This window comes from Cellulosilyticum sp. I15G10I2 (assembly GCF_900095725.1).
GTDB lineage: Bacteria > Bacillota > Clostridia > Lachnospirales > Cellulosilyticaceae > FMMP01.
In genome coordinates, this window is record NZ_FMMP01000011.1 from 1 (window position 1) to 230,686 (window position 230,686).

202 protein-coding genes, 5 tRNA genes, 2 riboswitches and 3 other annotated features (1 of these 212 cut by a window edge) are annotated in these 230,686 nt (G+C 35.4%); of the genes, 171 read left to right on the top strand and 36 right to left on the bottom strand.

Annotation, left to right across the window (positions count from 1 at the left end):
- Window positions 1-223: 223 nt before the first annotated feature.
- Complete coding sequence (locus tag BN3326_RS12070; protein ID WP_069999506.1) at window positions 224-1,570, bottom strand: MATE family efflux transporter; 1,347 nt, start codon at window positions 1,568-1,570, stop codon at window positions 224-226.
- 331 nt (window positions 1,571-1,901) lie between these two features.
- On the opposite strand from BN3326_RS12070, the gene BN3326_RS12075 reads away from it, so the two are divergent.
- The 7 genes from BN3326_RS12075 to BN3326_RS12105 all read left to right on the top strand — a co-directional run bounded on the left by BN3326_RS12075 (window position 1,902) and on the right by BN3326_RS12105 (window position 10,614).
- Window positions 1,902-3,254 (top strand): GH1 family beta-glucosidase, encoded by a 1,353-nt coding sequence (locus BN3326_RS12075; RefSeq protein ID WP_069999507.1) that lies wholly within the window; start codon window positions 1,902-1,904, stop codon window positions 3,252-3,254.
- A gap of 28 nt (window positions 3,255-3,282) precedes the next feature.
- Window positions 3,283-4,332 carry an NADH:flavin oxidoreductase gene (locus BN3326_RS12080; protein WP_069999508.1) on the top strand — a complete coding sequence of 350 codons (1,050 nt, stop codon included), beginning with the start codon at window positions 3,283-3,285 and terminating at the stop codon, window positions 4,330-4,332.
- A gap of 318 nt (window positions 4,333-4,650) precedes the next feature.
- Window positions 4,651-6,012 (top strand): sn-glycerol-1-phosphate dehydrogenase, encoded by a 1,362-nt coding sequence (locus BN3326_RS12085; protein ID WP_069999509.1) that lies wholly within the window; start codon window positions 4,651-4,653, stop codon window positions 6,010-6,012.
- Between the two features lie 54 nt (window positions 6,013-6,066).
- Window positions 6,067-6,837: a DeoR/GlpR family DNA-binding transcription regulator gene (locus tag BN3326_RS12090; protein ID WP_069999510.1), complete on the top strand. Its 771-nt coding sequence runs from the start codon at window positions 6,067-6,069 to the stop codon at window positions 6,835-6,837.
- 17 nt (window positions 6,838-6,854) lie between these two features.
- Entirely contained in the window at window positions 6,855-7,652 is a 798-nt protein-coding gene (locus BN3326_RS12095) for an HAD-IIA family hydrolase (protein ID WP_069999511.1), read from the top strand.
- Window positions 7,653-7,746: 94 nt separating this feature from the next.
- Window positions 7,747-8,859: an Ldh family oxidoreductase gene (locus BN3326_RS12100; RefSeq protein ID WP_069999512.1), complete on the top strand. Its 1,113-nt coding sequence runs from the start codon at window positions 7,747-7,749 to the stop codon at window positions 8,857-8,859.
- A gap of 183 nt (window positions 8,860-9,042) precedes the next feature.
- Window positions 9,043-10,614: a response regulator transcription factor gene (locus BN3326_RS12105; protein WP_069999513.1), complete on the top strand. Its 1,572-nt coding sequence runs from the start codon at window positions 9,043-9,045 to the stop codon at window positions 10,612-10,614.
- A 23-nt stretch (window positions 10,615-10,637) separates the two neighbouring features.
- On the opposite strand, the gene BN3326_RS12110 is transcribed toward BN3326_RS12105, so the two are convergent.
- Window positions 10,638-12,413 (bottom strand): sensor histidine kinase, encoded by a 1,776-nt coding sequence (locus tag BN3326_RS12110; RefSeq protein WP_069999514.1) that lies wholly within the window; start codon window positions 12,411-12,413, stop codon window positions 10,638-10,640.
- A gap of 362 nt (window positions 12,414-12,775) precedes the next feature.
- Here BN3326_RS12110 and BN3326_RS12115 point away from each other — a divergent pair, with 362 nt between their 5' ends.
- From BN3326_RS12115 to BN3326_RS12160, 10 genes are all read left to right on the top strand, one after another.
- Window positions 12,776-14,212: an ABC transporter substrate-binding protein gene (locus BN3326_RS12115; protein ID WP_069999515.1), complete on the top strand. Its 1,437-nt coding sequence runs from the start codon at window positions 12,776-12,778 to the stop codon at window positions 14,210-14,212.
- 463 nt (window positions 14,213-14,675) lie between these two features.
- Window positions 14,676-15,614 carry a carbohydrate ABC transporter permease gene (locus BN3326_RS12120; protein ID WP_069999759.1) on the top strand — a complete coding sequence of 313 codons (939 nt, stop codon included), beginning with the start codon at window positions 14,676-14,678 and terminating at the stop codon, window positions 15,612-15,614.
- Between the two features lie 10 nt (window positions 15,615-15,624).
- On the top strand, window positions 15,625-16,455 hold the full coding sequence (locus BN3326_RS12125; protein ID WP_069999516.1) for a carbohydrate ABC transporter permease: 831 nt from the start codon (window positions 15,625-15,627) through the stop codon (window positions 16,453-16,455).
- Window positions 16,456-16,468: 13 nt separating this feature from the next.
- Window positions 16,469-17,605 (top strand): ABC transporter ATP-binding protein, encoded by a 1,137-nt coding sequence (locus BN3326_RS12130; protein ID WP_069999517.1) that lies wholly within the window; start codon window positions 16,469-16,471, stop codon window positions 17,603-17,605.
- On the top strand, window positions 17,605-18,726 hold the full coding sequence (locus BN3326_RS12135; RefSeq protein ID WP_069999518.1) for an ABC transporter ATP-binding protein: 1,122 nt from the start codon (window positions 17,605-17,607) through the stop codon (window positions 18,724-18,726). The genes BN3326_RS12130 and BN3326_RS12135 overlap by 1 nt, the downstream gene beginning before the upstream one ends.
- 30 nt (window positions 18,727-18,756) lie before the next feature.
- A complete protein-coding gene (gene rpiB / locus BN3326_RS12140) occupies window positions 18,757-19,215 on the top strand; it encodes a ribose 5-phosphate isomerase B (RefSeq protein WP_069999519.1) in 459 nt (152 codons plus the stop codon).
- Between the two features lies 1 nt (window position 19,216).
- Window positions 19,217-20,221 (top strand): dihydroxyacetone kinase subunit DhaK, encoded by a 1,005-nt coding sequence (locus BN3326_RS12145; RefSeq protein ID WP_069999520.1) that lies wholly within the window; start codon window positions 19,217-19,219, stop codon window positions 20,219-20,221.
- Between the two features lie 13 nt (window positions 20,222-20,234).
- The gene (gene dhaL, locus BN3326_RS12150; RefSeq protein ID WP_069999521.1) at window positions 20,235-20,876 is read left to right on the top strand and encodes a dihydroxyacetone kinase subunit DhaL; all 642 of its coding nucleotides are present in this window, start codon (window positions 20,235-20,237) and stop codon (window positions 20,874-20,876) included.
- A 60-nt stretch (window positions 20,877-20,936) separates the two neighbouring features.
- A complete protein-coding gene (locus BN3326_RS12155; protein ID WP_069999522.1) occupies window positions 20,937-22,013 on the top strand; it encodes an alcohol dehydrogenase catalytic domain-containing protein in 1,077 nt (358 codons plus the stop codon).
- A gap of 128 nt (window positions 22,014-22,141) precedes the next feature.
- Window positions 22,142-23,086 (top strand): AEC family transporter, encoded by a 945-nt coding sequence (locus tag BN3326_RS12160; protein WP_069999523.1) that lies wholly within the window; start codon window positions 22,142-22,144, stop codon window positions 23,084-23,086.
- A gap of 23 nt (window positions 23,087-23,109) precedes the next feature.
- Here the strand turns inward: BN3326_RS12160 and BN3326_RS12165 are convergent, their stop codons facing one another.
- Window positions 23,110-25,383, bottom strand: coding sequence for a beta-glucosidase (locus tag BN3326_RS12165; protein WP_069999524.1), 2,274 nt, complete (start codon window positions 25,381-25,383; stop codon window positions 23,110-23,112).
- Between the two features lie 111 nt (window positions 25,384-25,494).
- Here BN3326_RS12165 and BN3326_RS12170 point away from each other — a divergent pair, with 111 nt between their 5' ends.
- Complete coding sequence (locus BN3326_RS12170) at window positions 25,495-26,748, top strand: helix-turn-helix domain-containing protein (protein ID WP_083258688.1); 1,254 nt, start codon at window positions 25,495-25,497, stop codon at window positions 26,746-26,748.
- 45 nt (window positions 26,749-26,793) lie between these two features.
- The gene (locus tag BN3326_RS12175; protein WP_069999525.1) at window positions 26,794-27,207 is read left to right on the top strand and encodes an EamA family transporter; all 414 of its coding nucleotides are present in this window, start codon (window positions 26,794-26,796) and stop codon (window positions 27,205-27,207) included.
- Between the two features lie 304 nt (window positions 27,208-27,511).
- Here BN3326_RS12175 and BN3326_RS12180 read toward each other — a convergent pair whose 3' ends face one another.
- Window positions 27,512-28,411, bottom strand: coding sequence for an AraC family transcriptional regulator (locus tag BN3326_RS12180; RefSeq protein ID WP_069999526.1), 900 nt, complete (start codon window positions 28,409-28,411; stop codon window positions 27,512-27,514).
- Window positions 28,412-28,462: 51 nt separating this feature from the next.
- Complete coding sequence (locus BN3326_RS12185; protein WP_330389714.1) at window positions 28,463-29,278, bottom strand: aldo/keto reductase; 816 nt, start codon at window positions 29,276-29,278, stop codon at window positions 28,463-28,465.
- A 353-nt stretch (window positions 29,279-29,631) separates the two neighbouring features.
- Between BN3326_RS12185 and BN3326_RS12190 the strand changes: the two genes are divergently transcribed.
- From BN3326_RS12190 to BN3326_RS12215, 6 genes are all read left to right on the top strand, one after another.
- A complete protein-coding gene (locus BN3326_RS12190) occupies window positions 29,632-30,552 on the top strand; it encodes a dihydrodipicolinate synthase family protein (RefSeq protein ID WP_069999528.1) in 921 nt (306 codons plus the stop codon).
- Window positions 30,553-30,610: 58 nt separating this feature from the next.
- Window positions 30,611-31,687, top strand: coding sequence for a sialic acid TRAP transporter substrate-binding protein SiaP (locus tag BN3326_RS12195; protein ID WP_083258689.1), 1,077 nt, complete (start codon window positions 30,611-30,613; stop codon window positions 31,685-31,687).
- 36 nt (window positions 31,688-31,723) lie between these two features.
- Window positions 31,724-32,215, top strand: a complete 492-nt coding sequence (locus BN3326_RS12200) for a TRAP transporter small permease (RefSeq protein WP_069999529.1) — start codon at window positions 31,724-31,726, stop codon at window positions 32,213-32,215.
- Between the two features lies 1 nt (window position 32,216).
- A complete protein-coding gene (locus BN3326_RS12205; RefSeq protein WP_069999530.1) occupies window positions 32,217-33,506 on the top strand; it encodes a TRAP transporter large permease in 1,290 nt (429 codons plus the stop codon).
- 111 nt (window positions 33,507-33,617) lie between these two features.
- The gene (locus BN3326_RS12210) at window positions 33,618-34,100 is read left to right on the top strand and encodes a NanQ anomerase/TabA/YiaL family protein (RefSeq protein ID WP_069999531.1); all 483 of its coding nucleotides are present in this window, start codon (window positions 33,618-33,620) and stop codon (window positions 34,098-34,100) included.
- A gap of 2 nt (window positions 34,101-34,102) precedes the next feature.
- A complete protein-coding gene (locus tag BN3326_RS12215) occupies window positions 34,103-35,005 on the top strand; it encodes a dihydrodipicolinate synthase family protein (RefSeq protein WP_069999532.1) in 903 nt (300 codons plus the stop codon).
- Window positions 35,006-35,126: 121 nt separating this feature from the next.
- On the opposite strand, the gene BN3326_RS12220 is transcribed toward BN3326_RS12215, so the two are convergent.
- A complete protein-coding gene (locus BN3326_RS12220) occupies window positions 35,127-35,951 on the bottom strand; it encodes an AraC family transcriptional regulator (protein WP_069999533.1) in 825 nt (274 codons plus the stop codon).
- Between the two features lie 141 nt (window positions 35,952-36,092).
- Here BN3326_RS12220 and BN3326_RS12225 point away from each other — a divergent pair, with 141 nt between their 5' ends.
- The 4 genes from BN3326_RS12225 (at window position 36,093) to BN3326_RS12240 (ending at window position 41,405) form a co-directional block, all read left to right on the top strand.
- Window positions 36,093-37,409 (top strand): alpha-glucosidase/alpha-galactosidase, encoded by a 1,317-nt coding sequence (locus tag BN3326_RS12225; protein ID WP_069999534.1) that lies wholly within the window; start codon window positions 36,093-36,095, stop codon window positions 37,407-37,409.
- Window positions 37,410-37,668: 259 nt separating this feature from the next.
- The gene (locus BN3326_RS12230; RefSeq protein ID WP_069999535.1) at window positions 37,669-38,922 is read left to right on the top strand and encodes a cation:proton antiporter; all 1,254 of its coding nucleotides are present in this window, start codon (window positions 37,669-37,671) and stop codon (window positions 38,920-38,922) included.
- Between the two features lie 326 nt (window positions 38,923-39,248).
- Window positions 39,249-41,267 (top strand): LTA synthase family protein, encoded by a 2,019-nt coding sequence (locus BN3326_RS12235; RefSeq protein ID WP_069999536.1) that lies wholly within the window; start codon window positions 39,249-39,251, stop codon window positions 41,265-41,267.
- A gap of 57 nt (window positions 41,268-41,324) precedes the next feature.
- Window positions 41,325-41,405, top strand: a tRNA-Leu gene (locus tag BN3326_RS12240).
- A 62-nt stretch (window positions 41,406-41,467) separates the two neighbouring features.
- On the opposite strand, the gene BN3326_RS12245 is transcribed toward BN3326_RS12240, so the two are convergent.
- Window positions 41,468-43,270: an FAD-dependent oxidoreductase gene (locus tag BN3326_RS12245; RefSeq protein WP_069999537.1), complete on the bottom strand. Its 1,803-nt coding sequence runs from the start codon at window positions 43,268-43,270 to the stop codon at window positions 41,468-41,470.
- 275 nt (window positions 43,271-43,545) lie between these two features.
- Here BN3326_RS12245 and BN3326_RS12250 point away from each other — a divergent pair, with 275 nt between their 5' ends.
- A complete protein-coding gene (locus BN3326_RS12250) occupies window positions 43,546-45,255 on the top strand; it encodes a DEAD/DEAH box helicase (protein ID WP_255363192.1) in 1,710 nt (569 codons plus the stop codon).
- Between the two features lie 75 nt (window positions 45,256-45,330).
- Here the strand turns inward: BN3326_RS12250 and BN3326_RS12255 are convergent, their stop codons facing one another.
- The 3 genes from BN3326_RS12255 to BN3326_RS12265 all read right to left on the bottom strand — a co-directional run bounded on the left by BN3326_RS12255 (window position 45,331) and on the right by BN3326_RS12265 (window position 48,109).
- Window positions 45,331-45,810 (bottom strand): dihydrofolate reductase, encoded by a 480-nt coding sequence (locus tag BN3326_RS12255; RefSeq protein ID WP_069999538.1) that lies wholly within the window; start codon window positions 45,808-45,810, stop codon window positions 45,331-45,333.
- Window positions 45,811-46,356: 546 nt separating this feature from the next.
- On the bottom strand, window positions 46,357-47,319 hold the full coding sequence (locus BN3326_RS12260) for a thymidylate synthase (protein WP_069999539.1): 963 nt from the start codon (window positions 47,317-47,319) through the stop codon (window positions 46,357-46,359).
- Complete coding sequence (locus tag BN3326_RS12265) at window positions 47,303-48,109, bottom strand: alpha/beta hydrolase (protein ID WP_069999540.1); 807 nt, start codon at window positions 48,107-48,109, stop codon at window positions 47,303-47,305. The genes BN3326_RS12260 and BN3326_RS12265 overlap by 17 nt, the downstream gene beginning before the upstream one ends.
- Before the next feature lie 325 nt (window positions 48,110-48,434).
- Between BN3326_RS12265 and BN3326_RS12270 the strand changes: the two genes are divergently transcribed.
- From BN3326_RS12270 to BN3326_RS12355, 18 genes are all read left to right on the top strand, one after another.
- The gene (locus BN3326_RS12270; protein WP_069999541.1) at window positions 48,435-48,632 is read left to right on the top strand and encodes a cold shock domain-containing protein; all 198 of its coding nucleotides are present in this window, start codon (window positions 48,435-48,437) and stop codon (window positions 48,630-48,632) included.
- A 209-nt stretch (window positions 48,633-48,841) separates the two neighbouring features.
- Window positions 48,842-49,126, top strand: coding sequence for a hypothetical protein (locus tag BN3326_RS12275; RefSeq protein WP_069999542.1), 285 nt, complete (start codon window positions 48,842-48,844; stop codon window positions 49,124-49,126).
- Window positions 49,127-49,206: 80 nt separating this feature from the next.
- Window positions 49,207-50,844 (top strand): sensor histidine kinase, encoded by a 1,638-nt coding sequence (locus BN3326_RS12280; RefSeq protein WP_069999543.1) that lies wholly within the window; start codon window positions 49,207-49,209, stop codon window positions 50,842-50,844.
- A complete protein-coding gene (locus BN3326_RS12285) occupies window positions 50,841-51,479 on the top strand; it encodes a response regulator (RefSeq protein ID WP_069999544.1) in 639 nt (212 codons plus the stop codon). The genes BN3326_RS12280 and BN3326_RS12285 overlap by 4 nt, the downstream gene beginning before the upstream one ends.
- Before the next feature lie 343 nt (window positions 51,480-51,822).
- A complete protein-coding gene (locus BN3326_RS12290) occupies window positions 51,823-52,776 on the top strand; it encodes a hypothetical protein (protein WP_069999545.1) in 954 nt (317 codons plus the stop codon).
- A 241-nt stretch (window positions 52,777-53,017) separates the two neighbouring features.
- Entirely contained in the window at window positions 53,018-53,707 is a 690-nt protein-coding gene (locus BN3326_RS12295) for a hypothetical protein (protein WP_069999546.1), read from the top strand.
- Between the two features lie 20 nt (window positions 53,708-53,727).
- The gene (locus BN3326_RS12300) at window positions 53,728-54,618 is read left to right on the top strand and encodes a hypothetical protein (protein WP_069999547.1); all 891 of its coding nucleotides are present in this window, start codon (window positions 53,728-53,730) and stop codon (window positions 54,616-54,618) included.
- A gap of 46 nt (window positions 54,619-54,664) precedes the next feature.
- Window positions 54,665-55,873: a signal peptidase I gene (locus BN3326_RS12305; RefSeq protein WP_069999548.1), complete on the top strand. Its 1,209-nt coding sequence runs from the start codon at window positions 54,665-54,667 to the stop codon at window positions 55,871-55,873.
- A 31-nt stretch (window positions 55,874-55,904) separates the two neighbouring features.
- A complete protein-coding gene (locus BN3326_RS12310; RefSeq protein WP_069999549.1) occupies window positions 55,905-56,759 on the top strand; it encodes an LPXTG cell wall anchor domain-containing protein in 855 nt (284 codons plus the stop codon).
- 78 nt (window positions 56,760-56,837) lie between these two features.
- The gene (locus tag BN3326_RS12315) at window positions 56,838-57,956 is read left to right on the top strand and encodes a DUF5305 family protein (protein WP_069999550.1); all 1,119 of its coding nucleotides are present in this window, start codon (window positions 56,838-56,840) and stop codon (window positions 57,954-57,956) included.
- Window positions 57,957-58,029: 73 nt separating this feature from the next.
- On the top strand, window positions 58,030-58,839 hold the full coding sequence (locus tag BN3326_RS12320; RefSeq protein ID WP_069999763.1) for a transglutaminase-like domain-containing protein: 810 nt from the start codon (window positions 58,030-58,032) through the stop codon (window positions 58,837-58,839).
- A gap of 18 nt (window positions 58,840-58,857) precedes the next feature.
- Window positions 58,858-59,496, top strand: a complete 639-nt coding sequence (locus BN3326_RS12325; RefSeq protein ID WP_069999551.1) for a class D sortase — start codon at window positions 58,858-58,860, stop codon at window positions 59,494-59,496.
- Between the two features lie 324 nt (window positions 59,497-59,820).
- The gene (locus BN3326_RS12330) at window positions 59,821-60,837 is read left to right on the top strand and encodes a type II secretion system F family protein (protein ID WP_069999552.1); all 1,017 of its coding nucleotides are present in this window, start codon (window positions 59,821-59,823) and stop codon (window positions 60,835-60,837) included.
- A gap of 13 nt (window positions 60,838-60,850) precedes the next feature.
- Complete coding sequence (locus BN3326_RS12335) at window positions 60,851-61,165, top strand: hypothetical protein (protein ID WP_069999553.1); 315 nt, start codon at window positions 60,851-60,853, stop codon at window positions 61,163-61,165.
- A gap of 2 nt (window positions 61,166-61,167) precedes the next feature.
- On the top strand, window positions 61,168-61,668 hold the full coding sequence (locus tag BN3326_RS12340) for a DUF4860 domain-containing protein (protein WP_083258691.1): 501 nt from the start codon (window positions 61,168-61,170) through the stop codon (window positions 61,666-61,668).
- On the top strand, window positions 61,668-62,162 hold the full coding sequence (locus BN3326_RS12345) for a type II secretion system protein (RefSeq protein ID WP_069999555.1): 495 nt from the start codon (window positions 61,668-61,670) through the stop codon (window positions 62,160-62,162). The genes BN3326_RS12340 and BN3326_RS12345 overlap by 1 nt, the downstream gene beginning before the upstream one ends.
- Window positions 62,163-62,176: 14 nt before the next feature.
- Window positions 62,177-62,665, top strand: coding sequence for a hypothetical protein (locus BN3326_RS12350; protein WP_069999556.1), 489 nt, complete (start codon window positions 62,177-62,179; stop codon window positions 62,663-62,665).
- An 11-nt stretch (window positions 62,666-62,676) separates the two neighbouring features.
- Window positions 62,677-63,732 (top strand): type IV pilus twitching motility protein PilT, encoded by a 1,056-nt coding sequence (locus BN3326_RS12355; protein ID WP_069999557.1) that lies wholly within the window; start codon window positions 62,677-62,679, stop codon window positions 63,730-63,732.
- 76 nt (window positions 63,733-63,808) lie between these two features.
- On the opposite strand, the gene trhA is transcribed toward BN3326_RS12355, so the two are convergent.
- Complete coding sequence (gene trhA, locus BN3326_RS12360) at window positions 63,809-64,456, bottom strand: PAQR family membrane homeostasis protein TrhA (protein WP_069999558.1); 648 nt, start codon at window positions 64,454-64,456, stop codon at window positions 63,809-63,811.
- 164 nt (window positions 64,457-64,620) lie between these two features.
- Here trhA and BN3326_RS12365 point away from each other — a divergent pair, with 164 nt between their 5' ends.
- On the top strand, window positions 64,621-65,202 hold the full coding sequence (locus BN3326_RS12365) for a DUF1836 domain-containing protein (protein WP_069999559.1): 582 nt from the start codon (window positions 64,621-64,623) through the stop codon (window positions 65,200-65,202).
- A gap of 132 nt (window positions 65,203-65,334) precedes the next feature.
- Here the strand turns inward: BN3326_RS12365 and BN3326_RS12370 are convergent, their stop codons facing one another.
- A complete protein-coding gene (locus BN3326_RS12370) occupies window positions 65,335-67,005 on the bottom strand; it encodes a phosphoenolpyruvate carboxykinase (ATP) (protein ID WP_069999560.1) in 1,671 nt (556 codons plus the stop codon).
- 360 nt (window positions 67,006-67,365) lie between these two features.
- On the opposite strand from BN3326_RS12370, the gene BN3326_RS12375 reads away from it, so the two are divergent.
- A complete protein-coding gene (locus tag BN3326_RS12375; protein WP_069999561.1) occupies window positions 67,366-68,676 on the top strand; it encodes an aminotransferase class V-fold PLP-dependent enzyme in 1,311 nt (436 codons plus the stop codon).
- 57 nt (window positions 68,677-68,733) lie between these two features.
- On the opposite strand, the gene BN3326_RS12380 is transcribed toward BN3326_RS12375, so the two are convergent.
- From BN3326_RS12380 to BN3326_RS12390, 3 genes are all read right to left on the bottom strand, one after another.
- Window positions 68,734-70,293 carry a putative polysaccharide biosynthesis protein gene (locus tag BN3326_RS12380; protein WP_069999562.1) on the bottom strand — a complete coding sequence of 520 codons (1,560 nt, stop codon included), beginning with the start codon at window positions 70,291-70,293 and terminating at the stop codon, window positions 68,734-68,736.
- Between the two features lie 143 nt (window positions 70,294-70,436).
- Window positions 70,437-71,939: an IMP dehydrogenase gene (locus tag BN3326_RS12385; protein ID WP_069999563.1), complete on the bottom strand. Its 1,503-nt coding sequence runs from the start codon at window positions 71,937-71,939 to the stop codon at window positions 70,437-70,439.
- 67 nt (window positions 71,940-72,006) lie between these two features.
- Complete coding sequence (locus BN3326_RS12390) at window positions 72,007-72,954, bottom strand: ABC transporter substrate-binding protein (protein ID WP_069999564.1); 948 nt, start codon at window positions 72,952-72,954, stop codon at window positions 72,007-72,009.
- A 245-nt stretch (window positions 72,955-73,199) separates the two neighbouring features.
- On the opposite strand from BN3326_RS12390, the gene BN3326_RS12395 reads away from it, so the two are divergent.
- Together BN3326_RS12395 and metG are read left to right on the top strand one after the other, a co-directional pair.
- Complete coding sequence (locus tag BN3326_RS12395; RefSeq protein WP_069999565.1) at window positions 73,200-73,673, top strand: acyl-CoA thioesterase; 474 nt, start codon at window positions 73,200-73,202, stop codon at window positions 73,671-73,673.
- 64 nt (window positions 73,674-73,737) lie between these two features.
- Window positions 73,738-74,023, top strand: a binding site (T-box leader).
- A 128-nt stretch (window positions 74,024-74,151) separates the two neighbouring features.
- Window positions 74,152-76,134: a methionine--tRNA ligase gene (gene metG, locus BN3326_RS12400; protein WP_069999566.1), complete on the top strand. Its 1,983-nt coding sequence runs from the start codon at window positions 74,152-74,154 to the stop codon at window positions 76,132-76,134.
- A gap of 69 nt (window positions 76,135-76,203) precedes the next feature.
- On the opposite strand, the gene pdxR is transcribed toward metG, so the two are convergent.
- On the bottom strand, window positions 76,204-77,640 hold the full coding sequence (pdxR, locus tag BN3326_RS12405) for a MocR-like pyridoxine biosynthesis transcription factor PdxR (RefSeq protein WP_069999567.1): 1,437 nt from the start codon (window positions 77,638-77,640) through the stop codon (window positions 76,204-76,206).
- A 162-nt stretch (window positions 77,641-77,802) separates the two neighbouring features.
- On the opposite strand from pdxR, the gene BN3326_RS12410 reads away from it, so the two are divergent.
- Window positions 77,803-78,558, top strand: a complete 756-nt coding sequence (locus BN3326_RS12410; protein WP_069999568.1) for an AzlC family ABC transporter permease — start codon at window positions 77,803-77,805, stop codon at window positions 78,556-78,558.
- Window positions 78,559-78,571: 13 nt separating this feature from the next.
- On the top strand, window positions 78,572-78,814 hold the full coding sequence (locus tag BN3326_RS12415; RefSeq protein WP_242875998.1) for an AzlD domain-containing protein: 243 nt from the start codon (window positions 78,572-78,574) through the stop codon (window positions 78,812-78,814).
- A 28-nt stretch (window positions 78,815-78,842) separates the two neighbouring features.
- Here BN3326_RS12415 and BN3326_RS12420 read toward each other — a convergent pair whose 3' ends face one another.
- The 3 genes from BN3326_RS12420 to BN3326_RS12430 all read right to left on the bottom strand — a co-directional run bounded on the left by BN3326_RS12420 (window position 78,843) and on the right by BN3326_RS12430 (window position 82,118).
- Complete coding sequence (locus BN3326_RS12420) at window positions 78,843-80,036, bottom strand: sensor histidine kinase (protein ID WP_069999570.1); 1,194 nt, start codon at window positions 80,034-80,036, stop codon at window positions 78,843-78,845.
- The gene (locus BN3326_RS12425) at window positions 80,029-80,712 is read right to left on the bottom strand and encodes a response regulator transcription factor (RefSeq protein WP_141722921.1); all 684 of its coding nucleotides are present in this window, start codon (window positions 80,710-80,712) and stop codon (window positions 80,029-80,031) included. The genes BN3326_RS12420 and BN3326_RS12425 overlap by 8 nt, the downstream gene beginning before the upstream one ends.
- 989 nt (window positions 80,713-81,701) lie before the next feature.
- Window positions 81,702-82,118: a DUF4342 domain-containing protein gene (locus tag BN3326_RS12430; RefSeq protein WP_069999571.1), complete on the bottom strand. Its 417-nt coding sequence runs from the start codon at window positions 82,116-82,118 to the stop codon at window positions 81,702-81,704.
- A 177-nt stretch (window positions 82,119-82,295) separates the two neighbouring features.
- Here BN3326_RS12430 and BN3326_RS12435 point away from each other — a divergent pair, with 177 nt between their 5' ends.
- Window positions 82,296-83,351, top strand: a complete 1,056-nt coding sequence (locus tag BN3326_RS12435) for a hypothetical protein (RefSeq protein WP_069999572.1) — start codon at window positions 82,296-82,298, stop codon at window positions 83,349-83,351.
- Between the two features lie 97 nt (window positions 83,352-83,448).
- Here the strand turns inward: BN3326_RS12435 and BN3326_RS21485 are convergent, their stop codons facing one another.
- Window positions 83,449-84,651: an AraC family transcriptional regulator gene (locus tag BN3326_RS21485; RefSeq protein ID WP_083258695.1), complete on the bottom strand. Its 1,203-nt coding sequence runs from the start codon at window positions 84,649-84,651 to the stop codon at window positions 83,449-83,451.
- A gap of 181 nt (window positions 84,652-84,832) precedes the next feature.
- Between BN3326_RS21485 and BN3326_RS12445 the strand changes: the two genes are divergently transcribed.
- The 5 genes from BN3326_RS12445 to pgmB all read left to right on the top strand — a co-directional run bounded on the left by BN3326_RS12445 (window position 84,833) and on the right by pgmB (window position 91,617).
- Entirely contained in the window at window positions 84,833-86,107 is a 1,275-nt protein-coding gene (locus BN3326_RS12445; protein ID WP_069999573.1) for an extracellular solute-binding protein, read from the top strand.
- 482 nt (window positions 86,108-86,589) lie between these two features.
- Complete coding sequence (locus BN3326_RS12450) at window positions 86,590-87,816, top strand: carbohydrate ABC transporter permease (protein ID WP_069999574.1); 1,227 nt, start codon at window positions 86,590-86,592, stop codon at window positions 87,814-87,816.
- Window positions 87,817-87,826: 10 nt separating this feature from the next.
- Entirely contained in the window at window positions 87,827-88,669 is an 843-nt protein-coding gene (locus tag BN3326_RS12455) for a carbohydrate ABC transporter permease (protein ID WP_069999575.1), read from the top strand.
- Between the two features lie 10 nt (window positions 88,670-88,679).
- On the top strand, window positions 88,680-90,953 hold the full coding sequence (locus tag BN3326_RS12460; protein WP_069999576.1) for a glycoside hydrolase family 65 protein: 2,274 nt from the start codon (window positions 88,680-88,682) through the stop codon (window positions 90,951-90,953).
- Between the two features lie 16 nt (window positions 90,954-90,969).
- Window positions 90,970-91,617, top strand: coding sequence for a beta-phosphoglucomutase (gene pgmB, locus BN3326_RS12465; protein WP_069999577.1), 648 nt, complete (start codon window positions 90,970-90,972; stop codon window positions 91,615-91,617).
- Between the two features lie 72 nt (window positions 91,618-91,689).
- Here pgmB and BN3326_RS22040 read toward each other — a convergent pair whose 3' ends face one another.
- Complete coding sequence (locus BN3326_RS22040; RefSeq protein WP_171903830.1) at window positions 91,690-91,839, bottom strand: hypothetical protein; 150 nt, start codon at window positions 91,837-91,839, stop codon at window positions 91,690-91,692.
- 12 nt (window positions 91,840-91,851) lie between these two features.
- Window positions 91,852-92,169, bottom strand: a complete 318-nt coding sequence (locus BN3326_RS12470; protein WP_069999578.1) for a heavy metal-binding domain-containing protein — start codon at window positions 92,167-92,169, stop codon at window positions 91,852-91,854.
- A 252-nt stretch (window positions 92,170-92,421) separates the two neighbouring features.
- On the opposite strand from BN3326_RS12470, the gene BN3326_RS12475 reads away from it, so the two are divergent.
- From BN3326_RS12475 to trmB, 18 genes are all read left to right on the top strand, one after another.
- A complete protein-coding gene (locus BN3326_RS12475; RefSeq protein WP_069999579.1) occupies window positions 92,422-94,125 on the top strand; it encodes a phospholipid carrier-dependent glycosyltransferase in 1,704 nt (567 codons plus the stop codon).
- A 348-nt stretch (window positions 94,126-94,473) separates the two neighbouring features.
- The gene (locus BN3326_RS12480) at window positions 94,474-95,970 is read left to right on the top strand and encodes an SH3 domain-containing protein (protein WP_069999580.1); all 1,497 of its coding nucleotides are present in this window, start codon (window positions 94,474-94,476) and stop codon (window positions 95,968-95,970) included.
- Window positions 95,971-96,269: 299 nt separating this feature from the next.
- Window positions 96,270-98,435, top strand: a complete 2,166-nt coding sequence (locus BN3326_RS12485; protein WP_069999581.1) for a copper amine oxidase N-terminal domain-containing protein — start codon at window positions 96,270-96,272, stop codon at window positions 98,433-98,435.
- Window positions 98,436-98,542: 107 nt separating this feature from the next.
- The gene (locus BN3326_RS12490) at window positions 98,543-99,301 is read left to right on the top strand and encodes a TatD family hydrolase (protein WP_069999582.1); all 759 of its coding nucleotides are present in this window, start codon (window positions 98,543-98,545) and stop codon (window positions 99,299-99,301) included.
- Window positions 99,302-99,878: 577 nt separating this feature from the next.
- A complete protein-coding gene (locus BN3326_RS12495; protein ID WP_069999583.1) occupies window positions 99,879-100,892 on the top strand; it encodes a 3D domain-containing protein in 1,014 nt (337 codons plus the stop codon).
- A gap of 111 nt (window positions 100,893-101,003) precedes the next feature.
- Window positions 101,004-101,873, top strand: a complete 870-nt coding sequence (gene rsmA, locus BN3326_RS12500) for a 16S rRNA (adenine(1518)-N(6)/adenine(1519)-N(6))-dimethyltransferase RsmA (protein WP_069999584.1) — start codon at window positions 101,004-101,006, stop codon at window positions 101,871-101,873.
- Window positions 101,874-101,995: 122 nt separating this feature from the next.
- Window positions 101,996-102,124 (top strand): hypothetical protein, encoded by a 129-nt coding sequence (locus tag BN3326_RS22550; RefSeq protein WP_255363193.1) that lies wholly within the window; start codon window positions 101,996-101,998, stop codon window positions 102,122-102,124.
- Window positions 102,125-102,416: 292 nt separating this feature from the next.
- On the top strand, window positions 102,417-103,445 hold the full coding sequence (gene aroF, locus BN3326_RS12510; RefSeq protein WP_069999586.1) for a 3-deoxy-7-phosphoheptulonate synthase: 1,029 nt from the start codon (window positions 102,417-102,419) through the stop codon (window positions 103,443-103,445).
- Window positions 103,445-104,401, top strand: coding sequence for a prephenate dehydratase (locus BN3326_RS12515; RefSeq protein WP_069999587.1), 957 nt, complete (start codon window positions 103,445-103,447; stop codon window positions 104,399-104,401). The genes aroF and BN3326_RS12515 overlap by 1 nt, the downstream gene beginning before the upstream one ends.
- Before the next feature lie 165 nt (window positions 104,402-104,566).
- On the top strand, window positions 104,567-106,144 hold the full coding sequence (locus BN3326_RS12520) for a DUF7922 domain-containing protein (RefSeq protein ID WP_141722911.1): 1,578 nt from the start codon (window positions 104,567-104,569) through the stop codon (window positions 106,142-106,144).
- A 60-nt stretch (window positions 106,145-106,204) separates the two neighbouring features.
- Window positions 106,205-106,455, top strand: a binding site (T-box leader).
- A 102-nt stretch (window positions 106,456-106,557) separates the two neighbouring features.
- Window positions 106,558-108,024 carry an anthranilate synthase component I gene (trpE, locus tag BN3326_RS12525; RefSeq protein ID WP_069999766.1) on the top strand — a complete coding sequence of 489 codons (1,467 nt, stop codon included), beginning with the start codon at window positions 106,558-106,560 and terminating at the stop codon, window positions 108,022-108,024.
- On the top strand, window positions 108,021-108,593 hold the full coding sequence (locus BN3326_RS12530) for an anthranilate synthase component II (protein ID WP_069999589.1): 573 nt from the start codon (window positions 108,021-108,023) through the stop codon (window positions 108,591-108,593). Before trpE ends, BN3326_RS12530 begins: the two co-directional genes overlap by 4 nt.
- Window positions 108,593-109,606, top strand: a complete 1,014-nt coding sequence (gene trpD / locus BN3326_RS12535) for an anthranilate phosphoribosyltransferase (RefSeq protein ID WP_069999590.1) — start codon at window positions 108,593-108,595, stop codon at window positions 109,604-109,606. The genes BN3326_RS12530 and trpD overlap by 1 nt, the downstream gene beginning before the upstream one ends.
- 284 nt (window positions 109,607-109,890) lie before the next feature.
- On the top strand, window positions 109,891-110,700 hold the full coding sequence (gene trpC, locus BN3326_RS12540) for an indole-3-glycerol phosphate synthase TrpC (RefSeq protein ID WP_074463614.1): 810 nt from the start codon (window positions 109,891-109,893) through the stop codon (window positions 110,698-110,700).
- Between the two features lie 8 nt (window positions 110,701-110,708).
- Window positions 110,709-111,326 (top strand): phosphoribosylanthranilate isomerase, encoded by a 618-nt coding sequence (locus tag BN3326_RS12545; RefSeq protein WP_069999591.1) that lies wholly within the window; start codon window positions 110,709-110,711, stop codon window positions 111,324-111,326.
- A 24-nt stretch (window positions 111,327-111,350) separates the two neighbouring features.
- Window positions 111,351-112,538, top strand: a complete 1,188-nt coding sequence (trpB, locus tag BN3326_RS12550; protein WP_069999592.1) for a tryptophan synthase subunit beta — start codon at window positions 111,351-111,353, stop codon at window positions 112,536-112,538.
- Window positions 112,531-113,319 carry a tryptophan synthase subunit alpha gene (trpA, locus tag BN3326_RS12555; RefSeq protein WP_069999593.1) on the top strand — a complete coding sequence of 263 codons (789 nt, stop codon included), beginning with the start codon at window positions 112,531-112,533 and terminating at the stop codon, window positions 113,317-113,319. Before trpB ends, trpA begins: the two co-directional genes overlap by 8 nt.
- Before the next feature lie 192 nt (window positions 113,320-113,511).
- A complete protein-coding gene (gene trmB / locus BN3326_RS12560) occupies window positions 113,512-114,159 on the top strand; it encodes a tRNA (guanosine(46)-N7)-methyltransferase TrmB (protein ID WP_069999594.1) in 648 nt (215 codons plus the stop codon).
- Window positions 114,160-114,189: 30 nt separating this feature from the next.
- Here the strand turns inward: trmB and BN3326_RS12565 are convergent, their stop codons facing one another.
- The gene (locus BN3326_RS12565) at window positions 114,190-116,154 is read right to left on the bottom strand and encodes a putative bifunctional diguanylate cyclase/phosphodiesterase (RefSeq protein WP_171903831.1); all 1,965 of its coding nucleotides are present in this window, start codon (window positions 116,152-116,154) and stop codon (window positions 114,190-114,192) included.
- 221 nt (window positions 116,155-116,375) lie between these two features.
- Here BN3326_RS12565 and BN3326_RS12575 point away from each other — a divergent pair, with 221 nt between their 5' ends.
- Together BN3326_RS12575 and trxA are read left to right on the top strand one after the other, a co-directional pair.
- Window positions 116,376-116,561: a hypothetical protein gene (locus BN3326_RS12575; RefSeq protein WP_069999597.1), complete on the top strand. Its 186-nt coding sequence runs from the start codon at window positions 116,376-116,378 to the stop codon at window positions 116,559-116,561.
- A 146-nt stretch (window positions 116,562-116,707) separates the two neighbouring features.
- Complete coding sequence (gene trxA / locus BN3326_RS12580) at window positions 116,708-117,025, top strand: thioredoxin (protein ID WP_069999598.1); 318 nt, start codon at window positions 116,708-116,710, stop codon at window positions 117,023-117,025.
- A gap of 67 nt (window positions 117,026-117,092) precedes the next feature.
- Here the strand turns inward: trxA and BN3326_RS12585 are convergent, their stop codons facing one another.
- Window positions 117,093-118,388 (bottom strand): AI-2E family transporter, encoded by a 1,296-nt coding sequence (locus BN3326_RS12585; RefSeq protein WP_069999599.1) that lies wholly within the window; start codon window positions 118,386-118,388, stop codon window positions 117,093-117,095.
- A gap of 147 nt (window positions 118,389-118,535) precedes the next feature.
- Here BN3326_RS12585 and BN3326_RS12590 point away from each other — a divergent pair.
- From BN3326_RS12590 to BN3326_RS12640, 11 genes are all read left to right on the top strand, one after another.
- A tRNA-Leu gene (locus BN3326_RS12590) sits at window positions 118,536-118,618 on the top strand.
- Between the two features lie 167 nt (window positions 118,619-118,785).
- A complete protein-coding gene (locus BN3326_RS12595) occupies window positions 118,786-119,667 on the top strand; it encodes a LysR family transcriptional regulator (protein WP_069999600.1) in 882 nt (293 codons plus the stop codon).
- Window positions 119,668-119,860: 193 nt separating this feature from the next.
- Complete coding sequence (locus BN3326_RS12600) at window positions 119,861-121,147, top strand: 3-isopropylmalate dehydratase large subunit (RefSeq protein WP_069999601.1); 1,287 nt, start codon at window positions 119,861-119,863, stop codon at window positions 121,145-121,147.
- Window positions 121,148-121,163: 16 nt separating this feature from the next.
- On the top strand, window positions 121,164-121,688 hold the full coding sequence (locus BN3326_RS12605) for a 3-isopropylmalate dehydratase small subunit (RefSeq protein ID WP_069999602.1): 525 nt from the start codon (window positions 121,164-121,166) through the stop codon (window positions 121,686-121,688).
- 233 nt (window positions 121,689-121,921) lie between these two features.
- A complete protein-coding gene (locus tag BN3326_RS12610; protein ID WP_069999603.1) occupies window positions 121,922-122,773 on the top strand; it encodes a mechanosensitive ion channel family protein in 852 nt (283 codons plus the stop codon).
- Between the two features lie 225 nt (window positions 122,774-122,998).
- Window positions 122,999-123,463 carry a DUF2975 domain-containing protein gene (locus BN3326_RS12615; protein WP_069999604.1) on the top strand — a complete coding sequence of 155 codons (465 nt, stop codon included), beginning with the start codon at window positions 122,999-123,001 and terminating at the stop codon, window positions 123,461-123,463.
- 13 nt (window positions 123,464-123,476) lie between these two features.
- The gene (locus BN3326_RS12620) at window positions 123,477-123,713 is read left to right on the top strand and encodes a helix-turn-helix domain-containing protein (RefSeq protein WP_069999605.1); all 237 of its coding nucleotides are present in this window, start codon (window positions 123,477-123,479) and stop codon (window positions 123,711-123,713) included.
- Entirely contained in the window at window positions 123,694-124,242 is a 549-nt protein-coding gene (gene xrtK, locus BN3326_RS12625; RefSeq protein WP_069999606.1) for an exosortase K, read from the top strand. The genes BN3326_RS12620 and xrtK overlap by 20 nt, the downstream gene beginning before the upstream one ends.
- A complete protein-coding gene (locus BN3326_RS12630; RefSeq protein ID WP_069999607.1) occupies window positions 124,226-127,066 on the top strand; it encodes an MSEP-CTERM sorting domain-containing protein in 2,841 nt (946 codons plus the stop codon). Before xrtK ends, BN3326_RS12630 begins: the two co-directional genes overlap by 17 nt.
- A 64-nt stretch (window positions 127,067-127,130) precedes the next feature.
- Window positions 127,131-128,618: an alkaline phosphatase gene (locus BN3326_RS12635; RefSeq protein ID WP_069999608.1), complete on the top strand. Its 1,488-nt coding sequence runs from the start codon at window positions 127,131-127,133 to the stop codon at window positions 128,616-128,618.
- 103 nt (window positions 128,619-128,721) lie between these two features.
- On the top strand, window positions 128,722-129,849 hold the full coding sequence (locus BN3326_RS12640) for a YibE/F family protein (protein ID WP_069999609.1): 1,128 nt from the start codon (window positions 128,722-128,724) through the stop codon (window positions 129,847-129,849).
- Here BN3326_RS12640 and BN3326_RS12645 read toward each other — a convergent pair.
- On the bottom strand, window positions 129,844-131,091 hold the full coding sequence (locus BN3326_RS12645) for an APC family permease (protein ID WP_069999610.1): 1,248 nt from the start codon (window positions 131,089-131,091) through the stop codon (window positions 129,844-129,846). The genes BN3326_RS12640 and BN3326_RS12645 overlap by 6 nt on opposite strands.
- A gap of 136 nt (window positions 131,092-131,227) precedes the next feature.
- Here BN3326_RS12645 and BN3326_RS12650 point away from each other — a divergent pair, with 136 nt between their 5' ends.
- The 26 genes from BN3326_RS12650 to BN3326_RS12775 all read left to right on the top strand — a co-directional run bounded on the left by BN3326_RS12650 (window position 131,228) and on the right by BN3326_RS12775 (window position 156,858).
- Window positions 131,228-132,130 carry a LysR family transcriptional regulator gene (locus BN3326_RS12650; RefSeq protein ID WP_069999611.1) on the top strand — a complete coding sequence of 301 codons (903 nt, stop codon included), beginning with the start codon at window positions 131,228-131,230 and terminating at the stop codon, window positions 132,128-132,130.
- Window positions 132,131-132,547: 417 nt separating this feature from the next.
- Window positions 132,548-133,630: a sporulation integral membrane protein YtvI gene (gene ytvI, locus BN3326_RS12655; RefSeq protein ID WP_069999612.1), complete on the top strand. Its 1,083-nt coding sequence runs from the start codon at window positions 132,548-132,550 to the stop codon at window positions 133,628-133,630.
- Window positions 133,627-134,469, top strand: coding sequence for a fumarate hydratase (locus BN3326_RS12660; RefSeq protein ID WP_069999613.1), 843 nt, complete (start codon window positions 133,627-133,629; stop codon window positions 134,467-134,469). Before ytvI ends, BN3326_RS12660 begins: the two co-directional genes overlap by 4 nt.
- A gap of 14 nt (window positions 134,470-134,483) precedes the next feature.
- Window positions 134,484-135,035: a Fe-S-containing hydro-lyase gene (locus BN3326_RS12665; protein ID WP_069999614.1), complete on the top strand. Its 552-nt coding sequence runs from the start codon at window positions 134,484-134,486 to the stop codon at window positions 135,033-135,035.
- A gap of 29 nt (window positions 135,036-135,064) precedes the next feature.
- Window positions 135,065-136,027, top strand: coding sequence for a signal peptide peptidase SppA (gene sppA / locus BN3326_RS12670; protein WP_083258699.1), 963 nt, complete (start codon window positions 135,065-135,067; stop codon window positions 136,025-136,027).
- Between the two features lie 105 nt (window positions 136,028-136,132).
- Complete coding sequence (locus BN3326_RS12675) at window positions 136,133-136,792, top strand: hypothetical protein (RefSeq protein ID WP_069999615.1); 660 nt, start codon at window positions 136,133-136,135, stop codon at window positions 136,790-136,792.
- Between the two features lie 28 nt (window positions 136,793-136,820).
- Window positions 136,821-137,381: a glycerol-3-phosphate responsive antiterminator gene (locus tag BN3326_RS12680; RefSeq protein ID WP_069999616.1), complete on the top strand. Its 561-nt coding sequence runs from the start codon at window positions 136,821-136,823 to the stop codon at window positions 137,379-137,381.
- A gap of 243 nt (window positions 137,382-137,624) precedes the next feature.
- Window positions 137,625-139,136, top strand: coding sequence for a glycerol kinase GlpK (glpK, locus tag BN3326_RS12685; protein WP_069999617.1), 1,512 nt, complete (start codon window positions 137,625-137,627; stop codon window positions 139,134-139,136).
- Between the two features lie 182 nt (window positions 139,137-139,318).
- Entirely contained in the window at window positions 139,319-140,746 is a 1,428-nt protein-coding gene (locus BN3326_RS12690; RefSeq protein ID WP_069999618.1) for an NAD(P)/FAD-dependent oxidoreductase, read from the top strand.
- Between the two features lie 12 nt (window positions 140,747-140,758).
- The gene (locus tag BN3326_RS12695) at window positions 140,759-142,015 is read left to right on the top strand and encodes an NAD(P)/FAD-dependent oxidoreductase (RefSeq protein ID WP_069999619.1); all 1,257 of its coding nucleotides are present in this window, start codon (window positions 140,759-140,761) and stop codon (window positions 142,013-142,015) included.
- Entirely contained in the window at window positions 142,008-142,361 is a 354-nt protein-coding gene (locus BN3326_RS12700; RefSeq protein WP_069999620.1) for a DUF1667 domain-containing protein, read from the top strand. Before BN3326_RS12695 ends, BN3326_RS12700 begins: the two co-directional genes overlap by 8 nt.
- 108 nt (window positions 142,362-142,469) lie before the next feature.
- A complete protein-coding gene (locus tag BN3326_RS12705) occupies window positions 142,470-143,399 on the top strand; it encodes a M23 family metallopeptidase (protein ID WP_069999621.1) in 930 nt (309 codons plus the stop codon).
- 12 nt (window positions 143,400-143,411) lie between these two features.
- Entirely contained in the window at window positions 143,412-143,804 is a 393-nt protein-coding gene (locus tag BN3326_RS12710) for a bactofilin family protein (protein WP_069999622.1), read from the top strand.
- A gap of 252 nt (window positions 143,805-144,056) precedes the next feature.
- Window positions 144,057-145,355, top strand: a complete 1,299-nt coding sequence (locus BN3326_RS12715; RefSeq protein WP_069999623.1) for a phenylacetate--CoA ligase family protein — start codon at window positions 144,057-144,059, stop codon at window positions 145,353-145,355.
- Between the two features lie 13 nt (window positions 145,356-145,368).
- Window positions 145,369-146,673, top strand: coding sequence for a phenylacetate--CoA ligase family protein (locus BN3326_RS12720; protein WP_069999624.1), 1,305 nt, complete (start codon window positions 145,369-145,371; stop codon window positions 146,671-146,673).
- A gap of 25 nt (window positions 146,674-146,698) precedes the next feature.
- The gene (locus BN3326_RS12725) at window positions 146,699-147,124 is read left to right on the top strand and encodes an acetolactate synthase (protein WP_069999625.1); all 426 of its coding nucleotides are present in this window, start codon (window positions 146,699-146,701) and stop codon (window positions 147,122-147,124) included.
- A 158-nt stretch (window positions 147,125-147,282) separates the two neighbouring features.
- Window positions 147,283-149,061 carry a methyl-accepting chemotaxis protein gene (locus BN3326_RS12730; RefSeq protein WP_171903832.1) on the top strand — a complete coding sequence of 593 codons (1,779 nt, stop codon included), beginning with the start codon at window positions 147,283-147,285 and terminating at the stop codon, window positions 149,059-149,061.
- A gap of 143 nt (window positions 149,062-149,204) precedes the next feature.
- Window positions 149,205-149,561, top strand: coding sequence for a hypothetical protein (locus BN3326_RS12735; protein ID WP_069999627.1), 357 nt, complete (start codon window positions 149,205-149,207; stop codon window positions 149,559-149,561).
- Between the two features lie 244 nt (window positions 149,562-149,805).
- Window positions 149,806-150,204: a hypothetical protein gene (locus tag BN3326_RS12740; RefSeq protein WP_069999628.1), complete on the top strand. Its 399-nt coding sequence runs from the start codon at window positions 149,806-149,808 to the stop codon at window positions 150,202-150,204.
- Window positions 150,205-150,412: 208 nt separating this feature from the next.
- Window positions 150,413-151,342: an AEC family transporter gene (locus tag BN3326_RS12745; protein ID WP_069999629.1), complete on the top strand. Its 930-nt coding sequence runs from the start codon at window positions 150,413-150,415 to the stop codon at window positions 151,340-151,342.
- Window positions 151,343-151,410: 68 nt separating this feature from the next.
- Window positions 151,411-151,515, top strand: a riboswitch (SAM riboswitch).
- 200 nt (window positions 151,516-151,715) lie between these two features.
- Window positions 151,716-152,990, top strand: a complete 1,275-nt coding sequence (locus tag BN3326_RS12750) for an O-acetylhomoserine aminocarboxypropyltransferase/cysteine synthase family protein (RefSeq protein WP_069999630.1) — start codon at window positions 151,716-151,718, stop codon at window positions 152,988-152,990.
- A gap of 234 nt (window positions 152,991-153,224) precedes the next feature.
- Window positions 153,225-153,851: an ECF transporter S component gene (locus BN3326_RS12755; RefSeq protein WP_069999631.1), complete on the top strand. Its 627-nt coding sequence runs from the start codon at window positions 153,225-153,227 to the stop codon at window positions 153,849-153,851.
- Between the two features lie 64 nt (window positions 153,852-153,915).
- Entirely contained in the window at window positions 153,916-155,106 is a 1,191-nt protein-coding gene (gene coaBC / locus BN3326_RS12760; RefSeq protein WP_069999632.1) for a bifunctional phosphopantothenoylcysteine decarboxylase/phosphopantothenate--cysteine ligase CoaBC, read from the top strand.
- Between the two features lie 53 nt (window positions 155,107-155,159).
- Complete coding sequence (locus BN3326_RS12765; protein ID WP_069999633.1) at window positions 155,160-155,618, top strand: GNAT family N-acetyltransferase; 459 nt, start codon at window positions 155,160-155,162, stop codon at window positions 155,616-155,618.
- Window positions 155,619-155,621: 3 nt separating this feature from the next.
- Window positions 155,622-156,362 (top strand): DUF8091 domain-containing protein, encoded by a 741-nt coding sequence (locus BN3326_RS12770; RefSeq protein ID WP_069999634.1) that lies wholly within the window; start codon window positions 155,622-155,624, stop codon window positions 156,360-156,362.
- Between the two features lie 19 nt (window positions 156,363-156,381).
- A complete protein-coding gene (locus BN3326_RS12775) occupies window positions 156,382-156,858 on the top strand; it encodes a lipoprotein (protein WP_069999635.1) in 477 nt (158 codons plus the stop codon).
- 69 nt (window positions 156,859-156,927) lie between these two features.
- Here BN3326_RS12775 and adhE read toward each other — a convergent pair whose 3' ends face one another.
- Entirely contained in the window at window positions 156,928-159,543 is a 2,616-nt protein-coding gene (adhE, locus tag BN3326_RS12780; RefSeq protein WP_069999636.1) for a bifunctional acetaldehyde-CoA/alcohol dehydrogenase, read from the bottom strand.
- A gap of 399 nt (window positions 159,544-159,942) precedes the next feature.
- Between adhE and BN3326_RS12785 the strand changes: the two genes are divergently transcribed.
- Complete coding sequence (locus tag BN3326_RS12785) at window positions 159,943-160,380, top strand: DUF2752 domain-containing protein (protein ID WP_083258701.1); 438 nt, start codon at window positions 159,943-159,945, stop codon at window positions 160,378-160,380.
- A gap of 16 nt (window positions 160,381-160,396) precedes the next feature.
- Here BN3326_RS12785 and BN3326_RS12790 read toward each other — a convergent pair whose 3' ends face one another.
- Window positions 160,397-160,897, bottom strand: a complete 501-nt coding sequence (locus tag BN3326_RS12790) for a hypothetical protein (protein WP_069999637.1) — start codon at window positions 160,895-160,897, stop codon at window positions 160,397-160,399.
- A gap of 32 nt (window positions 160,898-160,929) precedes the next feature.
- The gene (locus BN3326_RS12795; protein WP_069999638.1) at window positions 160,930-161,430 is read right to left on the bottom strand and encodes a hypothetical protein; all 501 of its coding nucleotides are present in this window, start codon (window positions 161,428-161,430) and stop codon (window positions 160,930-160,932) included.
- 248 nt (window positions 161,431-161,678) lie between these two features.
- Window positions 161,679-161,882 (top strand) — a binding site (T-box leader).
- 145 nt (window positions 161,883-162,027) lie between these two features.
- Between BN3326_RS12795 and serS the strand changes: the two genes are divergently transcribed.
- Complete coding sequence (serS, locus tag BN3326_RS12805; protein WP_069999640.1) at window positions 162,028-163,308, top strand: serine--tRNA ligase; 1,281 nt, start codon at window positions 162,028-162,030, stop codon at window positions 163,306-163,308.
- An 81-nt stretch (window positions 163,309-163,389) separates the two neighbouring features.
- A complete protein-coding gene (locus BN3326_RS12810) occupies window positions 163,390-164,841 on the top strand; it encodes an MATE family efflux transporter (protein ID WP_242875999.1) in 1,452 nt (483 codons plus the stop codon).
- 52 nt (window positions 164,842-164,893) lie between these two features.
- On the opposite strand, the gene BN3326_RS12815 is transcribed toward BN3326_RS12810, so the two are convergent.
- Entirely contained in the window at window positions 164,894-165,637 is a 744-nt protein-coding gene (locus tag BN3326_RS12815) for a M15 family metallopeptidase (protein ID WP_069999642.1), read from the bottom strand.
- Between the two features lie 171 nt (window positions 165,638-165,808).
- Here BN3326_RS12815 and BN3326_RS12820 point away from each other — a divergent pair, with 171 nt between their 5' ends.
- Entirely contained in the window at window positions 165,809-166,249 is a 441-nt protein-coding gene (locus BN3326_RS12820) for a TM2 domain-containing protein (protein ID WP_069999643.1), read from the top strand.
- An 80-nt stretch (window positions 166,250-166,329) separates the two neighbouring features.
- On the opposite strand, the gene BN3326_RS12825 is transcribed toward BN3326_RS12820, so the two are convergent.
- A complete protein-coding gene (locus tag BN3326_RS12825; protein WP_069999644.1) occupies window positions 166,330-167,697 on the bottom strand; it encodes a D-alanyl-D-alanine carboxypeptidase family protein in 1,368 nt (455 codons plus the stop codon).
- Window positions 167,698-167,914: 217 nt separating this feature from the next.
- On the opposite strand from BN3326_RS12825, the gene BN3326_RS12830 reads away from it, so the two are divergent.
- The 15 genes from BN3326_RS12830 (at window position 167,915) to BN3326_RS12895 (ending at window position 180,036) form a co-directional block, all read left to right on the top strand.
- Window positions 167,915-168,559: a TetR/AcrR family transcriptional regulator gene (locus BN3326_RS12830; RefSeq protein ID WP_069999645.1), complete on the top strand. Its 645-nt coding sequence runs from the start codon at window positions 167,915-167,917 to the stop codon at window positions 168,557-168,559.
- A 57-nt stretch (window positions 168,560-168,616) separates the two neighbouring features.
- Window positions 168,617-168,690, top strand: a tRNA-Arg gene (locus BN3326_RS12835).
- Between the two features lie 664 nt (window positions 168,691-169,354).
- Window positions 169,355-169,969: a sigma-70 family RNA polymerase sigma factor gene (locus BN3326_RS12840; protein ID WP_255363196.1), complete on the top strand. Its 615-nt coding sequence runs from the start codon at window positions 169,355-169,357 to the stop codon at window positions 169,967-169,969.
- An 86-nt stretch (window positions 169,970-170,055) separates the two neighbouring features.
- Window positions 170,056-170,331, top strand: coding sequence for a hypothetical protein (locus BN3326_RS22235; RefSeq protein ID WP_069999647.1), 276 nt, complete (start codon window positions 170,056-170,058; stop codon window positions 170,329-170,331).
- Window positions 170,332-170,983: 652 nt separating this feature from the next.
- Window positions 170,984-172,096: a hypothetical protein gene (locus BN3326_RS12850; RefSeq protein WP_069999648.1), complete on the top strand. Its 1,113-nt coding sequence runs from the start codon at window positions 170,984-170,986 to the stop codon at window positions 172,094-172,096.
- Window positions 172,097-172,543: 447 nt separating this feature from the next.
- Entirely contained in the window at window positions 172,544-173,446 is a 903-nt protein-coding gene (locus BN3326_RS12855) for a hypothetical protein (RefSeq protein ID WP_069999649.1), read from the top strand.
- 217 nt (window positions 173,447-173,663) lie between these two features.
- Window positions 173,664-174,614 carry a hypothetical protein gene (locus BN3326_RS12860; protein ID WP_069999650.1) on the top strand — a complete coding sequence of 317 codons (951 nt, stop codon included), beginning with the start codon at window positions 173,664-173,666 and terminating at the stop codon, window positions 174,612-174,614.
- Between the two features lie 189 nt (window positions 174,615-174,803).
- Window positions 174,804-175,169 (top strand): hypothetical protein, encoded by a 366-nt coding sequence (locus tag BN3326_RS21490; protein ID WP_083258703.1) that lies wholly within the window; start codon window positions 174,804-174,806, stop codon window positions 175,167-175,169.
- A gap of 55 nt (window positions 175,170-175,224) precedes the next feature.
- Window positions 175,225-175,416, top strand: coding sequence for a hypothetical protein (locus BN3326_RS21495; RefSeq protein WP_083258704.1), 192 nt, complete (start codon window positions 175,225-175,227; stop codon window positions 175,414-175,416).
- Between the two features lie 129 nt (window positions 175,417-175,545).
- Window positions 175,546-175,851, top strand: a complete 306-nt coding sequence (locus BN3326_RS12870) for a hypothetical protein (RefSeq protein ID WP_069999651.1) — start codon at window positions 175,546-175,548, stop codon at window positions 175,849-175,851.
- A 63-nt stretch (window positions 175,852-175,914) separates the two neighbouring features.
- Complete coding sequence (locus BN3326_RS12875; protein ID WP_069999652.1) at window positions 175,915-176,514, top strand: hypothetical protein; 600 nt, start codon at window positions 175,915-175,917, stop codon at window positions 176,512-176,514.
- 218 nt (window positions 176,515-176,732) lie between these two features.
- The gene (locus BN3326_RS12880; RefSeq protein ID WP_069999653.1) at window positions 176,733-177,440 is read left to right on the top strand and encodes a YEATS-associated helix-containing protein; all 708 of its coding nucleotides are present in this window, start codon (window positions 176,733-176,735) and stop codon (window positions 177,438-177,440) included.
- Between the two features lie 174 nt (window positions 177,441-177,614).
- Window positions 177,615-178,283, top strand: coding sequence for a type I restriction enzyme HsdR N-terminal domain-containing protein (locus BN3326_RS12885; protein WP_207646344.1), 669 nt, complete (start codon window positions 177,615-177,617; stop codon window positions 178,281-178,283).
- 187 nt (window positions 178,284-178,470) lie between these two features.
- A complete protein-coding gene (locus BN3326_RS12890) occupies window positions 178,471-178,986 on the top strand; it encodes a hypothetical protein (RefSeq protein ID WP_069999655.1) in 516 nt (171 codons plus the stop codon).
- Window positions 178,987-179,190: 204 nt separating this feature from the next.
- Entirely contained in the window at window positions 179,191-180,036 is an 846-nt protein-coding gene (locus tag BN3326_RS12895) for a hypothetical protein (RefSeq protein ID WP_069999656.1), read from the top strand.
- 412 nt (window positions 180,037-180,448) lie between these two features.
- Here BN3326_RS12895 and BN3326_RS12900 read toward each other — a convergent pair whose 3' ends face one another.
- The 3 genes from BN3326_RS12900 to BN3326_RS12910 all read right to left on the bottom strand — a co-directional run bounded on the left by BN3326_RS12900 (window position 180,449) and on the right by BN3326_RS12910 (window position 182,198).
- Window positions 180,449-180,964 (bottom strand): hypothetical protein, encoded by a 516-nt coding sequence (locus BN3326_RS12900; RefSeq protein WP_069999657.1) that lies wholly within the window; start codon window positions 180,962-180,964, stop codon window positions 180,449-180,451.
- A gap of 80 nt (window positions 180,965-181,044) precedes the next feature.
- Window positions 181,045-181,521 (bottom strand): hypothetical protein, encoded by a 477-nt coding sequence (locus BN3326_RS12905; protein ID WP_141722913.1) that lies wholly within the window; start codon window positions 181,519-181,521, stop codon window positions 181,045-181,047.
- A 266-nt stretch (window positions 181,522-181,787) separates the two neighbouring features.
- Complete coding sequence (locus BN3326_RS12910; protein ID WP_069999659.1) at window positions 181,788-182,198, bottom strand: hypothetical protein; 411 nt, start codon at window positions 182,196-182,198, stop codon at window positions 181,788-181,790.
- 206 nt (window positions 182,199-182,404) lie between these two features.
- Here BN3326_RS12910 and BN3326_RS12915 point away from each other — a divergent pair, with 206 nt between their 5' ends.
- From BN3326_RS12915 to BN3326_RS12980, 14 genes are all read left to right on the top strand, one after another.
- Entirely contained in the window at window positions 182,405-182,782 is a 378-nt protein-coding gene (locus tag BN3326_RS12915) for a hypothetical protein (protein ID WP_069999660.1), read from the top strand.
- A gap of 223 nt (window positions 182,783-183,005) precedes the next feature.
- On the top strand, window positions 183,006-183,314 hold the full coding sequence (locus BN3326_RS12920; RefSeq protein ID WP_069999661.1) for a hypothetical protein: 309 nt from the start codon (window positions 183,006-183,008) through the stop codon (window positions 183,312-183,314).
- 63 nt (window positions 183,315-183,377) lie between these two features.
- Window positions 183,378-184,307 (top strand): polysaccharide deacetylase family protein, encoded by a 930-nt coding sequence (locus BN3326_RS12925; protein WP_083258705.1) that lies wholly within the window; start codon window positions 183,378-183,380, stop codon window positions 184,305-184,307.
- Window positions 184,308-184,683: 376 nt separating this feature from the next.
- Window positions 184,684-185,412 carry a glycerophosphodiester phosphodiesterase gene (locus BN3326_RS12930; RefSeq protein WP_069999662.1) on the top strand — a complete coding sequence of 243 codons (729 nt, stop codon included), beginning with the start codon at window positions 184,684-184,686 and terminating at the stop codon, window positions 185,410-185,412.
- Window positions 185,413-185,635: 223 nt separating this feature from the next.
- The gene (locus BN3326_RS12935; RefSeq protein WP_069999663.1) at window positions 185,636-186,514 is read left to right on the top strand and encodes a DUF3881 family protein; all 879 of its coding nucleotides are present in this window, start codon (window positions 185,636-185,638) and stop codon (window positions 186,512-186,514) included.
- A 135-nt stretch (window positions 186,515-186,649) separates the two neighbouring features.
- A tRNA-Arg gene (locus tag BN3326_RS12940) sits at window positions 186,650-186,723 on the top strand.
- 273 nt (window positions 186,724-186,996) lie between these two features.
- Window positions 186,997-189,057 (top strand): methyl-accepting chemotaxis protein, encoded by a 2,061-nt coding sequence (locus BN3326_RS12945; RefSeq protein WP_069999664.1) that lies wholly within the window; start codon window positions 186,997-186,999, stop codon window positions 189,055-189,057.
- Window positions 189,058-189,200: 143 nt separating this feature from the next.
- Window positions 189,201-189,974: a C40 family peptidase gene (locus tag BN3326_RS12950; RefSeq protein ID WP_069999665.1), complete on the top strand. Its 774-nt coding sequence runs from the start codon at window positions 189,201-189,203 to the stop codon at window positions 189,972-189,974.
- 48 nt (window positions 189,975-190,022) lie between these two features.
- A complete protein-coding gene (locus BN3326_RS12955; protein ID WP_069999666.1) occupies window positions 190,023-193,001 on the top strand; it encodes a diguanylate cyclase in 2,979 nt (992 codons plus the stop codon).
- Window positions 193,002-193,148: 147 nt separating this feature from the next.
- Window positions 193,149-194,105, top strand: coding sequence for an AAA family ATPase (locus BN3326_RS12960; protein ID WP_069999667.1), 957 nt, complete (start codon window positions 193,149-193,151; stop codon window positions 194,103-194,105).
- Window positions 194,092-195,303 (top strand): DUF58 domain-containing protein, encoded by a 1,212-nt coding sequence (locus tag BN3326_RS12965; protein ID WP_069999668.1) that lies wholly within the window; start codon window positions 194,092-194,094, stop codon window positions 195,301-195,303. Before BN3326_RS12960 ends, BN3326_RS12965 begins: the two co-directional genes overlap by 14 nt.
- Before the next feature lie 5 nt (window positions 195,304-195,308).
- Complete coding sequence (locus BN3326_RS12970; RefSeq protein WP_069999669.1) at window positions 195,309-197,609, top strand: transglutaminase-like domain-containing protein; 2,301 nt, start codon at window positions 195,309-195,311, stop codon at window positions 197,607-197,609.
- Between the two features lie 109 nt (window positions 197,610-197,718).
- Window positions 197,719-199,416, top strand: coding sequence for a hypothetical protein (locus tag BN3326_RS12975; protein WP_069999670.1), 1,698 nt, complete (start codon window positions 197,719-197,721; stop codon window positions 199,414-199,416).
- Between the two features lie 76 nt (window positions 199,417-199,492).
- A complete protein-coding gene (locus BN3326_RS12980) occupies window positions 199,493-199,771 on the top strand; it encodes a hypothetical protein (protein WP_069999671.1) in 279 nt (92 codons plus the stop codon).
- Window positions 199,772-200,171: 400 nt separating this feature from the next.
- Here the strand turns inward: BN3326_RS12980 and BN3326_RS12985 are convergent, their stop codons facing one another.
- Together BN3326_RS12985 and BN3326_RS12990 are read right to left on the bottom strand one after the other, a co-directional pair.
- Window positions 200,172-200,939, bottom strand: coding sequence for a response regulator transcription factor (locus BN3326_RS12985; RefSeq protein ID WP_069999672.1), 768 nt, complete (start codon window positions 200,937-200,939; stop codon window positions 200,172-200,174).
- An 11-nt stretch (window positions 200,940-200,950) separates the two neighbouring features.
- The gene (locus tag BN3326_RS12990; RefSeq protein ID WP_069999673.1) at window positions 200,951-202,792 is read right to left on the bottom strand and encodes a cache domain-containing sensor histidine kinase; all 1,842 of its coding nucleotides are present in this window, start codon (window positions 202,790-202,792) and stop codon (window positions 200,951-200,953) included.
- A 182-nt stretch (window positions 202,793-202,974) separates the two neighbouring features.
- Here BN3326_RS12990 and BN3326_RS12995 point away from each other — a divergent pair, with 182 nt between their 5' ends.
- From BN3326_RS12995 to yicI, 4 genes are all read left to right on the top strand, one after another.
- Complete coding sequence (locus BN3326_RS12995; protein WP_069999674.1) at window positions 202,975-204,327, top strand: ABC transporter substrate-binding protein; 1,353 nt, start codon at window positions 202,975-202,977, stop codon at window positions 204,325-204,327.
- Window positions 204,328-204,440: 113 nt separating this feature from the next.
- Complete coding sequence (locus tag BN3326_RS13000) at window positions 204,441-205,319, top strand: carbohydrate ABC transporter permease (protein WP_069999675.1); 879 nt, start codon at window positions 204,441-204,443, stop codon at window positions 205,317-205,319.
- Between the two features lies 1 nt (window position 205,320).
- Window positions 205,321-206,145, top strand: coding sequence for a carbohydrate ABC transporter permease (locus BN3326_RS13005; protein WP_069999771.1), 825 nt, complete (start codon window positions 205,321-205,323; stop codon window positions 206,143-206,145).
- A gap of 16 nt (window positions 206,146-206,161) precedes the next feature.
- Window positions 206,162-208,477 (top strand): alpha-xylosidase, encoded by a 2,316-nt coding sequence (gene yicI / locus BN3326_RS13010; protein WP_069999676.1) that lies wholly within the window; start codon window positions 206,162-206,164, stop codon window positions 208,475-208,477.
- A gap of 54 nt (window positions 208,478-208,531) precedes the next feature.
- On the opposite strand, the gene BN3326_RS13015 is transcribed toward yicI, so the two are convergent.
- Window positions 208,532-208,604, bottom strand: a tRNA-Pro gene (locus tag BN3326_RS13015).
- Window positions 208,605-208,829: 225 nt separating this feature from the next.
- On the opposite strand from BN3326_RS13015, the gene BN3326_RS13020 reads away from it, so the two are divergent.
- From BN3326_RS13020 to BN3326_RS13100, 17 genes are all read left to right on the top strand, one after another.
- Entirely contained in the window at window positions 208,830-209,267 is a 438-nt protein-coding gene (locus BN3326_RS13020) for a MarR family winged helix-turn-helix transcriptional regulator (protein ID WP_069999677.1), read from the top strand.
- Between the two features lie 36 nt (window positions 209,268-209,303).
- Window positions 209,304-210,632: an MATE family efflux transporter gene (locus tag BN3326_RS13025; RefSeq protein WP_069999678.1), complete on the top strand. Its 1,329-nt coding sequence runs from the start codon at window positions 209,304-209,306 to the stop codon at window positions 210,630-210,632.
- Window positions 210,616-212,919, top strand: coding sequence for a bifunctional glutamate--cysteine ligase GshA/glutathione synthetase GshB (gene gshAB / locus BN3326_RS13030; protein ID WP_069999679.1), 2,304 nt, complete (start codon window positions 210,616-210,618; stop codon window positions 212,917-212,919). Before BN3326_RS13025 ends, gshAB begins: the two co-directional genes overlap by 17 nt.
- A 41-nt stretch (window positions 212,920-212,960) precedes the next feature.
- Window positions 212,961-216,869 (top strand): response regulator, encoded by a 3,909-nt coding sequence (locus BN3326_RS13035; RefSeq protein ID WP_069999680.1) that lies wholly within the window; start codon window positions 212,961-212,963, stop codon window positions 216,867-216,869.
- On the top strand, window positions 216,866-217,714 hold the full coding sequence (locus BN3326_RS13040) for a CheR family methyltransferase (protein WP_069999681.1): 849 nt from the start codon (window positions 216,866-216,868) through the stop codon (window positions 217,712-217,714). The genes BN3326_RS13035 and BN3326_RS13040 overlap by 4 nt, the downstream gene beginning before the upstream one ends.
- Before the next feature lie 52 nt (window positions 217,715-217,766).
- Window positions 217,767-218,330 (top strand): chemotaxis protein CheB, encoded by a 564-nt coding sequence (locus tag BN3326_RS13045; RefSeq protein ID WP_069999682.1) that lies wholly within the window; start codon window positions 217,767-217,769, stop codon window positions 218,328-218,330.
- A 10-nt stretch (window positions 218,331-218,340) separates the two neighbouring features.
- Entirely contained in the window at window positions 218,341-219,330 is a 990-nt protein-coding gene (locus BN3326_RS13050; RefSeq protein WP_069999772.1) for a GGDEF domain-containing response regulator, read from the top strand.
- Between the two features lie 66 nt (window positions 219,331-219,396).
- Window positions 219,397-219,510: riboswitch (FMN riboswitch) on the top strand.
- A 237-nt stretch (window positions 219,511-219,747) separates the two neighbouring features.
- Window positions 219,748-220,848 carry a bifunctional diaminohydroxyphosphoribosylaminopyrimidine deaminase/5-amino-6-(5-phosphoribosylamino)uracil reductase RibD gene (ribD, locus tag BN3326_RS13055; protein WP_069999683.1) on the top strand — a complete coding sequence of 367 codons (1,101 nt, stop codon included), beginning with the start codon at window positions 219,748-219,750 and terminating at the stop codon, window positions 220,846-220,848.
- Window positions 220,849-220,853: 5 nt separating this feature from the next.
- Complete coding sequence (locus BN3326_RS13060; protein WP_069999684.1) at window positions 220,854-221,504, top strand: riboflavin synthase; 651 nt, start codon at window positions 220,854-220,856, stop codon at window positions 221,502-221,504.
- Window positions 221,505-221,524: 20 nt separating this feature from the next.
- Window positions 221,525-222,736: a bifunctional 3,4-dihydroxy-2-butanone-4-phosphate synthase/GTP cyclohydrolase II gene (locus BN3326_RS13065; RefSeq protein WP_069999685.1), complete on the top strand. Its 1,212-nt coding sequence runs from the start codon at window positions 221,525-221,527 to the stop codon at window positions 222,734-222,736.
- Between the two features lie 2 nt (window positions 222,737-222,738).
- Window positions 222,739-223,200: a 6,7-dimethyl-8-ribityllumazine synthase gene (gene ribH / locus BN3326_RS13070; protein ID WP_069999686.1), complete on the top strand. Its 462-nt coding sequence runs from the start codon at window positions 222,739-222,741 to the stop codon at window positions 223,198-223,200.
- A gap of 17 nt (window positions 223,201-223,217) precedes the next feature.
- A complete protein-coding gene (locus BN3326_RS13075; protein WP_083258709.1) occupies window positions 223,218-223,877 on the top strand; it encodes an HAD family hydrolase in 660 nt (219 codons plus the stop codon).
- A gap of 268 nt (window positions 223,878-224,145) precedes the next feature.
- Complete coding sequence (locus BN3326_RS13080; protein WP_069999687.1) at window positions 224,146-224,586, top strand: MarR family winged helix-turn-helix transcriptional regulator; 441 nt, start codon at window positions 224,146-224,148, stop codon at window positions 224,584-224,586.
- 180 nt (window positions 224,587-224,766) lie between these two features.
- A complete protein-coding gene (locus tag BN3326_RS13085) occupies window positions 224,767-225,111 on the top strand; it encodes a DsrE family protein (protein ID WP_069999688.1) in 345 nt (114 codons plus the stop codon).
- A gap of 295 nt (window positions 225,112-225,406) precedes the next feature.
- Window positions 225,407-228,934: a pyruvate:ferredoxin (flavodoxin) oxidoreductase gene (gene nifJ / locus BN3326_RS13090; RefSeq protein ID WP_069999689.1), complete on the top strand. Its 3,528-nt coding sequence runs from the start codon at window positions 225,407-225,409 to the stop codon at window positions 228,932-228,934.
- 339 nt (window positions 228,935-229,273) lie between these two features.
- Complete coding sequence (locus BN3326_RS13095; protein WP_069999690.1) at window positions 229,274-229,933, top strand: acetate uptake transporter; 660 nt, start codon at window positions 229,274-229,276, stop codon at window positions 229,931-229,933.
- 137 nt (window positions 229,934-230,070) lie between these two features.
- Window positions 230,071-230,686 carry the 5' portion of a DUF2225 domain-containing protein gene (locus BN3326_RS13100; protein WP_069999691.1) on the top strand. 203 nt of this gene lie beyond the right edge of the window, so 616 of the gene's 819 nt are visible here — the first part of the coding sequence; it begins with the start codon at window positions 230,071-230,073; its stop codon lies beyond the right edge, outside the window.

Genomic DNA, 230,686 nt, shown 5'->3' on the forward strand with positions numbered 1-230,686 from the left:
GGTATACTTACCAATGGTATGGTTCTCTTAAACGTAAGTACATACATGCAGATGGTTGTTAAAGGTATAGTACTTGCACTTGCAGTAGGCTTTGATAGTATTCAAAAACGTCGTGTAGCGCACTAAATTTTTTATATTTACCCCCATGGCAGTATCACAAGCTTTTCTTGTGGTACTGCCAAAAATAAAAAGTTGAAAGTGTTTTTCTTTTAACCATATCTAATTATATTATACTTATCTTTTCTTGTGATAGAGTAGAAGCTTTGGGCAATGCGAATTTGCCATAAAGTATTAAACCCAATACTGTAACCAGTCCCTCTGTAACTGGAAATGCCAGCCATACGCCGATTATCCCAGCTAATGTAGACAAGAGAAATGCCATAGGAACAATAATAATTAAACCTCTCAGCAGGGAAATTAAATGTGAGGGCAGGGCTTTATCTATGGAGGTGAAAAACATGGAAATTACAATATTAAATCCTACGAATGAAACGGATGTAAAATATATTTTTAATCCAGATGTAGAGATTTCTTGTAATTTCATGTTGTTTTGACTGTTAAATAGGCCTGCTATCGGATTGGCAAGCAAAAAGACCGTAAGGTAAATTACCCAAGAAACTGCGAGCATTGTTGTAATTGCATAACGCAATACCTGTTTTATGTTTGCTGTAGCATTATGCCCATAGGCTCTGCTGATTAGGGGCTGCATTCCCTGTGCGATGCCGGTATAAATTGCTATGACCACAAGTGACAGGTTTGCAATGACACCATAAGCAGCAACACCGACATTTCCCTGAAGTTTCAGGATAATTGTATTAAAAACAATCATTACAATTCCTGAAGATGTTTCTGTAATAAGGGACGGGAAACCTAATGAAAGAATGGTGAGTAGCGTTGCAAAATGCAGTTTCGATTTTTTTAAATGAAAATTATTCTTCTTTTTTAACCAATGCCTTGAAAGGATCAACATACTGATTAAAGGTGCAAATCCTGTTGCTAATACAGCACCCAATATTCCCATTTGTAACGGAAATATAAAGATGTAGTCAAGAACTATATTGGAAAAGCTTCCGCCCAGCATTGCGAACATAGATAATTTGGGGTTGCCGTCATTTCTTACAAAGCAAATCAGAATATCATTCATCATGAAAGCCGGAGCAAACAGAAGGATAACTTTCAGATAGGTGTTTGTCATGGTAAAAACTTCGGTATCAGCTCCCAAAAGAGTGGTAACTTCTTCTGAAACCAAAATACCAATCAGCATAAACACAGTTGTCAATAGGGCTGCAAAATATATTGTATTTGAAAACAACCTACTGAAATCTTTGGATGATTTTTGTCCTTTTAAAATGGAATATTTTGTTGCACCGCCTATTCCGAGCATTAAGCCGCTCCCATGAATAATGCTATATACAGGAATTGCTAAATTCAGTGCAGTTAAACCATTTGCGCCTAATCCTTTTGAAATAAAAAAAGTATCCGTAAGTATATAGCAGGATAAACCAATCATACCTAAAATATTTAGTATGCAATATCCCGCAAATTCTCTTAAACAAGTCTGATTTTTCATATTCATCCCCTTAGTAACAAAAAAATAAAGCGCCAGAATTTCCTATCTTCAAAGGCCTAACGATAGGAAAACTGACGCTTAACTTCTTTACCCGGCGGCAAAGAAGTATCTGATTATTTTATTTTTAAGTATTATATCATAACAATTGTTAAAATGGCAATCCCATTTTTATAGGGGGTATTAGCGGATATAACAATACGGTGAATAATAGTAACGAATATCTTGTCATAAATCTTAGCAAAAATGCTTATTTACAATTCTATAAAACCAATATAAGCTAATAGAAAAGACAAAATTCATAATAACATTCTAAATATTGGAGGGAATTGGGATGAGTTTTCCGCAGGATTTTATATGGGGGGCAGCAACTGCTTCTTATCAGATTGAAGGAGCGGCTTATGAGGATGGTAAAGGACTGTCTGTGTGGGACGTTTTTTGTAAAGAACCTGGAAGGGTTTTTCAGGGGCATTCGGGAGATGTGGCATGTGATCATTATCACAGAATGAAGGAAGATGTAAAATTGATGGCAGATATGGGTCTTAAGGCCTATAGGTTTTCAATTTCATGGCCTAGAGTAATACCAAATGGCGTAGGTGAAGTCAATGAAAAGGGTCTGCAGTTTTATTCTGACTTAGTAGATGAACTTATAAAGTATAATATTACGCCTTATGCAACTTTATTTCACTGGGACTATCCTTATGAACTTCAAAAAAGAGGCGGGTGGCTTAATCCGGACAGCCCAAAATGGTTTGAAGCCTATACAAAGGTAGTAGCAGATAAACTTGGCGACAGACTCAAAAATTACTTTACATTCAATGAACCTCAATGCTTTATTGGTATTTCAATGGTACAAACTATACATGCTCCAGGTATTAAGTATCCAACAAAGGATGCTTTGCAGATGGCGCATAATGTTTTACTGGCTCATGGAAGAGCCGTTAAGGTATTAAGAGAAACAATCAAAGATTGTAAGATTGGGTATGCACCAACAGGAAGCAGTTTTTATCCTGCTACCGAAAAACCAGAAGATATAGAAGCTGCACGTCAGGCTAACTTTAATGTAGAGATTGATAACTGGGCATTTGGTATAGGGTGGTGGAGTGATCCTGTGATGCTTGGGACTTATCCTAAAGAAGCGGTAGAAAAGTTCGGAGAGTTGATGCCAGAAATTGGCCCTCAGGATATGACGCTCATCAGCCAGCCACTTGATTTTTATGGCCAGAATATTTACCATTCGATACCGGCGGCTTCTGATGGCGCAGGTGGTTTTAAGAAACTAGACCCGCCTGCAGGACATCCGAGAACAGCTATAGGTTGGCCCATAACACCAGAGAGCTTTTATTGGCTGCTAAAGTTTTTATATGAACGTTACAAAACCCCTATTGTTATTACAGAAAACGGCATGTCAGCTCATGATACTATTTCGCTAGATGGTAAAGTACATGATCCAAATAGAATAGATTATTTAAACCGCTATTTATTGGAACTTAAAAAGGCTATTGACGATGGAATAGACGTAAAAGGCTACTTCCAGTGGAGCTTGATGGACAATTTTGAATGGGCAAATGGTTATAATGACCGCTTTGGCCTTGTCTATGTTAACTTTCAAACTCAGGAAAGAATTTTAAAAGACAGCGCCTTATGGTATAAAGAAGTTATAAGAACCAACGGGCAAAGCTTATGAGTAAATAGAGGGGACGGGCGAGCACATAATGAGTAAACTTTTTGCACCACAAAAAATCAAACACTTAGAAATAAAAAACAGAATTGTATTGCCACCAATGGTTTGTTTTACCTTTGCAGGAGAAAATAACTTTGTATCAGAAAAAAATATTAAGCATTATGAGTCACTTGCAAAGGGTGGTTCGGGCTTAATCATTGTAGAAGCGACGTGTGTAAACCAAAATGGCAGGCTCTCGGAGGGGCAGCTTGGTATTTGGGATGATAAGTATATAGAAGGCCTAAGTAAGCTCGCAGAGGTTTGTCATGAGAATGGGACTAAGGTTGTTTTACAGATTCATCATGCGGGGATTAAAACGCCCAAATCTGTAAATGGAGATACAATAAGTTCTTCGGATTTTAATGAGGGGACATTATCAGCAAGAGCCATGACTATGGATGAGCTCCGGGCGATACAAGAGGATTTTGTTAATGCGGCACTTAGAGCAGAGCGAGCTGGATTTGATGGGGTTGAGCTTCATGGTGCCCATGGTTATCTTATGACGCAGTTCTTTTCTGCTAAAATTAATAAGCGAATTGATGCATACGGAGGAAGTCTGGAGAATAGATTGAGGTTTACCATGGAAATTACTGAGTGTATCAGAAAAAAGGTTAATGAAAACTTTATTATTGGTATACGCATGGGCTGCAATGAGAGTGATCTAAAAACAAGTATTGATATAGCCAAAAGATTTGAAGCTATAGGGATAGACTATCTTCATGTTTCTACGGGCTTTGATAACACGCCAATTACTGAAGAAGTTCCAGAAGATTTCCCAGGGAATTGGATTGTCTATGGGGCAGCTAAAATAAAAGAAGAAGTAAATATTCCAGTTATTGCGGTTAATGCCATTAAGACGCAGGAACAAGCACAAGCGCTTATTGCACATAATCTAGTGGACTTTGTTGCAATAGGCAGGGCACAGCTTGCTGATTATAATTTTGTAAATCATATAAAAGAAGGCAGTGCTGTTGTAGAATGTTTAGGATGTAAGCCGTGTAGGTGGTTTAAGAATGGTGCTTATTGTCCAAGACACGTATAGCACGTAATAGATAAGGATGCTATTTTAGTTAACAAGCTGACTAAAGTAGCATCTTTTTTTATGAAATAGGAAAGTGCGTCTTGCTTGCAAGGGACCAAACTTTCCTGTTTCACAAGCGTGTGCGTTTTTTGCACACTTTCTTGTGAAATAGGAAAGCGAGGCTTACTCGTGCGTAATAAAATATGTGTGCGTGGTTGTGATTGTTTATGGGTGATGAAGGGTGTTTTGGTGATTGTTTATTAATATACCCGCATCAACTATGCAAAGAGCATAAATTTATTTATGATAAAATAAACAGTAAAAATAAGGGGGATATATATGTTAGATCTAGAGCATATGAAAATAACAGATTTTATCAAGCAGCTTTTTACGTGTGAATGCGGCCAGCAGCATAGCGTAGATATGGATAGCATAAAAATAAGTTCAGGGGCTATCAATGAGCTTCCGGATGTTATTGAAAGCTTAGGGTATAAGAAAGTATTTATTGTTGCAGATGGGAATACCTTTAAAGCAGCAGGTGGTAAAGTTATTGATTGTCTTACACAAAAGGGGATTCCATATGTAAGCTATATACTAAGCGGAGAGACAATCGTTCCGGATGAAAAAGCCTTGGGGGGGCTCATGATGGCTTTTGATAGAAGCTGTGATTTAATCATTGCAGTAGGCAGCGGTACAATTAATGATATCTGTCGGTTCTTTAGCTCTGCTATAGGACTTAAATATTTTATGGTAGCAACAGCACCGTCTATGGATGGTTTTGTATCAGGCGTTGCAGCCATGATTACTAATAACTTAAAAACAACTTATAATGCTCAGGTGGCACAGGCATTTATCGGAGACCTAGATATACTGGCGGATGCGCCGATGGATACGATTGTTGCAGGTGTTGGAGATATTTTAGGAAAATACACATGTCTTTGTGATTGGAAGCTGTCATCACTTATTAATAATGAGTATTACTGCAAGACGATTGTGGAGATGGTCATATTAGCAGTAAAACGTGTTGTTGCGAGTAAAGATAAACTTTTAGCAAGAGATAAAAAAGCAATCGAAGGATTAACAGAGGCACTGCTCCTTTCAGGTATTGCGATGAGCTATGCGGGTAACTCAAGGCCTGCCTCGGGCTGTGAACACCATCTTTCTCATTTTTGGGAAATGCGTTTTCTTTTTGAAGGGAAAAAAGCAGTGCTCCATGGTACAAAAGTAGGCATTGGTACGATTGCAGCTTTGAAGGTTTATGAATACATCAAGTCTTTAGAAATGGATTTTGAAAAGATTAATGAAGTATGGAAACCACTTTCAGAAGAGACCTGGAAAGAAGAAATGAAGCAGAAATTTAAGATTGCGGCAGATGAGATTATTTTGCTTGAAGAAAAAACTAAAAAGAATGATAAGGGAAAAAGAGATGCGAGGATTGCGGTAATTGAGAAACGCTGGCCAGAGATTTATGAAGCCATTAATGAACTGCCATCAGCCAAGGAAGTAGAAAAGCTTATAGCCGATCTAAAAGGAGCAACTTATCCAGCTCAGGTAGGGATAGACCCAGATATAGTAGAAGAGAGTATTCTATACGCAAAAGAAATACGTGATCGTTATACGGTACTGCAGCTGCTATGGGACTTAGGGGTTCAAAATGCTGCGGCTAAGCAGGTAACAGAAGATATTTGCAGTACTTGTTAAGCGCTAAAAGTAATCGTATAATGAGGGAAAGTACGATTATAGGATGTGACCAGAATGCTGAATATTGAACGGATGGAATATATTTTAGAAGAACTTAAAAGCAGGAAGACAGTTTATGTGGCACAGCTTTCAAAAAAGTATTATGTGAGCCCTTCTACAATCAGGCGGGATTTAAGTATATTAGAAGAAGAGGGGATTATAAGGCGTACCTACGGAGGGGCTGTACTTATTGAACAGCAAAGTACGGAGATACCGTACCTTTTAAGACAAAATGAGAATCAACAGGGCAAAGATATATTAGGATTACTGGCATCGGAGCTCGTTAAAGATGATATGTATATCTTCTTAGATCACACCAGTACGATTGCAAGTATGACGAAATTTCTTGGTGAAAAAAAGAACCTTAAAATACTTACAACCAGTGCACAGATTGCAATTAATTGTTTAGATACCTTACCCGCACAGGTCTACTGCACAGGGGGGTGGATCAGCCCCATATCAAGAGGGTTTACTGGTGAGTCTGCAAGAAGCAGGATTGCTGGTTTTTACCCAGACTACTTATTCTTTTCGGTGCGCTCTGTTTCTCTCGAACAAGGAGCCACAGATGTAAATGAAGAAGATGTTTATTTAAAACAGGAGATGCTAAAAAGCTGTAAGAAGTCTGTGTTGTTATGTGATATTGGTAAATTGGGTAAGCTATCTTATCGCAAGGTATGTAACCTAAGTGAGCTGGATTATATAGTTATTAATCAAAAACCTAATGATGAGTGGCTGGAAGCACTGTCAAATTTGGATGTGAAATTAATATACCCTCATAAGGAATAGGGGCAAAAGGAGCAGACATGGATAATAAGAAAAAAAAGCTTTTAGAAAAAGTTAGGTTGTTTGTACTGGATATGGATGGTACTTTTTATTTGGGAAATCGTATTTTCCCATGGTCTTTGGAGTTCTTAAATCGAATAGAGCAATCGGGCCGCGAATATATCTTTTTTACAAACAACTCATCGAGGACATCCGACGACTATATTATTAAATTAGAAAAAATGAATTGTTATATTGAGGAAAAGCAGATTTTAACTTCTGGGGACGTTACGATTAAATATCTGCAGATGCACTATCCGGAACAAAAAGTTTATCTTGTTGGTACCCCTACCGTAACAGAGAGTTTTAGGAATGCAGGCATTCATTTAACAGAAGAGATGCCGGACATTGTGGTGGTATCATTTGATATCACGCTTACTTATGAAAAACTGGTAAAAGCATGTCACTATATAAGAAATGGAGCTCTGTTTATGGCAACGCATCTCGATAATAATGCGCCTACTGAAGAGGGCTTCATACCAGACTGTGGATCTTTTTGTGCAGCTATTACACAATCTACAGGAATTAAGCCTAAATATCTTGGAAAGCCTTTCAAAGAAACAGTTGAAATGATAACAGCAGTTACAGGTTATAGGCCGGAGGAAATGGCGTTTGTAGGAGACCGGTTATATACTGATGTTGCTACAGGGGTAAACAATGGGGCAACAGGTATTTTAGTACTAAGCGGTGAGGCTGCTTTAGAAGACATAGAACATTCTGATGTAAAACCCGATGCAGTGTATACCAATATTGGGGAGATCGGAAAAGATCTGGTCTAGGCAGAATAAGATCATTTACACAGTATTATTAGGGTGTTATCGGTGTATTATAAGATAAAAGTAGTAGCATAAAGCATTTAGAGGAGGTTAATAAATGTCAGAAAAAACAAATGTTGTTGGATGGGAAATGATTACGCAGTTTGTAATTGATGCTTTTAAGGGCTATGGTATTCCAGAAGAAGATGCAAAAATATGTGCAGATGTTTTACTTGAATCAGACAAAAGAGGCATTGAGTCACACGGTGTTAATAGATTTAAACCCATCTACTTGGATCGTATTAAGGCAGGAATTCAAAATCCTGTTACACGATTTGAAGTGGTTAAAGAGACGGCCACAACAGCAGTTGTAGACGGGCATGACGGCATGGGTCAGGTAGTAGGCTATAAAGCTATGAATATGGCAATAGAAAAAGCAAAAAAATTTGGCATGGGTATGGTCGTTGCACGAAACTCTACACATTACGGCATAGCAGGCTATTATGCAACGATGGCAGCACAAGCTGGCTGCATTGGTATTACAGGGACCAATGCCAGACCGTCTATTGCACCGACCTTCGGAGTTGAAAATATGCTAGGCACCAATCCGCTTACCTTTGGTATGCCTACTGATGAGGCGTTTCCTTTTGTGCTTGATTGTGCCACTTCTATTACACAAAGAGGACGTATTGAGTATTATGCCCGAGTGAATAAAGAGACGCCAGCAGGGATGGTGATTGGCCGGGATGGCACAGCACTTACAGATTCTGATCAGATATTAATAGACTTAAATACTGGAAAAGCTGCTTTAGCGCCTCTTGGAGGAATTGGTGAAGAGCTTGCCGGCTATAAGGGGTATGGGTATGCAACCGTTGTGGAGATTCTCTCAGCAGCACTGCAGCAGGGGAATTTTCTCCGTGCTTTATCAGGGATTGGGGAACAAGGCGAAAAAGTACCTTTCCATTTGGGTCACTTTTTTATGGCCATTGATACCGAAGCTTTTATGGGGCTTGAGGCATTTAAAAAAACTTGTGGGGACATCTTGCGTGAGCTAAGAGGATCAACGAAAGCGCCAGGAGAAGAACATATTTATACAGCAGGCGAAAAAGAGTATCTTATATGGCAGGAGAGAAAAGACAGTGGGGTGCCTATTAATGCTGCAGTTCAAAAAGAATTTATGAGTATCCGAGATGAACTGGGCTTAGCACATTATAGATTCCCATTTGAATAAAAAACGATAATGTTATGTCAGCCCCTCTCTATTTCATATAAAGAACCTTATTTTACCTTGAGTATTGACACCTTGGCTACAATATAGTACTAGAAAAACACAAATAAATATGGTATTATTTAGAAATAAATACAACATGTGGTAAAAACTAGGGTTTTTATATATGTGGAGGGTGCGGAAGCTATGATAAAAGTTCTGATAGCTGAAGATGAATTATTAGTTAGAGTAGGTCTTAAAACTACTGTTAATTGGGAAGCAAATGGATTTATGTTAGTGGGAGAAGCTCAAAATGGTAAAGAAGCTATTGAACTATTTGATAAGTATGATCCGGATATCTTAATTACAGATATAAAAATGCCTATTATAGATGGATTGGAACTTATACGCATTTTGCAAAAAAAGAAAAGAACATTAAAATCTATTATCTTAACACACTATGATGATTTTGCATATGCCCATCAAGCCATCAGCCTTGGTGCTTCTGAATATTTGTTAAAACACAATATTTGTTCGGAAGAACTTCTTAAAGTACTAAATAAAGCAGCTCTTGAGATTAATGCACTTCATCATGATGAAAATACCAAGAGGGAATATCCAAATAATGATTATGAGGAAAACACACTTAACTATCTTTTAGAGAAAGCGTATTTATCTAATATAAGTAAGAAAAACTATAAAGAACTAATAGATCTTAACAATATAATGATTAAGCATCCTTATTTTTTTATTGCCTTTGGTCAAGTAGAATATGACGATGAGTCTGAAATCAACATAAAGGATAACCTGCTTATCAAAAACTTATCAAAATCACTTTTTCCAAAAGAAAAAATTATTTATTCGGATATTATTACAGAACAGCATTTAATTTTGCTATTTAACGTTGACTTTTTAACACAGGATATAATAGCAGAGCAGGAAGACTGTATTAGGGCGCTACGAAGAAATCTAAAACAGTTTTTTGGCCTTAATATTGCTTTTGGAATAAGCAGCATCAGTACTGAATTGTTAGATATTCCTAGATTGTTAAATGAAGGAAAAAGTGCATCGGAGAGATATTTTTTTAATAGTAGTCAAAAAGTGCTTTTTTATGAGTATTTAGAAAAAGTAAGAACCATTGTTTTTAGGATAGCGCATAAAAGAATTGTAGAATATGTAAATACTTATGATTATATTAAACTTCATGAATATGTCGATGAAGTTTTTATAAATATATATGAATCATATGATATTAACTGTGTGAAAAAAGTCTTTGTTGATCTCATTAATATTGCGAGGGTTTTAAATTATGAAAGAAATAAAGACCCTGAATTATATCTGAATGATACAAAATTTGATTACAATAACTTTAATAAACTTGAAAATTTTGAGTCGGTTAAAAAGTATGTGCATGATGTATATGAACTCTTGATTGGGGCAAATGAAAATAGAAAAAAAACCTATTCTTACGTTATTGCTAAAAGTATTAAATACATACGGAATAATTATATGCGGAATATTTCATTAGAGGAAGTTGCAGACTATGTAGAAATTAGTAAAAGCTATTTCAGCCTATTGTTTAAGCAGGAGACAGGTATTAATTTTTCTACCTTTTTATCAAATTACAGAGTAGAACAATCTAAAAAATATATTTTAGAAAGCAGCTGCAAAATATATGAGATTGCAGAAAAAGTTGGGTTTGATAACCCCTATTATTTTAGCAGGGTATTTAGAGATAGAGTAGGTATGTCCTGTAAGGAATTTAAAAACCAACATTAGTGTACGCATAGAGGAAGAAGAGGCTAAAAAGAAACAGCCTCTTCTTCTTTTTTTGAGGTTTTTAAGTGTATGGCATCATCTTCTTTGAGGTTGGCAGGTAATTTGATGGTAACAATTGTTCCGGCATTTTTGATACTAGATAAGCCTAATCCGAAGGCGCTTCCACAGTAAAACTTAATGCGTTCATCAATATTTTTGATACCAATCTCGTTGTATTTTTTGTCGGAGGACTTTCCTTTGCGGGCATTTTCAAGCTGTTCTTCTGTCATGCCTACACCATTATCTTTTACTGTGAGAAAAAGGTACTCTTTATCTAAGTGCGCACTAATAGTAATAAGCCCCTGAGTATCGAGGTCTTCAAGTCCATGGAAAATAGAATTTTCTACAATAGGCTGTAATATAAATTTGATGGTATAACAGTTTAAAAGTTCGTTTGGAATATCGTAAATCACATCAAACATATCACCATATCTGTATTTTTGTATATATAAATAAGCTTTTACATTATCAAGTTCTTCATCTAATCGTACGACTTCACCTTTTCTTGAAAAATTATATTTTAACAAATTAATGATACAAGTAACCATTGTACTAATCGTCTTGATATTGTGAAAGGTTGCCAGCCATCTGATAGAATCCAGTGTATTGTATAAAAAGTGAGGATTGATTTGAGCTTGAAGTATTTGAAACTCCATATTAGATTTTTGCTGTTCTACTTCGATGGCTTTATTAATAAAGTAGTTGAGTTTTTTCAACATATTATTAAAGGCTAAAGCAAGAGCACCTAGTTCGTCATTGCTGCGTACTTTTACAGGGACAGAAAGGTTACCCGCTTCGACTAAGTGCATGGTATTTGCAAGTTCAATAATGGGTTTAGTAATTGCATAGGACAGGGCATAGGCTGAAAATAAGCTGAGAAATAGGAATATAGCAGCTGTCTTAAACATGAGGTGCAGTATATTTTTGCTATCTTCAAGTATTTTGTCCATGGGGTGAATCCCTATGAGCGTCCAATTAGTATGTTTGATAGTATTTGAAACAATGATACTGCGTTTTTTAAAAAAGTGACCGGTTATTTTTAAATCTTTATGCTGAAGCAGATCAGGATATTCGATAAGTACATCATCAAGAATTACATTATAAGGGTAGGTAAAAAGTGTTTCACCAGCTTCATTAACAATCAGTAATTTCTGAGGATTGGCTACAGAAACGGTAGTTATAAGGTCTCGCAAAGAGTCGTAATTAATATCAATAATAAGTGTTCCGTAATTTCTTTCTACTCTATAATCATAAATTTTTCGAACATAGGTCAGTACTTTCATTGTTGAAGAAATATGATAATCACGAGAATAGGATTTTGTGAATAAATCGTAGACATCCTTTTCTTGCAGTAGATGATTATACTTTTGTTTTAATAAATCTTCGTTAATGGCCCAGTCGCTTGTATAAACTTTACCGTTATTTCCTAAGATATACACGCCTTTAATATACTCCTGAACTGTCACTGTATTTTTTAATATGGTATTGATATATTCTTTATCGTCATTATATTGGGATAATTTGTTTCGGATTTCTTCATCATTTGAAAGAAGTGTGGCTGTATTATCAATAGAAGTTAGTAAAAACTCAAGATTGTACTTGGTTCTGTTGGATATTTCCAAAGTATAGTCTACCTTGTTTTCTTGTAGTTTTAGGTAAAATAAAGAATAGACTAGGTAAGTAATCATACTGGTAAATAATATGGCAAATATACAATACTGAATAAATAATTTACTGCGCAGTGATAAATTTTTGTACATGCTGTATTTCACCCTCGATCTATTAATGAGTTTTATTAAGTTTACCATATAAAAAATTGGATGTCTTTAGAGTATTTGTATAATTTTTACATTTAATGCGATGAACTATACTCTTTTTAGAATAATAGCAAAAATTATTTAAAAATCATTAAAATGTTGTTATGCATAAAAATATTTTAATAATTTTTAAAAAAAATAGTTGTTAATATAGATAATATTTATAAAATTAGGAACATTATTCATTTTAAATTCACATATAAGATGCTAAAATTAAGGAGTAATTTGTATAAAATATACAAATTACATAGCGAAGAGAGAAGAGCGTTTTGTCTTGCAAATCTATATTTTAGGAGGGGAAGGTAATGAGAAACACAAAAAAGTTTAAAATTCTAATTTCTGTGCTGGGTATTATAGCAATGACGGTAGGCATAGTAGGCTGTGGTAAGTCGGAGCCTGCATCAAGTCAGGGGGGAGCTGCTGGAGGAGGGCCAAAGGTTGAATCACCAGCCAAAGGATTTAGCTGGGATATGGCTAAAGGTGCGACTGTTGAAGTTATGTTTAATCAACATACTTATGCAGATGCAATCATACAGAAAATTCCTGAGTTTGAACAGTTAACAGGCATTAAAGTTACATATGCACTAACACCGGAAGAAAACTATTTTGATAAAGTAACGACAGCACTTAACTCACGTTCGGGTAAACCGGATCTATTTATGTCAGGCGCTTATCAGATATGGGAATATGCACCTGCGGGATATGTTGCAGACTTAACGCCATTTCTGGAAGACCCTAACTTAACAGAAGCAAGCTATGATTTTGGTGATTTCTTCCCTAAAATTGTTGATGGCCTAAAATGGGATTTGGTTCCAGGGCACAAGGTAGGGGAAGGGCCACAGTGGGCGCTGCCTATTGGCTTTGAAACTAATAACCTTGCTTATAACAAGAGAATATTTGATGAAAGAGGACTTAAACCTCCTAAGACGATGGAAGAATTATTAGTTTTATGTGAAAAATTAAAAGAATTTGATGGTCCAGGTACGTATCCGCTTGCTATTCGTGGCGCAAGAAACTGGGGAACCATTCATGCTGGGTATATGACGACTTTCTCTAACTACGGAGCGGTTGATTTTGCTATTGAAGATGGCAAGTTAGTTTCAAAAGTAAATTCTCCTGAAGCTATCAAAATGACTCAGATGTGGGTAGATCTTATTAAAGCGGGCGGAGCACCATCATGGTCAAGCTATACTTGGTATCAAGCTGGGGCAGATCTTGGCGCTGGTAAGGCTGCAATGTTATTTGATGCCAGCTGCAATGGTTATTTCCAAAATCCAGAAGGGGCTTCTCAAGAAGCGGGTAATCTTGCATGGGTAAGTCCTCCTCTTCCACAAGGCAAAACAGAAATCAACTCTAACCTTTGGACGTGGGCGATGGCTATGAATGAATATTCAAAAGAGAAAGTAGCTGCGTGGTTATTCTTGCAGTATTTCACAGGTAAAGAATATTCACTATGGGCTTCCATTAATGCGAGTGTCGCTGACCCTGCAAGACAATCTGTATTTAATAATCCTGATTTTAAAACTGTATTTGCTAAATCAGAAGGCTATGCACAAGCACTTGAAGAAACAGTTGGCGGCACAACTATCCAATTTACACCACAACCTCATTTCTTTGAAACAACGACAGAGTGGGCATCAGTGTTGCAAGAAATCGTTGCTGAAAAATACAGTGTTGAGCAAGGTATGAATGTGCTTAAGGAGAAGATGGATAAAATTGTAGATGATGTTGAAATAGAGTAGGAATATTAAAAGCTTGAAATGAAATAACGTTATTTAGATGAGTCACCCAGATTTTCCGAATACTACAATTTTGGTTCTTGAGGCGGTTCGCATGAGGATTTTAGGGTACTCCAGCTGCTCACTTACGCATTTCTAAAAATCTAGGCGCTTTTTTCAAATTAAAATGAGCGAAGAACTCATTTTAGTTTATGAACAGCCGCAAACTCGCTACCGACTTTAGTCGGTTGATCAATACAGTGCGAGCTAAGTACCATTTAAAAAAACCACTAAGATTTTCGGAGCGGAATGACTCCAGAGGCAGCTTCCGTACCCTAAAATCCCCATGCTAGCCTTCGAAAAAGTCAGGTGGTAATAGTTTGTGGAAAGCTTGCACCCTCATCTAAATACGTTAAAACATCAAGGATATACATAAATAAGCAATATAAAAATAGGAAACTTTGAATAGGAGGAGCTATCCTTGAACATGACGAATAACCCCCTGAATATAACAAGTAATCACAATGCACAGGTTAAATATAATAAAGTACCCTTTCTCGTTAAAGCCAGGCCTTATTTGATCATAGCCCCAGCGCTTTTATTAACTATTGGCATATTATATCCATTTGCAACAGCAATATTTTACTCATTAACGAATTTTTCTTTTAGTAAACAGACTTATAAATTTATAGGCCTTACGAACTGGATTAATATGTTGAAAGATTATGATTTTTGGCATTCGGTATGGGTAACAGCACAGTATGCAGTGGCCACAACAGGTACTGAGATGATCTTAGGGCTTGGGATAGCGCTTCTGTTAATGAAAGAAAACCGGTATACAAAAATACTGAGAATTGTCCTTATCTTTCCGCTTATGATCGCACCGGTTATTGCAACCTTAATTTGGCAGTTAATGCTTAATAATTCGGTAGGGATTTTGGAGAAATTTTTTAATCTGTTTGGGGTCTATGGACTTCCATGGGCATCTTCTCCAAAGACGGCGCTTTTAACAGCGGCGATGATAGATTGCTGGGTATACATTCCTTTTGTAATGTTACTCATGCTTGCGGGTCTGCAGTCGCTGCCTAAATCACCTTTTGAATCAGCTGAGATTGACGGCGGTTCTGCTTGGTTCACGTTTAAGACGTTAACACTGCCGATGTTAAAGCCATTTATCTATATTGCACTTATTTTTAGGCTTATGGCGTCTATGCAGGAATATGCTATTATTTTTGCACTTACAAAAGGCGGTCCAGGTAATACGCTAATGAATTTATCACTTACTGCATACAATACAGGTTTTGCATTCTTAAAGCTAGGCAGAGCACTGCCGTACATGTTATTCCTGTGGCTGGTTATTTACATTATTAGCAGCAAACTTGTTAAAGCTTGGCTGAATGTTCAAAAACAAGCAGCTGGAAATTAAGGAGGAAGACATGAATAGAGAGACTAAGCGTATTATAAAAAGTATATTATCCACTACAGTGTTGACACTTTATGCAATATTTGCGATTTTTCCATTATTTTGGTTGGTGCTTATCACCTTTAAAAGTGATGCGCAGATGTTTAATACCACATTCTTTTTTACCCCTACACTTGATAATTATAGGATAGTTATATTTCAAGGAGCCGATTATATAAAGGCTTTTATCAACAATATTATCGTAAGCGGCGGAGCAGTTTTATTATCTCTTGTCGTTGGAGTTCCCGGGGCTTATGCATTGGCTAGGTACAATTTTGCTAAAAAAGAAGATCTAGCCTTTACAATACTATCTTTTAGATTTGCACCTGAAATACTTGTTATATTACCTCTTTTTATGATTTATCAGAAGATCGGTTTGTATGATACCTATTTTGGACTGATCTGGGTGTATCAGCTCATTACACTGCCACTACTTATTTGGGTGCTTAGAGGTTATTTTGAAGATATTTCAGTTGAAGTAGAGCAGGCTGCGAACCTAGATGGTTATTCATGGGTTCAGGTGTTTTGGAAAATACTATTGCCGCTTATTAAACCGGGGCTTGTTGCTTCAGCACTTCTTGCATTTATATTTGCATGGAATAGTTTTACATTCCCACTGCTCCTTGGTGGATTTAAAATTGAAACGGTTACAGTTGCAGCACTTAGGTATATAGGTTCTGATACGGTTCATTATGGACAGATGGCAGTAGCAGCTGCGGTGGCAGCATTACCGGAAGTTGTATTAGCGCTTATTATACAAAAGCATCTGGTTCGAGGCTTAAGTTTTGGAGCTGTAAAAGGATAAGGAGATAGAGATTATGGCGAAAATTGAATTAGTTAATATAACAAAAAGATTTAATAAAGTTACGGCACTTAATAATATAGATCTAGTAGTCGAAGATAAAGAGTTTTTTGTACTGTTTGGACCTGCGGGAGCTGGTAAAACAACTATATTAAAAACAATTGCAGGGGTTGAGTTTCCGGACTTTGGTGAAGTAAGGATTGGCGGTGAAAATGTTAATCTTGTTGAACCCTCAAAGAGAAATATCTCAATGGTATTTGAAAACTATGCTTTATACCCTCACCTCACTGTATTTGATAATATTGCCTCACCGATGCGGAGTCCTTTATATAAAAAAGATGAAGAAACGATCAAAAAAGAAGTACATAGAGTCGCATCAATGATGAAAATAGATCACTTATTAGATAGACTGCCAAGTCAGGTGAGTAACGGACAGAGACAACGCACGGCTTTGGGCAGGTGTCTGGTAAGAGAACCTAATGTGTTTTTGATGGATGAACCCATTGCCCATCTTGATGCAAAGCTTAGACATTTTATGAGAGCAGAATTAAAAGAAATGCAGAATGAATTTGATACGACAACTATTTACGTAACCCATGATTATCTTGAAGCTTTAAGTTTAGGAGACAGAATAGGGATCATAAATGAAGGTGTTATCGAGCAAGTAGGAACAGGGGATGAAGTCTATTTAACACCTGCTAATGAGTTTGTAGCGAGGTTAATGGGAGATCCAGAAATTAATATTTTTGATATTGAACTTGTTCACGGAAGTAACGGGTTGTACGCGGCTATGTTGGGCCAAAAAAGAACTTGTGAGATACCAGCTGATGTTGCCGAAGTATTAAGAAATGGAAGCTATGAAAATGTAAGAATTGGACTAAGAGGCAATGATATTGAGTATAGTTTTGAGAAAGCAAATGAGGACTATATAAATGCCAGTATATATAGTGTGGAGCCAATTGGTAATAAAACCATTTTGGTGATAGAAGTAAATGGTGAACAACTAAGAGTAATAGCTCCTAATGATATAAAGGCTGAATTAGATCAAGAAATTTTTGTCCGTGTAAAGATGGATAAAGCCATGTTTTTTAATGCGGATGATTCAAGATATATTATTAGACATAACCAAAAAGAACTGTTAGAGGTGAACTGATGGCTAAACTTGTGCTGAATAATGTATATAAAAGATATGAGAATAAAAAAAGAAAAAAGAATGAACCACTTAGTCCCTATGCAGTCAACAACTTTAGTTTAGCCTGTGAAGATGGAGAATTTGTAGGTATATTAGGACCTTCAGGGTGTGGCAAAACAACTACATTGAGAATGATTGCCGGGTTAGAAGATATTTCTGGCGGAGAGATTATTATTGGAGAGACAGTTGTTAATCATGTACTCCCTAAAGATCGGGGGATAGGGCTCGCTTTTGAAGATTATGCACTTTACCCGCCGCTTTCGGTCTATGAAAATATAGCTTTTAATCTGCGTGCAAAAAAAATTGATAAAGAGATAATAAAACAAGAAATCGACCGTATTGCACCCCTCTTAAAAGTAGATGATCTTCTTCATATGAGGCCATCGAAGCTAAGCGGAGGACAAAAACAAAGAGTTAATATGGCAAGAGCTATTGTCAGGAAACCAAAGCTTCTTTTACTTGATGAACCGATGTCTCATCTTGATGGGAAGATGCGGCAGATACTAAGAACCGAGCTTAAGAGGCTGCATAATAGTATTCAATGTACTACGATTATCGTTACCCATGATCAATTAGAAGCTATGTCTTTAGCAGATAGAATTGCTATTATGAAAGATGGAGAACTTCAGCAGTTTGGAACACCTCTTGAGGTTTATGATAATCCAGCTAATGAGTTTGTAGCGGGATTTATTGGTGAACCACCAATGAATATTATGACGGTTAAAGTGATTAAAGAAGGCAGCGGTGCATTTTTTAAATTTATGGATGCGGATATTAGTATCCCTGTGCCACAAAGATATATGGCTGCTATTTCTGATGGTATGCGAGTAAGACTAGGTGTAAGGCCTACAGATTTATTGATAGGAGATGCTGCGAGCAAAGGTTCAGAGGTTAAAATATCTGTTTTTGAAAACCTAGGTGAAGAGAGAAAAATAAGTTTCAGAGTAGGCGCAGATTTCTTAACCCTTGTAACAACTGATGAGAAGCGCTATAGACAAGGTGATCAGGTTAAACTTGAGGTGAAATCTGAAAAGACACATTTATTTGATGTTAATACGGGAGAGAAAATCGTGCCCAAGTAATATAGAATTTTGCATGAAGGGGGAAGTGCATTGAAAATAGCAATTGGCTGCGATGAAGCAGCAATTTCTTTAAAAGAAATAATAAAAGTATTATTAAATGAAATGAAACATGAAGTTAAGGACTATGGGGTTTATTCGGCAGAACCTTCTTTATATCCTGATACGGCAGTGGCCGTAGCGAGCGCTATAGCGGCCGGGATGCACGAAAGAGGCATACTACTATGCGGAACAGGTATTGGTATGGCCATAAGTGCCAATAAGGTTCCGGGTATAAGAGCTGCGGTATGTCATGATCTTTTTTCAACTCAGAGGTCTAGGCGCAGCAACGACTGTCAAATTATGACTATGGGTGCAAGGGTAATAGGTGTGGAGCTTGCAAAAGAACTTGTTAAGGTGTGGCTAGACTGCGCTTTTGTTGGAGGCAATTCAACAGCTAAGGTTAGCAAAATAATGGAATATGAACAAAAATTTATAAATGGAGGATGTTAAGATGCAAAGAATAATCAATAAACCTGACTATGTTGTTGAAGATCAATTAAAAGGATTTGTAAAAGCACATAATGACATCGTAGAAGCCACGGAGAATTCCAGGGTTCTTAAATATAAAAAAGCACCTGTAAAAGGTAAAGTTGGCATCGTTACAGGCGGAGGGTCGGGTCACGACCCAGCATTTATAGGGTATATAGGAAAGAATATGCTTGATGCTGTGGCGGTAGGAGAGATCTTTTCGTCTCCTTCAGCTAAAGCTTTCTTGGATGCATTTAAAGAAGCGGATGCTGGCGCAGGTGTAGCATGCCTTTATGGCAACTATGCCGGAGATAATATGAATGTTAAGATGGCACGGCAAATGGCCGAGATGGAAGGTATTACTGTTAAAACAGTTGTAGCAAATGATGATGTAGCTTCGGCGCCTAAGGGAGAGGTTGAAAAAAGAAGAGGCGTTGCTGGTGAAATATTAATGTGGAAAATTGGTGGCGCAAAAGCAGCGCAAGGCGGTACATTAGATGAGGTTATAGCTGCTGCACAGAAAGCTATTGATCATACAAAAAGTGTAGGGATTGGGTTAACGCCGTGTACAATTCCTTCGGTTGGTAAACCCAATTTTGAAATTAAAGAAGGCACTATGGAGGTAGGTATCGGACATCATGGGGAACCAGGTATTAGGGTAACTGACCTTGGCACTGCTGATGAAATCGCCAAAATGATGACAGATATTATATTGCCAGATACGCCTTTTGGTTTAGGGGATGATGTTGTTGTGCTGCTCTCGGGTCTTGGTGCTACACCGGTTATGGAGCAATATATTGTTTATAACAAAGTAGAAGAGATCTTAACAGAAAAAGGTATTAATATACATAGAGCTTATGTGGGTAACTACTTTACATCATTGGAGATGATGGGTGTAACATTAACGCTTATGAAGCTTGATGATGAACTTAGAGAACTCGTTGATATAGAAGTTGAAACAATGGGACTTAAACAATTTAAATGTTAAAAGAGGTGTTGAAATGGGTAGTTTTAAAAATAAGGATGGCAAGATCTTAGTTGAGAATTTAATTAAGGTGATCCAAGACAATAAAGATTACCTTAGCAAAATTGATGGTGAAATTGGGGATGGAGATCATGGTATTAATATGAATAAAGGTTTTAGCATCTGTGAAGAAAGAATTGCTGATAAAGCCATGGACTTATCTGAAGCATTAAAAACGCTTGCTATGGTGCTTATGATGGAAATCGGTGGTTCGATGGGACCTCTTTATGGAACCTTGTTTATAGAAATGTCTAAAGCAGCAAAAGGTGAAGAAGATATAGATAAACAAGTATTTTATAAAATGCTAAATAGTGCTGTTAGGGGCATACAACAGCTTGGAAATGCTAAGGTTGGTGATAAAACACTGATGGATACATTAGTACCGGCGTTAGAGGCCTACAAGCAGGAGTTAGATGCAGATTCAGATTTTACGGCTGCATTAGAAAAAATGTGTAAAGCCGCAGAAAAAGGAAAAGACTCCACAATAGATCTAGTAGCAAAGGTTGGCAGAGCCAGCAGATTAGGCGAACGTTCACGAGGGGTATTAGACGCCGGAGCAACATCGTGTTGTTTAATTATTCAAAGTGTAGCTGGTTCAATTATTCAGCTTGTTAAGTAAACAACTGCTGAAACAAAAATGACTTTAAGTATTTAATAAACATTTACAGGGGGAGTTAATATGGAAAATGCAGCAAAAACAATGAGAGGGCTTGTAGCCTATGCACCTGGAGATTATCGTTTTGAAACGAATATACCTATACCAACAGCTGAAGATGGGGAAATTGTTATTAAAGTTGAAGCTTGTGGTGTGTGTGCTGGAGATGTTAAGGCAGAACATGGAGCAAAATCATTTTGGGGGGGAGATGGTCAGCCAGGATGGATTAAAGCACCGGTTATTCCAGGGCATGAATTTATTGGATTTATAACAGAAATTGGGCCTAATGTTAAAGGTTTTGAAATCGGTGACCGTGTGGTATCTGATCAAATTGCACCTTGTTGGGAATGTAAGTTCTGTAAGACAGGCAGATATTGGATGTGCCAAAAACATGATATATTTGGATTCCAGAACAATGTAAATGGTGGGATGGCAGAATACATGAAGCTGCCAAAAGGTTCGCTAGTCTATAAAGTGCCTAAAGATGTACCTATAGAAAAAGCTGTCCTTATTGAGCCTTTTGCATGTTCTAAACACGCAGTTGACAGAGGGAATATCTCAAATGAAGATATAGTTGTACTGTCTGGTGCTGGCACATTAGGTCTTGGTATGGTGGGAGTTGCAGCACTCAAGCAACCTAAACTTCTCATTGTACTTGATATGAAAGATGAAAGGCTTGAAATAGCTCAAAAATTTGGAGCAGATATTGTGATAAATCCAGGCAAAGAAGATGCAGTTCAAAAAGTCATGGAATTAACAGATGGCTATGGGTGTGACGTATACATAGAAGCAACAGGGCATCCATCAAGTGTAACACAGGGGCTTAGTATGATTCGCAAGCTTGGAACATTTGTAGAGTTTAGTGTGTTTAGTCAGCCTGCTACAGTAGACTGGAGTATAATTGGAGATAGAAAAGAACTGGACCTTTTAGGGGCGCACCTAAGCCCATATTGTTATGAGCCGGTCATCGAATGGATTGTAAATGGGAAATTACCTACAGAAGGTGTTGTAACCCATAAACTGCCACTTGAAAAGTGGCAGGAAGCTTTTGAACTAGCAGGAAAAGGGGACGGTGCTTTAAAAGTAATCCTTATACCATAAAACGTAGAAAGAGGCTAGTGATAATCTGATGATTGATTATTACTAGTCTCTTTCTATGTTTTTTATTCTAAAGCTCACTGGTTTGAATAATATAAATGGAGGCGTTTCAAACAAAGGAGTTGGTTAATATGCAAGAAGCACTACTCGTAGGTAACCAGGTATTATTAATATACATCTATATAGCAATAGGCATAGTGTGCGTTAAGAAGCAGATTGTAACACAGGAGATAGGCAAAAATCTTTCAAGCTTTGTACTTATGGTTATAACACCTTGTTTAATTATAAAATCCTATATAAGACCTTTTGAAAAAGCACATTTACTAGGGCTTGCTTTAGCTTTTTTGCTTGCTTTTATATTTCATGGCATAGCCATTATCGTTTCAAATTTTCTGATTAAAAAACGAGAAGGCATACGATATAAGATTGAGCGCATGGGAGTTGTTTATACAAACTGTGGGTTTATGGCCATTCCTTTAATTGTTGTGGCGGTAGGAGATATAGGCATATTTTATGCCGTTGCCTTTATCAGTGTTTTTAATATGGCGCTGTGGACCCATGGGATCATGGTAATTACCGACAGGCGCAGTATCAATCTTAAATCAGCAATATGGAATCCTGGGGTTATAGGTTTTATAATAGGCTTTATAATCTATTGTACGCAGCTGCATATTCCTGATCTTATTGACCAAGGTGTTACAAGTTTATCGCAGCTTAATACACCGCTTGCTATGATTATCACGGGAATTTTTTTAGCAGAGATAAATTTTAAGTCTGTTTTTAAAAATTATAATATCGCTTATGTGAGCGGCATTAGGCTTTTTATATTACCGCTAATAATGCTGATTATCATTAAAATTTTAGGGGTGGAGTACTGGATGACAGGAGCTGCAGATGTCATTATGGCGAGTATTTTAGCTTGTTCGGCACCTGCAGCAGCATCCATTGCACTGCTTCCTGCAAAGTTTGGCATGGAGGGAGAGTATGGTGCTAAGATTGTGGCGCTTTCCACACTTTTGTCCATTATTACGCTGCCACTTTTTAATTTACTGACGAATCTATGGGTGAGAGGATAAGGCTTTTTTGTCCTTCTTATTATCTAGTTACAATCATCCGCATTGAGTTCGGCTAAGAGATCATTCATCATACTTTCACTAAAAGCACCACCGCTAAAGTTAATCATGCCGCGTAGTACAAAATCGCTCATCATAACAGCCATATCTGTACCTAAGGATTCGGAAGAATTATGTTTATCCCCCAGCATAAGGTTAAGCAGCTCCTCGGCTGTTTTTTTGCCTTTCGGATGAAGCATCAGATCACCGAGTGTTGAGTTTCTGGTATAAAGTTTCTTGAGCGGCGTTGTAGACTCAACGTATACGGTAGCTTTAAGCCTAATATCTTGAGAAGAACTGCCTGCTAATATTTCAAAATCACCGCTTTCTATATGCCAATCTTTTATAGCGGTATTGTAGTAGGCAAAAGCTCTCTTAGACAGTACAAAGCTTACAGTTTTGGTTTCGCCAGGTTCTAAAGATACTTTCTCAAAGGCCCTTAATTCTTTAATGGGTCTTATGACGCTACTCGCTATATCACGGACATAAAGTTGAACCACCTCTTTGCCAGAAGCAGTACCTGTATTTGCGAGGGAGACATTTACAGTGAGTGTATCATGGTCTTGCATAGTCTCTTTGTCAAGTTTGATATCACTATACTCAAAAGTTGTATAGCTTAAACCATGGCCAAATGGGAATAGAGGTGCTAATTCTTTAGTATCGTAATAGCGATAGCCTACAAATAGACCTTCTTTGTAGGCTACCGTATCACCTTCACCTGGGAAGTTTAAAAAGCAAGGCGTATCGCTAAGCTTTTTAGGGAAGGTTTCTGCGAGTTTACCGCAAGGATTTGCATCACCAAAGAGTAAATCTGCTATAGCAGCTCCAGATGCCTGACCAGCTATGTAGGCTTCAAGCACACCTTTAACGCTGTCTATCCAAGGCATTTCAATCGGTGAGCCATTACTTAAGACCACCACAATATTTTTTTGTACCTTGGCAACTTCTTCGATAAGACGTACCTGGTTTTCAGGGATTCTGAGATGTGTTCTATCATAGCCTTCGGATTCATAATGATCTGGAAGACCAGCGAAAATAACTGCCGTATCAGCAAGGGCTGCGATTTTTAGTGCTTCTTCAAACAACCCTGCATCAATAGCATCACTCGTTAGACTAAAACCTTCGGCGTAAGAAAGTGAAGCTGTATGACCTGCAGCTTCTACAAGCTTAAGGAAGGCACTATCTACTTGTGTTGGATTGATATGAGAACTTCCACCGCCTTGAAATCTTGGTTTCTTGGCAAAAGCACCTATAATAGCCAATTGACTTTCTTTTTTTAGCGGCAGAATATTATCTTCATTTTTTAGCAGTACCATACATTCCCGTGCGACTTGACGGGCGAGTTCATGATGGGTGCATTTATCATAAGAGGCATTTTCTTTTTTTGAGTCTACGGCCTTAAAAATTATTTTTAAAAGTCGTTCGACAGATTCGTCAAGAATAGATTCTGGTAAGGTACCCTCCTGAACTGCTTTTACAATCTTAAGATCATTAACGCCATTACTAGAAGGCATCTCGAGTTCTAGTCCTGCGCTAAGTCCTTGGGCTCTTTCATCCACAGCGCCCCAGTCAGACATGACAAAGCCTTCGTGACCCCATTCATCTTTGAGTATCGTACGGAGCAGATATTCATTTTGAGAACAATAATCTCCATTTACTTTATTGTAAGCACACATAACTGTCCAAGGCTGGGCCACTTTGACAGCACCTTCAAAGCTTGCGAGGTAGATCTCTCTCAGGGTTCTTTCGTCTAAGACAGCATCTACAGATAATCTTCTATGTTCTTGATTATTGACAGCGAAATGTTTTAAAGAAGTGCCTACACCTTGACTTTGAACCCCTTTGATATGAGAAGATGCCATCTCTGAAGATAAGTACGGATCTTCAGAAAAATATTCAAAGTTTCTGCCGCATAAAGGTGAGCGCTTAATATTAGCAGCAGGACCAAGAAGAACAGCTACATTTTCGGCTTGACATTCTTCGCCCAGTGCGGTGCCTACTTTATGGAGTAAGTCCCTATCCCAAGAGCTTGCCAGTGTTACGCCAGAGGGGAAACAAGTTGCTTTTACACTCTCGTTAAATCCAAGATGATCGGCAGCTTCTGCTTGTTTTCTAAGGCCATGAGGTCCATCTGTTACCATTATTTTGGGGATGCCAAGACGTTCTACGGCTTTGGTATGCCAAAAGTCTAAACCGCTGCAAAGGCTTGCTTTTTCCTCGAGTGTCATCTCTTGGATAATTTTTTTGATATCTCTAACCATTTTTTATACCTCCTATAGGTCATTTGTTAACTCATTTTAGCATGTAGTATGGTATAATTATTGTATAAATATCAGAGTTTTATCATAAATTTCATATAAGGAAGTGTTGGAGTGACTGTAAAGACTGAGCATAAAATGACAGAAGAGGATATTGAATATCTTTGTAGATTATTAGTAGAGGTGCTTAAAATCCCTGTTTATTTTCTAGATGAAAAATATGAAGTTTGTTATGCTTTTGCATATGGGCATTTGAGCAATCCTTTGCAGCCCAGTTTAAAACAATTATTTAAGGAACTCTTTAGTCATAAGGAAGTTTATGAGTGGCCTATTATTAAATCTACCAAGTACTATGAAAACTATTGTGCCATAAGACTGATTCAAGAAGGTGGTTTTAAAGGAACGTTTATTATAGGGCCTTCGCTTTATGCTTATGTTACGGCAAATGAAATAGATACTTTAATCAAAGCGAATGATCTCCCACTTAGTGCTAAAAGACAGTTTATTGACTATTATAATACGGTTGCCATTTTTGACTATAAAAAACTTATAAGCACGAGTCTTTTAGTTTACTACTATGTTTATAAAGAACAAATGAGTGTATCGGAAGTTATGGAAAAGAACAGCTCGCTTAAGCAGGTGCCGGTAAAGATAAGAAATGATTGTGAAGCCTCTTTATCAAGAAATAGGCAGAGTATTGTATTTCATCATTCACAGTCTGGGGAAAAACATATTTTTAACTACATTAAGTCAGGCAATAAAGAAGCGATTTTAAAGTATCATCCTAAACCTCAGGATGGGGAAGTTGGTATTCTTTCAAAAAATAACCCACTCAGAGGGCAAAAAAATCTTGCGATCTGCAGTGTGACACTGGCAACGCGGGCGGCTATGGAAGGCGGGCTTGACTCAGAGACGGCTTATACCCTCAGCGACCTATATATTCAGGAAATAGAAGAAATCAATGAGATAAAAGATTTATCAGATTTAGAAGTTAAGATGCTCTGTGATTTTGCAGACAGGGTCAAAAAGGTAAAAGAACATATATATTCAAAAGCCGTTAATGTATGTATAAGGTACATCTTTAAATACTTATATGAAGAAATCACACTTGTAAATTTAGGAAAGCAGGCGAACCTGCATCCGAGTTACCTTTCGGAGTTGTTTAAGAAAGAGGTAGGGATTACTGTAAGTGAATATATTCAAAAAGAGCGTATTGAAGAAGCTAAAAAATTGCTGGTATCGTCTAATTATACTTTGTTAGATATTGCGGCTTGGCTTCAATTCCATGATCAAAGTCATTTTACAAGAGTATTTAAAAAGTTTGAGCATATCACACCTAAAAAGTATAGAGATCTGCATATGGTATAAGAGACGTATTATATTTGATACCACTTTATATGAGGGGGAAACAATATGTGGATATTATATGCTTTATTATCAGCGGTATTTGCAGCACTCACTTCGATTTTAGCGAAGATAGGGATTGAAGGAATCAGCTCTAATTTGGCAACTGCTATTAGAACGATTGTGGTACTTGTTATGGCTTGGGGAATTGTGTTTATGACAGGCACCTGGCATGAAATATCAAATATCAATCAAAAAAGCTGGGTGTTTTTAACCTTCTCAGGACTTGCTACAGGATTTTCATGGTTGTTTTATTACAAAGCACTTCAGATTGGAGAAGCTGCGAAGGTAGTACCTATTGATAAATTTAGTGTGGTGATTACCATGGTGCTCGCATTTGTTATATTAAAAGAGGCGATGACGGCTAAAACAATAATAGGGGGGATTTTTATAACTATTGGGACATTTGTTATGATATTATAAAGTTCTTGGGCGTCTACGAGAAGATTTTAGGGTTCTCCAGTTGCTCGCTTGCATATTTCTAAAAATCTAAGCACTTTCTTTAAATGAACGCTGCAAACTCGCTGCGCTCAAACAGTGCAGCTAAGTACCATTTAAATAAATTGCTAAGATTTTTTACGAAATACTCCAGAGGCAACTTCCGAGCCCTAAAATCTTCTTGCTAGGCGTAAAAAGATTTAAATAAGCATTAAGCGTATCAATAGCTATAAAATAAGCCTTGGTTAAGAAATGAAAAGACTCTTAACTAAGGCTTATTTTGCAGATGTCAATCTTTTTTTGGATCAGAAATACAAAAGCGTTCGCGGTATTCGGACGGGCTGCAGTTGGCAAGTTTTTTAAAGACTGAACAAAAGTAGTTACTGGATGAAAAACCGGCCTCAAAAGCGATGTCTGTAATAGACATAGTACCCATCTCGAGTTCGTGCTTGGCATATTCGATTTTTCTTAAGGTAATATACTCATTAGGGGTAATACCAACCTCTTCTTTGAATTTGGTTTTAAATCTAGATAAGGATAAGGCAGCAATGGCAGCGAGGTCCTTTAATTGAATATTTGAGTAGAAATTTTCTTCTATATAATCGATAGACTTCTGGATATGAAAGTCTCGGGCAGACATACCATCTTGGTTAATTGTCTCTAGATTTGGGACATTAAAGATAAAACAACATAAATATTGCAGGCCGGAATGCATCGAAAATATATCACCTTTAGCAAATAAATCAAAGGCTTTTTTTAAGAGACCTATATGATAGGCATCTAACTTAAGGTGCCTGTTTTTAAGGCTGCATAAAGCATCAAAAAGCGTATTACTGAGTTCTTTATTTAGGCCAAGTAAATTATCTTTACTTTTAAGATCGATTTGAAAAGCATAAAATTCAGCAGGGTTTTGAGGGAGCGGGCCTGTACTATGCATTTCTGTAGGAAAGGTTATAAAGACTTCATTTCCGGTGATGTTGTAGCTTTTATCTTCTACATGGCAAAGACGTTTGCCTTTAACCAAACAGTGCATTTCTATAATGTTAGAGTGATAGTGCATGGGAGTGGGAATAATAGCTCTACTAAGATTCCAGTAAGCAAAGTTTTTAAGGCCGGGTATTTTATGGTAATCAAAGGTTATAACCTTCTTATGCTTTTCCCAGCAAAAATCATCTATGATCTCATACATCGACTATCACCTCTTTTATAATAATGATTATAGATTCTATTCTAACAAACTTTAGACAATATCTAAAGGGACTTTTTTTGAAGGCGCAGGAAAGATTTGATCAAGCTTCTGTAAATCTTCCTGATCAAGAGTAAATGTATTAACGCGTGCATTTTCTAACACATGAGCAGTATTAGAAGCCTTGGGGATGGCAATCATGTTGTCGTGGCGCATACACCATGCCAACAAGATTTGTATAGGGGTGGCATGATGTTTATCTGCTACCTTTTTTAAATCTGGATGTTGGATGAGTCCTCTACGAAGGGTTCCAGCTTGAGCAATAGGGCAATAAGCCATAATGGGTATACTATTTTGTTTCTGCCAGTTTATTAAATCATATTCTATGCCTCTTGAACCTAGGTGATACAGTACTTGATTGACGGCACAGTGGCTACCCTTTGGCAGACTAACTAATTCTTTCATATCACGGGTATCAAAATTAGATACACCCCATCTCAGGATTTTGCCAGTCTTTATAAGGTTTTCCATACCTTCAATCGTTTCTTCCAATGGTATACTACCGCGCCAGTGCAACAAATAAAGATCCAGATGATCTGTCTGCAGGCGTTTTAAACTATTCTCGCAGTTCTTTGCAATGTTTCTAAGACCTGCATTATGCGGATAGACTTTTGATACAAGAAAGACCTTATCCCTCATATTTTTAATAGCTTCACCTGCCACGCACTCGGCACCACCGTCAGCATACATTTCTGCGGTATCAATCAGAGTCATGCCAAGATCTATACCAAGCCTCAAGGCTTCTATTTCATCTTTCTGTTTACCTGGGTTTTCTCCCATATACCATGTTCCCTGCCCGAGCTTGGGCACGGAAGCACCATCTGCTAATAATACTCTGTGCTCTTGGTTGATGCTATAGAGTTCTTGAGTTATTTTAGAATCAAGTTTTATCATAATAATATCCTTTCTAAATCATATTTCATGCGTATACCTTTTTAATAAATATACAATATAAAGAAGAACATATCTAATGTTGTTAAAAAAACATTACTCATATCATTCTTATATTAGATAAACAAAAATATGTGTGTGTTATAAGTAAATGTATAAAAAAGTACTAAATATTATATTGAATGCACCTAAGAATTAAAAATATTATACTATAAACATCATCAAATACAAATAGACTTCATTATAAATTGATACTAAGAGAGGAGCGAGACATGAAAAGCACTATAGCAAATGGTGTATGGCCTACTATGGTAACGCCTTATACAGAAGATAATAAAGTTGACTATGAAGGTGTACTAAAAATTATTGATTGGTACGATAAGCAAGGCGTGGCAGGTATATTTGCAGTATGCCAATCTAGTGAAATGTTTTTTCTTTCAAAAGAGGAAAGATTAGAGCTTGCAAAGTTTATAGTAGAAAATACTCCTAAACATATGGGGGTTATAGCATCAGGACATGTAGCGGATACAGCTTGCGAACAAATTGAAGAGGCAAAAGAGGTTATAGACTTAGGGATAGATGCCTATGTATTTATTTCCAATAAGTTTGCCGCACCAGATGAAGGTGAAGAAGTAGTTAAGAAAAATATTGATAAGATCGTTAATAGTATACATAATATTAATTTTGGTATTTATGAATGTCCTTATCCGTATAAAAGACTTATCACACCAGAAACTCTAAAGTGGTGTGCTGACACAGACAGATTTCTATTTCTTAAGGATACGTGCTGTAATCTAGAGGGACTGCAGGCTAAAGTAAATGCTACAGCAGGAACAAACTTAAAGATCTACAATGCGAATGCAGCAACACTACTCGAAAGTTTAAAAATGGGATGCGCTGGGTATAGTGGGATTATGACAAACTTCCATGCAGAACTTTATGTATGGCTGTGTGAGAATTATGCTAAATATCCTGGAAAGGCTGAGAAATTACAAGCGTTTTTAGGCGCAGCTTCGGTGATAGAATGTCAGTGCTATCCGGTTAATGCAAAGTATCATATGCAGCTTGAAGGATTAGGTATTAATTATCATAGCCGCGTAAAAGACAAAAATGAACTTACCCAGAGTAGGCAGATAGAGGTTAAACAGATGCAGGTTATGTATCATCTCGTTAAAGAATGGCTGGATATCTAAAAATAATATCTACTATAAAAACTGATTTGTAGTAGACTATATTAAAAGGAGGAGTATTATGTTTAAGAAGATGGTAGCAATTTCAATGGTCGTAGCAACAATGTTTACAGTAGGGGGATGTGGGGCAAATAACCCAAAAGAGGCGTCACAGCCGTCACCAGCAGCTCAAGCTGAAACAAAAAGCCAAGAAGCACAAGTGCCAGCAGGTGAAACACCAATTGAACTTAAATTTACAAGTGTTTCTGTTCCGGGGGATACGCACACAGAATCTATGGATGTATTTGCAAAAAAAGTAGAAGAATTATCAGAGGGATCGATTAAGGTTAAGGTTTATCATTCAGGGTCACTTTTCTCATCAGAAAATGAGTTTGATGCACTCTTAAACGGAGATGTTGATATGGCATATATATCAAATCCAACTATAGCGACAAAGATAGATTACTTTAACATGTTTACATCTGGTTATTTCTTTAAAGATTATGAACATATGACATCAACATTAAATGGAGATATCGGTAAAAATATCATCAGAAAGGATATTGAAGAAGAACTTGGCATTGTGCCGCTAGCGAGCTTCTACCTTGGATCTCGTCAAGTCAATACGACTAAAAAAGCAATCAATAGTTATGATGATATGAAAGGCTTATTGCTTAGAATGCCTAACTCACCAGCATGGTTATTCTTAGGTAAAGCATTAGGCGCAAATCCTACACCAATGTCATTTAATGAAGTTTATACAGGTCTTTCTACAGGGGCGATTGATGCACAAGATAATCCGCTTCCAACAGTGCAAAGTGCTAAATTCTATGAGGTTACAAAATACATTGCAGTAACAAATCACGTTATTGACTCGATTTATCCTACTATTAATAAAGTAACTTGGGAGAAGATGAGTGAAAAACAACAACAAGCTATGAGAGAGGCGATCGAGTTCACAAGAGACTTCTGTGATACAACTAACCTTGAAAAAGAAGCAAATCTTCTTAAATTCTTGGAAGAACAAGGCTTAACGGTTACTCGTCCAAATCTTGATGAGTTTAGAGAAAAAGTACAAGCAGCATATCTTGAGGATTCAGAGCAAACAGCCAAATGGAATATGGATCTTTTTGAAGAGATACAAGCAGCTGCAAAATAATTATTTGATAGTTTATTTTGATAAGGGGGACAGCGCTTGGATAATGTAAAAAAAATTGGAAAAAAAGTGATCGACTTTCTTGGAATAACTGTTCCTACAATAACATTTCTTATTATATTTATTACTTTTATGATAGGGATAATTTCAAGGTATGTGCTTAGACAACCGGTTCCTTGGACCTATGAAATAAGTATTTTAGCGTATATGTGGACCATGTTTTTTGGGGTCGGTCAAGCGATTAGACTCGATGAACATGTTGTATTTGGACTTGTGTATGACTCGGCAAGTGAGAAAGTTCAAAAGATATTCAGAGTTATTTATAACTTAGCTGTTGCTATTTTAGTGACTATTGCATTTATGCCTTGTTTAAACTCTATGTTGAGTAAAAGAGGAATAACAGGTGTATTGCAGCTTCCTTATAAATGGGTATTTGCACCTTTTCTCTTGATGTTCATTGAGATCATTCTAAGATGTGCCTACAACGTCATTAAAGAATTTATGCTACAAAAGAAGGAAGAGGTGAAATAATATGCCACTAAGTGTTATTATACTTTTTGCAGTAATGGCTTTGTGCTTTATTATCCGAATGCCTGTATCCTTCTCAATGCTGGCCGCATCAATTATATACTTTATAGTGAGTGGCAATGACATGGGGCAAGTATTCACGGTTATAACTGGTAATATGTTTTCAAATTATATTATGCTTGCAGCGCCGCTATTTATCTTTACAGCAAATGTTATGAACCAAGGACTTGTAACAGATAAAATCTTTAAATTTTGTAATGGTCTGTTAGGTAAATTTAAAGGTGGGACAGCACAGGTTAATGTTTTTGCATCCCTTATATTTTCAGGCATGACAGGTTCTGCTATTGCAGATGCATCAGGGCTTGGACTTATGGAAATAGAACAGATGAAAAAAGAAGGTTATGATGATGGCTTTAGCTGTGCAATTACAGCGGCGTCAGCTACAGTGGGACCTATTTTTCCACCAAGTATTCCAATGATCGTTTATGCGATGCTATCTGGTGCATCTATTGGCAACTTGTTTATGGGGGGGATGGTACCAGGCGTGCTTCTTGCGGGAATACTTATGATTTATGTGGCTGTTATCTCACATAAAAGAGACTATCCAAGAGGTGAAAAATATACAAGAAGAGAGTTTTTAAAGTTTTCTATTCAAGCCATACCAGCACTTATGACACCAGTTATTTTGCTTGGCGGTATTTATGGCGGAGCTGTTACGCCTACAGAAGCGGGAGCAGTTGCAGCTTTATATGCTATTATCGTTTCAGTCTTAGTTTATAGAAATATGGGTGCGGGTGAGCTTTGGAAGATCTTAAGAGAAAGTGCAAGAATGACAGCGGTCCTCGGATTATTAGTAGGTACTGCAATGTTGTTTTCTTATATCATTGCACTTGAGCAGATACCTAATCTTGTGACAGATGCAGTAATGGGTGTTACGAATAATCCCCTAATCTTCTTATTTGTTGTTAATATTGTATTTCTGCTACTCGGAACCGTAATGGATGTAAGTACGATACAGCTTGTATTTGTTCCTATGATTATTCCGCTTGTCAAAGCATTTGGCATAGACCTTGTACACTTTGGAGTAGTCATTTGTCTTAATATGATGATAGGACTTTCAACACCACCATTTGGGATGCTGTTATTTATTGTATCGGGTATGAGTAAGACACCTATTAAGAAGGTTATAAGAGAAATACTTCCAATGGTAATCATTATGATTATACTGTTATTTATTATTACATATGTACCAGATATTGTAATGTGGATGCCACGTACATTTGGAATTAAATAAGGATTCAATAACTCTTTGAAATAAGCCTTCTTTTTCTAATAATATAATAGAAAAAGAAGGCTTTATCTAAACATAAACAACCGGTATAACACCACAACAGGGGGGATTTGAATGATCGTTGACCATATTAGCAATCTAAAAAAATATAATGAATTGGGACTTTGGGGAGAGAAGATTATAGAGTTTATTGCGTATTTTCAGAAAGCGAAGTTAAGAGATGGCAGGTATGACATTTTAGGAGATAATCTTTTTGCACTTGTACAAAGTTATATGACGATACCAAGTGACGAGGGAAGGTGGGAATCACATCAGGAGTATGTTGATCTACAGTATATCGTACAAGGCGCAGAGATGATGTATTGGGCACTTACTGATACGCTGGCAGTCAGCGAAGATCATACGCCAGAAAAGGATATTCTGTTTTATCATAAGGGGCCCCATAAGGCAGCGCTCATATTAGAAAGAGATATGTTTGCTTTGCTTCTTACCCATGATGCGCACATGCCTTGTTGTGAGACTTTGCATAAACAGAAGGTAAAAAAAATAGTCTTTAAAATAAAATCAACGATACTAAAGCGTGGTTTGGAGGAATAATAATGAAAAAATTACATGGCGTGACAACTGCTATGGTTACTCCTATGGATGAGATGGGTCGTGTTAATCTAGAAGGTGTAAAACAGCTGACAAACTTTTTAATTGAAAAGGGGGTAGATTGTCTGTATCCCTTAGGAACTACAGGTGAAATGCTCAAGTTAAGTATTGAGGAAAGAAAAATAGTAGCAGAAACAATCATTGCAACAACAAAAGGAAGAGCTACAGTGTACATACATGTAGGATCTATGAGTACAGACACAACGATAGAGCTTGCAAAGCATGCCCAAGCTATAGGGGCAGATGGTATTGGGATAGTTACACCCGTCTTTTTCTATACCAATGAAAGAGAACTTGAAAATTATTTTGTGCAAGTTGCAAATAGCGTTTCGGAAGATTTTCCGGTATATCTCTATTCGATTCCACAGTGTGCAGCTAATGATATTTCAGTAGAACTATTACAGAAAATGATGACTAGATGTAAAAATGTAGTAGGGATTAAATATAGCTTTGGAGATTTTGTAAAAACACAAGAATACAGCTTGGTCAACGGGGGGGATGTTTCAGTGATGCATGGCTGTGACAGACTTTTTGCACCGCTTTTAACACTTGGTTGTGATGGCACTATATCTGGAATATCCTGTGTATATCCAGAACCTTTTGTAGCTGTTTATAAGGCTTTTAATGAAAATAATATTCCAGAAGCTAGACGGCTACAGAATATAGCTGCTACTTTTTGTAAGGTATTAAGAGGCGGTACGAATATGGCGTATTTTAAGTCTGCCTTAGAACATAGAGGAATAGCTGCAGGACATATGAGAAAACCATCTCTTAACTTAACATTAGACGAATTAACTGCATTTAAAAAAGAGCTTATCAAATTAGATGAATTATTAAAGGAGATATAAATATTAATTGCTATTAGTCTTTTTTCGGCACTCACCACATGGCTTCCAAGTATTTTAGGTTACTAAAGTAATACAATAAAAACCCGTTTTGGCTTAATGCTAAAACGGGTTTTTAGAATGACTAAATAGTATTTTTGCGATAATGACTAGGGGCTATGCCGTGGGTCTTGGTGAAAGCTTTAGAGAAACATAGTACATCACTATAACCTACAGAGCGGGCGATATCTCCTAGAGATAAAAGAGGGTTATGCATCAGTTCAACAGCTTTGTTCATTCTGTAATCAATTAAAAACTGCTGAGGGGATTTAGAGAGAAGCTCTTTAAATAAATGGCACAAATAGCTTCTGTCGAGTCCGATGTGGCGTGACAGTTCTGTAATAGTTATCTTTCTAGAGTAATTCCTTTCAATATACTGTATAGCTGTTTGTAAATAATATTCTTTACGGTCTCGGCGACTTGGCTGTGCCAAAGTTTGAGGACTGATTTCGATTAGTTCTGAGAGCAACGTATACAGGATGCCAAGCAGTCTTAGTTCTCTTCCTACTTTTAATTTTTGGGTTTCCAGCATTTCTTTAAAACAATGAGTGATATAACCTTCGCTTGCAAGCGATAAAATAGGTGTTTTTTGTGTAAGTCCTGCAGCTTCTAAATATCCTGCAGCTTTTAGCCCGTGAAAACCAACCCAAGCGTATGTCCAAGGATCAGATGCATCGGCTTCGTAAAAGGTAATGGCATCGGGGCAGATTAAAAAACCTTGGCCTTTTTCTAAAGTATAGATTGTGTTATTCGCATGAAAGGTGCCTTTGCCGCTTAAAACATAATGAATCAGAAAATGGTCTCTTACGGCAGGGCCAAAAGCATGGGAGGGCGCACAAGCTTCATAACCACATTGGTACATCATAAGATCAGTTAAGTTTAGTCGATTAACTTCTAAATGTAAAGACATAGTATTCCCCTTATCAAAAGATGTAACAGCATTATATCACATTTGGACATATAGAAGCTACATCTATCTATTTAACTTTTAGGGCAAATCACCTAAGATAATATTAAGGATCAAACAACATCAAATTAAAGGAGAGAGCATATGCCAAAAATTTGTTTTTTAGGAGCTGGCAGTACTATTTTTGCTAAAAATGTTTTAGGAGACTGTATCTATACGGAAGAGATTAAAGACCTCGATATTGTTCTGCATGATATTGATGAGAAAAGATTAGAAGAATCTAGGGTGCTTATAAGTTATATTATTAAAACCTCGGGCCGAGATGATGTTAAATTATCTTGTAGTTTGAATAGAAAAGAAGCATTAAAAGATGCGAAGTATGTAGTCAATGCTGTGCAAGTAGGCGGCTATGATCCTTGCACGATTACGGATTTTGAAATACCTAAAAAATATGGTCTAAGACAAACAATAGCAGATACATTAGGTATAGGGGGGATCTTTAGAGCACTGCGTACGATACCAGTTATGAAAGCTTTTGCGGATGATATGGAAGAAGTATGCCCGGATGCACTACTTTTAAACTATACGAATCCTATGGCAATGCTTACAGGGTATATGCAAAGTCATACTTCTATTAAGACGATAGGTCTTTGTCATAGCGTACAAGATTGTGCAGCTAGACTTTTAAAAGATGTAGATATGACAGAGTACATAGATCGGTGCAAATGGGAAATTGCAGGGATTAATCATCAAGCGTGGCTTCTTAAGATAACGGATCTTGAAGGAAATGATTTATATCCAGAAATTAAGAAACGGGCTTTATCAAGTGATATGAATGAGTTCAAAAAAACCGATCTTGTAAGACTGGATATGATGCATAAGTTTGGCTACTATATCACTGAATCCTCAGAGCATCTTAGTGAATATACCCCATGGTATATTAAATCTAACTATCCAGGTCTTATAGAAAAGTTCAATATTCCACTGGATGAGTATCCAAGACGTTGTGTAGAGCAAATAGAACAATGGGCTAAAGCGCAAGAAGAGCTTATGAATGATCCTAAACTAACACATGAAAAAACTTATGAATTTGCTTCTTATATTATAAAAGCTATGGAGACCGATAGTCCTTTTAGGGTACATGGCAATGTTTTAAATACAGGCCTTATCACTAACCTTCCACAAAATGCCTGTGTAGAAGTACCTTGTCTTATTGACAGAAATGGGGTTAACCCTTGTTTTGTTGGAGAGTTGCCAGAACAGTGTGCAGCGATTAACAGGACTAATATCAATGTACAGCTTCTTACTATCAAAGCGGCAGCAACGCTTGAAAAGAAATATATCTATATGGCGGCTATGCTAGATCCCCATACTGCGGCGGAGCTTTCTATGGACGATATTATCCAGATGTGCGACGACTTAATAGAAGCTCATGGAGACTGGATTCCTAAATATCAATAATAAGTAATAAAAACATATTGTTTTTTACTATGAGTATAGTATAATCAATATGAAATGAATAAACGGATGACAAAGAGGTCATTATGTCTTTTTAAAAAAGTCATAGTGGTCTCTTTATTATTCTAGGAGGTGTTTTTATAAGCGGAGTATGTAAAAAAATAAGTTGTTGATGCATATAAATATTATGTTGAAAGTTATTTGTAAGAGGAATATAATAAGGTTTGATTTAAATACATCAAAAAATTGGAGATGAAGTTTTATGCTATCGTATAAGTATTTATTTGACATTGCGCTTATTCTTATCAGCACTAAGTTACTCGGTTTATTAACCAGAAAGTTTCAAATGCCGCAGGTGGTAGGTGCTCTGCTGGCGGGATTGATTCTGGGACCGGCGATGTTAAATATCTTAAATGAAACTAATTTTATACAACAAATGGCTGAACTTGGCGTTATTGTGCTTATGTTTACAGCAGGACTTGAAACGGATATACAAGAATTGAAGAAAACAGGAAAGGCTTCACTTATCATTGCTTTAATGGGGGTGCTATTTCCACTTTTGGGAGGATTTGTTATTGCTAGTATATTCAATAAAGGTGATGGCATTAGTACTAATGCAATGATGCAAAATATATTTATAGGAATAATACTCACTGCAACTTCTGTGAGTATTACAGTAGAAACCTTAAAAGAACTAGGGAAATTAAGTACTCGAGCAGGTAATGCTATCTTAGGCGCGGCGTTGATAGATGATATTTTAGGGATTATTGGTGTTACTATTATTACCAGTCTTGCTGATCCTAGTCAATCGGTTAATATCTGGTTGGTACTCGCTAAGATTATTCTATTTTTTATCTGTTCATTAGGAATTGGCTTTATATTTTATAAGTTTTTTGCTAAATGGGTTAAAAGATATGATAAGGACTTAAGGCGGTTTATCATTGTGGCTTTTGTCTTTTGTCTACTTTTAGCTTTTGCAGCAGAAGAATTTTTTGGGGTTGCAGATATAACAGGTGCTTTTATTGCGGGACTTATTATTTCAAATACAGAACGAACCAAGTATATTGAAGCTAGATTTAACACTATGTCCTACATATTGCTATCACCAATATTTTTTGCAAGTATAGGAATTTCGATTGAGATGCCAAAGATGTCAGGAAACATTATATGGTTTACAATCCTCCTTCTTATAGCTGCTATTTTAACAAAAGTTATTGGATGTGGTATAGGTGCTAAACTGTGTAAGTATTCTAATAAGGAATCCTTAAGAATTGGTGTGGGAATGGTATCAAGAGGAGAAGTTGCACTGATTATAGCAAGTAAAGGGGCGGCGGTTGGACTTATGAGCGCTGCGATGTTTGGGCCGGTAGTTGTGATGGTTGTGGTAACAGCTATCATTACACCTATTCTTTTGAAAATAGTTTTTAGAAAAAATAACAATCACCCAGGCAGTCATGAGGAAGTAAATAGTGAGCTCGTTAAGAGATATGGACAAAACTTTGAGTTTAGCAGCTGAATAGGTTAAATCTTAAAGTGTGAAATCTATACTACAATAAAAATAAAAAAGAGTTAATCCAGTCTGCCTTTAATATTTGATGAGGCAGACTATTTAATTTAACATCTATAGATCTATTTGAAAAGCAGTTGGGATTATAAAGGGGATTTAGTGTGTATAATGAGAGATAAAGATTACCATAATAAGTGTATAGACTCCTATTATAAAGATTGGGAGTTTTTTTCTGCATAATAGTATAGAGAAACAACATAATGATTTCACATTACATATTATTGTGAGTAACTAAAATTAAGAAATGTGAAAGCTATATTAAAAGAGGGGCGTATATGATAGAGAATGATCAGCGAGATAAAAGAAACTTAATGAAAGACGTAACTTTCCAAAAAGAAGATTTTAAACTATTCGCTAATAGTATACTATGTCTTGTCATTGCATTTTTGGTTTTAGTAATGATAGAGTCATTTCAAAGAGGCGTGCAAGAAGCTTTAAACTTCATAAGTGAATATAAAACGACAGCACTGCTGAATTATCTCATACTTCTTATTACCATTGCTCCTGCAATGATGATAAAACGTGTGAGTTTTTTGAGCTTGCTGCTTAGTCTGCCGTGGTGCATACTTGCGGCTATGAGTGTTATGCTTATGAGATTCAGAGGAGTACCCCTGATATGGGCAGATTTTAATAGTGTAAAAGAAGGGGCGGCTATTGCGAAGGAGTATGTCTCTTTTGAACTGATCGTTCAAATAAGTTTAGGTGCAGGTATAATACTTTTAATATTGATAAGTTCTTACTTTATTAAATTTAAAACATATGAAGTAAGTTGTATAAAAAGGTTTTTAGTATGTATAGTGCTCATAGGTATAGGGTTTTTAGGAAGAAGTTATCTGATGCAATTTAGGGCTGGGCAGGAACATAAATGGGAGATAGCAACTTTATATAAAAGAAATGGATTTATTCATTCTTTGAGCAAATCATGCCTATATACAATGAGAAGGAAACCCAGTGATTATTCTAAAGAAGGTATTGAAGCTGTAATAAGTTATATAAATAAGAGCCAAAAGGATAATTTTAATAGTAGAGAGATAGCAGAAAGTGCCAAAAAGCCTAATATAATTATGGTTCAGTTAGAAGGTTTTTTCGATCCTACTGCTATAAAAGAAACATACTTTAATGAAGATCCTATCCCTTATTTTAGAAAATATTTTAATGAAGGCTATAGTGGCCTTTTACAAGTTCCTACCATAGGAGGAGGCACAGTAAGAACAGAATTTGAGGTGATAGCGGGTGTTAACCTAGATTACTTTGCACCAGGAGAAATTCCTTATAACAGTGGAGTTACTCAGCGTGGACCGATTGAAACCATAGCTTATATTTTAAAGACACAAGACTATAAGACGACTGCTATACATAATTTTGAAGGTAACTTTTATAGCAGGCATGAAGCTTATAAAAATCTAGGATTTGATAGATTTATTCCTATGGAAAGTATGACAGGTCTTGTTAAATATCGCGCCTTTCCAGAAGATATGGTTTTAATTGATTATATCAAACGTGCTTTAGAGGCGAGTGAGGAAAGAGATTTTATATTTACTATCACAGCAGGCTCTCATGGACCTTATCATACAACACTTAATAAAGGTAATGAAGCTTATGTAAGTGGTAATCTTAAAGAGACTAGTTTATATCAGCTTCAAAATTATACTTCACTCATTAGAAGAACAGATAAATTTGTTGGTAAATTAGCTGAGTATATTTATTCATTAGAAGAACCAACAGTACTTATTATATATTCTGATCACTATCCACAGCTAGAAAGTTTGGAGGAGCTAGATCAGGATGAGAAATTTAAAACCCCCTATTTTATAATTGATAATCAAAACAAGGTGCCGCATAAAAGACATAATGATATAGAAGCCTATCAGTTGTCGACAGATGTTTTAAACTTAACGGAACTAAAAGGCGGCATGATGAATACGTTTCATACCCTTTATAGGTATAAAAAAGATTATCAAAAGAAACTTAGAAATTTGCAATATTATACACTTTTTAGTGAAGAGTCGTTTGGGGTAAATAAAGATAAGTATAAAACTACTCAGCTCGAAATAGGACTTGAAAAGTTAGAAATAACTACGACTAAGTATCAAGGGGATAGGTTGATCATTGGGGGAAATGGATTTACAGAAAGCAGCAGGATTTTTATAAATAATCATTCGGTTGAAACAGAGTTTATAAGCCCCCATACGCTTATAGGAAAAGGAATAGGAGAAAAAGCCAAAAGTATCAATATAGAGGTTAAATATATAGGGCGATATGGCGTCTCCATACTGCGCTCAAATGTTTTTTAGAATTTATAAAAAAAGTACTGGATATTAGGATTAACTTCTGTTACAATAGTAAAGCGAGCGGGTGTGGCGGAATTGGCAGACGCACTAGACTTAGGATCTAGCGCCTACGGCGTGCAGGTTCAACTCCTGTCACCCGCATGAATACAAAAACAAGCATTTCATAGTTATGAGATGCTTGTTTTTTATTGCCAGAGAAATAACTATGGCATGATGTAATCAATGAGACCAGACATCATAGCATAGAGATCTTCGTTAAGAAGAACCTTCTTTTTATCAATATGAATAAAAGTATTATAATCAATAATATCGGCATGATAAAGTGCATTAAGATCTTTATGATGTGTATTTAATAAGTGATTAAAGATAGAAACAATCTGCCAAGGTGTAAGTGCAGCATGGGTATGGCTTGGGGCAGTTGGCGCAGGAAGTTTAATGCTAGAATTAGCCTGAATAAGTGTCAAGATACGAGAGAGTGTTTCGAAAGTTGCAGTTTCTCTACACCTGTAATCATTTTTAAAATCATATTCCATTGATAAAAAGGCTTTTTTTCTAAGTGAAACAATATAGGGATAAGCCCAGCTGGATTTTTCAGGATGAATAGTATTAAGGGGTGTATCGAGAGTTACCCCGGATGCGATAAGAACTGTCTGGATATTTCTAACGTGGGAGCTGTCTAAGCTGCATGTGCGAACAGAGAGCGAATGGTCTATACTATATGAAGCGAGAATACCAGCGGCTTGGCCTAGGGCCATACCTACAGGCACGGTGCGTGCGCTGCTGTGTGCCAAAGGATCGTAGCTTGCTGAACGGCCGACTATAAGAAGATTATCTATTAACTTAGGAACCATTATAGTAATAGGGATTGTGTAAATGTTTCGGGATGACAAAATGGTACCTCCAAAACGGTCTCTTCTCGTTGCCTGCAAATCCATGGGATAGCTTCCGTAGGCTATTTTATCTTTAAAATTGATATTATTAAAGAGGTCTTCGCCGGTTAATGTATATTCACCAATAATTCTAACACCTTCGCGAATATAGAGTTCATCTGCATACTGATGTAAAACAGCATTTTCAAACCCAATAGCTTCTTGATTTAAATATTTAACAATTGCGGGTAATTCTTTAACGGCTGCCTGGTAGTTTTTGTGAATGTTATTTTCATCAAGAGAATCGGTGTTGAATATCTGAAAGGCATTGATAACAACTGAACCATCATCTTGTAAGGAAAGATTAAGTCTTCTGAGTTGAAATGCGCTTGATGAAGGGGTATAGCTTAGCATATTGGGATATCCCCAGGCTGTCTTAGCAGTTGCGCCGGTATAAATGGAGTTATCGGTGTTAAGGTAGGCTTTTATCTTGGGCCAGTCAGCACCTTTTACAGAGAAAACCAGGGTTGCAGCAGCGTATTCATTTTTCATACCAAGCTCTTCGCGCCCGACGTTATAGGGAACCCCCGAAGCTCTTGCGAATTTCGCATCCCTGCTGGCATCTATAAAGACTTTGCCCTTAACATGAAAAGTATTGCCGGCTTTTGTATAAGAAAGCCCTACTACTTTATTGTCTTGTTTAATAGGGGTAATGTCAGATACGCCGAGGTGCCTATCTACTTTTTCTTTTTGAAGCAGATTGGTAAAATATTTTTTGGTTTTTGGAATATCAATATTCGCGCTATCAGCAGTCTCATCGTAAAACTCTTTAAAAAAACCTGCATTGACAGTTTGAAAAGTATTTGGAGCAATATAGTTCATGTCTAACATGCTGAGCATGCCAGAAGTATAAAGTCCGCCTACATCTGATCTTGTATCGACTAGAAGTACGCGGGAACCGTTTCTTGCACTGCTTATGGCCGCGCTGATACCTTCTGGGTCGCTCCCAATAATTATTACATCATAGGAAAACCCGTAATAAGGTGCAGCTAAAATGGGTATAATAGAAAACAATAAAGAAATAATACAGTATAGTAAAGTAAGTGAAAAAGATTTTTTAACATTAAATAATTGCATCGTCTGATCTCCAAATGTATTAGACTTAGCGCCCATACGATCTATTTATAATATTTTAGTATATAAATATTTAAGGTGTTTTATTCCTAAGAAGAATAGAAAGATATATTTATTACGAGTTATCAAGGGTCTAAAGGGCTGCGGTGTTAGAAAAAAATCTTAAAAAGGAAATGGATTACTCCTTGAGATTTTTTTAAATATGTAGTATGATTTAATGTGGTATGTAAGGAATAGAAATATTTTTATTTAAAAATTATAAATAGATTGTAGAGGTAATGATCATAGAAAGTATATTATTTAATCAATTAGAAATTACAGAAGAAATTAAAAAAGCCGTTACAGATATGGGCTTTGAAGAAACAACACCTATTCAGACAAAAGCTATACCCGTTATCCTAGAAGGAAAAGACGTTATAGCACAGGCACCTACTGGAACAGGAAAAACCTGTGCATTTGGTATTCCGGCAATTGAGGCGATACAGACAGACAATGATAAAGTACAAGTTCTTATACTTTGTCCAACACGTGAGCTTGTTATTCAGACATCAGAAGAATTAAAATCTTTATATAAGTATAAAGAAGGTGTACGTGCACTGCCAATCTATGGCGGTCAGCAGATTGACAGACAGATTCTTGCGCTTAAAAAAAGACCTCAAATTATTATTGGAACACCAGGAAGGGTTATGGACCACTTGCGTCGTAAAACGCTTAAATTTGAACATCTTAATATGATAGTACTTGATGAAGCCGATGAAATGCTTAATATGGGTTTTCGTGAAGATATAGATATTATCTTAGAAAGTGTACCGGAAGAGAGACAATTTGTACTCTTTTCAGCAACACTGCCTAAGGCAATTATGGATATTGCAAACAAATACCAAAAAGATGCAGTAAAGATCAATGTAGTTCACAAAGTGATGACAGTGCCTACAGTAGAACAATTTTATCTTGAAACGAGAGAAAGCAGTAAGGTTGAAGTTTTATCTCGTATAATAGATGCTAATAATTTCAAGCTTTCAGTGGTATTTTGTAATACTAAAAAGAGAGTGGATGATCTTTGTAAGGATCTTCAGACAAGAGGTTATAGTGCAGAAGCGCTTCATGGTGATATGAAGCAATTACAAAGAGATAATGTTATGGGACGCTTCAGAAGCGGACTTATAGATATTCTGATTGCCACAGATGTAGCAGCCAGAGGCATCGATGTAGATGATATTGATGCCGTATTTAACTATGATGTGCCTAGTGATGAAGAATACTATGTGCATAGAATAGGCAGAACTGGACGCGCAAAAAGAGAAGGTGTATCTTATACTTTTGCTGCCGGCAGAGAGCTTAGCAAACTTAGAGATATCCAGAAGTATACAAAAAGTAAAATTAAGCTTATTAAACCACCAACTATAGAAGATATTAAAGAAAATAAATTATCTGGTATATTAGATGAAGTTAAGGATGTTTTAGAGCAAGGCAAGTTAACTAAATACGTTAAATATATCGAACAAATGTTAGATGAACTCGGTGATGTAAGCCAAGATAACTATGCAACCTCTTTAGAACTTGCAGCAGCTTTTCTTAAAATGACTATGAAAAAAACTATTATGGGTTCTTCAAAAGACGTAAAACCAGAAGATTTAAGTTCAGGAATGAGCGCGAGCATAGATGCTTACGAAGGAAATATGGTAAGACTCTTTATCAACGTTGGTAAAAAAGACAACCTTCAAATCAATGACCTTGTTAAGTTTATTGCATCGAATACCAATATAGAAGGCAAATCAATAGGCAAAGTAGATATGTTAGATAAATTCTCTTTCTTCGAAATACCAAAAACACATTTGGGAGAAGCAATGTCTAATCTTATTGACCAAACCTTAAAAGGCAGAAAAGTTAACCTTGAAGTTGCCAATAAAAAACAAGGTGGACGCGGCGGACGCAGCAGCCAAGGCGGTTCACAAGGATCTGGTAATAAAAGCTATAGCAGAAGATAATCCGAGCGACGGATAATCCAAATACAAAACTAAGAAGACATAGGCCATATCACTGTGATATAGGCCTATGTCTTTTTAGTTTCTATCCCATACGGTAAATTCAAAGGAGCAGTTATCAGATGTAAGGGTGCTGCCTTTGAAGCGTTGTACTAGTGTGAAATCATCGGAGTAACTAGGAAACGGCGTATCGCCTTCGATCACTTTATCTACCATAGTAATATATAAACGGTTAGTAAAAGGAAGAAACAGCTCGTAGATCTCCCCGCCGCCTATGATATAACTTTCATGTTCGGCGCTGCACATGATGAGTGCTTGTTCAAAGCTGTGAAGTACTGTAACACCATCTGGTTTAAAGGTGGTATCTCGTGTTAAGACGATGTTTTTTCTATTAGGAAGAGGGCGTCCGATGCTTTCATAAGTTTTTCTTCCCATAACTACCATGTGGCCTTTAGTTTTTTCTTTGAAATATTGTAGGTCCTCTGGGATATGCCAAGGCAGTTGGTTGTTGATGCCGATTTGATTGTTTTTACTTGTAGCTACGATAATGTTTATCATGAGTTTAACTCCTTTTTGAAAATTTTGGATATGTATAGGGGGTGATTGCCAAATTATATTGGGTATATGAGGGAGTCCGCTTGGCAGTCAGGGGATATCTTTTGCCTCTCCCGCCTACCCACCAGACTGTCCGAAAACTACAATTTTGCTTTTTGAGATGGTCCGCATGAGAATTTTAGGGTACTCCAGCTGCTCACTTACGCATTTCTAAAAATCTAGGCGCTTTTTTCAAATGAACGCCGCAAACTCGCTGGCGACTTTAGTCGCTTGATCAATACAGTGCGAGCTAAGTACCATTTGAAAAAACCACCAAGATTTTCGGAGCGGAATGTCTCCAGAGGCAGCTTCCGCACCCTAAAATCCCCATGCTAATCTTCAGAAAAAGTCAAATGGCACTAGTTTTCGGACAGTTTGCCACAGCCAATCTGGAGCCTTGTCAAAAGGCATCCCCTGACTACCTCGCTAGTCTTTATCAATTATAGATCCACTATTAAATTAGGTACTACTTATTATAGATAATTTATTTCATTATAAATGAGTCTGCTGCTATACAGCTACAGGGGCTTTGATTGCAGGGTGTGGATCGTAATTAAGTAGTTCTATATCTTGAACATCAAAGTCGAATATATTTTTGATAGCTGGATTTAACTTAAGTGTTGGCAGTTTTCGGGGTTCTCTGGACATTTGCAGCTTAATTTGTTCAACGTGGTTTGAGTAAATATGCACATCTGCACCGGTGTAGATGAGGTCTCCGACTTCTAGACCGCATTCGTTGGCGATGAGGTGAGTAAGCAGTGCATAGGAGGCGATGTTGAAGGGAAGGCCTAAGAACACATCGTTTGAACGCATGTTAAACATACAGCTTAGTTTACCTTCGAGGACGTAGAATTGAAAGCAGAAGTGGCAAGGGGGCAGCTGCATAAGACCTTCGTATACAGAGTCAACGGCCCAAGCGTTAACGAGAAGTCTTCTGGAGGTTGGATTTGTTTTAATTTCATTAATCACCCATTTGATTTGATCGTAGGTTTTGCCGTTTGCACCTTCCCAGCTGCGCCATTGTTTGCCGTAGACATTGCCGAGGTCTCCGTAGTTTTTGGCGAAAGTGTCATCTGAAAGGACCTTTTCTTGGTAGATATTCATTTGTTCTTGATAGCGATTGTTAAAGTCTTCATCCTCTGTGCTTCTGATACCAAAGTTTGTCATATCGGGACCGGTATAGTCTGTAGAACTAATCCATTTTTGAAAACCCCACTCATCCCATATATGATTATTGTTTTCGAGTAAGTAACGCACATTTGTATCGCCTTTTAAAAACCATAATAGCTCACTTACGATAAGGCGAAAAGGGACGCGTTTGGTTGTAAGAAGGGGAAAGCCTTGAGAGAGGTTAAAGCGTAGTTGATGACCAAAGATGCTGATCGTACCAGTACCAGTACGGTCCCCTTTAAAAACACCATTTTTTAATATATAATCACACATAGCTAGATAATCTTTATCGACTTGATTCATTCATATTTCCTCCTAGTTGTTGATTAAGCCAGCTCATTGCAAGCTGAACTTCGGGGTCCCAGTAATAAAAGTCATGTCCACCGGGGCCTTGGTGATAGGTTACATCATAACCTAATGTATCTAAATGGCTTTTAAACGATGCGTTATCTGTATATAAAAAATCCTCAGTGCCGCAGCACATATATAAGGAAGGTTTTGATTCTTGCAAGACTGCCCTAGAGGCAAGTGAAAACACATTATGAGGTGTTTCATGGAGTGCTTCAGGTCCTCCAAAAGCAAGCTGGATATCATAAGATAAGTCCAGAAGATGGGCATATTCATGGATTTTTTTAATATCCAAAGGGGCAGAAAGACTAAAGGCGGCTTTGTACTTATGGGGTTGTGATAAAGCTATCTTAAAAGCACCGTAGCCACCCATAGAAAGGCCGCCTATAAAACGCTTATTAGATTCTTTGGCTAAAGGGAAAAATGCTTCGCAGGTATTAATAAGCTCTTCGCTGATATAGCTATAGTATGGAGACCCATAAACCATATCGGTATAGAAGCTTCTGGCACCAAAAGGCATGATAACGGCAATGCCATAGGTTGAAGCATACCTGTCAATCGCACATTTTCTGGACCAGATCGTATGATCATCTCCGAGTCCATGCAATAAATAAAGCGTAGGGAAGCCGTCTGGGGGTATAGCATAACCACCTTTTTTATGAGGAATATCCTGAGGCAGACATACATTCATGTTAGCTGTAAAACCAAGCACCTCAGAATAGTAACTGCATTGTATAAAAGCCATATAAAAGTCGCTCCTTTAATAAAATGTTCATCGTTTTAAGTATATCCTAAATGCCTAAAAAGTACAATTTTTTTGGCATGCAAATGTTCATAGTACTCTAACTCAGGAAAAAAGAGGATGTATGAATTGAAGATATTCCACATAAAATATCTTTAAAGCACCTTGATTTTTAATAGGGATTATGATAATCTAATGGTGTAAGTTAAAATATTGAAACAAAAACGATAGGTAGGCCTCTTGTAACAAAAAACATGGCAAGACCGAAAAACGTTTTGCGTAACAGTGTTTTAGCAATAAAGAATTTTTTTAAGGAGGCCTAGTTAATATGACAGGTAAAGTTAAATGGTTTAATGCAGAAAAAGGTTTTGGATTTATTGAAAGAGACGGCGGAGATGATGTATTCGTACATTTCACAGCTATCCAAGGAGAAGGTTTCAAAACTTTAGAAGAAGGTCAAGAAGTTAACTTCGATATCGTTGATGGTAACAGAGGACCACAAGCTGCAAACGTAACTCGCGCTTAATTTAAGCCAATTACTATAGCATAATTATAGCCACTCACTTTTTGGTGAGTGGCTTATTTTTGTGTCTGCATTTTCTTATTTAATAAAGGAGAACTATTGCTATATACTACAAAAGTAGCATAGGGAGTATACGATAGGACCATGAACAAATGTGTAGTTGATAAGTATTATAGAATAAGGGATTATACTAGGAAGCTGAGGGGAGTCAGGTGCTAAGAAAAAAGTTCGCATGGATCATATTGATTTTAGGACTTATGATAAATAATATAGGATTTGCCATAATAATAGGGGAAAGCTTTGACAAACCTTTATTTTTGCAAAATAAATTATATAAAACATACGAAGAAAAGGAAGAAGAGATGATTATAATCGATGAAGAGATTCCTGGAGGAGAGGCTGTTCAAAAAAATAATCAAAAATTATTGGGCTATAAGCTCTATGTTTTAGGATTGATAGTAGTCCTTATATATTTAGTTATAAGGAAAGTAAAATAGAAAAAGTATATAATATATTGACTATTTTGTAAATTTTTTGTAAACTTTAAGTAATCCATATATTGTAAGTAGGGGTCAACATGAGAACTAAATACAAGTTGAAAAAAGTTAATATTGCAGAAATGGTTGTTATCTATAGATATATTTCGCTAGTTGCGACTTCTTATTTTTATATTATGACAATGAATGAGCATAGTTTGGGAAGGAAAGCATTTATTATATCAGGGATGACTATTACTTCCATTATCATGAATTATCTCTATGGACAAAATAAGGGAGAGGTACAAAAAATAAGTTTATTGCTGCTTACGGAGACCATAGGCAATAGTCTGCTCTTAATACTATCTGGAGGGGTGCAGAGTCCTTATGTGTGGTATGTGTTTAACACAGTATTTGTAGCAGCAATAGAGATAGGGAGCTATTTATCTTGGATTAATATGTTTGTTTATATAGGGAGTATCATTTTTTCAAGAGAGGTACTGCTGCTTTCTGATATTAATGCTATCTCAGGGATCGTCTTGGTTACGGGAGGACTACAGATCTTTGTAAGCTATGCCAAAGAAATCGAGCGAAAAAGCAGTGAAATCATGTATGTCAATGAGCAGCTCAAAAAATCTAATATGAGGGTGGAAGAGACACTTGAATATGTGGTTAAAATTTATGAAGCCATTCATTTATTCAGCAGTCAAAATAATAGTAAAAGTCTTATAGGATTGATGTTAGATTATACGACTCAAGTTTTAAATAGTGAGGGAGCACTTTTTATTAAAGTTGAAGAACAAAGTGAAGGTTATAGTCTTTATACTAGAGATTTAGATGAAAAACTAGCGCAAGATATCTTTCAAAGAATACTTACAGGTGATGAAGTGCAAAAAGATAGAAACGAAAATTGGCACTTAACTATGAATAACACAAACTTTGCAGGAATAAGTATAAAGTACTCTCATAAAATATTTGGTATTTTAGTGGTGAAAAATAGTGAAGACCTAGAGAAATTAAGTTTTATAGCTCAGTTAAGCGGTATGCTTTTTCAACAATTTAGTTTAGAGGAAATGAATGATCTTTTAATCGTAGAGCAAGAGCAAAATCGCATAGCCAACGAGATTCATGATAGCGTGCTTCAAAAATTATTTGCTGTATCTTGTAATTTATTTACTATATCTAAAATGGCCCATAAGATGGAGAAAACGCAAATTACAGAGGAGCTTAATACCAATAGAAAAAGCATTAATCATGCTATGACAGAGCTAAGAAGAACTATATATGGTCTAAGTTCCTATAAAGGCGGAACGAATAGTTTTCAAGATAAAGTTCATAGTTATATTGAAGAAATGAAGAACCTACATAATATAAAGATCGAACTGACAACAGATGGGGATAATAGACAGCTTACAACCAAAGAACAAACTTCTTTATACAGGGTGATATGCGAGAGCGTTGCTAATGCTATCAAACATGGCAAAGCAAGCATTATTGAAATAAACCTTAATATGTCTTATAGAGAAATCAAGATAATTATAAAAGATAACGGTATAGGGTTTGACCCTAAAATAATAAAAACGAAAGAAACGTTAGGATTAGGCCTAAGGAATATGCACTATCTGGCAGCTTCATTAGGAGGAAACATGGAGATTCACTCAGATCCTGAGTGGGGGACGATATTGGAGATGAGTATACAAAGCCGAGAGGAAGAGTATATAAGAAAGGAAATCGTATGACACTATTAATTGTTGATGATCATGAGATTGTAAGGAAAGGGCTGCTGGCCAGCTTTGCTGTTGAAGAGTGCTTTGAGAAGATCGAAGAAGCGTCTAATATAGAAGATGCCATGAAAGTGCTGCGTATCTCAAGACCTGATATTACGCTTTTAGATATCAATCTAGCAGGTAAAGAAAATGGCCTAGATCTTATAACAAAAGCAAAAAAAGAAAATATTGTTACAAAGTTCGTGGTGCTGACATCTTCATCTCGAAAAGGAGATTTTGTAAAGGCTAAGGAACTAGAAGTAGAGGGATATATTTTAAAGGATTCTAATGTAGAAGATATTATTTATGGTCTAAAATGCATTGGCAGAGGAAGAAAGTTCTACGACGCTGGGGTAGAGACACAAGTAAAAAAGGGGCAAAACAGTCATTTGCAGGAAGTGCTTACCGAGAGAGAGTATGAAGTGCTCATAGAACTTGGCAAAGGCTATACTAATACACAGATTGCAGAGAAGCTTTTTATTACTGAAAACACAGTGAAAAAACACATCAGTAGCCTGCTCGGAAAGCTCGGAATGACCCACCGCACAGAAGCAGCCTTATTTGCTGCCAGACAATGGCGGCGCAAAGAGGATTTGGGGGTTAAATAGTTTAGGGGGTATATGAGGTCCGCAAGGCGCGGGAGGGGTGTCTTTTGGTCTTCCACGCCTACCCACAGCCAACCCGAGTCAGCCCAAAAGACACCCCTCTCACCCCTCGCTAGTACTTGAATAGATATACTCTTTAATTAAAAAACATAAGAATATTTAAATCTTAAAGGGACCCGAGGGGTCTCTTTTGTTGTAATTTATACTATTTTTAAATATTGAATATGGTACGAAAGTAGTAGCCTACACTACACGAAATGGTAATGTTAGGAAATTGAAGGTAACATATAATAACATCATAAACAAAGTAATCACTATAAAAAATAAATAAGGGGAGATTAAAAAAATGAAAAGATCAAAATTATTAGTAGGGGTTTTAGTTGCTTCAATGGCACTTCTTGGCACAGGCTATGCATATTGGACAGATATATTGACAGTTAAAACAACAGTATCAACAGGAGAATTAAATGTTGTTTATGAAACTGATGATAATGGAGATTCAACTCATACAGTAGCTCAAGGCGAATTAAAGCAAGTAGCAGGGAAAAATGAAAAATCAAAAGAAATAAACTTACATGGAAATAGTAAGAATTTTTCTCAAACAGTCCAAGGTGGTTCAAATATTTCCTGGTACTATTATGCTAATAAATATTTTAAAGAAGAAAAGCTTCCAGTTTCAGCTGATGGATGGAGTAAGTTGACAAAAGGTCAATATGGTAATAATAAACCAAAAGAAGATGGTTGGTATACTACATCTCAATATGTGTATCAAATATTAGAAAAAGGAGAACCAGGTGGTGAAGAAGTTGTAGTAGGAGAAGGAAAAGATGGATATATTAAACATTTAAGTGCAAATCTTACTAATAACAACAAAGGCATAGTAATTACTGCAGAAAATTTCTACCCAGGTAGTTTCGCAAGTGTAACATTTTCAGCTGTAAATACTGGAACGATTCCAGCAGTTATTGATTATATTGAATTAGATAAAGACAATACAGCATTAACTGATTTGGCGGGCATCTTAAAAGTAGATATAGTTGGAATAGTTCAGAATAAAGATAATACATCGGTAGAGCTAGAAGCTACTACTACAATGGATAAGGTGGCAAGTACTTTAGATACGCTCTATAAAGAAGTAAGACTTGAAGAAGGGAAAAAGCTAACAACTACAATGACTATTACATTCCCAGGTTTAGCAGCAAGTAAAGATGAATTTGAAAAAGTAACAGGGGAAACATTCACTTTAAATATTAATTGGAAACAACATAATGCATTATCAACAGAAAGAACTGTAGAGTAGATGAATGAAAGAAAAATCAAGTTGATAAAGCAATAATTAATAAATAATAAAAAGTAAATTTTTAAACGAAAGGATGGTTCTTGAAAGTGAGAGGACCATCTTTTTAATTTTATATGCTACTTTAGTAGTATATAAAATTATACTTATAGACCATGCAGGGAATCTTTGGAAGTCATACAATAGTAGAAGGGAAACTATAAAATTAATATAAATTAATATATAAGTCTAAGGAGAGAGCTATATGAAAATGAAAAAGTTCTTAGCAACCATCTTAATAGCTAGCAGTGCTTTCTTAGGAACGGGATATGCGTGGTGGATGGACGGATTAGAGATTAAGGGAGTAGTATCTACGGGACAATTTAATGTAGTTGGAGTAGAGGGTAAAATTACTACTACAGGAAGATCAGGAAAAACAGAGGATATGAAAGACTATGAGTCATCAAATATTACTGGATATACGTATTCGATTAGTGACTTATATCCTTATAAACCATATTATTTTACGGCCAAGTTTGAAAACCAAGGCAGCATACCAGCTAAAGTAGCAACTATCAATATTATTAAATCAAATGAGATGACCATTGATGAAGCTAATGTATTTGATTATCTTCAGGTGACAGGCACAGTTAAAATTATAGATGAGAAAGATAGGCAAGCAAGCGGCGGGATTAATGGGAGTGAAGAGGAATATAAGTATATTATAACTAAAGGCCAGAACGTAACAATAAGTAATTTGGAGCAACATTTAAATCAGGTTATAAACTGGAGATTAGAGCCTGGTCATAAAATTATTTTTGAAGACTTTAAAGTTCGCCTGGTAGGAGTTAAATATGATAAACAAACTTCTAAAAATATGTTTGAAGAAAGTAATGTGCAATTTGACTTACAAATATTATTTGAGCAGCACAATCAAGTAGCAGAGTATAAATAACTATAGGGAGGAGGAGCACGATGCGTATTAAGAGGTTTAATGATAGATTAGGTCAATGTTATAGGTGGGCAGTTATAATGATGATTATGACAAGTTTATTAGGCATAGGATATGGTTACTGGTCAAATGAAAATATCATAAAAGCCCAGATAACAATTCCTAAAATTACAATAGGAGATCCAAAGCGAGAAGCAAATGCTCAAGTTTTTAGTGCTATGTCATTAATGAGTGTTGGTGAGTTAATTAGGGTTGATGAAGACGATCATGAGATAGAGATTACCTTTGATATTATAACTACTTTGGAAGATAGTGAGTCTGATATTGTATTAAAGTGTGAGCTCAAGGACTGTAAGGTCTATTTAACAGAAAATCCTTATGGCGTAGATCAAGCAGAAACACTTTTAGATCATATCATATTAAAAGAAATAAAAGTTGAGAAAAAACAGAGTGGGCATGAAGTTATAGTTAAGCTTGATGCTTCTGCACTTAAAAGTCAGCTGGATTTAGATGGAGATAATTATATAAAAATTGAGTTTCTCTTTAAACAGGCAATTCCTTCGGATGAAGAAGATGGGGAGAATAAAGAGGGCTGGGAATATTCTTATGAGAAAGTATACGCAGTTAATTTTATACAAAAGTTACCTTCTAAGTTAGAAGATGTCACAGGATTTCCTGAAGCTAATAGTGAAAGATCGGGAGAGGTAGGCCAGGGAGTTGTTGATATTGAGGCATCAGGAGATGAAGATGAAGGGGTTAGTAGTGATGTGATAGAAGTAGATGGAGATCAAGCAGGTGGCAGTGCTGAGGTATCAGGAAATGGAGATCAAGCAAGTGGCAGTGTTGAAACATCAGGAAACGGAGACCTAGGAAGTAGTACTGGGGTATCAGGAGATGGCACATCGGATGATTAGTGCTTCAAAAATCAAAACTAATATATACTATTAAAAGGGGAAAAGAATGTTAGGAGAGATTACGAATAGCAAGTATAAGAAAATAGCACTTATTTTAGGCATAATGTTGATAGTGTTATATGTTGCGGAAAACTCTTTTCTATTTAATAGAATAGGCAATACTATATTTACTTATGGAATTAAGCCTGGCTACTTTATTATATTAGCACTTTTAATTGGTTACAAGCTTCCCAAAATACATTTAATGAGTAAGGCAAATTATAAATCAACAGTATATGCATGGGCGTTTAATTGTGGAGTTATATATATAAGTATCAATATCTTAGGTGGTATTTTACAAGGATTTGGTAAAAGTCCATATAGTCATACATTAATAGGTATATTAACAAATAGTTTTGCTGTAGGGACTGCGCTTATAGGCAGAGAGAGTATTAGAGTTTATTTAGTAAGCAGCTTTATGAGAAGGAAGAGTAAGCTAGCTTTAGTCAGTATTGTCCTGTTAATGACATTAACTAATATTAGACTTTTAAGATTTACAGGAATCACTGATATAAAAACTTTTACAATTTTTTTTTCTGAGACGATAATTCCTGAATTATGCAATAATATTTTAGCTACTTATTTTGTAGTGTATGGAGGGAAATGGGCTTCGGTTATTTATTTGGGTATCATTGAAGCTGCTATGTGGCTTTCGCCTATTTTGCCAGCGATGAATTGGCTAGGCAAAGGGGTAATCGGTATGATGATTCCTATATTTTGTCTTTTATATATTATGAATGCTTATATGAAAATGTCTAAAGAAGTAAAGACATATAAAGAAAAACAGGAACTTTTATGGCAGTGGGTACCAGAAGCTGTAGGATCTATTTTATTGATATGGTTTACAGCTGGGGTTTTTTCGATTTATCCATCAGTTATTGCAACAGGGAGTATGAAACCCATGATTGAACCGGGAGATGTCATATTGATAGAAAAAGTAAAAGATATGAAAGACATAGAAGCATTAGGAGTAGATGATGTAATACAATTTAAAAGAGATAATATTTTGATTACTCACAGAATTATAGAAGTATTACGAGAAGAGGGTGTTCCGAGTTATCGTACAAAAGGAGACAATAACTCTGCTATAGATGGTCGAATCGTAAGGGCAGAAGAGGTAAAAGGGGTTTTAACACAAGTAATTCCTAAAATTGGATGGCCCACACTTATCTTTAAAAGCGGTAACCCAAATGTTATAGATGATGTGGAATTTTAAATAGGTACTGAAGTTGTGAGGAGTGGTGAAAATGAAAAGAAAGAAGAGCAAACTAATAGGTCTCGCACTAATCATATCTGCTATTTTACTACAAGTAGCCTATGCTGCAACGGTCACTGGAGTAGCAAGAGATGAAAATTACGAAATAAAATTGCATTGTGAAGTTGGAGAGAAATCTGAGTATTTAAATGTTACTGTAAAAGCGGATGAATCAAAGGGTGGCGTAATGCTAGTAGGGGCTGGCAATTTGTATCCTGGGGCTTTTTTTGTAATTGATTCAGTGATTGAAAATCTAGGAGGATCTATTAAGCTTGAATCTGTAGAAATAAAACCTACTGGTGAAGGAAATCAGGAGCTTTACAGGAATTTAATCTTTTATGATGAAAAAGACAATGAGATCACTGTGGATCAATATAAAAGTTATTTGGTTCAGCAACATGCAGATGGTATAATTGGAAGAGATGAAACGAAAAAATTCAGACTTAAAATTGGACTTTCTCCAGAAGTAACGGAGCTTGAAAATGAATCAACAGAGTTTTTAATTGAGATTAAATATGTGCAGGCTGTTATTGATACTGGCGGGGGTACAGGAGATAACGAAAATCCTAACAGCGGCGGACCAGAGACACCAGGAAATACTACAGGGCCAGATGATACGACAATACCAGATGAGATTATCCCAGCAGGACCAACAGCAGTTGAGCTCATCGATGAAGATATACCTGGTGGAGATACAGATATTGACCTTGTAGATGAAACTATTCCAGGAGGTCCAGCTAAGCTGCCAAAAACAGGAGGTGTAGGGGCACTGCTTGTTTATGCATTAGGTTTAACAATGTTAGGTGGCGGAGTTAGTCTGTATAGAAAAGGGAAAAAAGAAGAATAAGCAGATTTGATGGGAGAAGGGCATCCAAAATGGTAGCCCTTTTCCTTGACGTTTAGAGATAAGTAAAGGGGAGAATTTATGAAGATTAAAAAAGTAAGAATAAATAAGGTTTTTAGAATAGGTATGATAGCAGCTGCTGGGCTGCTGAGTATAGGGGCTGTGTTTTTAATCATTAAAGAATATCAAGCTGAACATGTGAGGGAAGAAAGAGAGACAATCTATGAATATAGTATGAAATCAAAGGTGAATTATAAAGTACATGTCAAACCTAATATCTTATATGAAGAAGAACAATTAGGGGAAGAACAAATGTATTTAACAGAATTTGTAGACTACATAAGCGCTGATTTTACAAGTGATTTTACAGGGAGCGACAATATAGATATAGACGGGAAATACGCTATTGCTGCTGAGGTGAGAGGCTACACGACAAAAAATGATGAAAAGCAGATCATATGGCGTAAAGACTTTGAACTTGTACCTGAACAAAGATTTAAGCGTTCAGCAGATAAGAATAGTATCAAAAAAGAAATACAAGTTAATTTCCCTGAATATAACCAGTTTGCACAATCTGTCTTAGAAGCTTCAAAAGTAAATCTTAGTGTAGAGCTTGTAGTAAAGCTCTTAGGTAGTCAAACGCTGGATATTCCTAAGGGACCATTGAAAGATGAGTTGCAGACATCGATTATCATTCCTTTAAATAACGGGTATTTCAATATCACAAAAGAAGGGGAAACAGAGAAAAGTGATATCGTAGAGGAAGTTACAAAAATCCCGGTGGATATTAATAGAAGATGGATCGGTATATGTGGGGGACTAGTGGGAGCTGGAATACTCGGTATAATCCTTATGATACTCTTTACAGCACCGCTTAATGCAGAAGATTTAAGAAAGAAGAAGATTAAGAAAATACTTAATGAACATGGCAGTCGTATGGTGATAGTAGACCATATTAAAATAACAGAAGACTTAGAGGTTTATCATGTAAAAACCATAGATGATCTGATTAAAATAGCAGATGAAATAGAAAAGCCTGTTTTCTATGAGCAGCGAGATGAAATAATGGAGATCACTAAGTTCTATGTTAAAGAACAAGGCATACTTTATATTTATGAAATAGAAGAAGAGATAACGCTGGTATTACAAGAAGTGTTTGAAGAAGTTAAAGAAGAGGTTAAAGAAGATATTATTGCATAAACTCTTTATCAATCACTAAAAACTTGTTATCATAATAGTGTGAATATCTAGAATGTTAAGAGGTGAAAGAGTGATGAAGCATAAGAGACTTATTCAACTAAGTATAATAATAGGTTTGTTGGCAGGTTTTTATATAAATAGCTACGGCGCTCAAATAGAATATTTTAATCAGGATGATGTCTCGCGAGGTGTCATACATATCACCTATAAAGGGACAGCATCTAAAAAAGTGAAAGTGATGATAGAAAAAGGTGACAAGAAATATACTTATGACATTAATGCTGGGGGAAAAACAGAAAGTTTTCCGCTGCAGTTAGGAAATGGGACCTATAAAGTAAAGATTTTAGAAAATACAACGGGTACCTCTTATCGCATTGTTGCTTCTCAAAACGTAGAGGTTAAACTTCAAGAAGATAATATTGTTTTTCTAAATGCCATTCAAAACATTAACTGGTCAGTAGATATGCAGGCTGTTAAAAATGCAGTAGAGCTTACAAAAAAGACAAAAGACTTACAGGAGAAGGCAAAGCTGCTCTATAGCCATATGGTAGATCAGTATGTGTATGATTATAATAAACTTGCCAAGTTGCCATCCACCTATTTGCCTGTCATTGATACTACTTTTTTACAAAAGAAAGGCATTTGTTATGATTTCTCTTCCCTTTATGCAGCGATGCTACGCAGCCAAGGGATTCCGTCGAAACTGATTAAAGGCTATACGCCAAATGCAGAAGGCTATCATGCGTGGAATGAAGTCTATGACAGCAGTAAGAAAGAGTGGCTAATTATTGATACTACTTATGATCTTCAGGTTATTAAAAGCAAACCGAAAGTGAAGATGATCAAGTCTGAAAAAGAATATCAGAAAGTTAATGAATATTAAAAATGGGGCCTTGATAAGATGAGAAAAAAAATAGGCAAATTAATGATGATCTTAGGAATAGGGATTATACTTATTCCTATTATAGGATCAGTTTATACATATTATGAAGGAAAGAAACTCTATGAGGCGTATTTGCAAGACTTACAACAGAACAGCATACCACCGGGAATAGTAGAAAATACAGATGTGCAGCAACAAGTGATACAACCAGAAGAGGGAAATTCAGAAGATGCTAAAGAACAAACCTATGATAAAGAAGAGGGAGAGATCATAGGAAGAATAAAAATCCCTAAAATAAAAGTTGACCTGCTCTTAATAGAAGGAGTAAGCAAAAAAGCACTGGAGCTCGGCGCAGGACATATGAAAGGCACAGCATTTCCAGGAAATAGTGGAAATTGTGCTATTGCAGGACATAGAAATTATACATTTGGTCAAATATTTAATAGATTAAATGAAGTTGAGTTAGAGGACGAGATCATACTAGAGGTAGAAGAAAAAAGTTACTTTTATAAAGTAAAAGACATTATCCTCGTAAGGCCAGAAGAGGTATCTATCCTTGAACCATCCCCAGATAAAAAAGAAGTGACGCTTATCACATGCCACCCAGTCTACAGAGCAACCCACAGACTTATTGTTAAGGGAGAACTTGTAGAGTAGAGAGATAAACTTTCTAACAAATAAGTATTAAGAAAATTTAGCAATTTATTCAGAGGATTTTTGTGGAGATAATTTGAGAAACACTCATCAACTAGAATGATTAGTGTTTCCACTGTCAATTTAAAGAAAGTAAATTTAACAAAAATACCTATCATAGAGAAGATTAGCGGGGTAGTCAGGGGATGTTTTTTGACTCGACTCGGGTTTGGCAGTGGGTAGACGGGAGAGGCAAAAAATATCCCCTGACTGCTTCGCGGACTCCATATGACCTCCATAATCTTATCCAGTAAATAAGTTATTCAGTACATATAGGGGGAGATCACTATGGATGACAAAGACTTATCTATATTTTGTACACAACTAGCCCTTGTTCTAAAATCAGGCATCGTTTTGCACGAGGGCATTGCGATGATGATAGAAGATATGGAACAATGCGCTATGCGAGACACCTTAATAGTAATCGAAAAAGATCTCAGCGAAGGCAAAATGCTAGATACAGCCTTAGCCTCAGTGGGGAGCTTTCCAAAGTACATGACGCATATGGTCAAAATAGGCGCAATATCCGGACGGCTAGAGGATGTCATGACGGCACTTGGTAGCTATTATGAAAGAGAAGAAGCCCTCAAACAAAGTATTAAAAGTGCTGTTTTTTATCCCCTTATCTTAAGTTCTATGATGCTTATAGTTATGTTGGTACTTTCTATAAAAGTACTTCCTATTTTCCAAGAAGTATTTAATAATTTAGGAGGAGAAATATCAGGCATTGCCCAAAGTTTTATGAAGGTTGGCGAGGTTACTGGCCAATACATTTACGTAATTGTAGTAGGCATTATCCTTATAACACTAGGCGTTATAGCAGGGATTAAAACAAAACGGGGGAAATACCTTGCAAGAAAACTTACAAGTAAGCTAAAGATAACCGAAAAGATTGCAACAGCACGGTTTGCTTCCGCTATGGCACTGATGATGGCAAGCGGACTTGATACGGATGAAGCACTTAAGATGTCCACCCAACTTGTAGAAAATGAAAACGTTATGACAAAGGCAGCATTATGTGAGCAGCGCCTTGCAGAGGGGAATTCTTTTGTCAGTGCACTTTCGGAGTCGCAGATTTTCTCAAAGCTTGCAACTCGTATGCTGAGTATGGGGATGAAGACGGGTAATATGGATGAAGTGATGAAGCAGGTAGCAGATAACTATGAAGAAGAGGTACATACGGCACTTAACAAACGCGTTGCTATCATTGAACCTGTATCAGTCGCTGTGTTATCCATTATGATCGGAAGTATACTAATATCTGTTATGATTCCGCTTATGGGCATTATGTCATCTATAGGGTAGATAGGAGGATGCGATGAAAAAGCGTGGGCTAAAAGAAAGTATGCTGGCGGTTATCATTTTTGTTATTGCAGCAAGTATCATATACATAGGCATTCTAAATACTTTAGAATGCGCAAGAGAGGAACAAATGCACTTTCTTCAAAAGGCTCTTAAACGCTCGGCCATTCAGTGCTATGCGATAGAAGGGATGTATCCTCCTGATGTTAAATATTTAGAAGACCACTATGGCTTAGTGATTGACCATAAACGCTATATTGTACATTATGAAGTATTTGCGTCAAATATTATGCCAGATATGACTGTTTTTGAGAAAGCAGGAGGTGAATAAACTTGAAAGCTGCTTCCAACATTTTATTTGTACTAGGACTGCTTCTTGTGTTTGTTGTATCAGCTTTTATGTTAGTTTTAATAGGGGCAGATGCTTATAAAAAGATAACACGGGATATGGAGAGTAATTTTGAAAGACGTACCCCCATTTCATATATAGCAGCTAAAATAAGAGGTGCAGATCAAAAGGGGCAAGTGTCGATTGTGCCTAAAGAAGGATACGATGTACTTGTTCTTGGACAAACCATAGAGGGTGTAGACTATGAGACTTGGATCTATGCATACGAAGGGCAACTCTATGAAGCTTTTATTGAAAAAGGCACACCTATAGCGCTTGCAGATGGCATGGGTATGATAGAAATACAAGGACTAAAAATGGAAGAACTGCAGGAACGTTTGCTGAGGTTTGAAACTATGGATCATTTAGGTAAGACACTGGAGCTTGTTATAAGCTTAAGAAGTGAACTAAAAGAAGTGTCTGTAACAAGTAAGGGAGGATCGTGATGAAGATGAATAGACCCTCACGCTCCCGTGCATTTTTAGTAGAATTTATAATCGTTATACTTTTTTTTGCGATAGCTTCAGCCATTATAGTACGTGTCTTTGCAGTAGCTCATAGCTTGCGGGAAAAGGCCAACGACCTGACTGTTGCGACTGCAAAAGTACAAAGTGTTGCTGAATATGCAAAAGTCAGTGAATCTCAGGAAGGTTATATCCGAGACTTAAAAAAACTAGGGGCGGTAAAAGAAGACAAGGATAAAGAACGGTATGTATTTTATTATAATAAAGACTGGCAACAACAGCCGGCAAACTTAGAACATACTTATAGCATCGTTGTAGTATGCGATACTAAGGCATTAGGAGCAGGCGAATTGCTGCAAGTACTTATTAATGCAAGTAAAGTAAATAGGCATCAGATGAATAAAGAAAATCATAAGTCACTAAGTGAAATCTATGATCTGCAGGCGGCTAAATATTATCCTAAATCAAATCATTAAGGGAGGGGCACAACATGCATCGAACGATTAAAATGTCAATGGGAGTGGGCGCATCTTCACTCATTATGATTTTTGTAGTACTGGCTACAGTTACACTGGCAACTCTGGCGCTAGGCACAGCTCACGCAGATTATAAACTTGCCATGAAGTCTGCTAAGGGTGTCTCACAATACTATAAAGCAGATAGCAAGGCGGAGGAAATGTTGGCACTTATTGATGAAGTCTTAAGATATACAGCGGTAAGTAACCTTGAAAAAGAGTTTTTAGCAATCCCAGGGGTAGCCATAAAAGATACACAAGCAGATACTAAGAAAGACAGGCATATTGTTTATGAAGTACCCATAAATGACAGACAAATGCTAAGCGTAGTCCTAGGGGTTAATGAATCTTCTGAACAGGATCAGCTAAGCTATAACATCATAGCTTGGCAGGTAGTAAACAGTATAGAATGGGATTATGATGAAGGTGGACTTGGATTTGAAGATATCATAATAGAAGAGTAGGTGTGCAGAAGATGGATATAGAACAAATGTTTAAAGACGCAGCCTTGCAAGAAGCAGCAGATATATTTGTAGTAGCGGGGCTGCCACTTTCATTTAAAATACACGGAAAGATTACATCTCAAGGGGTAGAGAAGTTAATGCCAAAAGATACAGGAGAGATCATTCACGCCATCTATGCCCTTGCAGGAAGAGAGATTAATAAATTTTTGCAAGAAGGAGATGATGATTTTTCCTTTTCTATCCATAACGTAGGACGGTTCAGAGTAAATGCTTATAAGCAAAGGGGATCAGAGGCTGCGGTTATTCGTGTCGTAAAGTTTGAACTCCCTGATGTGAGTAAACTCAAAATCCCACAAGAAGTTATTAGCTTACATCAAAAAACAAAAGGGCTTATTTTAGTAACAGGCCCCGCAGGGAGCGGTAAGTCTACCACCCTTTCTTGTATTATAGATAAAATTAATAAAACACGCAGCTGCCATGTGATCACTTTAGAAGATCCTATAGAATTTATACATAAACATGATAAGAGTATTGTAAGCCAAAGAGAGATTACAACGGATACCAGCAGCTATGTACAAGGACTAAGGGCGGCTCTTCGAGAATCACCGGATGTTATTTTGCTTGGAGAAATGAGGGATTTTGAAACGATTAATATTGCAATGACAGCAGCAGAAACAGGACAATTAGTACTTGCGACACTGCATACGCTAGGGGCTGCTAATACAATAGACCGTATCATAGATGTATTCCCACCCAGCCAACAGCAGCAGATTCGGATACAGTTATCAATGGTACTGCAGGCCGTGGTCTCCCAGCAGCTTATTCCCACTTTGGAAGATGCATTGGTACCTGCGTTTGAAGTGATGTTTGTAAATAGCGCCATTCGTAATATGATAAGAGAATCTAAGGTACACCAGATTGACTCAGTGATCTATGCTTCTGCTGAGGAAGGGATGAGAAATATGGATGCCAGCATATTAAAACTCTATCAGAGCGGTGTTATTTCAGCAGATCATGCAAAGTTTTATAGTACAAATTATGAGACAATGTGTAAGAAGGTAAGATAACAGCATAGGATTAAAGACCAGCAGGGGAATCATATGATTTCCCTGCTGGTCTAAGTAATAAGTACTTTATAATTGTTTAGAGCACATACCGCAGTACTGCCCAATAATGGCAAGCACTGCCTAACATAACAAAGATATGGAACAGTTCATGAAATCCAAATGCTTTGGAGATGTTAGGTTTTTTTAGTCCGTATATAATACCGCCTACTGTGTACATAATACCGCCGAGTGCCAGAAAGAAGAAGCCGCCAAAGGACAAGGAATGATAAAGCGGTTTAAGCGCAAATAAAGCAATCCATCCCATGCCTATATACAAAAAGGTAGAGAGCCATCTAGGCATAGTGATCCAGCATATCTTAAGGGTGATGCCAACAAGTGCCAGCGTCCAAACGGTAACGATAATGCCCCACTTCCAGATACCTGTTAAAGAAAGCAGGCAAAAAGGGGTATAGGAACCTGCTATTAATATAAAAATCATGGAATGGTCCAATTTCTTTAGTCTTAAAAGCACCGTATCTGTTGTCTTAACTAAATGATAGATACCACTTGTTGTGTATAATAAAACGAGACTTGTGCCAAATATAAGAATAGAAATGATAGCTGCTATACTAAAAGAAGTATTGCTTTTATAAGAAACAAGTAAAAAGAATGTACCTATGAGTGAGAGGGCGGCTCCTGTTAAATGAGTTAAAGCATTAATGGGTTCTCTGATATAACGTTTCATAAAATCATCTCCTAGTGTTAATATGTGGTTATTATTACTACTTAATATTATATGTACAATATAACACAATGCATGCGTGTAAGTCAACGTAGTATAGAAGATAATTTTCTTGATTTTTAAAAGCGGGTTGTGTATGATGAATATAAGAACGTAGGAGGGTGTATATGGAAGAAAAAAGTTTAAATGAGATTATAAGAGAATTGGAATTAAGCGAAAGTATAGAACTTAGCAGTATTCCAAATATTGATCTTTATATGGATCAGGTTATTACACTTTTTGAAGACAAGCTCACACACACCAAAAGAAATAAGGCAGACAAGTTGCTTACTAAAACGATGATTAATAATTACACTAAAGATAAACTTCTGATGCCGGCTGCTAAAAAGAAATATACAAAAGAGCATATTATCCTTATGATACTTTTATATGAATTAAAACACATTCTCACGATAGGTGATATTAAAGAGCTTTTTAGAGTGATTATTAAAGATGATAAAGTAGATGCTAAAAAGCTCAGCAGTATTTATCAAACCTATTTAAACTCTAAAATAAGAGCCATAGAAACTTTTGAAACTTCAGTAGAAGCCACAACTAAGGCCTTAAAAGAAGAAATAAGTAAGATGGATTTAGCGAATGATAAACAGATAGAAAATATGCTGCTTGCTATTATGCTTACCGAAAAAGCAACATATTATAAGCGTTTAGCAGAAAAGATAATTGACGAGAAAATAGGCGCCAGAGAATAGATGACCTGGACGGATAAGGACAAATGGACATAAATATATATAGGCAATAAAAAGAGTGGGGGATGAGATAATCATCTCCCACTTTTAACGTGAAATAAAAAATTAGTCTTAGATGCGCGCTTGTAATGAATGCTAGTTAAATGAAGCCTCATGAGCTTCGCTAACCACTTTTTCTAAGGCAAAAAGAGCATCAGTTGGAAGTTTATCAAATCCACCTTTTTCAGTATCACGAGATTTAATATATAAAGCGCGGTCCTGCATGCGTTTTTGTAATTGATCGACATAGTTTATATCACTTAAATCAGGTACAAAGCCTTCGATTTCCATGATTTCAATATCAGAGAATGGTCCCCAAGGTTTAAATGATGCTTTATCTTCAACAATAGCTTCAAGTATGCCAAGTGTAATAGTTGGCGTTACTTTTTTGCCCATGAAATCGCCGGTATTTAAAATATAGCAGTCTACATTTCTTTTGGCTACCAGGGCTTTGAACTTATTATAATCATCTGCTAGCGGATAAGTTCTGAACGGATTAGCATAAGGTTCAACGACTAACGCATTTGGATCTACGCCAGGAGCTAGTCTTTCTGCACTTGTACGTTTGGTTGCAAGGGTAGCCCCCATTACAGAAGCAAGTTCTGAACCGCTTAATTTGAGTACTGGGGGAAGTGTAGGGTCCTTCATGAGCCAGAAGATTGCATTAACGGGTTCATCAAACTTATTCACCCGGTTTGGAGACCACAAGATAGATTTAACAGCGCGGCCGTTGCCGTTGCGGATATCTTCTGTAACAGGAACAATTTTGCCTTCCGCATCAACAGTCGCACCGCAGTTTTGCATCGTAACAAGATATTTATTATCGTCACAGGTAAGAGGATAATCTTGTGTTTTATCAAAATAAGCAGGTTCGAGGGCTACAGAAGAGCCGTTTTCAGTTGAGATAACAAAAGCATCGTCATGAAGAACAGTGATATCATATTTATCATTATGACGGGCGTGTGTAATCGTTGATTTGCCAGAACCGGAAAGACCGAATACTCCAGCAACAAAAGATCTGCCGCCTTCAAGATTGTAGCGTTTTTGTCCGCCGTGGCAGGATGCATAACCATGGCGGTTAGCAAGTGCCCAGGCAAGGGTTAATGTACCTTTTTTATGTTCTCCAAAATACCTCATGCCTAAGATAGCTGCACAGTTATGATCGGGATCAAAGAAGGTGAGACCCATTGGATGTTCTGGATGTGACCAGCTTGGATCTGAGAATATGTAGATATCACCTTCATTTGCAAGTTCTGTAGAGTTTGCATACATTATGGATACTTCTTCATTGATTGCCTGGAAGTTTAATAACCATGAATACATAATGTTTTCTTGGGTTTGTGGAATGCAAAGATGTGCTTTTACAGAAAAATCTTTGTCAAGACCTACAATAGATTGTGCGTGGTATAACTTTTTAGTGCGCGCTTGGTAAATAGCTTCACATATTTTTAAAGCATATTCTCCTGGATTAACGCCTGGTTCGCCCATGATTTTACGAGCTGCGGCGGCGCGTCCGCTTACGGCGCCATCATTGAAAAGAAGAATTTTGGTATCTTCATCAAGGCCTAGGAGGTCAGGTTTATAAACTGGCACATCTGTTACGACTGTACCAGGAGCATCTTTAGCTAGTTTGTAAGCTTCTTTTAATGAAGTTACAGGAATTACATTGTTGCCATAAAAAGCAGTTTCGATCGTTGTACGGATTTGATTGAAAATAGGGTTGCCTGCACCGATGTCGGTTCTAATAAATCTTGCTTTTGTTGCCATTAGAAAATCCTCCTTTAATAGTGCTAAAATGGTGTGGCACTGCATACCAAAAATGGTAAGTATTATGATAAAAAGAAAGTTATAAGTTGGGAAATCCAATTCCCCCTCATTATAATTATCATCTTTTGAATTATAAAAGTCAATACAATTGAATAAAAAATTTTGAATATATAATAAAATTATATAATATATTAAATAATTTTGAAAATATAGTGTTTATTGAATATAAAAATGAAAAAATTATATAATAATTAAAAAATCACAAAGGATATTTTGACTCTCAAGAGAAAATAGGGAGCTGAGGATACTCATAATCCGCTCAACAAGAGAATATATTTAAAAAAGGAAGGGGATGAATAGATGAAAAAAGACAGAGATTATCGTATATTATTTAATGGCATAGAAGTCCCTATACAATTAATAAGCGGAAAGTATGTTATTCCTATTAACTTTGATAATGCGGCAACCACTCCTCCTTTAAAAAAAGTTGATACTTTTATTTATGATAATCTTCTTTTGTATAGTTCGATTGGCCGAGGGGGACAAAAATCAGCTTATTGTACTGAGGCCTATGAACTATCAAGGCAAGAAATTTTAAACTTTTTTAACTTAACAGAGCAAGATGGTTATACCACCATTTATGTTAAAAATACAACAGAAGGATTGAACTTTCTTGCAAACATATTGTGCGGTCATAAAATGGATAAAGTGCTTGCAACCCGTATGGAACACCATGCCAACGACCTTCCTTGGCGTATGGCAGCTCATACACTTTACATAGATGTGGATTATGAAGGTAAGCTCAATCTACAACACATTAAAGAAAAATTAGAGCGGGGACAAGGAACAATTAAGTATGTTACGGTAACAGCTGCAAGTAATGTGACAGGCTATATCAATCCTATACATGATATCGCCCGTCTTGCACATCAGTACGGCGCTATGATTATAGTGGATGCAGCTCAGCTAGTGGCCCATAGACGTATTGATATGAAAGGCACTGGGAAAGATGATGCAATAGATTTTTTGGTATTCTCTGGTCATAAAATGTATGCACCATTTGGAAGTGGTGTAGTGATCGGATTAAAAGAAATATTTGATAAGAAAAGTCCCTATTTAGTAGGAGGTGGCACTGTAACGGCCGTTTTTGATGATGATGTCTATTGGAAGAATACACCACAAAAAAATGAGGCTGGAACACCTAATTTTTTAGGGGCGATGTCTATTGTAGCGGCTATGATTGTCCTAAGCGAGATAGGATTTGATGAGATAAGCAGCCATGAAGAGCGCTTAAAACAGCGCCTGTTAAGCGGCCTCGCACGTATTCCGCAAATCATATGCTATGGGGATTCAAAGGACAGTAACAGACTGGGAGTAGTCTCTTTTAACATAAGAGATATTCATTATGAGCGCATGGCACAACTGCTAGCTGATATAAGAGGTGTCGCTGTAAGAAGTGGTTGTTTTTGTGCGCAGCCGTATGTCGCACGACTTCTGGGGATTAGCAACGAAGAACGGTATCGGTATATGCTTAATAAAGATCTTAAGCTCCCAGGAATGTTAAGGGCAAGTTTGGGATTATATAATACAGAAGAGGAAGTAGATGAATTTTTAAATACGATAGAGCACATTATTAAATACGCTAAGGTAAAGGACAAATATATTTATTAGCATAATAGAAAATGGGGGGATAGGCTCTATGTTTTAGAGTTTATCCCCCGTTTGTAATTACAAATAGCTTGCGATAAAGGAGCGTATAGATCTTCTTAGCCACTGCATATCAACAGGGGTAAGACATTCAATTAAAAACAATAGAATGATATAAATAAGTGTGGATAGGGCAATGCTTATAATACATTGTATAAGAAGAGGCAGTGCATAGGTCGTTAAGCAGTTCATAAAATATTTTGAAAATAAAACAGAAGCTGTGGCAGCAATAGCTGGTTTTAAAATCCATTTTGAAACTTCAATATTAAGGTTGGCCGTTTCAAGTAACCTATTAAAATTAAGAGAACAAGTTAAAGTATTACTAAGTATCATAATAGCCAAAAAAGCAGAAATACCTTTGATCGGAATCAAAAAATAAATCATACTTATACGAAAGATAGAATCAATAATACTGTATTTTAGGCAGCTCATCTGCTTGCCAAGCCCTTTTAAGATACCGTCTGAAACCACCTCGATGTACATAAAAGGAACAATAAGAGCAAGGGTTTTAAGAATAGGGCCTATCTGTTCATTTTTATAGATAACAACACCTAGTTCCTGAGAATAACTCATGAAGATGCTCACGACAAAGATACTTAATATAAAAGTAAAGTGTAAAACACGATGGGTAGTATGTCTAACTGTCTTATAGTGCCTAAGTGTGTTGGCTCTAGCTATTTCTGGGACAAGGGTTGTAGAGAATGCTGTAAGAAACGCTGCAGGAAAAAATAAAATAGGCAGTACCATGCCTTTTACCATACCATATAGACTCATAGAAGCTTCCTGAGTTGCACCAAACTTTCTAAGGCCTATAGGTATAAGTACATTTTCTAGAGACATAAACACAGAGCTGATATAGGCGATAGCTGCTACAGGGAGGGCTACACCTAATAGGCGAAGGAGTATGCCTTTTGCATCAGAAGAGGTTCTGGAAGCGACGCCATAGCGGCGATGATCAAGAATATAAAAAGTAAGCATATAACTCCAAGAAACCATTTCGCCTATAGTCATAGCGATCCCAATAGCCGCGTAGGCGTAAGCCAGACCACGAGGTGACCATAGGTTAACAAGGATCATGATAAGACCAAGTTTTACAAATTGCTCTAATACATCTGCACTGGCAGGTTTGATGACTCTTTTAACGGCATAAAAATAACCTTTAAAACATGAAGAGAGTGCCATAAAAGGAATACTAAGAGAAAGCATTCTAAGCCCCCAAGTAGCCCGAGGATCTTTTATAAAAATAAGGGCTATCTGAGGCGCATAAGTAAAAAGAAGCATACATATTAAAGAACTTAATAAACCGCCAAATAAAAAAACAATAGTCATTATTTGTTTTGCGCTTTCAAATTGCTGCCGGCTGAGTTCTTCAGCTACTAACTTAGAGACAGAAACACTTATACCGGCAGAGGCAAAAATAACGGCCATAATATAAATGGACATAATAAGTTGATAAAGTCCCATGCCTTCAGGCCCTAAGGCATTAGATATATAAACAATAGAAATCATCCCTACTGTTCTTGTTATAAAAGAAGTTGCAGTAAGTATCATTGTGTTTGCAATTAAACCTTGTGATTTCAAGAATATTCCCTCCATAACTTTAAATTTATTATATTTTAAGTATATGTGGACAATATTTTTTTAACACAACTTAGCACAAGCTATTTTTAACCTATCCAAAAAGCGTGAGGCCACCTAGGTCTCACGCTTTAATGTATAAAAAATTATCTTGAATAATTATTCTCTTTTAGTGTAACATCATGGGCCCCACCTTCTATGATACTCGTAGAAGATACAAGTGTCATCCTAGCAGTTTTTTGCAGTTCATCAAGTGAAGCCGCACCACAGCTGCACATCGTTGATTTGATTTTGCTTAGCGTAACGTCTAAGTTATCTCGAAGCTTACCAGCATAGGGGACATAGCTGTCCACGCCCTCTTCAAACTTAAGGTCTGAACCTTCTCCCGCATCATACCTTTGCCAGTTGCGTGCACGTTTAGAACCCTCACCCCAATATTCTTTCACATAGGTATTGCCAAGTTTGACTTTATTTGCAGGGCTCTCATCAAATCTTGCGAAGTATCTGCCCATCATGATAAAATTAGCGCCCATAGCTAAGGCGAGGACGGTATGATAGTCATGCACAATACCACCATCTGAACAAATGGGTACATAGATGCCTGTTGCATTGTAGTATTCATCACGAGCTTTTGCAACTTCAATAATAGAAGATGCTTGACCGCGGCCAATGCCTTTTTGTTCACGGGTTATACAAATAGAACCACCACCGATGCCTACTTTAACAAAATCAGCACCAGATTCTACGAGGTACATAAAACCTTCTTTGTCAACGACGTTTCCACCGCCAACTTTTACAGTGTCATTATAAGTTTTTTTAATATATTTAATGGTTTCGCCTTGCCATTCGGTATAGCCATCTGAAGAGTCAACACATAAAACATCTACACCAGCATCAACAAGTGCGGGAACTCTTTCTTTATAATCTCTTGAGTTGATACCGGCTCCGACCATTAATCTTTTGTCGGCATCTAAGAGTTCAAGCGGATTTTCTTTATGCGCATCATAATCTTTCCTAAATACAAAATAAACGAGTTTTTGGTTTTCATCGATAATGGGTAAACAATTTAATTTATGTGCCCATAGAATATCATTGGCTTCACTTAATGTGATGTTTGAGCTGCCTACTATTAGGTCACTAAAAGGCGTCATGAAATCTGAAACTTTCTTATCCAGCGAATCACGGCTTATTCTATAATCGCGACTTGTAACAATCCCCTGAAGCTTAGTAGATAAAGTACCATCTTCAGTAATAGCAATTGTAGAGTGCCCTGTTTTTTCTTTGAGTTTAAGCACATCACTTAGGGTATGTTCCGGAGACAAATTAGCTACACTGACTACAAACCCTGCTTTAAAGTTTTTTACCTTTCTTACCATCTCTGCTTGACTTTGGATAGATTGGGAACCAAAAATAAAGGATAGCCCACCGCATTTTGCAAGAGCCACAGCAAGCTTATCGTCAGATACAGACTGCATAATGGCTGAAACAAGAGGGATATTGATCTGGATAGAAGGAGCTTCACCTTTTTTAAACTTAACGAGAGGGGTTTTTAAGTCCACTTTAGTTGGAACACAATCTTTTCTTGTTAGATTGGGGATCAGTAGATATTCGCTGAACGTACGAGAAACTTCATTATAATAAAATGCCACTGCAATAACCTCCTTATGAATTTCTAAACATTCTAACAAGTAAAGACGGGCTTGTCAACAACTAATACTATTCATACAGATATTGCTGAATTTCAGGCGTATCTATATTGAATCTATCATACCAAAAAACATCTGTATCAATAAACTCAGGAAGTCTTTCACCTCGTATGGCCTGAAGTGCTGTCTGCATAGACTGATAACCCATTCCTACGGGGTTTTGTGTAATAGCACCAGCTATAATGCCTTGGCGTATTGCATCTGTAATAGTTTTTCCTGAGTCAAAGCCGATAACTGTAACCGTACCTTCTTTATTAAGCTCTCTGAGTGCATCTATAATCCCTTCGGTCATGTTGCCATTCATGCCAAATAAACCATCAATATTTGGATATGTTTCTAAAACTAATCTCGCAGTTTCAGCAGCAGCAGCTCTTGAGTCTTCGGTATACGGTATGGGTATTACTTCAATATCTGGATAAGTTGCTGCAATTGTGTTTATAAACCCTTCGGTTCTTTCACGACTAACTTTATTGTTTCCATTTAACCAAACGACACCTACTTGACCTTGACCACCAAGAATTTCCCCCATTTTAATTGCTGCTAGTTCTCCAGCACCATAATTATCTATGCCAACAGTTGTTCTAACAATGGGACTATCAACACCTGTATCCATACCTATAACTGGAATACCTGCTGCCTGAGCTTCTTCAAGATAAGGGGTCAATGCTTTGGCGTCAAGTGCTACAAGAATAATAGCTTGAGGATTTTGGGCTAAGGCTGATCGAAAAGCATTAATCTGTATTTCGAGAGGTTCACCTATTTTAGGTCCCTCAAATGTTGTTCTAATCCCAAAGTCCCTAGCTGCTTGTTCGGTACCTGTTCTAAGTTGTTCAAAAAAGGAAAAATCTATTGTTTTTGCGATAACGGGTATATAGATTTGTCCAGCGGGATGAACGTCTTGGGCGGTAACACTTGTTGTAATTAATAAAAGTAATGCTAATAAAAGTATTTTTTTCATGTTTCACCCTCTTTTAAATAAAGTATAAGTTGCACGAATCAATCGTATAAAAAATGCTATTAAGTTCATTCTTTCACATTTAATATTTACTTATTCATAAGAATATATCAGACATTTGGCACCTAAAAAGCAAATAAAGCATACTTAAATGATAAAATGATAAAATGAGCTGGCATAATAGAAGTGTGTTATACTTATACTAGATTTAACTTTAGATGACTTAGGTTGATTGGAGCGTAAAAGTAATGAAAGAGAGTAAGCGCGTAGAAGATACTATAGCAGAACAAGCCTATTTAATTATGCACAAACATATTAATGGATATGGAAGATTATTTGGAGGCCAGCTCATGCAGTGGATTGACAGTATGGCTGCTATTATAGGCAAGCGTTATGCCCAGACAGAAGTAACCACTGCAGCTATTGATAATCTTAACTTTAGAGGAGGTGCCTATTTAAATGATACAGTGGTATTAATCGGAAGAGTAACTTATGTAGGCAACACTTCCATCGAGGTAAGAGTAGATACTTATGTGGAAGCATTAGACGAGACCAGAAAGATGATCAACAGGGCTTATATTGTTATGGTAGCGATTGATCAAAATGAGCAGCCGGTACAAGTACCCCGCCTTATCTTTGAAACTGAAGCCCAAAAAGCCGAATGGGCAGGGGGAAAAAGGCGGTATGACCTGCGTAAAGAAAGAAGAAGAGAAGGATTTTAGATTATTTTATGACTAAAATGTTGAAATCGTGGGAAACCTATGATAAAATAAGCGCAGTTAAATGGAAAACGCAGTGAAAAGGAGAGTAAGTTTAAAACATCTTCATAGAGAGCTTCTAAAAGAAACATTAATGATTAGTTTCGGTGCTGAAAAGAAGCAAGATGGGTTAAGCTGAAGATGGCCTTGGAGTGGTGCACCGAAGCCCAAGTTTGGGTTTAGGCTGCAACAGGTTCGCCTGTTATAGCGAAAGAGTATAACCATAGAAGTATATGGTGTACTTGCAGAGGCTTATATTGTAAGATATGGGCAAATTAGAGTGGTACCGCGGGATTATATACCTCGTCTCTATAACGTAAGTTGTAGGGATGAGGTTTTTTGTTTTAATAAATAAGTGATAATTAACCTTGTGCTATAAAGCTTGCGTATTTAACTTTATATTATAACTATAAAATTTTTATATCAAAAAGGAGAGAAAATAATGAGTAAACCAACCTATTACATCACAACGCCTATTTATTACCCAAGCAACAAACTGCATATAGGACATTCTTACACAACAGTAGCTGCAGATGCAATGGCGAGATATAAACGCCTTAGAGGATATGATGTCATGTTCTTGACCGGAACAGATGAGCATGGTCAAAAAATAGAAAGACGTGCACAGGAAGAGGGGATAACACCACAGGCATTTGTGGATAACATCGTAGACTGGATTAAAGATTTGTGGAAAACAATGGACATTACTTATGATAAGTTTATTCGTACGACAGATGCTGAACATAAAGAAACAGTTCAGAAGATCTTTAAAACACTTTATGATAAAGGCGATATTTATAAGAGTGAATACGAAGGTAAATACTGTACACCTTGCGAAACATTTTTCACAGAGCATCAGCTAAAAGATGGGAAATGTCCTGACTGTGGAAGACCAGTAGAAGCTGTTAAGGAAGAATCTTATTTCTTTAAACTTTCAGCTTATCAAGATAAACTTATTAAATATATAGAAGATAATCCAGAATTTATACAACCACAAACAAGACAAAATGAAATGCTTAATAACTTCCTAAGACCGGGGCTTGCAGATCTCTGTGTATCACGTACTTCTTTTAAATGGGGAGTTCCAGTAGAGTTTGACCCAGGGCATGTCGTTTATGTGTGGATTGATGCACTCTCAAACTATATCTCAGCGCTTGGGTATCTTAGTGATCAAGACGAGGCATTTAAAAAATACTGGCCAGCAGACGTTCATCTTGTGGGCAAAGAAATTGTTCGTTTCCATACGATTATTTGGCCAGCGCTTCTTATGGCACTTGAACTTCCGCTTCCAAAACAAGTGTTTGGTCATGGATGGCTTGTTATAGATGGCGGCAAGATGAGTAAATCAGTAGGTAATGTAGTAGACCCGAGCATTCTTGTTGACCGTTACAGCAGTGATGCGATTCGTTATTTCCTACTTCGTGAAATTGCTTTTGGGCAAGATGGTAACTTTACTAACGAAGCGCTTATTACAAGAATCAATTCAGATCTTGCAAATGATCTTGGTAACTTAACATCCAGAACAGTTGCGATGATTGAAAAATATTTTGAAGGCGGAACATTGCCAGAAGTTCAAGAAGAGAATGAATTTGACCCAGATATCAAAACACTCGTTAAAACGCAAATTCAAAAAGCAGAAGATAATATAGAAAAGCTCTTCTTTAACAATGCACTTGAAGATATATGGGTGATAATCAGAAGACTTAACAAATATATTGATGAAACGATGCCTTGGATCCTTGCAAAAGACGAAGCTAACAAACCAAAGCTTGCAGGTGTGCTTTATACCCTTGCAGAAGGTCTTCGTATAGTAAGCATTATGGTAGAACCATTTATGCCACAGACACCAGAGAAAATCTGGGCGCAAATTGGTCTTCAAAGAGGAGAGCTTACAGCTTGGGACAGTATTCATACATGGGGCACACTTCCAAAAGCTGCTACAGCTAAAAAAGGCGAAAATATGTTCCCACGTATTGATAAAGAAAAAGAACTAGAAGCGCTTGAACTTGCCAGTGCACAAACTCAACCAGCTCAGAAAGAGACTAAACCAGAAGATAAGGAAAAGCCACAGCAAGAAAAACAAGAAGCTGAGCAACTTGAGTATATAACCATTGATGATTTTGCTAAAGTTGAGCTTAAAATAGGTGAAGTTATTGAATGTGAACGTGTACCAAAGGCTGATAAACTTCTTGTATCTAAGATCAAAATAGGGGAAGAAGTAAGACAAATTGTATCAGGTATTGCAAAGTATTATACACCCGAAGAGTTTGTAGGTAAAAAAGTTGTTGTTGTTACTAATCTTAAGCCAGTTAAATTAAGAGGTCTTTTATCAGAAGGCATGGTGCTTTGTGCAGCTGATGATACAGGTAAGTTAGTAGCAGTAGGACCACTCGGAGAAATTGTAAGTGGTGCAGAAGTAAGATAATAAAAGAAACTATAGGTATTCATAAAATCCTTACAGACTTATTGACTAAGTATGTAGGGATTTTATATTTTATTTCAAGGAGGTATATGGTGGCCCTAAATGCCAAGTTGTAAGGCTTTCTTTGAGCAGCTTAATACCTTTATTTATGAGTTGATGATTGAGATGGCTATAGCCTATAATGATAGAATTTTTTTGAAAGTTTTTAAAAGATGAATGCAGCCAAACAGGATGAATTTTTAGACCCTGTAGGGCTATAAAGCTAACGAGATCCTCAGTAAATTGAACATCTTTAAAAGAGGCGATAAGATGTAAACCGGTAGATTCACCATGAATCGTAACGGAAGATCCAAAAGAGCTATTTAGACTTTCAATAAGTGCATTACGGCGTTGTAAGTATATTTTTCTCATTTTATGAACGTGACGATCAAGAAACATTTGATCTATAAATTGAGATAAGGTGATTTGGTCCACCACACTCGTAAAGTAATCACTTCTTTTTTTGTATTCACAGAATGAATCAACTAATATTGGAGGAAGAATAATATAACCTATGCGTAAGGCTGGAAAAAGAATTTTGCTGAAAGTACCTACATAAATAACTGAATCTGGAGCAAGTTCGTACAAAGTACTAACCGGTGCACCCATATAATGAAATTCACTATCATAATCATCCTCAACAATATAACAATTTTTACTCCGAGCATATTCGATTAATTCAATTCTCCTTTGAACAGGTAAAACCTCACCTAAAGGATATTGATGAGAAGGGGTTATAAATATAAATTTTGGATTAAGTGTTGATGGAAGTAATTGAGTTTGAAGACCCTCTTGATCAACAGGAATGCTATAGCAATTGGGGTTATTAAATGCAAAGGTTTTTTTGATTTCAATATGTAGAGGATCCTCAATAATATAAATATCATTATTTTTAAGTAATAGATTTGAAAGGATAGAGAAGCTTTGTATAGAACCAGAAGTAATAACTACTTGTTCTGGATGACAAGACAACCCACGGATTCTCAGAAGATATTTACAAATAGAATTTCTTAACGCGAGACACCCTTTGGGGTGGGTATATCCAAAGATATTATAGGAAGAATCTAAATAAACCTGACTCTTTATGTGTGACCACTTTTTCAGTGGTAATAGGTCGAGTGCAGGTATGCCTGAACGAAAATCAATTCTATCAAGATTGGATTGATCCAATAGAATTTCATTATCATCTGTTTTTTGGGGAGATGAGAGGATATTTTGACGTAGCAGTGTCCCTTCAGAAATAAAAGTACCTACATTGGGTTTGGTAATGATATACCCTTCTAATAATAACATGTGATAAGCTTCTAAAATTACATTTCGCGAAATATGTAAATGGGAAGCGAGCTCTCTAGAACCGGGTATTTTTTCACCAGATACTAACTCACCTTTTAAAATTTTATCTCGTAATTGTTGATAAACTTGTCTAATAATAGGGATTTGTGATGTTCTATCTACTTCAATCCATAGCATAAAATAGCTCCTTTTAACTGGTACTAATAAAAATACTTAAAAGTGGTACTAAAATATAGAAAAATAATATGTTAGATTATAACAATAATAATCTTAAAATTCAATTACTTAAAAGGGGAAAAGGAGAATAGAATTAATATTTATTAGAAAAGAGGAGTATCTATGATCAGTAAAAATAGTAGTATGTTTTTAGGAGGCGCTAAAAAAGGGATTCCTATATTAATAGGATTTATACCTATTTCAACTGCATTTGCAGTTATTGCTCTGCAAGCAAAGCTTACACCCTTAGAAGTTGTTTTAATGTCAATTATGTTATTAGCAGGAGCAAGTCAGCTGATGGCAGTAAATATGTTAGCTATAGGGGCTGGCAGTATAGAAATTATTATTGCTACATTTATTATCAATATGAGACACCTTATTATGAGTATCTATGTCATGAATAGGTTAAAGGAGATACCTAGGCCTTTAAAGTTAATATTAGCATTCGGAGTTACTGATGAAACATTTGGAATCATGTCTATGGAAGATGAAGAGCATTGTAATCAATACTTTTTTAGTGGGCTAGCAGCCGTTACTTATGGCGCATGGATTGGAGGAACTATATTAGGAATAGTGGTTAATAATGTTATTCCAACTCATATATGTTCGAGTATGTCAATTGCTTTATATGCCATGTTCATTGGACTACTAATGCCTAATATGCACAAGAACCATAAGGTTGCTTATGTTGTAGGGATCAGTATAGCTCTGAACATTATATTTAGCCTTATTTTAACACCGAGTTGGGCAGTTGTTTTTGCGACACTATTTGGAGGGGTTATAGGCTCTAAACTATTAGGAAGGGAAGAGAAGAATGAGCATAAAAATATCAATAGTATTAATGATTTTGGGGATGTCAATAGCAACATACATTCCTAGGGGGTTGCCGGCTATGTTATTAGATAAAGTGCGTATATCTCCTAAGATAGAAAGTGTATTATCTGCAATTCCTTATGCTGCATTAGGGGTATTGATATTTCCAGGTATTTTGTCTGTAGACACTGAAAATCCCATAGTTGGGATTTTAGGAGGAGGCATTGCACTAATATTATCTTATTTTAAACTAAATATCACTTATGTGATAGGTGGAGCAGTTTTGAGTGTGGTGTTTATAAAAGCATTTAATATGGTGTAATAGAGTTAATAATTATTCAGATATCATTTTATTTGCCAGAAGTTTGTAAAGGGAAGAAAATGATAAACTCAGAGCCTTCTCCTACAGCGCTATTAATAGTTATTGAAGCATCATGTATATCAGCTATCCATTTGGCAATAGCCAAACCAAGACCGGTCCCACCGCTATGTTTATCTCGTGATTCTTCGGCTTTATAAAATCTTTCGAAAAGATGGGGAAGATGTTCATTTGCAATACCTATACCTGTATCTTTGACAGAGAGCAACACGTTTTTAGAAGTATTTACGGAGTAGAGCGTGATGGAGCCGCTTTCAGGTGTGTATTTGATAGCGTTATCAACGAGTATTCGAATGAGTTCTTTGATAAGATGACTATCACCTAGTATCAAAACCTCTTCATCAGCTTTGCAGATTAGTTCATGCTCATCATCTATAAAGGAAGTTTCTTTTGCAACTTGTTTGATAATATCTGATAAGTTGAGGACTTCTTTGGCTATCTTTAATGTGTTTCTATCACTTCTAGCCAGGAAGAGAAGTTGTTCTACGAGCTGTTTCATATTTTTAGTTTCTGATTTTATAGACTCAATACTTTCTTCTAATATTTTAGGATCATCTTTTCCCCATCTATCTAGAAGATCAGCGTAGCCTTCGATAACTGCAATAGGTGTTCTAAGTTCGTGAGAAGCATCAGAGACAAACTGTTTTTGCCTTTCGACAAATACTTCTAAGCGGTTCATCATTTGATTAAAAGTGATTGCAAGGTCTTTTAATTCATCTTTAGCACCATTGGTGCTTAAACGTTCTTTGATGCCATCTTCCTTAATGCTTTTTACCTTTTTAGTCATAAGGGTAAGCGGTTCTAACATTTTTTTTACAACCATTCTTCCAAAAATCAAAAAAAGCGTGATAGATACAAAGATAGATATACCTGCTATCCAACCAAAGTAGATAATCAGCTTATTGTTTTCAAGAAGATGATCACTTGAATGATTAAGGAGCAGGGCGAAGCTTATACCATATGTTAATGTGAAAAGCAAAAGATAGAGAAAGGCGTATACGAGATTAATTTTAAAAGCTATAGAAAAACGTATTTTATTAAAAAAAGTACCGAGCATTTTAAAAAAACTTATCACCGCATAGTTTAAGAGTGCAAGGAGAAGTTTAAAGGTAAAGACAATCCCCGTTCCTATCCATTTGAAAAAATTTATGATATGACTACGCATCTTTTATTTGATACCCCATTCCTCTAACAGTATAGATAATTTTTTCTTCAAACTTTTGATCTATTTTACTTCTTAAATAACGAATATAAACATCTACAATGTTGGTATCACCCATATATTCATAACCCCATACATTTTCAAGAATATTGTCCCTTGTAAGCAGCAGATTTTTATTAAGCATAAGATAATGTAGAAGTTCAAATTCCTTTTTGGTAAGGGCGATAGGTGTTTCATCATAGCTTACTTCAAACTTATCAGGAATTAGTATCAGCTTGCCACATCGCAGCTTTTTTTCGTCTGAAGCATTGCTGTAGGAACTTTTTAGTTTAAAGAGAACTCTTATGCGAGCCAAAAGCTCTTCGATAGCAAAAGGTTTAGTCATATAATCCTGAGCACCAAGATCAAGGCCCATTACTTTGTCGGTGATATCATCCTTAGCAGTCAGCATGATAATAGGAATATCAGAAACTTGTCTAATGCGTCTTAATACCTCCATGCCGCTAAGCGAAGGGAGCATAACATCAAGAATAATAAGATCATAGGGATGATTTAAAGCTTCCTGTAAACCTTGGCGTCCATCATTACAAATGCCTACTTCATAACCTTCGTGCTCAAGCTCCAGTTGTAGAAACCTGGCTATTTTTGTTTCATCTTCTATAATAAGTATCTTCTTAATACGAATCACTCCCCAGTGTAAAAGCTATAAGGTGCATAGCTATATGATGGTATTTATAAGGTTATTATATATAATATTTAGATTAATACAATAGATAGTTTTATTATTTTATGGTTCTTAAAGGGGTCGCAAGGAGGGGGAGGGATAATTTTTGGGGCTCCCGCCTCCCCGCCAGACTGTCCGAAAACTACTATTCACAATTCTTTCTAGGTCCGCAGGGGAATTTTAGGGTTCTCCAGTTGCTCGCTTGCGTATTTTTAAAAATCTAACCACTTTCTTCAAATGAACGGTCGAAACTCGCTGCGCTCAAACAGTCTCCCTAAAAACCATTTGAATAAACTGCTAAGATTTTCTTAACAAAATACTCCAGAGGCAACTTCCGAACCCTAAAATCTCCCCTGCTAGGCTTTAAATTATTTAGACTTGAATTGGTTTGAGGTCAGTCTGGTACTGCCAAACCCGAGTCGCCCCAAAAGAAATCCCTCCCACTTTTTACGCTAGTTATTAGAAAATTTAGGTTGCATATTAAAAATACTAAGTTTAAGTGCTTAATGAGCAAGTCAAACTTAGTATTTATAGTATCTCAATTCAAGTAGATAACAGATGATAGGCAGGAAGTGAGGGGGAGACTGTCCGAAAACTATTACCACTTGACTTTTTCAGAAGATTAGCATGGGGATTTTAGGGTGCGGAAGCTGCCTCTGGAGTCAGTTCGTTAAGAAAATCTTGGTGGTTTTTTCAAATGGTACTTAGCTCGCACTGTTTGAGCGTATGCGAGTTTGCGGCGTTCATTTGAAAAAAGCGCCTAGATTTTTAGAAATGCGTAAGTGAGTAGCTGGAGTACCCTAAAATCCTCATGCGGACCGCCTCAAAAACCAAAATTGTAGTTTTCGTACAGTATGGTGGGGAGGCGTGGAGAGCTGAAAGAGTTCCCTTACTTCTTGGCGGACCTAGTATAAACTTCTTAAATTACAATTTGACGCCTATAACTACTTATTAATACTATCTATTGTAGAGTTAATCTTCTCCGCCACTTCATTTTCGCCCTTAAACTCTATTTTAATACCGAATAATAGAGAGAGAAGAAGTCCAACAATAGAGATGTGAAAAGTACAGATCACAAGAATAATTGCAACAGATAACGGAATATCTACAAAAGTATGAGTCTTTTTTCTCATGATAAAGCTTGTAGCATTTAGTTTTTCAATAAAGGAAGTTATTTTTTCACTTTTAGCTTGTGATTGATTAGAAATAGTTTTAGCTTTTAATTTTTGGTCTTTTTCTAAAAGCAGCAATGCTTCTACTACATCACCACTCGTTTGTTCGAGAGCTGCTTTTGCCTCTCCGTAAGTCACATTTGCTCTTTCCATGATTAAATCGATTTGTTCAATTGTTATAGTTCCCATAATTAGATCTCCTTTGAAATGTTTTATTTTATAGTTATAGTATAGAAGACTATAATTAGAAGAAGTTAAACTGAAAATTAGAATTTGATTAGAAAACTATGAGAAACAATTAAGAATATTTCATATATAATTATAAAAATATGTTATAATCTAAGCTGATGGAGAAAGGGGGATAAGATGAATAAAGAGGCTTTAATTGATAAATGGCGTATAAGAGGGGTATCTGCAGAAGTGGTTTTAGTTATAATGTTTCTAACAACATGGATGACATATGATGGTGATGGGATTATACATACCATTCCTTTCATTATTATCATTCCTTTTATCTTGAGATTATTTTATAAGAATAGTTTACTTATAGTAGGCACTGCGGTTGTAAGCGGACTTATTATAGCGCATATAAAAGGTAATTTTGGATATGGTATATTCCTTATAGTCGGGATATTGATGGAAACTTTCGCTGCAGTGGTATTAGCAATGGGGATAAAACATAAAGATAGTGCTAAAAGAATACTTTTTATAGCATTAGGTGTATTAATGATCATTATGGCGGTAAATGATTATGCCAAGATGTGGGGAAGTCCGATGGGCTACTTAAAAGCTAAGTCAAATATAGAAGGCTATATTGATGATAATTATGAAGGGCAGCTCAAAATAGAAAGAATAGATCGTATTTCATTTAAAATGAGAGGATACCGGGCTAATGTAGTTCAAATAGAAGATAGCAGGAATAAGTCAACTATTTTTTATGGAGATAATGGCTATATCAGTGATAGATATCATGATGAGACAACTGGAAATATGACGGAGCAAGTTACCAACATACTTATAGCTATGATTGAAAATCAAACTGACTTAACAGACTATGATATAAGTCTTTATGCAAAGCTTGAAATCCCAGTAGCTAAATACCATCTTAATGATAGATTCTCGGGAGACGAACCTATAAGTGCTGATATTCAGTTGCAGCCCAATTATAGTTGGAAGCAAAAAGATAATGAACAAAGAGAGGTTAAAGTGTACGGTAATAAAGAGGCTTTTGCTGAAGATGCCTATAAGGTTATAGCGGTCCTTCAAAATATAGGTTATCGTTATGATGCAATAAAGGTATATTACTTTTTAGAAGATGGTAATACGACCTATGAGATAATAGTTCAAGGTGGCGAAGAGATCAAAGCAGTACAAGATGCCGTGGATAAGGTGCAGATGGGGGATTATTCAAAGGAAAAATAAATAGAGAAAAGGCTGTTTTGCATAATAAACTCTTTTATGCAAGGCAGCCTTATGTTTTAGGTAAACTTAAAATAGGGTACCTTCTTTGCTAATGTATTTATGTATTTAATTGCCTATAGGCGTGAGGCGAGGTATCCATGTATTTGTTAAACATTTTAATATAGTAGCTCTGGTTGCAAAATTGATAGAATGCTGCTATATCAGCAATAGATTCACTGCTGTATTTTAAGAAATAAGTAGACTCCTCGATACGCCTTTTAATAATGTATTGAAAAAGTGTTATACCCACCTCTTTTTTAAACAGGGCACTCAGATAATTAGGATGGACATAAACGTTGTCTGCAATAGCGTGAAGTGTTAATTTATCTGACAGATGATTCATAATGTAGGTCATTGTATTACGGATAACAAGAGAAAACTTAGAAGTACTTACATGATTAACCTTTTCTATAAAAGTTTCAACCATTCTATATTCGAGTTTATCAAGCTCTGACATAGAGTTTGTATTTTCTATTTCATAGATAAAAGCATCACTTAGATTAAAGGCATCATCATCTGTAACCCCGCCTTTTATAGCAGCTCTTGTAAAAATTGTGCAGGAGCATATAAGTGAGTTCTTAAGAGAACGCAGAGGATTATCAGCAAGCTTGGCACGACTCAGAGAATTGATTTCTGAAAGAATCTGAGAAGCATTGGCCTTGGTTCCGCTTTTTATGAGTTTGATAATGACTTGTTCTAAAAAGTAAGGTGGATGCTGAAACATATTTAATCTATTCTTATAAGTCGTCACAAAATAGTTTTCCGGCATAGAAGCATCAGATAAGTTAGGGGCATTAAATACGGCCCCGGAAGATGGGGTGAAAAGACTAAGCATCAGCTTATTAATATAGAAGCAGCTTGTAGTATCTACGATATTAAGTTTTAAAAAATGATCTTGAAGTTTATGCTTTAATTTAATAGAAAGAGCGTGTTTTTTAATAAGACTAGAGAGCTTTGCATCATACATAGCTTCCTCTAAAAAAGGACCTATTATAATAACATCTGACTGGGTCAGCTCAAATCCTATAAAACATTCATAGTAATCGTTGGATATATACTGACAAGTCAAAAATTGGTTTCTACTCAATATAGGCTCAGAAGATTTTGAATTATCATGGATTAAATCGGCTATACAGGTAGATTTTTCGGGAAAATGGTGTGTTAGTAAATTATTACTATAGAGTCCAATAGGAAGTTTTGTAAAATGATGAAAAATTTCTATTTTTTCTAAAATGCTATGCTGAGGATAACTATGTTCCATAAAAAACACCTCTATTTAACTATAAGTTATAGATATATTATTCATTAATATTATAATACTTTTATTAAGATAATAAAATACTAATAAGTTTAAATGTTATAATATTATTCTATAATCACTTAATCAAATCTATATAAGTGCTTTATATTCTTTCGTATAAAAAAACCAAGGGGGAATTTCAATGAGAAAATGGTTAGCAATTTTAGCTGCAATGACAATGACAGTTTCAGGGGTAGGATGTGCTGGTGCTAATACGACACAACCGGCAGCAGAAGCTAAAGCAGAAGTAAAAACAGAAGCTGCGCCTTCAAAAGAAGAAAGTAAGCCAGCAGAAAAACAAAAAATTAAATTTGCAGTGCAAGCAGATAGTACACCTGCACTTGAAGCTCTTATCAGTACATTTAATGGGGCTCAAGATCAATATAGTGTAGAAGTGGTTGAGTTTACCAATGACTCGGGACAAATGCATGATCAGTTAATAACTTCTTTATCATCAGGCTCATCTGAATATGATGTTATGTCACTGGATGTTGTATGGGCAGGTGAATTTGCAGGTGCCGGTTATATAGAAGCATTAGATATGTTAATGGATGAAGCTGGACTTAAGATTGAAGATTTTAATGCAGGATCTATGGCATCCGGCAGTTATCAAGGGAAACAATATACAATGCCTTACTTCCCTGACCTTGGATTCTTATATTACCGTTCAGATATAGTAAGTGCAGAAGATGCTGCTAAATTAGATAGTGGCGCTTATACATACGATGACCTTTATGAGATGGCTGCAAAATACAAAGGTCAAAATGGAACAGAAGTAGGTTATGTGTTCCAATCCAAACAATATGAAGGTTTAACTTGCAATGTTGCAGAATTTACGGGTGGCTATACAAATGTAAAAGCTGGACTCGAAGCCATGAAAAAAATTGTAAGCTCAGATGTAGTACCAAAAGATATTCTAAACTATGATGAAGGGGCTACACATACAAGCTTTACAGAAGGAAAATCAGTATTTGCAAGAAACTGGCCTTACCAATACGGTATTATAAAAGGCGATGAATCAAAAGTTAAACCAGATCAAGTAGGTATTGCACCACTTCCAAATGGTGATGTTGTTGGTGGATGGTTATTGTCAATGAATAAGAAATCCGCAAATAAAGAAGGCGCATGGGAATTTATCAAATTTGTTGCAGGAGAAGAAGGGCAAAAAATCAACTCTACAAAAGGCGGTTATCTTCCAGGTGTTAATGAACTGCTTAATAATGAAGAAATCAAAGCAGCGAATGAACTCCTTAAATTCCCAGGTTTCCAAAAAGCACTCCAATCAACTGTTGCAAGACCTGTTAGCGCTGAATATGCAAAAGCATCTGATGCCGTACAAGTGAATGTTCATAAATTCCTATCAGGAAGCCAAGACTTAGACACTACAGTAGCAGCTGTTGAAGCAGCATTGAAATAGTATATAGATAAACTAGAAGTACTTTTTAGTTTAATAGATAACTAAACTTAAAGAAGACTAGTGAGGCTGGCAGGGAATGTTTTTGGCTCGACTCGGGCATGGCAGTGGCAGGCTGTCCAAAAACTAACTCAAACCTAAATAATTCAAAGCCTAGCAGGGGAGATTTTAGGGTTCGGAAGTTGCCTCTGGAGTATTTCGTTTAGAAAATCTTAGCAGTTTCTTCAAATGGCACTTAGCCGCACTGTATTGATCAACCGACTAAAGTCGGTAGCGAGTTTGCGGCGTTCATTTGAAGAAACTGCTTAGATTTTTAGAAATACGCAAGCGAGTAACTGGAGAATCCTAAAATTCCTCTGCGACCCTGTAGAAAATTATGACAGTAGTTTTCGGACAGTCTATTGGGTGGGAAGGAGGGAGAGACAATAACCATCTCCAGCCACCCTCACGAACCTTACTTATAACACTTTAAAGGGGGCGAGAACGTGGATAAGAGAATAACTTTCAAAGAATTTTTATTTATACTGCCTATACTTGCAATTATATGTGTTTTTTCTATTTGGCCCATCCTAGACTCTATTAAATATACAGTATTTGATTATCGGCTGAATGATCAACAAAATTCCAAGATGTTTTTAGGCAGTAGCTTTAATACAAGCAGCTTTAATGAAAATGCAAAATATGTGGCGTACTACCTAAAAAAGGATATGGAATCTATACAAGATAATACCCAGAAGCAAGAATTTGAAAGAATTGGTGCATATGTTAAGGAGATGCTTTTAACTTACGAAAGTCAAGATCAAAATATAAAATTATCTGGTAGTGAAGCTCACGAAATGGAAGCATTTATAAAAAGTGTAAGGGTAGATGTTACAAACTTGTATGAAGCGAATAAGGATGAGCAGTTAAGTAACAGGGAAAATATTCAAATGATTATTGAGGATCTTGAGAAATGTTTAATAAGCTCTAATTTTATAGGTTTAGGATCTTATGGGCGGGTTTTACAGGATCTAAGATTTTGGTCAGCACTTAAGAATACAATCGTATTTACGGTGATATCAGTCTCTATAGAATTTACCCTAGGACTTGCACTTGCTATGATTATGAATAAAGCAATGAAGGGGATAGGGATTATAAGAACAGTATCGCTTATACCGTGGGCTATCCCTACGGCAGTATCAGCGCTTATGTGGAGTTATATGTATGATGGAGGCAGTGGGGTTATTGCCAAATTATTATCGGTAATAGGTCTTGTCAGCAGCCCAGAACATCTTCTCTTAACAAGTACAGGGGCTATGGTATGTGCCATCATTGCAGACGTATGGAAGACAACACCTTATATGGCACTGCTTCTTTTAGGCGGACTTCAAACGATAGATAGTGGATTATATGAAAGCTCACAAATTGATGGTGCCGGTAAGATAAAAACGTTCCTGGCAATTACGCTGCCACTTCTAAAGCCTGCCATATTAGTTGCCGTATTATTTAGGACGCTGGACGCATTTAGAGTATATGATCTTATCGCTGTTTTAACAGGAGGCGGGCCTGGTGGTTCTACAGAAACATTATCTATTTATGCCTATAAAATTATGTTTGGTCAGACAAACTTTGGTTATGGTTCAGTTATTGTTATGATGATGTTTATATGTGTAGCTGCAATAGCGGCACTATTTGTTAAAGTACTTGGGGCAGATGTGATGTCAAAAAATTAGGAGGGATATAATGGATAAGACGCAAACGGTTAATAAAGTGTGGCAAATCGTATTTGTTGTATTAATTGCACTTTTTATGGGTATTATCATATTCCCATTCTTTTGGATACTGGTAACATCAATAAAACCTACAAGTGAAATTTTTGGTGAGGGTGCTTATGCGATTTATGCTGGGAAAGCAGTTGGAGACCATTATCAAACAGTTATTTTTGAGAAACAGATTCTTCGAGCCGTTTTAAATAGTTTTGTAGTAGCTGCTACTACTATGGTGTATGTTGTAAGTATATCGATTCTAGCAGCTTATGCCATCTCACGATTTAATTTTAAAGGAAAAAACATCCTGCTTGGACTTATACTTGTTATTTCTATGTTTCCGCAGATGATCGTAGTAGGTCCGATCTATAACTTATTTACTTCACTTAATCTTACAAACAGTTATTTTGTGGTGTTGCCCTATTCTACGATTACTTTGCCAGCAGCAGTCTGGATCATGGTAACTCACTTTAATAAGATACCGCTAGCTATAGAAGAATCAGCCAAGATAGATGGGGCAACACCCTTTGAGACATTGACAAAAGTAGTCTTTCCGCTTGCTGCACCAGGGGTATTTACAACAGCCATCATTACTTTTATTGCAGCATGGAACGAGTATCTTTTAACGATTACACTTAATACGAACAAAGAATATCATACAGTACCGGTAGCAGTATCTTTTTTAAGGAGTCAATTTTCAATACTATGGGGCCAGGTATCAGCGGCAACTGTTGTTGTAACCATACCTACGCTTGTTATTGTACTCTTGTTCCAAAAACAAATTGTATCTGGACTGATATCAGGCGCTGTGAAGGAGTAGTGAATTTGACATGATAGAAAATAATAAATGGGAGATTGTAAGCTGCTCCCTAGAACCATCCGAGCTTATTGTAGATGAAACATTATTCCACACAGCTAATGGCTATATTGGTGTGAGAGGCAACTTTGAAGAAGGGTACCCGAGCAAGTACGATACCATAAGAGGGACCTATATCAATGGATTTTATGATTTATCAGAGGTTAAGCATGGTGAGAAGTTGTATGGATTTATTGAAAGTAAGCAAAAGATTATTAATATTACAGATGTACAAGGGATAGAGTTATTTGTTGCAGGCGATAAATTTTCTCTATTTGATGGGGAAGTACTGGATTATAAAAGAACCTTAGATATGCGTACTGGCGTTACGAAAAGACATGTCGTTTGGCAATCGCCTAAAGGACATATCCTTGAAATAGATATTGTGAGAATGGCCTCTTTTGTAAAACCAGAATTATTTTTGATAGATTATACGATTAAGTCTATTAATTATGATGGGGAAATTGTATTCGTCTCAACGCATATTGGTGAGGTGTCAAACTACTTTAATCCACATGATCCTAGGGTTGCAGGAGAGTTTGAAAAGCACCTTAGTGTAACAGAAATAAGAAGAGAAGAACATGTAGATCTTATTCATTCAGAAACCAATGCTTCAGGTCTTAAAGTAACGAGTGCTGTCAAACATATTGTTTCTGCGCAGTGTCAAATAGAAAGCACCAGTGATACCCGGTCCTTAATATCTAAAATAAAGTTTAATATAAAGGCTGGAAATATAGAAAAGCTTACTAAGTATTGTATATTTACTGATTCTATAAGATATTCAGACTGCGCTCAGAGCGCGCTATGTGCCATGCATGAAGTAACCAGGATGACACTGTCTAAACTCTATCAGTCACAAGAAGACTATTTAAATGCGTTTTGGGAGATGGCAGACGTTAAAGTTGAAGGGGATGAAAAGCTGCAGCAAGGTATTCATTTTAGTGTGTATCAGCTGCTTCAATCAGTAGGAAAAGACAAATACAGCAATATTGCAGCCAAAGGATTATCTGGAGAAGGATATGAGGGGCATTACTTTTGGGATACAGAGATTTATATGCTGCCGTTCTTTTTACTAACGCATCCCAAGATTGCAGAAGATCTGCTTAGTTATAGATATGAAAAGCTTGATGCTGCCAGAAAAAATGCAAGAATGCTGGGCCACCAAAAAGGTGCCCTGTATCCTTGGAGAACCATATCGGGTAGTGAATGTTCGGCGTATTTTGCGTCGGGTTCAGCCCAGTATCATATTAATGCAGATATAGCTTATATGTTTGTACAGCATTATCTTGTCACTAAAAATATAGATTTTGTGGTAAGTAAAAGTGCAGAAGTGTTATTTGAAACAGCTAGATTGTGGATGGATACGGGGCACTATACAGGTGGCAGTTTTAGGATAGATGCAGTGACGGGACCTGATGAATATACATGCCTTGTAAATAATAACTATTATACGAATGTTATGGCTAAATATAATTTGAAGTGGGCAGTTAAGTGCTATGAACTTGTTAAAGTACATGGGGATCTGGAGTCCTTGGCGAGACGTATAGGGCTTAGTGAAGAAGAGGTTAAAAACTGGGGAGAAGCTTATCAAAATATGTATCTGCCATACGATGAAGAGCTAGATCTAAATCCTCAAGATGATACGTTTTTATCAAAGGCTGTATGGGATTTTCCGAGTACACCAGAGGAAAATTATCCGCTGCTACTGCATTATCATCCTCTTTATATCTACAGATATCAAGTATGTAAACAAGCGGATACGGTGCTCGCACACTTTTTATTAGAAGATGAGGAAGAACTAAGTACTATCCAAAATTCTTTTAACTACTATGAGAAAATTACAACCCATGATTCTTCGCTGTCAACGTGCATATTTAGTATAATGGCTGCAAAGCTGGGAGATGTACATAAAGCGTATGATTATTTTATTCAGACAACAAGACTTGATCTTGATAATACCCATCACAATACCAAAGATGGCATTCATACAGCCAATATGGGGGGGACCTATATGGGCATGGTATATGGCTTTGGGGGGCTTAGAATCAAAGAAACAGGTATTTATTTTAATCCCACCATCCCTGAGCCATGGGAACATTATACATTTAAAGTCTGCTATCAAGATAGAGTGATAAAAGTACATGTGAATAAGAGAGAATGTGTTTGTGAACTTATTGAAGGGGAAGCAATAGAGATAAATGTTAGAAATAATGCTTATGTATTAAAAGATGAAATTATAATAGTATAGAAACTTGGAGGAGAAAATGCACAAGAAATATAAAGCAGCCATATTTGATTTAGATGGGGTATTGGTTGATACGGCGAAGTATCATTTTCTAGCATGGAACCAAATAGCTGGTGAACTAGGCATTGCTTTTACCGAAAAAGATAATGAACGCCTTAAAGGGGTCTCTAGAATGGCGTCCTTAAATATTCTGCTTAATATAGGTGGACGGGATTTTACTGATGATGAGAAAAGAGAACTGGCAGATAGAAAGAATAAGATCTATGTCGCATACATTTTAAAATTAACGCAAGCTGATATTTTGCCAGGGGTGATAGACTTGTTAGAAAACCTAAGGGGGAAGGGGATTCAAACGGCTATTGGCTCGGCGAGTAAAAACACACCTATTATTATAGAAAGATTAGGGATCCAAAAGTATTTTCAAGCTATAAGTGACGGGAATATCATTACAAAAGCTAAACCAGATCCGGAAGTGTTTATTAAAGCTGCTGATATGCTAGGGGTAGCAGCAAAGGACTGTGTTGTATTTGAGGATGCAAAAGCGGGGGTACAAGCTGCTAAAAATGCAGATATGTATACAGTAGGGGTAGGTAAGAAAAAAGATTTGCCAGGAGCTGACATATGGGTTGCATCTCTTTGTGAGATAGATCATAATTTAATATTTTAAATAAATTTTTATATTAAATAAAAAAGTCTAAACCTAATTAAACATAGGGTTTAGACTTTTTTGTGTTCTTCTTTAATAGTTATCATAATCTTTATGTTTAGCTTTTTCGGATTTTCTTTCTTTCAGCCTTTGCCCTAAAACAACAAATAGAAAAACAAAAGCAGCAAATAAGCCGAGTCCCCAAAGTGCTAAATAGCCAACAACTAAAAAGCTCAAATTCATTTAACTCACCTACTATTCTGCTATGACAACTGCAGTGCCATAAGCTACCATTTCGGCAGCGCCGGTCATAATTGCAGAGGACATAAGTCTTAGTCCGACAATAGCATTAGCGCCAAGAGCTGTCGCTTCATCTACCATTCGGCCGATAGCGATTTGTCTGGCTTCTGTTAACATTTCATTATAGGAGTTTAATTCACCGCCAACTAATGTTTTGAAACTAGCTGAAATATCTTTGCCTATATGCTTGCTTCTTACGGTACTGCCTTTAACAAATCCTTTAACTTCAAGCATTTCTTTGCCAGGGATAGTATCTGTTGTAACAATAATCATAATGAAAACCTCCTTATTTAATAGCTGTTATAGTTTCGATGCAATATACAATATGTATGCCCGGGAAATAAAAGTTCTATTCTTTTAAGAGATAGACATACCTTTACCTTAGAATTATTATATATCAATAGCGAAAATAATGAAAGTTTAAAATAAGTTATACAATGAAAAGGACGTATATTTTATACCATAAATTCCTATAATCTATTAAAAGATAATAATGTCTAATCTTTATAAAAGGAGATATTATTCATGCAAATACTCAGTAATAAGAGCGTACAGTATACTTTAACAAAGCGAGATTTAAAGTGGATGATACTTATTGTAGTACTATATGGGAGCGTATCCTTTGTGAGACTGGGGACATTTAGTAATCCACAAACTTTTTGGAATCCAAGTATGGCCAGAGAGCGTGCTGTAGTGAGCTTAAATGAAGTAACTAGTGTTTCAAAGGTCAGGCATTTTACGGGACCTCGTTCTGGCATTTATAAAATGTACGGTTCTACAGATAATAAAAGCTTTAGTTATATTGGTGAAATGACACAAAAAAAAGTTTTTGTGTGGGCAGATACGAATATTAACTATAATTTGCGTTATTTAGCTTTTATAGCTGATAAAAATACAAGCTTTATGGGAGATATAGCTCTTTATGATAAAGAAGGTAAAAAGCTTCATGTCTATTTTGAGACGGATAATGCACAGGTATTAGTAGATGAAGCTGAGCAAGTGCCAGATAAAATCAGTTATTTAAACAGCATGTATTTTGATGAGATTTATCATGCTAGAACGGCTTATGAGCATGTTCATGGTATGGCAGCTTATGAATGGACACACCCGCCGCTTGGAAAGCTCATTATAGGTATTCCTATCGGTTACTTTGGCATGAATCCGTTTGCTTATAGATTAATGGGAAATATAGCAGGGATTCTCATGTTAGTTGTTATCTATATCCTTGCTAAAAGGCTGTTTGGATCTGAAAGATCTGCTATATTAGCTTGTGTATTACTAGCGGTGGATGGCATGCATTTTGTTCAAACAAGAATAGCTACAGTAGATAGTTTTCTTGCTTTATTTATTATGCTTTCTTACCTATTTATGTATCAGTATCTACTGTGCAAAGAGAATGAGAGATTAGGTATGAAGCTTAGTCATCTGTTTTTTTCGGGGTTATTCATGGGGGCAGCTATTGCTACAAAGTGGAGCGGTATGTACGGGGCCTTGGGGCTGGCGATTATATTTTTTGTGAACTTGTTTAAAAAATATAATCAGCACCACGGTACTATTTTACCCCAAAGGCATACTGGGATTATTATTATAAGCTGCTTTGTATTTTTTATAGTCATACCTTTGGGCTTATATGTGTTAGCGTATTTCCCGTTTTTTGATGTGCAATTTAACACAGAAGATAAATTGGGTGAATTCATAAAGCTGCAAAAAGCTATGTATAAATATCATGCGGGACTTGAAGCATCCCATCCTTTTGCATCACCATGGTATTTGTGGCCCTTAAATATAAAACCTGTTTGGTACTATAAAGGAGAAGTGCCAAAGGGATTTGTTGCAACTATAGCTGCAATGGGAAATCCTATTATATGGTGGAGTGGTATTGTGGCGGTATTTTATACGCTAAAAGAAGCTATCTATTATAAAGAACAAAAGAATGTTTATATTGTTATTGCTATTTTTGCACTTTATCTCCCTTATATATTTATAGACAGGGTAATGTTTTTGTATCATTATTTTCCAGTGGTACCCTTTTTGATTTTAGCTATTGTTAAGTTGTTAGAGGGGACAGCTTCATATTTTCAAAAACCTGACTTATTCAAATGGTATGGTGTCGCATCAGGTATAAGTTTTTTATTCTTTTATCCCATATATTCAGGAATGATTGTTCCGAAGGTGTATGTTATATTAACGAGATGGCTTGCGGATTGGCAATTTTATTCAGGATCATAACGGGTTATTAACAAGTTTTTACGGTAGACAAGAACAATGCCAGCCTAGTACTATAGAAAGTAGAGTAATATGTTTTTTAGTACTGTTTTTGCGAAGAAAAAATATAAAAAACTCAAAAATATTACGAAAATATTAAACGGTGAGTGATTATGTAATAATGGTAAAATAAGTATAATTTGTTGTTGAGGTTGTTGTGAAGTATTGCCGTTATGCCTTTTGTGTTGGCGGGGTATTGCTAAAAATGGAGCTTGGTATAAAAACCGTCTAAAATATTGACAATTAATAGCATATAAATTACAATAATTATGTAATAATTAATTAACAAATTTAATAAATAACGGAGGGCATATGAGACTGAAACATAAGATGCTAGCATGGGTTGCCGTAAGCGTTATAAGTATAGGGAGTATGAATACTTTTGCATCACATATAGCAATGATAGGAGAAGAAACGGCAATACTTACTAAGCAAAATGGACAAAAAGCAACATTAAAGCTTGGTGATAAAGTTAAGGTGCTTTTAGATGAAAACTTCCATCAAAGCAGTACAGCAACAATAGATATGGATGGTACATATGGGTATATTGAGAAGAAAGATATACAGATGCAGCAAATACAAACTAAAGTATTAACAGATAATGTCTATGTAAGAAAAGAACCGAGTACGGTTGCTGAGGTGGTTGTTCAACTTAATAAAGATGAGCGGTTAATAGCTTATCACAAATATACAGATTGGTATTTTGTAGAAACAATAAGCGGAAAAACAGGCTATATTTATGCATCACATATTAATGAAGAAAATTTATATTTGCTCCAACGAAAAGATATACATATATTTAATACCAAAGCTGCACAAGCTTTAGCAGGGCAGGCCGTTAAAGGCGATTTTTATACAGGAGAACGTTTGAATAAAGATCCGGAGGCGGCAGAGAATATTGCTGTTATAGCAGAAAAGTTAGCAGTGCTTATAACTAAGAATCAAGACGAGGTCTTGCTAAAAGCTGGAGACAGAATAAAAATGATTTTAGATGAAGATTTTCATCAAAATACTCTAGCGCAAGTCGATATGAACGGTACATATGGTTACATTGATAAAAAAGACATTCAAATGCAGCAGATACAAACTAGAATTTTAACAGATGGTGCTTTTTTGAGAAAAAGTCCAGCACCTAATGGAGAGGTTGTTAAGAAACTTGACAAAGATGAGGTAGTAACAGCATATTACAAATATGTAGATTGGTATTTTGTAGAACGCGAAGATGGTCAACAGGGTTTTATTTATAAATCTCAAATTAATGAAAGCAAGTTATATTTGTTAAAACGAAAAAGCAATATGAATGAGTTAAATATTTTCTTGGGTAAAGGGGCACCTGTAGAAGTGGTGACGTGGAGTGAAGCTTCTAAAATTTTGCCAAGAGGAGGCAATGCTGTTATAGAGGATGTATATACAGGAAAAAGCTTTAATATTAAACGAACTTTTGGGTCAAATCACGCAGATATTGAAACTTTAACTAAAGCAGATACAGAAATTATGAAACAAATATGGGGTGGTTTTACTTGGGAAAGAAGACCTGTTATTGTACATGTGGCTGGGAGGAGACTTGCCGCATCGGTTGCAGGAATGCCTCATGCAGGTAAAGACAGTGCGCCAAATTTAGCCTATGTAGGAGGCAGATCAGCTGGATATGGATATGGTATAAACCTGGATGCTGTAAAAGGAAACGGTATGGATGGCCATTTTGACCTTCACTTTAGAGGGAGCAGGAGACATGCTGATGGAAGAATAAGAGCTACCGTAGATTCTGTGCATCAAGCTGCCATTGATATAGCTGCAAAATATAAATAAAACATCATAAAATAGTATATTATTAAAAGGATATCAAAAAAAGATATCCTTTTTTTGATAGATAAATTAATTGTTATAACTAGCAAGGCGTGGCTTGAGAGACAAAGGGTGTAGAGTTATGTTAAGTGGGGAAAATTAAAGAGTGATAATCTGAATAAAAAAAAAATTGCATTATAATGTTTAATATTATGAGTTTTTGTACTATAATTTTAAGTAATACTATAGATTTCACATCACCTATTATTATGAATAACTAAAATTTAAAGATGTGAAATCTATATTAAAAAGGAGATGATTAAATGATGAATTGGTACAAAGGAATAGTATTAAGACTTTTATTACTCAGTGTATTATTGTTTATACCTAATGATGTTATGGCACAATCAGATAATACACTTACTAAAAATACGATAATTGAAGAAAAAGGATATCGTTTTTCTATGGAAGATGCAAATCAACTTAAGATTCAATTAAATGATCCTGTCACGTATAAAGGAGATCCGCTTTTTTTCTATGTTAATCTAGAAGGTGCAAAATGGCTGGAATCTATGAATATATCTGTGCCGCCCAGTTATTTTACAGCAGCAACTTTTAAGAAAATAAGTGATACAAAGTTAGAAGTAAGGATAGGTAATTCAATTGGCCGCAGTACATATTACATTCCGTTATTAACTGAACTTACCGGCGGAGAGGCAAAGGTAAGCATTGATGGCGGGGCAACTGAAATTAGTAATATGCCTCTTACTGTATTTGCTGTTACAAGTGACCAAAAAGCAGTTGTTTCTGCAGGCGATATGACAGCCGTAAGAGAAGAGGGGACTACTGCTAATATTAGAATAGATGAGATCATAAAAGGAAGCCTAACAGAAAGTGCCCGTGCGGAAAATAGAATAATAACCCTGACACTGCTTAATCCAAATTATGAGTTTGAAAATGATAAACCAGTTGTGACACCAGGAAGGGCCTATTATGATATGTTAGGTATATCAACGAACTATGTAAGTGTTGGTAATAAATCAGATAAGAGTGTTATACGCATTCAGTTACCTCAAAGATCAGATATTAAGACTCAGGGAAGTTTAAATATTTCTCAGATTAAAGTGAAAGCTAAGTCAAAACAGCTACAATTAGGAAAAGTTCAGATACAAGTTAGTGGGCCTGAAATCCAAGACACCATTATTACAGTTGCAGAGATTTTAGATTATAGTATTAATGTCAGCAATAGGCTTACTGCACCAAGTCAAATAAGAGTTGGCAGCAAAAACAATATAAGCTTTTCTATAAAAGAGCAGGTACTAGATAGTATGATCCCTGGTAAAACAGTAGAGGTCGTACTAAGTAAAGGATACTTCTCACCAAGGGCAAATGCCAGTATAACTGATTTAAAAGTAGAAAGTATTAAACTCAATAATCAAGATATTACAAGTCAAGTACCAGTTAATGCTATACAGAAGGAGGGCTTCTTAATAGGATTTAGCTTTGATGTACCAAAGGGTATCGATACGACTAAACTTAATGAAATACAATTTAATAATGTTTTAGTTTATGCGCCAAATGGCACCGAAGGAGAAGTGAAAATCAGGGCGAATATAGCAGGCATAATGGACGCGGCGAGTGCATCAGTAGCTGTTATTAAGCCGTTAAGTGCAGTGAATATTGAACCTATTAGATTAAAAGCAGGCGTAAAGGATCAAGTAGGGGGCAGAATTATTATCACTGAAACAGATAAAGATATGATTCAAGCGGGGATCATTGAGCTAGAAATAGAGAAAGAATCAGGCATATCTTTTCCAAAAGAACCTATTGTGACTGTTATAACAGGAGATATTAAGCTTGGCGATGTTAGATATGACGGTGTGAATCCAAATGTGTTAAAAATAGATGTACTGCGTACCTCACGAAATGCTTCAAGTATTGAGATTAAGAATTTCGTAGTTACGGCAGATGGAACCGTGCCGGATGGTGGGTATAAACTAACGATAAAAGGAAGTGCTATTGCTCCTGATATAGCATCAGGCGCGTTAGAGTATAATAACTTTATGATCATTGGAGCAGTTCAGATAGATGTAGTGCCTACTGCACCAGTCCAAAAAATTATCTCACAATTTATTATCGGCAGTGAAGCTTATGATGTAAATGGAGAAAAAAGAAACATGGATGCAAAGGCTTATTTAGAAGGAGGAAGAACTATGGTTCCTCTAAGATATGTGGCGGATGCCATAGGTATTACAAGTCGAGATATTAAATTTGCAAGTAGTACTGTAACACTTTTGATTCCTGGGCAAACCATTGTATTATACGATGGGGAAAGTATAGCCAAGGTTAATGATAAAGAACTTCTTATAAATGGCAAGGTTATTGTTAAAGAAGGAAGAACCTATGTTCCGGTAGCGGAAGTCGCAAGACTTCTTGGAATAAAAGTAACATGGATACCTGAGACAAAAACGGCTATTTTTGAGAAATAATAATTAGTTAAAGTCTTTCGCAAGGCTGGTACTTCATGTACCAGCCTTGTTTATTTTGGTAAAAAACATTAAAATAGGGTTATAAAAGAGATATAAGGAGAAAAAAGATGTATTTTGATTCACATGCACATTATGATGATGAAAGTTTTGATGAAGATAGAGAGGTGATACTTAATAGTATGCCTTTAAATGAAGTAGATTTTATCGTTAATGCAGCTGCTGATATGGCATCTTGTTATAAGGGGATAGCATTAGCCGACAAATATTCTTTTGTTTACTGCAGTATAGGTGTTCATCCTCACGAGGTGAAAGATTTACAAGAGCATGCAGTGGAAGAGTTAAGAAGTTTAGCAAGTAGAAAAAAAGTAGTTGCAATAGGAGAAATCGGGCTGGATTATTATTATGATTTCTCACCGAGAGATGTACAAAAAAGATGGTTTATAAAGCAGCTAGAACTTGCCCAGGAAGTAGAACTGCCGGTTATTATTCACAGCAGAGATGCAAGTGGGGAGACATTTGATATCATCAAGCAAAGTGGACTTAAAGAGGGGGTGATCCACTGCTTTTCGGGCAGCGTGGAACTTGCTAAAGAATATGTTAAAAGAGGGTTTTATATAGGGATAGGAGGGGCTTTAACTTTTAAGAATGCTAAAAAGACAGTGGAAGTTGTAAAAGAAATACCCATTGAAAGTATACTTATAGAAACGGATGCCCCTTATTTAACGCCAGTACCTTTTAGAGGGAAAAGAAACGATTCTTCATATTTAAAGTATGTAGTGGAAAAGATCTCAGAAATTAAAGAACTAGATGTCCATGCGGTAAGTGAGATAACTTGCCAAAATGCAAGAAAATTATTTAGGATATAACAGTAAATCGACATATAAAAAAATAGGAAATACGTAATAAAAAAACAGCTTTTGTAAAAAGCTGTTTTTTTATTTTTGTATACATATACTAAACTTTTAGGATATAATAATTAAATTTTATGAGGGGGAATAGATATGGAATATTTGCTAAAAAATATGAAAAAATACAAAAAAATGGATAGCAATCAAAATGTCTGTTAAAAAATGTAAAGTGATGCATAAAATTACAAACAAGAACATAAAATAGTTATTAATTAAATATTACATAATTATTAAGTTGAGATATTTATAATTTTTTTTTTGACACCTGGAAAGCCTTGATAAATGGTATGATTTAATGTATTTTTAAGCGTTTTTCCAACTAATTGAGAAAAAAATATTACAAAAAGCTTGAAAAACTAAAGAAAATATATTACAATCTGAAATGTAGTTGCAATAAAACAAAAATTACATTTATTACCACATAACTGTAATCAAGTACGATTCACCAGATCAAGTGAGAAAATCTAATTGTTTTGATTAGTAGAGATACAACTAAACTTTTTATCAAAACGATTTATGTTTTAAGGAGGGAATCATGAAGAATCGAAGTAGAATCGCTTTATTGATTGTGATGCTATTTGTCTTAGGGACAGTTACCATTACAGCTTATCAATCTCTGTCTAAGGTTATTACTTTAATCGACGATGGAAAAGTGACTCAATACCAAACAGATGCAAACAGTGTAGGAGAATTATTAAAGCAGTTAGAAATTACCCTAGAGGGTAAAGATCAAATAACACCAAGTGTTGATACAACAATCGAAGACAATATGAAAATTACTATAAATAGATGGCGTCCAACTGTTAATTTTAATTTAAATGGTGAAACAATCCAATTTAAGACACAGCTTAAAACAGTAGGAGACATCATAACTGCTAAAGACTTACAAGATGCTAATGCATTATCAGTAACACCAAGCCTAGAAACGGCTATAGTTGATAATATGAATATTAGCGTTAAAACAAAAGAGATTAAGACCGTTATAGAGGATAGACCGATTGGTTTTAATACTATAGAAAAGACAACTACAGAACTTAACCCTGGTGAGACTCAAGTAGCACAAGAAGGGAAAAATGGACTTAAGCAGGTCACATTAGAAAAAGTGATTTTTGGCGGAGAGCTTGTAGAAGAAACAGTTAAAGAAGTCATTATAAAAGAAGAAGCACAAGATCAAATTATAATGATAGGTATTAAGAACCTTATTAACGATCCTTTAACGGGCAATAATTATGAGTATACAAAAGTATATAACATGGAAGCCACAGCTTATTCAAATTCAGGCGGCGACGGCAGAGGTATTACAGCAAGCGGGATAAGGACCTTTGTTGGCGTGGTTGCAGTAGACCCAAAGGTTATTCCGCTTGGAACAAGACTCTATGTAGAAGGCTATGGCGTTGCCTTAGCTGCTGATACTGGTGGTGCTATAAAAGGGCATAAAATTGATTTGTTTTTCCATACTGAAAAAGAGTGCTATCAGTTTGGACGCAGACAAAGGACTGTCTATGTGCTGAAAGATCAGGGCATGAATGTTGCATCAATAAGAAAATAATAGTGAATTAAATCAAGTAAAAAAGAAGCTGTTCAGAGATAGCTTCTTTTTTATTGTCCTTGTTTTAACCTTTTAGGATATGGTATGATACAGCAAGAAGGAGTGAACTTTATGGATAAAATAGCAACAGCTCAAGGAACAAAGGCGATACTTAATAAGTATTCTTTTATTTTTCAAAAAAAGTTTGGACAAAACTTTCTCATAGATCCCCATGTACTCAGTAAAATTATTCATTCGTCAGCAATTACAAAAGATGATTGTGTACTAGAAATAGGACCAGGGATAGGGAGTGTTACAGAAGCACTTATAGAGCACGCAGGTAAAGTTATTTCTGTAGAGATAGATAAGCATCTTATTCCTATACTGGAAGAACAGTTTAAAGAGGCACCAAATTTTAAACTTGTGCATAATGATATATTAAAGGTTGATCTTAAAAAACTTATTGAAGAAGAGTCACCAGGTAAAAGGATTAAAGTTGTTGCAAACTTACCTTACTATATTACGACCCCTATTATTATGGCACTTTTAGAAAACGAGCTGTCTATAGAGAGTATTACGGTTATGGTACAAAAAGAAGTAGCTGACAGGCTGGCAGCTGGTCCTGGAAGTAAGCAGTATGGGGCTATTACTGTGGCTGTTAACTACTATGCTCAGCCTTATTTGGTAGCTAATGTGCCTAGAAATTGTTTTATGCCAAGGCCCAATGTAGATTCAGCAGTACTGAAACTAACTTTAAATAAAGAGCCCGTGGTGGATGTTGGCAGTACAAAGCAGTTATTTCAGATTATACGAGCTGCCTTTTCTCAAAGACGCAAGACACTGCTTAATACTTTAATGGCAAATGGAGAATTAAACTTATCTAAAGAAGCACTAAAACAACTGTTAGATGAAAGTGGTATAGGCGCATCCACAAGAGGAGAGACTTTGTCTTTGCAAGACTTTGCGAGATTATCTGATTATTTAGATAAACATAGGGTATAAAAAAGTAGTTGACAGATGATGAGTTTACAACTTATAATAAACCTAATTTTAAAAATAGAAGTTAATTAAGTGTATTTGTATAGAAAAATATTAAAAAATTTGATGATAAAGAGGATATAAAAATGAATCGTATAGACGAACTTGCAGGCAAATTTTATACATTCTTTTTTAGCTGGGGCTACTTTTATTTTAGCGCTGGTTATTTTTGCTGCAAACAAAATATACAAACGCCTATTGGCATATACGTCTGATTTAATATATCTTACTTTAATTAAAATTAAAAGATATAAGGCTTTATGTCCCAGAGGGCATAAAGCCTTTTTATTATTTATAGATTTTATTTAAATCTAATAGGTCTATCGATCATCTAACACATGCTATCAACTTTCTAATGAGATATAGGGGCCCCTATATCTGAGGGGGATAACATGAGATACTTTGTGAGAAGAGAAGGGCGGCCTAATAGATTAAGAACGTATTTAAAAATTGATTTAAGAACACAAACAACAGCATATAAGCTACATATTATAAGGAGGAATAGGTATGATCGTCGTTACAAAACACACAGCATCAGAACAAGAAATTTCAAATTTGGTAGAGGAATTAAAAAGTGCTTACCCTGTAGAAATACAAAAAATAACAGGCAGTGGGTGTACAGTTCTAGGTTTCATAGGAGATACATCATCTATAGATATGACGCAAATAGAAAATGATATCAGGGTTGAGCGCGTAATGCGAGTGACAGAGCCATTTAAAAAAGCCAATAGACACTTCCACCCAGATAATAGTATTTTCGAAATAGGCGGCAGAAAAATAGGTGGTAAAGACATTGCCATTATAGCGGGACCTTGCTCTGTAGAGAGTGAAGAACAAATTGTAGGGATTGCTGAATCTGTTAAAGCTTCAGGGGCGACCTTTTTAAGAGGAGGAGCTTATAAACCTCGTTCATCACCTTACGCTTTTCAGGGACTAGAGGAGGATGGACTTGAGCTTCTTAAGATAGCTCGGGAAAAAACAGGTCTTCCTATTGTTTCAGAAATTATGGATGTTAGAACTATTGAAAAATTTATAGATGATGTGGATATTATTCAGGTAGGGGCAAGAAATATGCAAAATTTTTCCCTTCTTAAAGAGCTTGGAAGAACAAGAAAACCTGTATTACTAAAAAGAGGGTTATCTTCCACAATCGAAGAATGGATTATGGCAGCTGAGTATATTATGGCTGGTGGTAATGAACAAGTTATTTTTTGTGAAAGGGGCATAAGAACCTTTGAAAGTTATACCCGTAATACTTTAGACTTATCAGCTATTTGTGCCATTAAGAAACTGAGTCATCTTCCGATCATTGTAGATCCAAGTCATGCAACAGGATTAAAATTCATGGTAGAACCTATGTGTATGGCAGCTATAGCTGCGGGGGCTGATGGGCTTATCATAGAAGTACACAATAATCCTGCAAAAGCTTTATGTGATGGGGCTCAATCTATTACACCAGAAGCTTTTGGCAAAGTTGTTAATAAAATGAGGAAATACGCTGCAGTAGAAGAGCGCCAAATCAGTGAGGTGAACTAATGACAGGAGAAGATCATTATTATAATATTGGTGAAAAACTTAAGCTATCTATAGAAAACTTATATAAGAATAATGAATACTTGTTAACACAAATAGAAGAAGGCATCAAAGAGCAATCTAAAACAAATCCTATTGTAGGCTATCAGGGAGTTCAAGGGTCTTTTGGAGAAGAAGCCACAATCACTTACTTTGGAGAAGGAAACGCACGCTTTATTGCGCATGAGGAGTTTGAAGATATATTTGAAGCCCTAAAAACAGGAACGATAGATTATGGTGTCGTTCCTATAGAAAATTCCAGTGCAGGTGAAGTACTTGAAGTTTATGATCTTATGATTAAACATAATATTTATATCGTAGGTGAACAGGTTATAAAAATAGAGCAGAATTTACTTGGACTAAAAGGGGCTTCTCTAGAAGGCTTAAGAGAAGTTTATTCTAAATCAGAAGCTTTATCTCAGAGCAAAGGGTTTTTAAGAGCGCATAAACATATTGAGGAAAAACCCTATGTTAATACAGCTATGGCCAGTCAATTTGTGGCCAAATCAAATGATATGACCAAAGCAGCCATAGGAAGTAAAAGAGCTGCTAAGTTATATGGCTTAGAAGTGCTTAAAGAAAATATACATTTTAATGATAGTAATTGTACGAGATTTATTGTACTTGCTAAAAACATGAATATTACAGAAGCGTGTGATAAAATAAGCATAGTATTTAATACTTCCCACACAAGCGGCGCCTTGTATCATATTTTAGGCCACTTTGCATACAATGGACTTAATTTACTCAAAATACAATCAAGGCCGCTGCAAGAAAAAACTTGGCACTACTTTTTCTTTGCGGATTTAGAAGGTAACTTGCAAGATGCCAATGTGCTTATAGCACTTGGAAAAGTTCAAGAGCAAAGTGAGTATTTTAAAATACTAGGTAATTATAAAAGTCATGATCAAGAAGGATAAGTATGATAGGTAAGAAGCTCTGTAAGAGTTGCGAATCTTCCCAAACAAGCTAAGGTTGAAATAGAGACAATTGCGACATTGTAGTCATAAGACTACAATGTTTTTCATATACATAGTATAGAATTTTAATGTGATGGGACAACAAAAGGGGATGATACTATGTATATGAATTCATTAATAAGTTTAGAAGAAAATATGCCTACATATGGAATAAATGGTAAAAAGGTTAATGGTCATGTTACGATCTCTACACCTGGGATTATTAAATGCTATGTGCAAAATTTAAATCCGTTAGAAGGACAACAATTTATACTTTATGTATTCTCAAGTAAGGAAAATAAAGGGGTAAGAATAGGTGTTTTGGCATCGCCAGATAAAAGTAGGGAGACAAAGTGGCGCGTAGATGAGAAGAATGTAATGGATAGCGGTATGATGGCAAAGGATATAGATGCAGTTGCAGTTGTTAAAGAAGGAACTAGTATGAGGGAAACAGATACTATTTTAGTTGGATTTGCAAGGAACAAGTATATCATTAGTTCGATTTTACAACAGCTACTGGCAGAATATCATAAACAAATGTCTGAGCAAAATGGTACCGAGGTCACACAACCGTCAGAAGATATGCAAATCGATATTCCAGAGTATGTAACAGAGGTGCCAGAGCCACAAGTAGATGAAGAAATTGAAGTACCAGAGTATGTAACGGAGGTACCGGAGCCACAAGCAGACGTGGAAATTGAAGTACCGGACTATGTAACAGATATGCCGGAACTAGAAATGGATGAGGAAATTGAAGTGCCAGACTATATAATGGATATGCCAGAACTAGAAATGGATGAAGAAATACAAACCCTAGATGATATGCCGTTCATGGACCCGATGGAAGATATGGAAGAGCCGGAAATAGATAATAATAATGATTGGAATAATAACTACAACAATACAGAAGATAATGATGGGATGCAGCATCATGCAGAAATGCCTCAAACCACAATGGAGAGAGTTCTAAGAGAAGCCTATATCAATAGGCAGGATTATAGAGACGCTGCGCATTCGGTATACAATAGACAACATTTAAATGAAAAAAAAGAAGATCAAGGAAAAGAACCTGTAAGAGAAAAAACATTACAAGACGAAACGCCCGAAGAAATCGATTATTTAGAAGAAATAGAAAAGAAGTTAAAAGATATTCAGACAAGGTTAAAAGGATCCAATACCTTAGAGCGAGATATAAAAAGATTCCAAGCCTCAGAGTTTATGAGTGAAACGGGATATCAAAATGAGAGAAGTAGCAGTGATTCAGATATTCAAATAGAAGAGCTTGCCAAAAAACTTGCCATGCTTAAAAATAGTATTACTGAAATGGGTACACATCAAAATAGTACCAACAAAGAAGACACGGTAGAAATAGTCTATAAGAGGGCTTTAAAGATACAACCTTTCGATTATAGAACAGATGAAATCGAGTGGGTAAGAATATCATTATCAGACCTCAATGCTGTTTCTTCATTGCCGAAGGAGTGGGCAACCCAACCTTTTGTTGCATTTTCTTATTATAAGTATAATGAGATTATACTAGGTAAAGAAAAGCATACAGATAAATATTATGTAGGCATACCAGATATTTATCATCCAGAAAGAAGAGGTCTTTTGCAGCCAGAGCACAAGGTTCAAAAATTTGTTTGCCGCAGAGATGTGGAGCCTGCAATAGGTGAGTATGGGTATTGGCTGATAAGTTTATAATTAAAAAAACTTGCTAATTAGCATCTAACCGGTTATAATGAAAACAATTAAATAATACCTTTAAAACCTGTGATAGAGGAATAAAACTAATTACGAACTTACAGAGAGCCGGCGATGGTGCGAGTCCGGCAGGAAACGAATTAGACAAATGGTCTCTTGAGGGCATGATGAAAAAGGGTTACACCTTTAGTATCTCATGACGCAGCATCAGCGTTACAGATGAGGAATGTGATAGCATTCTGCAAAAGTGCGTATTTTTAAATACGAATCAAGGTGGTACCGTGGGTGTATTCTATACGCTCGTCCTTGGCAATAGCCAAGGGCGGGCGTTTTTTGTTTTCAAAATTATATATAGCGAATGGCAAGGCAGCAGACAGCTAAGCTTTCTTTGGCCATTAAAAGGAGGAAAAAATATGTTTTATCCAAGTTTAGAAAAGGCAGCAGAACTTTCTAAGAATTATAGTAAAGTACCAGTAAGTTTAGAAATCTACATGGATTTTCATACACCTATAGCAGTACTGAGCCATATTAGAGAAAAGTATGATGAATATTTTTTATTAGAAAGTATAGAGGGCGGCGAAAAATGGGCACGTTATACCTTCTTAGGATTTAATCCCAAAGAATTATTTTATGTAAAAGAAGGAAGGGCATTTCATAAAAAAGCAGAGGGGACAAAGGAGCTTGCCGGTAATCCAATTGATTTATTAAAAGATATTTTAAAAGACTATACGGCACCTAAAGATAAAAATTTACCGCCGCTTACTGGTGGGGCAGTAGGGTATTTTGGCTATGAAACAGTAAAGTATGTAGAAGATATAGCATTAAGCAACGACGATCATTTAAAAGCGGAAGATATAAAACTTATGTTCTTTGATGAACTTATTGCTTTTGATCACCTTAAACAAAAGATTACACTTATAGCCAATATAGATGGTAATGCAAAAAATATAACAAAAGCCTATGAAGAAGCTAAAAATAAACTTATGGCACTTTATCAATTGATTAATGAACCTGCGAGAAAGCATACGATAATTTTTGATGAAGAAATTAACTTTGCAAGCAATATGACAAAAGAAGCATTTATGGAAAATGTTATGAAGGCTAAGGCTTATATTGAAAACGGAGATATTTTTCAAGTTGTGCTCTCTCAAGTTTTCAAGACAAAATTAAACTGCGAGCTTTTCGATGTGTATAGAGTGCTTAGAACGATTAATCCTTCACCGTATATGTATTTTATGAAATTTAAAGATATAGAAGTAGCCGGGGCATCCCCGGAAACCCTTGTTAAAGTACAAGATGGAACAGTTATTACGCAACCTATAGCAGGCACAAGACGCCGTGGCAAAACAGATGAAGAAGATGCAAGAATTGAAGAAGACTTGCTCGGTGATAAAAAAGAACGTGCCGAACACAATATGCTTGTAGATCTTGCGAGAAACGATGTTGGCAAAATAAGTGAGTTTAACAGTGTGCAAGTATCAGATTATATGGCTTTTAAAAGACTATCACATGTTATTCACCTGACAACAAATGTTAGAGGTAAGCTAAGACAAGGTTTTGATAGTATAGATGCGGTAAGAGAACTTTTGCCAGCCGGTACACTCTCAGGAGCACCTAAAGTAAGGGCTATGGAAATTATAGAAGAACTGGAAACTGAAAAAAGAGGGGTATATGGCGGGGCTATCGGCTATATAGGATATGATGGCAATTTAGATACTTGTATCGCTATAAGAACAGTGGTTAAAAAAGATAATATAGCGTATATTCAAGCGGGCGCTGGTATTGTCCTAGACTCAGATCCAGAAAGCGAATACAAAGAAACAATTACAAAAGCTAGTGCGGTATTTGATGCTATTCGGAAGGTAGGGGAAATGAAATGATTCTTATAATTGATAACTATGATAGTTTTACTTACAATCTCTATCAATATATAGGGAAGTTTAATGAAGATATTCAAGTATTTAGAAATGATAAAATCACGATTGAAGAAATAGAAGCGCTTGGTCCTACGCATATCATTATTTCACCCGGGCCTAAATATCCAAAGGATGCGGGGATTTCTATAGAAACCATTCGGTACTTTAGCGGGAAAATACCTATTTTAGGCGTTTGTTTAGGGCATCAATCTATAGGGGAAGCTTATGGCAGTAAAGTTATAAAGGCAAGAAATATTTTGCATGGTAAACAAAGCGCTATCTATGTAGATAATACATCAACATTGTTTAAAGGACTGCCTTCAACACTAATAGCTGGCAGATACCATTCACTGATTGTAGAAAAAGAAAGTCTTACAGATGCTCTTGAGGTTGTTGCAGAAGATGAAAATGGCGAAATTATGAGCCTTAAGCATAAGGAATATCCGGTTTTTGGCGTACAGTTTCATCCAGAGTCTATTTTAACTGAGGATGGCGAGATTATGATTAAAAACTTTTTGGAGGTGAGTATCTAGTGAATCATTATATTAAAAAGTTAGTAGAAGGAAAGAACTTAACAATAGACGAAACTAAAGCAGCTATGAATAGTATCATGGAAGGCAGTGCAACAGAAGCTCAGATAGGAAGTTTTTTAACTGCCATGAGAATGAAGGGTGAAACGATAGATGAAATTACTGCCTGTGCGCAGGTTATGAGAGAGAAATGTACGAGGCTACAAGCACAAGGAGACATAATGGATGTTGTAGGAACGGGAGGGGACTGTACTAATACCTTTAACGTATCTACGATTTCGTCAATCGTAGTGGCCGCAGCAGGTGTAAAAGTTGCTAAACATGGTAATAGGTCGGTATCCAGTAAATGCGGGGCTGCGGATATTTTAGAAGCATTAGGTGTTAAACTAGATATTACACCAGAACAAAATGCTAAGGTACTTGAAGAAGTTGGGTTATGTTTTATGTTCGCACCTGTTTATCATAGTTCAATGAAGCATGTTGCAAAACCAAGAAGGGAACTCGGCATCAGAACAGTTTTTAATATACTCGGGCCTTTAGCCAATCCTGCCTATGCGAACCTTCAAGTCTTAGGGGTATATGATGCAAAACTAATGGAGCCTATGGCAAATGTACTTCGTAATTTAGGGGTTAAAAGAGCAATGGTCGTGCATGGTCAAGATGGAGTCGATGAAGTTTCACTATGTGCCCCGACAACAGTTTATGAGATCAAAGATGGCAGCATTAGCAATTTTGTCTTAAATCCAGAAATGCTAGGACTTAAGCCTTGCAAACAAGAAGAACTTGTAGGCGGGGAAGCCCATGAAAACAAGCAAATTACCTTTGATATCTTAGAAGGCAAAAAAGGAGCAAAAAGGGATATGGTGCTTATAAACTCAGCGGTGGCCCTGTATACAGCTTATGGGGAAAAAAACCTTCAGGAATGTGTAGAAATAGCGGCAGAGGTTATAGACAGCGGCCGGGCACTTGCTAAACTTGAAGCGTTTGTTGCTGCAACTCAACAGATTGGGGAATAAGGATTCTGCTAAGCTTTGAAGTATCTAGATAAACGATGATTAATCTAATGAGGATTGATTTAATATAGAAAGTAAGTCTATAGCTATCTTTGGAGTTTAATAAGTATATGTATAATTGATGGAGACGAGCGAGGTAGTCAGGGGATGTCTTTTGACTCGACTCGGGTTTGGCTGTGGGTAGGCGGGAGAGGCAAAAGACATCCCCTGGCTGCCAAGCGGACCATATACAGGATACGTAGATTATGAATATTAATGCTTGATGCATTTTAATTAAGGAGAACGATATGATACTTGACCAGATTATAACCAGTAGAAAACAGGATATAGAAAAATTAAAAGCACAGATGAGTATACAAGATTTTATAAAGCAAATAGAGCATAATTCATTTCACAAGGCAAGTTTTAAAACAGCTATAAGGGGACGTTTCTCCAATATTGCGGATGGAGATGGGGGAGGGGTATTTAATATTATCGCTGAAGTTAAAAAGGCCTCGCCTTCTAAAGGTCTTATTTGCCCGGATTTTGATTATATTCAGATAGCTCGGGATTATGAAGTGGGTGGGGCGGCAGCTATCTCTGTACTTACGGAGCCTCATTACTTTTTGGGGGCTAATGCATATCTTACCGAGATTAAAGAAACAGTTAAGCTGCCCCTTCTGAGAAAGGATTTTATTGTAGATGAATGGCAGATTTATGAGGCAAAGGCGATAGGAGCAGATGCTATACTCCTTATTGTGGCGGCACTTAATCAACAAGAGTTGAAAGAGCTCCTAAGGTCAGCCTATAGCTTAGACCTTGATGTTTTAGTAGAAACCCATGATGAAGAAGAAGTTAAAAGGGCATTGGAAGCTAATGCAGAGATTATAGGTGTTAATAATAGAAATCTAAAAACCTTTGAAGTAAGCCTTGAGGTATCTGAAAGATTGAGAGAACTTGTGCCAAAAGACAAGGTGTTTGTTGCAGAGAGCGGTATTCATACGAAAGATGATATGAGACGCTTAAAGGAGCTTGGGACAGATGCTGTACTTATTGGAGAAAGTATCGTTAAGTCCTCTGATAGAATAGGAAAATTAAAAGAGCTTAAGGAGGTCTAAGTTTTGCGATGACTAAAATTAAAATATGTGGGTTAAGCCGAGAAGCGGATATTTGTGCGGTAAATGAATATCTGCCAGATTATATAGGTTTTGTATTTGCAAAGAGTAAAAGACAGCTTTCTATAAATCAGGCCAAGCCACTTAAGAAGTTATTAAATCCGAAGATTCAAGCGGTGGGGGTATTTGTGAATGAACCTATCGAGAGCTTAATAAGTTTTGAAAAAGAACAAGTCATTGATATGGTACAGCTTCATGGAGATGAAGATGAAGAGTATATCAGAATATTAAAGACTAAGATCAAGCTTCCTATTATAAAAGCCATAAGAGTAAAAGATAAACTAGATATAAAGCAAGCATTTGCAGCAGACTTTGTACTTTTTGATAAGTATGTCAAAGACGTTTATGGCGGGGCTGGAGAAAGCTTTGACTGGCGGATGATAGAAGATGTGAGGATACCGTATTTTTTAGCAGGAGGCATCCATTTAGATAATATTCAAGAAGCCTTAAAGAGAGCGCCTTATGCAATAGATATAAGCAGTGGTGTGGAGACAGATGGTGTTAAAGACAGAGAAAAGATATTTAAAATAATGGGTATTATAAAAGAACACAATAACAAGAATCAGTAAAATAAAAAAACGAGGTGAATTGCAATGGGTATTACAGGAAGATATGGTGAATTTGGAGGACAATATATCCCAGAGACACTGATGAGTGCCATACATGAGTTAGATAAGGCTTATGAAAAATATAAAAACGATCCAGATTTTAACGAAGAATTAAAGGCTTTATTTGAAGAGTATACAGGAAGGCCTTCTTTGCTTTATTTTGCAAAAAAAATGACAGAGGATTTAGGTGGAGCCAAAATTTATCTTAAAAGGGAGGATCTAAATCATACAGGTTCTCATAAAATTAACAACGTCTTAGGGCAGGTACTTCTAGCTAAAAAGATGGGTAAAAAGCGAATCATCGCAGAAACTGGCGCTGGTCAACATGGGGTAGCAACAGCCACAGCGGCAGCACTGATGGGACTTCCTTGTGAAGTGTTTATGGGAGAAGAGGATACTATCCGTCAAGCACTTAATGTATTTAGAATGGAGCTCTTAGGTGCTAAAGTGACAGCTGTTAAAACAGGAACCCGTACTTTAAAAGATGCAGTTAATGCAGCTATGCAGGATTGGACGAGAAGCGTAGAAGATACCTTCTATTGTATTGGATCTGTTATGGGGCCTCATCCTTATCCAGAGATGGTAAGAGACTTCCAAAGTGTCATAGGAAAAGAAGTTAAAAAACAGATGCAAGAGCGAGAAGGCAGGCTGCCGGATACACTTATTGCATGCGTAGGGGGCGGTAGCAATGCCATGGGACTCTTCTATGATTTTATAGGAGATAAACAAGTGGAGCTTATAGGCGTAGAAGCTGCTGGAGAAGGGGTAGATACCAAGAATCATGCAGCTACGATTACTAAAGGAGAAGTTGGTGTATTCCATGGTATGAAATCTTACTTTCTTCAGACAGAAGGAGGCAGTATTGCACCTGTATACTCTATATCAGCAGGGCTCGACTATCCGGGGATAGGGCCAGAACATGCCTATTTGCATGATACCAAAAGAGCAAGGTATGTACCTGCTACAGATAAAGAGGCCGTGATGGCATTTGAATATCTATCTAGAATAGAAGGCATTATACCAGCCATTGAGAGCTCTCATGCAGTAGCACATGCGATAAAGATAGCGCCAACGATGTCAAAAGAGCATATTATCGTGATTAACCTATCTGGAAGAGGGGACAAAGATGTAGCGAGTATAGCAAGATATAAGGGGGTTGAGATTAGTGAGTAAGATACAAAAGGCATTTGAAAAAGTAAAACAGCAAGGGAGAAAGGCTTTCATCCCCTTTGTAACAGCAGGAGATCCTAGCCTAGAAGCAACTGAGAGATTCATTTATACTCTAGAGCAGACAGGTAGTGATATAATCGAAATAGGTATTCCTTTTTCAGACCCTATAGCAGATGGTCCAGTCATCCAAAGAGCGAATGTCAGAGCGCTTGAAAATAATGTAACGATAAGCAGAGTTTTTGATATGGTAACAAGCATTAGAAAAACAACAGATGTGCCACTTGTTTTTTTACTGTATGCTAATACGATTTATTACTATGGTATTGAAAGTTTCTTTAAAAAGTGTCAAGAAACTGGAATAGATGGTGTTATTATACCTGACCTTCCTTTTGAAGAAAGAGAAGAGTTTAATGTGTTTGCATCTGCCCAGGAGGTTGATGTGATTTCACTTGTTGCACCGACTTCTAAAGAACGTATTAAAGAGATTAGTAAAGATGCAGCAGGCTTTTTATACTGTGTATCTTCTATGGGGGTAACAGGTACAAGAGATAATATTCAAACAGATCTTAAAGCGATGTTTGAAACTATCGATGAGTATTGTAACATTCCTACAGCTTTAGGATTTGGGATTTCCAGTGCTGATCAAGCAAAAGCTATAAAAAGTTATGCTGATGGGGTCATCGTTGGAAGTGCTATCGTGAAGATTATAGAAGAGCATGGAGAAAAAGCTGAGGAAGCACTTACACACTTTGCGCAGGAAATGATGAGAGCCCTTAGAAATTAAAAAGTCACTTGCTAGTAAGTGATGAAATGCTTAAAATTATGCCTATTTAATGAATTGCATAGTTGTTAATAAAATGATAAAGTATAACTAAGAGGTATAAGTATATACCTCTTTTTTAAAGCTTTTATATATAAGGTTGCATAACAATGATAAATTTTAAATAGTTATTTAAAAAAGAAAGGAAGCTATAAAATGCGTTTAAGAAGAGACCCGAGGGCACCAGAATATCTGGCAAATGATGAAAAAGTAGTACTTGAGCCAGAAGCTTTTAAAGGAAAATGGAAAGAAGAATTTGGAAATGATCATCCTATTCATGTAGAGTTTGGCTGTGGTAAGGGCGGGTTTATTACAGAACTTGCCAAGAGAAATCCTGAGATTAATTATATTGCAGCAGAAAGAGCTGAAACAGTAGTGTATAAGGCGTGTAAAAAAGCGAGCAATCAAGATGACACCCCTCAGAATTTAAGATTTCTTTATTTTGATGTTAGTAACTGTACGAGTATTTTTGAAAAGGGAGAGGTAGAGCGCATTTATCTTAACTTCTCAGATCCATGGCCTAAAAAAAGATATGCGAGTAGAAGATTAACGAATAGAAACTTTTTAGAAAAGTATGCGTATATTCTTTCAGAAGAAGGTGAGATACACTTTAAGACAGATAATAAAGGATTATTTGCCTATTCGATAGAAGAATTTTCAGCCATGGAGTGGTTAATGAAAAATGTAACATTAGATCTTCATAATAGCGATATGGAAGATAATATTATGACAGAGTATGAAAAAAAGTTTTCGGAGCTCGGCTATACAATTAATAGATTAGAAGCGCTTAAGCTTAAAAGGTAGGGTATGCAAAAACTAAGCATACCCTACCTTTTAAGCTACAGTAAATAACAACAAACTAAGAAAATGATCAAACGGAACAGGTTTACTATAATAATAGCCCTGATAATAGTTACAGCCTAAAGATTTTACGGTATTATACTGCAATTCATCTTCTATCCCTTCGGTAACAATATCTAAACCTAGGTCTTGGCCCATTTTAGTAACACATTCTAAAATAATGAGATTTTTTTGTTCTGATTTAATATTTTTAATAAATTCCCTATCAAATTTTAGCTCATCAAAATTAAGTTTTGAAAGATAAGCTAATGAGGAATAGCCTGTACCAAAGTCATCTAAAGAAAATCTAAACCCTAATTGTTTTAATTGAGTTACGGTAGTATTTACTTTGTTCATATTATGAATAAGTATAGATTCGGTAATTTCAAAAATAATGTATTTAGGAGAAATACTATATTTCACAGCAGTTTTTTCTATGAATGAGACTAAGTCAAGCTCCATAAATTGTGCAACAGAGAGATTAATAGAAAACTTTAAATCCTTAAAGCCCATGTTATTAAGCTCATGGACATATTTAAAGGTAGTATCAATAACATAGCGGCCTATTTGATTAATGAGGCCAAGTTTTTCAGCTAAAGGAATAAATATATCTGGGGTAATTGTAGTTTCGTTGCCGCGCCATCTTATAAGCGCTTCAGCTCCAGTGATTTGATTATCTGTGACACTTACTTTTGGCTGCAGGTACACTTCCCAGAAATTGCAGGAGGTGGCTTCCTTAAGCCTAGCTTCTAGTTCTAAATTAGTCTGAAGAGATTTAGTCATCTCAGATCGATAAAGTGCATAACGAGAAGCAGTGTGTTTTGAAACATGAGATGCAAGTTCCAATTCCTGGATAAGTATATCATAATTAAGTTCGGCATCACTAATATATGTAGCACCAATACAAGGGTTTAAGTCAATAGCACATAAGTTTTGATCAGAAAAGATGGATAAGATACTCTTGATAAATTCCTCGAATTGGTTAGAAGGACCTCTGTATAAAATGACAAATCTATCAGTAGAAAAGTGATAAATATCCTCATCAGTACCAAAGTGAATGGCTAGGGCTTGTGAAATGTCCTGTAAAACTGCCTTACTTTCTTTATAACCAATGAGCGTAAGGAGTAGTTTGAAATTTTTAATACTCAGCATACATACACCTGTTAGGTCGAAAAGGGTGTTTTTAATGTCTACATGTAATTTATGTGCATTTTTAAGACCAGTATCAGGATGTGTATAGGCTAGGTAGTGTATACGTTTCTCAGCTTCTATGAGCTCAGAGTCCTTTGAACGCATATCTCTTTTAGTCATAAGCAGCCTTACAGTAGATGTTTCTGCAAGAAATAAACTAAAAGATAATGTAAGGAAAAAGCATATACATAGCGTGATAGTTATATATAGATCAAGGCTTATATGATCCTGCAGTAAGTTAGTTGTTAGTAATGCAAAAATACAAAAAATAGTATAATAAAGTCTAAGCAGTGAGATTTTACCAACTACCTTATAAGCAAGATAATAATAGCTTACAAGAATAACAATATAAAAGAGCATAATAACTTTTATAACAGTTATTACTTGTGGTTTTAATATTAACGCTGCAAATAAACCTATATTAAGCGATACCAGTGTAATCATAAGAGACATTGGGAATGATTTTTTTCTTCGGATATCGTGAATGATCAATAACAATGTAATAAAAAAAACAATACCTAGAGCAATGGATAAATTAGATATATAGGTGGATTTATGAGGAATGGTATTTAACAAAAAAAGTACAATTAAAAGACTTTCGCTTAACCATAGAAGAGAGAAAGAAACTACATTTTTAATAAGTAGTATGCTTGATATTGATTTGCCTTTAAGCAAGTGGCAAAATGTTAAAAAACTATATGCAGTTAAAAAAAGCAAAACAAGTATAACCAGTACGATTTGAAAGGAATCTAAATTAGATAATGTCATAAAGTTTCTCCTGCTTACATATTCAAACATATACTTTGTTATAGAATTTTAAGATATATGGTAAAATTATCATAGTCACTTATAAATACATTATATAAGACGCTACAATATATTGTCAATTTAAAATATTATTTCAAAAATATCCTTATTAATTTGTTACATTTATTACAACTAATCCATATAATGGAATTAAAGGTGGTAATGAAAGGATCTGATAATAGATGCGTATAGGTGAAAAAATAGACCAATTTATTAAAGAATTAATGTATGAAAAAAGATACAGCAAGAATTACAAAAATTCAGAACAAAAAGTTAATTTATTTGAAAATCTATCCCAAGCATTAGAAGAAATGGAAGAATATATTGATCAAAAAACAAAAGACTATCAAATATTTAAAAAAAGATAAAAAAGAATAGTTCTAATAGAAATTGTAATACTACTAATAGAATAATATTATATTGCATTTATAAATAATATATAATAAACTAACCATATACTCTGATATAACAATAATATTTTATATCATGCAATGGATAAAGGAGGAAATACGAGATGGCGTATAAATTTACAGATAATAATTTTGAAGAAGATGTGCTTCAGTCACAGATGCCGGTAGTTATAGATTTTTATGCAGACTGGTGTGGACCATGTAAAATGATGTCACCAGTTATTGATGAACTTGCATCAGATTACGAGGGCAAAGTAAAAATAGGAAAACTAAATACAGATGAAAATCGAAGTATAGCTACTAAATATAATATAATGAGTATCCCAACTATTCTACTTATGAAAAATGGGCAAGTAGTAGATACAGTAGTGGGTGCTATGCCTAAAACAGCATTACAAGATAAAATAGATAGAATGTTATAATAAAGACGGGTGTGCAAAAAGCTGTATAGCTTTTTGCACACCCGTTTATTTTGAAATAGGAAAGTGACTAAGAGTCAGAAGGTTTATCGCCAGAAGATGATCCGTTTTGAGAGGAGCGTTTCTTTCTTGGTCTATTAGCAGGCGTGTTAGGAGGACTTTTGCTATGATCTATAGATAAAGGAAGTACATAAATATTTTTAGTTAATAAAGTTTTATCTACCCAGCGGTTAATAGTAATAAGAATAATAGCAATCAGGGGCGACGCAAAAAACATACCAAGCGGCCCCCATAAAGCACCACCGACCAAGATACCCGATATAATCCAAAAAGGACTAAGACCAATAGAATCTCCTAAGATTTTTGGACCTAATACCAAGCCGTCAAACTGCTGTAATAAGAAGATAAAGCCAGCCACGCTCACAGCGGGTAAAAATCCTTCAAATAGTGTAATCAGTACAGCTGGGATAGCACCTAAAATAGGCCCAAAATATGGAATCATATTAAACACACCCACGATAACTGATAAAAGTAAGGCATAAGGGTTTTTAATAATAGATAAACCTATAAAGCAGATTACACCGATTATAAAAGAATCTATAAATTTTCCAACGAAAAAGCGGATAAAGATTTCATGGCCTTCTTTAAAAATAGCGATGATTTTACTTGCTGTTGACTCACTTAAAAAAGAATACGTTAACCTTTTAGCGCCATATACAAAAGACTCTTTTTGTTCAAGCGCATAAAAAGATATCACAAATCCCATAATCCAATTAAATAAAGAAGAAGTAATGCTAAAAGCTTGGGACACGATAGTAGTCATAATACTATTAAGTCCTGCAAGATCAAAATACTTCTCGGGACTGAACATATCGAAAAGCTTAGTCGTATCCATGTGATAAGGAAGTGCTGAAATGTTTTCATTAACAGTAAGCTCTAAATCAGTAAGCATATTTTTAAACTCTGAAATATATAAAGGCAGCATATTAATGAGATCTCGTATATTGACTAAAATCTGTGGAAGCAGGTAACGTATCATCCAAATAACACTTCCAAATATACAGATATAAACGATGATAATAGATAGTGTACGAATTTTCTTTTTCTGACTTTGTGTCTTAGGCCGTATAAGTTTTAAAAGATTTCTTTCGAAAAAATCCATGATAGGATTAAGTAAATAAGAAACTAATAAGCCATAAATGATAGGCGATAAAACATTTGTGATATTCTTAAAATAAGTCATAATCGAAGGAACAATATTATCAGAATTAGAAGAAATTCTATAAAACAAAATAGAAACACTAATCACAAAAATTGCGTAGAGTGAAATACGAAAATAATTGTTACTTTGCCAAAGTTTTTTCATCTGCCCACCTCATAAAATGATATAATTTTATTCTAGCATATTATGATATTAAAAAAAAGAAATATAAAAAGTAAAAGATATAATAAAATACTTGACATAAGAGTATGGGTTAGATATAATTATACTTGCCTTTTAGGAAATGAATACGCGATCGTGGCGGAATTGGCATACGCGCTAGACTAAGGATCTAGTGGTCCTAGACCTTGGGGGTTCGAGTCCCCCCGATCGCATCAGATAACCTTGTAGCTCTTTGAGTTATGAGGTTTTTTGCTTTTTATAAGTTTATTTAAAAAACTAGTACTATAAAAGTAATTATGTTCCTATTGGCGATAACATAGTTTGAAATAGTACAGAAGTAGAGTATAATGATATAATTATTATTTATGGAGTAGTGACTATGGAGATTAGAGTTCTGAAATATTTTCTTATTACAGCGCGGGAGGAAAACATTACCCGTGCTGCGGAGTTTTTACACATGACACAGCCCACTCTCAGCCGTCAACTCATGCAGCTTGAGGAAGAGCTCGGAGTTACCCTTTTTGTGCGGGGAAAGCGTCGTATCAGCCTCACGGAGGAGGGAATGCTGCTTCGGCAACGGGCTGAGGAAATCATTACACTGGTTCAAAAAACAGAGCGTGAATTTATTGAACGCCTGGAAGTCTGCACAGGAACAGTTTCCATCGGATGCACTGAGACGATGGCTGCGGCAGTTTTACCCGATCTAATGAGAGAGTTTACCCTGCAGTTTCCACAAATTCGGTATGAGTTATTTTGTGGGAATACGGATGATGTAAAGGAGCGGCTAGATAACGGAATTTTGGATATAGGGATTATTCGGGAGCCTATTAACTTTGAAAAATATGACTATATTCAAATTCCCCATATAGATCATTGGGGGATTCTGCTTCCAGGTAACGATCCACTGACGGATAATGCCGTAGTCTCATTACAGCAAGTAGCTTTAAAGCCGCTGCTTCTTCCAAGTCGCCCAGCACTTTTGGAGGAAATAGCAGATTGGTTTAGATGTGCTGATGCAAACATTCATATACTTGCTACTTATAACACACTATCTACTGCAATTATGCTGACTCAGAATGGTGTTGGATTTGCAGTGTGCCCAGAAATAGCTCTGCGTATTGCCAACAATAGCCTTGTTACATTTAGGCCTTTTACGCCGCAATATAACACGAGAGGGTTTGTAATATGGAAAAAACAGCAAATCTTTACAACTGCTGCTGCCAGATTCTTGCAATTTATTAAGAATGTCTACAAGGCATGATAATTGATTAATTATAGGCATTTTACATGATAACTTAAATATGATACACTTCTTGTATAAGACAAGGAGTGTTTTTTTTGGAAGATAAATAGATATGGTAATAGAATATCTATTTATGATATGATAATGTATAATAATTTTTAATCATCATTGCCAATACGGCAGTTGAAATTTACAAAACAAGGAGAATAACATGGGTAAAACATTAGCTGAGAAAATTTTTGATGCACACAGAGTAGATATGCCATTTCCAGATACGCATGTTTTAAAGCTGGATAGGGTTTTTTGTCACGAAATTACAACACCAATTGCTATCACAGACCTTATGGCAAGAGGGATGGATCGCGTTTTTGATCCTACTAAAATCAAGGCAGTTATAGATCATGTAACACCAGCAAAGGATTCAAAAACTGCCGAGCAAGGCAAGATATTACGTGATTGGGCAAAAAGGCATAATATTAAAGATTTTTTTGATATTGGAAGAAACGGTGTATGTCATGCGATTTTTCCTGAAAAAGGCTTTGTAAGACCAGGATATACCGTTATTATGGGAGATTCTCATACCTGTACCCATGGTGCATTTGGCGCTTTTGCCGCAGGGGTTGGTACAACTGACCTTGAAGTAGGAATATTAAAAGGTGTCTGTGCATTCCACTTCCCAAAAACAATCAAAATTGTGCTTAATGGCAAATTACAGCCAGGGGTTTATGCAAAAGATCTTATCCTTTTCATTATTAAAGAATTAACTGTAAATGGTGCAACCAATATGGTGATAGAATTTGCAGGCCCAGTTATTGATGAAATGTCTATGGAATCACGTATGACACTATGTAATATGGCTATTGAAGCTGGTGGTACCTGTGGCGTATGTTATCCTGATATGACCACAGTTGAATACTTATGGGAGTTTATTAAAGATGAGTTCAGTTCAAAAGAAGAAGCATTAAAAGAATATTCCAAATGGGTTTCTGATGAGGATGCTTCCTATGAAAAAGTTTATGAATATGATGTAACAACTCTTGAGCCAATGGTTACTTTTGGGTTTAAACCAGACCAAGTAAAGTCAGTTGATGAGATGAATGGTACAAAAGTGGAGCAAGTCTATATAGGAAGCTGCACAAATGGCCGTATAGAAGATTTAAGAATTGCAGCTGAAGTACTTCGTGGTAAAAAAATAAGTGATGATGTACGCGGTATTGTTAGTCCTGCAACGCCAGCTATTTATGCTATGGCGCTTAAAGAAGGTATTATCGAGACTTTCCAAGATGCAGGTTTTTGTGTGACAAACCCTACATGTGGCGCTTGTCTAGGTATGAGTAATGGGGTTCTTGCAGAAGGAGAAGCTTGTGCATCAACTACAAATCGTAACTTTAACGGGAGAATGGGTAAAGGTGGCACAGTACATTTGATGAGTCCGGCGACTGCAGCAGCTACTGCGATTGAAGGTAAAATCACAAACTCACAACTATATAAAGCATAGAGAATGGAGGAAGAAAATGAAAAGTTTTAGCGGAAAAGTTTTATTTTTAGATAGAAATGATATCAATACAGATGAAATCATTCCAGCAAAGTATCTGACTGAAATCACAAAAGAGGCACTAGCACCTTATTTATTAGAAGACTTATCTCTTCCGGGCTTTAATAATAGTGAAGATATCAAAGATAAAGTTGTGGTTGTAACAAGAGAAAACTTTGGATGTGGTTCTTCTAGAGAGCATGCGCCATGGGCACTTGAAGTTAATGGAATCAATGTGGTTATAGCAGAAAATTTTGCAAGGATCTTTAGACAGAATATGTACAATTGTGGGATGTTCGCAATAGAATTACCAAAGGATAAAATTGAATATCTTTTTAATGCCTATGCAGATAAAGAAACAACAATGTCTATTGATATTGACGGTGATAAAATTTTAGTTGCATCAGGAGATCAATTAGAAGAGATTGATTTTAAAGTAGGCGAGTTTGATAAAGCCCTTGTTAAAGAAGGCGGCTGGATTGGATACGCTGATAAAAACTATTAATATTCATTGAAAATAAAATAGGATGAGCGATTAGAAGAGGTTATTACACTATAGTGTAATAGCCTCTTTAGTTTTAAGAAGCAGAGCCAGGTGGGAGGAGAGTATCTTTAGACGCGACTTGGATACGTGTGACGGAGCGGAGAAAGATAGCTCTCCTCCCACCTGGCGGACGTTATCAAAAACTCTAAAATCTGATATAATTAAGTCATTATTATTTCTCAGGAGGTATAAAGATGCCAGATATAAATCATGATATTATTTTTAATATCATATGGTCCATAGTACTTATTCTATCTATTCAAGGCCTTAAATCTTTTTTGTTTAAATTAATACATGCCAAAACTGAAGATGTATCAGCTTTTCATAAAGCCAAACGTGTTATCAATTTCAGCGCATTTTTCATTACTCTTTTTTTTATGGTATTGATTTGGTTTCAGTTAGGCGGGTCTTTTTCTACATATTTTGGACTTTTTACGGCAGGGATTGCACTGGCTCTTAAAGACCTTTTAGTTAATATATCTGCTTGGTTCTATATTTTATTTAAACATCCTTTTGAAGTAGGACATAGAATTGAGATTGGAAAAGTCAAAGGAGATGTTATTGATCAAGGGCTTTTTCAGTTTTCTATGATTGAAATTGGTAACTGGGTGGATGCTGAACAGAGTACAGGTCGGATTATCCACGTCCCTAATCATAAAATATTTACAGATTATCTCGCAAACTATACCATTGGATTTGAATACATTTGGAATGAGATTAGCGTTACGGTTACTTTTGAAAGTGATTGGAAAAAGGCAAAAAAACTGTTGCAAAACATTGCAGAGTGCCATGCAGCTGTATTAACAGAGGATGTGGAAAGCCGAATAAAAGAAGCTTCTAAAACATATATGATCTACTATAATAACTTAACCCCAATTGTTTATACATCGGTAAAAGAGAACGGCGTGCTTTTGACTATTAGATATGTTTGTGAGCCACATGCTAGAAGGATCACATCAGAAATAATATGGGAAAATATTCTAGATGTGTTTAATGAACACTCTGATATAGAGCTCGCTTATCCAACACGCCGTGTTGTTAACTGATACTATAAAACCTTACCCTATAAAGCCTTATAGCTTAATGTGCTATAAGGTTTTATAGGGTAAGGTTTTTTGAATATTTTGGATATTTTGAATCTATAAGGTACGAGGTTCTATATTGATTTGAGACAATTATATATCGATAAACAATAAATATATATTGAAAAAGGGAAAAGACTATAGTAGAATAAATACAAATAAATGTAAAAAACTTAAGGAGGTATACCTATGAGGATTATTGGTAAAAAGTCATTAGCATCCTTTGTAAAAATTTTATTGGATCTCATTTTTGTTGGAGGCATTGGTATATTACTGTCACTGCCAGTCTCGGTGAGGTGGTATCTAGGATATACTTATAGCAGCACCTATGATAACAGTTATTATTTTTTAGTAGGATTACTAGCTGTAACAGGTGTATTGGCACTAGGTATCGTAAGAGAGATCAGAAATATCTTTAAGACATTAGATGGAAAGGATCCCTTTATTATGAGCAATGTCAAAAGCTTAAATCGCATGGGAATATTTTCGTTTATCATTGCCTTTTTATATGGAACTAAAATTTATTATTTAAATTCTTTTTTCACCATTGTTATTCTCATGATTTTTGTAATCGCTGGTTTTTTCTCAATTATTTTAGCAGAGGTTTTTAGGCAGGCAGTGGAAGTGAAGATGGAGAATGACTATACGATATAGCTGGAGGGATACTATGGCAATTATTATAAACATTGATGTGATGATGGCTAAACGTAAGATTGGTGCTATTGAACTGGCAAATAGAATAGGGATCACCCCAGCCAATCTATCTATTTTAAAAAATAATAAAGCAAAGGCAATTAGATTTTCGACATTAGAGGCGATTTGCAAAGAACTTCAATGCCAGCCTGGAGATATTTTAGAATATGTGGAAGGTGAGGAGAGAGAAGATGAGGAGACTAAGCTATAGGATTAACAAGAGGAGTTGTTGGTATGCTTATATAGCTGCCGCTTTGCTTATCCTGTATGGCTTCTATCAATATGGTTCATTAGAACATCTAATGATTATTTTAAAACCAGTTACGTTTATTGTTGAGAAAGCTCTGGGGATTTCTTTTGCTTATATAACGGACATAGGTTTTGTCAGTGAGCAAGTTAATGTAGTGATTAATAAGAATTGTTCAGGGGTTATGTTTTGGATGATTGTTTTTCTGATGCTTGGTTTTTCGTTTATCCCGAGAGATCATGGGAGTTTGAAACTGTTTATTTCATTTATTAGTTTATTGCTCTTTTCATATGGTATTACGATTGCTGCTAATGCATCTAGGATTATTATTGCTATAAATGTTTTGGCATTTAATGAGGGCCAAACTGTAGCGGCAGGAAGATTACTTCATCAGTCTATAGGGATATTAGTCTATTGTACTTATTTATGGATGATATATGTTATTTTTTTAAATCTAACAAAAAAAGAGGTGGATGATGAAAAAGCTATATAACCCCATGTTTATTCTGTTGACAGTAACACTTCCACAGTTAGGTCTGCTCGGGGTATTTGGGAGAATTTTTTGGTTTCTACATACGGAGCTGTCAGACAAACAGATTGATAGTTGGATAGTATTTGGGACGGTGTTGGGAGCTTTTGGTCTAGGATTTACGATTTATAGTGTAGTTTGTGTGATTCATAAAAAGGCGTTGCATGTTTATACGGCCTATGGACTATTTGGACTTTATTTTTGCTTGCTGATCGCTTGCTTTTTTAGGTATACAGAAATTATTCCGGCTTCAATGCCTAGATATATGCTTATGGGAGTGAGCCCTGCACTGACAATACTAACACTTACCATGCCGGCACTGGCGCATGGCATGATGATGATTATAGAGGATACGGTAGAACGTTATCAATTGAAATCTGTTTTAAAACCATTTCTTTTTATGGTTGCTATTCCGCTTTCTTGGTATTTGTTTATCAATTTCATGTATGTAGTAAATAGAGGCCAGTCTGGTTTGTTTGAAAATATGGTTCCTATAGTGTTTGTTGTAAGTTCAGCAGCGTTTTTGTTTTTGTTTGGCACGCTTATTTATGTGATTCTAAAGAAAAAATCAAATTTATGGTATCAGTATATGGGCATTATTGTATTTCTAGGTTCGTTAATGGGTTTAGCCCTCAATCAATCGTTAGACAATGTATTCGGTGATTTTTCTCACTTTGGTTTTTATCTATGCAATGTCTTAACAACTAGTATGATGATGATTCCAAAAGTTGAAAATAAAAAATTACGATTACTTATATTTTTAGCGAAAAGCTGTCTGCTATGGTATAGTTTTTATTTTTTTATAGTGTTTTTACCCTATGCCCCTTTATCACTGGTGGGTATTTTAGCATTTGGGCTAGGTATTTTACTACTTATGCCTATAGTATTATTGTTTGTTCATATACAGTCTCTGTGGGAAGATTATAGTTATTTACTTAAATACTATAAAAAAACCAAAATAGCAGCACTTTTTATGGTTCAGCTTTTAGTATTTCCAGGGGTTGGCGCACTTATTATACAACAAGATCACACCCATTTAAATCAAGCACTTCGCTATACTTATCAACGCAGTTATAGCGAAGAAAATAAGACAACTATTGATACTTTAGGTATCAAAAGAGCACTAAGTGCAGTCAAACATATCAATGCAGACAATCAAAGAGGTAATGGGTTTTTAGCAGTTAGAACAAGTACACCTTATCTTACTGCTTTATATCAAGCTTATGCGCTAGATCATTTATCAATTTCACCCAGTAAAGTAAAAACACTAGAGCATGTCTTCTTAGGTCAACATGAGGATGAACAAGTGCAGCCAACTATTAATGCAGAAAATATTAAGGATGTGCATATCAATGAAATGAAGTATGAGACGCACTATGATCCTGAGCAAAATCTTTATAAAAGCTGGATTCATTTTGATTTAGAAAATACGATAGATGGCCTAAGTGAGTTTTATACCGTTTTTAAAATACCAGAAGGAAGCTATATTACTAATTATTATTTATATGTAGGAAATGAAAAAAAGTATGGAATCATTGCTGATAAAAGAGCTGCCAATTGGATTTATGAACAAAACAAGGTGATAAACCGAGATCCTGGGGTTTTGACCTATCTAAGTAGTAATCAAATAGAGTTTAAAATCTTCCCATTTGAACCATATCAGATAAGAAAAACAGGCATAGAAATAATCCACCCTACCCCTATAAATCTCACCATAGAAGATGAAGTAATTACTTTAAAAACACTTGATGCCATTAAGGAGGATATTAAGCAGCTAAATCTACAGATTCATCCTGCTATTAGGTATATAACAAAAGAGATGAAAGCAAATCTCCCAAAAGTGACGCGAAGTCCTAAATATTATTTTATTGTAGATCGTTCTAAAGACAGTAAGGAACAGACAGCGGCCTATATACAACGTATAAAAGACTTTATTGAAACACAAGAAATCGCTGAAGATGTAAATGGCATTATAGGGGTTAGCTTCGAAGAAAACAGGATCAAATATGAAGCGGGATGGGAAGAGGCCTTGAAGAAGACCGCTGTAAAAGGTGGCTTTTATGCTGACTATACCGTAAAAAGGATATTGTATGAGCATTATAACAGTCAGCTTGAAGAACAGCCAGTTTTTATCCTGGTAACAGATGCAATAGAAAAAGCAATATTTTCACAAGATTATAAAGATCTTAGTTTTATAAACCCAGAAGGGTTGGGCTATTATCATCTTTCAAAGGAACAAAAGCTAACGCAGTACGCTTTACAAGATTCAACGGTTTATAGCAGGAATCATACAGGGGCGGAGATATATAAAAAGCCTGTTTTAGTATGGCAAGGTGAAGGGGAAGGAATTTTTTATCTGCCTGATAATAATGAGGATAGTATTATTTTAACAGAAGCTATAGATGCAGAGGCCAAAGATCTATTTACAGATTCTTCATGGGAGAATGGCATCTTACTGCAAGCCTTATATAGAAGCTATCTTTTAAGTCCTGATCAGTATTTTGAAAAAGCATTGACTATTGTGAAAGGCAGCATTGTGAGTCAGGTAATGAGTCCTCTTACCTCTTTTATCGTACTTGAAAATAAAGCTCAAGAAAAAATAATGCTAGAAAAACAAAAACAAATACTTCAAGCCAAGAAGCCGCTAGATATAGGTGATATGACCGAAATGGAGGAACCACCGCTTCTAGGAATAGGTGCGTTTGTTATAGTGTTACTAGCCATTATGAAAAAGAAAAAACAAAATATTTTACCTATATTTAACAAAAACTTTATAAAATTAAAATAAATTTTGAATGTTTTAAAGATAAAATTACTGCGAGGGTTAAAAAATAATATGAAGAGGTGAAATGATGTTTAATGTAAAAAGACACTTTAAGACCATTATCACATCCGTACTTGCATTAGTTGTATCTTTTGGGATATTAGGATTGCAGACTCAAGCAGTATCAGCACAAACTACTCAGCGTAATACAACAGCAAAAAAAGCAAAATATGTTTTTATGTTTATAGGGGACGGCATGTCAGCTACACAAGCGAACGCAGCAGAAATCTACTTAGGCTCTCTAAAAAATAGTGCAGCCCCAGAACTTGTGAAACTTAATTTTTCTAAATTTCCGGTACAGGGGCTTAAGACTACATATGCAGCAGATTCATTCATTCCTGATTCTGCATCATCCGGAACAGCTATGGCATCCGGTTATAAAACTGTAGATGGTGTTATCAATATGGATCCAGCAAAAAAAGTAAAATATACTTCAATGGCTGAATCAGCTAAAAAAAGTGGTATGAAAGTAGGTATCGTGAGTTCTGTATCTATTGACCATGCGACACCGGCAGTATTTTATGCGCATCAAACTTCAAGAAATAATTATTATGATATCGCTCTTGAACTTGGCAAAAGCGGATTTGACTACTTTGGGGGAGGCGGATTTAATCAGCCAACAGGTAAGAATAAAGATCAAGAAGATGTTTATGAAATCGTAAAAAGAGATGGCTATACTATTACACGTACAAAAGAAGATTTTGAAAAGATTAATAAGCAAACAGGTAAAGTTTATGCAGTTAATCCGGTACTTGATAAATCTAATGCAATGCCTTATGCGATTAATCAAGATAGTGCAAGTTTAAGTTTGGCGGATTTTACCAGAAAGGGGATAGAGGTTTTAGAAAATCCTCAAGGCTTCTTTATGATGGTAGAAAGTGGCAAGATTGACTGGGCATGTCATGCAAATGATGCGGCAACCAGTATTAAAGAAGTTATTGCTTTTGAAGAGGCAATAGCAGAAGCGATTAAGTTTTATCAAAAGCATCCAAATGATACACTGATTGTAGTAACGGGTGACCACGAAACAGGTGGATTAGGGATAGGCTTTGCAGGTACAAAGTATAATACTTCCTTTCCTCTTCTTAAAAATCAAAAGATCTCTTATGATGAATTCGACAAGGTAGTTGCTCAGTATCGTGCGTCACATACACCTGAAACTGCTAAAATAGAAGATTTTTATGGGGTGCTTAGTGATAAAATGGGACTTAATAATTTAAAAGAATTAGAGTTAAATCAATTAAAAGAAGCTTTAAAAGTAAGTATGTTAGCAGCAAGTGAGAGACCAACAGATGATAAAACGTATTTATTGTATGGGGGTTATGAACCACTGAGCATTACAGTAACGCATATTTTGAATCAAAGAGCAGGGATTGGCTGGACTACTTATGCACATACAGGCGTTCCAGTTCCACTATATGCCATAGGCCAAGGATCCGAAATATTTTCTGGGTATTATGATGATACAGATACTTACCAAAAGTTTATGTCTGTTATGAAACTCGCGAGTAAATAAAAATGAATAAAGCATGTATCTTTAGGCACAAAGGAATCCTTTTGTGCCTTTTGAACAGCTTGGGAAATGATTTAGGAACCTATATAACAGGAGGCAACATACTTTGAATAAGCAGCTAAAGTATTCAAATCTTATTTTTCTTACAGTAGTTATTATAATAATAGGTATTTTAACAGTTATTCCTACAGGATTTGAAACGGATATGTATAAAGAAAGCGTAAGAGTAAAAGCCAAGATCATAGAGGTTAATAATACGTCTATTATTCAAACAGGAATCATTAAACAAGGTAATCAAAGCTTAAAAGTACAGGTGTTAAGTGGTAAATATAAAGGAGATATCTATGAAGCGGTCAATCATCTAAGGGGACAGATGGAATTTGATAAGATATTTGAGGTGGGGGATATGGCACTCGTTGTACTGGATCTAGGGGAGGATAAAGAGGTAATCTTTGCCAATGCCATAGATCATTACCGGTTAGAGCTGGAGCTTGTATTATTTATTGTTTTTGTAGTGGGCATGATTGGCGTAACGGGGTGGACGGGAGTCAGAGCAATACTTTCTTTTGTTTTTACAATACTTATGATATGGAAAATCTTAATTCCTAGTTTTTTAAAAGGCTTCAATCCTATTCTTATTGCGATGGGCAGTATTATAATTATTGCATTTGTTATTATTTTTCTCGTGGCGGGCTTTACTAAAAAAGGGGCAATAGCTTTTCTGGGATCGTTTTTCGGGGTATTGCTAACTGGTATATTTGCACTTGGTTTCGGAAAAGCATTTAAACTACATGGGGCAGTAGTGCCTTTTTCAGAAACATTACTGTATAGTGGTTATCACTATTTGAACTTGACCTCTATTTTCTTAGCGGGGATCTTTATTGCTTCATCAGGAGCGGTAATGGATGTAGCTATGGACATAGCAGCCTCGCTGGATGAAATTGTTGAAAAAAAGCCAGAACTTACGACTAAGGAAGTTATTGCATCTGGACTCACTGTCTCAAGGTCTGTACTTGGGACCATAGTGACCACACTTTTGTTGGCGTACTCAGGCGGCTATACAGCACTCATGATGGTATTTATGGCACAAGGAACGCCACTTGTTAATATTTTAAATATTACTTATGTATCTTCTGAAATTTTACATACTCTTGTGGGCAGTTTTGGCTTGGTACTGGTTGCACCGGTTACTTCAGTAATCGGTGGTGTCATTTTAACTCAAACAAAATCATAGAGTTTGTGAGAACTGAGCTTTTGAGCATTTTAATGCGCTGCCTAAAGTGACTGCTATAAAAAGAATCCATGCAATAAGAGATGAATAGGTTAGTAGTAAACAGAAAATAATAATTAAAATAGTTACAAAAAGTTTTACAAGGATACCTTTAACACATTTAAAACTTGCAAGAAGGCCTAAGAGTGCGTTACAAATAAAAAAAGTATTGGCGATACTAACGATCGCTTCAAGGGTAATCCAGTGACAATAAATAAATACAAGGATCAAGGCGTGCAGGCCGGCTAAAATAAATAGTGTAGTTTTGGGGGATTTTTCCCCCTTTTTTTGTTTGAAAAATTGAGGTAAGGTGCCGTTTTCTGCTCTTTTGGCGACTTGTCTTGAAGTAGCACCAACGAACATGATAAATGTGCAGAAACACAAACCAGCAGCAATGGTTCCTATAATGAAAAAAGAATATTCTCCAAATATAGGGACTAAAATCATGCCCATATTAACATCCGTACCTTGGCCTGAAATTTCAAAATTAATCTTATTTTGTAAAGCGAATGTACTGATCAGATATACCAAAACGACAGCGCTCAAGCTGATCTTCATAGCCCGCATAATAGTTACCTGGGGGTTTTCAACATCTTCTATATAATTACCGATTACTTCCCAACCAATGATTGCCCAAGATAAAAGAAGAAGCGTATACCCCATGCTGCTTATTTTAGGCAAGCCTGCAGGGTAGAAAATAGCAGGTTGTGTGATTAAACTAAAGAGCCCTCCTATGACTAAAAGAAGTGCTGTTAAAGAAGAAAGAATTAAAGATAACTTCCCTATTTTAGCTACATCCATTAATAGAACAAAGGTCGCAAGTATAAGAAAAATAAAAGCTATAATGACTTTTAAATAAGGAATATCTAAAAACATATTGTGAATAAACTCAGCAGCTGTTACAACAACGGCAACGGGTCCAAAACATACAGCTAGTGTAAGAAAGTTTGAAGCAAGCTGTCCTGGAAAGAATCCGATTTCTCTTGAAATAATACTGCTAATCCCTTCATTACTGCAGGTTAATAAGCTCATCTTAGCAAAAATATAAGCGAATATTCCGCCAAGAAACATCATGATAATCCAAGCAACTATAGCATGTTGTCCTAAAGTTTTAATAGCAATAGGGGGAAGCAACACAATGCCAGACCCTAGTATTGGACCGATCATGAGCCCGCTGAGTGTTAATGTGTTTAATTTTTTATCCATTATTACGCCTCCCTTTGAAGTGATTATAAAAGCTATTTAGTTATTTGTAAAATTGAAAGTTTAGATGGTATCCATCAATAATATTGAATCTATGGTATAATACACTATAAATAAGATCAAATATAAGGAGAACCTTATGGATATCAAAAATTTTAAAACATTTAAAAGAGTAGCGGAAAGGGGGAGTTTTACAAAAGCAGCCCAGGATTTAGGCTATGCACAGTCTACGGTCACTTTTCAAATCCAAACCATTGAAGATTATTATGGAAAACCTCTCTTTAATAGAATAGGAAAAACCATTGAAATTACGCAATTTGGGCAGAGTCTGCTTGAACACATTGGAAGTTTGTTAAATACTTATGAGGTTATTGAAAAATATTCAACATCCGAAAATAAACCAAGGGGTGTTATAAAAATAGGCGCTCCAGAATCTTTGATGATGTATAGATTGAGAGATATCATTAAGGCATACAAATGTACATATCCTGAGGTAGAAATGATTATTATTAATGATCAATGTTGTAATCTTAGGGAAAAATTAAGTACTGGAGATTTGGATGTCAGTTTTCTGGTACAGCCTAAATATACTTATTCACATCTTCAAACCCTATTGTTAAAGCAAGAAGGCATGTGCTTAGTAGCACCTTATGACTATAAAGGGGATGATTTTTTGCCTGATAATTCACAGATGGTCTTATTTACTGAAAAAGAATGTACCTATCGTGAAGTATTCAACAACTATCTGCAGAGTCACCATTTTTATCCAACAAATAGTTTAGAAACTGGAAGTGTAGAAGCAATAAAAAAATATATTGAATGTGGACTAGGCATCTCCTACTTACCATACTATGCTGTTGCAGAAGAGGAAAAACAAAAGAAATTTAAAATAAAAAGATGGGATTCACCTATTACTTTCTATACACAAATAATCTATCATAAAAATAAATGGTTAAATCCTGCTTTAAAAGCGTTTATTGATTTGTGCATTTCTCATGCTAAAAGGTGGGAAGAGATAGGGGAGCGAGATGAAAATTTATAATAAACGCTATTTAACGACAAAATTATATAATAAATAGCAATATACTACTTCTTTTGTTCACAATTTATTTACAAATTAGTCTAAAAAAATACAAAAATGCGTGATAATATGTTAGTGAACGGAAAATTAATTATTTAGATACATAGGTATGTAAATAATAATAGAGATAATTATGTTACTTTATTCCCCTAAACCCTAAATAGATACGTGTAAACAGTTTACATAAATCTAAACTCCCCTAAATACGTTTTAATTAAAGTAGGATAATTAACTCTAATAGCAAACCCTTACAAAACTCTATTTTAGCACCATATTCCCCAAATATGGTGTCTTTTTTTGTGTTCTTTTATTATATTTTGAAGGATGTACTAAATATTCCATTTATATGATATATTATATGAAGGAGGGGATAGAGGCATGCTTGAGCAGAAAATAGAAGCTTGGTATAAAAAAATAGGTAAAAACCTGCTTGTTTTTGGAGTGATATGCATTCTGGCATATACCATTATAAGATTCAAGGTATTTAGTCTTATGGCACCTTTTATAATAGCGTGGTTATTTGCAAGTTTGTTAAACCCGGTAGTAACATGGTTAAATAGAAAATTGCAGATTCCAAGAGCCATAGGGGCTATATTCAGCATGCTTACGATCCTTAGTGGTATTTTGTGGATTATAATCATAGTCATTAAACAATTATGGTATCAAATCATTACATTTTCGGCTACATTCCCTGAATATAGTAAAAAGCTCACGGAAGGTATTAAGCTATTAGAAGATAAGATTGGGAGTTTTTCCAATTTAGATAATGTAGTAGAACAAATGCTAAGCGGAATCAGTACTTTTCTCACCGCGCGGATTCCAAATGTATATCACGCAATTATTAAAGTTCCCAATATGCTTATTTTTATTATTGTTATGTTGATAGCGACTTTTTTTATGACAAAAGATTATTATGAGATCAAAGCGTTTATAAAAGCACAGCTTTCAGATACGATTAGTGAGAGACTAGCGGTGATGCAAAAAGGAATGCTCGGGGCGCTGGGGGGATATATTAGGACACAAGTTATACTTATGTCTATTACCTTTAGTATTTGTTTGACGGGTTTATTAGTATTTCGTATCAGCTATGCGCTGCTTATTAGTTGTATAATAGCTTTAATAGACGCTCTGCCTGTATTTGGAAGCGGTAGTATACTTATACCCTGGGCAGTTTATCATATTATAGTAGGAGATTATATGATAGCTGTCGGTCTTCTAGGTATATATGGTATTATATTTGTCATGAGGCAAATTATGGAGCCTAAAATTTTATCTCATCAAATAGGCCTTTACGCTTTAGTTACGGTTATGGCGATGTATATAGGCTATAAAGTAATGGGTGTATTTGGACTTGTTTTAGGACCTGTTATAATGGTTATTGTTAAGACACTTCAAAATGTAGGGCTTCTGCCCAAGTTTAAACCTATAAACGATAAAGAACGTAAGGAGAATCACCGATGAAAAGTATCTATTTTAACGAAATAGCTGCTGCAGTAAAGCAGCTATGTATTGAATCTAATTATTATCTGCCTGAAGACTTATACCAAGCGCTTAAGCGTGCAAAAGAAGAAGAAATAAGTCCTGTTGGCAAGGACATTTTAAAAGATATCTGCAAGAATGCGGATATCGCTAAAGAGGAAAATATCCCTATATGTCAGGATACAGGAACTGCTGTATTTTTTGTTAAGTTAGGGCAAGATGTTCATATAGAAGGCGGTTTGTTAGAAGAAGCCATTAATGAAGGCGTAAGACGTGGCTATAAAGAAGGTTACTTAAGAAAATCTATTGTAGAAAATCCACTGTATAGAAAAAATACAGGAGATAATACTCCGGCTATCATACACTATGAAATAGTTAGCGGAGATGAGCTGGAAATACTTATCGCGCCTAAGGGCGGCGGAAGTGAAAATATGAGCAAGGTCTATATGCTGACTCCCGCGCAAGGTGTAGAAGGGATAAAAAAGGCGGTTATAGAAGCGGTAACACTTGCAGGGCCTAATGCTTGCCTGCCAGTAGTAGTGGGCGTTGGTATAGGCGGAAATTTTGAAAAATGTACGCTTCTTGCAAAAAAAGCTTTAACGCGGGACATAGGTTTATCAAGTACAGATGTGCGTATGGCACAGCTTGAAAAAGAATTAATGGAAGAAATCAATGCTTTAGGCATAGGACCACAGGGACTTGGCGGAAGGATAACAACACTTGCCGTACATGTAGAAGCCTATCCTTGTCATATTGCCTCCATGCCCCTTGCTGTTAATATGGGGTGCCATGTCAACAGACATAAGATGATTAAGTTATAAGAGGGAGACTAAATATGGATAAAAAGATACAAGTACCTATTACAAAAGAAGAAGCTAGAAGCCTGAAAGCTGGAGAGAAACTGCTTCTTAGCGGTATTATTTATACAGCAAGAGATGCAGCCCATAAAAGGATAATAGAAGACCATGCACAGGGGAAGCCACTGCCGATTGATATGAAGGATATAGCCATCTATTATGCCGGGCCAGCACCAGCTAAACCAGATCAGATTATAGGCAGCTGCGGACCAACAACAAGTGGCAGGATGGATACTTATGCACCACAACTTATGGCATGGGGACAGACTATGATGATTGGTAAAGGTCTTAGAAATCAAGCTGTTATAGATGCCATGCAAGAACATGGGGCTGTTTATGTAACGGCTATTGGAGGTGCGGGGGCACTTCTTAGTAAGTGTGTTACACAGATGAAATGCATAGCTTATGAGGATTTAGGCGCTGAGTCTATTTATGAGTTAGTGATAAAGGATTTTCCGGTTATAGTAACTATTGACAGCGCGGGCAATAATTTATATGTAGAAGGAAAAAAAGCCTATCATAAAAGTTAAGTTAGATTTAAGGAGGTAAGTATATTTATATGGGAACTGAAAAGAAAAAAAATAATGTGGCATTAATAATAGGGATTATTATTCTAAGTATCATGTTCTTTGTTATAGTATGGGGGATGATATTATCACGGTTTATTGGCCGGGTAGGAAGTGCTGGGCTTAATAAAATACCAGGAAATGGCAGGGCTTCAATAGAGGTGATCTATGTAGAAGGGACTATAGGAGAATCGGGATCTATTTTTAGTGAACCAACCTATAAACATAGATGGACTATTGAGCAGATTGATGAGCTTATGTATAGTCCAACCAATCAAGCTATTTTGCTCTATGTAAATTCTCCGGGCGGAGGGGTATATGAGTCGGATGAACTTTACCTTAAGCTTAAAGAATATAAAGAAGTTACCCAGAGGCCTATCTACGCTTACATGGCACAAACAGCAGCTTCAGGCGGCTACTATATTTGTATGGCAGCAGATAAAGTTTATGCTAATCGTATGACGATGACTGGATCTATTGGGGTTATTATGTCTACAATAGACACAAGTGAGCTTGAACAAAAAATAGGGATCAAGACAGAAAATGTTGTATCAGGCAAAAATAAGGCTATGGGAAATCCGCTTACCGAAGAACAAAGGCAAATCCTTCAATCGATGGTAGATGAAACATATAACATGTTCGTAGAGATTGTAGCTGAAAATAGAAAAATGGATTTTGATAAAACAAAACAATTGGCTGATGGACGAGTTTATACGGCAAGTCAAGCTAAAGAGCTTAATTTAATAGATGCAATTGGCAATTTTGATACAGTAATCTCAGACTTAAAAACAGATTATGGACTTGAAGATGCGGATGTTTATGATGTAATTAATGAACGGAGTTTTTTTGATGAACTTTTTAGTGTTATGGGTAAAAATACTAAGTTATTGAATGAGTTTAATATAATCAAAGAATATATAGAGCATAGTCAAAAGAGTAAGTTAATGTATTACTAAAACCTGCTTTTGATTTTTTAGAAAAATTATGTTAGATTAATAAAAGAGGGCATAGAAACAATTGCATAATCGTATGATTAAATGTGATCTAAGAGGGGGGCCTAAATGGATACATTTGTTTATGTTATATTGTCTCGGACACCGACACGGGTAGGGCGGATGATTAGATATTGTACGCATTCTGAATTTAATCATGTATCAATTAGCTTAGATGCTAATATGTTAGAGATGTATTCGTTTGCTAGACTATCAGCTAAAAATCCTTTAGTTGGAGGAATGGTTAAAGAAAATCCTTATCGCTTTTCATTAGGTAACAAACAAGATGTTAATGTTAAAATATATCGTATACCTGTTACAAACGAGCAATATAATCAGATAAGCTCTTTTATATATGATACTTATACAGATGATGAGAAGTATTATTACAATTTAATAGGTATTTTTAATGTTTTATTTAAAAGTAATCTTCAAGTTTATAAAACTTATATCTGTACTGAGTTTGTTTCAGAGGTCTTTAAACAAGGCGGCATCAGCCTCTTACAAAAGAGGTGTAACACTGTATCCCTTAAAGATTTTGAATCTAGTCTAGAGCCTTTTATGTTTTATCATGGTAATTTATATGATTATCCTGATCTCGCACATATGTATGAAGAAGAGAGTATCTTTGAGAAAGATGACTTCTTTCTAAGAAAAGGTGTTCGAAGAGAAATCGTTAATACCTTTACTGTCTTAGCTATTTTAATTGATAGATTTCATGTAAGTTAAAGTTTCAGATAATGGAGATAACGAGACTATGATTGATTTTAAAATGCTTCTTGATGAAAATCCAGTGATTGCAGCTGTAAAAAATGAGTCAGAACTTGATAAAGCCTTGCAGACGGATGTGGGTATTATCTTTGTGCTTTTTGGAGATATTTTGTCACTGAAGAGACTTTCGGATAAGATTCATCAAGAAGAGAAGATAGGGATTATACACCTGGATTTAGTTGAAGGGTTATCGAGCAAAGAAATTGCTATTCAGTATATTAAACAAGGAACAGTTTTTGATGGGATCATTAGTACAAAACCTAAGCTGATACAAGCTGCAAAAAGCGAAGGACTTATTGCTGTTCAGAGAATATTTGTTTTAGACGGGATTTCACTTGCTAATGCAAAACAGCATTTTGCACCGCAGTGTGATGCCATAGAAATGCTGCCGGGTATTTTGTTTAAAATTATAAGAGAACTATGTGGAGCAACACGCAAGCCGCTTATAGCAGGAGGTCTTATAGCGAGTAAAGAAGATGTGATTGAGTCGCTTAAGGCAGGGGCAGCTGCCATATCAACTTCCAAAGAAGAAATCTGGGATATGTAGAAGATCTGAGAATTGTTGCGCAAATAATGTGGTGAAAAAATTGACTTTGTTAATAAGAAATTGTATAATTTAATTAATACTATAACGGTGCACAGAGATATGAAGAGATGCGCAAAAATAACTTATTATTTTTGCGCATTTTTTACGTTCTAAGAGGTATAAAATGATACAATATACTAAAAACAATAGTAAGAGAGGGGGATTTAGCGAATGGTATGGGTTTAACTTTTCGCTAAAATAAAAATGGCAAAATATATTATAGCATTAGACCAAGGGACAACCAGCTCAAGAGCTATTATATTTAATCATGATCAACATATAATAGGGATAAGCCAGAGGGAATTTACTCAAATCTACCCTAAGGAAGGCTGGGTTGAGCATGATCCTATGGAGATCTGGGCAACGCAGTATGGGGCACTTCAGGAAGTTATGGCAAAGGCTAATATGACACAAGAAGATATTGCTGCCATAGGCATCACCAATCAAAGAGAAACAACGATAGTCTGGGATAAAGAAACAGGTGTACCGATTTACAATGCCATTGTATGGCAGTGCAGGAGAACGGCGCACTTGTGCGAGCAGTTAAAAGAAGAGGGATTAGAGGATTATATTCAAGAAACAACGGGGCTTGTATTGGATGCTTATTTTTCAGCAACTAAAATTAAATGGCTTCTAGATCATGTAGAAGGGGCCAGAAAGCGTGCCAAAGAAGGTAAACTTTTATTTGGAACAGTAGATACCTGGCTTATATGGAAACTTACAAATGGTAAGGTACATGTGACAGATTATACCAATGCTTCAAGGACCATGCTTTTTAATATTAAAACACTCAAATGGGATGATAAGCTTTTACAAAGATTAGATATTCCAAGTGAAATGCTTCCAGAGGTTAAAAACTCATCGGAAGTATATGGTTATGCTAATCTTGGCTCTAAAGGTGGCGTGAGAGTCCCGATAAGCGGCGCTGCGGGAGATCAACAAGCCGCGCTTTTTGGACAGGGATGTTTTGACAAAGGAGATGTTAAAAATACTTATGGTACGGGTTGTTTTGTACTTATGAATACGGGAGAAGAGTTAGTAAAAAGCCGTAATGGACTTCTTACCACCATTGCTGTTGGACTTGAAGGTAAAGTACAGTATGCGCTTGAGGGGTCTGTATTTGTTGGTGGCGCAGCGGTACAGTGGTTAAGAGATGAGCTGAGATTTGTTAATGATTCATGTGATACAGATTATTTTGCGAGCAAGGTTACAGACAGTGGCGGCGTCTATGTGGTGCCAGCCTTTGTAGGTCTTGGGGCACCCTACTGGGATGCGTATGCTAGAGGCAGTATTTTTGGGATGACAAGAGGCACTAACAGAAATCATATTATAAGAGCCTCTCTTGAAGCTATTGCTTATCAAAGCAGAGACGTTATTGAAGCGATGATAGAAGATGTTGGCCATGGTATTAATAGTATTAGGGTAGATGGTGGTGCAAGCCGCAATAATTTCTTAATGCAGTTTCAAGCAGATATTACTGGAGCAAAGGTCGTAAGGCCTATAGTTGTAGAAACGACAGCTTTGGGGGCAGCGTATCTTGCTGGGTTTGCAGTAGGGTATTGGAAAGACAAAAAAGAGATTCAAGATGCATGGCGGATTGATAAAACGTTTAGCCCTAGTTTGGAAGAAGGTAGAAGAGATAAGCTTTATAGAGGATGGAAAAAAGCCGTTAAGAGATCTATGGCATGGGAACTTGAAGATAATGATGAATTGTGATATAATCTATTTAACAAAATAAAATGTGCGTGAGAAAAAGAGCCAAGCACAAAAGAGACACTGAATAAGTGTGTTTCTTTTGTGCTTGGCTCTTTTTGTTTTGAAATAGGAAAGTGCGTGTGTTTTTTGCACGCTTTCTTGTAGGAGATAATATAACACTTAGAAATATAGGAGGAATAGATATGTATGATGTAGCGATAGTTGGAGCAGGTGTAATCGGAGCAAGTATATTCAGAGAACTTACAAAGTATAACCTTAAAGTCATTATCTTAGAGAAGGAAAATGATGTGGCTATGGGAACCACCAGAGCAAATTCAGCTATTATCCATGCAGGGTATGATCCAGAAGAAGGAACGCTTATGGCGAGGTACAATGTAGCGGGGAGCGAGCTTTTTGGGGAACTTTGCAAGGCATTAGACGTTCCTTATAAGCAAAATGGATCGTTGGTTATAGGATTTAATGATGAGGATATGACAACTTTACGTAAGCTATATGAAAATGGTCTCAAAAACAAAGTAAAGGGGATAGAGCTATTAGGCCCAGAGGAGACCTTGAAAAAAGAGCCTAATTTATCATCAGATATAAAAGGGGCGCTTTATGCACCCACGGGAGCTATAGTAGGACCTTTTGAATATACAATAGCACTTATAGAAAATGGGATAACAAATGGCGGTGAATTAAAAACACGTGCTGAGGTTATAGCGATTAATAAAAATGATGAAAGATTTACATTGACGCTTAAAGATGCGTCTCAAGTACAGTGTAAGTTTGTTGTGAATGCAGCAGGTGTTTTTGCAGATAAGGTGCATAATATGATCTGCCAGCCAAGCTATAAAATTCTGCCAAGAAAAGGTGAATACTTTGTACTGGATAAAAATCAAGGGACAGCTGTGAGTCATACTGTATTTCAGTGTCCAGGAAAAATGGGTAAAGGGGTATTGGTCAGTCCCACAGTACATGGCAATTTAATTGTAGGCCCAAGTTCTCTAGACCTCATGGACCGAGAAGATGTAGGCGTTACATCTGAGGGACTGAGTTTGGTGCAGGAGGCAGCCATGAAAACCACAGCGTACATTAATTATAGAGAAAATATTAGAAATTTTTCAGGGCTGCGTGCTATTTCAGACAGAGAGGATTTTATCGTAGAAGAGGCTTCTGTAAAAGGATTCATAGATGCAGCGGGTATGAAGTCACCAGGATTATCGGCAGCCCCAGCTATTGCACTGGATGTAGTGGAGATGCTAAAGCAAAGAGGTCTTCCGGATAGTCTGAAAAAGGATTTTAACCCAATACGTAAGCAAATAAGGTTTATGGAGCTTTCAGAAGAAGAAAAAGCTGAACTTATTAAAAAAGATGCAAGATACGGCAGAGTTATTTGCAGATGTGAAGGGATCACAGAGGGGGAGATTATAGATAGTATCCAAAATGTAACTGGTGCCACGACAGTTGATGGGGTAAAAAGGAGATGCAGACCAGGGATGGGCAGATGTCAAGGTGGATTTTGTGGACCGCGGGTACAAGAGATCCTTGCAAGGGAGCTAAATGTTAGGCTTGAAGATATTATGCTAGACAAAGAGGGTGCGTACATTTTAACAGGGAAAACAAAATAAGGAGGATTAGCTATGACATATGATTTAATAGTAATAGGGGGCGGGCCAGCCGGGCTTGCAGCAGCTTATGAGGCTTATAATAGGGGTGTTAAAAGTATAGTGATTATAGAAAGAGAAAGAGAACTAGGCGGTATACTTAATCAGTGTATACACAATGGCTTTGGGCTTCATACATTCAAAGAGGAACTTACGGGTCCAGAGTATGCCCAAAGGTTTATTGATAAAGTTACTGATACTTCTATAGTCATTAAGCTTGATACTATGGTATTAGATATAAAGGGAAAGACTGTTCATGCTGTAAGCTCAGAAGAGGGTTATATGCAGATTGAAGGAACAGCAATCGTGCTGGCTATGGGATGCAGAGAAAGAACAAGAGGGGCAATTAATGTACCAGGTCACAGGCCTTCTGGGATATTTACTGCTGGAGCAGCCCAACGCTATATCAATATAGAAGGTTATATGGTAGGAAAAGAAGTAGTTATCTTAGGTTCAGGTGATATAGGCCTTATTATGGCAAGAAGAATGATGCTAGAAGGTGCTCGGGTAAAGGCTGTAGTTGAGCTGATGCCTTATTCAAATGGTCTTAATCGTAATATTGTTCAGTGCTTAGAAGATTACGATATTCCTTTGTATCTTTCTCATACTATAACGCATATCATAGGGCAAAAGCGCTTAGAAAAGGTAGTGATCTCTAAGGTAGATGCAAATAGAAAACCTATTCAAGGTACAGAAAAAACCTTTGAGTGTGATACACTTTTGTTATCTGTTGGTTTGATTCCAGAAAATGAACTCTCGAAAAATGCAGGACTTGAGATAGATACAAGAACAAATGGGCTCGTTGTAAGTGAGACGATGCAAACTTCTAAAGAAGGGATTTTTGCATGTGGCAATGTGCTGCATGTACATGACTTAGTAGACTTCGTAACAGAAGAGGCACAAAATGCAGGAAAAAATGCTGCAAATTATATAAAGGGTAAGCATCAAGAAGGAAGAAGTATTCAGGTTATTAATGGAGAGGGGATTACGTATACAGTACCACAGTGCATTAACCTATCTCATGAAGAACCCATTAAATTATTTATGCGCGTTAATAAACCTTATCAGCATCAGAAAGTTGTAGTAAGGTGTGAAGATCAAGAGATCGCATCTTTTAAAAAGAAGATTCTTTTACCGGCAGAGATGCAGAGTATTGTGCTTACAGAAAGACATCTGCAGGCAATTACGGGAGATATTGTTATAGAACTCACGGAGGTGGATCATCATGCTTAAAAAAATAACGTGTATTGTTTGTCCGATAGGATGTACACTTGAAGTGAATACGGAGAATAAAGCAGTAACGGGTCATGGCTGTAAAAGAGGAGAGGTATATGGGGTAGAAGAGGTCACAAATCCTACAAGGGTCATTACAACAACAGTAAAGCTTAATAATAGTATATATTCTATGATTCCGGTAAAAACTAGCGGAGGCATTCCCAAAAACTTAAATTTCAGATGTATAGAAGTTTTAAATACAATAGAGGTTGATGCCCCTGTGAAAGTGGGCGATGTTATCGTGAAAAATCTTTTAGATACAGGTATAGATGTTATTGCTACAAGAACTATTTTAGCTAAATAGCATGTTGAAACTTAGATTGAATTATTGTACAATTAATCTAGCTTGAAAAAATCATCTCAACTTTTATATGATGTTGTAAGAACAGTGTAAAAGGAAGGACAGATATCTGTGTTTTATAATACAAAAGAGAAGATAAAAAAATATAATATTATTATTATTCCAGAAAGAGGAAGCCAAACTAAAAAAGTAAGTCTCTCAAACTTATGGATTAAAGGTATGGCTTCTTTGGTGTGTTTAATAATTATTGTTATTTCGGCAAGCATTTATATCTTTTCAAATCGTTATCAAAATTTTAGCCAGGATTCCATGACTTTAAAAATGAAAAATGAATATATTAAAAATCTAGAAAAAGAAAATAAAGCTAAAGAAGAAAAGCTTCAGGATTACAAAGTATATCAAGACGCAATTAATGATAAAATGGAAAAGATAAATGATTTAGAAAAAGATATCAAAGATAAATTGGATAAAAGCCATTTTTTAAAAGAATCAAATGCATCAAATGATATGACCATCAGAGAAAGTCAGTCGATGGCTGTGAATATGAGTATTCAGCAGAGTGACAGGCTTTCTATTGAGGCGATAGATGATAAAATAAAATCTCTTATGGCTATAAATGAAGAGCTGGACATAGTACTCGAAAAAGAACAATATATACCTTCTTTTATACCGGCTAAGGGCAGAATTACAAGCTATTTTGGTTCAAGGGAAAATCCTTTTACGAATAGAGGCGAAGAAAATCACTCTGCAATAGATATTGCAAATGATTATGGAACTGAAATTCATGCTACGGCAAAAGGCAGAGTAGTTTATGCAGAATATAAAGGAGGATTTGGAAATGTTGTTTGTCTAGATCATGGCAATGGCCTTACAAGTCTGTATGGACATGCCTCAAAGCTTTTAGTTGAGCCGGGAGAGACCGTCAAAAAGGGACAAGTGATAGCACTTATGGGTTCTACAGGCAGATCTACAGGCCCTCACGTTCACTTTGAACTTAGAAAAAATGAAGTACCTATTGATCCAATAAGAATATTTGAGTAAGGAGAGAAGCGTATGTTTGGAGATTTAAAGGGAACGAGTAAAGAACAACAAAAATTAGTTAGAACTGATGTAGGCACGCTGATAGATACAACGGCATCCTTAAAAGGTGACATTGTAACAGAAGGGAATTTAAGAATAGATGGGAAATTTGAAGGGAACATCATTCAGGCTAGAGATGTTGTAGTAGGAGAAGGGGGCTTTATACAAGGGGAAGTAAACTGTGAAACGATGGTTATCTATGGTACGGTTAAGGGCAATATTAAGTGCCAAGGACTTGTGGAAATTGCACCTGTTGGTAAAGTTTTTGGAGATATGGAAGTGAAGAGTATCTCGATAAAAGAAGGTGCTGTTTTTGAAGGCAAGAGTATCATGAATCAAAATCAGACACAACTAGAAATAGAATAAAAGCAATCTTAACAAGCTGTAGAGTAATGAACTCTATGGCTTTATTTTTTATGTTATAAATAGTAGTAAAAAATTATCAGAAAAATATATATAAATAGCACAAAGTATTTAACAATTAAAATTTTAAAAAAAGAAAAAAGCTTCAGAATACTGTGTTGCATAAATATGCAAGGAATGATACAATTTTTTTAGCATATTAAATTGTCAAGGTAGCTTTGGCACCAGTAGTTTATCGGAGGGAGCAGTATAATTATGAATTTCTGGCAAAGAGAAGAGACGGTAAGTTTAGATGAGAAAAAGGCTATACAATCTGAAAGATTATCTTTAACTGTTAATAGGGTTTATAAGCATGTACCTTTTTATCGTCAAAAGATGAAGGCGTTAGGGTTAAAGCCTGAAGATATTAAAAGTATTGATGACTTAAAGCATCTGCCCTTTACTACCAAACAAGATCTTAGAGATTACTATCCCTATGGGCTTTTTGCAGCTCCCATGGAAGAAGTTGTACGTATTCATGCTTCATCGGGTACGACGGGACAGCCGACAGTTGTTGGCTACACCAAAAATGATATTGCGATGTGGCAGGATATGATAGCTCGGTGTTTTACGGCTTATGGCATTACCAAAAATGATATTATTCAGAATGCTTATGGTTATGGACTCTTTACGGGTGGGCTGGGATGCCATCATGGGGCAGAACATCTAGGGGCAGCTGTAATTCCTATATCAGGAGGAAACACTAAAAAGCAAATTCAGCTGCTGCAGGAATTTGGTTCGACTGTTATAACTTGTACACCTTCCTATGCTTTATATATAGGTGAAACAATGAAGAATATGGGCATTGATCCAAGAAGCACAAAGCTTAGAGTAGGGGTATTTGGTGCTGAGCCTTGGACGGAGGAAATGAGAGAACAAATAGAGAGTCTTTTTGGTATTGAAGCCATGGATATTTATGGACTAAGTGAAGTATTAGGACCTGGCGTTGCATTTGACTGTATGAAAAGAGCAGGCTTACATATTAATGATGATCATTTTGTACCTGAGGTTGTAGATGCAGATACACTAGAACCCCTTAAAAGCGGGGAATCCGGTGAGCTTGTCTTTACAATGATTACAAAAGAAGCATTGCCGCTTTTAAGATATAGAACCCGGGATATTACAAAGCTTTATACAGATAAGTGCGAATGTGGCAGAACACTTGTACGTATGGATAAGGTAACAGGACGCAGTGATGATATGCTTATTATAAGAGGGGTTAATGTTTTTCCTTCACAAATAGAAAGTATTATTTTAAAGGTAGCAGAAACAGCACCTCATTATGTACTGATTGTAGATAGAGTTAATAATCTTGATACCCTTGAAGTATGGGTAGAAGCTAAAGAAGGCTTATTTTCAGATGCTATTAAATCATTAGAACGCGTAGAAAAACATATTACGAATGAGCTCTTTAGTCTGCTTGGACTTCATGTCAAAGTAAAATTGGTTGAGCCTAGAACCATAGAGCGGAGTGAGGGCAAGGCAAAAAGGATTATAGATAAGAGAAAAAAATAGGGAGTGATAACAGGTGATCTGGCAACAAGAGGAGTGTCTCTCAAGAGATGAAATGCATGCACTGCAGAGTAAAAGATTAATAGATACGGTAAATAGAGTTTATCAAAATGTGCCGTTTTATAAAAGTAAGATGGATGAACTAGGAATAGAGACTGGAGATATTAAAGATATTGATGATATTATCAAGCTACCGTTTACGACAAAGCAAGATCTAAGAGATAATTATCCTTATAAGTTATTTGCCGTACCTATGAAAAAGGTAACGCGGGTACATGCTTCATCGGGAACAACAGGGAAACCAACTGTTGTAGGCTATACCCAAAACGATTTAGCGTTGTGGTCGGATTGTATTGCACGGTTTTATGCGGCAATGGGAGTTACAGAGGATGATGTGGTGCAAAATGCTCTTGGGTATGGTTTTTTCACAGGAGGGCTTGGTTTTCATTATGGGGCAGAAAGATTTGGGGCAACTATAGTGCCTATTTCAACAGGCAATACGAAAAAACAGATACAAGTTATGCAGGAGTTTGGAAGTACTATTTTAGTCTGTACGCCTTCATATGCAGTTTATCTTGGAGAGAGTATGAAGGGACTAGGAATTGACCCAAGAAGTATTGGCATTAAGGCAGCGCCGCTTGGTGGAGAGCCTTGGACCTATGAAATGAGAGCTCAGATCGAAGATCTATGGGGGATGAAAGCCCATGATAGCTATGGGCTTAGTGAGATTATAGGACCAGGGGTAGCTTTTGAGTGTCAGCAGCAGAATCATTTACATATTAATGAAGACCATTTTTTTCCGGAGATTATTCATGTAGATACACTTGAAGCGGTGCCTTATGGAGAAGCGGGAGAACTTGTTTTTACATGTATTACAAAGGAAGCACTCCCGCTTTTGAGATATAGAACAAGAGATATTTCAAGCTTAATAGATACACCGTGTGGCTGCGGAAGAACAACCACTCGGATGACAAAGTGTGCAGGGCGGACAGACGACATGCTTATTATAAGAGGCGTCAATGTATTCCCATCACAAATAGAAAGTGTACTGCTTAACTTAGGAGAAACAGCGCCCCATTATGTGTTGATAGTTGATAAAGTTAATAATCTTGATACCCTTGAAGTGTGGGTGGAAGGAAAAGAAGGCGTTACTTTTGTAGATGGTATGCGGCATATGAAAGCAATTGAGAAAAAAATTACTGATGAAATAAGAAGTGTACTAGGTATTCAAGTTAAAGTTAAGCTCGTAGAACATAAAACAATAGAGCGCAGTGAAGGAAAGGCTAAGCGTATTATTGACAGGAGAAATCAAAAAATATAATAAGGATATAAGAGGAGGCAATAGTATGATTATAGAGCAACTTTCAGTATTTATAGAAAACAAGTCGGGAAGAATATATGAGGTTATGCAAATATTAGGGGATGCCAATATTAATGTATCTGCACTCTCGATAGCAGATACATCTGACTATGGCATTATCAGACTGATTATAAGTGATCCTGAGAGTGGGATTAAGCTGCTTAAAGCGCAAGACTTTTCTGTACAGACAACTCCAGTAATTTGCTGTAAAGTACCCAATGCACCAGGAGGACTTAAAAGGATGCTGGCATATTTAACGCAAGATAATATTAGTATAGAATACATGTATGCTTTCTCAGTAGGTGATGATGCTTCTGTCATACTTAGAACTGAGGATTGCAATAAGACTATTGAATGCTTATCAAGACATAAGATGGAACTTATGAGTGCAAGTGACATTTATCAACTATAATACATATCCCCTGCTTCTAAAAAAACAGGGGATATAACAATTTGCGACAAAATTTGTGGATAGAAGTTGTAATACTTGCGTTCAAGTGATAAAATACTATTATAAGATGTAGTTAATCTAGGGGATAGATGCTATATACTATACTAGGAGGCTTGAGTATGAAGAAGATTAGTACTAAAATTCTGCTGTTATCTATTATTAATTCGCTTACAGTTATGATTATTTTAAGTGGTATTGCTATTTGGGGGCTCGTTAGTATGCAAGGTTCATATGTAGACGAACTAGAAACAACGATTAGAGCTGATTTTGACCACTTAATTGAAACTCAGGTTCAGAGTGCAGTAAGCTTAGTGCAAAATTATTATGATCAATATAAAAATGGAGAAATGAGTTTAGAGCAAGCTAAAGAAATGTCAGCTTCATCTATTAGAAATCTTAGGTATGGACAAGATGGTTATTTTTGGATTGATACCTTTGAAGGGGTAAATGTAGTTCTTCTAGGAAATGATACAGAGGGTACCAATAGACTAGAAGCCGTAGATGAAAAAGGCAATTATTTAATTAAAACTATCATTGAAAACGGAAAAAAAGAGGGCGGTGGGTTTTCGGACTACTATTTCGCAAAAAAAGGTGGTAATGAACCTCTGCCAAAAAGATCTTATTCCTTAGCTTTTGAACCTTTTGAATGGGTTATTGGTACGGGGAATTATACAGACGATATAGATGTAATCATAAAAAATGAAAAAGAGGAAATTGCAAAGGCGGCAAAAGAAAAAATCTTTTTATTACTCTTGCTATCTGTTACCTTAGCGGCTGGATTTGCGGGAATTTCTTTGTTTGTTGGCAAAAAAATATCAAGACCTATAGAAGATGCTGCAAAAACTATTAAGCAATTTGCTTTAGGAGACTTTATGGTTGAAATACCAGATAAGTATTTAAAGAAAAAGGATGAAATTGGTCTCATATCTCATTCTTTAAAACAAATGTCTGTATCTATTAAGATGATGCTAGCAGAAGTAAGAGCTGAATCTATTGCTTCAATGCAGGTGATTCATAAAGTAAGCACTCAAATACACAGTTTACAAAACAAATTTAATGAAGTAGTACAAGAAACCCATCATTTATCAATGGGAATGGAACAGACAGCGGCGGCCTCAGAGCAGATGAATGCAACATCAAACGAGATAGAAACAGCAGCAAGTTCCGTTGCAGAGAAATCCCAAGAAGGCATGAGGGCTGTTAATGATATGGCTAAAAAAGCCACTGAGATCCAAGCAAGTGTTAGTGAATCAGAGAAGAATGCTCTGAAAATAATAACAGAGACTAAAAGTCAATTGGAAGAAGCCATTGAAGAATCAAAAGCTGTAGAGAAGATTACGGTTTTATCAGATGCGATACTGCAGATTACCTCTCAAACTAATCTGCTTGCACTGAATGCAGCAATTGAAGCGGCAAGAGCTGGGGAAGTTGGCAGGGGATTTGCTGTGGTTGCAGATGAAATCAGAAAGCTGGCAGAAGACTCAAGGCAGACAGTTACTCAAATACAATCTATTACTGAAGTCATAACAAATACTGTTCAGAATCTATCTTCAAGTTCCAGCAAATTACTTGATTTTGTTTCACATGGTGTAAAAAAAGATTATGCTTTTATGCTGGATATAGCAGAACAATATAATGAAGATGCAGAAGGCATGGACGCGTTAGTCGCAGATTTTAGTGCTACATCAGAAGAATTATTAGCTTCAATACAAGAAATGATGAAAGTAATAGATGGCATTACTGAGGCAACTGTTGAAGGGGCATCGGGAACAACAGCTATTGCACAAAAGTCAGACTTTGCGCTTGAAAGAACAAATGAGATAGTGCATATGCTTGGAGCAGTAAGAGAAGGGGCAGAAACCTTATCCCGTGCAGTAGAAAAGTTTAATATAGAATAAAGACAAAGTAAAATGCGGGCAGATGCCCGCTTTTTCTCTGCAAGAAATTTTAAAAAAAATAGTATAGTAACTTATATTTATAGTGTCCATTTGCTTTAAGAAACATATTATATAGTACAATCAATCTTAAAGGAGTGTTTTTTATGGCAAAAAGATGTTGTTATTCTGATGGGTGGAGACATGGGGACTATACAAACGATATCGACGATTCTTTCAACAGATATTCAAATGATATTTTTCAAATTCTAGCTCAGATTCAAGCACAACTTCAAGTACAGGCACAATTACAAGAACAAATTCAGGAGCAGCTTCAAGAACAATTGCAAATTCAAGTTCAAGTGCAAGCGCAAATCCAAGCACAAGCACAAGCGCAAGTCCAAGCACAGGGTCAAGAGACAACCGATACAGATACCACTACAAATACCAATACGTCTACATCTAGCCTGATAACCATTAATTTCCTTCCATTTGTAGATGACGCTGTTACACCAGCACCATAAAGGAGTTATTAAATTGGATATGAGATGATTTTTTTCATAGATTAGGGGACGAGCTTCCTGTAAATGTATGAAAAAGCAAATTTTACCTTTTATCTAGGTGATGATTAAGAAAGGAGAACTACTTAGAGGATATGCAGGTAGTTCTCCTTCTTAATACTAAAGATCCTTTCTGGGGTAAGTAGGAAATAATGTTAAAAGTTTCATGAGAATAAAATTATAAAGTAAGACAAGAGGTGTTAAAATTATGGCTAAGGGAATTAATCTAATTAAAACGAATATAGTACAATCTGAAAAAAGTACTAAAGATATTATATTACAAACTAAAAAAATATTAGAAAAATCACTAGCGCAATCACAATATGGAGAGAATGTTACGCCACTCTTAAATGCAGTGCTTCAAATTGTTACGCAAATTAGCCAGCTTGCACTTGATGCTGCTATAGAAACAATGGAACAAGGTGAGGTTCAGAACGATGGGAATGTAGTTATAGAGAGTTCAAAAAATACACTTAAGGAAATAGAGGACATTAATGAAATAATTAAAAACTCACTGGAAAATCTATCGTTAAGTTCAGAGAGTTTGGTTGAATTTGCCGGTAAGGATATTAAAAATATTTTATCTATGTATACACCGAAGAAATAAAATAGGAGCAGTTTTTTGAAATAAATGATGCTAGATTACACGTTGCATCAAACTTTGTTTCAAGGAACTGCTATTATTTGCGTACTTTTGTGAATTAAGAGCTTGATAGCGACGTATTTTGACATAAATTATGGAAATAAGATGAAACAGTTGTAATTCTCGTGCAGATGATTTAGTATAGTAAAGATACTGTATGGGAGGCTTGAGCGTGTTACATTATATTTTTACAATTGTAAATCAAATATTTATTATGTTTTTACTTATGTTAGTTGGATATATTTTAAGTAAAAAAAATATATTAACTGAAGAAGGCACTAAGCAGATTTCTACATTACTTATGATGATTGTAACACCGGCGGTTATTATTGCTTCTTATCAAAGAGAATTTGAATATAAATTGGCAAAGATGCTTCTTATTTCATTTGCACTAGGATTAATTGCATATGCTGTACCTATTATTATAGGGAGTGTGTTATTTAAAACGGATAAAACTATAGATTTTCAAGATAAGCGTATGTGCCTTGTTTTTTCAAATAATGGATTTATGGCTATTCCTCTATTGCAAGCGCTGCTTGGCAGTATAGGAGTGTTTTTAGGTTCGGCACATATTGTACTTGGGAATGTATTTCTCTGGACCTATGGCGCAAAAACCATGGGCAGAGAAAAATATCAAATCAACTTAAAAACAGCTCTGATTAACCCAGGAACTCTTGCGATGCTTGGTGGACTCTTAGTATTTATTTCGCCTGTAAAACTACCGAATACTTTGTATCAAGTATTTAATTATATTGGGGCAATTAATATGCCACTTGCTATGATGGTTCTGGGAGCCTTTTTAGCAAAAACAGACTTTATCAGTTGCTTTACAGATAAATCTATTTATACTATAAGTATTTATAAATTAGTACTAGTACCAGCTGTTCTTATGGGAGTTCTTCACAGCATTTCAGCAGATCAGATAGTGACGGCAACACTACTTATAGGAGCAGCAGCGCCTACCGGAATTGTTGCGCCTATGTTTGCGCAGCGTTTTAATACAAAATATCTTTATAGTACAAAAGTTGTTACAGTAACAACGCTGCTGTGCATCATGACTATGCCAGTTTTTCTAACAATCATAGAATTTTTTTGGAAGTAGTAAAAAATAAAAAATAAAAAAGTATTGACACAGTAATATTATAGGAATACAATGGTATAAATTAAATATGCTTATCGAGAGAGGTGGAGGGACTGGCCCGAGGATACCCAGCAACCGTCATTACATTTGTGACAAGGTGCTAATTCCAGCAGGATAATCCTGAGAGATAAGGTTGAGTAAGTAACCGCCCTCTTCTCAGGAAGAGGGCGGTTTGATATTTTATAGCCCCTTATTGAAGCATATTAAAAATTTAATGTTGTTTCTCAGAATAATTTCACATTAAATAACATCATGAATAAGTTAACTTTAAAATGTGAAATCTATAGGATCAAAATAAAAAATATAAATTCAATAGTATAAGGAGGAATACAATATGGCAAATTGGAGTTTTGACACATTACAAATTCACGGAGGGCAAGAAGTAGATCCTGTTACAAAATCAAGAGCTGTGCCTATTTATCAAACAACATCTTATGTGTTTAATGATACAGAACACGCAGCCAACTTATTTGGACTTAAAGAACTTGGGAATATTTATACACGTATTATGAATCCTACAACAGATGTTCTTGAAAAAAGAATCGCACTGCTTGAAGGCGGAAAGGCAGCACTTGCTGTGGCATCTGGTTCAGCAGCTATTACTTATTCTATTCTAAATGTAGCGGGAGCTGGGGATGAAATTGTATCTGCAAGTACTTTATATGGAGGAACCTATAATTTATTTGCAAACACACTTCCTAATTATGGCATAGTAACAAAATTTGTAGATCCTGATAAAGCAGAAAATTTTGAAGCTGCCATTAATGAAAAAACAAGGGCTATTTTTATAGAAACCTTAGGAAATCCTGGTATTAATATTGTAGATATTGAAGCTGTAGCAGACGTAGCCCATAAACACGGTATTCCGCTTATAATAGACAATACTTTTGGAACGCCATATCTTATTAGACCTATTGAATTTGGAGCAGATATCGTAGTTCATTCAGCCACTAAATACATAGGTGGACACGGAACGACTATGGGTGGTGTGATTGTAGATGCAGGTAATTTTGACTGGGCAAAGAGTGGCAGATTTAAAGGTTTTACTACACCTGATCCAAGCTATAATGGTTTGGTTTATGCAGACGCATTTGGACCGCTTGCCTTCATTTTTAAAGCGAGAGTACAACTTCTAAGAGATACGGGAGCAGCGCTTAGTCCATTTAATGCGTTCTTGCTTTTACAAGGACTTGAAACATTATCTTTAAGAGTAGAAAGACACGTAGAGAATGCTGAGAAAATAGCAGCATACCTTGAAAATCATCCCAAAGTAGCTTGGGTAAAATATCCAGCACTTAAGAGCAATAAATACTATGAACTTGCGCAAAAGTACTTCCCAAAAGGAACAGGGGCAATCTTTACATTTGGACTTAAAGATGGTGATAAAGCTGTTGCGTTTATAGATAAACTTGAAATTTTCTCGCTCCTTGCCAATGTAGCGGATGCTAAATCACTTGTTATTCATCCAGCAAGTACAACGCATGCACAGTTAAATGAAGAACAACTCATTGCAGCTGGTGTATCAAAAGAACTTATTCGTTTATCAGTTGGTATTGAAGATGTGAATGATCTTATAGCAGATATTGAAAAAGCATTAAGTGAAATATAATAGTATTTTAACTTACTAGAAAACTAGAGGCTGGTTTCTAATCTTATTTATAAGGTATAGAGCCAGCCTTTTATTTGAAAACGACTACAAAGTGATTGGATAAAAGGGAGAAAAAAAGTTGCGCTATTTAATGAAGCGGTAGACAATTTAGTAAAATAGTTTTAAAATAATAATGATAATTTATTTTAAAACACTGCATCTTTTAAAAAGAGTGGTAGTTTAGGGAGGCTTTTTATGAAACAATTAAACAGTACAAAGAAAATGGTGCTTATTGCTATCTTTGCAGCAATCCAGATTATTCTTGCATGTACTCCACTTGGGTTTATACCAGTAGGCGTGACGAGAGCTACAACGGTACATATTCCTGTTATTTTAGGAGGTGTTCTGATAGGGCCTGGGGCAGGTGCGATACTTGGGGCGGTTTTTGGACTTACCTCACTTGTTATTAATACTATCAACCCAACAATTACTTCTTTTGTTTTCTCACCCTTTTATTCAGTAGGAGAAATGAACGGAAACATATGGAGTCTGGTAATTGTTATGGTTCCAAGAATACTAATTGGTGTTACTGCGCATTATAGCTTTAGAGCTGTCCAGAAATTAGACAAGTCAAAGATCTTAGCTTATATTACAGCAGGTCTTACAGGCTCACTGACAAATACGTTACTCGTTTTAGGTGGAATCTATATATTTTTTGGAGAAAGTTATGCAGCAGTTAAAGAAATAGGATTTGATGTTCTATTTAAATTTATAATGGGAATTATTGCAGTGAATGGGGTGCCAGAAGCCATTGTTGCTGCACTCATTACTGTAACCATAGGTAAAACACTTGCGCCTATACTTGTAAAAGATGTGAAATAGTTTTTAGAGCAGGCTAATAGGTCTGCTCTTATTTAATTATAGAGACTGATTAGGAGGGATCTAAATGAAAAAAAATGTTGTAATAGGGGTGACAGGGGGTATTGCAGCTTATAAAGCGCTGGATATCGTAAGTGCACTTCGCAAAAAAGATATTAATATAGATGTTATTATGAGTGAAAATGCCTGTGAATTCGTTACGCCGCTTTCTTTTGAGTCGCTCTCAAATAATGCTGTAGTTACAGATACCTTTAACCGAACAAAAAGTTGGGAAATAGAGCATATAGCACTTGCCAAAAAAGCGGATTTGTTTTTAATTGCACCGGCGACTGCAAATATTATTGGTAAGGTAGCGCATGGGATTGCAGATGATATGCTGAGCACGACTATTATGGCAGCAAGATGTCCTATTGTATTTGCGCCAGCTATGAATACTTTTATGTATGAAAATGCTATTGTACAAGAAAATATAAACAGCTTAAAAGGTAAAGGATATCATTTTATAGAACCTGACAGCGGACGTTTAGCATGTGGAGACTTAGGTAAAGGTAAACTTCAAAAGACGGACATTATTGTAGAAGAAGTAATGAACTATCTAGAGACAACAAAGGAGCTAGAAGGGATAAACATTTTAGTAACAGCAGGGCCGACTGTAGAAAAAATAGATCCGATGCGCTATATTACAAATCATTCTTCTGGTAAAATGGGTTATGCCATTGCTGAGGCTGCCGTAAGAAGAGGGGCGAGTGTTAAATTGGTTTCAGGACCTACACATTTGCAGACTCCTTATAAAGTAGAAAGAATAGATATAGAAAGCGCACTGGAGATGTACGAGGCTGTTCATGAGCATTTTGAATGGGCGGACGTTGTCATTAAAGCTGCGGCGGTAGCTGATTATAGACCTTTAAACGTGAGCGAAGAAAAGATAAAAAAATCAGGAGATGATATAGCGCTTGCGCTTACAAGAAATCCAGATATTCTGCAAAGTTTAGGGAGTAGTAAAGGCAATAAAATACTAGTAGGATTTGCAGCAGAGACAAAAGATATTACACAATATGCTGTAGAAAAAATAAAAAATAAAAATCTCGATTTTATCGTGGCTAATAATATTAAAGAAGAGCATGCGGGTTTTAAGGGAGATACGAATATTGCGGCTATTATTAACAAAGATGGCACCCAAACACAGTATCCTGTGATGAGTAAACTGCAGCTTGCCCACATCATTTTAGATAGGGTTAAGTTAAGTTTGTTTATATAATTTAATCATTTGTGTTAATATGAATATAAACTATAAGGTAAAGGAGTACAGTAATGAAAATTAGAAAAGCGACTTTAGATGATTTTGAGATCATTGCAGAATACAATTACCGTTTAGCAAAAGAAACGGAAGATAAAGAACTAGACCGTGAATGTTTGATCGGAGGGGTTAAAGCCCTTCTAGAAGATGAAAGTAAAGGGGTGTACCACGTTTGTGAGGTAGAAGGCACGGTTGTTGGACAAATCATGTATACTTATGAATGGAGCGATTGGAGAAATGGATTCTTCTTATGGATACAAAGTGTGTATGTAGATGCAAATTATAGAAAACAAGGGGTTTTTAAAGCGCTTTATGACTATATTAAGAAAATGTGTGATACAAATGAGCAGGTAATAGGTCTTAGACTCTATGTAGAAAAAGAGAATCAAATAGCTCAAAAAACTTATCAAAACTTGGGGATGGATGAGTGCGGCTATTTGATGTATGAATATGAAAAGAGAAAAAGTAAATAACGTATGGATGAGCAAAAGTTTGAGCGTGCAAAAGAGGCAGTTGGTAAAAGTGATAACCTTGGCTTGGGAATAGGTACATTAAAGGAAGGTACACTTCATGCGGTAGTTAAGCATTATATAGAAGATAATATAAACTTTCATGAAGTAAAAGTAGGCCGCTTTGTGGCAGATATTAAGCGGGAAAATGAAATTATAGAGATACAAACAAGGCAGTTTTCTAAGCTTCGAAAAAAGCTAGAGTGCTTTTTAGAAATGTATCAGGTAACAATAGTCTATCCTATATCCCATGTAAAATGGTTATCGTGGATTGATGTAGAGAGCGGTGAGGTTAGCCCAAAGCGTAAATCACCTAAAAAAGGCTCCCCTTATGAAATATTCTTTGAACTTTATAAGATTAAAGATCTGCTGATACATCCGAGTCTTTCAATTTGTATTGTACTTATTGATATGGAGGAATATAAGCTATTAAATGGTTGGAGCCGAGACAAAAAAAGAGGGGCTTATAGGAAGGATAGAATTCCTACCCAGTTAATAGAGGAGATAAATATAAGCTGCCCGCAAGATTATAAACAGTTTATCCCACATACACTAAATAATTCATTTACTTCTAAAGATTTTAAGAAACATACAAAACTTAGTTTAAGAAGTGCTCAGTTAGCCCTCAATGTACTTACTTATTTGAGTGTTGTAGAACGTATAGGTAAGAAGGGGAACGCTTATATTTACAAAATAAGCTCTACATAGTTAATATAGGGGGAATTAAATGAAAAAAATAGTTATAGCACTGCTCGTTATGCTAGTATTATCTGGGTGCAGCCAAAACAAAGAAAAAGAGTTGGCAAAAGAAATCATTACAAAGATGATTACTTACAGTACTTACACACAAACTGATAAAAATGAAGATAATCTGCCTATTATACTTGAGGCGTATTTTTCAGATGAGGGATATAAGCAGTTTGTAGCGGGAAAAACAGGCTATATCTATCCAGAATATCTGCGTCTTACAAAAGCTAGTGACACGGAGAAAATAAAATTTAAGAAGATAGAAATGAGTAAGCAAAAAAAAGGGTTTAGATTAACATGTCATGTTGAATATAGCATCGTGTATAACAATAAAAAAATAAAAATGCAAGATACACTAACACTTAGCTTCGATGAAAAAAAGCAGGTTACAGAAGTATTGATACTTAATACGAGTGATATCATACATAAAATGTTTCTGGAGAGACGCATTATGTAAACCAAAAAAGAAACTCCCTTGCGAAATAGCTGCAGGTGAGTTTCTTTTTTGGTTGAGGGTTTATATATCTTATTTGTTAGAATAAGCTTTTTTGTAAAGGTCTTCGAGTTCAACAACTTTAGGAAGACGTGGATTAGCTGTTGTACACTGATCTTCAAATGCTTTATAAGCAAGATCATTGACAGCTGCCATATATGTTTTTTCATCAATGCCCGCTTCTTTAATCGTCATAGGCACATTGAGTTCTTTCATTAAATCTTGAACGGCTTTTATAAGAGATTTAACACCTTCTTCTGGTGTAGAAGCTTTAAGTCCAAGCGCACGTGCGATTTCAGCATATTTATCAGCTGCAATGAATTTCTCATATTTAGGGAAGCTTGTAAACTTGGTTGGTGTTGTAACACCGTTGTATGCAATAACATGTGGAAGAAGTATTGCATTTGCACGCCCGTGAGGAATATGGAACTGTGCACCGAGTTTATGTGCGAGTGAATGGTTTATACCAAGAAATGCGTTGGTAAAGGCCATACCTGCTATACAAGATGCATTATGAATTTTCTCTCTGGCTACTGGGTCTTTAGCTCCAAACTTATAAGAACGTGGTAAGTATTCAAAGACTAACTGAATAGCTTTAATAGCAAGAGCATCTGTAAAATCAGAAGCAAGGATTGATACATAAGCCTCAATAGCATGTGTTAATACATCAAGTCCAGTATCTGCTGTTACAGCAGCTGGTACAGACATTACAAATTCAGCATCAATAATCGCTACGTCTGGTGTTAGTTCGTAGTCAGCAAGTGGATATTTCATGTTTTTTGAACGGTCAGAAATAACTGCAAATGATGTTACCTCAGAACCTGTACCTGATGTTGTAGGAATAGCTACAAATTTAGATTTATGACCCATTTTAGGGAATTTATAAACACGTTTTCTGATGTCTAAGAATTTTTGTGACATACCTACAAAGTCAGCTTCTGGGCTTTCATAGAATAACCACATTGCTTTAGCTGCATCGATAGGAGAACCGCCGCCAAGTGCAATGATGACATCTGGTTTGAATGAGCGCATCATTTCGCAGCCTTTACGTACCGTTTCAAGGTCTGGATCTGGTTCCACGTCACTAAAAATTTCTACAGCAACTTTATTGGCGTTTTTATTTAATTGATACGTAAGTTTTTCAACGTAACCAAGTTGAATCATCATAGGATCAGTTACAATAAGTGCGCGAGTGATATCAGGCATTTTAGCTAAATATTGAACAGAACCTTGTTCAAAGTAAATTCTTTCTGGAATTTTAAACCACTGCATATTCACGCGTCTTTTCGCCACCCTTTTTTTATTAATTAAGTTTACAGCTGTTACATTAGATGTTGTAGAGTTGCGTCCATAAGAGCCACATCCAAGTGTAAGAGACGGCATATTTGTATTATAAATGTCACCAATAGCACCATGGGTTGAAGGGGAGTTGACAATAACACGGCCGGTTTTGAGTCTCTTAGAAAATTCTTCAATCACATTATTATCATTAGAATGAATAACAGAAGAGTGACCAAGACCACCAAGTTCTACCATTGTTTCAGCCATTTCAATACCTTCATTTGCATCTTTAGCTTTTACTACTGCAAGGACAGGAGAAAGCTTTTCGCGAGATAGTGGATGCGCAGCTCCAACGCCTTCAATTTCACAGCAAAGCACTTTCGTATCTTTTGGAATAGAAATGCCTGCAAGAGCGGCTATTTCATAAGGATATTTGCCGACGATAGCTGCATTAACCATTTGTTTTTCAGGATTAATAACAACAGGCTCAAGTTTTTTAACTTCTTCTTTAGTTGCAAAGTAACAGCCTTGTTTTTTCATAAATGCTACAGCTTGATCATAAATAGGAGCTTCTATAATAGCAGCTTGTTCAGAAGCACAAATCATACCGTTATCAAATGATTTTGAAAGGATAAGATCAGTAAGAGACCTTTCAAGATTAGCAGTTTTTTCAATAAAAGCCGGTACGTTACCAGGACCAACGCCAAGAGCTGGTTTGCCGGATGAATAAGCTGCACGTACCATGCCAGAACCACCAGTTGCAAGAATCATAGATACATTAGGATGGTTCATTAGTGCATTAGTTGCATCAATTGAAGGATAATCAATCCATTGAATACAGTTTTCGGGAGCACCTGCTTTTACAGCGGCGTCACGCAGTATTCTTGCTGCTTCAGATGAACACTTTTGAGCTGAAGGATGGAAACCAAATATAATAGGATTGCGGGTTTTAGCACTAATAAGTGCCTTGAACATTGTTGTAGACGTTGGATTTGTTACAGGGGTAACACCTGCTACGATCCCTACAGGTTCAGCAATTTCCATATAGCCTTCATCTTCATTTTCATCAATAACACCAACAGTTTTATCATACTTGATACTGTGGTAAACATACTCGGTTGCAAAAATATTTTTTGTAACCTTATCTTCAAATATACCACGGCCTGTTTCTTCAACTGCAAGTTTAGCAAGGTACATTTGTTCAGATAGGCCGGCAAGTGCCATTGCCTTTGTAATTTCATCTACTTGTTCTTGAGAAAGTGACATGTACTTCTCGAGGGCTTTTTCAGCATTTTTAACTAAAGTATTCACCATTTCAACTGCATCTACAGCAGAAGCTTCGGTTTTGGCTTTTTTGTTTTCAGACATTTTAAGGGCCTCCTTTAATAAATAATGATTATAGAGTGTACATTTTTTATAAATACTATTAAATTAAATAATAAATTAATATGTTATATTTTTAACAAAGTAGGTTAAAAATATAAGACTTATTTTTATAAGTCATTACGTTCTAACTACAATATCATGCTAACATAGGCCAAAACTTTTGTCAATATTTTAACATACTCGTATACTGTATACATAAATGTTGAAAAATTAGAGAATATGGCAAAAATAGTTCAAAAAAATAAATAACTAAATTTGATATTAGTTATATTTAACGTTAAAAATTTAACACTAAGACAAAAGATTATAGGTTTCTACCAAGAGATTGTGCTATAATAATACTAATTTATTTAAAATGTAATAAAAATAGAAAGGTTTAATATGTATAAATCAGGCAGCAGACAAATGATTAAAGAGCATCTAAGGACATTTTTAATGAGTATAGGTATACTAGGGCTTGGTACCTTTATATTCTATATATCGGATATAAGATGTTTATTTAAATATACTATAGGCATACCTTGCCCGGGGTGCGGCTTAACGAGAGCCTGGTTATCTTTCTTTAAGATGGACTTCCAGCAAGCTTTAAGATGGCACCCTTTATTTTGGGTGGTGCCAATTGTGATTTTGATAAAGGTTTTTTCTCAGGGAAAAGCCTGTGAGAGAAGTTGGGGATATCGCACAGGCTGGTTGCTGCTGGCACTGCTGGTGGTAGGGGTTTATATAGTACGTATGATACAGCTTTTTCCGGATACGCCGCCTATGGATTATAACCCAAAAGCATTGCTTTATCAGTGGAAAACCGTAAGTGGCAGATAAAGCTTAATACTGCAGGTCATTCTCTTTCGATGATGCGTTCAAGTCTATAAAGGGTGTCGGAAGCAGAAGTTCTTAGAAAATAAAAATCCTCTAATAGCAGTGCTTTTTCCACACCACTGGTTTCCTTTATAAATTGAGAAAGCTGATACAATGAGTTTTCAACAGAATTTAGTGCCACAAGTGAGAGTAATAAATCTCTGCGCTGATAACTAAGTTTAGGGACACTGCTGATGTAATTTAATATTCTTTTTTCCACGTCTTCCATTTCATTGTAAATTAAACTGAGTTCTGATGTGAAATCTGTGTTGCTTACAGGAGGTACACCGGTAACATCCTCAAGCAGGGTGATGATATGGTCTTGTAATTTCCTTATATCTTCGATATATTGTGTGAGGATTTCTTTGTGTTCTATCATAGCTACATTACCTGAAGCTGATAATGGAGAAATAGCCAAGCAAAGAGTTGAAATTGATAGTAACAAGGGTATAAATAATTTTATTTTAACATAGTGATTCATTGTGTATACCTTTCTGTTAAAGGATGTTTTTATTATTCTCTTAAGATAATATTTTCTACTCTGTTAAGTGCATCAGCAGTAGCTGTTCTTAAAAAATAAAAATCTCCTAATAATTGTGTACGTGTTGCTGAATCAGTTGCCCTGATAAACTCAGTAAGTTGGTACAAGGAGTTTTCAAGAAAATGAAGTGCATCCATTGTAATAAGCGTATCTCTACGCTCGGTACTAAGTCGCGGAAGTGTATCCAGATAACTTGATATATTTCTATCAAGTTGTTCAATTTGTCTATAAATAAAAGTAATTTTAGACTCCAAAAGAGTACTATCCTCGGGAGGAACGCTTATAGCGTTCTCAAATAATGAAAATACTTGATTGTGTAATATTCTTATACTTGCGATATACTGTGTAATGATGTTTTTGTGTTCAGCTGGAGTCACAGTATTTGAGGAGAATAATGGCGGATAAATAAAGCAATAAATCATGATAGACAGTAAAAGCAATAGGGATAATTTTGATTTAATGGCGTTTCTCATGTGAGTACCTCTTGGATATATAGTATGTGAATGTATAGTTATTGCGTTTTTGTGGTCAATAATAAAAAAAGGACCTAGGTTTCAGGGGGAGAAACCTAGGTTGAGGGGGGATTTAGCGATGTACCTCACACTTGGTACGATAATAGTATGAACAGTAAAAACTCTTTTTATACAAACTAAAAAAAAAAATTAAGTTCCTTGATTTTTTACTTTGGATATTCTATAATATAACCAATTGTATACTTAATATTATAACGATGATAAAAGAAAAGCTTTAGAAATGTTTTTAAGAGAGCTAGTGGTAGGTGAGAACTAGTAAACAAGCTAAAGTGATCCGCTTTTGGAGTTTCTGGTGATGAATCAGAAGGGAGTTGCCCTTTACAGCAGCTATAAGGTTAGTCCGAAAGGGCTGATAAATAAAGGTGGCACCACGAGGTATTCTCGTCCTTTTACATTTAGAGCAGTATATACCATTATGTATATTGCTCTAAGTGTAAAAGGACGTTTTTTATTGTACATCAAGCGGATACTAGGCGGTATTTAATGGATGTCATGTACAAAGAATGAGTTACACACACTACTTAAAGAGGTGAAGAAATGTTAGATATTAAATTATTACGTTCAGATTTAGAAGGTGTTAAGAAAATCCTATCTACAAGAAGCGGCAGCTACAACTTAGATGAGTTTACGTCATTGGATGTTAAAAGAAGAGAGTTGCTTCAAGAAGTAGAGCAGCTTAAAAACAAACAAAATGTTGTTTCAAAACAAGTTCCTGCTATGAAAAAAGAAGGTAAGGATGTCACGGCTGTTTTTGCTGAAATGAAAGAACTTTCAGATGAGATCAAAAATCTTGATAACGCAGTTAAAGAAATTGATGAGAAGTTAGAAGCTATTCTTATGACACTGCCTAATCTTCCAAATGCAAAAGTACCTGTAGGTGCCAGTGATGCAGATAATGCCGAGATGCGAAGATGGGGAGATGTGCCACGCTTTGACTTTGAAGTAAAGGCGCACTGGGATATTGGTGAAGGCTTAGATATCTTGGATTTTGAAAAGGCAGGTAAAGTAACAGGCTCAAGATTTGTATTTTACAAAGGGCTCGGTGCAAGGCTTGAACGTGCACTTATGAACTTTATGCTGGATATGCATGTAGATCAGCATGGGTATACAGAAGTATTTCCGCCTTTTATGGTAAATAGAAAAAGTATGACAGGAACAGGACAACTTCCAAAATTTGAAGAAGATGCTTTTAAAGTACAGGGAACAGATTACTTCCTTGTACCAACAGCAGAAGTACCTGTAACGAATATGTATAGAGAACAGATTCTTACAGGTAGTGAGCTTACTATTAAACACTGCGCTTATACAGCGTGTTTTAGAGCAGAAGCAGGATCTGCAGGCAGAGATACAAGAGGTATTATCCGCCAGCACCAATTTAATAAAGTAGAACTTGTAAAATTTGCAAAACCAGAAGAATCTTATGAGGAACTAGAGAAGCTTACACAGGATGCAGAAAATATTCTTAAGACACTAGGACTTGCTTATCGCGTTGTAAGACTGTGCAGCGGAGACCTTGGTTTTAGTTCAGCTATGACCTATGACCTTGAAGTTTGGATGCCAAGCTACGATAGATATGTAGAAATATCAAGTTGTTCAAACTTTGAAGATTTTCAGGCAAGACGTGCAAATATCAAATTTAAAAATGATATGAAGGATAAAGCACAATTTGTGCATACTCTAAATGGAAGTGGAGTAGCCTTAGGCCGTACAACAGCTGCAATTCTTGAGAACTATCAGCAAGCTGATGGCTCAGTTATCATACCAGAAGCTCTTCGTCCTTATATGGGTGGCATATCTAAAATAGAGATGCCTAAATAATAAGTTTAAAAATCAGCAGATATTAAAAAGATAGTTTCTACATATTATTATAGAAGCTATCTTTTTTTATATGTAAAAATTATGAAAAAATTACTTTACACTTTGGGTATGAATTATGCTATGATTGAATATGCGAATTGTAGAAGAATATATTTTTGGATTATGAAGATAGGAGGCGAATTAAAAGTGATTACAAGGGATAGAAATTTTTATAAGCTGATTTTAGCCATAGCGCTGCCAATAGCTTGCCAAAACCTAATCACCTTCGCTGTAAGTATGGCAGATTCTGTAATGATAGGAAGGCTTGGAGAAATTCCTTTATCAGCAGTATCGCTTGCCAATCAATTATTTTTTATTTTTATGATTTTTATATTTGGACTTGGAAGCGGGGGCAATATATTAATCGCACAGTATTGGGGAAAAGGGGATACCCAAGCAATACATAAGATTATATCAATTATGTATAAAGCAGGTGTTATTTTTACATTGTTATTTATGCTAATCGGAGCTGTATTTCCTCAAACATTTATGAGTGCTTTTTCTAAAGACGCGCAAGTTGTAGCACTTGGAACACAGTACCTGCAGATTATCTTTATAAGTTTTATTTTCTTTGCCCTAACTAATATAACGATAAATGTTTTAAGATCAGTACAGACCGTTAAAATATCATTAGTGGTTTATAGTGTGTCTCTTGCTGTGAATATATTCTTAAACTGGGTACTTATATTCGGAAATCTTGGAGCACCTGCTATGGGCGTAAGAGGTGCAGCGATTGCGACGACTATTGCGCGGTTGTGCGAATTTTTAATTGCAATAGGATTTATGTTATTTGTAGAAAAGAAAATTCAGTTCAAAATTAAATGTTTGCTTAAAACAGACAGCCTTCTACTTAAAGACTTTGTAATTGTCGGAGGACCGGTTTTACTTAACGAACTCATATGGGCTTTAGGGTCTACAGCCCTAGCGTTTATTGTAGCAAAATTAGGAACAGAAGTCGTGGCAGCTACGAGTATTAATAATGTTGTCTGGCAGTTTGTAGCTATATTTATTATGGGGGTAGGCCATGCTGGAGCAGTTATTATAGGGAATACAATAGGAGCGGCCGAATATATAAAAGCGCAGGAGTATGCAAATACATTAATTATGGGTGCAGTTATATTGGGATTAGCCGGGGGGCTTGTTATGTTTGGGATTCGTCCTTATGTTCTTATGCTCTACAAAATATCAGATACTACACGAGCGATAACTATGCAGATTATTGCAGTGAGCTCGGGTATTTTGGTATTTCAGTCATTAGCTTTTACATTGATGATAGGTATACTAAGAGGCGGAGGGGATACAAGATTTGTACTTATAACAGATGTTATATTCTTGTGGCTTGTAGCGATTCCTCTTGGGTATATTGCTGCTGTCGTATTTAAGCTGCCTATACCAGTTGTATTTATCATTCTTAAGTGTGATGAAGCTATTAAAGTTATTGTCTCGCTCTTTAGAGTTAAAAGTGGTAAATGGATTAAAAATGTAACACGCTGATATAATTAACAGGCATTTTGCAAATAATAATTACAAAATGCCTGTTAATTCATTAGAGAAGCTGAGCAGATTTTTTTATTAAAGATTTAATATTATTTACGGTAATACGAGAGGTGTCCAGCCACACATGAGGCGAGCTAATAATGCCTTTTATAATAAGTTGTGTGACTGCAGATTCATAAGAAGAAACATTTGGGTTAAAATACTTTGCAGTCTTCAGGATGAGGCTCTGGGTAGATGGGATATGAACTGAGGTTAAATTGCGCCAAAAATCAGGGCTGCCGATAATTTTTTTATCTACAAGCTTTTGGATACTGGCTTCATAAAAAGGATCATCTGTAGTTTGAGGGTTATCTGTACTTGGTGGCAGATAATCAGGTGGCCTTTTACCAGCATTGAGATCCGCAATAGATAATCCAAAGGTATATTGAAAATGGGAGCGGTCTTTAAAACTAGCCCAATTTCCGCCCCATTCAAGGCCTAGCTTCTGACCGATGGTACCAACTTTGTTAAGGATGGTCACATTATAAGCATCCCCAATAACATTATTGTAAACATCAAACGCGAGTCCCCATTGATGATAAGAACTCATGGAAGATCCTCTTGCATAGGTAACAATACTTCCGGGACGTGTTCGGCCTTGGGCATAAAGGTAGTCTTGACGTTCTATGGTTCTATATGCTTCACTTATTCCGATATTAAGTTTAGCTTTTTTACATTCTTCAAGAAGCTTAAGAGCAAGTTCTTTTACTTTGGGGTGGAGTTCATCTAGGTCTTTTCTAATTGCAATACTCATTATATCTCTAACCTCCTTATAGCTTGGAATATCTTTACTAATATTATATGTGTTAAGGGGTTAAAAGTTCTAAAAGTGTATTCAGTATTTTCTATTGAAGTAAATAGGGATAGTATGATAGTATAAAAATAATATAGGTTTTAGAGTGAAACAATATATGGAGGGGTAAAAATGTTTTGTGAAAAATGTGGCAATGAAATAAGTGAAGGCGTGAAATTCTGCCCAAATTGCGGGCAGCCTAAAGAAAGTCCTGAAATATATAATCAAACAGAAAAGTTTAGCAGTCAAACACCGTATAATGGTCAAAGTGGATACAGCGACCAGACACAATATAATGGACAGTATAATCAATACCAGCAGTACAATCAAAGTCCTGTATATAATGGGATGTCAACACAAAAATCTAAAGTTGCAGCGGGACTCCTTCAAATCTTTTTAGGCGGGTTTGGCGTAGGGAGATTTTATTTAGGATACACAGGTATTGGGGTAGCGCAGCTTTTGGTGACAATATTTACTTGTGGGCTTGGCGCGATATGGCCATTTGTTGATGGCATACTTATTCTCTGCGGGCAGGTGCCAAATGATGCAAATGGTGTGCCGCTTAAAGACTGATATTAAAAAATTAATCATTCAAAAAATAAATCCGTTTATAGATGGTGATATCTATAAACGGATTTATTTTCTGTTTAAAGCTACTGCAAATGAGAAAGACCTATTAATGAATAGGAATTATAGAGCTTCATAATAGGATTAAGCCTATAAGTAAGAGCGATTGCCTGTTCATAGGTGATAGGCGTGTCAGGCGTAAGAGTCGCATTGTTTTGACTTTGCATACCCTCTGTAATAATTAAATCAACGACTTCTTTATAAGGGTTTGATAAAAGGGGGTAATTTATGAGATTTGTGATAACCGGTACATAAGTTGAAGTAAGACTAAGGTCATTTAATAAACTTTGATAGATAGATGAAATTTCTTTAAAATTTGTCTTGAGATTTTCTGTATAGATGGACTGGCCTTCATAGTCAATATAATTATCCAGCAGAAAACTGTATTCTGAAGGGACAATATTTTTAAGAAGATTTACGAACTCACGTCTCGTAATCGTTTCGGTATAATTTTTAGTTGTATCTATAATCCATTCTTGTTCTAGAGCAAAGTCGATATAGGGTTTGGCCCAAGAAGAATAGGAATGATTTATTAAAGAAGCGGTGCCTATTTCATCTGTCCATACACTATAATTTTGCATCCCATATTCAAACAGTGTATTCATGTCTTGAAATTGAAGAGGATTATCAGTGCGCATAACGACACCGATAAGATCAATATTATTATATGTAGCCTTTGAGATAAGCGTACGTTTTGCAGGCGTGTGAAACCCTGTTTTTGCACCAATCACATGAGGATTATATAAGGGGCTTTCTTGATCTAACAAGGGCGCTGTATGCCTAAGGGGAATAGTCCGCTTGTTATTTTGGGTTACAAACATATGTGTGCTGCTTCCAGCGATTTCGGTGAACTTTGGATGACTAAATGCAGCTTTTGCTATTTGAGACAAGTCAAAAGGGGTAGTATAGTGATACGGATCATGATAGCCGTGGGGATTAACAAAATGGGAAGAAAAAGCGCCAACAGATTTAGCTTTTGCATTCATTCTATCTGCAAATGCACGGATATTTCCTGAATGTTTAACTGCCATATCATAAGAAACAAAATTATCAGAAGCAAGCATTATTGCATAAATTCCTTCAAGGGCGGTATACTGTTCTCCCACTCTAATACCTATGTGGCTGCTGTCAGCTGGTACATTTGCAGTACTTGAAACAGTTTTGATAAGGGGAGTATCAAGCGGCATATCCTCTAATAAGATAAGAGATGTAAGGATCTTGGTAGTACTTGCAGGATAAAACCTCTCGTTGGCATTTTTAGCGTAGAGAATTGTATTTGTTTTAGGCTCTATAAGTATTGCAGCATCTGCGTGTAGTGTAGGAAGCGGCGTTGCTGCCAAAGAAAAACATACCAATAAAAAAGTTAATAAAAAACTAATATACTTTTTGAACATTATAAAGAATCCTTTCTTAGTAATCATTCGGTTTGTAAAATATTGTAATAATAGTTTAATGTATACATTATAGCATTAAGTAAGTCATTTGAAAACTAAATCCCTTCAGCTTTCCATGAGAATAAAAAAAATAATTTGATAAAAATGAATAATATGCTGAAAATAGACCATACTTTAGAAGAAAAAAAATGGAAATTTGAAAGGAGATTTATTTATAATGATGTATCAATCACTAGAAAATTTTTCTTTAAGAAAAATTAATTTTGTTAAAACAAGAACAACTATTTTAAAAGCAGTAACTAATCTTCTAAAACAAGAAGAATTTTCTGCTATTACAGTAGATGAGATATGCCAAAAAGCACAAATATCAAGAGGGACTTTTTTTAATTACTTTTCTACTAAGGATCATATATTCCATTATTATTTAAGGATTTTTACAATTAAAGTAGCCTTAAGAATTAAACTATGGGACAAGGACATGTCTTTTGAAGAAAAGCTTAAGGATATTTATGGATGGTTTAGTGAAGATAAACAATATGTTAGGTTCTTAGACAGTTATATCAATACAATCCTTAATTTAGGGGAAGAAGCGAATGAGATGAAATTAATCGATGCGGAGTTTGTCTACTTTTTTAATGGCATAGAGGAAAATGAGTATGCGTATTATAACTCTTTGACAATGGCTAAGATATTTGAACAGCTTTGCGGTGAAGCCCAAGCTAAAGGTGAGATTACCATAAAGCAGCCGCAAAAAGAACTTGCAGCATTATGTGCAGGGGTTATTACTGCCAGCTACGTTGCAGATAGCCTCAACAAAGAAAAAAGTCACTTAGAATTATTTAATAAGTTATGGAAAATATAAAATAAATATTTACTAAGTTGAAACGCGTAAAGATTTGTGGTAGAATCTAATACGTTAGCACGCATAGCTCAGCTGGATAGAGCATCTGACTTCGGATCAGAGGGTCGTGGGTTCGAATCCTACTGCGTGCGTTAATGAAGAGAGAAAAGTCTTGAGTATCAATAGATACAGGGCTTATCTCTCTTTTTGTTTATCGCATAGAGCCGCAAGGTGATTTTAGTATTCTCCAGGTGCTCGATTCAGTAATTCTAAAAATCTAAGCAGTTTTTTTAAATGAACGCCGCAAACTCACTTTGTTCAAACAGTGCGACTAAGTGCCATTTAAATAAACTGCTAAGATTTTCTTAACGAATTACTTCATAGGCACCTTCTGAATACTAAAATCACTTGCTAGTGATTGAGAAATAGTGCTTTTTAGAATAGTGAACATGCCAATATCCAGAGCTTAAAACATGCCATGAATTATTCTATTATATAATAGCGGTCACAATTATCTCTAACTTTAGCAGAATATGCATGATGATGCACCAGATGCTACAATCAGAGTTTCAGAGGTTAACTAGCTTTTCCGGAAGCACAATAATGAACTTGAAGAAAACCTATTTCAAATGAATGTAGAGCATATATATACTTTATGAAAAGTATATAGGGCTTGAGGGGAAATATGCTTGAAGTAGATATAGATATACAGACTATAGAAGTTAATGCAATTGTTCTTATAGATTAAGTAAATAGGCTAACCTATTTTTATATAAATGGGATGTTTAAAGTCTCTAAAGAAGAATTGATAAGATTATAGGAAATACAAGCGCTTGGAACAAGCTTTTAGAGCAAAATAAACGGATAGTTTATAAGCTAGCTAATAAGTTTTATATAGGAAAAAGCAATTCTATCGATGAAGAAGACTTAATCCAGGAGGGGTATATAGGGTTAATGATTGCAGCACGTAAATATGAGTTTGATAATCCTAAAAAAGCAAAGTTCATGACCTATGCTATTCATTGGATTTATTCTAAGATAAACCGCTTTGTGCAGCAAAGAAATACAAATGATGAAGCTAGCTTGAATGCATTTATTAATGATGATGACTTAGAGCTAGTAGATACAATAGTGGATAGGGCTTTCGGTTATGATGAAGTAGTAGAGTATCTTTATTATCAAGAGGTAAGAAAAGAATTAGAGCTTATCATGGATGAAGCATTAACTTTAAAAGAGAGGGTGACTATTAAGCTTAATTATGGTTGGGAGGGTGAATGTATATCATTAGATGAAATAGCAAGTATGTACGAAGGAGAGGATAAACAAAGGGCCATAGTTACTAAAAATAGTGCGTTGGCCAAAATAAGAAGAACGCCCTGGGCTAGACGGGAGTGGGAATATAGAAGACGAAAATATGACTATAATTATTAATCACCGAAAGAGAGGTAGAGCATGAAAGCACTTAAGAAATATAATATGCTAATAGATAAAAAAGAGAGCTACAGATCAAACAAAGCTTGCTGAAAGGGACGAAAGATCCGGAGTTGGTCAGGCAACTGAAGGAGCTTGAAGAAGAGTTTAAACAGTATCATATAGCCTTCACCATTTTGACAGAAAGAGAAAAGAGCCTTATAAATTTAAGGTATGAAAGACACTTAAACGCAGTTGCAGTTGCTAACCTGTTATATCTCTCTAAGACAACTTACTATGAGGAGCTGCACAGCATTGAATTAAAAATACATAGTTTCTTTGAAGGGATGAGATTTAAGGAAAAGCCTGTTTTAAATTCTTAGGAGATGGGGTATTTAATTAGTGAAGCAGCAGGGTGAAACATTATTCTTAATGAAAGCTCTAAAGGCGATTAAGGGTTATTTAAAGTAGTATAAAAGGGACATGTAGTTGTTAATTATAAAAGCCAAGGAAATAGGATTATTGAAGCTGCAGTAGGGGCCGGCGGAAGTGATAGAAGAGAAATAAAAAAACTGAGGGCTTTGAAGAAATATATAGAAAGCATAGAGGTGGCCATTGTTGGTTTGAAGCCGATGTGGTAGCAGCTTGTAAGAGAAAAGTATATTGCAGGAAATAACTGGACTAATTTGTAGTTTTAATTAGGTTATAGCCTTTCGCATTGAGAAAGGGAAGAGAGCGCTAGAGGAGCTTTGAGGGATATTGACAGCGAAATAAAATTATGGAATCTGATATGTAAGTATATCAGGTCTTTTTATGTGGAGAAAAAGAGGATTTTAGTAGATGAATTGTGCATATGTGGTGTTAAATATAAAATATTATAATAAATTGTAATTATATAGACAATGATTTATAATTTAAATAAAGTTGAATATCATTACATGTGTGTTCGGGAATACCTCGAATACGGTATATAAAGCGAACTGAGTTACAGAAATATAATGTTATGCACAATTATTACTAGTTCTAGGAGGAGTTATGTTATCTTTTGGTGAGCATATAAATTTAGTTTTAAAAGATAAGATCAAATGGGATTATTATAGCGACACATATTTTAATGGGATTAGCTATAGGGAACTATTTGCAGACTGTAGATATTTCATTGAATCACTATTATCAAATGGTGACAAGTTAACGGGTTTGGCTAGAGAACAATTCAATAGACTTAGTGATAATTATAGGTTAGAACATACAGTATCGGTATATTTCCTAGGTATCATTTTATATGAGAATGTATACAGGATTCGAAGTAATATTGATAGTTATATCAAAAGGGTTAATGAAAAATTAAATAGCTCGAAAGCTTATAGAAGACATGAGGTATTAGAATATGAATGTGATACCCCATTTTCTTATTTTTGGTTTTTAATATGTTTTTATCATGATTATGGTTATAGTTTTGAAGAAAGAAATAAAATTGAAGCGTTTGAAGACTTGTTAAGTGAATTAGGAGAATTAAATTTCACTCTACCTAGAATTTTTAGGGAAATTAGTGTGCCAAAAGTAGTAGCTGATAATATAGGTAAGTATATTGCTTATAGATATAAAGTACATAACAAGCTAGATCATGGAATTGTTGGAGGCTTACTTTTTTGGAAAGAGCGTAAAAAAGATTATTATGAAAGACGTAAAAAATATAATAGAGATGAATTCATAGATAACCAACGACTATGGTCAAACAGAATATTACAATGTATTCATTTACCGATTGCATGGACAATAGCTGCACATAATATATGGTTTATAAATAATGAATCAGATGACTATGATGCATATTGTAAGTACGGTTTAGATGAATTAATTATTAGAAAGCCTAAAATAAGCTTAGAAAATCATCCTTTTTTATTTCTGTTGTCGATTGTTGATACTATTGATCCAGTAAAACTATTAATGCAAAATAATCATCATGTTTTTACCGTAGACGATTTAAATTCAATTATGTTTAGCTTTGGAGAGAATACTATTCAATATTCGATGACTTATGATAACGAGATAGTACATAGTAGATACAAAAATAACATTAAGGATATCAAATCATGGGTTTGCTGTGACTCGAATTATCAAAGTGAGATATTTTCAATAGGAATATGATAATTTCCGTAATAACTGCGCATAACTTTTAGGGATATATCTGATAACACAAAAAAATATCCCTATCCAAAGATCGGGCGTGTTATCTGAGATATCTTGTTGAACGAAGTCGCGGAACTCTAGGAAAGTATATGTTTCCTACAATAAAACAAACGTTTATGACTGGAAATATAGAACCAATTACCACCAAATTGCAAACAACTATGTTTAGTATTCCATGAGTATGCAGAATATTAAAGGCTATGTTACAGAAAGAATAAGCTAGGTTATTCGAAAAAGCCATCGCGCTAGCGATTTAGTTCAACACAATATCTCCGTTCGCTGCGCACACCTCTTCGCTGGGTGCAAGCACCGCTACGAAGAAGGGCTCTGTGGGTACAGTTCAGAGGCGTCGGAGATACGGAGGCGTTAGAAGACATATAATACTAGGTTTTTGGGAGGAAAAAGATGCAGTACGATGAAGTTAAAAGTAAAGAAAGACTAGCAAGAATTGAATCAAAGAAAATCAGTAGAATACTCCAGAACGAATATAGAATAATGAGAAGAATTATGGTGATGAGCATATTACTATTGGTTCTGATTGTAATAATGTTCACTTCTATGATTGTAACAGGTAATGAGGCATATCAAAGCGTTTATGTTGTTAGTGTTATTGTTTTTATGCTTTATATGGTTTTTACGTTGAATCAATTAGAAAACAGAAAATTCATGAAATTATATGCTCATGATAGGCGTTTTTATATACTATCATTATTTAAGAAAAATATTCAAGAAGGCTATAAAGCTAATAAGCATAAACTATGGTCATTAACTAATGCATTTATTAAAGAGTTGTACCTTGTCCAACTTGATTACAAAGGTAGTTACTTATTTAGTGTTCAGAGTGAAGAATTTGATATAGACTTTTTATCAAAAGCATTTGCAAAGAAAATTAAGGGATTGGTATTGGAGGAAAAGAATAAAGAAGAAATTATTGATACTATTGATCAATTACTGTCAATAAATCAATTTCGAAATAATGATATTCTTTCTATACTGGATATAGATGAAACAAATGAAGCACTTGATAGAGAAAAACAGGATCTCTTTGAAGCCCTAAATAGACTTCCAGAATCGGATAAGAAGATTGATATTTTGGGTTTAGAGAAGATGGTTAGTTTTTTAAAGCGTATCAACATAGATGTGTTAATAGCGATATTAGGTACTGGGATAGTACTAGGTATTTACCTATTACTTATATCGTTGCTTAAAGAGGAGTTTAGTACTGGAATGTTTCTTAGTTTACTACTGATGGCTCCTACATGTGTAGCAGTAATATTAAATATGTTGCGAAAAGACAGTAAATATTAAGCTTCCGTATTATACGTCTTCTAATAACACCTTCACGCAAGGGTCACTCAAAAAGCGAGTGACCACATCCAGTCCCCTAAGCCCGTCGGGACGTCCCCGCATTAGGTGTTCGAGCAAGCTCTCACGACCATGAGCGGAGACTCTAAGGGGACAGGACGTCGTGAAACCACACCGTTAGTCAAAAGAATCAATTACTGTATTGAAGGGGGTGGAGAATATGTACTTTGATTTTATTAAGACAAGCTATTCAGATGAAGATGAACTTACGAGACAAGCATATGAGAATAGAGATAAAGAACATTTAGGAAAGATAATCATTGATAAAATAGCTGGTGATATCAATGCAATAGTTGAACGTTGGTGGAAACTTGAAAGTATTGGCTATTTAGGTGGAAATGAGAAGTTTCTTGACTTGCTAAAAGAAGCAGAAGAATTGTTTTGTTTTAGTAATTTTACTGGTTGTATTGCTTTAATTGGTATTGCTGCGGAAGAGTTTTCGAAATATCTGGCTGAAACAAATAATCTTAATCATAAAAACCTATCACAAGAAATAAGACTTAAATCACTTCTAGAAAAAAGTGTAATTAATAAAGAGTTATATAATAATTTAAATGGTATTCGTATACTAAGGAATCAATGCATACATTATAATCAAAAATTTAAAGATTTAAATTTGGAAGTGCTTGAAAGTAAAGCTATTAGTATCCTTAATCATTATAAGACTGCGATTTCAAGTGTTTTAGAGAGGCATGAAATGGCTATTGAAGATATATTAGAAAAGACTATATCTGAACAGAAGTTTTCTTTTGAAGAATTTAAACTAAAAAATCGTAACTATCTCAAAACAGTTGAAGGAATTGATCTAACAATATCACCAAATAAAAGCGCTATTGTTTTTGAATCTCTTTATTATATAGCCGAAATTGATATTAAGAATGACGATTTTAAAGAAATGAGTTTAGTTGATATTGATAGTCAAAAAGTCATACCATTTCCATTTGTTTTAGATCTTACATTACCAGATGTTCAAAGGGTAAAAGAAATGAGACTAGAAGAAAAAAATGTAATAAGGGCTACGGTCATTGCAAATGTAACAAGTGCTGGATTAACTGAAGAATGGAAGTTGTTGGATATTAAAGATGTATATCGTGGTAAATATGAATTATAATGAACAGCATTTGAATTTATGTCGTGTCTGTATTGATTTCTTCGTTTGACGATGTATCTCCGTTCACTACGCACACCTCTCCAATAGGTGCAAGCACCGCTACGAAGACGGCTCTGAAGGTACAGTTCAGATGCATTGGAGATACGGAGACGTTAGGTGACAGAACATTAGTTCACCAAGGAGGATAGTATGAAAAGAAAACTTTTTATTGCAGGTAAGGATTTGAGTAATCAAGCCTATTTTGGGTGGCAAGATAAGAATAGCGCATTATTTGGAATTAGAACAGGATATAAAGATGCAGCTGATAAACTGGTTGATAAGGCACTTGAAGAAGGGCAGCTAGGTAATATTAGAGTTCTAGATACATATATATTTCCAATATGCTTTTTATATCGCCACTCCATTGAAGCAACACTTAAGGACATTTATCTAAGATATTGCGGCAAGATTTTAAAAGGTAATCATGACTTAGTGACATTATGGGATAACTTATATAGAGAAGTTGTATTAACATTTAAAGATCCTAATTTTATTGAACAAGTGAAGGGGTATTAAAGAGAAATTTATAAGATTTCCTTTAGAGGACATTGATTATAATGAACTAAGAAATATGTTTGTTGAATTTAATACAATTAATGATAATAAAGCTGATGTTTTTAGATATTTGCTAGATAAAGAAGGAGAATTATATTTTACTGATAGTAAGTATATAGATTATCCAAACTTAAAAGAATCGATGGAGTGCATATATGATGTCTTAGAATATCTTTATATGGTTACAGATGAATACCTAAGTAATTGAAAAATTTTCATACATTCCATCAGATAAAAAATACTCAAGTTTTACTGCGTTAGTTTTGATGACTCACTGAACATTTAGAACACTAGATGATAGCAAAGCTATTTAGTTTTATTTATAGGAGATGGCACTTTGAAAATAAGTATAAAGAAATCTGAAGTTCCAATAATATGGCTAGACACTTTTGCAATTATAAGATTTACTAAAATCTTACTTGCAGAAAAAGTATCAGAGGTTGAGAAGGAAAGATATACTTCCTTATTTCAATTACTTACGAATAAGATTAAATCAAAAAAATTAATTTGTGTTAAAGGGGAACAAATTGAAGAAATAAAACTTGGTGGGAGACTTGTTGATGAATGTAATGGTGTATTAATTCAATTATCATTAGGAGTAAATACTAAGCCACTATATGAAATAGAACGCTCACAATTATAGAACTTTATGAATGCTTATTATAAGTCACTTGATGGAATAAATATTCAACATAAAGAAGCCTTTATGGAAGATCCAATTAGCGAATTATATTCTGAAAAAGATTTCATTATTACCTTTAAAGAACGCATCAATAGTAAGATAATCGAAGAAGTTAAAGAAAAGAAGAAAAAGCTTATTAGTGAACTTGAAGAATTAAGGCTCAAATGTACTTTAAAGGGAATAACTTTTGAAGATCAATTAAACCTTGAATATCAAGGGGTTATACAAGCCATATCTATTTGCTTAGAAGAGAACTATGATTTTGATACCTATATGACACTTATTGGTATACCATTGTATTGTTGGGAGCAGATAAGTGGGAAACCTCATGATATTAAGGGTTTGATCGAATTCTACAAATCTGAATATTATAGAAAAATGCCATATAATAATATAAGAGCTAAACTCTTCGCAAGTATTATTACAAATAAAAGCCGAGTAGATTCGGGGGATTCAATTGATATAACCAATATATCATCTATGGCACCCTATTGTAACTTAATACTAACTGATAGAAAAATGAGGAATAGAGTTCATGCTCTAAAAATATCAGAGGATTACGATGTGAAAGTTTTTTCTCTAAATGAGTATAAAGAATTGACTGAATACTTGAGATCAATTTAAAGTATTTGGTACTTCCGCATTTTTCTATCGCCTAACAATGCACTCGAGTTCGCTTTGCCTATTTTGGGACATGCTTTCGAAGAAGCAAAGCACATTTATTAGCCCAAGATAAGAGCTATCTAGTGCTGAGGATCTCTTGAGTGCGGAAACGTTAGACGACATTAAAGCTCGACAAAAATTTTAAGAATCATTAAGATGAATAGAGGGAGGGAGTTTGTTTGGTACAACATATAAGTATATTAATTGGAGTAATGACTTTTTTTGGCATATTAGGCGGGATAATTAATTACTTTTTTGGTAAACAGGATGAGACCACCATTACAAAATCTATCACAATAGGAATTGCGGCATCTTTTTTGGTACCTCTTTTTCTAAATATGATATCAAGTGACTTGATAAGTTCAAGTAAAGATGATCCGTATAAAATATTAATCTTTACAGGGTTTTGCCTTATTGCATCTATATCGTCATCAGCATTTATAGGGAGTATTTCTGAACGTGTATTAAAAGAGGTAAAGGAAGCAAAGGAAAAAGTAACAGAAGTTGTAACTCAGGTTCAACAAGTAAAGGACCAGGCTTCAGTTGCCATGGATGAAGTTAAATCAGTTAAAGAAACAGTTGAGCCATTAACATTAAAAGGGACAGAACAGGAATATTTAGATGATGAAGTGCTGGACAAGAACTGTAATTTAAACTTAAGTGATGATGAAAAGAATGTGTTAATGGCTCTTTCTAATAGTGGTTATACCTATCGTTCAATGGGCGGGGTAAAAAACGATACAAATTTGGATAAGGTGAAAATAAATACAATAATAAATAAATTAATTTCAGAAGGTTTAGTTGGACAAGCAAATCGTACAAAGGGTATTCGATGGTTTATTACAGAAGAAGGTAGGAAAGTAGTTTTTTTAGTCGGACAAGATTAGGAGGATAATAAGTCTTTAATAAATATTCAATTCTTTAATAAAGGACTAACACGTGGTTCAACAATGTATCTCCGTTCGCTACGCACACCTCTTCACTGGTGCAGGTACCGCTATGAAGAAGGGGTGCGAGGGTACAGTTCAGAGACGCCGGAGTTGCGTAGATGTAAGATATATTTGAATATTAATTTTAAGGAAGGAGAAATTATGGAATTTGAGAAAGATACAATGGATAAGTTTTTGGGGTATTTGACTGAACATGGATATCCAAAAGAAAGCATAGTAACAGAGTATAAGATTGGAAAGAGAAGTAGGGTTGATTTAGCAATTATTGATGTTGATACTAAATTGCCAATCATGTTATTTGAAATAAAATCTAGAAAAAGAAATGACTTTATTAACATGGGAAAAAAGCAATTAGAAAGATACTTACAAGAGCTTAATCTTAATCAAGAAGTACCTACATACTTAGTTTTTCCTAGCCAACATAAACCTTTTTTTGAAGTTATGGAGATTGATACAACTAGTTCTTCTGATACAGAAGAAACGATAAGTTTGAGGAGTCTAGATTATAATCTTCAAAGAAGAGCTAGACTCATAGAAAAAGTAAATCAAGCTAAAAAGGATAAGTTAAAGGCGATTGATAATTTTTCGGTTGTATGTTGGTTATTGGCGATTTTAATTTTTGTAATTGGGATTTCATCAAAACTATTCGTAATAGATATTAACGCAACAGATTTGGTGATTTTGGGAGCTGGAGTTGGATTAATACTAACGCCCTTTGCAAGTAAGATAAAGTTTTGGGGGATAGAGTTTGAACGATTTAAAAAAGCAAACACAGAATGAGCTCTATGTTCTCATTTTCAACGTTAGTTAACGATATACCTCAGCTTACTGCGCATATCTCTTCGAATGGGGCAAGACCGATACAGAAAATGATTGAATGAATATAATTAGTAGCCAGTGAATTTAAAGGAATATTATTTGAAATCAATTGACTACACTTAAAAAAATGTTTAAAGGAGGTCAACAAATGGGAGGGTTTTGGAATTCATTATCAACTACTGAACAGCTAGAATTGATTAAACAAATTGTGCCCACATTGTCAATAGTAATTGGAGCGATTATTTCATTTAGCATTTTCTCACTAACAAAAAGAAAAGAAACTAATTTTAAAGTTCATGAACAAAGGAAAATAAAGTATGAGAATTATCTTTCCATTTTCCAGAAAGTCTTGGCAAATGCAGATTTATTTGAAAAGGGCGAAATCCCTTTTGATAAAGAAGAGTGGATGGAAATGCAGATAGGAGTTATAATCTATGGGTCTGATAAAGTTATTAAGAAGATTGTTGAGATGAATGAATTTAGCAGAAATGAAGAAAGTTATGATAAAAATTTACTTATTTTAAAGTTAGGCGAATTAATGCATTTAATGAGAAAAGAAGTAGGATTATCTAATAAAGAGGTATCGATAAGGGATAGTTTAAGCTTTTTTATAACAGATATTAAAGATGAAAAATTTGATTATTTATTTACAAATTTTAAATAAATAATATTTTAGTGATCAATAGTATATATAACAGATCTTGAAATACTAATCTTTTATTGTAGATTTAAATATTGCTGTAAAAAGAAAGTTTCTAAAGGCTGCTCAAGATACTGTATGTATAGGGTTATTGAAAATCTAAAGATAGAAGTTGATAAATTAGATTATTTTAAAAGGTTATAAGCTAAATATAAGGGAGAATTTTGGATGTGGACGAATGCTTGTGTTATTCTAGCTATAATATTTGTATTTGCTTTATTATGTTTATTTACAATTATCCTTATAGAATATCTCTTTATGGGATTGGATCGTCTAGGGAAAAAAATAGCTATGAAAATAAAAAGTGGAAAATATATGATTCTATTAGAAATACTATATATAGTACTAATGATGGTTTCATTAATATCAATATTTGTTAATCGTATTTTTTCTATTGGCTTTAATCTATTGGCTGCTTTATCATATGTACTTTTATCTAGTATAATATTTTCCGTTAATAAAAAGTACAAGCATGCCAATAGCTTATTTAAAAAAATATTTTCAGATAAAAATAAAATAGTGGAATTTCTTGATAAGGTATTCACCTCTCCATTTATAGAGGTATTTCCTTCAGGTCTTAGTATGTTATCACTGTGCATGCTTATCTTTTTATCTATACCAGTATTAGGTAAAAATTTTGATTGGCCTATATCTACATACTTTATTCAAATTATGAGTGTACCTATAATAACAGCTACATGGATATATTTTACTACAGGAAGTATCATGAAAATAGATATAAGAGATGACCAAGATACAAAGCTAAAAAAGAACATTAAGTTTGGATTTAACTCAAGAAAAGAAATTGTAAGTGTAAAAAGAGTTATTGTATATGGAGCATATTTAATATTTAATATAAAAAAGTCTTATAATGAATATATGGGGTTTTTGGGTGAAAAGGTTAATGAGGATAAATTCCTATTTTTATTAGGAGCTACGATATTTGTTGTTTTTATATCTTTGGATAGAATATTTAAAGAAATTCATGATGCAGCCACTAAAAAACAAGCTTGATGTATTTATTATTACAACTATATTGTAGAAGTATAATCCATCTTAGTATTGAAGTAGTAAAATAAAATTATAATATAAATTCAATAAATATTTAATTTGCAAGAAATAATATTTAAGTGTGTAATAAGTGAGTAGTAGATGTGTAGTAAGTGGGGGAAATGGCAGAAAATCATTGGGCGAAAAAAGCTTGTGAAAGCCGCGGAAATATTGATAAATAAGGAAAAACCACTACTAATGATATATTATAAAATATACTAATCTACAAATCAGAGGGTCGTGGGTTCGAATCCTACTGCGTGCGTTACTTAAAGGTCATAGGACTTGCGTATCAAATGATACGCAAGTCCTATGACCTTTTTTAACTTTTAATGCTTTACTAAATAGGCTAGATGGTATGAGTAAACTTTGAACATTAAGTATCAAATTTTGAGAGGATCTCTTCAAGTATTTCAAGTGTATCAAGTGCGGTTGCTCTTGAGTAAAAATATTCCTCTAATAGTTCAAAGCTTTCTATATCATCGGTTATATTTACTAGTAAATTTAAAATATATAAACTGCCCTTAATAAGATTAAGCGCATTAAAAGTAAGTAAAACATGCCTGTTTCGCTCACCAACCTCTGGAACTGTTTTTAAGTAGTCTTGAACTATTTTATTAAGTCTTTGGATATTATTTTCAATTAAATTAATGCGTGATTGAAGTTGACCATCTTGAGTGGATGAGCTCTTAAGCGCTAAAAGTGCTATATCAGTAACTTGACCTTCAATATTTTTTATTTCACCCAGGAACTCCTCAATAGTTTGTTTATGCTTAGCATCGCTAATTATTATATCATTGCCATTAGTAGCATATAAGGGGATGTTGGCAAAGATAATAACAGTTGATAACATAATAGATACTAATAATTTAAGGAGATTTTTATTCTCCATGTAGCACCTCCGTAATTAATAAAATATACCTATTTTAAGTAGCTAGGTTTAGAAATAATACATAAAAGGTATTTAAAAAGTTAAGCTTTATATCTTTCAAGAGAATTCTCCAATATTGTAAGTGTGTCTGAAGCATTTCTTCTTGTACGGAAAAATTCATCTAGAAGATTGATTCTTTGTATATCAGTTGTTGCGCGTGCCAATAAACTCAGAGTATACAAATTACTTCTAACAAGATTAAGAACATTAAAAGTAAGCCGTACGTGTCTATCTTCAGGGCTAAGTCCTTGGACTATATCAGCATAATCTTCGATTGTTTGGTTAAGTTCTTGTAAATCAGTACTAATTGCATTGATTTGGAGTGGAATTTGGTTATTGGGAGCAGCTGAGTTTTTTAAAATAGCCTGTGTAATAGCAGCCGATTGGTCTTCGGCAGCTTTTATTTCACTAATGAATTGATAGATGTTTTTTTGATGTTCAGCAGGGGGTGGAAACATAGGTGCTGCCGAAGTTGCGCTTATAACAGTTGAAGAAAATACAACAATAATTGACAGCATAATAGAGAGTAAAGATTTGAATTTATTTATATCATCCATAGAGCACCTCTAGATACTAGTAAGATTTATACAATTTAAAATGTCCAAATTTATAGTAGAGTATGCGGTACTTTGTTATTTAATAATAATGAAATTTCCTTATAAATCAACAAACCTTAAAACGAACTGATTTATCGTTTATAAGACAACTAGGGTAAGCGCATAATGATACGCTTACCCTTAACAACTTAAGTATTTAATTTAATATTATCTTTTAGTTTCATGTTTTAATAAGGATAATAAGGATAACTCTGAGAATAAGGATAGGGTGAAATATAAGGATAGGGTGAAATGTTATAAGGATAAGGTAATAATGTTAAGGCTAATAATTCAGCTAGCGGAAATCTCCTTCGTCTAAATCGTCTAACCCTTCTAGGCCTACCAGCTGGAGTGCCATATGGTATCTGTCTATTATAGCGGTTTCCATCTTGCGAATTTTCACCTTCTTGGTTTTCATCTTCTCGATAGATTACATCCTCACCCATAAGAACATCAACATGGTCAGGTTCTAAACCTATAATAATACCATCTACTTCAGTTCCATCTTGCATTCTTATAACGGCATGATAATACATCATTTTTTTACATACATCATATAATTTTTGTACATCTGGGAGAATATTCCCTTTTGATTCCATTTTTATCAACTCCTTCCATATTATAATATTAATTTTTTAAGAAAAGTGTTCTATTTATAATAAAAAAATATTTTTAATATAAATCTTAAAAAACATCAAATATACTTCGATAAGTTAGTGTGATGGGATAACTAGAGAGTATATTTGTCCCGCTTACGGAGATACTAATTTTAAGATTAGAACTCCGAATAACTGAGGTGATAGCTATGCAGGTAAGAGAAAACTTTATGATTCCTTTGGGATATGGGAAGTTTGTGAGATCGGATAAAATTGTAAGTCTTGAGCCTATAGAAGATGAAAGGGGTCCAGGTAGACGGACTGTAGTATATATTGAGGATATAAAGAACCCTTTGATTGCCTCGAGAACAGAGAATACAATTCTAGCAAATATGCTAGAGGTTCCAAGAGAGGAGCTTGAAGCAGCAGCAGCTCTTGAACTCTTAAAAGATATTAAGGATGATATGCTACAAATTGGCCCAATGCTTAGAAAAAGCATAAAAAAAGAAGCTGGTTTTGACATTAATAGAATGGAAAAAAGAATTGATGAAATACTTAAACATGATATAGAATTTGATAATATTTAAATAGTACCCCATGAATTTCTTGTAGCTATAAGAAATTTATGGGCTTTTATTTATTTTAAAGAACAAACCTTAGCTATTAGAAGTTTATGGTGAAATATGTAGAAAATTTTGTTATAAAATACCAATTAATAGTATAGAATAGGTATTTAAAATAACAATAAAACATAGTATAATCTAAAAAGAGACTTTACTATACAGTTTGAAAGAAAGGAAAACACATAAAATGGCGTATTATATCAGCTCAGGTAAAAGACGTAAGAAAAATGTTTTTTTGATTATATTAATAACTATAACAATTATTGGATCAGCAGCCACAGTAGGATTAACAAGTGGTTTTTTTTATGTTGGTAAAATAGTAGGAGAAAACCTAATTAATATAGAAACAGTAAAACAAGATACAGCGAATTTACAACAACAGATAGATACATCTAAAGAACAATTAGAACTTTATGAAAAGCAATTAGATAAACTTAATGAGCAGCTTCTTAGATTTGATCCCATCATTATTCCGGATTCAATGTTAAAAGAATAATAAAATAGGCGTACAAACTTAGACGAGCAAGTAAGAATAGCACATTAAGAAGAGGTGGAGATTATGAAACTGCGTACAAAAAAGGAGTCGAAAATCAAAAAGGTTCTTGTATTTTTGGTTTTATCAATTATTGTCATATGCTCAGCGGGGTTGTTAGCCCAGCAAACAATATATAAGATACAAGAACTTAATCAAACGAAAAGTGAATTAAATTTATTGCAATTAGATAAAACTAACTTAGAAAAAGAAGCAGAGGAAGTTAAAAATAAAGAAGAAGATCTTAAAAATAAGGTTGCGGAGCTAGAACGGAAGCTCGAAGAGGTCATAAAGGATAACCCAGAAGTAACTATTGATCCAGAAGAAGCAAATAAGAAATATGCCTATCTAACATTTGATGATGGCCCTAGCAGAAATACCGTTAAAATATTAGATTTTCTTAAGGCTAATGGGATAAAAGCGACTTTTTTTGTAGTGGGTGATCCGGCTCAAGAGCATATTTACAGGAGAATATTTGATGAAGGACATACGCTTGCTGTTCACTCCTATACGCATAAATTTAATGAGATTTATAAGAGTGTAGAAAGTTTTATGGCAGATATTCATCAATTGTCTGACCTTATTCAAAATATAACTGGGGTAAAACCAACGCTTATGAGGTTTGCTGGAGGATCAAATAATAGTGTAAGCAAAAGATATAACCGTACGGATATTATGCCGGAAATCATTGCCAAGGTAAAAGAAGAAGGTTTTATTTATTATGATTGGAATGTAGATTCTATGGATGCCGCAAAAAGTAATCAAGATGTACAGGTTATTATAGATTCAGTTTTAGAAGGGGCTAAAGATAAAAATCATGCTTTTATACTTATGCATGATGCAGCAGTTAAGGCTACAACAGTTGAGGCTCTTCCTCAGATAATAGAGGGATTGAAAAAACAAGGATTTATATTTAAAGAGATTACACCAGAAGTAGCGCCTGTACAATTTAGATAAAAAGTACACATAAGGTATGTTTATTTAAAATACCGCCCATGTATAAAAGTATTCATGAAAAAAGACTTATTTTTGATTCCGAATTTTGATGCAATTTGTTTGATAAATCAACTATATTTACTGTGGTATTATGCATGTTGAGTATAGTGAGTTAACTGCAACGCGTATATTATCACAAAATTAGATATGGATTTATTGTGTGGGATAAACGTTTTGATGAAGATAGATTGTATACACGGAGAACAAAAAAAGCGAAAAAACATAAGAAATGATTGTGACATGCTATAGAAAGGTATATAATTAGCTTATAAGCTTAAGTTCTTTTAAATATAAAGGTTATTTTAAATAATTATGAATATATGAGGAGGATAAGAAGATGGATAGAGTACTCAATGTTGCACATAGGGGCTTCAGCGGAAAATACCCAGAAAATACTAATATAGCATTTGTTAAAGCGTTAACTGAGGGTTACTGTGACGGAATAGAAGTAGATGTTCATATGACCAAAGATGGCAAGCTTGTTATTATTCATGACAGTAGACTAGAGCGTACAACAACAGGGACAGGTTTTATCAAAGATTATACATTAGAAGAAGTATTGCAGTTTGATGCAGGTGTTAAGTATGACCCTAAATATAAAGGTGAAAAAATATCATTAGTGGACGTGGCGCTGGATCTGGTTAAGAAATATAATGTGAGATTATATATTGAAATCAAAAATAGTGAAGATGAATACAAAGGCATAGAAGAGAAGATTGTGGAAAAAGTTAAAGAGTTTGGCCTTCAAGACAAAGTTGTACTTCATTCTTATAATGGTGAATCAGTAAAGCGTGTTAAACTTCTTGATGATCGTATAAAGACTGGACTTCTTTGTAGAGAAGTATCTTGGGATATAAGAGATTATAGATATGCAGATGCTATTTGCTTCTGTTATGAATCTGCAGATTTAGAAGCGATTGAGACTATTCATAGTATAGGAAAAAAAGTAACTGTTTGGACAGTAGATGAGATAAGTGATATGAAAAAAATGATTGACCTTGGGGTAGATGCAATTATTACAAACTATCCAGATACGTTAAATGATATTATCAATGGATTATGTTAGAGTAAAGATAAAAAGCTATGAGTGACATCATAGCTTTTGTTTTTTATCAAATTTTTTATTCATATTATAATCAATGAAAAGATATATTTATAAAGAGCAAAAATAAATGACTTGAAACTTATAAATCAGCTCATGTATAATAAAAATGATAGTTATTTATAAGAGGATATTTCAAAGTATAATAAGTCATTATGCTAATCGATATAATGAGAGGGGGATGAATATGGAATCTCCAATTACAGCGGTAGGATTTTCAAAAATAGATGGTGAGTATAAGATAGAAGATATAGTCGGCGAAATCTTAGATACGCCGACGAGGCAAGTCGCAAGTCGTATGGCTAATAATGATATACTTGCAGAGTATTCAAAGATGTTTGCAGACGATACTTACGTTATGGTAAGAATAGTAGTTAAAGCCGGTCAAAAAGATACTAAAATACAAGTAGAACAATGTGAGCCCTATGTTGAATCACATCATACAGTGCAAGTGGAAGATTTGATGGTAGAATGTATAGATGATGAATACACATATTATGCAGTCTGTGAAGAAAAAGAAACTGGCATGCAATTTATATTTTGGCTTCAGAATGTTATTGAGTATATAGAAACACTTGATGCGGGGAGCACTTTTAACGAAGTTAAAATGGTAGGCTTAGCTATGGAGGGAACGATCATCCTTCCTATTGAAAAAAATGAAGAAGAAGAAGTGGTTGAAAAAGAAGAACGTGAAAAACTTAAGGTAATCATTCAAAGAGCTAGAGAAGGTGATGAAGAGGCCAAAGAGCAGCTCGAACAAGAAGAAAGAGAATTAGATGAACAGCTTAAAGAACGTATGATGGAAGAAGATTTTCTTTCTATTATGAGTGGTTATTTTGTACCCACTACTTTAGTAGATGCCACTTATGCAATACTTGGGGAAATAACAGGTATTAGTACAAGAAAAAATAATAAGACCAAAGAGGAAATGTACTTATTTGTATTAAGTGTAAATGACATGCCCCTAGAGATTATGATTAATAAGAATATGTTGGTAGGAGAACCGAGCATTGGCATGAGATTTATGGGAACGTGCTGGCTTCAAGGAAGTATTATTATTAAATAAATACTTGACGAAAAGCATATAAAAATGTACTATAATAGTTGCAATAAGATACCAACCCTACTTATAATTGTTGACCAAATGTTGACTAGCTAAGGCAACATCTGGTCAATATGTTGTATATACTAAATCGTATCTGTTTCCGTAGCTCAGTAGGATAGAGCGTTCGCCTCCTAAGCGAAAGGCCGTGGGTTCGATTCCCGCCGGGAACGCTATTAAAGTAAAAACAAAGTCTTGCAGACAGCAAGGCTTTGTTTTTTTGCTTTAAAATAAGTATTAATTGTAAATCTAGAAATCTAAATGGAATATGAATAATTTACTAATTTACAAATTTTGGTTGAGATGATATAGTAATAATGTAGAAAAATGGAGAATTAATGTATATTTTAAAATAAACACTCGCTTATAAAAATACATCATACATTTACATGCACATCTGAGGGATTACCTTTATAATAAAATTAGCTAAATGGAGGAATGATAACATGTTTAAAGGATTAACAGGAAAATCAATCATATCTTTTGGTATTATTATAAGTCTTATTTGCGGCATATTTGGTATGATTACTTATAGTATTGCCAAAAAGGCAGTTGAAGAAGAGATAGAAAGCAAACTGCAGCATCAAATGGCAGAGACGGTCTATGAAATAGAAAATCATTTAATTGCACATGAAAAAGTAGTTTATAGTTTAGCTAAAACTGTTGAAGCTATAGGCCAGGGGCTAATAAGAGAAGAATATATAGAGTTATTAAAAAATTATCCTTTGATTAATGAAAAAACGCTGGGGACGGGGGTATGGTACGAACCGTATAAATATAATAAGGATATGAAATATTTTGGGCCGTATGCCTATAAGGATAACGGAAAAGTTACATTCACTGAAGAATATGCGTCAGAAGAATATAACTATCCAAGCTGGGATTGGTATACGATGGCTAAAGACGCTCGGGATGATGTAGTATGGACAGCACCATATTATGATGAGGTATCCGGTATCATAATGATTACAGCAACTTCGCCGTTTTATAAAAATAATGAATTTCAAGGCGTTGTTACAAGCGATATGGACTTAAATGCACTGCAGGATATCATTAAGCATATTAAAGTTGGTTATACAGGTAAGGCACATCTAATAGATCAAGCAGGTTTTTACATTGTAACAGATAATGATGCCAAGGTAATGGAAACGCGTATTACAGAAGATAAGAATACGAGTTTAGCTGCAGAAAGCAAAATTATGTTAACACAAGATCAAGGTAAGTTTCAATTTAGTGAGGGTAAAGATACATACTATGCTTATTTTTCACAAATCCCCCAAACTGGGTGGAATATCTTATTAACTATTTCTCAAGATGAGGCAGCGCTGTCATTAGAAAACCTTAAAAAAGGTATATTGGTTACGAGTTTATTCATTTTAGCTTTTGGACTATTTGCCACAGTTTTATTGAGCCGCGCTATAACTAAACCGATTATTGCCCTGCTAGAAACCATTAAAAAACTATCAAACTATGACTTGACCCTTGAGAAAAACAGCAAAATAACAATGTATTTAAAAAGAAAAGATGAGATAGGGCTTATTACTAATGCATTAGTAAATATGCAAAATAGGCTTATAGAATTAATTAATAAAATTTCTGATGCTTCAAGTCAGGTAGCTTCTTCTTCAGAGGAATTAACAGCTATTAGTCAGCAGTCTGCACAAGCAGCAGATGAAGTAGCTGGTACTATTGGAGAAATAGCTAAAGGTGCAACTACACAAGCAAAGGACACAGAAAGCGGCCTTGCCCATATTAATGAATTAAGCAGAATAATAGAAGAAGACCAGCAATATATTGAGAACCTCAATGATTCTACAGATAAAGTGAGTAAATTAAAAGATGAAGGCTTGGAGATTTTAAAGAGCCTAGTAGAAAAGACTAAAATTAGTAATAACTCATCAAAAGAAGTGTATGAAATTATTATTAATACAAATGAAGGCGCTGAAAAAATAGCAAAAGCCAGTCAAATGATTACAAGTATTGCAAAACAAACTAATTTGCTTGCATTAAATGCTGCTATTGAGGCTGCTAGGGCAGGAGAGTCAGGGCGGGGGTTTGCAGTAGTGGCAGAAGAAATACGTCACCTAGCAGAACAATCCAATCAATTTACAGAAGAGATTACGACTGTTATTGAAGGGCTGACTGCTAAAAGTGGACGTGCTGTAAAAACAATGCGAGAAGTGGGAAAAAATATGGCCTCTCAAACAGAGAGTGTAGAGCTGACCCATGAAAAGTTTGAAGGAATTAACGAGACTATTGAAAGAATAAATAAAATAATAGTCACAATCAATAAGTCGAGCCAAGACATGCAGAATAAGAAGAATGAAATGATAGGAATTATTGAGAATTTATCTGCTATATCACAGGAAAACGCAGCGGCGACAGAAGAATCGGCTGCAGCAGTAGAGGAACAAACAGCCTCTATGGAAGAAATAGCAAGTGCAAGTGAATCTTTAGCAAGAGTAGCTGAACAGATGCAGGAACAAATTAATAGATTTAAATACTAAAGAATAGATGACAATAATACCGTAAAAAGCAAGGGTTATAAATGCCTTGCTTTTTTTGTTTGATAGATTATTTTACATTATCTGATAAATATATACAAATAAAAGATGAGGTATAGTATAATAAAAAATAAAGAGGTAAAAATATGAATTATTTAAATTTTGAAAATCTAGTTCCGGGTGATATACTGCTTTGCAGGGGAGATGGTTTAATATCTGATCTAATTGAGTTGTTTGATGGGGGGATATATAGTCATTCTGCCCTCTATATAGGCGTTGTTGATGGTAGTCATTCTGTTATACAGGCAACTAGTCAAGGGGTAGCGTGCAATCCGCTGACGATGCTTGAACAAGAAATCTTTACTGATGTATTCCGGTTTAATAAAAGTAATCATAAAATAGGTGATGAAAACTATCCGTTTAAACCCATTGATCAAGTAGGTAGTCACTATGTGGCAGAAGGTCTTCAATATGCATATGATCATTTGATTTTATTAGCCGTATTAACAGTAACACGTCAAATACCACTTGATCCTATGACTAAAAAAATATTGCGAAAGATACTTGATAATGCAGCGGCTTATATATTTAAATTACTTGATCAGGGGAAAACACCAATGGTTTGTTCGGAACTCGTCTATAGGTGTTTTGATGAAGCAGATGAAGCTAAAAAATATCAGCTTAATATTTCGGCATTAGAAATGAGTGCTAGATTACAAGATGATGGTGGAAAATTAAATGAAATTGACGAAGAGTTATTAAAAGCAAAGCAGAATTTTATAGATATATGGCATAAAGCAAAACAAGCAGAATATAATATTTTAGATTTTGTTTCATATCCTGTTGCTGCATGTGTATCTCCAAAGGATATAAGTACCTCTAAGGATTTACAAAACATAGGAAGGCTTAACTTTAAATAACAGAAAATAATAGAATAGCATAAATATGAATCAATAGGAGAGGATAAGGTGAAGCAGAACAGTGGTCATCCCTTCTTAAAAAGACTAAATAGGTACAGTATATATAGTATCTTAATAATAGGCTTATTAAGTTTTTTTGTTGTATTCATTAATAAAGATAAAAATTATTCTGAAAAAATACCAGTTGTTCAAAGTGGTGTATTAGAGTTAGATAAATGGGATTTTGATAAAAATGGCAGTATACAATTAAGTGGTATGTGGGAGTTTTATTATAAACAGTTACTAAAATACGAAGATTTCCATGATGATCAAGGATATGCAGTTTTATCGGGTTATATCAATGTACCTGGTAATTGGAAAAACTATAGTGTTAATAATGAAAAAATAGATAAAATGGCATATGGAACCTATAAATTAAAAGTAAGATTAAATAAAGAGCATGAACCTGAAGTATTGGGAATACGAGTCCCCTACTCATTAACAGCTTATAATCTCATGGTTGATGATGAGCTTTTAGATATAAAGGAAAATGATACAAGCAGGAAGCGTACAGTGTTACAACCTAGGAATATCTTCTTTAAACCTAAGTCTAATCATTTTGAAATTATTATACAGATTCCATATCAAGTTTTTTATGACGGCGGGACGCATTTGCCTTTATATATGGGGAGTGCTGAAGCTATACGATATAAGGAAAAAAATGATCAGCTTAGAGAAATGATGCTTTTTGCATGTCTCATAGTGATGGGCGTATATCATATTTTATTGTATAGCTTTCTACATAGAAAGAAATATATTTTATATTTTGGATTATTATGTGTAACGATTGCACTTCGGTCACTATACGTAAATGAAGCTTTGCTGGTAAGTCATTTTATAACACCGAGCTTTAAAGTATTTCAGTTTTTAAATGCAGCAGGTGGTTTGTTATGTATTTTGCTTTTTGGGAGTTTTATTTATGAACTTTATACCTCAGAGTGTTCTGCAAATGTTTTGAAAGCTATTAAAGCTTATTGTATCGGTATGATTATTATTTCAATAGCGCTGCCTTATTCAATATATGGTTATTTACGTGGTATTAATAATTTAGTTTTAATAATATGTGGCATATATTATTTGAGTATTATTCTAAAAGCTGCTTTTTATAAAAGAAAAGGTGCTTTTATTATGCTCTTTGCTATGCTAGTTATGCTGCTATCAGCGATAAATGATGTTTTATATGTAAGTAATATGAAACGTTTTTGTTTGGTTTATGGGATGACGACTTATGGCACAATTATTTTTGTTTTTGCTTTAGCCATTTTATTATCAAAAATATATGCTGATGCATTTATATCAGTAGATAATTTATCAAAAAAGCTTTTATCCCTAGATAAATTAAAAGATGAATTTTTAGCCAATACCTCCCATGAATTAAGAACGCCTTTAAATGGCATAATTGGTATTACCGAATCACTTGTTGAAGGTGCCGCTGGAGAAATACCTGATAGAGTAAAGAAAAGTCTTTGTATCATTTTGGCAAGTGGTAAAAGGTTAAATAATCTTGTTAATGATATACTAGACTATTCGAAGCTTAAGAATAGTGATATTAAGTTATCATTAGAGTCTGTGAATTTATATGGACTGGTTGATAATGTTATGACGGTATTAAAAATGACAGATCAGACTAAACAGATTATATTAAAAAATGAAATATTAAAAGACATGCCTTATATCTATGCAGATGAAGCCAGGGTTCAGCAGATTATGTATAATCTCATAGGTAATGCGATTAAGTTTACTGAAAAAGGAGAGGTTACGGTCAGTGCAAAACTTGCACAAGATTTCATTGAAATAACTATACAAGATACAGGGATAGGTATTGCAGAGGACAAAATAGAAGAGATCTTTAAATCTTTTGAGCAGATAGACTTTTTAGCTTCAAGGCGGTATAGCGGAACAGGTTTAGGTCTAAGTATTACTAAAAAGCTTATAGAACTTCATGGGGGCAGCATCAGATGTGAATCTGTTCTTGGCAAAGGATCAAGTTTTATATTTACGCTGCCAAAAAGTAATTTTTCATATGATAGGATGAATAAGGCAGTATCACCAAGCCAGCAGCTTATAAACACGCAAACAGCCATAAGTTTTGAGAGTCATAATGCTACAAGCAAACTACGTATTCTGGTCGTTGATGATGAACCTATTAATATTCAGGTGCTTATTAATCAATTATCACTTCATAACTATTATGTAGTAACTGCAACTAATGGAAAAGATGCGCTTAGGCTTGTTGAGGTAGCAAAACTTGATCTTATCATATTAGATGCCATGATGCCCGAAATGTCTGGCTATGAAGTATGTCGAAAAGTCAGAGAAAAATATACCCTTATAGATTTACCTATATTAATGCTTACAGCTAATAGTCAATTAAATAATATATGTTTAGCTTTTGAATGCGGGATCAATGATTATGTAACAAAACCATTTGAAAAACAAGAACTCTTAGCAAGGGTTAAAACTTTAGTTACGATGAAAAATGCTGTAAGTGAATCCATAAAAGATCCTTTAACAGGAGTATATAATAGAAAACGTGTATTTGAGCTTGCTGAACTTATTTTTGAGGAGCATAAAAAAGAAGATAAAACCATGGCTGTTATGATGATAGATATTGACGATTTTAAATATATAAATGATACATATGGCCATGCAGCTGGAGATGATATACTGATTGAAGTTGTTCTAAGGTGTACAGAGATGATCAGAGAAATAGATGTATTTGGAAGATATGGGGGAGAAGAATTTGTAATAATCTTACCGCATATCACACGAGAAGATGCCATAAAGCTGGCAGATGGCATAAGAAGTAATGTGCATAGAAGGCTGGTAAGAAGCAGTGACGAGGAAGAACTTACTGTTACTATTAGTTTAGGGATTGCTGTAAATAGAAAGCATAGCGACACTGTATATGAAATGATTAAAAAAGCAGATCAGGCATTATACAAGGCCAAGAAAAACGGTAAAAATAGAGTAGAAATAGCAGAGTGAAAATTAGAGAAGATGCCTAAAGGTAATTTAAGTCTTTAGGCATCTTCTCTAATTTTATTGGCAAGATATGTTTGTTTTAATACTTAGAATTTATGATATGATTAAGTTAGGATAGTTTATTTTGAAGATATTTAGGGGGATATTACGATGGAGCAGTCCGTTAAGATAATTAACAATGTAATTGAGAATGTAGAAAAAGTTATTATAGGTAAACGAAGTGTAATAGAGCTTATTGTTGTAGCTTTTATTTGTAAAGGACATGTCCTGATAGAGGATGTTCCGGGAGTTGGAAAAACAAGCTTGGCACTGGCACTTGCAAAGTCGATTGACAGTACTTTCAAACGGATACAATTTACACCGGATATTTTACCAACAGATATTACTGGGTTTTCGGTTTATAATCAAAAAACTGGAGATTTTGATTATAAGGAAGGTGTTATTCTTAATCAGATTATATTAGCAGATGAGATTAATCGTACATCGCCTAAAACGCAGTCCAGCTTACTTGAAGTTATGGAAGAAGGACAGATTACAGTAGATGGCAACACTTATAAAATGCCAGAACCTTTTATGGTTGTTGCAACACAAAATCCTGTAGAATACCTAGGCACATTTCCGCTTCCAGAAGCTCAGCTAGATCGTTTTTTCATGAAGATAAGTATAGGTTACCCCACGGTTCAAGAAGAAACCCATATGCTAAGTCAGTTTAAGATGCAAAATCCTCTTAGTCATTTAAAGTCTGTAACGACAGGCAAAGAAATTATGGCAATTTCGAGCCGAATTAAAGAGGTCTATGTAGATCAAAGTATTTATCATTTTATAGTGAGTATTATAGAAAAAACAAGGAAGCATCCAGAAGTTGTATTAGGTGTAAGTCCAAGAGGATCACTTAACCTTTTACGGGCAGCGCAAGGATGGGCGTTTTATAATAAAAGAAATTATGTACTGCCTGATGATGTTTTGAAAATGGCACTGCCTGTACTTGCACATAGAGTTATTCTCAAACAAGAAGCTAAACTTAAAAAGATAACAGGCGCAGATATTATTAAAGAGAGTATGCATAAGGTTATGGTGCCAACGGTGAATGGTCATGTTAAGAAATAGAGTAGCTTACGGTTTGTTTTTAGGAGCAGCTATAGTTTTCGTTTACTTTTATCCAGGTCTTTTTTCTTCTATGTTTTTTTATACCCTATTACTGATCCCTATTAGTTCTCTTGTTTATACGTTGTATGTCTATTACAAATTCAGCTACATACAAAGTGTAGATAAGAAGTTTGTTACAAAAGGTGAAGTAGTTACTTTTAATGTAAAGATTGTCAATGAGACTAAAATGATATATCCGTATATCGAAATTCAATTTTATGGAGGCAATACTGTTTTCACACAACATTTTAAAACAAAAAAGATGGCTGTATTACCAAATGATTCAAGTACGTATCCGTTTATCTTAGAATGCCAGTATAGGGGCTATTATGAGGTAGGATTAAAAGAAATTAAAATAAAGGATTTTTTAGGATTTTTTAGTTTTAGGTATAAAGTGTTTGAGCCAAAGTATATTACCGTTTATCCAAGAATTATCTCTCTAGAAAGGTTTCCAGTAAGTAGCAACAAACTTTCAGATCTAGAAGGTATGTTAAGTGGAAGAGGACAAGAGCAAGGAGTGTTATCTGATGTTAGAAAATACAGCTATGGTGATGGTCTTAAAAAAGTCCACTGGAAACTAAGTGCCAGGAAAAATGAAATAATGGTTAAAAATTATGAGAGCACTGACACGATGCAGGCGATTGTTCTTTTAGACTTAACGGAGAATGCCTATGGGATTTTAGAAAATACAATACTGGAAGATAAAATAGTAGAGGTTAGTGTAGCTGTGTTGAATTATTGTTTGCTGCGTCAGATAGAGACCCATTTTATTTATCATAATGGCAGTGATATGATAAGGGAGAGTGCGAAAGAATATTCTCATTTTGAAACTGTTTATAATACGCTCTTTAAGATCCAGTTTGAGAGTAAGACGCCATTTGATGAAATGCTTCAATTAGCTTTAAGAGAAGAACACGTAAAAAACAATATTATTCTTATTACGTCAAGGCTTGATGAGAAACTTTATAGACAAATGGGTATCTGGCGTGAGCTAAGCCATGAGGTTATATTAATCTATATTTCAACAAGCGAACTTATGCATTTAGAGGAAGAGCAAAAAGTAAAAACAGATGAAATCTTCCAACCACTGCAAGAGATTGGTATAAAGACTTATGAAGTACATATGCAGGATGATATTAAAACTATTTTGGAGAGCTAATAACAATGAAAATGAAACAATTAAATATTTTAAGAAAAGTAGTGGATGGGCTTATAGCATTTATTTTAATGGGGCTTATGGCATTTAGTATAACCTATATTATTATCTATGGGATGGAAATTACTTATTCACCTCTAAAGCTTATAGCAATTATTTTTAGCACTTTGGGTGTTTTAGCTGCTATTTTAATGAATAAGCTGACTCTAAGAATAACACTTATTACTTTAACAGTTATGGGGCTTTTGGGAGGGGCTTATTTATACCATAAAAAGATTTTAGGAGATCTTTTGGTGGCAGTACAAGACGAGCTTATAGCCTTTGGTGAATGGAGTATAAACTTTATATGGGGCATTCCAGCAGGAAACAGTTATTATATAAACTATTTTGTGCTATTGTTAGGTATTTGTACTGCAGGAATAACTTATATTTTTACAGTTAAAAAATTCAGTTTTTTAATATTTTTTTTAGGTGGTGTATCTGTTTTATTATTTGAAATCATAAAACAGCAAGCGGTTAGTGAATATGCATTTTATATGTTTGCGTTTGTATGTTTGATTTACTTTTTTAAAGCTAAATATATAGACCTTCAAAAACAACTTGATGAGACTAATGAGGGTACTTATAGAAATTTCATGAAAACAGGCATCTGCATAGCTGCGGGTATTTTAGTATGTGCTGCACTTCTTGCCCGTACATACCCTTATAAAGCCGAGTGGCTACATGACTTAGTAGATAAGTTTAGTCACAAGACATATTATTATTATGCCGCTGAGAATTTTTCCGTTGGCTCAGCCGGATTTCAAACAGATGATAGGACTTTAGGAGGGGACATCACACCAAGCGATGTGATTGTTCTCGAAGTGGCATCAGCATCTCCTATTTATTTAAAAGCAGTATCAAAGGGCATTTATACAGGCGGTGCATGGATCAGTGAGAAAGAAGAACCTTTACCTATTAATCTCGAGACTCAAAAATTTGAAGATACAGTTGAAATGCTAGAGGTCATTAAATGGATAACTGATGAGAATCAGACACTAGATGTCTTCTTTCATAAACAGCGTGTAGATGTAACATTTGTGAATATAAGTACAAAGTCAGTCTTTGTTCCGTCCAAAATGGAGTCTTTTAAAACTACAAGTGAAAAGAAGGATGTTTTTTTAATGGATTCGGATGCTTTAGTCTTAGAAGAACCAGCAAGTAAAGGTTTTTCTTATACCACAGAATTTTATGAACCTCAAGATCAGGATGATCTATTTAAAGATATGCTTAGAAAAAGTAAAGTTGGTTTTTATAATGCTATAAGAAGCGATGGTATGGCTCAAGCAAAAGAGATTGATAAGTGGATCGCACATGCGAAGATGCTCACAAATACATATACACAGCTTCCAGAAGAACTGCCAGAAAGAGTGAAAGCACTTGCCTATGAAATTACAGAAGGGCAAGAGACTAATTATGATAAGGTTAAAGCGATAGAGGACTATCTTGTATCCAATTATACTTATACGCTGACTCCAGGAAATCCAGAAGAAGGCAAAGATTTTGTAGATACATTTTTATTTGAGAATAAAAAAGGATACTGTATTTATTTTGCATCCGCTTTTGCAATATTAACAAGAAACATAGGGATACCTTGCAGATATGTGGAGGGCTATGCACTGCCGCAAAATCGTGACAGTAAGCAAGGTGTGTATATTGTAACCAACAAAAGAGCGCATGCGTGGGTAGAGGTTTATTTTGAAGGGATAGGTTGGATCAAGATGGAGGCTACACCTCCCTATAGACAAGTAAATATAACAAGTCAAAATAGTATAAGTATGGAAGAGGCTATAAGTAATACACAGACTTTCTCTACGATAGATTTAGATATAGCGGTCCTTAAGCAAACTCAAGTATGGGGACAGCGTTTAATAATAATGCCTATTAGCATAAGTGCAGTACTTATACTAAGTATCTATATTTTATATAGGATAAGAAAATATAGATTGATGAAGATGGCACCGAGAAGAGCAATATGCTATCTTTATAGATGCTATTTAAAGCTGTTGGCTTTTCAAAAGATTTCTATTACAGAGGGTGAAACAGAGCATGTTTTTTCAGTGAGGGTAGATGAATGGATAGATTTTAGAGAAGTAACGTTTAAGGATATCACAGAGATTTACTTAGTTGCTACATATAGCCAGCTTGATATAACAAAGGAACAAAAGCAGAGAATGATAGACTTTCACAAGTGTCTTTTAAAAGCGTCAAAGAAAAGGATTGGGGTATTGGCATACATTACCTGGAGGTTGAGGTATACATTTTTATAAGATGGTATAGTTAGATATTGACTTAAATGGTAAAATAATATCTTAGGATAATGTTTTACATAGGTTATAAATCTTAAAATTTTAAAATTAAAAAGTATAGGAGAATATGATGACAGATAATAATATGAAGCATAGCTCGGTCGATACGGAGGCTAGCAAAAATGATACAGTAACTACGGAGCTTGCTGGTGGACAAGAAGAGAGGCCGGAAATACAAGGGAGTAGGATAGAACAACCGGTAAAGAAGAAGTTAAGTCCTAAATTAATAGGGATCATTGCAGCGGCAACAGTGGGCATCTGTGCTGTGGGAGTAGTCGTTGCAAATGCAGTTGTTCCTGTCGTATTACCTCAGGTATTTGTAGCAGAGGCACTAAGAAATACACAAAAGGTTCTGTTAAAAGAAGCTAAAGCCATTGATGATGCAACGGGAAGGGCTTTAAGTACGCAAATTATGCAAAGTGAAGGTGTGCATACTGATTTTGCATTAAAGCTAGAAAGTATAGAAGGTGAAGGCGCCGAATATATTAATGGGATTATAAGAGGGATAGGCTTATCAGGACAAATAAAGAAAGATAGAGAGGCCAAAAATTTCCTGGGAAACATTGCGATCAATCAAGGCGCTCTAGACCTCGTAAGAGCTGATTTCTATAAAAATAACGCAGATATAGGCATTGCTATTCCAAAACTGTTTGAAAAGACTATTGCACTTAATCTAGATAGCTTTATACAAGATTATAACCAATCTGCTTTGTTTGCGCTCACTGGGGAGCCTATAGACGAAGCGGAATACAATACAATTAGAAGTTATTTTGAGACGTATGGGGATCAGAATTTTAATGAACAACTTATTGAGAATATTTCTAAGCGAAGTGAAGAGGCATTTAAAAGTGCAGATATAAAGTATAATGGCAAAACAAATGCCGTATTAAAAGATCAGGGAAAAAGCTATAGAACTTATGAATTAACGATGCAAGAGAGTGAAGTTAAAAGTTATATTAAGGACATATTTAATATAGTTATGGAAGATGAGGCCGTTAGAAATTATATTGAGACTGCGGATGCTATGCAGTCACCTGTGGCGGGTGAAAAATTAAGTCATGCGCTACAAAAACAGATAGAAGAATTTAATAAGACAATCGACAATATGGAAGGGCTTGCTTTAAAAACAATTCTTAGAATAGATGGAAATAAACAGATCATTGAGGCGACTTCTGAAACAGCAGTTACTATAGAAGGGGAGAAGATAGAGATCGCACTTGATGCAGCGCTTATGGGTGATAAATTTATAACGGATGAAGTACAAATAGCTTTAGCTATGAGAAATCAGGAGCAGCAAGCAGGGCTCAATTTTACATCAACCAGTAATTATGGCGAGGGTGCAGAGAAACTGGTACATAATATGATTTTTGAGGTGCACGAAGATCAACTGCCTCTTGCAAATATGAAATTAGATATGGCTTATAATACTAAGGCGAAAGAAAATAATTTATCAGTAGCCGCAGAAATAAAAACACCTGATCTAGCCTTGTTATCTGTAGTAATAGAAGGCGCGATGCAAAATAATAAAAATAGTAAACAAATTAGTATCAATATGGATAAGATAGCACTAGGGTTTAAGGGTGGCTATATGGATCATACTGTTAATTTCTCAGGTAAGTATGCTTTGCAGGCTATCAAAAAATCAGAGATAGTGTTTAACCAAGATAATGTACAATACTTATTTGATATGACACAAGAAGAGCTTATAAATCTCACACAAACACTTTATATGGGGATGATGCAAATAGGAAGTGTTTTACTTCCTTAAAGGCTATTTATAACTAAAAGATGTGTGCTATAATGTAGGAAGATTTGAGATCATTATAGATACAGGAGGAACGATCATGAGCATAGAAAAAAGAATGCAAGATTTTGAAAAAGTCTCCGAAAAGAACCTTACCTCAGAAGATGTGTCTAAACGTATGGCGGAATTTGATAAAGTAGCCAGTGAGACTAAGCATCACTCAAATGACAAAACAGGTTCGCTGCCCTATGGGTTAAAACGCTATAGACCTTGTCCACAGTGCGGAGAATTTATGGAAATACAGGAGTTTGCGGCAGATGCAGCAACCTATTTATGCAGTACTTGTCATAAGGCTACACAAGTTAAACTAGGCGTATAATTAAGAAAAGGCTCTTATTTAGAAAAGAATAAGAGCCTTTTTTTAGGGTGCATATTTTTAAATACTCTGTCAAAATGAGCATAAGACAATGGGGTTATTTAATACATATTAAGTAAGCCAGATTGTATAATGGGGTGTAAATAATGCAAATAGTTAACTTGTTCATAAGATCAATAGTAGAAGAAGGAAATTACGTTCCAAGATCAACTGACCTTTACAATATATTACTGGAATTATATAGAATCTATGTGATGAACCGTGTGCCAATAGATAAATTTTATTGGGAAGTTATGTACACTTACTATATGTTTAAATTTGCTAGATAGATTAAAAGGACATTAGCTGCAGAAGGGATATAAATAGCCTCGCTTGCAGACAATGTCCTTTTTGACACTATAGGTTATAGCTTGTGATTTTTAATACGATACTCACTGGGATATAGATTAGTATTGGTTTTAAAGACTCGGCTAAAATAAAAAGCGTCATTGTAACCTACTAATTCTCCCACCTTTTTTATATCTAAATCAGGATAGTTGATAAGAAGCTGTTTAGCTTCATTGATACGTAGTTTAGTAATGTATTTAATGGGGGATTCTTGTTTGTATTTTTTAAAAACACGACTGAGGTAGTCGGAAGTAAAACCTAACTTATGGGCAAGTTCGCTTAAAGAGATTTCTTTTTTGAAATTTTCGTGTAAATAAACTTCAATTAAATTGCTTATTTCTTCCTTGCTAAGCGTATGTACATCTACTGAAAGCGCAGCAGTATGACTATATTCAGAATCAAGCATAATAACTAGCTTTTGAAGGCATGTATTGAGATTCTCAACAGAAATGGGTTTGAGCAAGAAGTCTTTGACCCCGAAACGTAGTGCTTGCTGGGCAAAAGTAAAATCATTATAGCCACTTAAGATAACAGCTTTGATATAAGGATATGTGGTATGAAGTTGTTTGGTAAACTCAAGCCCGTCCATTTGCGGCATTTTGATATCAGTAATTAATAAGTGGGGCTGAAGTGCTTCAACAAGCGCCAAGCCATCTTTGCCATTTGAGGCTTCACCGACGAGTTCAAGCGGCAAGTTAAGGCTATTAATTTTTTTAATAATATTTTCACGAATCAAATACTCATCTTCAACTACCATATATTTGTAAGTTCTTACAGTATGCATAATTAACCTCCCTAGTAAATGATAGGACCACCTATTGTGATACATGTGCCTTCTTGCACTGCACTTTTAAGCTCAAAAACAGCTTGCTCATTGTAGAGCAGAAGCAGCCTTAAGTAAACATTTTTAATGCCCATACCGCCTATTTTAAGTGATGTAATTTCACGACTGCCTTTAAGTTTTTCAAGTTTATGTAAAAGTTCAGTTATCATTTCCTCTGTCATGCCTTTGCCATTATCTGTGATGTGAATGAGCCAGCGATTTTCAAGTTTTTCGCAGCAGATATTAAGCTGCCAAGGCGATGCTGTATCAAAAGCGTACTTAAAAGCATTTTCAACAATAGGCTGAATAATGAGCTTGGGGATACGTACTGCTTTTAGCTCTTCGGGAATCTGAATATGATAGCTAAAATCAGATCCAAAGCGTATTTGCATACACGCAATATATTTCTCTGTATAAAGGGCTTCTGTCTGGAGTGTTACAGAAGGTTCATCACTGGCAGATATATAACGGAAGTAATCGCACAGAGCATTGCACATAAAAACAACCTGATCGGTATTCTTTTCTTCAGCAAGGATACTAATAGTCGTCAAGTTATTATAAAGAAAGTGAGGGTTAATCATAGCTTGAGTAGCAGACATTTTAGCCCGTGTTTCCTCAGACTTAGTGCTCATAATTTCTTGTGAAGATAAGCAAAGCTTATGATACATAGAATTAAAAGAATTAAAGAGTGCATGAATTTCTTCTATAGAGCTATTTGGACATGTCATGATAGAAGTATTTTTTTCTAGTACGTTATTAATATTAACCTGTTTAATAGCGAGCGTTAGTTTATGGAGAGGATCAGTTAGTTTACTAGCTACAACAAAACAAATTAACAGTGTAACAAAAATACCTGCTAGAATGATAAAAATAAAATATTTTGTAAAATCATAAAGCGGCTGGAGTAGTATAGTTGTAGGCTGAGTAACAACGACTTTCCAGTCGAGGTTAGAAATAGGAGCGTAAGTGATGGCTATTTTAAGCTTTTGCTCTTTGTCAGCCAAAGTGTAACTCTCAAAAGGGCTAAAATTATTTTCCACAATCAATTCGTTATAGTCAAGAGAGGAGATTTGGTTAGAAACATACGGGTAGATCAGCTCGCCTCGCTCATTATAAATATAAAAACGCATAGTAGGATTGGAAGCAGATGTCTGCTCCGCAAATGAGAATATAGTACTGCAGTTTTGAATGACCTGTACGATACCCTGAGGGCGGTCAGCACCGTCAAAAAAAACTCTGCAAAGGGATATAAACTTATCATCTTTAAAGTTCATAGGCATAGAGGGCATATTAACCAGAGATTCTGGTGCAGTAATATATTTAATGCCGTTGTTATTAATTGTTTCCTCATACCAAGCTTTTTGAGACAGTATGACAGGAGCCGTATATTGATGAAAGCCAGAACCAATACAGGTGCCTTGAAGGGAGTAGATATTAATTTGTTGTACACTTTGGAAAGGACCTATAATAGCTGAAATAGTATCATAAATATTTAAAACACTGTCCCTGGAGGATGCATAAGCAGGATTAAGAGAGCTTCCTTCCCTCCCCAGGGTTTCTACATTAACTAAATTTTTTTGTATAATGCTTGAATAAATAATGTTCATGGAAATCGTGGACATTTTATCAATTTCCGAAGAGACAGAATTGCTAATAGATGTACTTAAGTTATCAGCATAGGCTTTAGCATCTTTATAGATGTTTTCTCTATAATAAAAATAAAAAATAAAAAAGCATATGGATAGCAGTAGGGTAATCAGTAATGCATAATCAATAAAAAGGTTCATTTTTTGTGAACGTAATTTGCCTTTCATAGACCAGTACCTCTTTAAGTAGTTTAGGTAATATTTTTTATTATATAATGCGCTACAAAAAAATGCAAAATCTAAAACTATTTTATCCATTTTAAATTAATCACATAAAAGGTATTATTGAAATATACAATAAAACATACAAAGTTTCAAGAAATTTTGTATAAAATGGAGGGGTTAAGCGCATGAAAAAAGTATTAGCATTGACAACTGCACTGTTAATGACAGCTACTATTTTTACAGGATGCTCAGGGGCAAAAAGCACGACAAGCAATCAGGAAACGAAACCAACAACTGGGGGAGAAAGTAGTAGTGTATCTAGCAGCAAAGAAGGCATTACACTTACTTTTGGGTCTCACCAATCAGGTCTTCCGACAACAGGTATTGTACAAAGCCTAGCCAAGGAATTTGAAGCTGAAACAGGTATTAAAGTAGATTTTCAGATTTCACCAGATGCCCAGTGGCGTGATTTAATTAAAGTAAAGCTTAATGCAGGGGAAGCGCCAGATATTTTCTGTGTAGATGCGGATCCACTCAGTTTAAACGGAAGAATTTTACCAGAAGAAAACTGTGTACCTGTAACAAATGAAGAATTTGTAAGCCGCATGGATAAAGATGTGCTACCATCTATATCTTATAATAATCAGGTATATGGTATTACCTTCCCAGGCAAAAAAATGTGGTTTTATGTTTATAACAAAGATATATTTAAAGAATTAAATCTTGAAATACCAACAACTTATGAAGCTTTTAAGGGCGTATGCCAAAAGATTAAAGATGCTGGCATAACCCCGGTTTATGAGCCTACACAAAATGGGTGGCATCAAGTACTTCCACTCTTTGAATCGGGACCAATGTATGCTAAAAATCATCCAGGGCTTTATGAAAAAATGAATAATAATGAGATGAATTTAAGTGATATTCCTGAGCTTTTAACGATTGTTAATCAGCTTAAAGAATTTGCGGACTTAGGTTTTTATGGTAAAGATTTCTTAAGTGATACATTTGAAAATGCAAAAGCAGCTTTTGCAAATAGACAGGTTGCGATGGTTCTAGTGGAAGCTGGCTGGGCTTTTGAGGTCATTGCAGAACATCCAGATGTGAAACTTGAGCAATTTGGGATTTTTACAATGCCGTGGGCAGACAATCAAATGGTGGGTGTTAACCCTGCAAGTAATGCTTATTTTATTAATAAGAACAGCAAAAATGCAGAAGCAGCAATGGAATTCTTCAGATTTTTGGCAAGACCGGAAAACCTTCAAAAACGTTTTGAAGGACAGCCAGGACTTCTTGAAATATGCTGGCCAGAAGTACCTTCAAGATACCCTGATGAATTTAAGACTTATATTGATTCTTTAGAAAAAGGTACAGTTATGCAGGCAGCTGTTTCCTATGTAGACAGTCAGTGGATGGAGGTAGGTAAAGATTTAGAGGATATGTATGTAGGGGCTAGTACACCAGAGCAGCTTATTAAAATTATTTCAGACAGAAGAGATGAACAGGCTAGGTTGCAGAACGATCCAGCGTGGGCTAAATAAGAGGGTAAAATAAGGGCAGGAAATAAGTGTTAATGATAGGAGTACCCGTATTTTTGGGTACTTTTATCATTTAATAAACGTGATATTTTACCAGAAAGAGAGGTAGAGACATAATGAATACAAAAAAGATTTATCCATGGTATTTTGCCGCAGCAGCTATTATCATTTATTTTGTGTTGTGCTTTTTGCCAGGTTTGTTAGGTTTGTTTTATTCACTTACGGACTGGAATGCTTATAGCAGTAAAATTAATTATGTAGGCTTTAGAAATTATTTAGACATTTTTAAAGATAGTTCACAGTATCGTACTTTTATTTGGAATACCTTGGTTTTTACAGTGGTTACCACTGTACTAAAAACGGCAACAGGTCTTAGCATGGCGCTCGTTCTGACGAATAAGCGCATCAGGCTATGCAATTTTCACAGACTGGTCATTTTTTCTCCACAAGTTATGTCTTACTTAGTGGTAGGCCTGGTATTTAAAAGTCTCCTCCATCCTTCCAATGGGTTTGTGAATAACTTTTTAAAAGATATAGGCATGGAATTTATGGCAAAAAGCTGGTTGACAGATTTAAGTCTTGCTTTTGGGACAGTTATGACTGTTGATACATGGAAAGGTGCAGGTTATATTATGGTCATTATTATTGCTGCGCTGCAGGCTATATCTCCTACATATTATGAAGCAGCAAGTATTGACGGCGCTTCTTATTTAGATAAGTTTAGATATATTACGCTGCCGCTTTTAAAACCTATACTTGTAAGTGCAACAGTGCTGAATGTAACTTATGGACTTCGGGTATTTGATATGGTCTATGCCCTTACTAATGGGGGACCTGGCAATGCCACCGGGGTTATTAACACCGCTGTCTATAAAGAATTTTCAAAAGGTAATTATGCAATGGGGACTACTTTATCTAGTGTTTTATTTGTAATCGTTCTTGGCCTTTTATATTTTATTGTAAAATCTATGGAAAGTAAGGAGGTTGATGCATAAAATGAAAACTAAAAAAATAGTATCAGATATTATCATGAATGCCATTGTATGGAGCATTAGTTTAGTTGTGCTCATCCCCTTAGTAGTTATTTTACTTAATGCGTTTAAAAGCCAAGCAGAAGCCAATAGTATGTCTTTTTCACTTCCAAAAGAGTGGATGTTTGAGAACTTTTTGGTAGTTGTTGAAAGAGGCAAGCTGGTAGCTTCTTTTCTTAATAGTTTACTTTATGCGGCAAGCAGTTCTGTAATAATTATTTTAATTGTAGCAGCTGCTGTATTTACTTTAGCGCGAAACAGATCACAATTTAATCGGTTTATTTATTACTTTTTGATTGCAGGTATTTCCATTCCTATTAACCATGTAGCGCTTATGGAAGTTATGAAACTGACTTTTTTAATGAATACAAGAATAGGCATTATACTCATTTATACAGCCATGAATATTCCACTTAGCATCTTTTTAGGCTATGGCTTTGTTAATACCATTCCAAAAGAGATTGATGAGGCAGCGGTTATTGATGGCTGCACACCGATAATGTTATTTGGAACGGTTATTATACCCCTTTTAAAACCCATTTTATCGACATTGTTTATTCTTAACTTTATGACTGTGTGGAACGATTTTATCATGCCTCTTTATTTCTTAAATAATTCTGGGCAGTGGCCTATGACACTGGCGGTCTATAATTTCTTTGGAGCTTTTGAAAACTCATGGAATCTCGTAAGTGCCAATATTGTACTAACACTTCTCCCGGTATTTATTGTATTTATTTTAGGTCAAAAACATATTGTAGGCGGTATATCAGCTGGAGCTGTAAAAGGCTAAGAAAGGAGTTTGAAAAATGAAATTTACAGATGGTCAATGGCTAAACAAAGATAAACATACACTACTACATCCACAGCAAGTATTTGATGTAAAACATGAAAATGATACACTCGCAGTGTATGTCTTTACTCAATTTGCACCTGGAAGAGCAAAAACATTGGATCAAGGGACACTAACAATCCGGTTAAGCTCTCCACAAGAAAACATTATTAAAGTATGTATCAATCACTTTGAAGGTATTAAAGAGAGAGGGCCGGTTTTTCCTCTTAATATCCAGTCAAATATAAAAACAGCGTACGAAGAAGACGAAAAGAGTATTACTTTTATCACAGGAAAAACAAAAGCGGTTATTCAAAAAGAAGTTTTTACGATAGCGTATTTCTACGAAGATAAAAAGCTTACTGGCAGCCTGCCTAAATGCGCGGCTTATATCAATAATGAAAAAGATGAAAAATTTATAAGAGAACAGTTAAGCTTAACTGTGGGTGAATGTGTTTATGGACTTGGAGAGCGCTTTACGCCTTTTGTTAAAAATGGGCAGGTTGTAGAGATGTGGAATGAAGATGGCGGAACGTCTTCAGAACTTGCCTATAAAAACATCCCCTTTTATATAACCAATCAAAATTATGGCGTTTTTATTAATCATCCAGAAAAAGTATCCTTTGAAGTAGCCTCAGAGCAAGTAGAACGGGTACAGTTTTCGGTACCAGGAGAAAAACTTGAATACTTTATAATTGGTGGAAGCAATATGCGTGAAGTTATTGCAAACTATACGGCTCTTTCAGGAAAGCCTGCCTTACCGCCGGCTTGGTCTTTTGGCTTGTGGCTTACTACTTCTTTTACAACAAGCTATGATGAAAATACAGTCAATGAATTTATAGAAGGTATGTTTAGCCGTGATCTTCCGCTGCATGTTTTTCATTTTGACTGTTTCTGGATGAAAGAAGTGGAATGGTGCAATTTTGAGTGGGATGAAAGCGTATTCAAAGATCCAGAGGCGATGCTTAGACGCCTTAAAGATAAGGGGCTTAAAATCTGTGTATGGATCAATCCTTATATTGCTCAAAAATCTAAACTTTTTAAAGAGGGCATGGAAAAGGGCTACCTTGTCAAACTTGCAAATGGAGATGTGTGGCAATGGGATAGATGGCAAGCAGGCATGGGACTTGTAGATTTTACAAATCCAGCTGCCAGCGAGTGGTATCAGGAAAAATTAAAAGCACTTTTAGATATGGGGGTAGATTCATTTAAAACTGACTTTGGAGAGAGAATTCCAACACAAGTTGTTTATTATGATGGGTCAGATCCGATAAAGATGCATAACTTCTATACCTATTTATATAATGAAGCAGTGTTTGATTTGCTGGTTAGAGAACGAGGCGCAAATGAAGCAGCGCTTTTTGCAAGGTCAGCTACAGCATGTGCACAGAAATTCCCTATTCATTGGGGCGGAGATTGCTGGGCGACGTATGAATCAATGGCAGAGAGTCTAAGGGGTGGATTATCTTTATGTATGTCTGGATTTGGATTTTGGAGCCATGATATCAGTGGGTTTGAAAACTTAGCAAGTCCTGATATTTATAAACGTTGGGTGGCATTTGGTTTGTTGTCAACACACAGCAGACTGCATGGCAGCAGTTCTTACCGTGTGCCATGGCTTTTTGATGAAGAAGCAGTAGAGGTGCTGAGGTATTTTACTAACTTAAAATGTAAACTAATGCCTTATCTTTATAACGAAGCGTATAATACTTCACAAACAGGTTATCCAATGATGCGTTCTATGGTAATGGATTTTAATGAACCAGCCTGCAAATATTTGGATACACAGTATATGCTGGGAGAGTCGCTGATGGTAGCGCCGATCTTTAATAATGAGGGAAAAGTAAGCTATTATCTGCCAGAAGGCAAGTGGATGAATTTTTTGACGGGCAAGACACTAGAAGGGGGGCGGTATTATACAGAAACCCATGACTATATGAGTATTCCGCTTATGGTTAAAGCTAATACACTTATTGCGATAGGTCATAATGATCATGATGTTGTATATGATTATGCCGAATGTGTTGAAGTGCAGCTTATCCATCTTGAGGAAGGGCAGAAGGCCTCTGCGGTTGTAAGAGACCATAAGGGAGAGATAGAACTCATTGTTAAGGCGGTATATTACAGCGGTGTTTTAACAGTTACATCAGAGGGAGTGGGCAAACCATGGACATTGCTCCTAAGAAATATTGATAAGGTAACGGCGGCTGTGGGGTGTAATATAGAAGGCGTAATAGAAGGTTCTAAAGTTACACCAACGGATTATAGCGGCACTATAACGATTGCTTATTAATAATACACCAAAAAAGATATGCGTAAAAGCATATCTTTTTTGGTGTATTATTAGTTGGAATGACGAGACTCGAACTCGCGACCTCTTGCCCCCCAGACAAGCGCTCTACCACCTGAGCCACATCCCAATAGTATGACTGTTTTTTATTATCTCGAGATTATATTATACAATAAAATAAATCTAGATTCAATGCTTAATTCATCTAAATACTTTAGGCAATATAAATAATATATATTTTATTGACAATAAAAGAGTAAGTGATACAATAGATGCATAATACATCTATTGTATCATACATTAGAGTTAAATAGATTATACCGGTATATCATTTATAGAGTAGGGAGGAGAATAAATGGACCTGCAAAAGATCAAGTTACTAAGAGAAAATGTAGAGAAGCTTCAGTTGAATATGAATTGGAGATTAAAAGAAGAGCTTAGCTGCTGCGGCATCACTTTAGCACAATGTCAAATACTTACAGCACTTGAAAACAAAAAAGAAGTATGTATTGCACAACTTGCAGAGGCGTTAGGGGTAGATTCTAGTACCCTTAGCCGTACAACAAATAGAATGGTTGAAGCAGGGCTAATAGATAGAATTGCGAACTCTTCAGATAGACGCTATGTAAGCTTAACACTTACAAGTCAGGGAGAAGAACTCTATCATTATATAAAAGACAGAGACCTGTGCTATTATAAGAAAATACTTGGACTTATACCAGAAGATAAAAGAGAACAAGTCATTGAAAGTTTGACATTAGTTGCAGAGGCTTTAAAGTCATATAAGCAATAATTAGCTGATATTAAAGGACCACGAGGAGTAGAGTACATGAAAAAGATTGATTTGACAGAAGGCAATATTGTAAAGGTTATCATTGCACTAGCGCTTCCAATTATGGGAAGTTCATTTTTGCAATTAACTTACAATCTTGTAGATATGATATGGGTAGGGCGCCTAGGGAGTGATGCGGTAGCCAGTATTGGTTCATCAGGATTTTTTATAGCATTAGGTTATGCAATTAATGCACTAGTTATCACAGGAACAGGTATAAAGGTTGCTCATGAAGTGGGCAGGAAAGACGATGCTGCAGTAGAAGAATATATGAATGCAGGCATTATTTTAAATGTTATAATTAGTGTAGGGTATGGCGCTATTTTATTGGTATTTGGAAAAGTTTTCATTGGATTTTTAAAGTTAGGTGATCACGCAATAGAAAGAGATGCCTATTTGTATCTGCTTATGAATATACCTATTCTATTCTTTTCCTTTTTTAATATGCTTTATGTAAGGGTGCTTGGCAGTTTTGGGAATACTAAAGCAGCGCTCAATATTAGCGCAATAGGACTTATTCTCAATATTATCTTAGACCCGATACTGATCTATGGCCTAGAACTAGGCATATTAGGGGCAGCGATAGCTACACTTTTTGCAAATAGTGTGATGTTTATAGTTTTTAATGTAAAAGGAAAGGATTTCTTTAAATATAGGAAAAAGGTAGGAACTAAGTATGCAAGAATGAAAGAAATTATAAGACTTGGCATACCTATGGCTACTCAGAGAATATTATTTACGTTGGTGGGCATTGTACTTGCGAGGATTATAGCAAGGTTTGGTCCAGGGGCTATAGCAGCACAGAAGATTGGGTTTCAAATAGAATCTATCGGTCTTATGGTAACAAGCGGATTAAGTGGTGCAGTAGCGAGCTTTGTAGGACAAAATTATGGAGCGAAGAAGTATAAGCGTATTAATAAAGGCTATGATGCAGCATTCACAATGGGAGTCCTCTATTCTAGTGTTATGGCGGTGATCGTTTTAAGTATACCAGAAACACTTGTTAGTATTTTTGTTAAAGAACAAAATACTATTGCTATAGCAAGTGAGTATCTTAAAATAGTAGGGGTGACACAAATATTTGGCACAATCGAAATGGTGTCTAATGGAACCTTTACAGGGCTTGGACTTCCTAAAATTCCAGCGACTATAAGTATTATCTTTACAATGCTGCGTATACCGCTGGCGATGTTGTTTGCGCCGTTGTGGGGATTAACTGGCATATGGCTTAGTATTACAGTTTCAAGTGTATTAAAGGGCGTTAGTGCCTACTTAATTTATAAATTTAAAGTTTGGAAGGAGTATAAGGATGCTTTATCTGTTTAAAGAATTATTTGATAAAGAAGAACTCCTCAGTGGGAGATTTGGTATTGAAAGAGAGGCACTTAGAGTAAAAGCAGATGGCAAGCTTGCCGTGACTAATCACCCAGAGGTATTTGGTGATAAATTATTAAACCCATATATTACGACAGATTTCTCTGAAAGTCAGGTAGAGCTTATTACGCCTGCATTTAAAACAACCAAGGAAGCCTATTCATTTCTAAACGCACTTTATGATATCGTGGTGTTAGAAATAGGGGATGAATACTTATGGCCACAGTCTATGCCATGCGATATACCAGATGATGAACATATTCCTATCGCTAAATACAGCGATTGTGGAGAATGTAAGAAGGCACGGGAATATAGAGAAAAGTTATTCAAAAAGTACGGGGGCAAAAAACAGCTTATCTCAGGTATTCATTACAACTTTTCTTTTGAGGAAACATTATTTGAAAAATTATATGAACATCAAAAACCTCATATAAGCTATAAAAGCTTTAAGAATAATCTGTATCTTAAAGTGGCAAGAAATTACTTAAGATATAGATGGCTTCTTATTTATCTGATGGGGGCTGCTCCAATTATTCATTCAAGCTATTCAAAAGAATGTACTAAAAAGCTATTACCCATTAAAGAGGATAGTTTCTCAAATACAGGAGCCATCTCTTATAGAAATGGAGAATGTGGCTATAAAAATCACACAGATTTATACCCAGACTATACAAGTTTAGAAAGCTATATTACAAGCATAGAAGACTTTGTAAAAGAAAATATGATACAAAGTCATAAAGAGCTCTATACTCAAATTAGACCCAAAGCTAAAGATAATAGAGATCTTTTACATTCGTTAAAGGAAGATGGTATACAATACATTGAAATAAGGAGTATAGATATTAATCCATTTGAAAAAGGTGGTATTAGTTTAGAAGATTTAGATTTTATTCATCTTTTTATGCTCTATTTACTGCTAAAAGAAGAGACATATTACTTAGAATGGCAGCAAGAGGCACTTGAAAATCAAAAGTTGATTTCAAAAAATGGGATAGAGGATATAATGTTCAAAATGAACGGCGAAGAGAAAAGCCGCGTAGAGTGGATGCTTGATCTCTTAGAAGAAATGAAAAACATGAATGCTGTTTTAGAACTTGACAAAGAGGTGCTTATTGACAAAATGATGGAAAAGGCACTTCAAAGCTCACAGATTTATGCCTATCAGATTACTGAGAAAGCAAAAAAACAAGGTTATCTAGAAGCACATATTGAGTGGGCTAAAAGGTATAAACAAGAATCCTATCATAACCGTTATAAGCTTGAAGGTTATGAGGAACTTGAACTATCTACCCAGATTCTTATGAAAGAAGCTATTAAAACAGGTATTCATGTTGATGTGCTTGATAGGTCAGATAATTTTATAGCATTTCGTAAAGGTGAGCTTATAGAGTATGTTAAGCAGGCGACTAAAACTTCTAAAGATAGTTATATCACAATGTTAATGATGGAGAATAAAACAGTTACTAAGAAAATACTAACAAAAAACGGTATTAATGTGCCAAAAGGCATTGAGCTGAGTTTAGGTCAGAGTCTTGAACTTGCTGCTGCTAGATATGAAGGTAAACCTATTGTTGTTAAGCCAAAGTCGACGAACTTTGGAACGGGCATTAGTATTTTCCCAGAGGGTGCCTCAAAAGAAGATATTATGCGTGCACTAGAAATAGGCTTTAAACATGATCATACAGTACTTATTGAAGAATTTGCAAAAGGCAAAGAATATAGATTTTTAGTAGTAGGCGATCAGGTAGTAGGTATTTTGCACCGTGTTCCGGCTAATGTGGAAGGAGACGGTATGCATACGATAAGAGAATTGGTGACAGCTAAAAACCAAGACCCTTTAAGAGGCAAAGGGTATAAGACGCCTCTTGAAAAGATTGAGCTTGATAATAGCAGTGCACTCTTTTTAAAGCAAAAAAATATTGACTTTGACTATATTCCTCAAATATCAGAGGTAATATATCTTAGAGAAAACTCCAATATCAGTACCGGCGGAGACAGTATTGATTATACCGATAGTATTCCAGTCAAATTTAAAGATATTGCTGTTAGGGCTGCAAAGGCAGTAGAAGCCAAGTTTTGTGGTGTAGACATGATGCTAGAAGAGTATGAGAATCCAGAGAGTAACTACTCCATTATAGAAATAAATTTTAATCCAGCAATCCATATTCATAGTTTTCCTTATAAAGGTAAGGAGAGGAATATAGCTAGAAGTGTCCTAGAAGTACTGGAACTTATTTGAAAAAGTCACCCAAATACGTATACAAGAGGGGGAGTGCTCGGATGAATTTATTTGGAAAATTAAAGTTAGGGATGAAAATATCTATTGGTTTTGCTATGATTCTTGGCTTGCTCATTATTGCAATAATGGTCTCATTATTTAGTTTGAATAACCTTAATACACATTTTACACAGTATGCAGAAATCTCAACTAATGAGATGTTAGTTGGAAGAATCCAAGCCAATTTACTTGAGACGCGTCTGGCAGCAGAGAACTTTATACAGTTTGGAGAAGATTCACAAAAAGAACTTTTTGAAAGCCGTTTTTACAAAATGGAGGGATTTATTTTTGAGCTTAAAAGCAGCATGAATAATCCTGAAGTACAGAAGATTATGGAACAAATCCTAGAACGTTCAAGAGAATATAAAAATGACTTTAATAAAATTGTTGAAGGGGATAAAAAAAGAAGTGTATTATATAATGTGCTTGCGAGCAGGGGACCGGAAATCGAACAAAATTTGTTGCAGTTATTAGAGTCGGCTCACTTAAAAAAGGATGCAGCACTTATTTATGGAACGGGAAATGCGATGAGGCACCTATTAACAGCAAGACTACAAGTTTCTAGATTTCTAGAACTTAATGAAATGGATAGGGTCAAAAATGTAGTTGAAGACTTTGCCAAGATGGATGAGTGGATAACATTTCTTAAAAATGTGAGTGACAGTGAGGATGAAAAGAGACTTTTAGATTTAATACAAACTAGTAAAGAGATCTATGCTGAGCATTTTACACAGATTGTATCTGTGATAGAAGATCGCAATAAAGCAATCAGTCACTTAGATCAAATAGGTCCAGAAGTATCAGCTATTGCTGAAGAGATCAAACTTTTTATTATAGAAGAACAAGCAGCGTATAAGCCTAAGATAATAAAAGAATATCGCGTGATGGTAACTAGAATGATTATACTATCGTTATTGGCATTATTTTTAGCTATTATTATTGCTCTAGGTATTATAAGAATTGTCATTTTTCCAGTTAAAACCGTTACAAATACTTTTAAAGAAATTTCGGAAGGGGAAGCAAATCTAAACGTAAGATTAAAAGTGAGCTCCGAAGATGAATTAGGAGAAATGGCAAAATTTTTTAATACATTCATGGAAAAACTGCAGATTATTATAGGCGAAAACAACAATCAAAGCTGGCTTAAAACAGGTCAGGCAGAACTTAGTGAAAGAATGAGCAAAGAACAGGATATGAAGATGTTATGCGGCAATATCATATCCTATATAGCCGTGTATTTGAATGTACCCATTGGAAGGGTATATATTAGAAATGAAAATGACAGTTATGAGCTTCAAGGAGTCTATGCCTACAAAAAATCTAAAAACTTTTTAGAGGTGATTAGTTTAGGAGAGGGCCTTATAGGACAAGCAGCGCTAGAAAAGCAAAAAATTCTACTATCAAATATTCCAGAAGATTACTTGAAAATAAGCTCGGGGGTGGGGGAAGCTAAGCCTAAGAGCATTATTGTAGTACCTTGTTTATTAAATGATAAAGTAGTAGGCGTTATAGAACTAGGCACATTTCAGGGGTTCACCCCTATACAGCTCAAGTTTTTGGATGAAGTCAGTGAGATGATAGCCATAAACATTAGTTCATTACAGGCGCACCTAAAAACAGAGGAACTTCTCCAGAAAACACTTATACAGTCTGAAGAATTACAAGTTCAGCAAGAAGAATTAAGACAAAGCAACGAAGAGTTTGAAGAGCAGACAAGATCCCTTAGGGAGTCAGAAGAAAGATTGCAAGAGCAGCAGGAAGAATTAAGAGTTATTAATGAAGAGTTGGTAGCACATGCTAGAAACTTAGAGATACAAAAAAATGATATCAATAAGAAAAATGAGCATTTACTGATGGCACAAAAGGAAATTCAAGAAAAGGCAGAAGCCGTAGAAATAGCCAATAAGTATAAATCAGAATTCCTAGCCAATATGTCTCATGAATTACGAACCCCTCTAAATAGTATATTGGTACTATCTGAGCTTTTAGCGCGCAAAAAGGATTTGGAGCCGCTCACTCAAAAACAGCTTGAGTTTGCGAGTACCATACACACTTCAGGTTCAGAACTTCTTAGACTCATAAATGATATTTTAGATCTTTCAAAAATAGAAGTCGGAAAAATGGAGGTTCATTTAGAACCTATGAGTTTTAAGGAACTCGCTTATACGATGGATAAGAATTTTAGACAAATTGCAGAAAATAAGGGTTTGGACTTTAATATTATAATTGATAAAACTTTGCCTGAAGCTATCATTACAGATAGTCATAAAGTTAGACAGATTGCAAATAATTTATTATCTAACGCATTTAAGTTCACTGAGAAAGGCAGCGTGTCATTAGAAATTCTTTATCCTAATAAAGAGATTTTAGGGGATGTACCAATAGACAAGCATAAGTGTATAGCTATCGCTGTATCTGATACAGGAATAGGTGTTCAGACGGAGAAGCAGTCAGTTATTTTTGAGGCCTTTAAGCAATCAGATGGCACCATAAGTCGAAAATATGGCGGGACAGGCCTTGGATTATCTATCACAAAGGAGCTTGCCGCGCTATTGGGCGGCAGTATTCATTTAGTCAGTGAGGCAGATAAAGGAAGTACCTTTACACTCATTCTGCCATTAGAAACGCATGCTACAGGGGCAGAAGAAAACAATGTCTCAGAAGAAGTCACAGATGGTCAAGAATATGCTAATAGCCTCGAAGAGGAGTTAATCAGTGATGTAAATACGGGTACACGTGCAGAAAAAATACTTCTTATTATTGAAGATGATTATCATTTTGCACATGTTTTAGAAGAACTTGCAGTAGAAAAAGGATATAAGTGTATAACGGCAGAAAATGGTGCAAGGGGTATTGAGCAGGCAAGGGTTCATAAACCAGATGCAATTCTACTAGATATCGGCCTTCCAGATATAAATGGATGGGAAGTCATAGAAAAACTAAGAAATGAATGCGAAATAGATATACCTATCCATATTATTTCAGGAAGTGATGCTCTAAATATAAGCCAGCAGGCAGATGCTATAATAGGGTACATGCAAAAACCATTAAGTATAGAAAATATCAATAAGGTATTTAATACAATTGAAGCAGTTACAACCAAAAAGTTCAAAAAATTACTTATGCTCGGGATAGATGACGATGTAAAACAAAGCATAGATGAAATAATAGATAAAAAGCATATTATGATTTCTTCAACAGATAAGGGGAACGAAGCCATTCATTTATTAAAAACAGAGGGCTATGATTGCATTATATTAGATCTAAACCTAAAAGATATGTCGGGATTTAATTTTCTTAAACAGCTTGCAGACGAAATGACTCTGCATATTCCTATCATTATTTATACTGAAAATGATTTAACCCAAGATGAGGCAGGTGCATTGCAGAAGTATGCTAAAAGTATTATTGTTAAGGGAACAAAGTCGATGGACAGGTTAACTTCAGAAGTGAATTTATTTCTTAATACATTAAATACTGCTGAGAATGTTCAAAAGGCGAGAATGGTTCGTACAGCTGAAGAAAAAGAAGAAGCTTTAAGGGGAAAAAAGATATTAATTGTAGATGATGATATGAGGAATGTATTCGCGCTCTCAAGTATATTGGAAGAAAAAGGAATCAAAATAGTGGTAGGGCGTAATGGTAAAGAAGGCATAGATAAACTAAGTGAACATGCAGATATTGATTTAGTTTTAATGGATATTATGATGCCAGAGATGGATGGCTATACAGCAATGCAGCAGATTAGAAAGCGTCGTGCATATGCTAAGATACCTATTATTGCTTTAACAGCTAAAGCTATGAAAGAAGATCGTCAAAAGTGTATTGAATCAGGAGCAAATGATTATTTAACAAAACCTATTCAAATAAATAGGTTAATATCACTTTTAAGGGTGTGGTTATATAAATGATGCAGAATAATACGTTATCACACTTAAACAATGAAGATATTGAGATTAAGCTTTTGTTAGAAGGCATTTTTTTAAAGTATGGTTATGATTTTAGAAATTATTCTCAGGCGCACATTAAAAGGCGTATTCTACGCAGACTTACCATTTCTAAATTAGACAGTATTTCAGAAATGATATATAAAATTTTACAGGATAGAGATTATTTTGAAATATTGCTAATGGATTTTTCCATTAATGTGACAGAAATGTTCAGAGACCCAGCTTTTTACGAGGCCTTAAGAAAAGATGTTATACCTATTTTAAAAACCTACCCTTTTATAAAAATCTGGCATGCAGGATGTTCAACAGGAGAAGAGGCGTACTCGATGGCTATACTTCTTAAGGAAGAAGGTTTATATGACAGATGTCAAATCTATGCAACCGATTTTAATGAAACAGTTCTGCAAAAGGCAAAAGCTGGTAGGTATCCTATCGATCAAATAAAGGAATATACCTATAATTATCAACAATCAGGAGGGCTTGTTTCTTTTTCAGATTATTATACAGTTAAAGCTGACTGCGCTATAATAGATGAGGAACTGAAAGAAAAAATTATCTTTGCAGATCATAACCTCGTAATAGATGGTGTATTTGGTGAAATGAACGTTATTATATGCCGCAATGTATTAATATATTTCAATAGAGAACTTCAAGATAGAGTCATTACGCTGTTTTATGACAGTTTAAATTTTGGAGGTGTTTTATGTTTAGGAAGCAAGGAGAGTCTAAGGTTTTCAAGCCACGAAGAGAGGTTTAGAGCTATTGACTTAAAGCATAGAATATTCCAAAAGAAATTTGAAGTTTAGTTGATAATAATGTTATGTCAGTGTCTTATTTCACGTATATGGAGGGATTGAGATGAAGTATCAGGCTGTTGTTATAGGGACTTCACTTGGAGGTATGGAGGCACTAAAGATTATTCTTACTAGCCTGCCAAGAGATTTTTCACTACCGATACTCATTGTACAGCACTTGAGTGCACATTCAGACAGTTTTCTGGCAAAGTATTTAGACAACATATGTGAGATTGAAGTAAAAGAGGCTGATGAAAAAGAAAGAGTTATTTCAGGCTGTGCCTATATTGCACCTCCAAATTATCATCTTATGGTAGAAAAAGAGGGGCATTTAGCCTTATCAGTTGATGAAAAAGTTAACTATGCAAGGCCGTCTATAGATGTGCTTTTTGAATCAGCGGCAGATGCTTATAGAGATCAATTAATTGGCGTCATTCTTACAGGTGCCAATAGTGATGGCGCTTGGGGTATAAGGCAGATTAAAGAAAATGGTGGAACTACTATAGTTCAGGAACCAAAAACAGCTGTATCTTCTATTATGCCCAGTGCAGCGATTAAGTCAGCAGATATAGATTATATAGTACCACTTTCTTATATTGGTGAATTATTAAATCTTTTAGCAGAGTGAGGTGCATAAAGTGAGTGACAGTGGAATTAGTATACTAATTGTGGATGATAGACCAGAAAATCTTCTAGTTCTTGAAGGATTATTAGAAGATTTTAATTGTAATATTATTAAGGCTGCTTCAGGAAATGAAGCACTAGGATTAATGCTGGAGCATGAATTTGCGCTGGTTTTACTTGATATACAGATGCCGGAGATGGATGGTTTTGAAGTGGCAGAATTTATGAGGGGCAGTGAAAGAACCCGTCATATTCCCATTATATTTGTAACAGCTATCTATAAAGAGCAGAAGTATATGTTTAAAGGTTATGAAATTGGAGCGGTAGATTATTTATTTAAACCTATTGAACCTATTATATTAAAGAGTAAAGTAAGTATATTTTTAGAACTTGCAAGACAAGCTGTACTGCTTAAAGAAAAAGCAGCACAACTTGAGCAGAAATTAAAAGAAGTTTTAGAACTTCAGAAGAAAAATGGAGAGCTTTTATCCCTTTCTAATCATGATGGACTCACTGGCGTACCTAATAGAAGGAATTTTGATCAGTATATTGAGATCAGCTTTAAAACCGGTATAAGGGAAAAGATGCCATTATCCGTTATTATGATAGATATTGATTACTTTAAAGCCTATAATGATACATATGGTCATATTAAGGGCGATGATTGTCTAATAGGTGTTGCGAAGGAGATTGCAGCTTCAGTTAATCGACCGGGTGATTTTGTGGCACGGTATGGAGGCGAAGAGTTTGTTGTAGTACTTCCGAAGACAGATGCGGAAGGTGCTAGAAAAATAGCGGAGATGATTAGATCAAATGTTAAAGCCTTGCATATTCCCCATGAAAATTCTAAGGTTCATCCGTATGTGACAGTGAGCCTAGGGGCAGCTTCAATGATTCCTGATGCTACTCATACTATTGAAGCATTTATATCTAAAGCAGATCAAGCACTTTACGAGGCAAAACAAAATGGACGGAATCAAGTTAAGGTATATAGCTCTAAATAAAACAGATAAAAAATAAAAATTGACAGTAAGGTCAGTTTGTGCTAAATTTGTACTTAAGAAAATTGAATAAATCTTCAGGGCGGGGTGTGAATCCCCACTGGCGGTAAAGCCCGCGAGCCATAAGGCAGATTCGGTTAGATTCCGAAGCCAACAGTATAGTCTGGATGAAAGAAGAGTATTAGCATTAATCTAGAATTGTTTATTATTATTTTTATGATAAACAAAAGATAGATCTATTTTGCCAAGTTAAGCCCTGAAGAGATTCAGGGCTTTTATTTTTTTGTAAACACGTAAATTTATTAGTTGTTATGGGTAACAATATATTAAGAGGTGTTAAAGGTCGAAAGAAAAACACTTTCAATTTTTTATTTGTGGCAATATCACAAGCAAAGCTTGTGATATGCAATGGGGGTAAATATGGATACAAAATATATGAAAAGAGCATTGGAGCTGGCCCGGAAAGGTGCGGGTTATACAAATCCTAATCCACTAGTAGGAGCAGTTATTGTAAAAGATGAAAAAATTATAGGTGAAGGTTACCACGCGGTATATGGAGGCCCCCATGCTGAGGTTAATGCTTTTAGAAATGCTGCTGCTGATATTAAAGGGGCTACAATGTATGTTACCCTTGAACCTTGTTCGCATTATGGCAAAACCCCTCCTTGTGCCTATCGCATAGTTGAAGAGGGCATCAAAAAGGTTGTAGTAGCTACGCAAGATCCTAATCCAGAGGTCTCGGGCCGTGGGATTCAAATTTTAAGGGAGCATGGGATAGAAGTTGTTGTTGGCATCTTAGAAGAAGAGAGTATGAGACTCAATGAAATATTTTTTAAATATATAACAACCCAGCGGCCATTTTGCATACTTAAGACAGCTATGACGCTGGACGGCAAGATCGCCACATGCACGGGAGATTCAAAATGGATAACAAATGAAGCTTCAAGAGAGTATGTACATGAATTAAGGCATAGGGTTTCAGGCGTAATGGTTGGAGCGGGTACAGTTATTCAAGATGATCCTTTTTTAAATACAAGACTTCAATCAGGAAATGCAAGTGACCCTATAAGGATTATTGTAGATACCAGCGCAAAAGTACCTTTAGAAGCTAATATATTTCATATTAAATCTATGTCTGGCACCATTATTGCAACTACAGAACTTGCAAAAGAAGAAAAAATTAAAGCTATTCGGGCAACGGGGGCAGAAGTTATTATTTTGCCGCTTATAAATCAGAGAGTTGATCTTAATGAGCTTATGAAAAAACTTGGAGAAAGAAAGATAGACAGCGTGCTGCTAGAAGGCGGAAGTGAGCTTAATTATTCGGCGCTAGATGCAGGGATAGTTGATAAAGTGAGTGCCTTTATTGCACCCAAAATAATAGGAGGCAGCATGGCTAAGACACCGGTAGGCGGAGGCGGAAAACTTTTTATGAAAGAGGCAATCAAGCTAAATGATGTTAAGTGGCAGCATTTTGGAGAAGATATTATGATTGAAGGTTATATAAAAATGGAGGGCTAAGGTTTATGTTTACTGGACTTGTAGAAGAAGTTGGAACGGTTGAATCAGTTACTAAAGGGGTGGCCTCAGCAAGAATTACAATAAGAGCAAGTAACATTTTAAAAGATACAAAGCTTGGTGATAGTATAAGTACGAATGGTGTTTGTTTGACTGTTACAGACTTTTCAAAACAAAGTTTTTCTGTAGATGTAATGGCTGAAACCATGAGACGGAGCAATCTGTATCTTTTAAGACCGAAAGATGCAGTTAATCTCGAAAGAGCGCTTAGAGTAGGAGACCGATTAGGCGGCCATTTTGTAAGCGGACATATTGACGGGATGGGCATTATAAAAAATTACCAAGAAGAAGATAATGCCGTATGGATAACAATATCAGCAGAGCCTGAGATTTTAAGGTATGTTATTCAAAAGGGTTCTATTGCCATAGATGGTATTAGTTTAACTATAGCTTATATAGATGATAGTGTATTTAAAGTTTCTATTATTCCTCATACCAAAGAAATAACAACTTTACTTAGAAAAAATGTAGGTGAACATGTTAATTTAGAATGTGACATGATAGGAAAATACATTGGTAAACTCATTGACCCTAGGGATAATAAAGTTGAAAAGAAAGCTATAGATTTAGACTTTTTAAATCAGCATGGCTTTTTATAAAAAGAGAAGGAGAACAGAAAATGTATAAGTTTAACACAATAGAAGAAGCTATTAATGATATTAAGGCAGGCAAAATGATAGTTGTAGTAGATGATGAAGATAGAGAAAATGAAGGGGATCTCTTGATGGCTGCAGAGCTGGTTACACCAGAGGCAATCAATTTTATGGCAAGATATGGATGTGGCTTGATATGTATGCCTATTACAGGAGAAAGGCTTCAGGAACTAAATATTGGGCCTATGGTTGAGAGCAATACTGATTCACATCAAACAGCTTTTACCTTATCTATTGATGCAATAGATACCACAACAGGCATATCAGCTCATGAAAGAGCCATAACAGTTAAAAAGGTATTAGATCCCAAGGCAAAAGCAAGTGATTTTAAAAGACCGGGGCATATGTTTCCACTTGAAGCAAAATCCGGCGGTGTACTAAAGCGTGCTGGCCATACTGAGGCAGCAGTTGACTTAGCTCAGCTTGCTGATTTATATCCAGCAGGTGTGATATGTGAAATTATGAATGAAGACGGTACAATGGCCAGAGTACCAGAGCTTATGGAGTATGTTAAAGAGCATAACTTAAAGATAATAACTATTGCAGATTTAATCAAATATAGAAGAGATACAGAAGTTTATACGCAGAAGGCTACAGAAGCTAAACTGCCTACAAAATATGGAGACTTTAAAATAGTTGGTTTTGAAAACACATTAAACGGAGAACATCATGTTGCGCTCGTTAAAGGCGATGTAGCAGATGGTGAGCCTGTACTTGTAAGAGTACATTCAGAATGCCTTACCGGAGATGCGTTTGGGTCCTTAAGATGTGACTGTGGTGAGCAGTATGCACAGGCTATGAGAGCAATAGAAAATGAAGGCCGTGGCATTTTACTTTATATGCGTCAAGAAGGCCGTGGCATAGGACTTATTAATAAAATAAAAGCGTATGAACTACAAGATCAAGGGATGGATACAGTAGAAGCAAATCTAGCCTTAGGATTTAAGGAAGATCTTAGAGACTATGGAATAGGGGCTCAGATACTCGCTGATCTTGGGGTGAAAAAAGTAAAACTCATGACCAATAATCCGAAGAAAATTAAGGGGCTATCGGGATATGGTATAGAAATCACAGAAAGAGTGCCAATACAAATGAATCATAATGAAAGAAATGAATATTATTTAAGAACTAAAAAAGAGAAACTTGGACATATGTTAGAATTTAAGGAGGAGAAATAATCATGAAAGCATTTGAAGGAAACTTAATCGCGGAAGGTTTGAAATTTGGTATCGTTGTTGGAAGATTTAATGAGTTTATAGGGGCTAAACTTGTAGGAGGTGCTATAGATGCACTAAAAAGACATGGTGCATCAGAAGAAGATATAGAAATGGCTTGGGTACCAGGTGCGTTTGAAATCCCTCTTATTGCAAAAAAGATGGTAAAAAGTAAAAAATATGATGCGGTTATATGTCTTGGTGCTGTGATACGGGGTTCTACACCGCACTTTGATTATGTGTCTAACGAAGTAACAAAAGGAGTGGCACATGTATCTCTAGAAACAGAAGTACCGGTAGTATTTGGGGTTTTAACAACAGATACTATTGAGCAGGCTATAGAAAGAGCAGGTACAAAGGCTGGAAACAAAGGCTATGATGCAGCTGTTACAGCTATAGAAATGGCAAATCTTATAAAACAGTTTTAAGATGGAGGAGGTTGTTTTTGATTCCCTTTAAAAGCATAAAGACAATATTTTTTGACTACGATGGAACACTGCATAATAGTTTAACCCTATATGCACCAGCTTTTAGAAAAGCATATGCCTTTCTTGTAGCAAATGGATACGCTGATGCTAAAACATGGTCAGATCAAGAAATAGGCTATTGGCTTGGTTTTAATCCACAAGATATGTGGCAAACTTTTATGCCAAAGCTTAGTGAAAAGATGCGAGAGAAATGCAGTGGAATTATCGGAGAAGAGATGAAGCATCAAATCTCGGAAACAAAGCCTTTTCTCTATGAGGGGGCAGAAGAAGTATTGCGATACCTTAAAGAAAAACACTATCATCTTATTTTTATAAGTAATTGTAAAACCTATTATAAGGAGTATCATACGAAGCTCTTTGGTTTAGATCAATATTTTGAAAGCCTTATTTGCTCAGATGAATATAACTTCATTCCCAAACACGAAATTTTAAATAAAGTAAAAGATCACTATCCAGAAGAACGCGTGATAGTGGGAGATAGAAAACAAGATATGGAAGCCGGTCAGAAGAATGATATTTATACGATAGGTTGTACGTATGGATTTGCAAAGCCTGGAGAGCTTGATAGGGCTGATCTTAAGATAGATGATATTAGAGCACTAAAAAAATATTTATAAGAATAGTATTTAAGGTACTTATCTTGTTAGAATAAAAAACACGGATGTCATTTAAGAAAAGTATAAATGATAGTCGTGTTTTTTACGTATAATGTTTTGCTAGATTATTTCACAGATTTACCACAATATATTTTAGATTGCTTCATATAGTATTTTGTGAAATAGAATAGCTATAAATGAAATAGGAGAAAACAGGTTAACAAAATGATACTTATCAGGTATAATTAAAATAGATTAAGTTACTTTATAACTTAGGAGATGATATGAAATGAAAGAAAGTGATGTTTTAAAACTTGAAAATCAACTGTGCTTTTCAATATATGCGGCGTCTAGAGCGATAACGAAGATATACAGACCTTTTCTTGATGAACTTGGTATTACGTATCCTCAATATCTTGTAATGCTTGTTATATGGGAAAATAATAGTATTACTTTAAAAGAACTGGGCAATAAGTTATATCTTGATTCAGGAACATTAACACCGCTACTTAAAAGATTAGAACGGATGGAATTAATAAGAAGAGAGCGCTCAACAGAAGACGAAAGGCTTTTATGTGTATCTGTTACTGAAAAAGGCTTAGCTATGAAGGCGCAGGCTATAAGCATACCAGAATGTATTTTAGGATGTATCCCAACTGATATTAAGGGACTTGTTCATCTGAAAAAAGAAATAGACAAGCTGTTGATGGATCTTAAAGAACAAGCGTAATGGATATTGATTTAATTTGAACATTATGTTAATTTTTACTTGTCTATACTATCTATATTATAGGTTTTAGCGTATAATATAAATATATTACTAACATAATAATTACATCAGCAGGTTGGCCAAGTCTATTCTGTAAATTTTTGAATGCGTATGAGAATTTGAGAAAATGGGGGGATTATTATGGAAAAAGAAAAAAAATTATATCTTTTATGGGTGACAGGTAATCCAATTAGTTCAGAGAAAATGGTATTAATGTACGCAATTAACAGTATGATCAATAATTTGTGGGATGAAGTTCATGTCATTATATGGGGGGCATCAGCTAAACTAGCTGCAGAAAACAAATTAATTCAAGATCAAATTGAGGTGGCACTTCATCATGGTGTGAAAGTATCAGCATGCAAAGGGTGTGTAGAACAGTTAGGCGTAAAAGATAAACTACAATGGCTTGGTGTTGAAGTGAAATCTGTAGGAGAAGAGTTAACAAAGGTATTACAAGAGGGATATACTGTATTAACGATATAGCCCCAAAATTTGTAGATAAATTAACAAGGAGGCCTAGAGCTTCCTTTATTTATGCAACATTTATAGACAGCGATAGTTATATTGTACTAAAAAAAATACAATTTTTTATTCTATAATATTGTATACAAGAGTTTACATGACAGGATATTAGGTGTAAAATTATAGATGTAGTAAAATTTAGGTTATATTAATTCCTATAAATGCTAATAATTATAGCGTTAATATAATTTTAAATTCATTATTGTATAATATTATATTTAAATATTATAGTAAAATATAAAAGGAGAGAATACACATGGCAAAGAAAATGATGACCGTAGATGGTAACACTGCTGCCGCATATGTTGCATATGCCTATACAGATGTTGCAGCAATCTACCCAATTACACCATCTTCAAACATGGCAGAAGCTGTTGATGAATGGGCAGCAAAAGGTAACAAGAATATTTTTGGACAAACTGTTAACGTAGTAGAAATGCAATCAGAAGCAGGTGCAGCAGGTGCATTTCATGGTTCACTGCAAGCAGGCGCTTTAACAACAACTTTTACAGCTTCACAAGGTTTACTTCTTATGATTCCTAATATGTACAAAGTAGCTGGTGAATTATTACCAGGCGTATTCCACGTAAGCGCTCGTGCACTAGCTGCTCAAGCTCTATCTATCTTTGGGGATCACCAAGATGTTATGGCTACAAGACAAACAGGATGTGCAATGCTTGCTACAGGTTCTGTACAAGAAGTTATGGACCTTGCTCCAGTTGCTCACCTTGCAGCTATTAAAGGCAGAGTACCATTTGTACACTTCTTTGATGGATTTAGAACTTCACATGAAGTACAAAAAGTTGAAGCAGTTGATTATGAAGATTTAGCAGCTCTTATAGATCAAAATGCAGTACAAGAATTCAGAAACAGAGCCCTATCACCAAACCATCCAGTAACACGTGGTACAGCTCAAAATCCAGACATTTACTTCCAAACAAGAGAAGCTTCAAATAAATTTTACAACAATCTTGTACCTATTGTAGAAGAATATATTAATAAAATGAATGAACTTACAGGCAGACAATATGGTTTATTCAATTATTATGGTGCACCAGATGCTGAATATGTTATTGTAGCTATGGGTTCTGTAACAGAAACAATAGAAGAAACAATTGATGCACTTAATGCTAAAGGTGCAAAATACGGTCTTGTTAAAGTTCATCTATTCAGACCATTCTCAATTGAGCATTTCTTAAAAGCTATGCCTGCATCAGTTAAAAGAGTTTGTGTACTTGACAGAACAAAAGAGCCTGGTTCAATTGGCGAGCCTCTTTATTTAGATGTACGCTCAGTATTCTACAACAAAGAAAATGCACCTATGATCATTGGCGGACGTTATGGCCTTGGTTCAAAAGACACAACACCAACAACTATCAAAGCTGTTTATGATAATCTTGTTAGTGAAAATCCTAAAGATCAATTTACAGTAGGTATTGAAGATGACGTAACAAATACATCTATTCCTATGAATGATACGCTTAAAATTGCAGTAGAGGGTACTGTAAGATGTAAATTCTGGGGTCTTGGCTCAGATGGTACTGTTGGTGCGAACAAACAAGCTATCAAAATCATTGGTGATCATACAGATAAATATGCACAAGCTTACTTTGCATACGACTCTAAAAAATCTGGCGGGGTAACTATTTCTCACTTAAGATTTGGTAATACACCTATTCGTTCAACTTACCTTATTGATGAGGCTGACTATATTGCTTGTCATAATCAATCTTATGTTTATCAATATGATTTATTAAAAGGACTTAAAAAAGGCGGCGTATTTGTTCTTAACTGTATCTGGGATGCAGCAGAACTTGAACAACATTTACCTGCTAGAATGAAACAATATATTGCGAAAAACGACATTCAGTTCTATACAGTTAACGCAACTAAAATAGCTGAAGAAATCGGACTTGGCAACAGAATTAATATGATCATGCAAGCGACATTCTTTAAACTTGCAAATATCATTCCACAAGAAGAAGCTATCGGATACCTTAAACAAGCTGTTGTTAAAGCATATGGCAACAAAGGTGAAAAAGTTGTTAATATGAACTATTCAGCTATTGATCAAGGGGTTGACTCAGCTGTTAAAGTTACAGTAACAGATGCATGGGCTACTGCTGAAGATACAAAAGCAGGAAGTGTAGACGAACCAGCATTCATCACAAATATCTTAAGACCAATGAATGCTCAAGAAGGAGATATTCTTCCAGTAAGTGCATTTAATAATATTGAAGATGGTACGTTCCCATGTGGTACATCTGCTTATGAAAAACGCGGTATTGCAATTAATGTACCAGAATGGATACCAGAAAACTGTATTCAATGTAACCAATGTTCTTATGTATGTCCACATGCAACAATCAGACCATTCCTCTTAAATGAAGAAGAAGTTAAAAATGCACCAGAAAGCTTTGTAACTAAAAAAGCTGTTGGTAAAGGCTTAGAAGGTTTAGCATACAAGATTCAAGTAGCTACAATGGATTGTACAGGCTGTGGAAACTGTGCAGATATCTGCCCATCTAAACAAAAAGCACTTGTTATGAAACCACTTGATACACAAACAGAAAAAGAAGTTCCAAACTGGGCATATGCGGTATCAGAAGTTTCTGTAAAAGAAGATCTTGTATCAGCAAGTACTGTTAAAGGAAGCCAATTCAAACAACCACTTATCGAGTTCTCAGGAGCTTGTGCAGGTTGTGGCGAAACACCATATATCAAACTCGTTACACAATTATTTGGTGATCGTATGATGATTGCTAATGCAACAGGATGTTCTTCAATCTGGGGCGCTTCTGCACCATCAACACCATATACAACTAACTGCAAAGGACAAGGACCATCATGGGCAAACTCTTTATTTGAAGATAATGCTGAATATGGGTTTGGTATGCATCTAGGTGTTAAGCAGATGAGAAATAAAATTAAAGCATCTATGGAAGAGCTTATTGCTATGGATGTTGATGCATCAGCTAAAGAAGCCTTTACAGAGTGGATTGAAACTATGAATCTTGGGGAAGCTTCAAAAGCAGCTTCAGCGAAAGTAATGGAAATCCTTGAAAATAATAGTATTACTGATAGTGCAGCTCAAGCATTACTCAAAGAAATCGAAGATAGAAAAGATTATCTTGTGAAGAGATCTGTATGGATGCTTGGGGGAGATGGTTGGTCATATGATATCGGATACGGCGGTCTTGACCATGTACTTGCATCAGGTGAAGATGTAAATGTACTTGTATTTGATACAGAAATTTACTCTAATACAGGCGGACAATCTTCTAAAGCAACACCAGCTGCTGCTATTGCTAAATTTGCAGCGTCAGGTAAAAAATCACGTAAAAAAGACCTTGGTATGATGATGATGTCATATGGCAACGTATATGTTACACAAGTTGCTCTTGGCGCAGATAAAAACCAACTTATGAAAGCTGTACTTGAAGCAGAAGCATATGATGGACCATCAATTATTATCGCTTATGCACCATGTATCAGCCATGGATTAAAAGAAGGTATGGGACGTACTATTGCCAACGAAGAACAAGCTGTTAAAGCGGGTTACTGGCATTTATACAGATTCAATCCTTTACTCAAAGCAGAAGGCAAAAATCCATTCAGCCTAGATTCAAAAGAACCAACAGAAAGCTTTAGAGACTTTATCTTAGCACAAGTAAGATATTCAGCACTTGCTAAACAATTCCCAGAACAAGCTGAAGAATTATTTGTAATGGCAGAAGAAAGTGCAAAAGACAGATATGAGTCTTACAAAAGACTTACTGTTTAATAGTAAACCTAAATATAAGTAATAAAGAAAATTAAGATGTATTAAAATATTTAATTATATAATCTAGATTATAGAGAAATAACTTTGAAACTTAAGTTATTCATGTGATTAAAGTTATTTCTCAAATGATTTCATCTGGCGACGAATATCATACAAAAAATATCCCTCTTATCTGACGAGATAGAGGGATATTTTTTGTATGAACAGATATGTCAAAAATTAACAAGATTTTTAAAAAAAATATCTAAAAATATGTATTTACATAAGCTACTAAATGGGTGTAATATTTAAGAGTTGGCTGATTAGCCGTAACTTGAAATTATCTTAGGAGGAGAAGTAGTGGAAACAACAAAAAACACACAAACAGCAGAAACAATAGCAGACCCTTCAGCACTGGGACTATTGGGACTTGCAATGGTAACGTTAGTAGCTTCATCACAAAAATTAGGTTTAACAGAAGGGGTATCTCTCGTTATCCCGTGGGCTATCTTTTTAGGTGGATTCGTGCAACTTATAGCATGTATTATAGATGCTAAGAAAAATAATGTATTCGGTGCAACAGCATTTGGCGGGTACGCATTTTTCTGGTTTAGTGTAGCAATGACCTGGTTTATTCAAAATGGTGTATTTGGTGAGAAATTACAAGCTGGAGCTGATTCTCATCAATTAGGTTTTGCATTTGTTGGTTATTTGATTTTTACATTATTTATGACGATCGGATCAATGGAAACTAATAAAGTATTGTTTATTATTTTTACTTTGATTAACTTCTTATTTATAGGACTTGCATTAAGCTCATTTGGCATTGCTTATGAAGCTGCACATAAATTAGCTGGATGGAGTGAATTTTTAATATCATTAGTTTCTTTTTATGGCTGTGGTGCCAATGTATTAAATAGACATTTTGGAAGAGAGTTCTTACCTCTAGGTAAGCCGTTTGGGATCTTTAAAGGGGAAAACGCTCAAGTAAGAGGCGTAAAAACACTTTTAGAAAGATAAGATAAATTATTTAGATTGGATTGAAGAGTGTACTGATAAATGTTAAAATAATTTATAATCATTCTTGACTTATAATAACTTGATTCTTCATGGGGATAATATGATTATAGTTTAATGACGCTTAGAAGAGGTACACTATGGATAATATTTTTGAAGAATTAAAGGCATTAGGATTTGATAATTTAGGTAATGCAGAGGTTTTTGCAACAGATCAAAAGAAAAAATCAGCAGAGCATTCACATAAAAATGCTGTAACTTCTTTAGAGGATATACTATATGATAAGACTTATGTTTGTCCTATCTGTGATAAAGTCTTTACAAGTAAGGCTATTCGCTCGGGAAAGAACAAATTAATGTCTATAGATACCGATCTTAAGCCGCAATATGATCATGTTAATCCTATTATTTATGAATGTATAGTATGTCTTAGATGTGGTTATGCGGCTTTAGGAAAAGCATTTGGTCCAATACCTCCTAGACAGATCTCATGGGTTAAGGAGCAAGTTTGCTCTAAGTATAAAGGTCAGGATTATCCAGATATTATGACACATGATCATGCTATAGAACGCTATAAGTTAGCACTTCTAAATGCCATGGTAAAAAAGGCTAAAGACGGTGAAAAAGCTTATCTTTGCCTAAAGATAGCTTGGTTATACCGGGATTTAAAAAATCAGCAGCAAGAAGAAGTTTTTTTGAAGTATGCACTTACAGGTTTTTTAAATGCTTATAATAACGAAAGATTTCCAATTTTTG

What these genes read in the sequence shown, in the direction of transcription:
- BN3326_RS12070 (WP_069999506.1), bottom strand. Translation starts at nt 1,570, where the DNA reads ATGAAAAATCAGACTTGTTTAAGAGAATTTGCGGGATATTGCATACTA.
- BN3326_RS12075 (WP_069999507.1), top strand. Translation starts at nt 1,902, where the DNA reads ATGAGTTTTCCGCAGGATTTTATATGGGGGGCAGCAACTGCTTCTTAT.
- BN3326_RS12080 (WP_069999508.1), top strand. Translation starts at nt 3,283, where the DNA reads ATGAGTAAACTTTTTGCACCACAAAAAATCAAACACTTAGAAATAAAA.
- BN3326_RS12085 (WP_069999509.1), top strand. Translation starts at nt 4,651, where the DNA reads ATGTTAGATCTAGAGCATATGAAAATAACAGATTTTATCAAGCAGCTT.
- BN3326_RS12090 (WP_069999510.1), top strand. Translation starts at nt 6,067, where the DNA reads ATGCTGAATATTGAACGGATGGAATATATTTTAGAAGAACTTAAAAGC.
- BN3326_RS12095 (WP_069999511.1), top strand. Translation starts at nt 6,855, where the DNA reads ATGGATAATAAGAAAAAAAAGCTTTTAGAAAAAGTTAGGTTGTTTGTA.
- BN3326_RS12100 (WP_069999512.1), top strand. Translation starts at nt 7,747, where the DNA reads ATGTCAGAAAAAACAAATGTTGTTGGATGGGAAATGATTACGCAGTTT.
- BN3326_RS12105 (WP_069999513.1), top strand. Translation starts at nt 9,043, where the DNA reads ATGATAAAAGTTCTGATAGCTGAAGATGAATTATTAGTTAGAGTAGGT.
- BN3326_RS12110 (WP_069999514.1), bottom strand. Translation starts at nt 12,413, where the DNA reads ATGTACAAAAATTTATCACTGCGCAGTAAATTATTTATTCAGTATTGT.
- BN3326_RS12115 (WP_069999515.1), top strand. Translation starts at nt 12,776, where the DNA reads ATGAGAAACACAAAAAAGTTTAAAATTCTAATTTCTGTGCTGGGTATT.
- BN3326_RS12120 (WP_069999759.1), top strand. Translation starts at nt 14,676, where the DNA reads ATGACGAATAACCCCCTGAATATAACAAGTAATCACAATGCACAGGTT.
- BN3326_RS12125 (WP_069999516.1), top strand. Translation starts at nt 15,625, where the DNA reads ATGAATAGAGAGACTAAGCGTATTATAAAAAGTATATTATCCACTACA.
- BN3326_RS12130 (WP_069999517.1), top strand. Translation starts at nt 16,469, where the DNA reads ATGGCGAAAATTGAATTAGTTAATATAACAAAAAGATTTAATAAAGTT.
- BN3326_RS12135 (WP_069999518.1), top strand. Translation starts at nt 17,605, where the DNA reads ATGGCTAAACTTGTGCTGAATAATGTATATAAAAGATATGAGAATAAA.
- BN3326_RS12145 (WP_069999520.1), top strand. Translation starts at nt 19,217, where the DNA reads ATGCAAAGAATAATCAATAAACCTGACTATGTTGTTGAAGATCAATTA.
- dhaL (WP_069999521.1), top strand. Translation starts at nt 20,235, where the DNA reads ATGGGTAGTTTTAAAAATAAGGATGGCAAGATCTTAGTTGAGAATTTA.
- BN3326_RS12155 (WP_069999522.1), top strand. Translation starts at nt 20,937, where the DNA reads ATGGAAAATGCAGCAAAAACAATGAGAGGGCTTGTAGCCTATGCACCT.
- BN3326_RS12160 (WP_069999523.1), top strand. Translation starts at nt 22,142, where the DNA reads ATGCAAGAAGCACTACTCGTAGGTAACCAGGTATTATTAATATACATC.
- BN3326_RS12165 (WP_069999524.1), bottom strand. Translation starts at nt 25,383, where the DNA reads ATGGTTAGAGATATCAAAAAAATTATCCAAGAGATGACACTCGAGGAA.
- BN3326_RS12175 (WP_069999525.1), top strand. Translation starts at nt 26,794, where the DNA reads ATGTGGATATTATATGCTTTATTATCAGCGGTATTTGCAGCACTCACT.
- BN3326_RS12180 (WP_069999526.1), bottom strand. Translation starts at nt 28,411, where the DNA reads ATGTATGAGATCATAGATGATTTTTGCTGGGAAAAGCATAAGAAGGTT.
- BN3326_RS12190 (WP_069999528.1), top strand. Translation starts at nt 29,632, where the DNA reads ATGAAAAGCACTATAGCAAATGGTGTATGGCCTACTATGGTAACGCCT.
- BN3326_RS12195 (WP_083258689.1), top strand. Translation starts at nt 30,611, where the DNA reads ATGTTTAAGAAGATGGTAGCAATTTCAATGGTCGTAGCAACAATGTTT.
- BN3326_RS12205 (WP_069999530.1), top strand. Translation starts at nt 32,217, where the DNA reads ATGCCACTAAGTGTTATTATACTTTTTGCAGTAATGGCTTTGTGCTTT.
- BN3326_RS12210 (WP_069999531.1), top strand. Translation starts at nt 33,618, where the DNA reads ATGATCGTTGACCATATTAGCAATCTAAAAAAATATAATGAATTGGGA.
- BN3326_RS12215 (WP_069999532.1), top strand. Translation starts at nt 34,103, where the DNA reads ATGAAAAAATTACATGGCGTGACAACTGCTATGGTTACTCCTATGGAT.
- BN3326_RS12220 (WP_069999533.1), bottom strand. Translation starts at nt 35,951, where the DNA reads ATGTCTTTACATTTAGAAGTTAATCGACTAAACTTAACTGATCTTATG.
- BN3326_RS12225 (WP_069999534.1), top strand. Translation starts at nt 36,093, where the DNA reads ATGCCAAAAATTTGTTTTTTAGGAGCTGGCAGTACTATTTTTGCTAAA.
- BN3326_RS12230 (WP_069999535.1), top strand. Translation starts at nt 37,669, where the DNA reads ATGCTATCGTATAAGTATTTATTTGACATTGCGCTTATTCTTATCAGC.
- BN3326_RS12235 (WP_069999536.1), top strand. Translation starts at nt 39,249, where the DNA reads ATGATAGAGAATGATCAGCGAGATAAAAGAAACTTAATGAAAGACGTA.
- BN3326_RS12245 (WP_069999537.1), bottom strand. Translation starts at nt 43,270, where the DNA reads ATGCAATTATTTAATGTTAAAAAATCTTTTTCACTTACTTTACTATAC.
- BN3326_RS12250 (WP_255363192.1), top strand. Translation starts at nt 43,546, where the DNA reads ATGATCATAGAAAGTATATTATTTAATCAATTAGAAATTACAGAAGAA.
- BN3326_RS12255 (WP_069999538.1), bottom strand. Translation starts at nt 45,810, where the DNA reads ATGATAAACATTATCGTAGCTACAAGTAAAAACAATCAAATCGGCATC.
- BN3326_RS12260 (WP_069999539.1), bottom strand. Translation starts at nt 47,319, where the DNA reads ATGAATCAAGTCGATAAAGATTATCTAGCTATGTGTGATTATATATTA.
- BN3326_RS12265 (WP_069999540.1), bottom strand. Translation starts at nt 48,109, where the DNA reads ATGGCTTTTATACAATGCAGTTACTATTCTGAGGTGCTTGGTTTTACA.
- BN3326_RS12270 (WP_069999541.1), top strand. Translation starts at nt 48,435, where the DNA reads ATGACAGGTAAAGTTAAATGGTTTAATGCAGAAAAAGGTTTTGGATTT.
- BN3326_RS12280 (WP_069999543.1), top strand. Translation starts at nt 49,207, where the DNA reads ATGAGAACTAAATACAAGTTGAAAAAAGTTAATATTGCAGAAATGGTT.
- BN3326_RS12285 (WP_069999544.1), top strand. Translation starts at nt 50,841, where the DNA reads ATGACACTATTAATTGTTGATGATCATGAGATTGTAAGGAAAGGGCTG.
- BN3326_RS12290 (WP_069999545.1), top strand. Translation starts at nt 51,823, where the DNA reads ATGAAAAGATCAAAATTATTAGTAGGGGTTTTAGTTGCTTCAATGGCA.
- BN3326_RS12295 (WP_069999546.1), top strand. Translation starts at nt 53,018, where the DNA reads ATGAAAATGAAAAAGTTCTTAGCAACCATCTTAATAGCTAGCAGTGCT.
- BN3326_RS12300 (WP_069999547.1), top strand. Translation starts at nt 53,728, where the DNA reads ATGCGTATTAAGAGGTTTAATGATAGATTAGGTCAATGTTATAGGTGG.
- BN3326_RS12305 (WP_069999548.1), top strand. Translation starts at nt 54,665, where the DNA reads ATGTTAGGAGAGATTACGAATAGCAAGTATAAGAAAATAGCACTTATT.
- BN3326_RS12310 (WP_069999549.1), top strand. Translation starts at nt 55,905, where the DNA reads ATGAAAAGAAAGAAGAGCAAACTAATAGGTCTCGCACTAATCATATCT.
- BN3326_RS12315 (WP_069999550.1), top strand. Translation starts at nt 56,838, where the DNA reads ATGAAGATTAAAAAAGTAAGAATAAATAAGGTTTTTAGAATAGGTATG.
- BN3326_RS12320 (WP_069999763.1), top strand. Translation starts at nt 58,030, where the DNA reads ATGAAGCATAAGAGACTTATTCAACTAAGTATAATAATAGGTTTGTTG.
- BN3326_RS12325 (WP_069999551.1), top strand. Translation starts at nt 58,858, where the DNA reads ATGAGAAAAAAAATAGGCAAATTAATGATGATCTTAGGAATAGGGATT.
- BN3326_RS12330 (WP_069999552.1), top strand. Translation starts at nt 59,821, where the DNA reads ATGGATGACAAAGACTTATCTATATTTTGTACACAACTAGCCCTTGTT.
- BN3326_RS12335 (WP_069999553.1), top strand. Translation starts at nt 60,851, where the DNA reads ATGAAAAAGCGTGGGCTAAAAGAAAGTATGCTGGCGGTTATCATTTTT.
- BN3326_RS12345 (WP_069999555.1), top strand. Translation starts at nt 61,668, where the DNA reads ATGAAGATGAATAGACCCTCACGCTCCCGTGCATTTTTAGTAGAATTT.
- BN3326_RS12350 (WP_069999556.1), top strand. Translation starts at nt 62,177, where the DNA reads ATGCATCGAACGATTAAAATGTCAATGGGAGTGGGCGCATCTTCACTC.
- BN3326_RS12355 (WP_069999557.1), top strand. Translation starts at nt 62,677, where the DNA reads ATGGATATAGAACAAATGTTTAAAGACGCAGCCTTGCAAGAAGCAGCA.
- trhA (WP_069999558.1), bottom strand. Translation starts at nt 64,456, where the DNA reads ATGAAACGTTATATCAGAGAACCCATTAATGCTTTAACTCATTTAACA.
- BN3326_RS12365 (WP_069999559.1), top strand. Translation starts at nt 64,621, where the DNA reads ATGGAAGAAAAAAGTTTAAATGAGATTATAAGAGAATTGGAATTAAGC.
- BN3326_RS12370 (WP_069999560.1), bottom strand. Translation starts at nt 67,005, where the DNA reads ATGGCAACAAAAGCAAGATTTATTAGAACCGACATCGGTGCAGGCAAC.
- BN3326_RS12375 (WP_069999561.1), top strand. Translation starts at nt 67,366, where the DNA reads ATGAAAAAAGACAGAGATTATCGTATATTATTTAATGGCATAGAAGTC.
- BN3326_RS12390 (WP_069999564.1), bottom strand. Translation starts at nt 72,954, where the DNA reads ATGAAAAAAATACTTTTATTAGCATTACTTTTATTAATTACAACAAGT.
- BN3326_RS12395 (WP_069999565.1), top strand. Translation starts at nt 73,200, where the DNA reads ATGAAAGAGAGTAAGCGCGTAGAAGATACTATAGCAGAACAAGCCTAT.
- metG (WP_069999566.1), top strand. Translation starts at nt 74,152, where the DNA reads ATGAGTAAACCAACCTATTACATCACAACGCCTATTTATTACCCAAGC.
- pdxR (WP_069999567.1), bottom strand. Translation starts at nt 77,640, where the DNA reads ATGCTATGGATTGAAGTAGATAGAACATCACAAATCCCTATTATTAGA.
- BN3326_RS12410 (WP_069999568.1), top strand. Translation starts at nt 77,803, where the DNA reads ATGATCAGTAAAAATAGTAGTATGTTTTTAGGAGGCGCTAAAAAAGGG.
- BN3326_RS12415 (WP_242875998.1), top strand. Translation starts at nt 78,572, where the DNA reads ATGTTATTAGATAAAGTGCGTATATCTCCTAAGATAGAAAGTGTATTA.
- BN3326_RS12420 (WP_069999570.1), bottom strand. Translation starts at nt 80,036, where the DNA reads ATGCGTAGTCATATCATAAATTTTTTCAAATGGATAGGAACGGGGATT.
- BN3326_RS12430 (WP_069999571.1), bottom strand. Translation starts at nt 82,118, where the DNA reads ATGGGAACTATAACAATTGAACAAATCGATTTAATCATGGAAAGAGCA.
- BN3326_RS12435 (WP_069999572.1), top strand. Translation starts at nt 82,296, where the DNA reads ATGAATAAAGAGGCTTTAATTGATAAATGGCGTATAAGAGGGGTATCT.
- BN3326_RS21485 (WP_083258695.1), bottom strand. Translation starts at nt 84,651, where the DNA reads ATGGAACATAGTTATCCTCAGCATAGCATTTTAGAAAAAATAGAAATT.
- BN3326_RS12445 (WP_069999573.1), top strand. Translation starts at nt 84,833, where the DNA reads ATGAGAAAATGGTTAGCAATTTTAGCTGCAATGACAATGACAGTTTCA.
- BN3326_RS12455 (WP_069999575.1), top strand. Translation starts at nt 87,827, where the DNA reads ATGGATAAGACGCAAACGGTTAATAAAGTGTGGCAAATCGTATTTGTT.
- BN3326_RS12460 (WP_069999576.1), top strand. Translation starts at nt 88,680, where the DNA reads ATGATAGAAAATAATAAATGGGAGATTGTAAGCTGCTCCCTAGAACCA.
- pgmB (WP_069999577.1), top strand. Translation starts at nt 90,970, where the DNA reads ATGCACAAGAAATATAAAGCAGCCATATTTGATTTAGATGGGGTATTG.
- BN3326_RS22040 (WP_171903830.1), bottom strand. Translation starts at nt 91,839, where the DNA reads ATGAATTTGAGCTTTTTAGTTGTTGGCTATTTAGCACTTTGGGGACTC.
- BN3326_RS12470 (WP_069999578.1), bottom strand. Translation starts at nt 92,169, where the DNA reads ATGATTATTGTTACAACAGATACTATCCCTGGCAAAGAAATGCTTGAA.
- BN3326_RS12475 (WP_069999579.1), top strand. Translation starts at nt 92,422, where the DNA reads ATGCAAATACTCAGTAATAAGAGCGTACAGTATACTTTAACAAAGCGA.
- BN3326_RS12480 (WP_069999580.1), top strand. Translation starts at nt 94,474, where the DNA reads ATGAGACTGAAACATAAGATGCTAGCATGGGTTGCCGTAAGCGTTATA.
- BN3326_RS12485 (WP_069999581.1), top strand. Translation starts at nt 96,270, where the DNA reads ATGATGAATTGGTACAAAGGAATAGTATTAAGACTTTTATTACTCAGT.
- BN3326_RS12490 (WP_069999582.1), top strand. Translation starts at nt 98,543, where the DNA reads ATGTATTTTGATTCACATGCACATTATGATGATGAAAGTTTTGATGAA.
- BN3326_RS12495 (WP_069999583.1), top strand. Translation starts at nt 99,879, where the DNA reads ATGAAGAATCGAAGTAGAATCGCTTTATTGATTGTGATGCTATTTGTC.
- rsmA (WP_069999584.1), top strand. Translation starts at nt 101,004, where the DNA reads ATGGATAAAATAGCAACAGCTCAAGGAACAAAGGCGATACTTAATAAG.
- BN3326_RS22550 (WP_255363193.1), top strand. Translation starts at nt 101,996, where the DNA reads ATGAATCGTATAGACGAACTTGCAGGCAAATTTTATACATTCTTTTTT.
- aroF (WP_069999586.1), top strand. Translation starts at nt 102,417, where the DNA reads ATGATCGTCGTTACAAAACACACAGCATCAGAACAAGAAATTTCAAAT.
- BN3326_RS12515 (WP_069999587.1), top strand. Translation starts at nt 103,445, where the DNA reads ATGACAGGAGAAGATCATTATTATAATATTGGTGAAAAACTTAAGCTA.
- BN3326_RS12520 (WP_141722911.1), top strand. Translation starts at nt 104,567, where the DNA reads ATGAATTCATTAATAAGTTTAGAAGAAAATATGCCTACATATGGAATA.
- trpE (WP_069999766.1), top strand. Translation starts at nt 106,558, where the DNA reads ATGTTTTATCCAAGTTTAGAAAAGGCAGCAGAACTTTCTAAGAATTAT.
- BN3326_RS12530 (WP_069999589.1), top strand. Translation starts at nt 108,021, where the DNA reads ATGATTCTTATAATTGATAACTATGATAGTTTTACTTACAATCTCTAT.
- trpC (WP_074463614.1), top strand. Translation starts at nt 109,891, where the DNA reads ATGATACTTGACCAGATTATAACCAGTAGAAAACAGGATATAGAAAAA.
- BN3326_RS12545 (WP_069999591.1), top strand. Translation starts at nt 110,709, where the DNA reads ATGACTAAAATTAAAATATGTGGGTTAAGCCGAGAAGCGGATATTTGT.
- trpB (WP_069999592.1), top strand. Translation starts at nt 111,351, where the DNA reads ATGGGTATTACAGGAAGATATGGTGAATTTGGAGGACAATATATCCCA.
- trmB (WP_069999594.1), top strand. Translation starts at nt 113,512, where the DNA reads ATGCGTTTAAGAAGAGACCCGAGGGCACCAGAATATCTGGCAAATGAT.
- BN3326_RS12565 (WP_171903831.1), bottom strand. Translation starts at nt 116,154, where the DNA reads ATGACATTATCTAATTTAGATTCCTTTCAAATCGTACTGGTTATACTT.
- BN3326_RS12575 (WP_069999597.1), top strand. Translation starts at nt 116,376, where the DNA reads ATGCGTATAGGTGAAAAAATAGACCAATTTATTAAAGAATTAATGTAT.
- trxA (WP_069999598.1), top strand. Translation starts at nt 116,708, where the DNA reads ATGGCGTATAAATTTACAGATAATAATTTTGAAGAAGATGTGCTTCAG.
- BN3326_RS12585 (WP_069999599.1), bottom strand. Translation starts at nt 118,388, where the DNA reads ATGAAAAAACTTTGGCAAAGTAACAATTATTTTCGTATTTCACTCTAC.
- BN3326_RS12595 (WP_069999600.1), top strand. Translation starts at nt 118,786, where the DNA reads ATGGAGATTAGAGTTCTGAAATATTTTCTTATTACAGCGCGGGAGGAA.
- BN3326_RS12600 (WP_069999601.1), top strand. Translation starts at nt 119,861, where the DNA reads ATGGGTAAAACATTAGCTGAGAAAATTTTTGATGCACACAGAGTAGAT.
- BN3326_RS12605 (WP_069999602.1), top strand. Translation starts at nt 121,164, where the DNA reads ATGAAAAGTTTTAGCGGAAAAGTTTTATTTTTAGATAGAAATGATATC.
- BN3326_RS12610 (WP_069999603.1), top strand. Translation starts at nt 121,922, where the DNA reads ATGCCAGATATAAATCATGATATTATTTTTAATATCATATGGTCCATA.
- BN3326_RS12615 (WP_069999604.1), top strand. Translation starts at nt 122,999, where the DNA reads ATGAGGATTATTGGTAAAAAGTCATTAGCATCCTTTGTAAAAATTTTA.
- BN3326_RS12620 (WP_069999605.1), top strand. Translation starts at nt 123,477, where the DNA reads ATGGCAATTATTATAAACATTGATGTGATGATGGCTAAACGTAAGATT.
- xrtK (WP_069999606.1), top strand. Translation starts at nt 123,694, where the DNA reads ATGAGGAGACTAAGCTATAGGATTAACAAGAGGAGTTGTTGGTATGCT.
- BN3326_RS12630 (WP_069999607.1), top strand. Translation starts at nt 124,226, where the DNA reads ATGAAAAAGCTATATAACCCCATGTTTATTCTGTTGACAGTAACACTT.
- BN3326_RS12635 (WP_069999608.1), top strand. Translation starts at nt 127,131, where the DNA reads ATGTTTAATGTAAAAAGACACTTTAAGACCATTATCACATCCGTACTT.
- BN3326_RS12645 (WP_069999610.1), bottom strand. Translation starts at nt 131,091, where the DNA reads ATGGATAAAAAATTAAACACATTAACACTCAGCGGGCTCATGATCGGT.
- BN3326_RS12650 (WP_069999611.1), top strand. Translation starts at nt 131,228, where the DNA reads ATGGATATCAAAAATTTTAAAACATTTAAAAGAGTAGCGGAAAGGGGG.
- ytvI (WP_069999612.1), top strand. Translation starts at nt 132,548, where the DNA reads ATGCTTGAGCAGAAAATAGAAGCTTGGTATAAAAAAATAGGTAAAAAC.
- BN3326_RS12660 (WP_069999613.1), top strand. Translation starts at nt 133,627, where the DNA reads ATGAAAAGTATCTATTTTAACGAAATAGCTGCTGCAGTAAAGCAGCTA.
- BN3326_RS12665 (WP_069999614.1), top strand. Translation starts at nt 134,484, where the DNA reads ATGGATAAAAAGATACAAGTACCTATTACAAAAGAAGAAGCTAGAAGC.
- sppA (WP_083258699.1), top strand. Translation starts at nt 135,065, where the DNA reads ATGGGAACTGAAAAGAAAAAAAATAATGTGGCATTAATAATAGGGATT.
- BN3326_RS12675 (WP_069999615.1), top strand. Translation starts at nt 136,133, where the DNA reads ATGGATACATTTGTTTATGTTATATTGTCTCGGACACCGACACGGGTA.
- BN3326_RS12680 (WP_069999616.1), top strand. Translation starts at nt 136,821, where the DNA reads ATGATTGATTTTAAAATGCTTCTTGATGAAAATCCAGTGATTGCAGCT.
- glpK (WP_069999617.1), top strand. Translation starts at nt 137,625, where the DNA reads ATGGCAAAATATATTATAGCATTAGACCAAGGGACAACCAGCTCAAGA.
- BN3326_RS12690 (WP_069999618.1), top strand. Translation starts at nt 139,319, where the DNA reads ATGTATGATGTAGCGATAGTTGGAGCAGGTGTAATCGGAGCAAGTATA.
- BN3326_RS12695 (WP_069999619.1), top strand. Translation starts at nt 140,759, where the DNA reads ATGACATATGATTTAATAGTAATAGGGGGCGGGCCAGCCGGGCTTGCA.
- BN3326_RS12700 (WP_069999620.1), top strand. Translation starts at nt 142,008, where the DNA reads ATGCTTAAAAAAATAACGTGTATTGTTTGTCCGATAGGATGTACACTT.
- BN3326_RS12710 (WP_069999622.1), top strand. Translation starts at nt 143,412, where the DNA reads ATGTTTGGAGATTTAAAGGGAACGAGTAAAGAACAACAAAAATTAGTT.
- BN3326_RS12715 (WP_069999623.1), top strand. Translation starts at nt 144,057, where the DNA reads ATGAATTTCTGGCAAAGAGAAGAGACGGTAAGTTTAGATGAGAAAAAG.
- BN3326_RS12725 (WP_069999625.1), top strand. Translation starts at nt 146,699, where the DNA reads ATGATTATAGAGCAACTTTCAGTATTTATAGAAAACAAGTCGGGAAGA.
- BN3326_RS12730 (WP_171903832.1), top strand. Translation starts at nt 147,283, where the DNA reads ATGAAGAAGATTAGTACTAAAATTCTGCTGTTATCTATTATTAATTCG.
- BN3326_RS12735 (WP_069999627.1), top strand. Translation starts at nt 149,205, where the DNA reads ATGGCAAAAAGATGTTGTTATTCTGATGGGTGGAGACATGGGGACTAT.
- BN3326_RS12740 (WP_069999628.1), top strand. Translation starts at nt 149,806, where the DNA reads ATGGCTAAGGGAATTAATCTAATTAAAACGAATATAGTACAATCTGAA.
- BN3326_RS12750 (WP_069999630.1), top strand. Translation starts at nt 151,716, where the DNA reads ATGGCAAATTGGAGTTTTGACACATTACAAATTCACGGAGGGCAAGAA.
- BN3326_RS12755 (WP_069999631.1), top strand. Translation starts at nt 153,225, where the DNA reads ATGAAACAATTAAACAGTACAAAGAAAATGGTGCTTATTGCTATCTTT.
- coaBC (WP_069999632.1), top strand. Translation starts at nt 153,916, where the DNA reads ATGAAAAAAAATGTTGTAATAGGGGTGACAGGGGGTATTGCAGCTTAT.
- BN3326_RS12765 (WP_069999633.1), top strand. Translation starts at nt 155,160, where the DNA reads ATGAAAATTAGAAAAGCGACTTTAGATGATTTTGAGATCATTGCAGAA.
- BN3326_RS12770 (WP_069999634.1), top strand. Translation starts at nt 155,622, where the DNA reads ATGGATGAGCAAAAGTTTGAGCGTGCAAAAGAGGCAGTTGGTAAAAGT.
- BN3326_RS12775 (WP_069999635.1), top strand. Translation starts at nt 156,382, where the DNA reads ATGAAAAAAATAGTTATAGCACTGCTCGTTATGCTAGTATTATCTGGG.
- adhE (WP_069999636.1), bottom strand. Translation starts at nt 159,543, where the DNA reads ATGTCTGAAAACAAAAAAGCCAAAACCGAAGCTTCTGCTGTAGATGCA.
- BN3326_RS12785 (WP_083258701.1), top strand. Translation starts at nt 159,943, where the DNA reads ATGTATAAATCAGGCAGCAGACAAATGATTAAAGAGCATCTAAGGACA.
- BN3326_RS12790 (WP_069999637.1), bottom strand. Translation starts at nt 160,897, where the DNA reads ATGAATCACTATGTTAAAATAAAATTATTTATACCCTTGTTACTATCA.
- BN3326_RS12795 (WP_069999638.1), bottom strand. Translation starts at nt 161,430, where the DNA reads ATGAGAAACGCCATTAAATCAAAATTATCCCTATTGCTTTTACTGTCT.
- serS (WP_069999640.1), top strand. Translation starts at nt 162,028, where the DNA reads ATGTTAGATATTAAATTATTACGTTCAGATTTAGAAGGTGTTAAGAAA.
- BN3326_RS12810 (WP_242875999.1), top strand. Translation starts at nt 163,390, where the DNA reads ATGAAAAAATTACTTTACACTTTGGGTATGAATTATGCTATGATTGAA.
- BN3326_RS12815 (WP_069999642.1), bottom strand. Translation starts at nt 165,637, where the DNA reads ATGAGTATTGCAATTAGAAAAGACCTAGATGAACTCCACCCCAAAGTA.
- BN3326_RS12820 (WP_069999643.1), top strand. Translation starts at nt 165,809, where the DNA reads ATGTTTTGTGAAAAATGTGGCAATGAAATAAGTGAAGGCGTGAAATTC.
- BN3326_RS12825 (WP_069999644.1), bottom strand. Translation starts at nt 167,697, where the DNA reads ATGTTCAAAAAGTATATTAGTTTTTTATTAACTTTTTTATTGGTATGT.
- BN3326_RS12830 (WP_069999645.1), top strand. Translation starts at nt 167,915, where the DNA reads ATGATGTATCAATCACTAGAAAATTTTTCTTTAAGAAAAATTAATTTT.
- BN3326_RS12850 (WP_069999648.1), top strand. Translation starts at nt 170,984, where the DNA reads ATGTTATCTTTTGGTGAGCATATAAATTTAGTTTTAAAAGATAAGATC.
- BN3326_RS12855 (WP_069999649.1), top strand. Translation starts at nt 172,544, where the DNA reads ATGCAGTACGATGAAGTTAAAAGTAAAGAAAGACTAGCAAGAATTGAA.
- BN3326_RS12860 (WP_069999650.1), top strand. Translation starts at nt 173,664, where the DNA reads ATGTACTTTGATTTTATTAAGACAAGCTATTCAGATGAAGATGAACTT.
- BN3326_RS21490 (WP_083258703.1), top strand. Translation starts at nt 174,804, where the DNA reads ATGAAAAGAAAACTTTTTATTGCAGGTAAGGATTTGAGTAATCAAGCC.
- BN3326_RS21495 (WP_083258704.1), top strand. Translation starts at nt 175,225, where the DNA reads ATGTTTGTTGAATTTAATACAATTAATGATAATAAAGCTGATGTTTTT.
- BN3326_RS12875 (WP_069999652.1), top strand. Translation starts at nt 175,915, where the DNA reads ATGGAAGATCCAATTAGCGAATTATATTCTGAAAAAGATTTCATTATT.
- BN3326_RS12890 (WP_069999655.1), top strand. Translation starts at nt 178,471, where the DNA reads ATGGGAGGGTTTTGGAATTCATTATCAACTACTGAACAGCTAGAATTG.
- BN3326_RS12895 (WP_069999656.1), top strand. Translation starts at nt 179,191, where the DNA reads ATGTGGACGAATGCTTGTGTTATTCTAGCTATAATATTTGTATTTGCT.
- BN3326_RS12900 (WP_069999657.1), bottom strand. Translation starts at nt 180,964, where the DNA reads ATGGAGAATAAAAATCTCCTTAAATTATTAGTATCTATTATGTTATCA.
- BN3326_RS12905 (WP_141722913.1), bottom strand. Translation starts at nt 181,521, where the DNA reads ATGCTGTCAATTATTGTTGTATTTTCTTCAACTGTTATAAGCGCAACT.
- BN3326_RS12910 (WP_069999659.1), bottom strand. Translation starts at nt 182,198, where the DNA reads ATGGAATCAAAAGGGAATATTCTCCCAGATGTACAAAAATTATATGAT.
- BN3326_RS12915 (WP_069999660.1), top strand. Translation starts at nt 182,405, where the DNA reads ATGCAGGTAAGAGAAAACTTTATGATTCCTTTGGGATATGGGAAGTTT.
- BN3326_RS12920 (WP_069999661.1), top strand. Translation starts at nt 183,006, where the DNA reads ATGGCGTATTATATCAGCTCAGGTAAAAGACGTAAGAAAAATGTTTTT.
- BN3326_RS12925 (WP_083258705.1), top strand. Translation starts at nt 183,378, where the DNA reads ATGAAACTGCGTACAAAAAAGGAGTCGAAAATCAAAAAGGTTCTTGTA.
- BN3326_RS12930 (WP_069999662.1), top strand. Translation starts at nt 184,684, where the DNA reads ATGGATAGAGTACTCAATGTTGCACATAGGGGCTTCAGCGGAAAATAC.
- BN3326_RS12935 (WP_069999663.1), top strand. Translation starts at nt 185,636, where the DNA reads ATGGAATCTCCAATTACAGCGGTAGGATTTTCAAAAATAGATGGTGAG.
- BN3326_RS12945 (WP_069999664.1), top strand. Translation starts at nt 186,997, where the DNA reads ATGTTTAAAGGATTAACAGGAAAATCAATCATATCTTTTGGTATTATT.
- BN3326_RS12950 (WP_069999665.1), top strand. Translation starts at nt 189,201, where the DNA reads ATGAATTATTTAAATTTTGAAAATCTAGTTCCGGGTGATATACTGCTT.
- BN3326_RS12960 (WP_069999667.1), top strand. Translation starts at nt 193,149, where the DNA reads ATGGAGCAGTCCGTTAAGATAATTAACAATGTAATTGAGAATGTAGAA.
- BN3326_RS12965 (WP_069999668.1), top strand. Translation starts at nt 194,092, where the DNA reads ATGTTAAGAAATAGAGTAGCTTACGGTTTGTTTTTAGGAGCAGCTATA.
- BN3326_RS12970 (WP_069999669.1), top strand. Translation starts at nt 195,309, where the DNA reads ATGAAAATGAAACAATTAAATATTTTAAGAAAAGTAGTGGATGGGCTT.
- BN3326_RS12975 (WP_069999670.1), top strand. Translation starts at nt 197,719, where the DNA reads ATGACAGATAATAATATGAAGCATAGCTCGGTCGATACGGAGGCTAGC.
- BN3326_RS12980 (WP_069999671.1), top strand. Translation starts at nt 199,493, where the DNA reads ATGAGCATAGAAAAAAGAATGCAAGATTTTGAAAAAGTCTCCGAAAAG.
- BN3326_RS12985 (WP_069999672.1), bottom strand. Translation starts at nt 200,939, where the DNA reads ATGCATACTGTAAGAACTTACAAATATATGGTAGTTGAAGATGAGTAT.
- BN3326_RS12990 (WP_069999673.1), bottom strand. Translation starts at nt 202,792, where the DNA reads ATGAAAGGCAAATTACGTTCACAAAAAATGAACCTTTTTATTGATTAT.
- BN3326_RS12995 (WP_069999674.1), top strand. Translation starts at nt 202,975, where the DNA reads ATGAAAAAAGTATTAGCATTGACAACTGCACTGTTAATGACAGCTACT.
- BN3326_RS13000 (WP_069999675.1), top strand. Translation starts at nt 204,441, where the DNA reads ATGAATACAAAAAAGATTTATCCATGGTATTTTGCCGCAGCAGCTATT.
- BN3326_RS13005 (WP_069999771.1), top strand. Translation starts at nt 205,321, where the DNA reads ATGAAAACTAAAAAAATAGTATCAGATATTATCATGAATGCCATTGTA.
- yicI (WP_069999676.1), top strand. Translation starts at nt 206,162, where the DNA reads ATGAAATTTACAGATGGTCAATGGCTAAACAAAGATAAACATACACTA.
- BN3326_RS13020 (WP_069999677.1), top strand. Translation starts at nt 208,830, where the DNA reads ATGGACCTGCAAAAGATCAAGTTACTAAGAGAAAATGTAGAGAAGCTT.
- BN3326_RS13025 (WP_069999678.1), top strand. Translation starts at nt 209,304, where the DNA reads ATGAAAAAGATTGATTTGACAGAAGGCAATATTGTAAAGGTTATCATT.
- gshAB (WP_069999679.1), top strand. Translation starts at nt 210,616, where the DNA reads ATGCTTTATCTGTTTAAAGAATTATTTGATAAAGAAGAACTCCTCAGT.
- BN3326_RS13035 (WP_069999680.1), top strand. Translation starts at nt 212,961, where the DNA reads ATGAATTTATTTGGAAAATTAAAGTTAGGGATGAAAATATCTATTGGT.
- BN3326_RS13040 (WP_069999681.1), top strand. Translation starts at nt 216,866, where the DNA reads ATGATGCAGAATAATACGTTATCACACTTAAACAATGAAGATATTGAG.
- BN3326_RS13045 (WP_069999682.1), top strand. Translation starts at nt 217,767, where the DNA reads ATGAAGTATCAGGCTGTTGTTATAGGGACTTCACTTGGAGGTATGGAG.
- ribD (WP_069999683.1), top strand. Translation starts at nt 219,748, where the DNA reads ATGGATACAAAATATATGAAAAGAGCATTGGAGCTGGCCCGGAAAGGT.
- BN3326_RS13060 (WP_069999684.1), top strand. Translation starts at nt 220,854, where the DNA reads ATGTTTACTGGACTTGTAGAAGAAGTTGGAACGGTTGAATCAGTTACT.
- BN3326_RS13065 (WP_069999685.1), top strand. Translation starts at nt 221,525, where the DNA reads ATGTATAAGTTTAACACAATAGAAGAAGCTATTAATGATATTAAGGCA.
- ribH (WP_069999686.1), top strand. Translation starts at nt 222,739, where the DNA reads ATGAAAGCATTTGAAGGAAACTTAATCGCGGAAGGTTTGAAATTTGGT.
- BN3326_RS13080 (WP_069999687.1), top strand. Translation starts at nt 224,146, where the DNA reads ATGAAAGAAAGTGATGTTTTAAAACTTGAAAATCAACTGTGCTTTTCA.
- BN3326_RS13085 (WP_069999688.1), top strand. Translation starts at nt 224,767, where the DNA reads ATGGAAAAAGAAAAAAAATTATATCTTTTATGGGTGACAGGTAATCCA.
- nifJ (WP_069999689.1), top strand. Translation starts at nt 225,407, where the DNA reads ATGGCAAAGAAAATGATGACCGTAGATGGTAACACTGCTGCCGCATAT.